173 protein-coding genes, 24 tRNA genes, 27 rRNA genes and 1 riboswitch (2 of these 225 cut by a window edge) are annotated in these 230,686 nt (G+C 54.0%); of the genes, 137 read left to right on the top strand and 87 right to left on the bottom strand.

Annotated elements, in window-relative coordinates:
• The 20 genes from rrf (ACSF8X_RS01745) to ACSF8X_RS01840 form a co-directional block, all read right to left on the bottom strand.
• Positions 1–12, bottom strand: a 5S ribosomal RNA gene (gene rrf, locus ACSF8X_RS01745) (it extends 104 nt beyond the left edge of the window).
• Between the two features lie 117 nt (positions 13–129).
• A 23S ribosomal RNA gene (locus ACSF8X_RS01750) occupies positions 130–3,020 on the bottom strand.
• Between the two features lie 258 nt (positions 3,021–3,278).
• Positions 3,279–3,354: transfer RNA gene (locus ACSF8X_RS01755), tRNA-Ala, on the bottom strand.
• Positions 3,355–3,382: 28 nt separating this feature from the next.
• Positions 3,383–3,458: transfer RNA gene (locus tag ACSF8X_RS01760), tRNA-Val, on the bottom strand.
• Between the two features lie 31 nt (positions 3,459–3,489).
• Positions 3,490–3,565: transfer RNA gene (locus tag ACSF8X_RS01765), tRNA-Lys, on the bottom strand.
• A 1-nt stretch (position 3,566) separates the two neighbouring features.
• Positions 3,567–3,642 (bottom strand) — tRNA-Glu (locus ACSF8X_RS01770).
• A 94-nt stretch (positions 3,643–3,736) separates the two neighbouring features.
• Positions 3,737–5,281 (bottom strand): 16S ribosomal RNA (locus ACSF8X_RS01775).
• Between the two features lie 363 nt (positions 5,282–5,644).
• Positions 5,645–5,760 (bottom strand): 5S ribosomal RNA (rrf, locus tag ACSF8X_RS01780).
• Positions 5,761–5,877: 117 nt separating this feature from the next.
• Positions 5,878–8,768, bottom strand: a 23S ribosomal RNA gene (locus tag ACSF8X_RS01785).
• A 258-nt stretch (positions 8,769–9,026) separates the two neighbouring features.
• A tRNA-Ala gene (locus tag ACSF8X_RS01790) sits at positions 9,027–9,102 on the bottom strand.
• A 43-nt stretch (positions 9,103–9,145) separates the two neighbouring features.
• Positions 9,146–9,222: transfer RNA gene (locus ACSF8X_RS01795), tRNA-Ile, on the bottom strand.
• 74 nt (positions 9,223–9,296) lie between these two features.
• Positions 9,297–10,841: ribosomal RNA gene (locus ACSF8X_RS01800) — 16S ribosomal RNA — on the bottom strand.
• A gap of 363 nt (positions 10,842–11,204) precedes the next feature.
• Positions 11,205–11,320, bottom strand: a 5S ribosomal RNA gene (gene rrf, locus ACSF8X_RS01805).
• 119 nt (positions 11,321–11,439) lie between these two features.
• A 23S ribosomal RNA gene (locus ACSF8X_RS01810) occupies positions 11,440–14,329 on the bottom strand.
• Positions 14,330–14,681: 352 nt separating this feature from the next.
• Positions 14,682–16,226 (bottom strand): 16S ribosomal RNA (locus ACSF8X_RS01815).
• 320 nt (positions 16,227–16,546) lie between these two features.
• Positions 16,547–17,071, bottom strand: a complete 525-nt coding sequence (hemG, locus tag ACSF8X_RS01820; RefSeq protein ID WP_047880791.1) for a menaquinone-dependent protoporphyrinogen IX dehydrogenase — start codon at positions 17,069–17,071, stop codon at positions 16,547–16,549.
• A gap of 23 nt (positions 17,072–17,094) precedes the next feature.
• Positions 17,095–18,552 (bottom strand): TrkH family potassium uptake protein, encoded by a 1,458-nt coding sequence (locus ACSF8X_RS01825; RefSeq protein WP_047880792.1) that lies wholly within the window; start codon positions 18,550–18,552, stop codon positions 17,095–17,097.
• Between the two features lie 41 nt (positions 18,553–18,593).
• Positions 18,594–19,229, bottom strand: a complete 636-nt coding sequence (locus ACSF8X_RS01830) for a YigZ family protein (protein ID WP_500850580.1) — start codon at positions 19,227–19,229, stop codon at positions 18,594–18,596.
• A gap of 146 nt (positions 19,230–19,375) precedes the next feature.
• Positions 19,376–19,873, bottom strand: coding sequence for a serine protease external chaperone (locus ACSF8X_RS01835; RefSeq protein ID WP_500850581.1), 498 nt, complete (start codon positions 19,871–19,873; stop codon positions 19,376–19,378).
• Positions 19,874–19,875: 2 nt separating this feature from the next.
• Positions 19,876–21,756, bottom strand: a complete 1,881-nt coding sequence (locus tag ACSF8X_RS01840) for a S8 family peptidase (RefSeq protein ID WP_500850582.1) — start codon at positions 21,754–21,756, stop codon at positions 19,876–19,878.
• Between the two features lie 341 nt (positions 21,757–22,097).
• Between ACSF8X_RS01840 and fadB the strand changes: the two genes are divergently transcribed.
• The 3 genes from fadB to acuI all read left to right on the top strand — a co-directional run bounded on the left by fadB (position 22,098) and on the right by acuI (position 26,601).
• Entirely contained in the window at positions 22,098–24,260 is a 2,163-nt protein-coding gene (gene fadB, locus ACSF8X_RS01845; protein ID WP_500850583.1) for a fatty acid oxidation complex subunit alpha FadB, read from the top strand.
• Between the two features lie 31 nt (positions 24,261–24,291).
• Complete coding sequence (gene fadA, locus ACSF8X_RS01850; protein WP_500850584.1) at positions 24,292–25,455, top strand: acetyl-CoA C-acyltransferase FadA; 1,164 nt, start codon at positions 24,292–24,294, stop codon at positions 25,453–25,455.
• Between the two features lie 165 nt (positions 25,456–25,620).
• Positions 25,621–26,601, top strand: a complete 981-nt coding sequence (gene acuI / locus ACSF8X_RS01855) for an acrylyl-CoA reductase (NADPH) (RefSeq protein ID WP_500850585.1) — start codon at positions 25,621–25,623, stop codon at positions 26,599–26,601.
• A gap of 82 nt (positions 26,602–26,683) precedes the next feature.
• On the opposite strand, the gene ACSF8X_RS01860 is transcribed toward acuI, so the two are convergent.
• Positions 26,684–27,628 (bottom strand): LysR family transcriptional regulator, encoded by a 945-nt coding sequence (locus ACSF8X_RS01860; RefSeq protein WP_047880797.1) that lies wholly within the window; start codon positions 27,626–27,628, stop codon positions 26,684–26,686.
• Between the two features lie 136 nt (positions 27,629–27,764).
• Positions 27,765–27,950, bottom strand: coding sequence for a hypothetical protein (locus ACSF8X_RS01865; protein WP_047880798.1), 186 nt, complete (start codon positions 27,948–27,950; stop codon positions 27,765–27,767).
• Between the two features lie 138 nt (positions 27,951–28,088).
• On the opposite strand from ACSF8X_RS01865, the gene tusA reads away from it, so the two are divergent.
• On the top strand, positions 28,089–28,337 hold the full coding sequence (tusA, locus tag ACSF8X_RS01870; RefSeq protein ID WP_047880806.1) for a sulfurtransferase TusA: 249 nt from the start codon (positions 28,089–28,091) through the stop codon (positions 28,335–28,337).
• A 51-nt stretch (positions 28,338–28,388) separates the two neighbouring features.
• Here tusA and ACSF8X_RS01875 read toward each other — a convergent pair whose 3' ends face one another.
• The 3 genes from ACSF8X_RS01875 to ACSF8X_RS01885 all read right to left on the bottom strand — a co-directional run bounded on the left by ACSF8X_RS01875 (position 28,389) and on the right by ACSF8X_RS01885 (position 30,324).
• Positions 28,389–28,640, bottom strand: a complete 252-nt coding sequence (locus ACSF8X_RS01875; protein WP_047880799.1) for a hypothetical protein — start codon at positions 28,638–28,640, stop codon at positions 28,389–28,391.
• Between the two features lie 147 nt (positions 28,641–28,787).
• Positions 28,788–29,345 carry a TMEM165/GDT1 family protein gene (locus ACSF8X_RS01880; RefSeq protein ID WP_047880800.1) on the bottom strand — a complete coding sequence of 186 codons (558 nt, stop codon included), beginning with the start codon at positions 29,343–29,345 and terminating at the stop codon, positions 28,788–28,790.
• A 289-nt stretch (positions 29,346–29,634) separates the two neighbouring features.
• Entirely contained in the window at positions 29,635–30,324 is a 690-nt protein-coding gene (locus ACSF8X_RS01885; protein WP_500850586.1) for a YiaD family glycine zipper/OmpA-like lipoprotein, read from the bottom strand.
• 288 nt (positions 30,325–30,612) lie between these two features.
• Here ACSF8X_RS01885 and glyQ point away from each other — a divergent pair, with 288 nt between their 5' ends.
• The 3 genes from glyQ to ACSF8X_RS01900 all read left to right on the top strand — a co-directional run bounded on the left by glyQ (position 30,613) and on the right by ACSF8X_RS01900 (position 35,135).
• Entirely contained in the window at positions 30,613–31,524 is a 912-nt protein-coding gene (gene glyQ / locus ACSF8X_RS01890; RefSeq protein ID WP_047880801.1) for a glycine--tRNA ligase subunit alpha, read from the top strand.
• Between the two features lie 9 nt (positions 31,525–31,533).
• A complete protein-coding gene (glyS, locus tag ACSF8X_RS01895; protein WP_500850587.1) occupies positions 31,534–33,603 on the top strand; it encodes a glycine--tRNA ligase subunit beta in 2,070 nt (689 codons plus the stop codon).
• A gap of 281 nt (positions 33,604–33,884) precedes the next feature.
• A complete protein-coding gene (locus ACSF8X_RS01900) occupies positions 33,885–35,135 on the top strand; it encodes a valine--pyruvate transaminase (protein WP_500850588.1) in 1,251 nt (416 codons plus the stop codon).
• Positions 35,136–35,253: 118 nt separating this feature from the next.
• Here ACSF8X_RS01900 and ACSF8X_RS01905 read toward each other — a convergent pair whose 3' ends face one another.
• From ACSF8X_RS01905 to dnaA, 5 genes are all read right to left on the bottom strand, one after another.
• On the bottom strand, positions 35,254–35,694 hold the full coding sequence (locus ACSF8X_RS01905) for an Hsp20 family protein (protein ID WP_047880851.1): 441 nt from the start codon (positions 35,692–35,694) through the stop codon (positions 35,254–35,256).
• A gap of 237 nt (positions 35,695–35,931) precedes the next feature.
• Entirely contained in the window at positions 35,932–38,346 is a 2,415-nt protein-coding gene (gene gyrB / locus ACSF8X_RS01910; protein WP_047880852.1) for a DNA topoisomerase (ATP-hydrolyzing) subunit B, read from the bottom strand.
• Positions 38,347–38,365: 19 nt separating this feature from the next.
• On the bottom strand, positions 38,366–39,445 hold the full coding sequence (gene recF / locus ACSF8X_RS01915; protein ID WP_047880853.1) for a DNA replication/repair protein RecF: 1,080 nt from the start codon (positions 39,443–39,445) through the stop codon (positions 38,366–38,368).
• Between the two features lie 3 nt (positions 39,446–39,448).
• The gene (dnaN, locus tag ACSF8X_RS01920; RefSeq protein ID WP_047880854.1) at positions 39,449–40,549 is read right to left on the bottom strand and encodes a DNA polymerase III subunit beta; all 1,101 of its coding nucleotides are present in this window, start codon (positions 40,547–40,549) and stop codon (positions 39,449–39,451) included.
• A gap of 1 nt (position 40,550) precedes the next feature.
• Complete coding sequence (gene dnaA, locus ACSF8X_RS01925) at positions 40,551–41,960, bottom strand: chromosomal replication initiator protein DnaA (RefSeq protein ID WP_047880855.1); 1,410 nt, start codon at positions 41,958–41,960, stop codon at positions 40,551–40,553.
• A gap of 315 nt (positions 41,961–42,275) precedes the next feature.
• On the opposite strand from dnaA, the gene ACSF8X_RS01930 reads away from it, so the two are divergent.
• The 23 genes from ACSF8X_RS01930 (at position 42,276) to glmU (ending at position 62,498) form a co-directional block, all read left to right on the top strand.
• On the top strand, positions 42,276–43,031 hold the full coding sequence (locus tag ACSF8X_RS01930; protein ID WP_500850589.1) for an amino acid ABC transporter substrate-binding protein: 756 nt from the start codon (positions 42,276–42,278) through the stop codon (positions 43,029–43,031).
• A 73-nt stretch (positions 43,032–43,104) separates the two neighbouring features.
• The gene (locus ACSF8X_RS01935; RefSeq protein ID WP_047880857.1) at positions 43,105–43,776 is read left to right on the top strand and encodes an amino acid ABC transporter permease; all 672 of its coding nucleotides are present in this window, start codon (positions 43,105–43,107) and stop codon (positions 43,774–43,776) included.
• Positions 43,773–44,543 (top strand): amino acid ABC transporter ATP-binding protein, encoded by a 771-nt coding sequence (locus tag ACSF8X_RS01940; protein ID WP_500850590.1) that lies wholly within the window; start codon positions 43,773–43,775, stop codon positions 44,541–44,543. Before ACSF8X_RS01935 ends, ACSF8X_RS01940 begins: the two co-directional genes overlap by 4 nt.
• 154 nt (positions 44,544–44,697) lie before the next feature.
• Positions 44,698–44,832, top strand: a complete 135-nt coding sequence (rpmH, locus tag ACSF8X_RS01945; RefSeq protein WP_081669218.1) for a 50S ribosomal protein L34 — start codon at positions 44,698–44,700, stop codon at positions 44,830–44,832.
• Between the two features lie 12 nt (positions 44,833–44,844).
• The gene (gene rnpA / locus ACSF8X_RS01950; protein WP_500850591.1) at positions 44,845–45,201 is read left to right on the top strand and encodes a ribonuclease P protein component; all 357 of its coding nucleotides are present in this window, start codon (positions 44,845–44,847) and stop codon (positions 45,199–45,201) included.
• Positions 45,168–45,425, top strand: a complete 258-nt coding sequence (gene yidD / locus ACSF8X_RS01955; protein ID WP_084722448.1) for a membrane protein insertion efficiency factor YidD — start codon at positions 45,168–45,170, stop codon at positions 45,423–45,425. Before rnpA ends, yidD begins: the two co-directional genes overlap by 34 nt.
• 2 nt (positions 45,426–45,427) lie before the next feature.
• Positions 45,428–47,044, top strand: a complete 1,617-nt coding sequence (yidC, locus tag ACSF8X_RS01960) for a membrane protein insertase YidC (RefSeq protein ID WP_500850592.1) — start codon at positions 45,428–45,430, stop codon at positions 47,042–47,044.
• A gap of 134 nt (positions 47,045–47,178) precedes the next feature.
• A complete protein-coding gene (mnmE, locus tag ACSF8X_RS01965; RefSeq protein ID WP_500850593.1) occupies positions 47,179–48,546 on the top strand; it encodes a tRNA uridine-5-carboxymethylaminomethyl(34) synthesis GTPase MnmE in 1,368 nt (455 codons plus the stop codon).
• 178 nt (positions 48,547–48,724) lie between these two features.
• Positions 48,725–49,171, top strand: coding sequence for an FMN-binding protein MioC (gene mioC, locus ACSF8X_RS01970; RefSeq protein ID WP_500850594.1), 447 nt, complete (start codon positions 48,725–48,727; stop codon positions 49,169–49,171).
• A gap of 430 nt (positions 49,172–49,601) precedes the next feature.
• The gene (gene mnmG / locus ACSF8X_RS01975) at positions 49,602–51,491 is read left to right on the top strand and encodes a tRNA uridine-5-carboxymethylaminomethyl(34) synthesis enzyme MnmG (protein WP_047880873.1); all 1,890 of its coding nucleotides are present in this window, start codon (positions 49,602–49,604) and stop codon (positions 51,489–51,491) included.
• Between the two features lie 8 nt (positions 51,492–51,499).
• Positions 51,500–52,120 (top strand): 16S rRNA (guanine(527)-N(7))-methyltransferase RsmG, encoded by a 621-nt coding sequence (gene rsmG, locus ACSF8X_RS01980; RefSeq protein ID WP_047880862.1) that lies wholly within the window; start codon positions 51,500–51,502, stop codon positions 52,118–52,120.
• Positions 52,121–52,136: 16 nt separating this feature from the next.
• Complete coding sequence (locus ACSF8X_RS01985; protein WP_047880863.1) at positions 52,137–52,931, top strand: ParA family protein; 795 nt, start codon at positions 52,137–52,139, stop codon at positions 52,929–52,931.
• A 15-nt stretch (positions 52,932–52,946) separates the two neighbouring features.
• Positions 52,947–53,834 (top strand): ParB/RepB/Spo0J family partition protein, encoded by an 888-nt coding sequence (locus ACSF8X_RS01990; protein ID WP_047880874.1) that lies wholly within the window; start codon positions 52,947–52,949, stop codon positions 53,832–53,834.
• A gap of 178 nt (positions 53,835–54,012) precedes the next feature.
• Positions 54,013–54,402, top strand: a complete 390-nt coding sequence (locus tag ACSF8X_RS01995; protein ID WP_047880864.1) for a F0F1 ATP synthase subunit I — start codon at positions 54,013–54,015, stop codon at positions 54,400–54,402.
• 8 nt (positions 54,403–54,410) lie between these two features.
• The gene (atpB, locus tag ACSF8X_RS02000; RefSeq protein ID WP_047880865.1) at positions 54,411–55,199 is read left to right on the top strand and encodes a F0F1 ATP synthase subunit A; all 789 of its coding nucleotides are present in this window, start codon (positions 54,411–54,413) and stop codon (positions 55,197–55,199) included.
• A gap of 66 nt (positions 55,200–55,265) precedes the next feature.
• Positions 55,266–55,523: a F0F1 ATP synthase subunit C gene (gene atpE / locus ACSF8X_RS02005; RefSeq protein ID WP_005302247.1), complete on the top strand. Its 258-nt coding sequence runs from the start codon at positions 55,266–55,268 to the stop codon at positions 55,521–55,523.
• Between the two features lie 49 nt (positions 55,524–55,572).
• Positions 55,573–56,043 carry a F0F1 ATP synthase subunit B gene (atpF, locus tag ACSF8X_RS02010; RefSeq protein WP_047880866.1) on the top strand — a complete coding sequence of 157 codons (471 nt, stop codon included), beginning with the start codon at positions 55,573–55,575 and terminating at the stop codon, positions 56,041–56,043.
• Positions 56,044–56,059: 16 nt separating this feature from the next.
• Positions 56,060–56,593 (top strand): F0F1 ATP synthase subunit delta, encoded by a 534-nt coding sequence (gene atpH / locus ACSF8X_RS02015; protein WP_047880867.1) that lies wholly within the window; start codon positions 56,060–56,062, stop codon positions 56,591–56,593.
• A gap of 16 nt (positions 56,594–56,609) precedes the next feature.
• Positions 56,610–58,151: a F0F1 ATP synthase subunit alpha gene (atpA, locus tag ACSF8X_RS02020; RefSeq protein ID WP_047880868.1), complete on the top strand. Its 1,542-nt coding sequence runs from the start codon at positions 56,610–56,612 to the stop codon at positions 58,149–58,151.
• A 44-nt stretch (positions 58,152–58,195) separates the two neighbouring features.
• Complete coding sequence (gene atpG, locus ACSF8X_RS02025; RefSeq protein ID WP_047880869.1) at positions 58,196–59,062, top strand: F0F1 ATP synthase subunit gamma; 867 nt, start codon at positions 58,196–58,198, stop codon at positions 59,060–59,062.
• 32 nt (positions 59,063–59,094) lie between these two features.
• Positions 59,095–60,501: a F0F1 ATP synthase subunit beta gene (gene atpD / locus ACSF8X_RS02030; protein WP_047880870.1), complete on the top strand. Its 1,407-nt coding sequence runs from the start codon at positions 59,095–59,097 to the stop codon at positions 60,499–60,501.
• Between the two features lie 17 nt (positions 60,502–60,518).
• The gene (locus ACSF8X_RS02035) at positions 60,519–60,941 is read left to right on the top strand and encodes a F0F1 ATP synthase subunit epsilon (protein ID WP_047880871.1); all 423 of its coding nucleotides are present in this window, start codon (positions 60,519–60,521) and stop codon (positions 60,939–60,941) included.
• 195 nt (positions 60,942–61,136) lie between these two features.
• Positions 61,137–62,498, top strand: coding sequence for a bifunctional UDP-N-acetylglucosamine diphosphorylase/glucosamine-1-phosphate N-acetyltransferase GlmU (gene glmU / locus ACSF8X_RS02040; RefSeq protein ID WP_500850595.1), 1,362 nt, complete (start codon positions 61,137–61,139; stop codon positions 62,496–62,498).
• A gap of 17 nt (positions 62,499–62,515) precedes the next feature.
• Here the strand turns inward: glmU and ACSF8X_RS02045 are convergent, their stop codons facing one another.
• The gene (locus ACSF8X_RS02045) at positions 62,516–62,641 is read right to left on the bottom strand and encodes a hypothetical protein (RefSeq protein WP_500850596.1); all 126 of its coding nucleotides are present in this window, start codon (positions 62,639–62,641) and stop codon (positions 62,516–62,518) included.
• Between the two features lie 90 nt (positions 62,642–62,731).
• Here ACSF8X_RS02045 and ACSF8X_RS02050 point away from each other — a divergent pair, with 90 nt between their 5' ends.
• The 4 genes from ACSF8X_RS02050 (at position 62,732) to ACSF8X_RS02065 (ending at position 66,633) form a co-directional block, all read left to right on the top strand.
• Positions 62,732–63,505: a DeoR/GlpR family DNA-binding transcription regulator gene (locus ACSF8X_RS02050; RefSeq protein ID WP_047880757.1), complete on the top strand. Its 774-nt coding sequence runs from the start codon at positions 62,732–62,734 to the stop codon at positions 63,503–63,505.
• A 9-nt stretch (positions 63,506–63,514) separates the two neighbouring features.
• Positions 63,515–65,350 (top strand): glutamine--fructose-6-phosphate transaminase (isomerizing), encoded by a 1,836-nt coding sequence (glmS, locus tag ACSF8X_RS02055; RefSeq protein WP_047880758.1) that lies wholly within the window; start codon positions 63,515–63,517, stop codon positions 65,348–65,350.
• 283 nt (positions 65,351–65,633) lie between these two features.
• Positions 65,634–66,011, top strand: a complete 378-nt coding sequence (locus ACSF8X_RS02060) for a helix-turn-helix transcriptional regulator (RefSeq protein ID WP_047880759.1) — start codon at positions 65,634–65,636, stop codon at positions 66,009–66,011.
• Positions 66,012–66,249: 238 nt separating this feature from the next.
• Positions 66,250–66,633: a helix-turn-helix domain-containing protein gene (locus tag ACSF8X_RS02065; protein ID WP_500850597.1), complete on the top strand. Its 384-nt coding sequence runs from the start codon at positions 66,250–66,252 to the stop codon at positions 66,631–66,633.
• A 101-nt stretch (positions 66,634–66,734) separates the two neighbouring features.
• Here ACSF8X_RS02065 and ilvA read toward each other — a convergent pair whose 3' ends face one another.
• The 5 genes from ilvA to ilvG all read right to left on the bottom strand — a co-directional run bounded on the left by ilvA (position 66,735) and on the right by ilvG (position 73,060).
• Entirely contained in the window at positions 66,735–68,288 is a 1,554-nt protein-coding gene (gene ilvA / locus ACSF8X_RS02070) for a threonine ammonia-lyase, biosynthetic (protein WP_500851125.1), read from the bottom strand.
• A gap of 6 nt (positions 68,289–68,294) precedes the next feature.
• A complete protein-coding gene (ilvD, locus tag ACSF8X_RS02075) occupies positions 68,295–70,136 on the bottom strand; it encodes a dihydroxy-acid dehydratase (RefSeq protein ID WP_500850598.1) in 1,842 nt (613 codons plus the stop codon).
• A 76-nt stretch (positions 70,137–70,212) separates the two neighbouring features.
• Entirely contained in the window at positions 70,213–71,145 is a 933-nt protein-coding gene (locus tag ACSF8X_RS02080) for a branched-chain amino acid transaminase (RefSeq protein WP_500850599.1), read from the bottom strand.
• Between the two features lie 20 nt (positions 71,146–71,165).
• A complete protein-coding gene (gene ilvM / locus ACSF8X_RS02085; protein ID WP_500850600.1) occupies positions 71,166–71,414 on the bottom strand; it encodes an acetolactate synthase 2 small subunit in 249 nt (82 codons plus the stop codon).
• Positions 71,414–73,060 (bottom strand): acetolactate synthase 2 catalytic subunit, encoded by a 1,647-nt coding sequence (gene ilvG / locus ACSF8X_RS02090; RefSeq protein ID WP_500850601.1) that lies wholly within the window; start codon positions 73,058–73,060, stop codon positions 71,414–71,416. Before ilvG ends, ilvM begins: the two co-directional genes overlap by 1 nt.
• A 412-nt stretch (positions 73,061–73,472) precedes the next feature.
• Between ilvG and ACSF8X_RS02095 the strand changes: the two genes are divergently transcribed.
• Positions 73,473–75,002 carry a YifB family Mg chelatase-like AAA ATPase gene (locus tag ACSF8X_RS02095; RefSeq protein WP_500850602.1) on the top strand — a complete coding sequence of 510 codons (1,530 nt, stop codon included), beginning with the start codon at positions 73,473–73,475 and terminating at the stop codon, positions 75,000–75,002.
• A gap of 72 nt (positions 75,003–75,074) precedes the next feature.
• Here the strand turns inward: ACSF8X_RS02095 and ACSF8X_RS02100 are convergent, their stop codons facing one another.
• The 5 genes from ACSF8X_RS02100 to ACSF8X_RS02120 form a co-directional block, all read right to left on the bottom strand.
• Complete coding sequence (locus ACSF8X_RS02100) at positions 75,075–75,677, bottom strand: thiol:disulfide interchange protein DsbA/DsbL (RefSeq protein WP_047880766.1); 603 nt, start codon at positions 75,675–75,677, stop codon at positions 75,075–75,077.
• A 70-nt stretch (positions 75,678–75,747) separates the two neighbouring features.
• Entirely contained in the window at positions 75,748–76,737 is a 990-nt protein-coding gene (locus ACSF8X_RS02105; protein ID WP_500850603.1) for a serine/threonine protein kinase, read from the bottom strand.
• Positions 76,738–76,835: 98 nt separating this feature from the next.
• The gene (gene ccoG / locus ACSF8X_RS02110) at positions 76,836–78,257 is read right to left on the bottom strand and encodes a cytochrome c oxidase accessory protein CcoG (RefSeq protein WP_500850604.1); all 1,422 of its coding nucleotides are present in this window, start codon (positions 78,255–78,257) and stop codon (positions 76,836–76,838) included.
• 270 nt (positions 78,258–78,527) lie between these two features.
• Entirely contained in the window at positions 78,528–78,794 is a 267-nt protein-coding gene (locus ACSF8X_RS02115) for a YihD family protein (RefSeq protein ID WP_047880769.1), read from the bottom strand.
• 123 nt (positions 78,795–78,917) lie between these two features.
• Positions 78,918–79,334: a hypothetical protein gene (locus ACSF8X_RS02120; RefSeq protein WP_157037940.1), complete on the bottom strand. Its 417-nt coding sequence runs from the start codon at positions 79,332–79,334 to the stop codon at positions 78,918–78,920.
• 87 nt (positions 79,335–79,421) lie between these two features.
• Between ACSF8X_RS02120 and ACSF8X_RS02125 the strand changes: the two genes are divergently transcribed.
• The 3 genes from ACSF8X_RS02125 to trhA all read left to right on the top strand — a co-directional run bounded on the left by ACSF8X_RS02125 (position 79,422) and on the right by trhA (position 81,799).
• Positions 79,422–80,099 carry a FadR/GntR family transcriptional regulator gene (locus ACSF8X_RS02125; protein WP_500850605.1) on the top strand — a complete coding sequence of 226 codons (678 nt, stop codon included), beginning with the start codon at positions 79,422–79,424 and terminating at the stop codon, positions 80,097–80,099.
• Between the two features lie 176 nt (positions 80,100–80,275).
• A complete protein-coding gene (locus ACSF8X_RS02130; protein WP_500850606.1) occupies positions 80,276–81,043 on the top strand; it encodes a sporulation protein in 768 nt (255 codons plus the stop codon).
• 96 nt (positions 81,044–81,139) lie between these two features.
• A complete protein-coding gene (gene trhA, locus ACSF8X_RS02135; RefSeq protein ID WP_500850607.1) occupies positions 81,140–81,799 on the top strand; it encodes a PAQR family membrane homeostasis protein TrhA in 660 nt (219 codons plus the stop codon).
• 50 nt (positions 81,800–81,849) lie between these two features.
• On the opposite strand, the gene ACSF8X_RS02140 is transcribed toward trhA, so the two are convergent.
• The 5 genes from ACSF8X_RS02140 to def all read right to left on the bottom strand — a co-directional run bounded on the left by ACSF8X_RS02140 (position 81,850) and on the right by def (position 87,730).
• Positions 81,850–83,295 carry a TrkH family potassium uptake protein gene (locus tag ACSF8X_RS02140; RefSeq protein ID WP_047880774.1) on the bottom strand — a complete coding sequence of 482 codons (1,446 nt, stop codon included), beginning with the start codon at positions 83,293–83,295 and terminating at the stop codon, positions 81,850–81,852.
• Positions 83,296–83,300: 5 nt separating this feature from the next.
• On the bottom strand, positions 83,301–84,677 hold the full coding sequence (gene trkA, locus ACSF8X_RS02145) for a Trk system potassium transporter TrkA (protein WP_047880775.1): 1,377 nt from the start codon (positions 84,675–84,677) through the stop codon (positions 83,301–83,303).
• A 184-nt stretch (positions 84,678–84,861) separates the two neighbouring features.
• Positions 84,862–86,193 carry a 16S rRNA (cytosine(967)-C(5))-methyltransferase RsmB gene (gene rsmB / locus ACSF8X_RS02150; RefSeq protein ID WP_276203192.1) on the bottom strand — a complete coding sequence of 444 codons (1,332 nt, stop codon included), beginning with the start codon at positions 86,191–86,193 and terminating at the stop codon, positions 84,862–84,864.
• A gap of 45 nt (positions 86,194–86,238) precedes the next feature.
• Entirely contained in the window at positions 86,239–87,183 is a 945-nt protein-coding gene (gene fmt / locus ACSF8X_RS02155) for a methionyl-tRNA formyltransferase (RefSeq protein WP_500850608.1), read from the bottom strand.
• A 28-nt stretch (positions 87,184–87,211) separates the two neighbouring features.
• Positions 87,212–87,730, bottom strand: a complete 519-nt coding sequence (gene def / locus ACSF8X_RS02160; protein ID WP_047880778.1) for a peptide deformylase — start codon at positions 87,728–87,730, stop codon at positions 87,212–87,214.
• A 305-nt stretch (positions 87,731–88,035) separates the two neighbouring features.
• Between def and ACSF8X_RS02165 the strand changes: the two genes are divergently transcribed.
• From ACSF8X_RS02165 to ACSF8X_RS02180, 4 genes are read left to right on the top strand one after another with little or no spacing between them, the layout of a single operon-like run.
• Positions 88,036–89,103 carry a LysM peptidoglycan-binding domain-containing protein gene (locus tag ACSF8X_RS02165; protein WP_053062589.1) on the top strand — a complete coding sequence of 356 codons (1,068 nt, stop codon included), beginning with the start codon at positions 88,036–88,038 and terminating at the stop codon, positions 89,101–89,103.
• Entirely contained in the window at positions 89,096–90,190 is a 1,095-nt protein-coding gene (dprA, locus tag ACSF8X_RS02170; RefSeq protein ID WP_500850609.1) for a DNA-processing protein DprA, read from the top strand. Before ACSF8X_RS02165 ends, dprA begins: the two co-directional genes overlap by 8 nt.
• 2 nt (positions 90,191–90,192) lie before the next feature.
• Positions 90,193–90,666, top strand: coding sequence for a DUF494 family protein (locus ACSF8X_RS02175; protein WP_047880780.1), 474 nt, complete (start codon positions 90,193–90,195; stop codon positions 90,664–90,666).
• A 31-nt stretch (positions 90,667–90,697) separates the two neighbouring features.
• On the top strand, positions 90,698–91,261 hold the full coding sequence (locus tag ACSF8X_RS02180; RefSeq protein WP_500850610.1) for a DNA topoisomerase family protein: 564 nt from the start codon (positions 90,698–90,700) through the stop codon (positions 91,259–91,261).
• Positions 91,262–91,324: 63 nt separating this feature from the next.
• On the opposite strand, the gene ACSF8X_RS02185 is transcribed toward ACSF8X_RS02180, so the two are convergent.
• Both ACSF8X_RS02185 and purE read right to left on the bottom strand, forming a co-directional pair.
• Entirely contained in the window at positions 91,325–92,437 is a 1,113-nt protein-coding gene (locus ACSF8X_RS02185; protein ID WP_500850611.1) for a 5-(carboxyamino)imidazole ribonucleotide synthase, read from the bottom strand.
• Positions 92,438–92,926 (bottom strand): 5-(carboxyamino)imidazole ribonucleotide mutase, encoded by a 489-nt coding sequence (gene purE / locus ACSF8X_RS02190; RefSeq protein WP_047880783.1) that lies wholly within the window; start codon positions 92,924–92,926, stop codon positions 92,438–92,440.
• Positions 92,927–93,125: 199 nt separating this feature from the next.
• Between purE and tsaC the strand changes: the two genes are divergently transcribed.
• From tsaC to ACSF8X_RS02210, 4 genes are all read left to right on the top strand, one after another.
• Positions 93,126–93,683, top strand: a complete 558-nt coding sequence (gene tsaC / locus ACSF8X_RS02195; protein ID WP_047880784.1) for an L-threonylcarbamoyladenylate synthase type 1 TsaC — start codon at positions 93,126–93,128, stop codon at positions 93,681–93,683.
• Between the two features lie 6 nt (positions 93,684–93,689).
• Complete coding sequence (gene hemF / locus ACSF8X_RS02200) at positions 93,690–94,595, top strand: oxygen-dependent coproporphyrinogen oxidase (protein ID WP_047880785.1); 906 nt, start codon at positions 93,690–93,692, stop codon at positions 94,593–94,595.
• Positions 94,596–94,661: 66 nt separating this feature from the next.
• Positions 94,662–95,483 carry a shikimate dehydrogenase gene (gene aroE, locus ACSF8X_RS02205; protein WP_500851126.1) on the top strand — a complete coding sequence of 274 codons (822 nt, stop codon included), beginning with the start codon at positions 94,662–94,664 and terminating at the stop codon, positions 95,481–95,483.
• Between the two features lie 9 nt (positions 95,484–95,492).
• The gene (locus tag ACSF8X_RS02210; RefSeq protein ID WP_047880786.1) at positions 95,493–95,756 is read left to right on the top strand and encodes a DUF1488 family protein; all 264 of its coding nucleotides are present in this window, start codon (positions 95,493–95,495) and stop codon (positions 95,754–95,756) included.
• On the opposite strand, the gene ACSF8X_RS02215 is transcribed toward ACSF8X_RS02210, so the two are convergent.
• Entirely contained in the window at positions 95,753–96,298 is a 546-nt protein-coding gene (locus tag ACSF8X_RS02215; protein WP_047880787.1) for a gamma carbonic anhydrase family protein, read from the bottom strand. The genes ACSF8X_RS02210 and ACSF8X_RS02215 overlap by 4 nt on opposite strands.
• 421 nt (positions 96,299–96,719) lie before the next feature.
• Here ACSF8X_RS02215 and ACSF8X_RS02220 point away from each other — a divergent pair.
• From ACSF8X_RS02220 to ACSF8X_RS02260, 9 genes are all read left to right on the top strand, one after another.
• A 16S ribosomal RNA gene (locus ACSF8X_RS02220) occupies positions 96,720–98,264 on the top strand.
• A gap of 316 nt (positions 98,265–98,580) precedes the next feature.
• Positions 98,581–101,470 (top strand): 23S ribosomal RNA (locus ACSF8X_RS02225).
• A gap of 118 nt (positions 101,471–101,588) precedes the next feature.
• A 5S ribosomal RNA gene (gene rrf / locus ACSF8X_RS02230) occupies positions 101,589–101,704 on the top strand.
• Between the two features lie 363 nt (positions 101,705–102,067).
• A 16S ribosomal RNA gene (locus ACSF8X_RS02235) occupies positions 102,068–103,612 on the top strand.
• 74 nt (positions 103,613–103,686) lie between these two features.
• Positions 103,687–103,763 (top strand) — tRNA-Ile (locus ACSF8X_RS02240).
• 43 nt (positions 103,764–103,806) lie between these two features.
• A tRNA-Ala gene (locus ACSF8X_RS02245) sits at positions 103,807–103,882 on the top strand.
• A 258-nt stretch (positions 103,883–104,140) separates the two neighbouring features.
• A 23S ribosomal RNA gene (locus ACSF8X_RS02250) occupies positions 104,141–107,030 on the top strand.
• Between the two features lie 117 nt (positions 107,031–107,147).
• A 5S ribosomal RNA gene (gene rrf / locus ACSF8X_RS02255) occupies positions 107,148–107,263 on the top strand.
• Positions 107,264–107,328: 65 nt separating this feature from the next.
• Positions 107,329–107,405: transfer RNA gene (locus ACSF8X_RS02260), tRNA-Asp, on the top strand.
• Positions 107,406–107,571: 166 nt separating this feature from the next.
• On the opposite strand, the gene ilvY is transcribed toward ACSF8X_RS02260, so the two are convergent.
• Positions 107,572–108,456, bottom strand: coding sequence for an HTH-type transcriptional activator IlvY (gene ilvY / locus ACSF8X_RS02265; protein WP_500850612.1), 885 nt, complete (start codon positions 108,454–108,456; stop codon positions 107,572–107,574).
• 130 nt (positions 108,457–108,586) lie between these two features.
• Here ilvY and ilvC point away from each other — a divergent pair, with 130 nt between their 5' ends.
• Positions 108,587–110,071, top strand: coding sequence for a ketol-acid reductoisomerase (ilvC, locus tag ACSF8X_RS02270; RefSeq protein ID WP_500850613.1), 1,485 nt, complete (start codon positions 108,587–108,589; stop codon positions 110,069–110,071).
• Positions 110,072–110,137: 66 nt separating this feature from the next.
• On the opposite strand, the gene ubiK is transcribed toward ilvC, so the two are convergent.
• From ubiK to ACSF8X_RS02290, 4 genes are all read right to left on the bottom strand, one after another.
• Entirely contained in the window at positions 110,138–110,401 is a 264-nt protein-coding gene (ubiK, locus tag ACSF8X_RS02275; protein ID WP_047877664.1) for a ubiquinone biosynthesis accessory factor UbiK, read from the bottom strand.
• Between the two features lie 129 nt (positions 110,402–110,530).
• Positions 110,531–113,650, bottom strand: a complete 3,120-nt coding sequence (locus ACSF8X_RS02280) for a multidrug efflux RND transporter permease subunit (protein WP_047877663.1) — start codon at positions 113,648–113,650, stop codon at positions 110,531–110,533.
• 13 nt (positions 113,651–113,663) lie between these two features.
• A complete protein-coding gene (locus tag ACSF8X_RS02285) occupies positions 113,664–114,770 on the bottom strand; it encodes an efflux RND transporter periplasmic adaptor subunit (protein ID WP_047877662.1) in 1,107 nt (368 codons plus the stop codon).
• Between the two features lie 31 nt (positions 114,771–114,801).
• A complete protein-coding gene (locus ACSF8X_RS02290; RefSeq protein ID WP_157037776.1) occupies positions 114,802–115,368 on the bottom strand; it encodes a TetR/AcrR family transcriptional regulator in 567 nt (188 codons plus the stop codon).
• Between the two features lie 185 nt (positions 115,369–115,553).
• Here ACSF8X_RS02290 and rep point away from each other — a divergent pair, with 185 nt between their 5' ends.
• Positions 115,554–117,569: a DNA helicase Rep gene (gene rep, locus ACSF8X_RS02295; RefSeq protein ID WP_047877660.1), complete on the top strand. Its 2,016-nt coding sequence runs from the start codon at positions 115,554–115,556 to the stop codon at positions 117,567–117,569.
• 60 nt (positions 117,570–117,629) lie between these two features.
• On the opposite strand, the gene ACSF8X_RS02300 is transcribed toward rep, so the two are convergent.
• Positions 117,630–118,040, bottom strand: a complete 411-nt coding sequence (locus ACSF8X_RS02300; RefSeq protein WP_047877659.1) for a c-type cytochrome — start codon at positions 118,038–118,040, stop codon at positions 117,630–117,632.
• Between the two features lie 289 nt (positions 118,041–118,329).
• Between ACSF8X_RS02300 and ACSF8X_RS02305 the strand changes: the two genes are divergently transcribed.
• From ACSF8X_RS02305 to hemB, 11 genes are all read left to right on the top strand, one after another.
• Positions 118,330–118,406, top strand: a tRNA-Arg gene (locus tag ACSF8X_RS02305).
• 42 nt (positions 118,407–118,448) lie between these two features.
• Positions 118,449–118,524: transfer RNA gene (locus tag ACSF8X_RS02310), tRNA-His, on the top strand.
• Between the two features lie 58 nt (positions 118,525–118,582).
• Positions 118,583–118,659 (top strand) — tRNA-Pro (locus ACSF8X_RS02315).
• A 9-nt stretch (positions 118,660–118,668) separates the two neighbouring features.
• Positions 118,669–118,744, top strand: a tRNA-His gene (locus ACSF8X_RS02320).
• Positions 118,745–118,776: 32 nt separating this feature from the next.
• Positions 118,777–118,853 (top strand) — tRNA-Pro (locus tag ACSF8X_RS02325).
• A 689-nt stretch (positions 118,854–119,542) separates the two neighbouring features.
• A complete protein-coding gene (locus tag ACSF8X_RS02330; protein WP_047877658.1) occupies positions 119,543–121,261 on the top strand; it encodes a dipeptide ABC transporter ATP-binding protein in 1,719 nt (572 codons plus the stop codon).
• A gap of 85 nt (positions 121,262–121,346) precedes the next feature.
• Complete coding sequence (locus tag ACSF8X_RS02335) at positions 121,347–122,900, top strand: ABC transporter substrate-binding protein (RefSeq protein ID WP_047877657.1); 1,554 nt, start codon at positions 121,347–121,349, stop codon at positions 122,898–122,900.
• A 63-nt stretch (positions 122,901–122,963) separates the two neighbouring features.
• Positions 122,964–123,941, top strand: a complete 978-nt coding sequence (locus ACSF8X_RS02340; protein ID WP_047877656.1) for an ABC transporter permease — start codon at positions 122,964–122,966, stop codon at positions 123,939–123,941.
• Positions 123,942–123,944: 3 nt separating this feature from the next.
• Positions 123,945–124,886, top strand: a complete 942-nt coding sequence (locus tag ACSF8X_RS02345) for an ABC transporter permease (RefSeq protein ID WP_500850614.1) — start codon at positions 123,945–123,947, stop codon at positions 124,884–124,886.
• Positions 124,887–124,958: 72 nt separating this feature from the next.
• Entirely contained in the window at positions 124,959–125,753 is a 795-nt protein-coding gene (gene tatD, locus ACSF8X_RS02350; protein ID WP_500850615.1) for a 3'-5' ssDNA/RNA exonuclease TatD, read from the top strand.
• Between the two features lie 47 nt (positions 125,754–125,800).
• Positions 125,801–126,853: a porphobilinogen synthase gene (gene hemB / locus ACSF8X_RS02355; RefSeq protein ID WP_047877653.1), complete on the top strand. Its 1,053-nt coding sequence runs from the start codon at positions 125,801–125,803 to the stop codon at positions 126,851–126,853.
• Between the two features lie 48 nt (positions 126,854–126,901).
• Here the strand turns inward: hemB and asnC are convergent, their stop codons facing one another.
• Complete coding sequence (gene asnC, locus ACSF8X_RS02360) at positions 126,902–127,363, bottom strand: transcriptional regulator AsnC (protein WP_047877652.1); 462 nt, start codon at positions 127,361–127,363, stop codon at positions 126,902–126,904.
• 305 nt (positions 127,364–127,668) lie between these two features.
• Between asnC and ACSF8X_RS02365 the strand changes: the two genes are divergently transcribed.
• The 3 genes from ACSF8X_RS02365 to ACSF8X_RS02375 all read left to right on the top strand — a co-directional run bounded on the left by ACSF8X_RS02365 (position 127,669) and on the right by ACSF8X_RS02375 (position 132,151).
• The gene (locus tag ACSF8X_RS02365; protein ID WP_500850616.1) at positions 127,669–130,809 is read left to right on the top strand and encodes an EAL domain-containing protein; all 3,141 of its coding nucleotides are present in this window, start codon (positions 127,669–127,671) and stop codon (positions 130,807–130,809) included.
• A 58-nt stretch (positions 130,810–130,867) separates the two neighbouring features.
• Entirely contained in the window at positions 130,868–131,638 is a 771-nt protein-coding gene (locus ACSF8X_RS02370) for a class I SAM-dependent methyltransferase (protein WP_500850617.1), read from the top strand.
• 123 nt (positions 131,639–131,761) lie between these two features.
• Positions 131,762–132,151: a hypothetical protein gene (locus ACSF8X_RS02375; RefSeq protein WP_500850618.1), complete on the top strand. Its 390-nt coding sequence runs from the start codon at positions 131,762–131,764 to the stop codon at positions 132,149–132,151.
• A 358-nt stretch (positions 132,152–132,509) separates the two neighbouring features.
• On the opposite strand, the gene ACSF8X_RS02380 is transcribed toward ACSF8X_RS02375, so the two are convergent.
• Genes ACSF8X_RS02380 through hemC form a run of 4 tightly spaced genes read right to left on the bottom strand, consistent with a single transcriptional unit; the run spans position 132,510 to position 136,591 of the window.
• The gene (locus tag ACSF8X_RS02380) at positions 132,510–133,697 is read right to left on the bottom strand and encodes a heme biosynthesis HemY N-terminal domain-containing protein (RefSeq protein WP_500850619.1); all 1,188 of its coding nucleotides are present in this window, start codon (positions 133,695–133,697) and stop codon (positions 132,510–132,512) included.
• The gene (gene hemX / locus ACSF8X_RS02385; RefSeq protein ID WP_500850620.1) at positions 133,694–134,899 is read right to left on the bottom strand and encodes a uroporphyrinogen-III C-methyltransferase; all 1,206 of its coding nucleotides are present in this window, start codon (positions 134,897–134,899) and stop codon (positions 133,694–133,696) included. The genes ACSF8X_RS02380 and hemX overlap by 4 nt, the downstream gene beginning before the upstream one ends.
• 4 nt (positions 134,900–134,903) lie before the next feature.
• Positions 134,904–135,659, bottom strand: coding sequence for a uroporphyrinogen-III synthase (locus ACSF8X_RS02390; RefSeq protein ID WP_047877647.1), 756 nt, complete (start codon positions 135,657–135,659; stop codon positions 134,904–134,906).
• Positions 135,659–136,591 (bottom strand): hydroxymethylbilane synthase, encoded by a 933-nt coding sequence (hemC, locus tag ACSF8X_RS02395; RefSeq protein ID WP_047877646.1) that lies wholly within the window; start codon positions 136,589–136,591, stop codon positions 135,659–135,661. The genes ACSF8X_RS02390 and hemC overlap by 1 nt, the downstream gene beginning before the upstream one ends.
• A 404-nt stretch (positions 136,592–136,995) precedes the next feature.
• On the opposite strand from hemC, the gene ACSF8X_RS02400 reads away from it, so the two are divergent.
• Positions 136,996–139,566 carry a class I adenylate cyclase gene (locus ACSF8X_RS02400; RefSeq protein ID WP_084722155.1) on the top strand — a complete coding sequence of 857 codons (2,571 nt, stop codon included), beginning with the start codon at positions 136,996–136,998 and terminating at the stop codon, positions 139,564–139,566.
• A gap of 76 nt (positions 139,567–139,642) precedes the next feature.
• On the opposite strand, the gene cyaY is transcribed toward ACSF8X_RS02400, so the two are convergent.
• The gene (cyaY, locus tag ACSF8X_RS02405) at positions 139,643–139,954 is read right to left on the bottom strand and encodes an iron donor protein CyaY (RefSeq protein WP_047877645.1); all 312 of its coding nucleotides are present in this window, start codon (positions 139,952–139,954) and stop codon (positions 139,643–139,645) included.
• 78 nt (positions 139,955–140,032) lie between these two features.
• Between cyaY and lptM the strand changes: the two genes are divergently transcribed.
• Genes lptM through yigB form a run of 6 tightly spaced genes read left to right on the top strand, consistent with a single transcriptional unit; the run spans position 140,033 to position 144,621 of the window.
• Positions 140,033–140,149 carry an LPS translocon maturation chaperone LptM gene (lptM, locus tag ACSF8X_RS02410; protein WP_084722154.1) on the top strand — a complete coding sequence of 39 codons (117 nt, stop codon included), beginning with the start codon at positions 140,033–140,035 and terminating at the stop codon, positions 140,147–140,149.
• A 25-nt stretch (positions 140,150–140,174) separates the two neighbouring features.
• Entirely contained in the window at positions 140,175–141,428 is a 1,254-nt protein-coding gene (lysA, locus tag ACSF8X_RS02415; protein ID WP_047877644.1) for a diaminopimelate decarboxylase, read from the top strand.
• 14 nt (positions 141,429–141,442) lie between these two features.
• Positions 141,443–142,273, top strand: a complete 831-nt coding sequence (gene dapF, locus ACSF8X_RS02420; protein ID WP_047877643.1) for a diaminopimelate epimerase — start codon at positions 141,443–141,445, stop codon at positions 142,271–142,273.
• On the top strand, positions 142,270–142,971 hold the full coding sequence (locus ACSF8X_RS02425; protein WP_500850621.1) for a DUF484 family protein: 702 nt from the start codon (positions 142,270–142,272) through the stop codon (positions 142,969–142,971). Before dapF ends, ACSF8X_RS02425 begins: the two co-directional genes overlap by 4 nt.
• Entirely contained in the window at positions 142,968–143,879 is a 912-nt protein-coding gene (gene xerC / locus ACSF8X_RS02430) for a tyrosine recombinase XerC (protein WP_500850622.1), read from the top strand. Before ACSF8X_RS02425 ends, xerC begins: the two co-directional genes overlap by 4 nt.
• A 19-nt stretch (positions 143,880–143,898) precedes the next feature.
• Positions 143,899–144,621, top strand: a complete 723-nt coding sequence (gene yigB / locus ACSF8X_RS02435; protein ID WP_500851127.1) for a 5-amino-6-(5-phospho-D-ribitylamino)uracil phosphatase YigB — start codon at positions 143,899–143,901, stop codon at positions 144,619–144,621.
• A 72-nt stretch (positions 144,622–144,693) separates the two neighbouring features.
• On the opposite strand, the gene ACSF8X_RS02440 is transcribed toward yigB, so the two are convergent.
• Genes ACSF8X_RS02440 through ACSF8X_RS02460 form a run of 5 tightly spaced genes read right to left on the bottom strand, consistent with a single transcriptional unit; the run spans position 144,694 to position 147,319 of the window.
• Entirely contained in the window at positions 144,694–145,149 is a 456-nt protein-coding gene (locus ACSF8X_RS02440) for a DoxX family protein (protein WP_500850623.1), read from the bottom strand.
• The gene (locus tag ACSF8X_RS02445) at positions 145,143–145,916 is read right to left on the bottom strand and encodes an HvfC/BufC family peptide modification chaperone (protein WP_500850624.1); all 774 of its coding nucleotides are present in this window, start codon (positions 145,914–145,916) and stop codon (positions 145,143–145,145) included. The genes ACSF8X_RS02440 and ACSF8X_RS02445 overlap by 7 nt, the downstream gene beginning before the upstream one ends.
• Positions 145,900–146,730 (bottom strand): MNIO family bufferin maturase, encoded by an 831-nt coding sequence (gene bufB, locus ACSF8X_RS02450; protein ID WP_500851128.1) that lies wholly within the window; start codon positions 146,728–146,730, stop codon positions 145,900–145,902. Before bufB ends, ACSF8X_RS02445 begins: the two co-directional genes overlap by 17 nt.
• Before the next feature lie 24 nt (positions 146,731–146,754).
• On the bottom strand, positions 146,755–147,015 hold the full coding sequence (locus tag ACSF8X_RS02455; RefSeq protein WP_047877636.1) for a BufA1 family periplasmic bufferin-type metallophore: 261 nt from the start codon (positions 147,013–147,015) through the stop codon (positions 146,755–146,757).
• 37 nt (positions 147,016–147,052) lie between these two features.
• Entirely contained in the window at positions 147,053–147,319 is a 267-nt protein-coding gene (locus tag ACSF8X_RS02460) for a BufA1 family periplasmic bufferin-type metallophore (protein WP_047877635.1), read from the bottom strand.
• A 360-nt stretch (positions 147,320–147,679) separates the two neighbouring features.
• Here ACSF8X_RS02460 and uvrD point away from each other — a divergent pair, with 360 nt between their 5' ends.
• Entirely contained in the window at positions 147,680–149,851 is a 2,172-nt protein-coding gene (gene uvrD, locus ACSF8X_RS02465; RefSeq protein WP_500850625.1) for a DNA helicase II, read from the top strand.
• An 88-nt stretch (positions 149,852–149,939) separates the two neighbouring features.
• Here uvrD and ggt read toward each other — a convergent pair whose 3' ends face one another.
• The 3 genes from ggt to rarD all read right to left on the bottom strand — a co-directional run bounded on the left by ggt (position 149,940) and on the right by rarD (position 153,414).
• The gene (ggt, locus tag ACSF8X_RS02470; protein WP_500850626.1) at positions 149,940–151,697 is read right to left on the bottom strand and encodes a gamma-glutamyltransferase; all 1,758 of its coding nucleotides are present in this window, start codon (positions 151,695–151,697) and stop codon (positions 149,940–149,942) included.
• A gap of 92 nt (positions 151,698–151,789) precedes the next feature.
• Positions 151,790–152,443: a LysE family translocator gene (locus ACSF8X_RS02475; protein ID WP_500850627.1), complete on the bottom strand. Its 654-nt coding sequence runs from the start codon at positions 152,441–152,443 to the stop codon at positions 151,790–151,792.
• 65 nt (positions 152,444–152,508) lie between these two features.
• A complete protein-coding gene (rarD, locus tag ACSF8X_RS02480; RefSeq protein ID WP_500850628.1) occupies positions 152,509–153,414 on the bottom strand; it encodes an EamA family transporter RarD in 906 nt (301 codons plus the stop codon).
• A 238-nt stretch (positions 153,415–153,652) separates the two neighbouring features.
• On the opposite strand from rarD, the gene recQ reads away from it, so the two are divergent.
• The 4 genes from recQ (at position 153,653) to ACSF8X_RS02500 (ending at position 157,480) form a co-directional block, all read left to right on the top strand.
• Positions 153,653–155,497 (top strand): ATP-dependent DNA helicase RecQ, encoded by a 1,845-nt coding sequence (gene recQ, locus ACSF8X_RS02485; RefSeq protein ID WP_500850629.1) that lies wholly within the window; start codon positions 153,653–153,655, stop codon positions 155,495–155,497.
• 256 nt (positions 155,498–155,753) lie between these two features.
• Positions 155,754–156,092 carry a DUF3630 family protein gene (locus ACSF8X_RS02490; protein WP_500850630.1) on the top strand — a complete coding sequence of 113 codons (339 nt, stop codon included), beginning with the start codon at positions 155,754–155,756 and terminating at the stop codon, positions 156,090–156,092.
• A 133-nt stretch (positions 156,093–156,225) separates the two neighbouring features.
• Positions 156,226–156,909 carry a 7-cyano-7-deazaguanine/7-aminomethyl-7-deazaguanine transporter gene (locus ACSF8X_RS02495; RefSeq protein WP_047877629.1) on the top strand — a complete coding sequence of 228 codons (684 nt, stop codon included), beginning with the start codon at positions 156,226–156,228 and terminating at the stop codon, positions 156,907–156,909.
• A gap of 121 nt (positions 156,910–157,030) precedes the next feature.
• The gene (locus ACSF8X_RS02500; RefSeq protein WP_500850631.1) at positions 157,031–157,480 is read left to right on the top strand and encodes a GNAT family N-acetyltransferase; all 450 of its coding nucleotides are present in this window, start codon (positions 157,031–157,033) and stop codon (positions 157,478–157,480) included.
• A gap of 254 nt (positions 157,481–157,734) precedes the next feature.
• Here ACSF8X_RS02500 and elbB read toward each other — a convergent pair whose 3' ends face one another.
• On the bottom strand, positions 157,735–158,385 hold the full coding sequence (elbB, locus tag ACSF8X_RS02505; protein ID WP_500850632.1) for an isoprenoid biosynthesis glyoxalase ElbB: 651 nt from the start codon (positions 158,383–158,385) through the stop codon (positions 157,735–157,737).
• Between the two features lie 321 nt (positions 158,386–158,706).
• Between elbB and polA the strand changes: the two genes are divergently transcribed.
• The 3 genes from polA to ACSF8X_RS02520 all read left to right on the top strand — a co-directional run bounded on the left by polA (position 158,707) and on the right by ACSF8X_RS02520 (position 162,424).
• On the top strand, positions 158,707–161,496 hold the full coding sequence (polA, locus tag ACSF8X_RS02510; protein ID WP_500851129.1) for a DNA polymerase I: 2,790 nt from the start codon (positions 158,707–158,709) through the stop codon (positions 161,494–161,496).
• Between the two features lie 191 nt (positions 161,497–161,687).
• Positions 161,688–161,735: a small protein SpfP gene (spfP, locus tag ACSF8X_RS02515; protein WP_438616993.1), complete on the top strand. Its 48-nt coding sequence runs from the start codon at positions 161,688–161,690 to the stop codon at positions 161,733–161,735.
• A gap of 386 nt (positions 161,736–162,121) precedes the next feature.
• Positions 162,122–162,424 carry a hypothetical protein gene (locus ACSF8X_RS02520; protein WP_157037775.1) on the top strand — a complete coding sequence of 101 codons (303 nt, stop codon included), beginning with the start codon at positions 162,122–162,124 and terminating at the stop codon, positions 162,422–162,424.
• A gap of 49 nt (positions 162,425–162,473) precedes the next feature.
• On the opposite strand, the gene yihA is transcribed toward ACSF8X_RS02520, so the two are convergent.
• On the bottom strand, positions 162,474–163,136 hold the full coding sequence (gene yihA / locus ACSF8X_RS02525; RefSeq protein WP_047877624.1) for a ribosome biogenesis GTP-binding protein YihA/YsxC: 663 nt from the start codon (positions 163,134–163,136) through the stop codon (positions 162,474–162,476).
• A gap of 157 nt (positions 163,137–163,293) precedes the next feature.
• Between yihA and ACSF8X_RS02530 the strand changes: the two genes are divergently transcribed.
• The 5 genes from ACSF8X_RS02530 (at position 163,294) to hemN (ending at position 167,882) form a co-directional block, all read left to right on the top strand.
• Entirely contained in the window at positions 163,294–163,911 is a 618-nt protein-coding gene (locus ACSF8X_RS02530; protein ID WP_500850633.1) for a c-type cytochrome, read from the top strand.
• A gap of 787 nt (positions 163,912–164,698) precedes the next feature.
• Positions 164,699–165,340: a class I SAM-dependent methyltransferase gene (locus tag ACSF8X_RS02535; RefSeq protein ID WP_500850634.1), complete on the top strand. Its 642-nt coding sequence runs from the start codon at positions 164,699–164,701 to the stop codon at positions 165,338–165,340.
• Positions 165,340–165,876, top strand: a complete 537-nt coding sequence (yihI, locus tag ACSF8X_RS02540) for a Der GTPase-activating protein YihI (protein WP_047877621.1) — start codon at positions 165,340–165,342, stop codon at positions 165,874–165,876. The genes ACSF8X_RS02535 and yihI overlap by 1 nt, the downstream gene beginning before the upstream one ends.
• Positions 165,877–165,888: 12 nt before the next feature.
• Positions 165,889–166,368: a DUF2489 domain-containing protein gene (locus ACSF8X_RS02545; RefSeq protein WP_500851130.1), complete on the top strand. Its 480-nt coding sequence runs from the start codon at positions 165,889–165,891 to the stop codon at positions 166,366–166,368.
• A 140-nt stretch (positions 166,369–166,508) separates the two neighbouring features.
• The gene (hemN, locus tag ACSF8X_RS02550) at positions 166,509–167,882 is read left to right on the top strand and encodes an oxygen-independent coproporphyrinogen III oxidase (protein WP_047877619.1); all 1,374 of its coding nucleotides are present in this window, start codon (positions 166,509–166,511) and stop codon (positions 167,880–167,882) included.
• Between the two features lie 67 nt (positions 167,883–167,949).
• On the opposite strand, the gene ACSF8X_RS02555 is transcribed toward hemN, so the two are convergent.
• The 6 genes from ACSF8X_RS02555 to glnA all read right to left on the bottom strand — a co-directional run bounded on the left by ACSF8X_RS02555 (position 167,950) and on the right by glnA (position 174,218).
• Positions 167,950–168,078 (bottom strand): hypothetical protein, encoded by a 129-nt coding sequence (locus ACSF8X_RS02555; RefSeq protein WP_276203177.1) that lies wholly within the window; start codon positions 168,076–168,078, stop codon positions 167,950–167,952.
• A gap of 219 nt (positions 168,079–168,297) precedes the next feature.
• The gene (gene add, locus ACSF8X_RS02560) at positions 168,298–169,299 is read right to left on the bottom strand and encodes an adenosine deaminase (RefSeq protein ID WP_500850635.1); all 1,002 of its coding nucleotides are present in this window, start codon (positions 169,297–169,299) and stop codon (positions 168,298–168,300) included.
• 167 nt (positions 169,300–169,466) lie between these two features.
• The gene (gene glnG / locus ACSF8X_RS02565; protein WP_500851131.1) at positions 169,467–170,882 is read right to left on the bottom strand and encodes a nitrogen regulation protein NR(I); all 1,416 of its coding nucleotides are present in this window, start codon (positions 170,880–170,882) and stop codon (positions 169,467–169,469) included.
• Positions 170,883–170,932: 50 nt separating this feature from the next.
• Positions 170,933–171,991 carry a nitrogen regulation protein NR(II) gene (glnL, locus tag ACSF8X_RS02570; RefSeq protein ID WP_500850636.1) on the bottom strand — a complete coding sequence of 353 codons (1,059 nt, stop codon included), beginning with the start codon at positions 171,989–171,991 and terminating at the stop codon, positions 170,933–170,935.
• Between the two features lie 110 nt (positions 171,992–172,101).
• Entirely contained in the window at positions 172,102–172,686 is a 585-nt protein-coding gene (locus ACSF8X_RS02575) for a DUF4124 domain-containing protein (RefSeq protein WP_500850637.1), read from the bottom strand.
• A gap of 122 nt (positions 172,687–172,808) precedes the next feature.
• On the bottom strand, positions 172,809–174,218 hold the full coding sequence (gene glnA, locus ACSF8X_RS02580) for a glutamate--ammonia ligase (protein ID WP_047877614.1): 1,410 nt from the start codon (positions 174,216–174,218) through the stop codon (positions 172,809–172,811).
• A 470-nt stretch (positions 174,219–174,688) separates the two neighbouring features.
• On the opposite strand from glnA, the gene typA reads away from it, so the two are divergent.
• Positions 174,689–176,521: a translational GTPase TypA gene (typA, locus tag ACSF8X_RS02585; protein WP_047877613.1), complete on the top strand. Its 1,833-nt coding sequence runs from the start codon at positions 174,689–174,691 to the stop codon at positions 176,519–176,521.
• A 115-nt stretch (positions 176,522–176,636) separates the two neighbouring features.
• Complete coding sequence (locus tag ACSF8X_RS02590) at positions 176,637–177,170, top strand: AAA family ATPase (RefSeq protein ID WP_500851132.1); 534 nt, start codon at positions 176,637–176,639, stop codon at positions 177,168–177,170.
• Here ACSF8X_RS02590 and ACSF8X_RS02595 read toward each other — a convergent pair.
• Positions 177,167–177,808: a DUF2959 domain-containing protein gene (locus ACSF8X_RS02595; RefSeq protein ID WP_047877612.1), complete on the bottom strand. Its 642-nt coding sequence runs from the start codon at positions 177,806–177,808 to the stop codon at positions 177,167–177,169. The two genes, ACSF8X_RS02590 and ACSF8X_RS02595, sit on opposite strands and share 4 nt — an antisense overlap.
• Before the next feature lie 75 nt (positions 177,809–177,883).
• Here ACSF8X_RS02595 and ACSF8X_RS02600 point away from each other — a divergent pair, with 75 nt between their 5' ends.
• From ACSF8X_RS02600 to ACSF8X_RS02610, 3 genes are read left to right on the top strand one after another with little or no spacing between them, the layout of a single operon-like run.
• Entirely contained in the window at positions 177,884–178,819 is a 936-nt protein-coding gene (locus ACSF8X_RS02600; protein ID WP_047877668.1) for a virulence factor BrkB family protein, read from the top strand.
• Positions 178,819–179,256 carry a D-aminoacyl-tRNA deacylase gene (gene dtd, locus ACSF8X_RS02605; RefSeq protein ID WP_047877611.1) on the top strand — a complete coding sequence of 146 codons (438 nt, stop codon included), beginning with the start codon at positions 178,819–178,821 and terminating at the stop codon, positions 179,254–179,256. The genes ACSF8X_RS02600 and dtd overlap by 1 nt, the downstream gene beginning before the upstream one ends.
• A 46-nt stretch (positions 179,257–179,302) precedes the next feature.
• Positions 179,303–180,223 carry a bifunctional GNAT family N-acetyltransferase/hotdog fold thioesterase gene (locus ACSF8X_RS02610; protein WP_047877610.1) on the top strand — a complete coding sequence of 307 codons (921 nt, stop codon included), beginning with the start codon at positions 179,303–179,305 and terminating at the stop codon, positions 180,221–180,223.
• Here ACSF8X_RS02610 and ACSF8X_RS02615 read toward each other — a convergent pair.
• From ACSF8X_RS02615 to hslR, 4 genes are all read right to left on the bottom strand, one after another.
• Positions 180,178–182,169: an AsmA family protein gene (locus tag ACSF8X_RS02615; protein ID WP_500850638.1), complete on the bottom strand. Its 1,992-nt coding sequence runs from the start codon at positions 182,167–182,169 to the stop codon at positions 180,178–180,180. The genes ACSF8X_RS02610 and ACSF8X_RS02615 overlap by 46 nt on opposite strands.
• Positions 182,170–182,306: 137 nt before the next feature.
• Entirely contained in the window at positions 182,307–183,938 is a 1,632-nt protein-coding gene (gene pckA / locus ACSF8X_RS02620) for a phosphoenolpyruvate carboxykinase (ATP) (protein WP_500850639.1), read from the bottom strand.
• Positions 183,939–184,269: 331 nt separating this feature from the next.
• Positions 184,270–185,148: an Hsp33 family molecular chaperone HslO gene (gene hslO, locus ACSF8X_RS02625; RefSeq protein ID WP_500850640.1), complete on the bottom strand. Its 879-nt coding sequence runs from the start codon at positions 185,146–185,148 to the stop codon at positions 184,270–184,272.
• A gap of 87 nt (positions 185,149–185,235) precedes the next feature.
• The gene (hslR, locus tag ACSF8X_RS02630; RefSeq protein ID WP_240478248.1) at positions 185,236–185,649 is read right to left on the bottom strand and encodes a ribosome-associated heat shock protein Hsp15; all 414 of its coding nucleotides are present in this window, start codon (positions 185,647–185,649) and stop codon (positions 185,236–185,238) included.
• Between the two features lie 293 nt (positions 185,650–185,942).
• Between hslR and gspC the strand changes: the two genes are divergently transcribed.
• The 14 genes from gspC to cysQ all read left to right on the top strand — a co-directional run bounded on the left by gspC (position 185,943) and on the right by cysQ (position 198,730).
• Complete coding sequence (gene gspC / locus ACSF8X_RS02635) at positions 185,943–186,836, top strand: type II secretion system protein GspC (RefSeq protein ID WP_047877605.1); 894 nt, start codon at positions 185,943–185,945, stop codon at positions 186,834–186,836.
• A gap of 38 nt (positions 186,837–186,874) precedes the next feature.
• Entirely contained in the window at positions 186,875–188,893 is a 2,019-nt protein-coding gene (gene gspD, locus ACSF8X_RS02640; RefSeq protein ID WP_047877604.1) for a type II secretion system secretin GspD, read from the top strand.
• Positions 188,893–190,395 carry a type II secretion system ATPase GspE gene (gene gspE / locus ACSF8X_RS02645; RefSeq protein WP_500850641.1) on the top strand — a complete coding sequence of 501 codons (1,503 nt, stop codon included), beginning with the start codon at positions 188,893–188,895 and terminating at the stop codon, positions 190,393–190,395. Before gspD ends, gspE begins: the two co-directional genes overlap by 1 nt.
• 3 nt (positions 190,396–190,398) lie before the next feature.
• Positions 190,399–191,619: a type II secretion system inner membrane protein GspF gene (gspF, locus tag ACSF8X_RS02650; protein WP_047877602.1), complete on the top strand. Its 1,221-nt coding sequence runs from the start codon at positions 190,399–190,401 to the stop codon at positions 191,617–191,619.
• A 19-nt stretch (positions 191,620–191,638) separates the two neighbouring features.
• Entirely contained in the window at positions 191,639–192,076 is a 438-nt protein-coding gene (gene gspG / locus ACSF8X_RS02655) for a type II secretion system major pseudopilin GspG (protein WP_047877601.1), read from the top strand.
• 6 nt (positions 192,077–192,082) lie between these two features.
• A complete protein-coding gene (gene gspH, locus ACSF8X_RS02660; RefSeq protein WP_500850642.1) occupies positions 192,083–192,676 on the top strand; it encodes a type II secretion system minor pseudopilin GspH in 594 nt (197 codons plus the stop codon).
• Positions 192,673–193,047: a type II secretion system minor pseudopilin GspI gene (gene gspI, locus ACSF8X_RS02665; protein ID WP_500850643.1), complete on the top strand. Its 375-nt coding sequence runs from the start codon at positions 192,673–192,675 to the stop codon at positions 193,045–193,047. Before gspH ends, gspI begins: the two co-directional genes overlap by 4 nt.
• Positions 193,048–193,051: 4 nt before the next feature.
• Complete coding sequence (gene gspJ / locus ACSF8X_RS02670) at positions 193,052–193,675, top strand: type II secretion system minor pseudopilin GspJ (RefSeq protein WP_240478247.1); 624 nt, start codon at positions 193,052–193,054, stop codon at positions 193,673–193,675.
• Positions 193,672–194,697, top strand: coding sequence for a type II secretion system minor pseudopilin GspK (gene gspK, locus ACSF8X_RS02675; protein ID WP_084722151.1), 1,026 nt, complete (start codon positions 193,672–193,674; stop codon positions 194,695–194,697). Before gspJ ends, gspK begins: the two co-directional genes overlap by 4 nt.
• Positions 194,666–195,946 carry a type II secretion system protein GspL gene (gspL, locus tag ACSF8X_RS02680; RefSeq protein ID WP_500850644.1) on the top strand — a complete coding sequence of 427 codons (1,281 nt, stop codon included), beginning with the start codon at positions 194,666–194,668 and terminating at the stop codon, positions 195,944–195,946. The genes gspK and gspL overlap by 32 nt, the downstream gene beginning before the upstream one ends.
• Entirely contained in the window at positions 195,943–196,419 is a 477-nt protein-coding gene (locus ACSF8X_RS02685) for a type II secretion system protein M (protein WP_500850645.1), read from the top strand. The genes gspL and ACSF8X_RS02685 overlap by 4 nt, the downstream gene beginning before the upstream one ends.
• A gap of 2 nt (positions 196,420–196,421) precedes the next feature.
• On the top strand, positions 196,422–197,201 hold the full coding sequence (locus tag ACSF8X_RS02690; protein WP_500850646.1) for a type II secretion system protein N: 780 nt from the start codon (positions 196,422–196,424) through the stop codon (positions 197,199–197,201).
• Between the two features lie 132 nt (positions 197,202–197,333).
• Positions 197,334–197,891, top strand: a complete 558-nt coding sequence (nudE, locus tag ACSF8X_RS02695) for an ADP compounds hydrolase NudE (protein ID WP_500850647.1) — start codon at positions 197,334–197,336, stop codon at positions 197,889–197,891.
• A 2-nt stretch (positions 197,892–197,893) separates the two neighbouring features.
• A complete protein-coding gene (gene cysQ / locus ACSF8X_RS02700; protein WP_500851133.1) occupies positions 197,894–198,730 on the top strand; it encodes a 3'(2'),5'-bisphosphate nucleotidase CysQ in 837 nt (278 codons plus the stop codon).
• A 57-nt stretch (positions 198,731–198,787) separates the two neighbouring features.
• On the opposite strand, the gene sthA is transcribed toward cysQ, so the two are convergent.
• Positions 198,788–200,176 (bottom strand): Si-specific NAD(P)(+) transhydrogenase, encoded by a 1,389-nt coding sequence (gene sthA, locus ACSF8X_RS02705; protein ID WP_500851134.1) that lies wholly within the window; start codon positions 200,174–200,176, stop codon positions 198,788–198,790.
• Positions 200,177–200,515: 339 nt separating this feature from the next.
• Between sthA and fabR the strand changes: the two genes are divergently transcribed.
• Positions 200,516–201,148: an HTH-type transcriptional repressor FabR gene (gene fabR / locus ACSF8X_RS02710; RefSeq protein WP_047877591.1), complete on the top strand. Its 633-nt coding sequence runs from the start codon at positions 200,516–200,518 to the stop codon at positions 201,146–201,148.
• Positions 201,149–201,171: 23 nt separating this feature from the next.
• On the top strand, positions 201,172–201,549 hold the full coding sequence (locus ACSF8X_RS02715; RefSeq protein WP_047877590.1) for a YijD family membrane protein: 378 nt from the start codon (positions 201,172–201,174) through the stop codon (positions 201,547–201,549).
• A 74-nt stretch (positions 201,550–201,623) separates the two neighbouring features.
• Here the strand turns inward: ACSF8X_RS02715 and trmA are convergent, their stop codons facing one another.
• Positions 201,624–202,730, bottom strand: coding sequence for a tRNA (uridine(54)-C5)-methyltransferase TrmA (gene trmA / locus ACSF8X_RS02720; protein WP_047877589.1), 1,107 nt, complete (start codon positions 202,728–202,730; stop codon positions 201,624–201,626).
• A gap of 146 nt (positions 202,731–202,876) precedes the next feature.
• A riboswitch (cobalamin riboswitch) is annotated at positions 202,877–203,103 on the top strand.
• Positions 203,104–203,142: 39 nt separating this feature from the next.
• On the opposite strand from trmA, the gene btuB reads away from it, so the two are divergent.
• From btuB to murI, 3 genes are read left to right on the top strand one after another with little or no spacing between them, the layout of a single operon-like run.
• Positions 203,143–204,963 carry a TonB-dependent vitamin B12 receptor gene (gene btuB / locus ACSF8X_RS02725; RefSeq protein ID WP_500850648.1) on the top strand — a complete coding sequence of 607 codons (1,821 nt, stop codon included), beginning with the start codon at positions 203,143–203,145 and terminating at the stop codon, positions 204,961–204,963.
• Between the two features lie 54 nt (positions 204,964–205,017).
• Positions 205,018–205,692 carry a Dph6-related ATP pyrophosphatase gene (locus ACSF8X_RS02730; protein WP_500850649.1) on the top strand — a complete coding sequence of 225 codons (675 nt, stop codon included), beginning with the start codon at positions 205,018–205,020 and terminating at the stop codon, positions 205,690–205,692.
• Positions 205,693–205,741: 49 nt separating this feature from the next.
• Positions 205,742–206,545, top strand: a complete 804-nt coding sequence (gene murI, locus ACSF8X_RS02735) for a glutamate racemase (protein WP_047877586.1) — start codon at positions 205,742–205,744, stop codon at positions 206,543–206,545.
• On the opposite strand, the gene ACSF8X_RS02740 is transcribed toward murI, so the two are convergent.
• The gene (locus ACSF8X_RS02740) at positions 206,502–206,975 is read right to left on the bottom strand and encodes an RNA recognition motif domain-containing protein (RefSeq protein ID WP_500850650.1); all 474 of its coding nucleotides are present in this window, start codon (positions 206,973–206,975) and stop codon (positions 206,502–206,504) included. The two genes, murI and ACSF8X_RS02740, sit on opposite strands and share 44 nt — an antisense overlap.
• A gap of 478 nt (positions 206,976–207,453) precedes the next feature.
• Between ACSF8X_RS02740 and ACSF8X_RS02745 the strand changes: the two genes are divergently transcribed.
• The 22 genes from ACSF8X_RS02745 to ACSF8X_RS02850 all read left to right on the top strand — a co-directional run bounded on the left by ACSF8X_RS02745 (position 207,454) and on the right by ACSF8X_RS02850 (position 229,535).
• A 16S ribosomal RNA gene (locus ACSF8X_RS02745) occupies positions 207,454–208,998 on the top strand.
• A 316-nt stretch (positions 208,999–209,314) separates the two neighbouring features.
• Positions 209,315–212,204 (top strand): 23S ribosomal RNA (locus ACSF8X_RS02750).
• A 118-nt stretch (positions 212,205–212,322) separates the two neighbouring features.
• Positions 212,323–212,438: ribosomal RNA gene (gene rrf / locus ACSF8X_RS02755) — 5S ribosomal RNA — on the top strand.
• Positions 212,439–212,814: 376 nt separating this feature from the next.
• A 16S ribosomal RNA gene (locus ACSF8X_RS02760) occupies positions 212,815–214,359 on the top strand.
• Positions 214,360–214,454: 95 nt separating this feature from the next.
• A tRNA-Glu gene (locus ACSF8X_RS02765) sits at positions 214,455–214,530 on the top strand.
• A 1-nt stretch (position 214,531) separates the two neighbouring features.
• Positions 214,532–214,607 (top strand) — tRNA-Lys (locus tag ACSF8X_RS02770).
• A gap of 31 nt (positions 214,608–214,638) precedes the next feature.
• Positions 214,639–214,714 (top strand) — tRNA-Val (locus tag ACSF8X_RS02775).
• A 309-nt stretch (positions 214,715–215,023) separates the two neighbouring features.
• A 23S ribosomal RNA gene (locus ACSF8X_RS02780) occupies positions 215,024–217,912 on the top strand.
• Positions 217,913–218,030: 118 nt separating this feature from the next.
• Positions 218,031–218,146, top strand: a 5S ribosomal RNA gene (rrf, locus tag ACSF8X_RS02785).
• 293 nt (positions 218,147–218,439) lie between these two features.
• A 16S ribosomal RNA gene (locus ACSF8X_RS02790) occupies positions 218,440–219,984 on the top strand.
• A gap of 94 nt (positions 219,985–220,078) precedes the next feature.
• Positions 220,079–220,154, top strand: a tRNA-Glu gene (locus ACSF8X_RS02795).
• A 1-nt stretch (position 220,155) separates the two neighbouring features.
• Positions 220,156–220,231 (top strand) — tRNA-Lys (locus ACSF8X_RS02800).
• A gap of 31 nt (positions 220,232–220,262) precedes the next feature.
• Positions 220,263–220,338, top strand: a tRNA-Val gene (locus ACSF8X_RS02805).
• Positions 220,339–220,647: 309 nt separating this feature from the next.
• A 23S ribosomal RNA gene (locus ACSF8X_RS02810) occupies positions 220,648–223,536 on the top strand.
• A gap of 118 nt (positions 223,537–223,654) precedes the next feature.
• Positions 223,655–223,770 (top strand): 5S ribosomal RNA (gene rrf / locus ACSF8X_RS02815).
• Between the two features lie 293 nt (positions 223,771–224,063).
• A 16S ribosomal RNA gene (locus ACSF8X_RS02820) occupies positions 224,064–225,608 on the top strand.
• Positions 225,609–225,702: 94 nt separating this feature from the next.
• Positions 225,703–225,778: transfer RNA gene (locus tag ACSF8X_RS02825), tRNA-Glu, on the top strand.
• Between the two features lies 1 nt (position 225,779).
• Positions 225,780–225,855 (top strand) — tRNA-Lys (locus ACSF8X_RS02830).
• A 31-nt stretch (positions 225,856–225,886) separates the two neighbouring features.
• A tRNA-Val gene (locus ACSF8X_RS02835) sits at positions 225,887–225,962 on the top strand.
• A 309-nt stretch (positions 225,963–226,271) separates the two neighbouring features.
• Positions 226,272–229,160, top strand: a 23S ribosomal RNA gene (locus tag ACSF8X_RS02840).
• 117 nt (positions 229,161–229,277) lie between these two features.
• Positions 229,278–229,393, top strand: a 5S ribosomal RNA gene (rrf, locus tag ACSF8X_RS02845).
• Between the two features lie 65 nt (positions 229,394–229,458).
• Positions 229,459–229,535, top strand: a tRNA-Asp gene (locus ACSF8X_RS02850).
• Positions 229,536–229,991: 456 nt separating this feature from the next.
• On the opposite strand, the gene ACSF8X_RS02855 is transcribed toward ACSF8X_RS02850, so the two are convergent.
• Both ACSF8X_RS02855 and pssA read right to left on the bottom strand, forming a co-directional pair.
• The gene (locus tag ACSF8X_RS02855; protein ID WP_500850651.1) at positions 229,992–230,621 is read right to left on the bottom strand and encodes an isochorismatase family protein; all 630 of its coding nucleotides are present in this window, start codon (positions 230,619–230,621) and stop codon (positions 229,992–229,994) included.
• Between the two features lie 10 nt (positions 230,622–230,631).
• Positions 230,632–230,686, bottom strand: partial view of a CDP-diacylglycerol--serine O-phosphatidyltransferase gene (gene pssA / locus ACSF8X_RS02860; protein WP_500850652.1) — the end only. It continues 1,295 nt past the right edge of the window; the window shows 55 of its 1,350 coding nt (coding positions 1,296–1,350); its start codon lies beyond the right edge, outside the window; it ends in the stop codon at positions 230,632–230,634.

The raw sequence follows: 230,686 nt of genomic DNA on the forward strand, positions 1-230,686 counted from the left end.
ATGGTCGCCAAGCAAATTCGTTTATCTGCCGCCTCTCGGCCGCAAATAGCAATCTGGGAAAGTTAACTAGTTATCTCAAGCACTGCATTCAAGTGCTCATGGAGTCCGATAAAACCCCTTGGGTGTTGTATGGTTAAGCCTCACGGGCAATTAGTACAGGTTAGCTCAACGCCTCACAGCGCTTACACACCCTGCCTATCTACGTCGTAGTCTCCAACAACCCTTCAGGATACTTGTAGTATCAGGGATGACTCATCTTGAGGCTCGCTTCCCGCTTAGATGCTTTCAGCGGTTATCGATTCCGAACTTAGCTACCGGGCAATGCGTCTGGCGACACAACCCGAACACCAGAGGTTCGTCCACTCCGGTCCTCTCGTACTAGGAGCAGCCCCTCTCAATCATCCAGCGCCCACGGCAGATAGGGACCGAACTGTCTCACGACGTTCTAAACCCAGCTCGCGTACCACTTTAAATGGCGAACAGCCATACCCTTGGGACCGACTTCAGCCCCAGGATGTGATGAGCCGACATCGAGGTGCCAAACACCGCCGTCGATATGAACTCTTGGGCGGTATCAGCCTGTTATCCCCGGAGTACCTTTTATCCGTTGAGCGATGGCCCTTCCATACAGAACCACCGGATCACTATGACCTGCTTTCGCACCTGCTCGAACCGTCATTCTCGCAGTCAAGCGGGCTTATGCCATTGCACTAACCTCACGATGTCCGACCGTGATTAGCCCACCTTCGTGCTCCTCCGTTACTCTTTGGGAGGAGACCGCCCCAGTCAAACTACCCACCAGGCACTGTCCGTACCCCCGATAAGGGGGCGACGTTAGAACATCAACACTACAAGGGTGGTATTTCAAGGACGGCTCCACAGATACTGGCGTACCTGCTTCGAAGCCTCCCACCTATCCTACACATGTAGGGTCAATGTTCAGTGCCAAGCTGTAGTAAAGGTTCACGGGGTCTTTCCGTCTAGCCGCGGGTACGCAGCATCTTCACTGCGATTTCAATTTCACTGAGTCTCGGGTGGAGACAGCGTGGCCATCATTACGCCATTCGTGCAGGTCGGAACTTACCCGACAAGGAATTTCGCTACCTTAGGACCGTTATAGTTACGGCCGCCGTTTACCGGGGCTTCGATCAAGAGCTTCGCTTGCGCTAACCCCATCAATTAACCTTCCGGCACCGGGCAGGCGTCACACCGTATACGTCATCTTTCGATTTTGCACAGTGCTGTGTTTTTAATAAACAGTTGCAGCCACCTGGTATCTGCGACTTCCGATAGCTCCATCCGCGAGGGACTTCACCGTCAGAAGCGTACCTTCTCCCGAAGTTACGGTACCATTTTGCCTAGTTCCTTCACCCGAGTTCTCTCAAGCGCCTTGGTATTCTCTACCCGACCACCTGTGTCGGTTTGGGGTACGATTCCTTGCTATCTGAAGCTTAGAGGCTTTTCCCGGAAGCATGGCATCAATGACTTCACCGCCGTAGCGGCTCGACGTCGTATCTCAGCCTTAAGATGGTCCGGATTTGCCTAAACCATCAGCCTACATACTTGAACCTGGACAACCGTCGCCAGGCCCACCTAGCCTTCTCCGTCCCCCCATCGCAATAGCAAGAAGTACGGGAATATTAACCCGTTTCCCATCGACTACGCCTTTCGGCCTCGCCTTAGGGGTCGACTCACCCTGCCCCGATTAACGTTGGACAGGAACCCTTGGTCTTCCGGCGAGGAGGTTTTTCACCCCCTTTGTCGTTACTCATGTCAGCATTCGCACTTCTGATACCTCCAGCGCCCCTTACAGGACACCTTCAGCGGCTTACAGAACGCTCCCCTACCCAATGTGAACAAGTCACATTGCCGCAGCTTCGGTGTATCGCTTAGCCCCGTTAAATCTTCCGCGCAGGCCGACTCGACCAGTGAGCTATTACGCTTTCTTTAAATGATGGCTGCTTCTAAGCCAACATCCTGGCTGTCTGAGCCTTCCCACATCGTTTCCCACTTAGCGATAACTTTGGGACCTTAGCTGGCGGTCTGGGTTGTTTCCCTCTCCACGACGGACGTTAGCACCCGCCGTGTGTCTCCCGGATAGTACTTACTGGTATTCGGAGTTTGCAAAGGGTTGGTAAGTCGGGATGACCCCCTAGCCTTAACAGTGCTCTACCCCCAGTAGTATTCGTCCGAGGCGCTACCTAAATAGCTTTCGGGGAGAACCAGCTATCTCCGAGTTTGATTGGCCTTTCACCCCTAGCCACAAGTCATCCGCTAATTTTTCAACATTAGTCGGTTCGGTCCTCCAGTAAGTGTTACCTCACCTTCAACCTGCCCATGGCTAGATCACTCGGTTTCGGGTCTAATCCTAGCAACTGAACGCCCAGTTAAGACTCGGTTTCCCTACGGCTCCCCTATACGGTTAACCTTGCTACTAAAATTAAGTCGCTGACCCATTATACAAAAGGTACGCAGTCACAGGACGAAGCCTGCTCCTACTGCTTGTACGTACACGGTTTCAGGTTCTATTTCACTCCCCTCACAGGGGTTCTTTTCGCCTTTCCCTCACGGTACTGGTTCACTATCGGTCAGTCAGGAGTATTTAGCCTTGGAGGATGGTCCCCCCATGTTCAGACAGGATAACACGTGTCCCGTCCTACTCGATTTCACTGTAAAGGCACCGTCGGCTACGGGGCTGTCACCCTGTATCGCCACGCTTTCCAGCGTGTTCGCCTAGTGCCAATTCAACTTAAGGGCTAATCCGGTTTCGCTCGCCGCTACTGCCGGAATCTCGGTTGATTTCTTTTCCTCGGGGTACTTAGATGTTTCAGTTCCCCCGGTTCGCCTCACAATGCTATGTATTCACATTGAGATAACTGCTTATGCAGCTGGGTTTCCCCATTCGGAAATCCAAGACTCGAGTGGCTCTTACTGCCTCGTCTTGGCTTATCGCAAGTTAGTACGTCCTTCATCGCCTCTGACTGCCCAGGCATCCACCGTGTACGCTTAGTCACTTAACCATACAACCCCAAGAGGTTTCGTATGTTCAAACAACCAAGGTTGTCTATCTGAGTTGTGATAGACGTTGTTTTGCCGGACTTCTTACACAAGACACTTGAATGTGTGTTGCTTGAGAACTCGTTCCTACTCGTTAGAGTAGAAACTATAAATCAATCATTCGATTGAATTTACTAGTCAGCTTTCCAGATTGTTAAAGAGCATGTGTTTCTATTGAAAGATCCACTTTCTAACCACACTCAGCGAGTGCATTTAGAAAGTGGTGGAGCTATGCGGGATCGAACCGCAGACCTCCTGCGTGCAAGGCAGGCGCTCTCCCAGCTGAGCTATAGCCCCATAATATGGGTTTCTTTCAGAGAAAGAATGGTGGGCGATACCGGGCTCGAACCAGTGACCCCCTGCTTGTAAGGCAGGTGCTCTCCCAACTGAGCTAATCGCCCACGATAGTTTTGATTCCTTCGCGAGAAAGAATGGTGGGTCGTGCAGGATTCGAACCTGCGACCAATTGATTAAAAGTCAACTGCTCTACCAACTGAGCTAACGACCCGTGGCGTCCCATAGGGGAGTCGAACCCCTGTTACCGCCGTGAAAGGGCGGTGTCCTAGGCCTCTAGACGAATGGGACTAAGTTTTCCGGGTTTGGGAACCCGAAACATGTTCTCTACTTTTTCGACCAGGCAATCTGTGTGGACACTGCGTCAAAAGCGCAGTCATATCGTTAAGGAGGTGATCCAGCCCCAGGTTCCCCTAGGGCTACCTTGTTACGACTTCACCCCAGTCATGAACCACACCGTGGTAAACGCCCTCCCGAAGGTTAAGCTATCTACTTCTGGTGCAGCCCACTCCCATGGTGTGACGGGCGGTGTGTACAAGGCCCGGGAACGTATTCACCGTGGCATTCTGATCCACGATTACTAGCGATTCCGACTTCATGGAGTCGAGTTGCAGACTCCAATCCGGACTACGACGTACTTTGTGGGATTCGCTCACCATCGCTGGTTGGCCGCCCTCTGTATACGCCATTGTAGCACGTGTGTAGCCCTACTCGTAAGGGCCATGATGACTTGACGTCGTCCCCACCTTCCTCCGGTTTATCACCGGCAGTCTCCCTGGAGTTCCCGCCATTACGCGCTGGCAAACAAGGATAGGGGTTGCGCTCGTTGCGGGACTTAACCCAACATTTCACAACACGAGCTGACGACAGCCATGCAGCACCTGTCTCAGAGTTCCCGAAGGCACCAAAGCATCTCTGCTAAGTTCTCTGGATGTCAAGAGTAGGTAAGGTTCTTCGCGTTGCATCGAATTAAACCACATGCTCCACCGCTTGTGCGGGCCCCCGTCAATTCATTTGAGTTTTAATCTTGCGACCGTACTCCCCAGGCGGTCTACTTAACGCGTTAGCTCCGAAAGCCACTCCTCAAGGGAACAGCCTCCAAGTAGACATCGTTTACGGCGTGGACTACCAGGGTATCTAATCCTGTTTGCTCCCCACGCTTTCGCATCTGAGCGTCAGTCTTTGTCCAGGGGGCCGCCTTCGCCACCGGTATTCCTTCAGATCTCTACGCATTTCACCGCTACACCTGAAATTCTACCCCCCTCTACAAGACTCTAGCCTGCCAGTTCCAAATGCTATTCCGAGGTTGAGCCCCGGGCTTTCACATCTGGCTTAACAAGCCGCCTGCATGCGCTTTACGCCCAGTAATTCCGATTAACGCTCGCACCCTCCGTATTACCGCGGCTGCTGGCACGGAGTTAGCCGGTGCTTCTTCTGTAGGTAACGTCAAACAATGCCGCTATTAACGACACTGCCTTCCTCCCTACTGAAAGTGCTTTACAACCCGAAGGCCTTCTTCACACACGCGGCATGGCTGCATCAGGGTTTCCCCCATTGTGCAATATTCCCCACTGCTGCCTCCCGTAGGAGTCTGGACCGTGTCTCAGTTCCAGTGTGGCTGATCATCCTCTCAGACCAGCTAGGGATCGTCGCCTAGGTGAGCCGTTACCCCACCTACTAGCTAATCCCACCTGGGCCAATCTTGGCGCGAGAGGCCCGAAGGTCCCCCTCTTTGGTCCGTAGACGTTATGCGGTATTAGCCATCGTTTCCAATGGTTATCCCCCACACCAAGGCATGTTCCCAGGCATTACTCACCCGTCCGCCGCTCGTCATCTCCAAAAGCAAGCTTTTGGAATGTTACCGCTCGACTTGCATGTGTTAGGCCTGCCGCCAGCGTTCAATCTGAGCCATGATCAAACTCTTCAATTAAAGTTTTTGTGTTTCCGAAGAAACGGCTCAGTGATTACTGATAAATTGACTGTGCCGGTATTACTACCGATTTGGTCACTCAGCTCACTGATTTAAATCTTTTGACTAAATCTTTTCACGAGTGCCCACACAGATTGCATGGTCAAATTGTTAAAGAACGTTGACTATCAATGCGTTAGCACATCGCGCTTCAGCAAGTCAGGTGGCGTATAATACGCTTTTCTGATATCCAGTCAAGACAAAACTTTCATCTTTTTTGCCAGTTGGCGAGAAAGTGAAAACCTTCTGTTGACTCCGCTCACATTGCAACCAGCCTGAGCGAAAGAAAAGCCCGTTGTAGCCAACGGGCTTCCTAAATTTTGAGCCTGGCGATGTCCTACTCTCACATGGGGAGGCCCCACACTACCATCGGCGCTGTTACGTTTCACTGCTGAGTTCGGCATGGGATCAGGTGGGTCCATAACGCTATGGTCGCCAAGCAAATTCGTTTATTTACCGCCTTGGCAGTAAATAGCAATCTGGGAAAGTCCAACTAGTTATCTCAAGCACTGTCATTCAAGTGCTCATGGAGTCCGATAAAACCCCTTGGGTGTTGTATGGTTAAGCCTCACGGGCAATTAGTACAGGTTAGCTCAACGCCTCACAGCGCTTACACACCCTGCCTATCTACGTCGTAGTCTCCAACAACCCTTCAGGATACTTAAAGTATCAGGGATGACTCATCTTGAGGCTCGCTTCCCGCTTAGATGCTTTCAGCGGTTATCGATTCCGAACTTAGCTACCGGGCAATGCGTCTGGCGACACAACCCGAACACCAGAGGTTCGTCCACTCCGGTCCTCTCGTACTAGGAGCAGCCCCTCTCAATCATCCAGCGCCCACGGCAGATAGGGACCGAACTGTCTCACGACGTTCTAAACCCAGCTCGCGTACCACTTTAAATGGCGAACAGCCATACCCTTGGGACCGACTTCAGCCCCAGGATGTGATGAGCCGACATCGAGGTGCCAAACACCGCCGTCGATATGAACTCTTGGGCGGTATCAGCCTGTTATCCCCGGAGTACCTTTTATCCGTTGAGCGATGGCCCTTCCATACAGAACCACCGGATCACTATGACCTGCTTTCGCACCTGCTCGAACCGTCATTCTCGCAGTCAAGCGGGCTTATGCCATTGCACTAACCTCACGATGTCCGACCGTGATTAGCCCACCTTCGTGCTCCTCCGTTACTCTTTGGGAGGAGACCGCCCCAGTCAAACTACCCACCAGGCACTGTCCGTACCCCCGATAAGGGGGCGACGTTAGAACATCAACACTACAAGGGTGGTATTTCAAGGACGGCTCCACAGATACTGGCGTACCTGCTTCGAAGCCTCCCACCTATCCTACACATGTAGGGTCAATGTTCAGTGCCAAGCTGTAGTAAAGGTTCACGGGGTCTTTCCGTCTAGCCGCGGGTACGCAGCATCTTCACTGCGATTTCAATTTCACTGAGTCTCGGGTGGAGACAGCGTGGCCATCATTACGCCATTCGTGCAGGTCGGAACTTACCCGACAAGGAATTTCGCTACCTTAGGACCGTTATAGTTACGGCCGCCGTTTACCGGGGCTTCGATCAAGAGCTTCGCTTGCGCTAACCCCATCAATTAACCTTCCGGCACCGGGCAGGCGTCACACCGTATACGTCATCTTTCGATTTTGCACAGTGCTGTGTTTTTAATAAACAGTTGCAGCCACCTGGTATCTGCGACTTCCGATAGCTCCATCCGCGAGGGACTTCACCGTCAGAAGCGTACCTTCTCCCGAAGTTACGGTACCATTTTGCCTAGTTCCTTCACCCGAGTTCTCTCAAGCGCCTTGGTATTCTCTACCCGACCACCTGTGTCGGTTTGGGGTACGATTCCTTGCTATCTGAAGCTTAGAGGCTTTTCCCGGAAGCATGGCATCAATGACTTCAGCACCGTAGTGCCTCGACGTCGTATCTCAGCCTTGAGATGGTCCGGATTTGCCTAAACCATCAGCCTACATACTTGAACCTGGACAACCGTCGCCAGGCCCACCTAGCCTTCTCCGTCCCCCCATCGCAATAGCAAGAAGTACGGGAATATTAACCCGTTTCCCATCGACTACGCCTTTCGGCCTCGCCTTAGGGGTCGACTCACCCTGCCCCGATTAACGTTGGACAGGAACCCTTGGTCTTCCGGCGAGGAGGTTTTTCACCCCCTTTGTCGTTACTCATGTCAGCATTCGCACTTCTGATACCTCCAGCGCCCCTTACAGGACACCTTCAGCGGCTTACAGAACGCTCCCCTACCCAATGTGAACAAGTCACATTGCCGCAGCTTCGGTGTATCGCTTAGCCCCGTTAAATCTTCCGCGCAGGCCGACTCGACCAGTGAGCTATTACGCTTTCTTTAAATGATGGCTGCTTCTAAGCCAACATCCTGGCTGTCTGAGCCTTCCCACATCGTTTCCCACTTAGCGATAACTTTGGGACCTTAGCTGGCGGTCTGGGTTGTTTCCCTCTCCACGACGGACGTTAGCACCCGCCGTGTGTCTCCCGGATAGTACTTACTGGTATTCGGAGTTTGCAAAGGGTTGGTAAGTCGGGATGACCCCCTAGCCTTAACAGTGCTCTACCCCCAGTAGTATTCGTCCGAGGCGCTACCTAAATAGCTTTCGGGGAGAACCAGCTATCTCCGAGTTTGATTGGCCTTTCACCCCTAGCCACAAGTCATCCGCTAATTTTTCAACATTAGTCGGTTCGGTCCTCCAGTAAGTGTTACCTCACCTTCAACCTGCCCATGGCTAGATCACTCGGTTTCGGGTCTAATCCTAGCAACTGAACGCCCAGTTAAGACTCGGTTTCCCTACGGCTCCCCTATACGGTTAACCTTGCTACTAAAATTAAGTCGCTGACCCATTATACAAAAGGTACGCAGTCACAGGACGAAGCCTGCTCCTACTGCTTGTACGTACACGGTTTCAGGTTCTATTTCACTCCCCTCACAGGGGTTCTTTTCGCCTTTCCCTCACGGTACTGGTTCACTATCGGTCAGTCAGGAGTATTTAGCCTTGGAGGATGGTCCCCCCATGTTCAGACAGGATAACACGTGTCCCGTCCTACTCGATTTCACTGTAAAGGCACCGTCGGCTACGGGGCTGTCACCCTGTATCGCCACGCTTTCCAGCGTGTTCGCCTAGTGCCAATTCAACTTAAGGGCTAATCCGGTTTCGCTCGCCGCTACTGCCGGAATCTCGGTTGATTTCTTTTCCTCGGGGTACTTAGATGTTTCAGTTCCCCCGGTTCGCCTCACAATGCTATGTATTCACATTGAGATAACTGCTTATGCAGCTGGGTTTCCCCATTCGGAAATCCAAGACTCGAGTGGCTCTTACTGCCTCGTCTTGGCTTATCGCAAGTTAGTACGTCCTTCATCGCCTCTGACTGCCCAGGCATCCACCGTGTACGCTTAGTCACTTAACCATACAACCCCAAGAGGTTTCGTATGTTCAAACAACCAAGGTTGTCTATCTGAGTTGTGATAGACGTTGTTTTGCCGGACTTCTTACACAAGACACTTGAATGTGTGTTGCTTGAGAACTTGTTCCTACTCGTTAGAGTAGAAACTATAAATCAATCATTCGATTGAATTTACTAGTCAGCTTTCCAGATTGTTAAAGAACATGTGTTTCTATTGAAAGATCCACTTTCTAACCACACTCAGCGAGTGCATTTAGAAAGTGGTGGAGCTATGCGGGATCGAACCGCAGACCTCCTGCGTGCAAGGCAGGCGCTCTCCCAGCTGAGCTATAACCCCAACGTTCGAAAGACTTCTCACTCACTTCCTCCGGGAGAGAAAGTGGTGGGTCTGAGTGGACTTGAACCACCGACCTCACCCTTATCAGGGGTGCGCTCTAACCACCTGAGCTACAGACCCAAGTCTTTCACGTTCTTCTACATTTTAACCAGGCAATCTGTGTGGACACTGCGTCAAAAGCGCAGTCATATCGTTAAGGAGGTGATCCAGCCCCAGGTTCCCCTAGGGCTACCTTGTTACGACTTCACCCCAGTCATGAACCACACCGTGGTAAACGCCCCCCCGAAGGTTAAGCTATCTACTTCTGGTGCAGCCCACTCCCATGGTGTGACGGGCGGTGTGTACAAGGCCCGGGAACGTATTCACCGTGGCATTCTGATCCACGATTACTAGCGATTCCGACTTCATGGAGTCGAGTTGCAGACTCCAATCCGGACTACGACGTACTTTGTGGGATTCGCTCACCATCGCTGGTTGGCCGCCCTCTGTATACGCCATTGTAGCACGTGTGTAGCCCTACTCGTAAGGGCCATGATGACTTGACGTCGTCCCCACCTTCCTCCGGTTTATCACCGGCAGTCTCCCTGGAGTTCCCACCATTACGTGCTGGCAAACAAGGATAGGGGTTGCGCTCGTTGCGGGACTTAACCCAACATTTCACAACACGAGCTGACGACAGCCATGCAGCACCTGTCTCAGAGTTCCCGAAGGCACCAAAGCATCTCTGCTAAGTTCTCTGGATGTCAAGAGTAGGTAAGGTTCTTCGCGTTGCATCGAATTAAACCACATGCTCCACCGCTTGTGCGGGCCCCCGTCAATTCATTTGAGTTTTAATCTTGCGACCGTACTCCCCAGGCGGTCTACTTAACGCGTTAGCTCCGAAAGCCACTCCTCAAGGGAACAGCCTCCAAGTAGACATCGTTTACGGCGTGGACTACCAGGGTATCTAATCCTGTTTGCTCCCCACGCTTTCGCATCTGAGCGTCAGTCTTTGTCCAGGGGGCCGCCTTCGCCACCGGTATTCCTTCAGATCTCTACGCATTTCACCGCTACACCTGAAATTCTACCCCCCTCTACAAGACTCTAGCCTGCCAGTTCCAAATGCTATTCCGAGGTTGAGCCCCGGGCTTTCACATCTGGCTTAACAAGCCGCCTGCATGCGCTTTACGCCCAGTAATTCCGATTAACGCTCGCACCCTCCGTATTACCGCGGCTGCTGGCACGGAGTTAGCCGGTGCTTCTTCTGTAGGTAACGTCAAACAATGCCGCTATTAACGACACTGCCTTCCTCCCTACTGAAAGTGCTTTACAACCCGAAGGCCTTCTTCACACACGCGGCATGGCTGCATCAGGGTTTCCCCCATTGTGCAATATTCCCCACTGCTGCCTCCCGTAGGAGTCTGGACCGTGTCTCAGTTCCAGTGTGGCTGATCATCCTCTCAGACCAGCTAGGGATCGTCGCCTAGGTGAGCCGTTACCCCACCTACTAGCTAATCCCACCTGGGCCAATCTTGGCGCGAGAGGCCCGAAGGTCCCCCTCTTTGGTCCGTAGACGTTATGCGGTATTAGCCATCGTTTCCAATGGTTATCCCCCACACCAAGGCATGTTCCCAGGCATTACTCACCCGTCCGCCGCTCGTCATCTCCAAAAGCAAGCTTTTGGAATGTTACCGCTCGACTTGCATGTGTTAGGCCTGCCGCCAGCGTTCAATCTGAGCCATGATCAAACTCTTCAATTAAAGTTTTTGTGTTTCCGAAGAAACGGCTCAGTGATTACTGATAAATTGACTGTGCCGGTATTGCTACCGATTTGGTCACTCAGCTCACTGATTTAAATCTTTTGACTAAATCTTTTCACGAGTGCCCACACAGATTGCATGGTCAAATTGTTAAAGAACGTTGACTATCAATGCGTTAGCACATCGCGCTTCAGCAAGTCAGGTGGCGTATAATACGCTTTTCTGATATCCAGTCAAGACAAAACTTTCATCTTTTTTGCCAGTTGGCGAGAAAGTGAAAACCTTCTGTTGACTCCGCTCACATTGCAACCAGCCTGAGCGAAAGAAAAGCCCGTTGTAGCCAACGGGCTTCCTAAATTTTGAGCCTGGCGATGTCCTACTCTCACATGGGGAGGCCCCACACTACCATCGGCGCTGTTACGTTTCACTGCTGAGTTCGGCATGGGATCAGGTGGGTCCATAACGCTATGGTCGCCAAGCAAATTCGTTTATCTGCCGCCTCTCGGCCGCAAATAGCAATCTGGGAAAGTCCAACTAGTTATCTCAAGCACTGTCATTCAAGTGCTCGTGGAGTCCGATAAAACCCCTTGGGTGTTGTATGGTTAAGCCTCACGGGCAATTAGTACAGGTTAGCTCAACGCCTCACAGCGCTTACACACCCTGCCTATCTACGTCGTAGTCTCCAACAACCCTTCAGGATACTTAAAGTATCAGGGATGACTCATCTTGAGGCTCGCTTCCCGCTTAGATGCTTTCAGCGGTTATCGATTCCGAACTTAGCTACCGGGCAATGCGTCTGGCGACACAACCCGAACACCAGAGGTTCGTCCACTCCGGTCCTCTCGTACTAGGAGCAGCCCCTCTCAATCATCCAGCGCCCACGGCAGATAGGGACCGAACTGTCTCACGACGTTCTAAACCCAGCTCGCGTACCACTTTAAATGGCGAACAGCCATACCCTTGGGACCGACTTCAGCCCCAGGATGTGATGAGCCGACATCGAGGTGCCAAACACCGCCGTCGATATGAACTCTTGGGCGGTATCAGCCTGTTATCCCCGGAGTACCTTTTATCCGTTGAGCGATGGCCCTTCCATACAGAACCACCGGATCACTATGACCTGCTTTCGCACCTGCTCGAACCGTCATTCTCGCAGTCAAGCGGGCTTATGCCATTGCACTAACCTCACGATGTCCGACCGTGATTAGCCCACCTTCGTGCTCCTCCGTTACTCTTTGGGAGGAGACCGCCCCAGTCAAACTACCCACCAGGCACTGTCCGTACCCCCGATAAGGGGGCGACGTTAGAACATCAACACTACAAGGGTGGTATTTCAAGGACGGCTCCACAGATACTGGCGTACCTGCTTCGAAGCCTCCCACCTATCCTACACATGTAGGGTCAATGTTCAGTGCCAAGCTGTAGTAAAGGTTCACGGGGTCTTTCCGTCTAGCCGCGGGTACGCAGCATCTTCACTGCGATTTCAATTTCACTGAGTCTCGGGTGGAGACAGCGTGGCCATCATTACGCCATTCGTGCAGGTCGGAACTTACCCGACAAGGAATTTCGCTACCTTAGGACCGTTATAGTTACGGCCGCCGTTTACCGGGGCTTCGATCAAGAGCTTCGCTTGCGCTAACCCCATCAATTAACCTTCCGGCACCGGGCAGGCGTCACACCGTATACGTCATCTTTCGATTTTGCACAGTGCTGTGTTTTTAATAAACAGTTGCAGCCACCTGGTATCTGCGACTTCCGATAGCTCCATCCGCGAGGGACTTCACCGTCAGAAGCGTACCTTCTCCCGAAGTTACGGTACCATTTTGCCTAGTTCCTTCACCCGAGTTCTCTCAAGCGCCTTGGTATTCTCTACCCGACCACCTGTGTCGGTTTGGGGTACGATTCCTTGCTATCTGAAGCTTAGAGGCTTTTCCCGGAAGCATGGCATCAATGACTTCAGCACCGTAGTGCCTCGACATCGTATCTCAGCCTTGAGATGGTCCGGATTTGCCTAAACCATCAGCCTACATACTTGAACCTGGACAACCGTCGCCAGGCCCACCTAGCCTTCTCCGTCCCCCCATCGCAATAGCAAGAAGTACGGGAATATTAACCCGTTTCCCATCGACTACGCCTTTCGGCCTCGCCTTAGGGGTCGACTCACCCTGCCCCGATTAACGTTGGACAGGAACCCTTGGTCTTCCGGCGAGGAGGTTTTTCACCCCCTTTGTCGTTACTCATGTCAGCATTCGCACTTCTGATACCTCCAGCGCCCCTTACAGGACACCTTCAGCGGCTTACAGAACGCTCCCCTACCCAATACAATAAATTGCATTGCCGCAGCTTCGGTGTATCGCTTAGCCCCGTTAAATCTTCCGCGCAGGCCGACTCGACCAGTGAGCTATTACGCTTTCTTTAAATGATGGCTGCTTCTAAGCCAACATCCTGGCTGTCTGAGCCTTCCCACATCGTTTCCCACTTAGCGATAACTTTGGGACCTTAGCTGGCGGTCTGGGTTGTTTCCCTCTCCACGACGGACGTTAGCACCCGCCGTGTGTCTCCCGGATAGTACTTACTGGTATTCGGAGTTTGCAAAGGGTTGGTAAGTCGGGATGACCCCCTAGCCTTAACAGTGCTCTACCCCCAGTAGTATTCGTCCGAGGCGCTACCTAAATAGCTTTCGGGGAGAACCAGCTATCTCCGAGTTTGATTGGCCTTTCACCCCTAGCCACAAGTCATCCGCTAATTTTTCAACATTAGTCGGTTCGGTCCTCCAGTAAGTGTTACCTCACCTTCAACCTGCCCATGGCTAGATCACTCGGTTTCGGGTCTAATCCTAGCAACTGAACGCCCAGTTAAGACTCGGTTTCCCTACGGCTCCCCTATACGGTTAACCTTGCTACTAAAATTAAGTCGCTGACCCATTATACAAAAGGTACGCAGTCACAGGACGAAGCCTGCTCCTACTGCTTGTACGTACACGGTTTCAGGTTCTATTTCACTCCCCTCACAGGGGTTCTTTTCGCCTTTCCCTCACGGTACTGGTTCACTATCGGTCAGTCAGGAGTATTTAGCCTTGGAGGATGGTCCCCCCATGTTCAGACAGGATAACACGTGTCCCGTCCTACTCGATTTCACTGTAAAGGCACCGTCGGCTACGGGGCTGTCACCCTGTATCGCCACGCTTTCCAGCGTGTTCGCCTAGTGCCAATTCAACTTAAGGGCTAATCCGGTTTCGCTCGCCGCTACTGCCGGAATCTCGGTTGATTTCTTTTCCTCGGGGTACTTAGATGTTTCAGTTCCCCCGGTTCGCCTCACAATGCTATGTATTCACATTGAGATAACTGCTTATGCAGCTGGGTTTCCCCATTCGGAAATCCAAGACTCGAGTGGCTCTTACTGCCTCGTCTTGGCTTATCGCAAGTTAGTACGTCCTTCATCGCCTCTGACTGCCCAGGCATCCACCGTGTACGCTTAGTCACTTAACCATACAACCCCAAGAGGTTTCGTATGTTCAAACAACCAAGGTTGTCTATCTGAGTTGTGATAGACGTTGTTTTGCCGGACTTCTCTTCTTTTATTCCACTTTTTTAAAAAGCGGAGACAAAAGCCAAGACACTTGAATGTGTGTTGCTTGAGAACTCGTTCCTACTCGTTAGAGTAGAAACTATAAATCAATCGTTCGATTGAATTTACTAGTCAGCTTTCCAGATTGTTAAAGAGCATAACGCAAAAGCGTTAATCAATAACGGGTGTTATTGATTAGCACTCTTGCCTGTTCCAAAACCATTTCACCAGGCAATCTGTGTGGACACTGCGTCAAAAGCGCAGTCATATCGTTAAGGAGGTGATCCAGCCCCAGGTTCCCCTAGGGCTACCTTGTTACGACTTCACCCCAGTCATGAACCACACCGTGGTAAACGCCCTCCCGAAGGTTAAGCTATCTACTTCTGGTGCAGCCCACTCCCATGGTGTGACGGGCGGTGTGTACAAGGCCCGGGAACGTATTCACCGTGGCATTCTGATCCACGATTACTAGCGATTCCGACTTCATGGAGTCGAGTTGCAGACTCCAATCCGGACTACGACGTACTTTGTGGGATTCGCTCACCATCGCTGGTTGGCCGCCCTCTGTATACGCCATTGTAGCACGTGTGTAGCCCTACTCGTAAGGGCCATGATGACTTGACGTCGTCCCCACCTTCCTCCGGTTTATCACCGGCAGTCTCCCTGGAGTTCCCGCCATTACGCGCTGGCAAACAAGGATAGGGGTTGCGCTCGTTGCGGGACTTAACCCAACATTTCACAACACGAGCTGACGACAGCCATGCAGCACCTGTCTCAGAGTTCCCGAAGGCACCAAAGCATCTCTGCTAAGTTCTCTGGATGTCAAGAGTAGGTAAGGTTCTTCGCGTTGCATCGAATTAAACCACATGCTCCACCGCTTGTGCGGGCCCCCGTCAATTCATTTGAGTTTTAATCTTGCGACCGTACTCCCCAGGCGGTCTACTTAACGCGTTAGCTCCGAAAGCCACTCCTCAAGGGAACAGCCTCCAAGTAGACATCGTTTACGGCGTGGACTACCAGGGTATCTAATCCTGTTTGCTCCCCACGCTTTCGCATCTGAGCGTCAGTCTTTGTCCAGGGGGCCGCCTTCGCCACCGGTATTCCTTCAGATCTCTACGCATTTCACCGCTACACCTGAAATTCTACCCCCCTCTACAAGACTCTAGCCTGCCAGTTCCAAATGCTATTCCGAGGTTGAGCCCCGGGCTTTCACATCTGGCTTAACAAGCCGCCTGCATGCGCTTTACGCCCAGTAATTCCGATTAACGCTCGCACCCTCCGTATTACCGCGGCTGCTGGCACGGAGTTAGCCGGTGCTTCTTCTGTAGGTAACGTCAAACAATGCCGCTATTAACGACACTGCCTTCCTCCCTACTGAAAGTGCTTTACAACCCGAAGGCCTTCTTCACACACGCGGCATGGCTGCATCAGGGTTTCCCCCATTGTGCAATATTCCCCACTGCTGCCTCCCGTAGGAGTCTGGACCGTGTCTCAGTTCCAGTGTGGCTGATCATCCTCTCAGACCAGCTAGGGATCGTCGCCTAGGTGAGCCGTTACCCCACCTACTAGCTAATCCCACCTGGGCCAATCTTGGCGCGAGAGGCCCGAAGGTCCCCCTCTTTGGTCCGTAGACGTTATGCGGTATTAGCCATCGTTTCCAATGGTTATCCCCCACACCAAGGCATGTTCCCAGGCATTACTCACCCGTCCGCCGCTCGTCATCTCCAAAAGCAAGCTTTTGGAATGTTACCGCTCGACTTGCATGTGTTAGGCCTGCCGCCAGCGTTCAATCTGAGCCATGATCAAACTCTTCAATTAAAGTTTTGGTGTTTCCGAAGAAACGGCTCAGTGATTACTGATAAATTGACTGTGCCGGTATTACTACCGATTTGGTCACTCAGTTCACTGATTTAAATCTTTTGACTAAATCTTTTCACGAGTGCCCACACAGATTGCATGGTCAAATTGTTAAAGAACAGTACCGACACCGTATTCACTGGCTGCCTTAGCTGCCGTTTTCCGTGTCAGTGGGGTCGCATTATAGAGCGTTCGATCACATTAGCAAGAGGCTATTGGAAAATATTTCCCACAAACCAACCGTTCGAGCAAAAAACGGCCAGAAGTATTAAAACAGCCGATTAATAGTGCTTAAACCGGGCTGCAAAGGCCTCTACTTTCTGCCAATCTGTATATTCGACTTCTTTGCTAGTATCTGTTTCCCCGCCAGTGATACGCATGATGAATTGAATCATGACACGATCAAACCATCCATACCGCGGATAGCGTAATGCCCCAGCAAATACTTCCTGCAACTTTGGACACCATGGAGACTTCTTCAAGAACGTTTTCATATACACGCTTGTCTCCGGCGTATTCTTACCTTCCTTACGTGCCGTAAGATTCACGCAGAAAAAACCCACCTTATTCTGGTCAAGCTCATCTCGGTATCTCTCGATAAACTGATAGAGCTTTTTATTTAGATGGCCGTAACGAATAGAAGCTCCGACCAATACCCGATCATAATCCGCAAAATCCACCGTAGGTAATGTGTTCAAATCAACCAATTCACACTGGTAGTCACCACCTAGCGTCGTTTCGATATGACGTAATATTTTGACAGTCTGGCCATCACTGCTTGAATGCAGCAACAAAACTTTTTCCATAACATCCTCCAGGAGATCTGTTGTTAATTACGCCAAAATGTCGGTGTAAAGAGTACCAACAATGTAAACACTTCAAGGCGGCCGAATAACATAGCGATGACCAGTACCCATTTGGCAGAGTCATTAATTTCACCAAAATGGACAGCCACCTGCCCCAGCCCCGGACCAAGATTATTCAAGGTCGCCGCCACTGCGGAAAACGCTGTCAGCTCATCCAATCCTGTAGCAATCAGTGCCAGCATACAGATAACAAATACCAAAGCGTACGCAGAGAAGAATCCCCAAACCGCATCGACCACACGCTGTGGCAGCGCTTTATTACCAATCTTAATCGTATAAATAGCACGTGGATGAACCAGACGCTTAAGTTCTCGTACCCCTTGAAGCATCAACAGCAGCATCCGGATAACCTTGATACCACCACCCGTCGAGCCAGCACATCCACCAACGAAAGATGAAAACAGCAGTAGTACCGGTAAGAAAAGCGGCCATTCAGAGAAGCTAGTCGTGGTAAAGCCCGCCGTGGTAGATATCGAAACCGTCTGGAACAGGGCCTGATCAAAAGCATCAAAATACGAATCATAGGAGTGATGCTTTAGCAACATCCCATAGCAAATCAACAATAAGATCAGCTGTGATGCCAAAAAGGCCCGAAACTCAGGATCACGCCAGTATGTCTTCAAATGAACCCCACCATTAGCAAAAGCAGCAAAGTGGAGCGAGAAATTACAGGCAGATATCAACAGGAACACAACGGTGATCATATTAATCGTCGGGCTGTTGAAATAGCCCATGCTAGCATCATGCGTCGAGAAGCCGCCTATCGCCACCGTCGAAAAACTGTGAGAGATCGCATCAAAAACTGACATCCCAGCCAACCAAAAAGCCAGGGCACAACTGACCGTCAGGGCCAAATAGATATACCACAGCACCTTCGCGGTTTCGGCAATACGCGGCGTCATCTTACTGTCCTTTACCGGCCCAGGGATTTCAGCCCGGTACAGCTGCATCCCACCGATACCCAATACCGGCAATATCGCCACAGCCAGCACGATGATCCCCATCCCGCCAAACCACTGCAACAGCTGCCGATAGAACAAGATCGCCTTGGGCAAATGGTCAAGGCCAACGATAACCGTCGCCCCGGTGGTTGTCAGTGCCGAAAATGATTCAAAAAAGGAGTCAGTCACAGACAAGTCAGGGGTCTTGGCGAGGATAAAGGGGACTGCTCCGGCACTGCCGATAACCGTCCAGAACAACACTACAATTAAAAAACCGTCGCGGGCTTTGAGCTCCCGGCGATAATGCCGATTAGGCAGCCATAGCAAGGCTCCGCCCGCAAACAGCAACATGAAAGTCACCACGAACGGGAAGCCCGCCCCGTCACGGTAGAATAACGCAACCAATGCCGGTGCCAGCATGGTTACACTGAATAGCGCGAGCAGCAGCCCGACAATCCTGATAATGGAACGAAATTGCATAGCCTTATCTGGCTCTCATCCTTTATATAGACAACACAGGGTTATGAAGACGAAGCTTCAACATTGACCACTGCCGAGATTTGACCACCGCTTCGATTAAACAGGGTTGCCCTGAAGGCATCCGCCTTCCGGCAATCAAGAGAAACCACCATCGCAACGCGATCGGCATAATCTGCATGTTGCTGCTGTCCACCAAACTCGGCCAGCAATGCTTCGACCAGTGAGACCTGATTATACTCACAGCTCAGCTTTAGATCCGTGGTCAAAATCTTTTCTTTGGTTTGCAGCACACCGAGGGCCTGCTGTACGCCACCACCATATGCTTTGACCAAACCGCCAGTTCCCAGTTTTATCCCACCTGAATATCGGGTAACGACTGCAGTGATCTCCCCCACGCCAGAACCAGAAAGCTGCGCAAGGATGGGTTTCCCAGCCGTACCTGACGGCTCACCATCATCACTAAACCCCCACTTCATCGAATCCTCCGGCCGCCCAGCAACGAATCCCCAACAATTATGCCGGGCATCATAATGCTTCTCTTTGATATGCTGAACAAAGGCCTTTGCTGCCTCAATCGACGGAGTATGTGCCAGATAAGTAATAAAGCGGCTTTTTTTGATCTCTTCTTCAAATACCGCCGGTTCTGCCGGGACTTGATAGGGGTCTGCTGCTGTCATATCGCTCTTATTCAGATTGCCAAAAAAACGTACAGCGCGACAGAATACCACAACCCTTATCCATCAACGTCAGACTTATAGAAAGATAAAGATAAGAAAAAAGGGGGGAACAACGCCCCCCTTATCAATCAACAATCACCCCGGTATCATTGTGGCCTGTTGAGGTTCCCCACCAACTCCAATTGTACTTGGCGAACCCGGTCGTCATGCTCAAGAGTCTCAATAACTGGCAACAAATCTTGTCCATCCAATGCTTTCAGCAAAACCATATCACCATGGCTAAAAACAAGCTCCAGCTGACTATCCTGTGCCAATTGCGCAGCATTTACCCCAACGTCCAGCCGTATGACTATCGCTCCACTCACTTTTGACGGTCCCAGACCAGAACCAGCCAACAGCAGTCTATCGCCAGCAAAGACCCCTTGCTCTGCAACAGGAGCCGGCAACATCCGCATAGTGCTTCTTTCGTCAGCAGGCAGCAACTTGGTATAACGCTCACCCGCAATGGCTATATCACCCACTGCAACCCACTGCTGCTGAACGGGCAAAGGAGAAAGATCGCTCACCGCAGCCTGGGCCGATACGACCATTGTGCCTGCAGCTAACAAACACCCCGCCAGTATTACATGCATCCTTATCTTCATAATTAATCCTCCCCATGTCCGAAGAAACGAATATCCCATGACTTCAAGATGCCATCCTGGGTGTTATTCGGTAATCCGACAGGAAAGACATTCTGCGGATCAAAATAAGCAAACCAACTTGCCGCCTCCTGGTTGGTATCCCGTACCACCAGCTTCCATTGGCCTTCAGACGATTCACCATAAAAATGGTGAGTCAGCAATAACTGCTGGCTAAAACCGGTAACAGCCGGTTCCAATGACTGGCTAACCAAACCAGTTCGCGGGGACAACAACACACTACGGGTACCCGACGGAGAAACCAACTCAATCGCAAGGTCATTGATTCTCTGATGGTCAATATTTACCTTAACCTGCACACTCTCGACCACAAAGTCATGATCAAGCTGAACAGCCGAGCTGGTACCAGAAATATCTGCATCAGGAATCGTCCTATCAGCTCTGGTTGTCATCCAATCCGTAATCGTAAGTGGCGGTAGCGGGTCGTTATAGTGCATTGCCATCATGACCGCCGAGTCGATATTCACTCGGCCAAAGCCATAGAAATTATGGAAATCATAACCTGCGGCATTGGTCTGCCAGCCCGGGATGGCATCATATGTGGCAAGATCGCCAGAAGACTGAGTAAATGCCAGCGGCACGCCCATGTTAGCAGGATCCGTTTTGGTTGCCGTTGAGGCCAATATATGACGAATATCACGCCAATTCAGGGCCGGATTAGCCGACATGATCAGCGCTATAGCGCCTGAGGTATTGGGGGCCGACGATGAGGTACCATTCATCGTACCGCGAAAATCACAATTCGGATCGAGGGCCGTACCACCATGCAGCGTATTTCCGGTATGAGTGGCTGTATTCATGCCAGCCTCACACCCCGTAAGATCTGTTGTCACCATCGCCGGCGAGTCGACGCCGTATTCACCACCCGGTGCAGATACAAACACATTGGCCCCAACACTACTGTACGATGCACGCTTACCGTGGGCATCCAATGACGACACGGTCAAATTCCAATAACTGGCGTTCGTCGGTGTCAGGTTGCTATCTTGCATCGGCAAGCCATTATTCGCAGGCCCCTCTCGGTTAGCGTCGAAAAAATCCCCCGGCAACACATAGGCCGCCCCGAATGCCGTCCCTAACCATGCGCGGAAGTACTCATAGTTGTTTCCCGCCGACTTCACAAACACGCTACCCCGCCCCTGATGGGACTCTCGGGTCACCTGCTCATAGACCTGCTCTTCAAGTGCTAATTTTGCATCATTGGCCAAATCATAGGCCAACGGGTAAATAACCCCATAACCATAGCTTTGGTTGAACACCCGTACGTCCCGGGTCCGCTCCGTTGTCCCGTGCGCCATCAACCAACCTTCAACCGACTGGCTCTTGAGCCAATTATAACCTTTGAGCCCGGCCCGCGGTGCGACTCCTCGGCCACCGATACCGTTCCAGCCTACCGCCGCCGCTAAGCCCGCTACTGAGGTCCCATGAGTATCTGTCGGATTATCCGGTGTTGGGTCATCATCGCCGTTGACCAAGTCCCGGGAGCCCGGCCGGATATTGCCCGCCAAATCCGGATGAGCGATTTCCAGCCCATCATCAATGATGGCCACATTGACACCAACACCATGGATTCCCAAAAGATGGGTCAGCCACAAATTCATGTCCTGACCCGGCGTCCCCGCGGATTTCGAAAAAGCCGTCTGGCCGGTATTGCGCATATGCCACTGGTGAACAAACAGAGGGTCACCTGGCGGGAGATCCGGCACCCAGCTAAGGTCAATACCGGGCACATGGACAGGCTCGGGTTTCATCATCACCGCCTGGCCCACCGCAGGAACCAAGGCTGCTGCCAAAGCCGCCGAAACGAGTGTCAGCTTTATATTCATATCTCTCGATCCTTCGAATGGATAAGCCACAGCCCCATACCGTGGCTCCCCCCATTAACGATCGCTGATAATGAAATTACCAGTGCCCCCCCCGATCCCTTCGAGCCACATCCCAAAACAGCCAATACATTGAAATACAGAACAAAAAACCTTTATCAGCTCGCAAATTTATGCATTCCACCTTGCATTTTTAATACCAACCACACACAAAAAAGTTAAACAAATGTTTAAAATAGGTATTGTATTCGTTTCATCTCGGGTTCAGACTATAATTTAACCTGCTAACAGGTCAAACCAGTTAAATCAGATCCGGCAAAGACCGGAATTCATGGAGAGAGAACATGATTTACCAAGGTGAAACCCTAACCGTCCGCTATCTGGATGACGGCATCGCGGAGCTGTGCCTCAATGCTACCGGCGCCGTTAACAAATTCGATACCAAGACCCTGGAAAGTTTCAACGAAGCAATCAACGCCCTGTACCATGAAAGCGAATTACAAGGCCTGATCCTGACATCCGCCAAGGACGCCTTCATTGTCGGAGCCGACATCACCGAGTTCCTCGGCCTGTTCGCCCAGCCCGCCGAAGAACTCTCCCGCTGGCTAACCTACGCCAACGATATCTTCAACAAGCTCGAGGATCTCCCGGTCCCAACCCTAACGGCAATCAACGGCCATGCCCTCGGGGGCGGCTGCGAATGCGTTCTGGCCACAGACTTCCGACTGGCCGATACCACAGCCCGTATCGGCTTACCCGAAACCAAACTGGGGATCATGCCGGGCTTTGGCGGCACAGTTCGCCTACCACGTTTGATCGGGGCAGACTCCGCAATGGAAATCATCACAGCGGGCAAGGATAAAAAAGCCGTCGATGCCCTCAAGCTGGGCTTGGTTGATGCCGTAGTAGCTCCGGATCAACTACGCACTGCCGCCATAGCCATGATCAACGATGCCATTACCGGCAGGCTCGACTGGCAATCTCGCAGAGCCCAGAAAAAAGCCCCGCTGGGACTAAACAGAACCGAGGCCACGATGAGCTTCACCACCGCCAAGGCAATGGTTAGCAAAGTGGCAGGCCCCCACTACCCAGCCCCTATCACAGCGGTCCAGACCATAGCCGAAGCAGCGCACTGTGGACGTGACGAAGCCTTGGCCATCGAGAACAGCCACTTTGTCAGCCTCGCAAAAACCGATGTCGCCAAGGCCCTAGTTGGGCTTTTCCTCAATGACCAATACATCAAGGGGCTGGCCAAGAAAGCCGGTAAGAGCGGACAACCTACCGAGCGAGCAATGGTACTGGGCGCCGGGATCATGGGGGGAGGGATTGCCTACCAGTCAGCCCTCAAAGGGACGCCGGTACTGATGAAGGATATCGCCCAGGCATCACTTGATCTCGGGATGGGCGAAGCTGCCAAGCTCCTCAACAAACAGCTCGAGCGCGGTCGCATAGACGGGCTGAAAATGGCCAACATCCTTAGCGGGATCACCCCCAGCCTTCATTATACCGGGGCAGAGCAGGCCGACATCGTGGTCGAGGCAGTTGTCGAGAACCCGAAAGTCAAAGCTACCGTCCTACGCGAAGTCGAGCAGCAAGTCAGCAACAGCACCATATTGGCCTCCAACACCTCCACCATTCCAATCAACCTGCTCGCCGCCGGACTCGAGCGCCCAGAGAACTTCTGCGGCATGCATTTTTTCAACCCCGTTCACCGGATGCCATTGGTAGAGATCATCCGGGGCAAACAGACCTCCGACGACACCATCAACCGCGTCGTCGCCTACGCCGCCAAGATGGGCAAATCACCGATTGTGGTCAATGACTGCCCGGGATTCTTCGTCAACCGGGTTCTGTTCCCCTACTTTGCCGGCTTCAGCATGTTATTGCGCGACGGCGCCAACTTTACCGATATCGACAAAGTCATGGAAAAACAATTTGGCTGGCCCATGGGCCCGGCCTACCTGCTCGATGTTGTCGGTATCGATACCGCCCACCATGCCCAGGCCGTTATGGCCGAAGGGTTCCCATCGCGGATGGCCAAGGATTACCGCGACGCTGTCGACGTGATGTTCGAGAGCCAGCGCTACGGCCAGAAGAACGGCAACGGTTTTTACACCTACAGCATTGACCGCAAAGGCAAACCGAAAAAAGCGGCCGATCCGAGCGTGGGCGAACTGCTGGCCCCGGTGGCCAACCAGTCCGGTCAATACGATGCCGAAACCATCATTGCCCGAATGATGGTCCCCATGATCAACGAGGTGGTCCGCTGCCTAGAGGAAGGGATCATCGCCAGCCCGGCAGAAGCCGACATGGCTCTAGTGTATGGCCTTGGCTTCCCTCCGTTCCGCGGCGGGGTCTTCCGCTACCTAGACACTCTAGGACTAGCCAACTACGTCGCGATGGCCGACAGCTATGCCCATCTCGGGGAAATCTACCAGATCCCTGCGGGATTAAGGGAAAAGGCCGCCCAAGGCGAGAGCTACTACCCAGCCGCCTCATGTGCGTGAACCTGTGGTTTCAAGGATAAGGAAATAAGAAATGAATAACGTAGTCATTGTTGATTGTATCCGGACCCCGATGGGCCGCTCGAAAGGCGGCGCCTACCGCCATGTCCGCGCAGAGGATCTCTCCGCCCACCTGATGAAGGGGCTAATGGCCAGAAACCCGCAGCTCGATCCCAACAATATCGAAGATATCTACTGGGGCTGTGTCCAGCAAACCCTTGAGCAAGGCTTCAATATCGGCCGTAATGCAGCCCTGCTTGCCGGGCTGCCGCATACCATCGGGGCCACCACGGTCAACCGGCTTTGCGGATCATCGATGCAGGCGCTGCACGATGCCGCCCGCGCAATTATGGTCGGGGATGCAGAAACCTGCCTCGTGGGCGGTGTCGAACATATGGGCCACGTCCCAATGAACCACGGGGTCGACTTCCACCCTGGGCTGTCGAAATCCGTCGCCAAAGCCGCAGGCATGATGGGACTTACCGCCGAGATGCTGGGCAGGATGCACGGGATCAGCCGTGAACTACAAGATGCCTTTGCCGCCCGCTCGCATCAACGCGCCCATGCCGCCACCGTCGAAGGCCGTTTCAGCCACGAAATCCTACCAACAGAAGGACATGACAGCGAAGGTCGCCTGATCCAATTAATCCACGACGAGGTGATCCGCCCGGATACCACTACCGAATCACTGTCGGCGCTAAGGCCGGTGTTCGATCCGGCCAACGGCACCGTCACAGCCGGCTCGTCATCGGCGCTGTCCGACGGCGCTTCGGCCATGCTGGTCATGAGCGAGAGCCGTGCCAAGGAACTGGGGCTGACCATACGTGCCCGTATCAAGTCGATGGCTATTGCCGGCTGTGATCCCTCTATCATGGGCTATGGCCCTGTCCCAGCCAGCCAAAAAGCCCTCAAGCGGGCCGGGCTGACAATGGGCGATATTGGTTTAATCGAACTCAACGAGGCCTTTGCCGCCCAGTCGTTGCCTTGTGCCAAGGATCTCGGCCTACTTGATCACCTCGACGAGAAGGTCAACCTCAACGGCGGGGCAATTGCCCTCGGCCACCCGCTGGGTTGCTCGGGAGCTCGGATCGCCACCACGCTGATCAATTTGATGGAGCAACAAGATACCGAATTCGGCCTGGCCACCATGTGTATCGGCCTTGGCCAAGGTATCGCCACCGTCTTCGAACGCCCCTGATCAACGCTAGACCGACCAGCCCGCTTCGGCGGGCTTCTTTATTCATAGTCTCTTATGCGTCATACACATAGATAAAATGACAAAGATTCATTTTATTCATACTTGTTTCAGGTCTACACTCTAAACCACGCTAATTCAGACGCTTGTTTATTTCGGAGCATCATTATGTTTAAGGCACTGGTACTGAACCAAGAAGAGAAAAAAACTATCGCGACTATCGAGCAGCTTGATGAAAGCCAGCTGCCAGAAGGCGATGTCCTAATCGATGTCGACTACTCTTCCCTGAACTACAAAGATGGCCTGGCGATTACCGGCAAGGGCAAAATTGCCCGCCACTTCCCAATGGTGCCAGGTATCGACCTGACCGGTACCGTGCTGGAATCAGCTGATGAACGCTACCAAGCTGGTGACAAAGTTATCCTGACTGGCTGGGGCGTGGGTGAAGGCCATTGGGGCGGGATGTCCGAACGTGCCCGACTAAAAGCAGACTGGCTGGTTCCGCTACCACAAGGCATTGATGGTAAGCAGTCGATGATGATCGGTACGGCGGGTATCACGGCAATGCTATGTGTGCAGGCTCTGGTTGATGCTGGCGTCAAACCAGAAGCAGGGGAAATTCTAGTAACAGGCGCAAGCGGCGGTGTTGGCTCGGTTGCTGTCACCCTGCTTTCCCAACTTGGCTACACTGTTGCTGCCGTAACCGGCCGTGCCAGTGAAAATGGCGAACTGCTAAAAGCCCTTGGCGCAAGCCGCATCGTCGAGCGCAGTGAGCTGGAAGAACCGGCTCGCCCACTGGAAAAGCAGCTCTGGGCAGGTGCTGTTGATACCGTTGGCAGCAAGGTGCTGGCCAAAGTGCTGGCACAGATCGACTACGACGGCGCAGTAGCCGCGTGCGGCCTAGCTGGCGGTTTCGACCTGCCAACTACCGTCATGCCTTTCATCCTGCGCAATGTAAAATTGCTGGGCATCGATTCAGTGATGTGCCCATACGAGAAGCGCCAGAAAGCCTGGCAGCGACTGGCTGAGCTACTACCAGCCTCATACTTCGAGCAAGCCTGCCGCGAGGTAAACCTGGAGCAGGTTATTGAGTGTGCCGATGCGATTACCAATGGCCAGATCACTGGCCGTGTTGTGATTAAACTATAACTAAACACAACACCTGACTACCTTTTTGGCCTGCCCTGTGCAGGCCTTTTTTATCGCGGCGGCCCCTCAAAAATACTCCCTATCACTCTCCCAACCCCATATCGCGGATACGCTGGTTGATCAGCTTGCCGCACTCTTCCTTGATCAATTGACGCAACCAGATCTGCGGCGCCGAATGCTCACAACGCGGGTGCCAGATCAGCGAATACTCGAACGGCTTAAACTCGAACGGCAAGGGCTTGATCACCAAGTCATGCCTGTCGGCCACCAGATAAGCCAAATCCGCCGGCACCGTAATAATCAACGGCATCGACTCGACAATAGCCAGCGCCGCTTCCAAATGGTAGGCCCGCAGTGCCATCCACCGCGATGGATACCCCCTCAAAGCATCGTCAATCAGCGCCTTCACCCCATCGCTGATGGCAATCATCGCATGGGGATAGGTCAGGTAATCATCCAATGTCAGATCGGCATTGGCCAGCGGATGTTTACGCGACAGCAGGCAAAATACACTAACCGGCCCCAGATAATCACTGCACAGTGGCTCAACTGGGCCAGTCGGTCGACACAGTGCCATATCGCACCCGCCAGCGGTCAGTTGATTGGGCATATTATCATGCTGGAGCGGCGAGAACTCGAGCGAGATACGCGGTGCCTCGCTGTAGATCCGCGGCAAGGCAAACGGCAAGATAGTCTGCATCGCATAATCGGTGGTTGCGATGACAAACCGCTGATCGCAATCCTCGGGACGGAAGTTTACCGGCGTCAACAGTGTACGCATAGCCTCCAGCGGGGCATCGAGTTGCTCGCTAAGCTCCAGTGCTCGCTGGGTCGGCAACAGGTGCTGCCCCTGACGGGTAAACAACGGATCGCCAACAAGACTACGCAGGCGACCCAGCACCCGGCTCATCGCCGACTGGCTGAGGTTCAGCCTCACCGCCGCTCTGCTGACACTGCCTTCCTCGAGCAGCACCTTAAGGGCTACCAACAAATTCAAATCACGGCGGTACACATCTTCCAGCTCCATAGGGCTCCTATCTGATATCGGCTTGCTTACACCACTACTTCTCTTACCCAGCCAATTATGTCGCGCCCAATAAAAAAAAGCCCGCCTAACAGCGGGAGAAGCCCAAGAAAACTGGGAGGATATAGATGGGTAACTGCTAGCTGTCGCTTTCTTCTTCAAGTTCTGGTGAGTTAGTTAGCTCAAACCAGAGACCAAAAGCGGCAGAGATGAGCCCGCCAAGGGCAAACAAACTCGTATCATTAGGGGCGCGCAGCATCAGCGAACAAAACGTAATGAAGCACAGCACACTGTATATGGTGAGGCGATCCGTCTGAGTCAGCATAGGTCCTCCTGATCCTTAGAAGACAAACGTTAACAAGATGTTAACCAAGTTACACCTTTTATTGGGATTTGCCAACCCTTATTGATTAATTCTTGCCCATCAGTATCATCGATACCCTCACAGCAAGATGTAATGATTATGACTGCAGAATTCGACAATCCAACCCACTGTCTAGAAGCACAAGGGCTACGCTGCCCAGAACCGGTAATGATGGTAAGGAAAACAGTCAGGAAGATGGCGGAGGGTGAAACCCTGCTGATCACCGCAGATGACCCATCGACAACCCGGGATATCCCGAGCTTTTGCCGCTTTATGGACCATACACTGGTGGCGGCCGATACCGACACCCTGCCATACCGCTACCTGATCAAAAAGGGAAGCAATTAAAAAAGCCGCTCATTGTGAGCGGCTTTTTTATAAATATTGACCCTTACGACATCAGTCTTGGCTGTCCCTCAACTGGCGGCGGGCAAGATCCAGCTCATGGCGAAGTTCACGGATCTCTTTCTTCAATGGCTGGATATAGCGCAAACGTACCAAGGCATCCACCGACAAGTAAGTCGTTACAATCGCCCCGACCACCATTGGTAACCACATATCCGTTAGTACCATACCCAAAATATTGAGTGCCAAAGCAAAATTGAACAACCAAAATTGGCTGCGTGGTGATATTGCAAGAAAACGATCCATACCCCCTCCTCAACCTCCGCTTGCCGGAACTGTTTCCAACATAGCACGGTCATCCCCCCCACGCTGCCGTGATTGTCACACTTTATATTGCTGTCATTTCAATATCATTGGCCGATGTTCCACGTGAAACAATCACAGCCTCGATACCTACATTCCAATGGCTGCCGCAACTGCCAGACCAACGAACAATGCCGCCGTAATTTTACGGATCAGCGCAAGCGGCATCCGCTCGGCAGACAATTTTCCAATCAGCACGACCGGGACATTCGCCAACAACATCCCGATTGTCGTCCCCAACACGACCCACATCAAGCCATCATGGTACTTCGCCCCCAACATAGTGGTCGCAACCTGGGTCTTGTCTCCAATCTCAGCCACAAAGAAAGCAATAAAACTGGCAATAAAAGGCCCGCGGTTGGAGATAGATTCATCGTCATCAAGCTTATCAGGGATCAGGATCCAGCCGGCCATCGCGACAAACGACACCACCAATACCCATTTGAGGATATCGGGGGTTAAGTAGTCGGCAACAACCACACCAAGCCAAGCAGCCAGTGCATGATTGGCAATTGTCGCCAAGAAAATAGCAGCGATGATAGGTACAGGTTTGCGATAACGGCTGGCAAGCAGCAGGGATAACAACTGGGTCTTGTCGCCAATTTCGGCCAAAGCGACAGAGGTAATGGATATAGCTAAAATACTCACGACATGCTCTTCGGGGCAGGGATATTATTTTAGCCACAAGTAAACGCGCACGCCCCACCCCGGTTCATGCTGGTTTACCTATGGTCTTGCCAAACCAGCCCGGCACGGGTTGGTCACGAATGCCATGAAGATTTTGCTTCAATTATGTTGACACCCGTCTTGCCAGAGCAAGAGGCTACTCCCCAAAGGAACGCCGATTGTACGGATCTAGCCCTGTGGATTCAAGATCAAAAAAAGGAGCCCTGAGGCTCCTTTTCATAAGCTGGGATATAGCCCGCAACACATAGGATTAAGACAATGGCGAAAGCACAATTTCAACCCGTCGGTTTTGCGAACGCCCCTGCTCAGAGCTATTCGTCGCGATAGGATGGGCTTCGCCCATGCCTTTAGTTACAAGACGGTTGCTCTTGACCCCATCACGCATCAACTGATTGCTCACCTCGCTCGCACGAACCTGAGACAAGCGCAGGTTGTATGATGCAGAGCCGGTGCTATCGGTAAAGCCGTATACGTTCAACATAGTCTTGTTGTACTCTTTTGCCACTAGGGCAACATTGTACAAAGCACGCTTAGCCTGAACGCTGAGATCCGTTTGGTCTACCCCGAAGGTGATCGAATTGGGCATATTCAGAATGATGTTGTCGCCATCGCGAGTTACGCTGATCCCCGTCGACTGGAGTTGCTTGCGCAATTCAGCTTCCTGCACATCCATGTAATAGCCGATACCACCGCCCAGTGCCGCACCCGATGCTGCGCCAATCAACGCACCCTTGCCGCGATCACTCTTGCTCGACGATGCCACGCCGATTGCCGCGCCAGCCAATGCGCCAATCAGCGCACCGCCCGTCGCCTTGGCCGTCTGCTCTTCACCCGTATACGGGTTTGTCGTTGAGCACCCGCTCGCCGCCATTGCAGTCAAAGATGCAAACACAATGTTTCTCACCCATTTGCCAGAATGGCCCAAACACATCAATTCCATATCCGTTTCCCATCAATGGCGGCAACTGCCGCCTCACAGACTAATTAACTGTACAGTGTACGATTTATGCTTATCGAATAAGTGTAGCGATTTACCACTTCTGAATATCAGAACAATGTAAAAAATGTATACATGCCGATATCCGTTACGCGGCAATCCCAACTAATTTAAACAAATTCAGCATGGATGGGCAAAAAATAGTCACTGACTCTACTAGGGCAAGGGCTGGCGAGGTATACTGGATTGTTACTTTTTATCTCTTAATCCATTTAACACGCGAAGCTGACAATGCAGAAATTCGATATTAAAACCTTTCAGGGCATGATCCTCGCGCTGCAGGATTACTGGGGCCAACAAGGTTGTACCATTGTGCAACCTCTCGACATGGAAGTGGGCGCAGGTACCTCTCACCCAATGACATGTCTTCGTGCTCTGGGTCCAGAACCTATTGCAGCGGCGTATGTACAGCCATCTCGCCGTCCTACCGACGGCCGCTACGGCGAAAACCCAAACCGCCTTCAGCACTACTACCAGTTCCAGGTGATCATCAAGCCATCACCTGACAATATCCAGGAACTTTACCTGGGTTCGCTGGAAGCACTGGGTATCGATACTCAAATTCACGACATCCGCTTTGTTGAAGACAACTGGGAAAACCCGACACTGGGTGCCTGGGGTCTAGGCTGGGAAGTGTGGCTAAACGGTATGGAAGTAACCCAGTTTACTTACTTCCAGCAGGTAGGCGGCCTTGAGTGCAAGCCTGTCACCGGCGAAATCACTTACGGTATCGAGCGTCTGGCGATGTACATCCAGGGCGTTGATTCTGTCTATGACCTAGTATGGACCGACGGCCCGCTAGGCAAAGTGACCTACGGCGACATCTTCCACCAGAACGAGGTGGAACAATCGACCTACAACTTCGAGCATGCTGACGTAGACTTCCTGTTCACGTTCTTCGATCAGTGCGAGAAAGAGTGCCAGTCACTGCTAGCGCTTGAGACCCCACTGCCGCTACCTGCCTACGAGCGTATCCTCAAGGCCGGTCATGCCTTCAACCTGCTAGATGCCCGCAAGGCAATCTCGGTTACCGAGCGCCAGCGTTACATCCTGCGTATCCGCAACCTAACCAAACAGGTTGCTGAAGCCTACTATGCTTCACGCGAAGCACTGGGCTTCCCGATGTGCAAAACTAACAAATAAGGGATCGGCATGAGCGACAAGAATTTCCTAATCGAACTAGGTACCGAAGAGCTACCACCAAAAGCCCTTCGTACTCTGGCAGAAGCATTTGCCGAGAACTTTGAAGCCGAGCTTAACGGTGCCGATCTTGCCTTCCAGAGCATCAAGTGGTTTGCCGCACCTCGCCGCCTAGCACTGAAAGTCACTGCACTGGCTGCCGGCCAACCAGACAAAGTCGTTGAGAAGCGTGGCCCGGCGGTTGCTTCAGCATTCGATGCTGACGGCAACCCAACCAAGGCTGCCGAAGGCTGGGCACGTGGCAACGGTATCACCGTCGATCAAGCCGAGCGCATGGTGACCGACAAGGGCGAATGGCTACTGTACAAGCAGGAAGTCAAAGGCCAACCGGTCCAAACACTGCTCCCTGAACTCGCAGCAGCGGCTCTTGCAAAGTTGCCTATCCCTAAGCCAATGCGCTGGGGCGACAAAGACACCCAGTTCATCCGTCCGGTGAAAACCCTGACTATGCTGTTGGGTGACGAGCTGATCGCGGGCACTATCCTGGGCGTAGAATCTGGCCGAACCGTTCGCGGTCACCGCTTCATGGGCGAAGCTGAATTCACTATCGACCATGCAGACCAATACCCTGCTCTACTTGAAGAGCGCGGCATGGTAATGGCTGATTACGACGCACGTAAAGCTATCATCCTAGCTGACGCACAGAAAGCAGCCGAAATCGTTGGCGGTAATGCCGATCTTGAAGACGACCTGCTAGAAGAAGTGACATCACTGGTTGAGTGGCCGGTTGTCCTAACCGCGTCGTTCGAGGAAGAGTTCCTGAAGGTACCTTCAGAAGCCCTTGTTTACACCATGAAGGGTGACCAGAAGTACTTCCCAATCTACGACGATAACGGCAAGCTACTGCCTAAGTTCATCTTCGTATCGAACATCATCTCGAAGGACCCAAGCCAGATCATCGCCGGTAACGAGAAGGTTGTCCGCCCTCGTCTGGCTGATGCCGAGTTCTTCTTCAACACAGACCGCAAGCGCCCTCTGGTTGAGCGCCTGACTGAACTTGACAGTGTCCTGTTCCAGAAGCAACTGGGTACCCTGCGCGACAAGACAGACCGCATCACCGCGCTGTCTGGCTACATCGCCCAGCAGATCGGTGCCAACGTTGAGCACGCAGAGCGTGCCGGCCTACTGTCCAAGTGTGACCTGATGACGTCGATGGTATTCGAATTTACCGATACCCAAGGCGTAATGGGCATGCACTACGCTCGCCATGACGGTGAAGCAGAGGAAGTGGCACTGGCACTGAACGAGCAGTACATGCCTCGTTTTGCCGGTGACGAGCTACCAAGCACCGATGTTTCTGCCGCTGTTGCTATGGCAGACAAGTTAGATACCTTGGTGGGTATCTTCGGTATTGGCCAGGCACCAAAAGGCAGCGACCCGTTCGCCCTTCGCCGTGCAGCCCTAGGTGTTCTACGTATCATCGTTGAGAAAGGCTACGATCTTGACCTTGTTGACCTGATCGCCAAGGCACACGAACTACTGGCCGACAAGCTAAGCAATGCCGATGTTCAGGAAGATGTACTGGAATTCATGCTAGGCCGCTTCCGCGCTTGGTACCAGGACGAAGGTCACAGTGTTGACGCGATCCAAGCCGTATTGGCTCGCCACCCAACCAAACCTGCAGACTTCGACAAACGCGTTAAAGCGGTTAGCCACTTCCGCGCCCTTGATGCAGCCGAGTCTCTGGCCGCAGCGAACAAGCGCGTTGGCAACATCCTTGCCAAATTTGACGGCGAGCTAGCTGACACCATCAACCACGAGTTGTTGGTTGAAGACGCAGAGCAGGCACTGGCAAAAGATATCGATGCGATGCTGGCAACGCTAGCTCCAGTATTTGCCAACGGTGACTACCAGCAGGCATTGTCTGAGCTGGCCACCCTGCGTGAAGCTGTCGATGCCTTCTTCGATAACGTAATGGTTATGGCCGATGACGAACAACTAAAAGTGAACCGTCTGACGATGCTAAACCTACTGCGTAACGAGTTCCTGAAGGTGGCCGATATTTCTCTTCTGCAGAAATAATCGCCCAAAAACAATTATCCAACCCCGGCCCTGCCGGGGTTTTTTCTATGCGGCCGTTTCACGTGAAACATCCCCCCTTGGCAATCAGCATATAACCTCCCTCTCGCTTCCCACCAGCCACACTACACTAAAAGATATCCCTTTCATCCGGTGAGATTAGCCAGAGCAATACACAGCAAGGGCTTTCGCTCAGATCGAGGTTGAGGTATGTTGAGCCAAACACAACATAAACAACAACCACATCGCATACAAATCAGACAGCACACCGAGGTCAACAGTACATGGAGTTTTCTACCTTTGGCGACAAATTTGCCCGTTATTCCGGGATCACCCAGCTAATGGATGATCTCAATGACGGGCTCCGCAATCCCGATGCCATTATGCTAGGAGGCGGGAACCCCGCCCAGATCCCCGCCATGGTCGCCTATTTCAACCAGCTTTGCGCCCAAATGGCAGCCTCCGGCGAACTGACTGCTGCCTTGACCAATTATGACGGACCACAAGGGAAAAACACCTTTATCAATGCTCTGACCGATTTGCTCAATGCCCGATACGGCTGGGGAATTTCAGCCCGCAATATCGCGCTGACCAACGGTAGCCAAAGCGCCTTCTTCAACCTATTCAATCTACTGGCCGGTGAATTCCCTGACGGAAAGAAAAAGAAAATCCTGCTGCCGCTATCACCGGAATATATAGGTTATGGTGATTCCGGGCTATGCGAAGACATGTTTGTCTCGTACAAGCCCGCCATTACCCTGCTCGACAACCAGATGTTCAAATACCATGTCGATTTCACACAACTGCTCATCGACGAAAATATCGGAGCCATTTGCGCTTCGCGACCGACCAACCCAACCGGCAATGTCCTGACCAACGCCGAGATGGCCCACCTCGACCAGCTCGCACATCAGCATGGGATCCCGCTCATCATCGACAATGCCTATGGTATGCCCTTCCCAGACATCATTTTCGAAGACGTCAAAATCAACTGGAACCCCAATACCGTGCTTTGCCTTAGCCTGTCCAAACTCGGTCTGCCCGGCGCGCGCTGCGGGATAGTCGTCGCCAATGAGGCTATCACCACGGCAATCGCTAACATGAACGGGGTTCTGAGCCTCGCCCCCGGCAGCATCGGCCCGGCGCTGGCACACAAGATGATTAAACAAGGTGATCTTATCCCGCTGAGTGAAGACGTCATCAAGCCGTTCTACAAGGACAAGGCAGCGCGAGCTGTCGAGATGCTCCGCCAAGCCATCCCCGACCCACGGTTTCGGATCCACAAACCCGAAGGTGCTATTTTCCTGTGGCTCTGGTTTGACGGGCTTCCTATCACAACCTTGGATCTATACCAACGTCTCAAGGCCCGCGGGGTCCTCATTGTCCCGGGCGAATACTTCTTCATTGGCCTGGAAGGCGAATGGCCGCACCGCCATGAGTGCCTGAGGATGAACTACGTTCAAGATGATAAGGCAATGCAAAAAGGGATTGATATCATTGCCGAGGAGATCCGCAAGGCCTACCAACATGGCTAACCCTGCCACGGAGGTTTGTTTCACGTGAAACAAACCTCCGATACCCCCCAAAACAGCAATAAAAAAAGCCAGCAGATGCTGGCTTTCACTACTCTATCGGCAGGGTCTAAAACTCGCCTTACTCGCTTTCTAGCAAACGAGTACCATTAATCGCAATCTTGCGCGGCTGCTCCGCTTCTGGGATTTCTCGCTCAAGATCGATATGAAGCAAACCGTGTTCCATCTCAGCACCAATCACCTTGACGTAATCAGCCAACTGGAACTTGCGCTCGAAGTCACGCTCGGCAATGCCCTGGTACAGGTATTGGCGTGATGCATCGTCTTTAGCTTCGCGGGTACCACGGACTATCAGTTTGTTCTGCTGCTGGGTGATATCCAGCTGCTCTTCGCCGAACCCGGCAACGGCCATCGTGATGCGGTAGTGGTTCTCATCCTGCTGCTCAATATTGTACGGAGGGTAACCGGCATTATTGTTAGCGGCTGACTTCTCCATTTGGTTGAACAAACGGTCAAAGCCAATAGCAGAACGGTATAGAGGAGTGAAATCTAGGTTACGCATAACATTATCCTTCTTTGAAGCAATATATATAACGATGTGATAGGTGAAGCGGCTTTCCCCTTTGGGACAAGACCAACGCCGGCCCGCATTGCGGCACCTTGCTCTTCATTACTAGATATAGGGATGCAGGAAACAAATTCCAAGCCCCTGGACAAAAAAATTTTCACCCTACCCCTCAATAAAAAAAACGCCGCACTGTGTGCGGCGTTTTATCTGCAAACTTGATGCAACTCAGACTTATACGTCCAAGTTTGCGTTCAGGGCATTTTCTTCGATGAAATGACGGCGAGGCTCAACCTGATCACCCATCAAAGTCGTGAACAGCTCATCGGCCGCTACTGCATCGTTGATGGTAACCTGCATCATACGGCGAGATTCAGGATCCATCGTGGTCTCCCATAGCTGCTCAGGGTTCATCTCACCCAGACCTTTGTATCGCTGTAGCGACAGGCCACGGCGCGATTCCTTGATCAGCCAATCCAGTGCTTCCTTAAAGCTCACCACCGGCTGCTTGCGCTCGCCACGCTGAACATAAGCCGATTCGTCGAGCAGCTCATTCAGTGCTTCAGACAAATCAGCCAGCTTGGCGTATTCCTTCGAGTTAAGCAGATCCACGCTCAGCGGATACTCGTGATCAACACCGTGAGTACGGACGGTCACTTTAGGTACCCAGACGCTATTTTCTTCATCCTTGACTAAGCTGAAGCTGTACTGGCTCTCGCCGGACTGCTTGCGATTCAGGGCTTCAACCAAGGTGCCAGCCCATGCCTCAACACCAGACTCATCAGCCAACATATCGGCTGTCAGGCGCGGCTGGTAGACAAATTCGTTCAGTAGCAATGACGGGTAACGGCGGCTCATACGAGACACCAGCTTCATTGCACCGTTGTATTGTTTTACCAATGCTTCCAGAGCCGAGCCCGAAATTGCCGGAGCGCCTTCAGCCGTAAACAACGCCGCGTTATCCAGTGCTAGAGTCACCTGATACTGGCCCATCTCCTCGTCATCCTGGATGTACTGCTCCTGCTTGCCTTTCTTCACCTTGTACAGCGGTGGCTGGGCAATGTAAATGTGGCCGCGTTCAATCAGCTCAGGCATTTGGCGGTAGAAGAAGGTCAACAGCAACGTACGGATGTGCGAACCGTCGACGTCGGCATCGGTCATGATGATAATGCTGTGGTAACGCAGCTTATCCGGGTTGTATTCATCTCGGCCGATACCACAGCCCATCGCGGTGATCAGGGTGGCAACTTCCTGCGATGACAGCATCTTGTCGAAACGTGCTTTCTCGACGTTAAGGATCTTACCTTTCAGCGGAAGAATCGCTTGGTTCTTACGGTTACGGCCCTGCTTGGCAGAACCGCCCGCAGAGTCACCCTCCACAATGTAGAGTTCAGACAATGCTGGATCTTTTTCCTGACAGTCTGCCAGTTTGCCCGGCAGGCCAGCCAGATCCAAGGCACCTTTACGGCGGGTCATCTCACGGGCCTTACGTGCAGCTTCACGGGCGCGGGAGGCATCGATAATCTTGGTACATACCGTTTTTGCGTCGCCTGGGTTCTCAAGCAAGAAGTCACTCAGTTTCTCACCCATCGCCGATTCGACAGCAGGCTTCACTTCGCTAGATACCAGCTTGTCTTTGGTCTGGCTGGAGAACTTAGGATCAGGCACCTTGACCGATACAACAGCAGTTAGGCCTTCACGCGCATCATCGCCGGATGTCGCCGTCTTGGCCTTCTTCGAGTACCCTTCCTTCTCCATGAAGTTGTTCAGGGTACGGGTCAGCGCACCACGGAAACCCGCAAGGTGGGTACCGCCATCGCGCTGCGGGATATTGTTGGTAAAGCAGTAGATATTTTCCTGGAAGCCATCGTTCCACTGCATCGCAACTTCAACACTGATACCGTCTTCGCGGGTAGACTCGAAATGGAAGACCTTGCCGTGGATCGGCGTTTTGTTGCGGTTCAGGTGGGCAACGAACGCCTGGATACCACCTTCGTACATGAAGTGGTCTTGCTTGTCTGCCTCGCGCTCGTCAATCAACTTGATAGACACACCCGAGTTCAGGAAAGAGAGTTCGCGCAGGCGCTTGGCCAGGATCTCGTAATGGAATTCAATATTGCTGAACGTTTCGGCACTCGGCCAGAAACGGATACGGGTACCGGTACGGTCGGTATCGCCGATCACGGCCAACGGAGCCTGAGGCTCACCGTGGCGGTAAACCTGCTGGTGAATATGGCCACCACGATGGATAGTCAGCTCAACTTTCTCAGACAGGGCGTTCACAACAGAAACACCCACACCGTGCAGGCCACCTGATACCTTGTAAGAGTTATCGTCGAACTTACCGCCTGCGTGCAGAACGGTCATGATCACTTCTGCTGCCGATACTCCCTCTTCAGGGTGGAGCTCTGTCGGAATACCACGACCATCATCGCTAACCGACACCGAACCATCTTCATGGATGGTGACGACGATATCTTCACAGTGGCCAGCAAGAGCTTCATCGATAGAGTTATCGACCACCTCAAAGACCATGTGGTGCAGACCAGTGCCGTCATCAGTGTCACCAATGTACATCCCTGGGCGCTTACGTACCGCATCAAGGCCTTTTAGTACCTTGATACTTGATGAATCGTAGTTGTTGGACATTGAGTTACTCTCGCTTAATTTATCCTGCGGTTATTTTACCGTTTTCCACATGAAACATCTTGCCATTTTCATCATGCATATCGGCTATTTGGTCATAGCTGATCGCACTAATGAAGACCTGGGCGTCGGTTTCCTTTAACCGTTGCGCTAGCAGCGCACGCCGCTGGCTATCCAGTTCGGAAGCAAAATCATCAATTAAATATATACACGGCTTGCCCGTGGTTTCCGTCAGATGCAGCCCCTGCGCCAAGCGCAGTGCACACATCATCAATTTCAACTGGCCACGGGACAGCACGTCCTCGACCGGCGTACCGGCAACTTTTATCCGCAAGTCAGCCTTATGCGGCCCGCTTGCGGTATAGCCAAGCTGCACATCACGCTCGAAATTGCGCCGCAACAGCTCGGCATATGGGGTTTCTTTCTCCCAACCACGGTAGTAACCGAGTTGGATGTCGAATTCTGGTAGGAAACTCTGGCAAATCTCCTCGGTTTTGCGCTTAACGGCATCGAGGTAGTCTTGGCGCCAGATATTGATATCTTCCGCCAGCACGGCAAGCTCCTGATCCCAATAACTGAGCTCACGGTAGCCACGCGCCGTTTTGAGCAAGGCATTGCGCTGCTTGGTCAATCGCTTGATGCGAGACCAAGCATGGTAGAACTGGGGTTCCACGTGAAACACCCCCCAGTCGATAAAGGCTCGGCGGAATTTAGGGCCGCCCATCAACAGTTCGAACCCTTCAGGGGTGATCAGCTGCAATGGCAAGATCTTGGCAAGCTGTGCAAGCTTCTGGTTGCCTTCCCCGCCAATTTTCAGCTCGGTCGAACCATCGCGCTTCTTGTTGATCCCAACCGGCAGCTCCATCGCCGATCCGGACTGCAGCCGGCCATGGATAAACAGCTCAGATTGGTCATGGCGGATCACCCGCCCGGTCAGGTGGCTGCGAAAAGAGCGGCCATGGCCGAGATAATAGACGGCTTCCAGCACACTGGTCTTGCCGCTGCCGTTGGCACCCACCAAAAAGTTGAAGCTTGACGACAAGGATAAGTCGCAAGCTTCAATATTGCGGAAGTCTTTTACAATAAGACGGGTCAGAGCCATGCTTTATAGCCTGATCGGCATCACCACATACATGGCATTGTCACTGGCTAGATCTTCTAACAGTGCACTGGCATTGGCATCGGTCAGTGACCAGCGTACCTGTTCACACTTCAGGGTATTGAGGACATCTAGCACATAGCTGACATTAAACCCGATTTCCAACGGCTCGCCGTCATAATTCACATCCAAAAACTCCTCGGCCTCTTCCTGCTCTGGGTTATTGGCGGTGATCCGCATCTGGCCTTGCGACAAATTCAAGCGCACACCGCGGAACTTCTCGTTAGACAAAATGGCGGCACGGGTAAAGGCCTTGCGCAGCTCATCACAGTTGGCTTCGACAATCTTGGTGCTGCTTTTCGGCATCACCCGGCGATAATCAGGGAAACGGCCGTCAACCAGCTTGGAGGTGAAGATGAAATTGTTTACCTGGGCACGGATATTCGAGTGGCCGATCTGGATCCGAACATCGGCATCCGGCGTATCCAGCAGGCGCATCAGCTCCATGACCCCTTTGCGTGGGACAATGATCTGCTTGTCAGGCATCGCATCGGCAAGTTCGATACTGCATACCGCCATTCGGTGGCCGTCAGTGGCAACCGAGCGCAACGTGGTACCGCTGGTTTCAAACAGCATGCCGTTAAGGTAATAGCGCACATCCTGATGGGCCATCGAGAACTGGGTGCTCTCGATAAGCTGGCGCATCTGCCCTTGCGGCAACACCAGCTCCACGTCGCTCTGCCAGTCTTCGATATTCGGGAAATCGGCCGCCGGCAGTACAGACAGGGTGTATCGGCTTCGGCCGGAGCGGATAATAACCCGGTCGCCTTCCAGCGATACAATGATATTGGCACTGTCCGGCAAGCCACGGCAAATATCGAAGAACTTGCGTGAAGGAACGGTCACGGCTCCGGCTTCAAAGTCGCCTTCCAGCGCCAGATTGGCAACCATTTCCACTTCCAAATCCGTCCCCGTCATCGACAGGCAGCCATCGGCAACCTGGAGCAGGATATTGCCGAGGATCGGCAATGACGGACGGCCGCCCAATGCACCAGAGACCTGCTGCAGCGGCTTTAACAAGTGATCGCGGGATACTGTAAATTTCATATTAAGATGACAATGTTCTAATTAGGTTTGAATAATCTTCTTTGATGTCATGGCTTTCTTCACGCAACTGCTCGATCTTGCGGCAGGCGTGGAGCACAGTGGTATGATCGCGGCCACCGAAAGCATCACCGATTTCCGGCAAGCTATGGTTGGTCAGCTCCTTGGCCAAAGCCATTGCCATCTGACGCGGACGAGCCACCGAACGCGAACGGCGCTTGGACAGCATATCAGCCATCTTAATCTTATAATACTCAGCCACGGTCTTCTGGATATTATCGATCGTGACCAATTTTTCCTGCAAAGCCAGCAAGTCACGCAGTGCCTCGCGGACAAAATCAATGGTAATGGCACGCCCGGTAAAATTGGCGTTGGCAATCACCCGGTTCAGAGCCCCTTCCAGCTCCCGAACGTTTGAGCGCAGGCGCTTGGCAATGAAAAAAGCAACCTCGTCAGCCAGACGGATATTGTGATCCTCAGCCTTCTTCATCAGGATAGCAACCCGGGTCTCAAGCTCAGGCGGCTCGATAGCCACTGTCAGGCCCCAGCCAAAACGGGACTTGAGGCGATCCTCCACCCCGTTGATTTCGCGCGGGTAGCGGTCCGATGTCAGGATAATTTGCTGGTTGCCCTCAAGCAGCGCGTTGAAGGTGTGGAAAAACTCCTCCTGCGAGCGCTCCTTGTTGGCGAAAAACTGGATGTCATCGATCAGCAGGGCATCGACACTACGGTAGTAACGCTTGAACTCCTCGATGGCATTGTTCTGCAGCGCCTTGACCATATCCTGGACAAAACGCTCGGAATGCATGTACACCACTTTGGCATTGGGCTTGCGATCGGCAATCGCATTCCCTACAGCATGGAGCAAGTGGGTTTTACCCAAGCCGGTACCGCCATACAGGAACAGCGGGTTGTATGCGGCCCCCGGGTTGTCCGCCACCTGGCGGCAGGCAGCCAGACCCAGTTGGTTCGATTTACCCTCAACGAAGTTGTTGAAGTTGTGCTTTGGGTTAACGTTAGAACGGTAGCCACCACCCTGACTTTCGGGCTGAACCGGCGAAGGAGCAGGCTCCCAGACTCGCGACGGAATATCATCCTCGACCGGAGGCGGTGCCACCCGGGTCGGCGGCGGGGTGAGCACGGTAGGCTGCGGCGGCGGGGCTGCAACAGGACGGCTGCCGACCTCAAAACGCAGGATCGGCATATCGTTACCGCAATACTCATTAAGCAAGCGATTGATATTATTCAGGTATCTGTCGCGTACCCAATCAAGCACAAATCGATTAGGGGCGAACAAGGTCAGCGTATTATCGTTCAGCTCGGCCTGAAGCGGACGAACCCACATGCTGAATTCTGTTGCAGGGAGTTCTTCCTGAAGGCGTTGAAGGCACTGCAACCAAAGCGAAGATGACAAGCTCGACTCCACACAGAATAACTAGAAAACACAAAAGGGATGCAATTTTATACCCCCCAGCCGAGGATCGCCAGCAAAGAGATCGCAGATCCAGTGAATAAGATCCGAGTTATTCACATAGATCACACAGCAAAATGGAAGATCAGCACAATTTTACCCCCGCTTACCCACAATTTCATAAACATGATCCGGTTTTCAGCCAAACTCGCAGTTATTTCAAATAACCGATAGTTATTTAAAAAACGCCGTATGTTCCAGCTAGGATAGCCAGACGAAATACAGCAGAACATAACAGCAACCTGAGGAGTTAACAGGATGAAACGCTGGATCACTACCGCTTTTGCCGCCATTGCCCTGACAATAACCACCACACACACAGCAATCGCCGCCACAGACGTCAAAGTCGGCATGTCCGGCCGCTATTTCCCCTTCACCTTTGTCAAGCAGGACCAGCTCCAGGGTTTTGAGGTTGATCTGTGGAACGAAATCGCCAAGCGCAACGACTACAACGTCGAGTTCGTCACCGCCAATTTCTCAGGCCTGTTCGGCCTGCTCGAAACCGGCCGCATCGATACGATTTCCAACCAGATCACCATCACCCCGGAGCGCGAGGCCAAATACCTGTTCTCAGCCCCCTATGTCATTGACGGTGCCCAACTCGTCATTCGCCGTGGCAACGACAGCATCAAGGAAACCGCCGATCTGAGCGGGAAAACCGTCGGGGTCAACCTCGGGTCGAATTACGAACAGCTTCTGCGCCAACTCGACAACGCCGACCAAATCACCATCAAGACTTACGATACCGGAATCGAGCATGATGTTGCCCTCGGCCGAACCGATGCCTTTGTGATGGATCGCCTCTCGTCGCTAGCGCTGATCAAAAAAGCCAATCTACCGCTGCAACTGGCAGGAAAGCCCTTTGAGCGCATCGAAAATGCCTGGCCATTCCGTGACACCGAAAAAGGGCGCATCCTGCAAGGCGAGGTCAACCAAACACTCGAGGCCATGCGCAAGGACGGTACCCTGACCGAGATATCCCGCAAATGGTTCGACGCCGACATCACCCGCTAAGCCAGCTATCCTTCTAGCAACCGGGCCCGATACTGGGCCCGTTGTTTTTCTGCCTATCGATACGAGTTCTGCCATGGCATTTGACTTCAACTACATGCTTTCGCTGCTGCCGATCCTGCTGCGCTACCTGGGTACCACTATGAGCATGGCCCTGTGGGGCCTGCTGTTTGCCCTGATATTGTCGCTACTGCTCGCCCTGCTCCGGACCTACAAGATCCCGCTGCTTGACCAGCTGAGCCAGCTTTACATCAGCTTTTTCCGTGGCACTCCGCTGCTGGTCCAGCTGTTTTTGCTCTACTACGGCCTGCCGCAACTGTTCCCGGTATTCATCGGGATGGACGCCTTCACGGCGGCGGTGATCGGCCTGACGCTGCACTTTGCCGCCTACATGGCCGAAAGCATCCGCGCCGCCATCAGCGGGGTCGACCGCAGCCAGCGCGAGGCAAGCTTGTCCATCGGGATGACCGAGCTGCAGGCGATGCGCCGGATCATTCTGCCGCAGGCCACCCGCATCGCCCTGCCTTCGCTGATGAACTATTTTATCGACATGATCAAATCGACCTCGCTGGCCTTCACACTCGGGGTCGCCGAAATCATGGCCAAGGCCCAGATGGAAGCATCGTCGAGCTTCAAGTTCTTCGAGGCCTTTCTCGCCGTCGCCCTTATCTACTGGGCCATTGTACTGGTGCTCACCCGCGTGCAGCACTGGGCAGAACACAAACTCAACCGGGCATACACACGATGATTTCGATTACCAACCTGACCAAGCGCTTCGGCGACAGCACGATTTTTTCCGGCCTCGACCTGACCATCAACCACGGCGAGATCGTCGTGGTGATCGGCCCGTCCGGCACCGGCAAGTCTACCCTACTCCGCTGCATCAACGTCCTTGAGCACGCCGACAGCGGCCAGATCACCATTGGCGATACCCATTTTGATACCACGCAGCCCCGCCAGGCCGATATCCTGGCCCTGCGCCGGAAAACCGGTTTTGTATTCCAGAACTACGCCCTTTTTGCCCATCTCACCGCGCAGCAGAACATTGCCGAGGGGCTGATCACGGTCAAGGGCTGGAAAAAAGAAGCCGCCTACCTGCGAGCCCAGCAAATCCTTGACGATATCGGCTTGGGGGACAAAGGCGGCCATTACCCGGCAGCCCTTTCCGGCGGCCAGCAGCAACGGGTCGGGATCGGCCGGGCGATGGCACTCGACGCAGAGCTGCTGCTGTTTGACGAGCCAACCTCGGCGCTCGACCCGGAGTGGGTCGGCGAAGTCCTGACCCTGATGCAAAAATTGGCCACCCGCCACCAAACCATGCTGGTTGTTACCCACGAGATGCAGTTCGCCCGAGAAGTCGCCGACCGGGTGATCTTCATGGCCGACGGCGAGTTCGTCGAACAGGGCACGCCGGATCAGATCTTCACCCAACCGCACGATCCTCGGTTAAAAAAGTTCCTAAATAAGGTCGGGATCCAACAAGGATCCTTGCACTCCTCGTCACAAAACGTATAATGCAGCGCCCGTGATGGTCGACGGGTGAAATGATTGACTAATTTCGAGTCAATGATTACAATTCCGCCTCTTTGTTTAGAGGCTACGTCTGTTCGCAGACGGAAACTCTGACCATACTTAAAAACTGATCAGTTAAATTTTTAAGGTAAAAAGCATGAAACGCACTTTTCAACCTTCAGTTCTGAAGCGCAAGCGTACTCACGGTTTCCGTGCTCGCATGGCGACTAAGAATGGCCGCGCTGTAATCAATGCACGTCGCGCTAAAGGCCGTAAGCGTCTTTCTAAGTAATCTTTGATTATTTTGAGTAAGTACGCTTTCTCTCGGGAGTTACGTCTGCTAACTCCCGAACACTATAAAAAAGTCTTCCAGCAAGCTCACCGTGCTGGCTCTCCTCATTTAACTATTCTTGCCCGTCCCAACAATCTTGACCATCCGCGTCTAGGCTTAGCTGTACCCAAAAAACAGATCAAAACTGCCGTGGGCCGCAACCGCTTCAAACGTATCGCACGTGAGAGCTTCCGCCTAAAGCAAAATGACCTGCCAGCAAACGATTTTGTTGTTATCGCCAAGAAAAGTGCCAGTGAATTGAGCAACGAAGAACTTTTCAAGTTGCTAGATAAATTATGGCATCGCCTGTCTCGCCCTTCGCGTGGCTAGTCGTAAGACTAGTCCGCTTTTACCAACTGGCAATCAGTCCGCTCATCGGGCCCCGTTGTCGCTTTACCCCAACCTGTTCCCAATACGCCATTGAAGCTGTCAAAGCGCATGGAGCAATAAAAGGTGGTTGGTTCGCAGCGAAACGTCTATTAAGATGTCATCCTTTAACCGACGGTGGTTACGACCCCGTTCCGCCAACCAAGCATAACGACAGAGATAATTAACGATGGATTCCCAACGCAATATTCTGTTAATTGCCCTACTGTTTGTCTCGTTCCTGCTTTTCCAACAATGGAACATGGACAGCAATCCTCAGCCTCAGGGCCAGGGTGTAGCGCAACAAGCAAACATCAGTGGTGATGTCCCTTCACACTCCGGTGATGGCCAGCCAATTACTGACCAAAGCTCATCCAATAACCTGATCACCATCAACACCGATGTACTCGCGCTGACTGTCGATACGCTAGGTGGCGATATCATCGAAGCCAAATTGCTGGCTTACGACAACGAGCTGGACTCAACCGACCCGTTCGTCCTTCTGAAAAATATTCCTAACCACGTCTATACTGCCCAGTCAGGCCTGATCGGCGCCAACGGCATCGACTCAACAGCAGGACGCGCCCAGCTAAAAGCAAGCGCTGACAGCTTTACCCTGGCAGAAGGCCAGAAGGAACTACGTGTTCCGCTGACCTACCAGAAAGACGGGATCAGCTACACCAAGACCTTCGTCCTTGAGCGCGGCAGCTACGCGGTCAATGTTGACTACACCGTCGACAACCAGAGCGACAAGCCAGCCTCTGTCCAGATGTATGCCCAGCTTAAGCAGAACCTGATGGACGACGGCAGCAGCCTGACGATGCCGACGTACCGTGGCGGTGCTTACTCTGCCGACGACGTCAAGTACAAGAAGTACAGCTTCGAAGACATGCAGGACAAGAACCTGTCGCTGGAAATCAAAGAGCACGGCTGGGCTGCGATGATGCAGCACTACTTCGTCTCTGCATGGATCCCACGCGGCGAAGGTACAAGCCAGCTTTATACCCTGACCAACAACGGCCTGGGCTTTATCGGCGTACGCCTTCCTGTGACCACGATTGCTCCCGGCCAGCAGGACACCCTGAAAACAACACTGTGGGTAGGTCCTAAGCTGCAAGAGCAGATGGAAGCAACGGCACAGAACCTGAACCTGACTGTCGACTACGGCTGGCTATGGTTCATCGCAAGCCCGCTGCACAGCCTGCTTTCGTTCATCGAAGGCCTGGTTGGCAACTGGGGTGTCGCGATCATCATCCTGACCTTCATTGTCCGTGGTGCGATGTACCCGCTGACCAAGGCGCAGTACACCTCAATGGCCAAGATGCGTATGCTTCAGCCTAAACTGCAGGCAATGCGCGAGCGTCTAGGCGACGACCGCCAGCGTATGAGCCAGGAAATGATGGAGCTGTACAAGAAAGAGAAGGTCAACCCGTTGGGTGGCTGTCTTCCAATCTTGCTGCAGATGCCTATCTTCATCGCCCTGTACTGGGCACTGATGGAATCTGTCGAACTGCGCCATGCACCGTTCTTCGGCTGGATCCATGACCTGTCGGCCCAGGACCCGTACTATGTACTGCCGATCCTGATGGGTGCGACCATGTTCATGATCCAGAAGATGAGCCCAAGCACAGTCACCGATCCGATGCAGCAGAAGATCATGACCTTCATGCCGGTTATGTTTACCTTCTTCTTCCTGTTCTTCCCTTCAGGTCTGGTTCTTTACTGGTTGGTATCGAACATCGTAACCCTGATCCAGCAGACGCTGATTTACCGCGCGCTGGAGAAGAAAGGCCTGCATACCAAGTAACACCGTGCAGCACTGAAAAAGGCGACCTCAGGGTCGCCTTTTTTGTAAGCACGATTTCTTACTGCGACCATCGCTGGGCAATCCGCCCGACTCTGTTTACAATTACAGCGTATTTATCAAGCAAAGCTAAAATTATGATCGAACATACAGATACCATCGTTGCCCAAGCCACCCCACCCGGACGCGGTGGTGTGGGTATTATCCGAGTTTCCGGGCCAAAGGCGGCCGACGTCGCCCTGACCGTGGCCGGCCGCGAGCTCAAACCCCGCTACGCCGAATACCTGCCGTTCAAAGACGAGCACGGCAACGCCCTCGACCAAGGTATCGCCCTGTTCTTCAAAGGACCGAACTCCTTCACCGGCGAAGACGTCCTCGAGCTTCAGGGCCACGGTGGCCCAGTGCTGATGGATATGCTGATCCGCCGCATCCTGCAAATCGACGGCATCCGTACCGCCCGCCCAGGCGAGTTCTCCGAGCGCGCCTTCATGAACGACAAGCTGGATTTGGCGCAGGCCGAAGCGATTGCCGATCTGATTGATGCAAGTTCCGAAGAAGCCGCCAAGAGCGCCTTCAAATCGCTTCAGGGCGCGTTCTCGACCCGGGTCAACGAACTGGTCGAGTCACTGATCCACCTCCGTATCTACGTCGAGGCCGCCATTGATTTTCCCGAGGAAGAAATCGACTTTCTGTCTGACGGCAAGGTCAGCAACGATCTGAACGGCATTATCGAGCGCCTTGATGCAGTACGACGCGAGGCCAATCAGGGCGCGATTATGCGAGAAGGGATGAAGGTAGTTATCGCCGGCCGCCCTAATGCCGGCAAATCCAGCCTGCTCAATGCCCTGTCGGGCAAGGACAGTGCCATCGTTACCGACATCGCCGGCACCACCCGCGACGTCCTGCGCGAGCATATCCACATTGACGGCATGCCACTGCACATCATCGATACTGCTGGCCTGCGCGAGGCCTCGGATGAGGTCGAAAGAATTGGTATTGAACGCGCCTGGGACGAAATCCAGCAGGCCGATCGCGTCCTGTTTATGGTCGACGGCACCACCACTGACGCCACCGATCCAGCCGATATCTGGCCGGAATTCATCGAACGCTTGCCACAGGGACTTGGTATCACCGTCATCCGCAACAAGGTCGAGCTGACCGGGGAAAGCGCCGGGATCTGCCACGTCAACAACCCAACCCTTATCCGCCTCTCCGCCCGTACCGGCGACGGTGTCGACAGCCTGCGTGAGCACCTCAAGGAGTGCATGGGCTTTGCAGGGACGACCGAGGGTGGCTTCATGGCCCGCCGCCGCCACCTGGATGCCCTGGAGCGCGCTGCCAGCCACCTCGAGACCGGCAAAGAGCAGCTTGAAGGCTTCATGGCCGGGGAAATCCTCGCCGAGGAGCTCCGCCTCGCCCAGCAACACCTAAGCGAAATCACCGGGGAATTCACCTCGGACGATCTGCTTGGCCGGATCTTTACCTCTTTCTGCATCGGAAAGTAGTAACGATCACCTTCGCGATCTAAATGCCAGCCTGTTCCGATCCTAGGGACAGGCTGTGTATAACCCCTCCCATGAAAGATCCTCAATCCGCGGATCCCCCCTTTCCTCCTGCGTTCAAGCCAGTAAAATAGCTGTGTACAGAACCACTGTGCACAAATGGCAAACAAGAGAGGACACAATGAGCCATATCACCCTAATCACCGGCAGTACCCTCGGCGGTGCCGAATACGTTGCTGACCACCTCAGCGATCTGCTAGAACAAGCCGGCCATAACACCGATATCGCCAACCAACCCGATCTGGCACAGCTGGCGACAGATACTATCTGGCTGGTGGTATGCTCAACCCATGGTGCCGGTGACTATCCGGACAACTTCCAACCTTTCGCCGCCCAACTGGCCTCCCAACAGCCCGATTTGTCGGCTCTGAAGTATGGCATTATCGGCCTTGGCGACAGCAGCTACGATACTTTCTGCGCCGCTGCGAAAAATATCGACAAGCAACTCGCCCAACTGGGGGCAATCCGCCAGGGAGAGCGACTAGAAATCGATGTTTCGCAAGATCCGGTACCGGAAGATCCGGCAGAAAAATGGTTGGAAGACTGGGAAAAGCAGCTGGATCGATAGTAAAACCGGCGATATTTTTTCCAAAAAACGATCGATTTTAATATTTTTTCTGTGGATAACTATGGTTCTAAACAGTGATCAACCCATAGTTATCCATTTAATAACTTTATCCCCAAGGTGGGGCTGTTGATAAGTTGCCATTTTGATCCCAGCTAATCCTCATAGAGATCCATGCTCCCCCACAGGAAATGATCCTCTATAAAACCATGATCATTAAGATCATTTAACGCTTATCCACACGATCGCCGGATCTAAATAATAGATCCAGTAGAAGATCTTTAAAAAGATCTTATATATATTTAATTCTCTCTTCCCTCCCAAGATCAAATGATCTTCATGAAAGATTCTCTCTTTTCCTGAAACAGGATAGAATGATCAACCTTTGCTCAAAGATAACTCACTGGCATTTTTGAATACCCGAGGTGGTTCCATGTTTTACCAGGATAATTTTGATGTCATCGTTGTAGGTGGCGGCCATGCAGGTACTGAAGCCGCACTTGCTGCTGCCCGAATGGGACAGAAAACCCTACTACTGACACACAATATCGATACGCTAGGCCAAATGTCATGTAACCCGGCGATCGGCGGGATCGGGAAAGGACACCTGGTTAAAGAAGTTGATGCCCTGGGTGGTCTGATGGCACGTGCCATTGACAAGGGCGGGATCCAGTTCCGGACCCTGAACTCATCCAAGGGCCCGGCAGTACGTGCCACTCGCGCCCAGGCCGACCGTGCGCTATACAAGGCTGCTGTCCGCCACGAGCTGGAAAACCAGCCAAACTTGATGTTGTTCCAACAGGCTGTTGACGATCTGATTGTCGAAAACGATCGTGCAGTCGGTGTCGTGACCGAAATGGGGCTGAAATTCCGCGCCAAAGCGGTCGTTTTGACCGTCGGTACATTCCTTGGCGGTAAGATCCATATTGGTTTGGAAAACTACAGCGGCGGCCGTGCTGGTGATCAACCATCGATCGCCCTGGCAGCGCGCTTGCGCGAACTGCCTTTCCGCGTTGATCGTCTCAAGACGGGGACACCACCGCGCATCGATGCGCGCAGTGTGGATTTCAGCCAACTGCAGGCCCAGCATGGTGATAACCCGACCCCGGTGTTCTCATTCATGGGTAAGCAGTCGGATCATCCGCGTCAAATTCCATGCTTTATCACCCACACCAACGAGCGCACCCACGACGTGATCCGCAATAACCTGGATCGCAGCCCGATGTATTCCGGTGTGATCGAAGGGATCGGCCCGCGCTACTGTCCGTCGATCGAAGACAAGGTGATGCGCTTCTCCGACAAGGACAGCCACCAGATCTTCATCGAGCCGGAAGGCCTGACAACGCATGAGCTGTACCCTAACGGGATCTCTACCAGCCTGCCGTTTGACGTTCAGATGCAAATTGTTCGCTCAATGAAGGGCTTCGAGAATGCCAATATCGTCCGTCCGGGCTACGCCATCGAATACGATTTCTTCGATCCGCGTGATTTGAAGCAAACATTCGAAACCAAATTTATTGCAGGCTTGTTCTTTGCCGGCCAGATCAACGGCACGACAGGTTACGAGGAAGCTGCCGCACAAGGCTTGCTTGCCGGTATGAACGCTGCCTTGTTGTCGCAGGACAAAGAAGGCTGGAGCCCGCGCCGCGATCAGGCCTACATGGGCGTGCTGATTGACGATTTGTCGACAATGGGCACCAAAGAGCCGTACCGCATGTTCACTTCGCGTGCTGAATATCGCTTGCTGCTACGTGAAGACAATGCCGATCTGCGCCTGACTGAAATCGGCCGTGAATTCGGGTTGGTTGACGACGAGCGCTGGGCGCGCTTCAACCAGAAAATCGAGAACATCGAACTTGAGCGTCAGCGCCTGAAAGGGATCTGGATCACCCCGACCTCCGAGCAGGTGGACGAGGTCAACGCCATTATCAAGTCGCCGATCGTTCGCGAGGCCAGCGGCGAAGATTTGCTGCGTCGCCCTGAAGTGACTTATGCGCAGCTGACCGCTCTGGAGAAGTTCGGCCCGGCCCACGAGGACGAGCAGGCGAGCGAGCAGGTGGAAATTCAGGTTAAGTACCAAGGTTACATCGATCGCCAGAAAGACGAAGTCGAAAAATCACTGCGCCACGAGAATACCAAGCTGCCGCTGGATCTCGATTACAGCGTGGTGAAAGGTCTGTCCAACGAGGTTATCGCCAAGCTCAACGACGCCAAGCCTGAAACTATCGGGATGGCATCGCGTATCTCGGGGATCACCCCGGCGGCGGTATCGCTGCTACTGGTATACCTCAAAAAACAAGGCATGCTGAAGAAAGGCGAATAGGAGTTACTGTGAAACAACGTTTGCTGCAGCTGATAGCAAAAACGGATCTGGTGGTCTCTGACCACCAGGTAGACCAGCTGGTTGGTTACGTCGCCATGCTGGACAAATGGAACAAGGCCTACAACCTGACCTCTGTCCGCGATCCTAACGAAATGCTGGTTAAGCACATCATGGACAGTATCGTAGTAAGCACTCACCTTGACGGTGAGCGCTTTATCGATGTCGGTACCGGCCCTGGCCTGCCGGGGATCCCGCTGGCTATCATGAACCCGGACAAGGCGTTTACCCTGCTTGACAGCTTGGGTAAGCGGATCCGCTTCATCCGTCAGGTAACGCATGAGCTGGGGATTGAGAACGTGACCGCGGTGCAGAGCCGAGTTGAGGAGTTTCAGCCGGAAACAGGCTTCGACATGGTGCTGAGCCGTGCCTTCGCCTCGCTGACGGACATGGTGTCTTGGTGCCGCCATCTGCCTACCCAGCAGGGCTGTTTCATGGCCCTGAAAGGACAGTTCCACCAACACGAGGTTGATGAGCTACCTGAATGGTGTTCTGTGACAGAGGTCAAATCTTTGCAAGTTCCTGAGTTAGAAGGCGAGCGCCATCTAGTAATCTTGGCAGCAAAGGATTAATGGACGAGGGATTTTCGTGGGAAGAGTCATAGCGGTTGCCAACCAGAAAGGTGGCGTGGGTAAAACCACAACATGCGTTAACTTAGCGGCGTCACTGGCTGCGACACAGCGTAAGGTGCTGGTGATTGATCTCGATCCCCAGGGCAATGCCACCATGGCAAGCGGTGTCGACAAATATCAGGTTGATGCCACTGCCTACGATCTTCTCGTCGAGGAAACCCCGTTCAACGAGGTGGTGATCACCGAAACCACGGGCGGCTATCACCTGATTGCCGCCAATGGTGATGTGACTGCGGCGGAAATCAAATTGATGGAAGTCTTTGCCCGCGAAGTCCGCCTGCGCACCGCGCTGGCGGCAGTTCGTGATAACTATGATTTCATCTTTATTGATTGTCCTCCGGCCTTAAATCTCCTTACAATCAATGCTATGACTGCAGCTGACTCGGTCTTGGTGCCGATGCAGTGCGAATATTTCGCCCTTGAAGGCCTAACGGCGCTGATGGATACCATCAGCAAGCTGACTGCTGTTGTAAACAGCGATCTGAAGATCGAAGGCTTGCTGCGGACGATGTACGATCCGCGCAACCGACTGGCCAGCGAAGTATCGCAGCAGCTCAAGAAGCATTTTGGTGACAAGGTTTATCGAACCGTGATCCCGCGTAATGTCCGTTTGGCCGAAGCGCCAAGCCACGGCCGCCCGGCAATGTACTACGACAAGTACTCGAGCGGTGCCAAGGCGTATCTGGCATTGGCCGGGGAAATTATCCGCCGGGACGAGCTTGCCTATCAAGGCAGCGCTGCGGATGCTTAAGGGTCAACCATGAATATGAACAAACGAGGCCTTGGAAAGGGCCTTGATGCATTACTGGCTACCAGCTCGGTGGCCCAGGCCCGGCAGCAACAGGCTGTACAGGCCCAGTCGCTGACTGCTGAAGGTTCGTTACAAGAACTGGCGGTCGGCTTGCTGGTACCTGGCCGTTACCAACCGCGCAAGGATATGTCCGATGAGGCATTGGCCGAATTGGCCGATTCAATTCGTGTCCAAGGTGTGATCCAGCCTATCGTGGTGCGCAAGACGGCTGGCCAGCAATACGAAATCATCGCCGGCGAGCGACGTTGGCGGGCATCACGTCAAGCTGGGCTTCAGAAAGTCCCTTGTATTATTCGTGATGTGAGCGACAAGGCCACCGTGGCGATTGCTCTGATTGAGAATATCCAGCGTGAGGATCTCAATGCTATCGAAGAAGCCGAGGCGCTAGAACGGCTGATTGGTGAGTTTTCACTGACTCACCAGCAAGTGGCCGAAGCCGTCGGTAAATCCCGGGCAGCGGTATCGAATTTGCTGCGTCTTAACCAGCTTGAAGTACCTGTTAAGCGCTTGGTTGAGCAGCGTAAAATTGAGATGGGCCATGCCCGCGCCCTGCTCGCTCTTCCTGCTGAAAAGCAGTGGGATGCCGCCCAGGAAATTGTCACCAAGATGTTAACTGTTCGTGACGCCGAGCGACTGGTCAAGAAGCTGTTGGCCCCTGTTGAAGAGGTGCCTGCCAAGCCGGTTGATACCCGTCTTGCGGTGGCAGAAACGCAACTGAGTGAGCGGTTTGGTGCGCAAGTGGCTATCAGCCAACAAAAAAATGGTAAAGGCAAGATCGTTATCAGTTATGATGAAGCTGACAAATTGACGCAACTCCTTGAAAAACTTGGTTACGAAGTGTGATTTTTGCTGTGTTTAAAATGTTGCAAATATTACGCGCGTGTGATCAGGTTATTGTGTTGTAAAATCTAACACTTTTTTTTGCTGCTATTCGATTGCTTTCAATCTGATGAACCGTATAATTTTCGCTGTTTTCCCTGCACACTGAATGTGCCGAGGAACGGACTCGAGGAACGAATACATGGTATCGGCGCTAGTTAAACCGGGACGCCAATTGGCGAAACGGATGTTTTTGTTACAATCTGGCGTCGTGTTGACAACGGCAATTCTGTCAGTTTTTGCTGTCAGTGTTGACTGGGGAATCTCAGCACTTATCGGTGGCGGTATCTTTATTGTTGCCCAAGCTGTCTTTGCTTGCTGTGCCTTCCTGTTCAGCGGTGCCCGCAAGGCCCGTCTGATCATGGCGTCATTCTATGGCGGTGAGGTACTGAAAATTCTCATCACAGTCATCCTATTTTCCGTTGTTTACCTGTATACCGAGGTGGAACTTGTTCCCCTCAAACTGGCCTATTTGCTGGCTCTTGGTATTAATATCTTTGGGCCGGTTTTATTCATTAACAACAACAAATAGGATGAGTTATGGCTGCGCCAGGTGAAGCGCTAACGCCGTCGGGCTACATTACTCACCACTTGACCAATCTGGCAGTGGGTGATGGAAGCTTTTGGACGGTTCATATTGATAGCCTGTTTTTCTCAGCCCTGACGGGACTACTCTTTCTTTGGGTATTCCGTAAGGCTGCGAAATCAGCGACATCAGGAGTCCCTGGAAAACTACAGTGTTTTGTGGAGATCTTGGTTGAGTTCGTTGACACTAACGTCAAGGATACCTTCCATGGCCGCAACCCGCTGATAGCTCCTCTGGCTCTGACCATTTTCTGCTGGATTATGCTGATGAACATCATGGACTTAGTGCCAATTGATTTTCTTCCGTATCCTGCAGAGCATTGGCTGGGTATTCCTTACCTCAAGGTGGTACCAACGGCTGATGTCAACATCACCATGGCAATGGCACTGGGTGTTTTCGCATTGATGATCTACTACAGCATCAAGGTGAAAGGACTGGGTGGCTTTGTTAAAGAACTGGCTCTTCACCCGTTCAATCATCCGATCATGATCCCGTTCAACCTGCTTCTTGAAGTGGTATCGCTACTGGCGAAACCTATTTCACTGGGTATGCGTTTGTTCGGTAACATGTTTGCAGGTGAGGTGGTGTTTATCCTTATTGCGGCGCTAATGCCGTGGTGGGCTCAATGGCTAGGGTCGTTACCGTGGGCAATTTTCCACATCCTGGTCATTACAATTCAAGCATTCGTGTTTATGATGTTGACTATTGTGTACCTGTCTCAGGCGCATGAAGACAATCATTAACGATTATTTGTAAATTATTCAATTTTTACTGGCACTTTAGCCGACAACAATAAACTGGAGATAGTGATGGAAACTTTACTTAGCTTTTCTGCAATTGCCGTGGGCATCATTGTAGGTCTTGCTGCACTGGGTACAGCGATCGGCTTCGCACTTCTAGGTGGTAAGTTCCTTGAAGGCGCTGCGCGTCAGCCTGAAATGGCACCAATGCTACAAGTTAAGATGTTCATCATTGCGGGTCTGCTTGATGCGGTTCCAATGATCGGTATCGTAATCGCTCTGCTATTCACATTCGCAAACCCATTCGTTGGCCAGCTAGCTGGTTAATTCAAACTAACGAACGGATCCATAGCAACCCTTTTTAAGGAGATGCGTTGTGAATATGAATGCAACTCTGCTGGGGCAGGCTATTGCTTTCTTCATGTTCGTCGTGTTCTGCATGAAATATGTATGGCCACCGATCATGGAAGCAATTGAAGAACGTCAGAAGAAAATTGCTGACGGTTTGGCAGCGGCTGATCGCGCTGCCAAAGACCTGAACCTGGCGCAGTCGAATGCAGCTGACCAACTGAAAGATGCAAAACGTACTGCAACAGAGATCGTAGAGCAAGCGAACAAGCGCAAAGCTCAGATCATCGACGAAGCGAAGGCGGAAGCCCAAGTTGAGCGTGAGAAAATTCTGGCCCAAGGTCTTGCTGAGATCGAAGCCGAACGCAACCGCGCACGCGATGAACTAAGAAAACAAGTTGCAACTCTGGCCGTGATTGGTGCTGAGAAAATCATTGAGCGTTCTATCGATAAAGATGCGCACGCTGATCTTCTTAACAAAGTCACTGCAGAACTGTGATTAAAGGGGCACGCACATGTCGGATATGACTACTATCGCACGCCCCTACGCTAAAGCAGCTTTTGATCTTGCGGTTGAAAAAGGCGAGCTGGGCCCTTGGGCCGAAATGCTCTCCTTTGCTGCCGAAGTCACCCGTGACGAGACTATTCAGGACATCCTGGATAGCGGTTACGCGGCGGACAAGCTGACAGAGATTTTTCTGACAGTATGCGGTGAGCAACTCAACGAATTCGGCCAGAACCTGATTAAGGTGATGGCCGAGAATGGCCGCCTGAAAGCCCTTCCTGCTGTTTGTGATGAGTTCATGGTCCTGAAAAGCGATCATGACAAGACCATCCAGGCGACAGTGACTTCCGCGATTGCGCTGGATGACACTCAGCTTGAGACAATTAGCACGAAGCTGGAAGCGCGCCTTGAGCGTAAGGTTAAGCTGAACTGCAGTGTAGACGAGACCCTGATTGCTGGGGTTGTGATTAGAGCTGGAGACTTGGTTATCGATAATTCAGTACGCGGCAAACTAGACCGCCTGAGCGATACCTTGCAGTCTTGATTTGGGGAATTGGAGCATGCAACTTAATTCCACGGAAATTAGCGCACTGATCAAGCAGCGTATTGAAAATTTCAATGTTGCGAGTGAAGCGCGTAACGAAGGTACTATCGTTTCTGTAAGCGACGGTATCATTCGTATCCATGGCCTTGCTGATGTAATGCAAGGTGAGATGATTGAACTACCGGGTGGCCGTTACGCCCTGGCACTAAACCTTGAGCGTGACTCGGTTGGTGCGGTTGTAATGGGCCCGTATGCCGACCTTCAGGAAGGCATGAAAGTAACAGGTACCGGCCGTATCCTTGAGGTACCGGTGGGCAAAGCCCTACTTGGCCGTGTGGTTAACACCCTGGGTGAGCCTATCGATGGCAAAGGTCCAATCGAGACTGAGACATACTCTCCAGTTGAAGTGATTGCACCGGGTGTTATCGACCGTAAATCGGTTGACCAGCCTGTTCAGACCGGCTACAAAGCCGTCGACTCGATGATTCCAATCGGCCGTGGCCAGCGTGAGCTGATCATCGGTGACCGTCAGACGGGTAAGACCGCGATGGCGATCGATGCCATCATCAACCAGAAAAACTCTGGTATCTACTCTGTTTATGTCGCTATCGGCCAGAAAGCCTCTACTATCGCTAACGTAGTACGCAAGCTGGAAGAGCACGGCGCGCTGGAAAACACCATCGTGGTTGTTGCCTCTGCGTCTGAAGCGGCTGCCCTGCAGTACCTAGCACCATACGCTGGCTGTGCGATGGGTGAGTACTTCCGTGACCGCGGTGACGATGCCCTGATTGTATACGATGACCTGTCTAAGCAGGCTGTTGCTTACCGTCAGATCTCGCTACTGCTACGCCGTCCGCCAGGCCGTGAAGCCTTCCCTGGTGATGTTTTCTACCTCCACTCTCGCCTTCTAGAGCGTGCAGCACGTGTTAACGAGCACTATGTAGAGAAGTTCACCAACGGTGAAGTGAAAGGCCGTACCGGCTCTTTGACTGCCCTACCTATCATCGAAACGCAAGCGGGTGACGTATCGGCATTCGTACCGACTAACGTTATTTCGATTACCGATGGTCAGATCTTCCTTCAGACCGAACTGTTCAACGCTGGTATCCGTCCTGCTGTTGACCCAGGTATTTCGGTATCGCGTGTTGGTGGTGCGGCTCAGACCAAGATCATCAAGAAGCTGTCTGGTGGTATCCGTACCGCTCTGGCTCAGTACCGCGAACTGGCTGCATTTGCTCAGTTCTCGTCTGACCTAGATGACGCGACGAAGAAGCAGCTTGACCACGGTCAGAAAGTAACCGAGCTGATGAAGCAGAAGCAGTACTCGCCAATGTCTGTATTCGAGCAGGCAGTGGTGATCTTCGCTGCGGAGAAAGGCTTCCTGAACGATGTTGAGCTGGCTAAGCTGGCCGACTTCGAGGCTTCGCTACTTTCTTATGCCAAAGGTCAATTTGCTGAGCTAGTGTCTCAGATTGATGAAACGGGTGCGTGGAACGACGAAATCGAAGCTCAGTTCACCAAACTGATGAACGATTTCAAAGCGACCCAGACTTGGTAATTGGTTGGTGGTCGCTTGCGATCACCTACTAACGGAGAGTAACGATGGCCGGCGCAAAAGAGATTCGTAACAAGATCGGTAGTGTTAAGAACACTCAGAAGATCACTAAGGCGATGGAAATGGTGGCAGCGTCCAAAATGCGTAAAACGCAGGACGCTATGGAGTCATCACGTCCATACGCAGAAACTATGCGCAAAGTGATCGGTCATATCGCCCTTGGTAGCCTTGAGTATAAGCATCCTTATCTTGAGGAGCGTGAAGCCAAGCGCGTTGGTTACATCATTGTTTCGACTGACCGTGGTCTGTGTGGTGGCCTGAACATTAACTTGTTCAAGCAAGCCATTACAGATATCCAGACATGGTCACAGCAAGGTGCGGAAGTAGAAATGGCGCTGATTGGCTCCAAGGCGACCGCATTCTTTAACAGCTATGGCGGTAATGTTGCCGCTCAGGTGTCTGGCCTGGGTGACAAGCCATCAGTGCACGAGCTGATCGGTACCGTTGGCGTAATGCTGAAGAAATATGATGAAGGCCAGTTGGATCGCCTGTACCTGGTGTACAACAAGTTTGTTAACACCATGGTCCAGGAGCCAGTGATCGATCAATTGCTGCCTTTGCCGAAGTCGGAAGACGAAGACATGCAGCGCAACCATTCTTGGGATTACATTTATGAGCCCGAGCCAAAAGTTCTGCTAGATACCCTGCTGGTCCGCTATGTGGAGTCACAGGTCTACCAGGGCGTGGTCGAGAACCTTGCCAGTGAGCAGGCAGCTCGAATGGTCGCGATGAAAGCAGCCACAGACAATGCAGGTAACCTGATCAACGATTTGCAGCTTGTGTACAACAAGGCCCGTCAGGCCGCGATTACACAAGAGCTGTCTGAAATCGTTTCTGGTGCAGCTGCTGTTTAAGGCAAAGAATAAACAAGTTTAGAGGATTAACGATGGCTACAGGTAAGATCGTACAGATCATCGGTGCGGTAGTCGACGTAGAGTTTCCACAGGACTCGGTACCGCAGGTATACGATGCCCTTCACGTTGATGCAAAGGAAAACGGCACCCTTGTGCTGGAAGTTCAGCAGCAGTTAGGTGGCGGTGTTGTTCGTGGTATCGCAATGGGTAGTTCTGACGGCCTGCGTCGTGGTCTGTCTGTTGTAAATACAGGCCGCCCAATTGAGGTGCCAGTTGGTACAGCAACCCTAGGACGTATCATGAACGTTCTGGGTCACCCAATTGATGAATGTGGTGAGATTGGCGAGCAAGAGCGCTACGCGATCCACCGTGAAGCACCAAGCTACGAAGAACAGTCGAATACAACCGACATGCTGGAAACCGGCGTTAAGGTTATCGACCTGATTTGTCCATTCGCCAAGGGTGGTAAAATCGGCCTGTTCGGTGGTGCGGGTGTAGGTAAGACCGTTAACATGATGGAGCTTATCAACAACATCGCAATCCAGCACTCAGGTCTGTCAGTATTTGCCGGTGTTGGTGAGCGTACCCGTGAGGGTAACGACTTCTACTTCGAGATGCAGGAAGCGGGCGTTGTAAACGTTGAGAATCCAGAGCTTTCGAAAGTAGCAATGGTTTACGGCCAGATGAACGAGCCACCAGGTAACCGTCTACGTGTTGCACTGACTGGCCTGACTATGGCTGAGAAGTTCCGTGATGAAGGCCGTGATGTACTGCTGTTCATCGATAACATCTACCGTTATACCTTGGCCGGTACAGAAGTATCAGCCCTGCTTGGCCGTATGCCATCTGCAGTAGGTTACCAGCCGACACTGGCTGAAGAGATGGGTGTTCTTCAGGAGCGTATCACATCAACTAAGACGGGCTCTATCACGTCTGTGCAGGCCGTTTACGTACCTGCCGATGACTTGACTGACCCATCTCCGGCGACCACGTTCGCCCACCTTGATGCGACCGTTGTACTGTCTCGTCAGATCGCATCTCTGGGTCTGTACCCAGCGATCGACCCATTGGATTCTACATCACGTATGCTGGACCCATTGGTTGTTGGCCAGGAGCACTACGACATCGCGCGTGGCGTGCAGTCTATCCTTCAGCGCTACAAAGAGCTGAAAGATATCATCGCTATTCTGGGTATGGACGAGCTGTCAGAAGACGACAAGCTGGCTGTATCCCGTGCGCGTAAGATCGAACGTTTCCTAACTCAGCCTTACCACGTGGCAGAAGTATTTACCGGTCAGCCTGGTATCTACGTATCTTTGAAAGATACGCTGCGTAGTTTCAAGGGTCTTCTAGCTGGCGAATACGACGATATCCCAGAGCAGGCATTCATGTACTGCGGTGCGATTGAAGACGTATTGGAAAAAGCTAAGACGCTATAAGCTAATTAGGAGGCGACATGGCAGCGATAACCTTCCATCTGGACGTCGTCAGCGCCGAGAAGCGTCTTTTCTCTGGCCGTGCTGAAAACATTCAGGTGACCGGTAGCGAAGGTGAACTGGGTATCCACGCAGGTCACACCCCGCTGCTGACCGCTATCACGCCGGGGATGATCCGCATCGTGAAGCAGCATGGCGGCGAGGAGGTGATTTACCTTTCTGGCGGCATGCTGGAAGTGCAGCCGGGTACTGTGACGGTACTGGCTGATACGGCTATCCGTGGTGAAGATCTGGATGCAGCGAAAGCGGCAGAAGCGAAACGCCAGGCTGAGGAGCGAATCCACAACCAGCATGGCGACATCGACTTTGCCCAGGCGGCCAGTGATCTGGCTAAGGCGATTGCTCAGCTTCGTGTTATCGAGCTGACAAAGAAAGCCCGCTAACCAGGCAGCAGGACAAAAAGCGACCCATCGGGTCGCTTTTTTTATGCCTGAAGATAGCCAGCCCAGTTATGGCCTGATGTCAGGGGTTAGTTATTACTTGCCGAAAATTAATGCTTTTGCTTAACCCCCGGCGATTGAGCCGATAGAATGCAAAAAGATAAATTTGATACTGCGCATCAAGAGGGATTGATTATCATGAGTTTCAGCGCTGTGATTCTGGCTGCGGGTAAGGGTACCCGTATGTACTCGAACATGCCGAAGGTTCTGCATACCTTGGCAGGCAAGCCGATGGCCAAGCATGTTATTGATACCTGTGCTGGCCTCGGTGCAAGCAACCTCCACCTAGTTTATGGCCATGGCGGCGAGCAGATGAAGGCTGCTCTGGCCGATGAGCCGGTCAACTGGATCCTGCAGGCCGAGCAGCTGGGCACTGGTCATGCCGTTAACCAGGCCGCCCCTGAAATCGCCGATAACGAAAAGGTGCTGATCCTGTACGGTGATGTGCCGCTGATCAGCAGCGAGACGCTGGAAAACCTGCTTGATGCCCAGCCTGCGGGCGGCATTGCCTTGTTGACCGTTGTGCTTGATGACCCGACGGGCTACGGCCGTATTGTGCGCCGCAATGGCCCGGTAGTGGCAATCGTCGAGCAGAAAGACGCGAGCGAAGAGCAGAAGCTGATCAAAGAGTGCAATACCGGGATGATGGTGGTTGACGGCGGCGATCTCAAACGCTGGCTGGCGGCGCTGAAGAATGATAATGCCCAGGGCGAGTACTATCTGACTGACATTATCGAGATTGCCCACAATGAAGGCCGCGCGGTAGAGGCTGTGCACCCAGTTCGCGCGATTGAAGTGGAAGGGGTCAACAATCGGATCCAGCTGGCCAAGCTGGAGCGTGCCTATCAGTCAATGCAGGCCGAGCGTCTGCTGGAGCAGGGCGTGATGCTACGTGATCCGTCTCGCTTTGACCTGCGTGGTGAGCTGCAGTGCGGCACGGACGTCGAAATCGATGTTAACGTCATCATTGAAGGCTGCGTATCGCTCGGCAATAACGTGGTGATCGGTGCTGGCTGTATCCTGCGTGACTGCGAAATTGACGACAATAGCATTGTCCGCCCTTACAGTGTGATTGAAGGCGCGACCGTTGGCGAAGATTGCACCGTGGGGCCGTTCACCCGCCTGCGCCCTGGTGCTGAGCTGGCCGGTGATTCCCATGTCGGCAACTTCGTCGAAATGAAGCAGGCCCGTCTGGGCAAGGGCTCAAAGGCCAACCACCTGACCTACCTCGGCGATGCCGAGATCGGCGATCGGGTCAATATCGGTGCCGGTACGATTACCTGCAACTATGACGGTGCTAATAAGTTCAAGACTGAGATCGGGGACGATGTATTCGTCGGCTCGGACTCCCAGCTAATTGCCCCAGTGAAGGTGGCCAATGGGGCGACAATCGGCGCCGGTGCGACGATTAACCGCAATGTCGGCGAGGGCGAGCTGGTGATCACCCGTGCCCCTGTGCGCACCATTAAGGGCTGGAAACGTCCGGTAAAACAGAAGTAATAGGCGTGATACGCTAATCACAAAGGCAAGGGCTCCCTTGCCTTTGTTGTTTCTGGGGTAGCCTGCCCCTGCCCCTGCCCCTGCCCCTGCCCCTGCCCCTGCCCCTGCCCCTGCCCCTGCCCCTGCCCCTGCTTGTTTCGCATGAAAAATTAATTGAACAGTGTTGATCAAAAAAGTTTTGTTTTGCTACTATTTCTTTCAGTTCGAAACTTAAAAGTATCAGTTCGTAAACGATGACCAAGCGAAATACCCAACAGCGACGCCATATGATTGTCACCAAGGTTAATCTCGACGGTGAGGTAAGCGTCGACTCTCTTGCCAAACATTTCTCAACTTCTGAAGTTACTATTCGCAAGGACTTGGCTGTGCTGGAAAAAAGTGGCCAATTACTGCGCCGTTACGGTGGGGCCGTTGCCATTCCTAGCGAGATGGTCAGTGAACAGGAAGAAAATGTTTCGGTTCGTAAGTTATCTATCGCCAAAGCTGCCGCAGCCCGTATCCGTGACCACAACCGGATCATCATTGATAGCGGTAGCACGACGGCCTGCATGATTGGCCTTCTGGGGGACAAGCATGGCCTTGTCGTCATGACCAACTCGCTTAATGTCGCCAATGCCCTCAATGAACTCGAAAGCGAGCCGACCTTGCTGATGACGGGCGGTACTTGGGATCCCCATTCCGAGGCTTTTCAGGGGCAAGTTGCAGAAACCGTATTGCGATCGTATGACTTCGATCAGCTTTTTATCGGTGCCGATGGTATCGATACCGCTCGGGGGACTACAACTTTTAATGAGCTGGTGGGATTGAGCCGGGTAATGGCCGAGGTATCGCGCGAAGTGGTGGTGATGGTGGAATCGAGCAAGATTGGGCGCAAGATCCCCAATCTCGAACTGCCTTGGGAGGTGGTTAGCACGCTGATCACCGATGACGGCTTGGCTGAGGATGCCAAGGCGCAGATTGAACAGCATGGGGTGCAGGTGATCTGCGCCTCCGCCGAAGACATTTAGGAGAAGATTATGTGTGGGATTGTGGGTGCCGTTGCGCAGCGTGATGTGGCTGAAATTCTGATTGAGGGTCTGCGTCGTCTCGAATACCGCGGGTATGATTCTGCCGGTTTGGCAGTGGTCGATACGGCGGGTAACTTACAGCGTATCCGTCGCTTGGGTAAGGTGCAGGAACTGGCCGATGCCGCTGCCAGCGCAGAGCCTGCCGGTGGGACGGGCATCGCCCATACTCGCTGGGCAACCCATGGTGAACCGTCAGAGGTCAATGCCCACCCGCATATGTCCGGTGCTGATATTGCATTGGTGCATAACGGGATCATCGAAAACCATGAGGCATTGCGTGAGCTGTTGATCGGCCGTGGCTATGAGTTCCATTCGCAAACCGACACTGAGGTGATTGCGCATTTGGTGGAGTGGGAGCTGCGCAGCGCCTCTTCGCTGCTCGAGGCGGTTCAGAAGACCGTTGCCCAGCTGGAAGGCGCTTACGGCACCGTCGTGATGGATCGCCGCCAGCCCGAGCGGGTGATTGCTGCCCGCTCCGGCAGTCCGCTAGTGATTGGCCTTGGGGTTGGCGAGAACTTCCTTGCCTCGGATCAGTTGGCACTGCTCAACGTCACCCGCCGCTTTATGTTCCTGGAAGAAGGCGATGTGGCCGAGATCACCCGCCGCGAGGTGAACATTTTTGATGTTGCCGGCCAGCCGGTAAGCCGTGAGATCCACGAGTCGAATCTGCAGCATGATGCGGCCGACAAGGGCCAGTACCGCCATTACATGCAAAAGGAGATTTACGAGCAGCCAAGCGCCTTGATTAATACCATGGAAGGACGCTTGTCAGGTCATTCGGTGGTGGTGGAGAGTATCGGCAGCGGGGCCAAAGAGATCCTGCAGCAGGTCGAGCATATCCAGATTGTGGCCTGCGGGACATCGTACAATGCAGGTATGGTCGCGCGTTACTGGTTCGAGGCGATGACCGGGGTGAGCTGCGATGTTGAGATCGCCTCCGAGTTCCGCTACCGCAAGTTCGTCACCCGTCCGAATAGTTTGTTGATTACCCTATCCCAGTCCGGCGAGACGGCGGATACCCTGGCAGCCCTGCGCCTTGCCAAGGAAAAGGGCTATATGGCAGCAATGACGATTTGCAACGTGGCGGGCTCGTCGCTGGTACGAGAGTCGGACTTGGCCTTCATGACCCGTGCCGGGACAGAGATCGGCGTGGCCTCGACCAAGGCATTTACCACCCAGTTGGTGACTTTGCTGATGTTCGTCACGGCGTTGGGCAAGGAGAAGGGCCTGATCGACGGTGAACGCGAAACCGAGATTGTTAATACGTTGCATGCCCTGCCGACCCAAATCGAGAAGGCGTTGGCGTTCGACAAGCCTATCGAGCAGCTGGCCGAGGATTTCGCCGACAAGCACCATGCCCTGTTCCTCGGTCGCGGCGAGTTCTACCCGATCGCGGTAGAGGCTTCGCTTAAGCTCAAGGAGATATCCTATATCCATGCCGAGGCGTATGCCGCCGGTGAGCTCAAGCATGGCCCGTTGGCGCTGATTGATGCCGATATGCCTGTGATCGTGGTGGCCCCGACTAACGACCTGTTGGAAAAGCTCAAGTCTAACATCGAGGAGGTTCGTGCCCGAGGCGGTTTGCTGTATGTGTTTGCCGATAGCGAAGCCGGATTCGAGGCCAGCGAGGGGATGAAGATCATCACTATGCCTCAGGTCGATGAGCTGATTGCTCCTATTTTCTATACCATCCCGATGCAGCTGCTGTCTTACCATGTCGCACTTATCAAAGGGACGGATGTTGACCAGCCCCGCAACTTGGCCAAGGCCGTCACCGTGGAGTGATATGGCGTATCAATAGTAAGAAAAGGCACCGTAAGGTGCCTTTTTAGTCTCTGTCCCAAGGAGCGCTGTCTACTCTCTAGACTGTCATGACGTTTTTTTTGCGAAATTGAAAAGACAGGCAGGCTTGTCACTTATTGCAAACCAAATTACAACCAGTTGAGATGTCTACGCACTTAACTTTCTGTTTTTGTTTGTTTTGTGTTGGTGGTGAGAAGTTGGCTTATGTTGTGCAACCAAGTAATCAAAGCTAGGCAAAGCCATTTACTGTTGTTGGAGGTGTGACATGACAGATCCGAAAATCCAAATTGCAGCACGTATCAAAGAGGCAAGGGAATGGAAGGGGCTGACCCAGGTTCATATGGCTCAGCAGCTAAAAGTTGCGCGCCAGACATACCTTGATCTTGAAACGGGTAAGACAGAGCCTAAAGTGCGGATGCTTTCTGAGATCTCCGAAATTACCGAGCGGCCGCTGACATGGTTTGTCTACGGTGATGAGGGGATTGAAATATTGGAGAGCGAATACAAGGAGGAGATAGACCGCCTATTGCAGTACTTCAGCCGTCTGCCCCACTCTGCCCGCAATGTGATATTGCAACAAAGCATCAATTTGGCGGGGTTTATGGCCGAATACACCCGGGCTCTCACCCAGCGTGACAAGTAACATTTGCTGCATGTGTGTACACTCATGCAAAGAAATGTGTGCATAAATAGAAAATAGGTGTCTGGTTTTGCATTCAAGGAATGCCTAGCTTCACGTTTTGCCTTTATCTGGTTCGTCCAATCCTTGGTTGCTGATGGATAATCCCTCGTTTTCTGAGGATTTTTTGTCGATGATCGGGCCTTGTTGCCGTCAGATCTCAGCAATAATTGCAATCAGTGTGGGTTACAAGGGGGGCTGGATGGAAATCGCAAAGCCGCAGATCGCTCAACGAATAAAGGAAGCGCGCGAGTGGAAAGGTATTTCCCAGGTCGCGATGGCCAAGTATTTGGACATGGCGCGGCAGACATATTTGGATCTTGAATCTGGGAAGACAGAGCCCCGGATCTCGACCTTGCTCAAATTGGCCGAATTGACAGATCGTTCGCTTGGCTGGTTTGTGACGGATTACCCTCAACAGGGTAATGATGAGGCGATTGCCGATGATATCTGGCAGTTGACTTCCCTGTACAACCAGTTGCCGGAACCACTTCGTTCTCAGCTGTTGGCCAGCAATATTAGCCAGTTGAAGGCTTGTGTCGGCTTTTTGTCTCAGCCTAAACTGAGCGGCGCGGAAGAAAAGTGAGAAAACGGCTGCTAGGTTATTGCCCTGCGTGAAAATTGGTGTGATCGCCGATAGGTTTTGAAAAACCGCCCGGCCTGCTTGTTGCAGGCCGGGCGGTTTTTTTATTGGGCGAGGAAAAAGCGGTAGGCGGGATTACCGGTTTCGTCTTTCCAGTGGTAGCCCAATTTTCTCAGGTGGCTGGTGAACGATAGCAAATCCGCATCGTCGAGCTCGAAGCCGCACAGTACCCGCCCGTAGTCGGCCCCGTGATTGCGATAATTGAACAGGCTGATGTTCCAGTGGGTGCCCAGGGTATTGAGGAACTTGAGCAGTGCCCCTGGATATTCCGGGAACTCAAAGCTGTAGAGCCGCTCTGTCAGTGGCTTTGAGGGGCGACCGCCAATCATATAGCGGACATGGACCTTGGCCATTTCGTCATCGGAGAGGTCGACCACCGGATAGCCGCCCTTGCGCAGATCGCCGACTATCCCCTCCAGCTCCTCCTGGCCTTGCAGCAGGCGGATCCCGACAAAGACATTGGCCAGACTGTCGTCGTTGTAGCGGTAGTTGAATTCTGTGACGGCCCTGCCCCCGAGCAGGTGGCAGAAGTCGAGAAAAGCCCCCGGCCTTTCGGGAATGGTGACGGCCAGCAATCCTTCGCGTTTCTCCCCCAGCTCGCAGCGCTCGGAGACGTAGCGCAGGCCGTGGAAGTTGAGGTTGGCGCCTGACAAGATCGCGGCAAGCTGCTTGTCTTGTAGCTGTTGGATCTCGGCATATTTCTTGAGTCCGGCCAGCGACAGCGCGCCAGATGGCTCGGCGATGGCGCGGGTGTCCTCGAAGATATCCTTGACCGCCGAGCAGATTTCGTCGCTCGAGACGGTGATGCTGTCGTCGAGGTATTGTTGGCAGAGGCGGAAGGTCTCCTCGCCGATCCGCTTGACCGCGACCCCATCGGCAAACATCCCGACTTGGTCGAGAGTGACCGGTTGGCCGGCGTCGAGGGCAGCCCTCAGACAGGCCGAATCTTCCGCCTCAACCCCGATCACCTTGATTTGCGGCATCAGCTGCTTGATCAGTACGGCGATCCCGGCTGCCAGCCCGCCGCCCCCGACTGGGACGAAGATATAGTCGAGGTGACTGTTCTGCTGGACCAGCTCAACCCCGATGGTTCCCTGCCCGGCAATCACCGACGGGTGGTCGAAGGGCGGGATGAAAGTGAAACCGTGCTGGGAGGCCAGTTGTTCGGCATGGGCTTTGGCCTCGTCGAAATTGCTGCCGTGGAGTACCACCTTGCCGCCAAAGCCGCGTACCGCATCGACTTTGATATCCGGTGTGGTGCGCGGCATGACGATCGTCGCCTTGACTCCGAGCTGCTTGCCGGACAGCGCCAGGCCTTGGGCATGGTTGCCTGCCGAGGCGGCAATAACCCCTGCTTGACGTTGGGCTTCGTTGAGCTGGGACATCATGTTGTAGGCCCCGCGCAGTTTGAACGAGTGGACCGGCTGGCGGTCTTCGCGCTTGAGCTGGATATGGTTGCCGCTCCGTGCCGAGAGACGGCCCATGGCTTGCAGCGGGGTGACTTGTGCGACCTCGTAGACCGGGGCCCGTAGAATATCGCGCAGGTAGTCGGCACCGCTGGGTGCAGGAACCGGTGCTGTCTGGGTTGCTTGGTTCATCATCCGTTACCCTTCCAGTTTCGATTTGTCGCGGACCGCGCCCTTGTCGGCGCTGGTGGCGAGGTTGGCATAGGCGCGCAGGGCAAAAGAGACGGTGCGCTGGCGGTCGCGTGGCTTCCAGCCGTGTTGCTCGGCCTGTTGGCGGCGGCGTGCCAGGGTTTCGGCATCTACCTCCAGCTCGATGCTGCGGTTGGGAATATCGATGGCGATGGTATCGCCGTCCTCAATCAGGCCGATAGTACCGCCGTTTGCTGCTTCCGGTGAGACGTGGCCGATTGACAGGCCGCTGGTGCCGCCGGAGAAACGGCCGTCGGTGATCAGGGCGCATTCCTTGCCCAGTCCCATCGACTTGAGATAGGTGGTCGGATAGAGCATCTCCTGCATCCCCGGTCCGCCCTTCGGCCCTTCGTAGCGGATCACCACCACGTCGCCCGCTTTCACCTTGCCGCCGAGAATGCCTTCGACCGCCGTTTCCTGGCTCTCGAAGACAATCGCCGGGCCGGTGAATGTCAGGCAGCTCTCATCGACCCCGGCTGTCTTGACGATACAGCCGTCTAGGGCCATGTTGCCGGATAGTACCGCCAGTCCGCCGTCTTGGCTGAAGGCGTGCTCTTTGCGGCGGATGCAGCCGTGCTCGCGGTCATCGTCGAGGCTCTCCCAGCGGCACTCCTGCGAAAAGGCCTGCGTGGTGCGGATCCCGGCTGGCCCGGCGCGGAAGAAGCGTTTCACCTCCTCCGACTGGGTGAGGACGATGTCATAGTGCGCGAGGGTATCGGCCAGCGTCTCGCCGAGTACGTTGCAGCAGTCGCTGTGGAGCAGGCCTGCCCGGTCAAGCTCGCCGAGGATGCCGATCACCCCGCCAGCCCGGTGCACGTCCTCCATGTGGTATTGTTGGGTCGACGGGGCCACCTTGCACAGGTGCGGTACCCTGCGCGACATCCGGTCGATGTCGGTCATGGTGAAGTCGACCTCACCTTCTTGGGCCGCGGCGAGCAGGTGCAGGACGGTATTGGTCGAGCCGCCCATCGCGATATCCAGCGCCATGGCGTTTTCGAAAGCCTGCTTGGTGGCAATGCTGCGGGGCAGCGCGCTGGCATCGTCCTGCTCGTAATAGCGCTTGGTCAGCTCGACAATGCGGCGGCCCGCCTTGAGGAAGAGCTGCTCGCGATCGGCATGGGTGGCGAGCAGAGAGCCGTTGCCCGGCTGGCTCAGCCCCAGTGCCTCGGTCAGGCAGTTCATCGAGTTGGCGGTGAACATCCCCGAGCACGAGCCGCAGGTCGGGCAGGCTGATCGTTCGATCTGCTCGCTCTGGGCATCGGAAACGGTGGGATCCGCGCCTTGGATCATGGCGTCGACCAGATCGAGCTTGAGGATCTGATCCGATAGTTTGGTCTTGCCGGCCTCCATCGGCCCGCCGGACACGAAAATCACCGGGATGTTGAGGCGCATCGAGGCCATCAGCATTCCCGGGGTGATTTTGTCGCAATTGGAAATGCAGACCATGGCATCGGCACAGTGGGCGTTGACCATGTATTCCACCGAGTCGGCGATGAGCTCGCGCGACGGCAGTGAGTAGAGCATCCCGCCGTGGCCCATCGCGATGCCGTCGTCGACGGCAATGGTATTGAATTCCTTGGCGATACCGCCTGCTGCTTCGATTTCTCGGGCCACCAGCTGGCCGAGATCCTTGAGGTGGACATGGCCGGGTACGAACTGGGTAAAGGAATTGACCACCGCGATGATCGGCTTGCCGAAATCTTCATCTTTGACGCCGGTGGCACGCCACAGGGCGCGGGCTCCGGCCATATTGCGGCCATGGGTGGTGGTGGCAGAACGGTACTTGGGCATAACGAAAATCCTTTTGCTACATTGCTCGTCCGGCCCCTCGAGCCATATGAAGGGCCGGTATAGTGATTAGATCGGGTTATTGTTCCGGGTAGACGTAGTCTAGCCAGCCCCACTTGTCCTCGGTGGTGCCGTTGAACAGGCCGAAATAGGCCGACTGGATCGCTTCGGTGACGGGCCCGCGTTTGCCCTCGCCGATGGTGATGCGGTCGACGCTGCGGACCGGGACGATTTCGGCGGCGGTACCGGTCATGAAGATCTCGTCGGCAAGGTAGAGCGCCTCGCGGGCGATATTTTCCTCGCGTACCTCATAGCCTAGTTCGGCGGCCAGAGTCATGACGCTATCGCGGGTGATCCCCGGCAGGATGGCGCTGGTGGTTGGCGGGGTAGACAGGATATTCCCCCTGACCACGAACAGATTCTCCCCGGCCCCCTCCGAGAGGTAGCCGTCGACGCTTAGGGCGATCCCTTCGGCGTAGCCGTGGCGCCTCGCCTCGCCGCCGACCAGCAGCGATGAGAGGTAGTTGCCGCCGGCCTTTGCCGCGGTCGGGATCGTATTCGGCGCGGCCCGGTGCCAGCTGGAAATCATGGCATCCACCCCGCTCTCTAGCGCCTCCTCGCCAAGGTATGAGCCCCAAGGGAAAGCGGCAACAATGACTTCCATTTCGGTGCCCTCGGGCGGGCAGACCCCGAGCCCGACATTGCCGACAAACGCCAGTGGCCGGATATAGGCCGAGCGCAGCTTGTTGGCACGCAGCGTCTCGCGGCAGGTTTCCATCAGCTCGTCGCTATTGTAGGGGATTGGGAAGCGGTAGATCTTGGCCGAGTTCAGAAGCCGATCCATGTGCTCCTTGTGGCGGAATACCGCCGGGCCCTTGGGGGTGTCGTAGCACCGGATGCCCTCGAACACCGAGGTGCCGTAGTGCATGGCATGGGTCAGGACGTGGACCTTGGCATCACCCCAAGGCATCATTTCACCGTTAAACCAAATGTACTCCGCTGTATTGGCCATGTTTGTTCCTTCCTTAAAAACTAGTCTCGGTTTGCTACCAGGGTGGTGTCGACGGTACGGATATCCCATAGTTTCTCAATCTGGTTGATCAGCGTGGTGATCGGGCGGTCGCTGTCAACGAGGATCTCGATGCTGGCGATCTTGCTTTCGTGGTTCTGGGTGGCATTGACCTGTTTGATCACAAAGCCCCGGTGCCGGATCACGCGCAGGATCCGTTCTAGTAATACTGGCTTATCATCCGCTTTGATGTCGAGCAAATATCTGTCCATTAAGAGTTCTCCAGCATATCTTGGTTGGCGGCGCCCGGCGGTACCAGCGGCCACACATTTTCTTCTTCTGAGATCTGTACCTCGAGCAGGTAAGGGGTGGGGCTGGCCAGCATCTCACGCAGGGCCGGTTCGACTTCCGCCTTGCTGGTGATGGTTCTGCCAGGGATCCCGAAGGCGCTGGCGAGCGTCACGAAATCCGGGTTGTCGTCGAGGATGGTCTCGCTGTGGCGGCCGTCGAAGAACAGTGACTGCCACTGGCGCACCATCCCCAGCCGCTGGTTGTTGAGCAGAACCATTTTTACCGGGATCTGGCGCCGCTTGAGGGTCCCGAGTTCCTGGATGTTCATCATGAATGAGCCATCGCCGGTGATCAGGATGGCCTCGTCGTCAGGGCGGGCAACCTTGGCTCCCATCGCGGCGGGCAGGCCGAATCCCATGGTCCCAAGGCCCGCTGAGGTCAGGTAGTTTTGCGGGGCCCGTGGCTGGATATGCTGTGCCGACCACATCTGGTGTTGGCCGACATCGGTGGCGATCACTGTGCTGTCAGGCATCATGTCCGACAGCTGCTTGAGCAGCAGCGGGGCGTAGATCTGATCGCCGGGGTGGTCGTAACGCCACTTGCCCTGTTGGCGCAGGTCGTCGCAGTGTGCGAGCCAGGGTGAGATATCCCGGCCCAGCTCGAGTTGTGGCAGCAGGGCGTTGATATCACCGCGTAATGGGGCATGGGCGTGGCGTAGTTTGTTGAACTCGGCCGCGTCGATGTCGATGTGGATCACCTTGGCATGGGGAGCGAAAGTTTCCAATTTGCCGGTTACCCGATCGTCGAACCGGGCTCCCACAGCGATCAGCAAATCGCATTCCTGCACTGCAAGGTTGGCAGCCTTGGTGCCGTGCATCCCCAGCATCCCGAGATAGTGGGGATTATGGCGGTCGATAGTGCCGAGCCCCTTGAGGGTGCTGACTGACGGCATCGGATTGAGGCCCAGGAAGTGGCGAACGGTATCGGTGGCCTTGGCCAGTTGTACCCCGCCTCCGACGTACATGACCGGGCGCAGGCTGGAGGCCATCAATTGCTGGGCTGCGGCAATCTGCTCCGCGGACGGCTTGGGTACTGGCGGCGGGGTGATCGGGGGCAAGATGCCTTCTGGTGCGGTGGCGATCTGAACGTCCTTGGCGATGTCGACGATGACCGGCCCGGGCCTGCCCGCCTTGGCGACCTCGAAGGCCTCGGCCAGTGTTGGTGCCAGATCTTCGATGTCGGTAACCAGGTAGCTGTGCTTGGTACAGGCCAGCGACATGCCGATAACATCCATTTCCTGGAAGGCATCGGTCCCGATGTAGTGGCTGGCGACCTGACCGGTGATTGCCACCAGCGGGACGGAGTCGAGGAAGGCGTCGGCGAGGCCGGTGACCAGGTTGGTTGCACCCGGTCCGGAGGTTGCCATGCAGACGGCGACCTCCTGGGTGGCTCTGGCCATGCCGATGGCTGCCATGGCTGCCCCTTGTTCGTGGCGGCAGAGGATGTGCTCTACCCCGCCGTCATAGAGGGCATCGTAAATGGGCATGATTGCCCCGCCTGGATACCCGAATACGGTTGTGATCCCCTGCTGCTGCAGCGCCCTTACGACTAATTCTGCTCCCGTCATCGCTGCTCTCCCTTTGATTCCTTGCTTGCGACGTGCTCATGGTTGTTTGTTATGTCGGCAATATGCGTATTTTCGTCCAAAAAAAAGCCCCCTTGCCGGTTGGCTTGGGGGCTGGTCGCGTATGCCGTATTGTTGCTAATTTACGCCTGAACGCCCCCCTCGCGGTGTAATAAGCACCACGATGACGCTGATAATGAGTTGCAGGGCATTGGCGGAAAATAGCATCGACTGTCTGTCCGGTTTTTTATGTTGCGACGTTGTGTTGCCCTAGTGTTAACACAGACATTCCTCACATGACAAGCAAAAAATGCAAATTATTTTTCACTTTGTTTGCATAAATAGGCTAATAGTGAAACTTATTTTATTTTTTTCATTAACTTAGATGTCTGCTTTATCAACAGGATGGGTAAATATGAACCTTGCCATTATTCACAGCCGTGCCTGCGTCGGGGTCGAGGCGCCGACGGTGACCGTGGAGGTGCATATCAGCAATGGGATGCCCGCATTGGCACTTGTCGGCTTGCCGGAGACCAGCGTCAAGGAAGCCAAGGATCGCGTCCGCAGCGCGATCGTCAATGCCGGGTTTGAGTTCCCGTCACGAAGGATCACCGTCAACCTTGCCCCTGCCGACTTGCCCAAGGAAGGCGGTCGGTTCGACTTGCCGATCGCCCTTGGAATTTTGGCTGCCTCGGGACAGGTTCCGGCTAACAAGCTACAGGAAATCGAGTTCTTGGGTGAGCTTGCCCTGTCTGGTGAGTTGCGCCCGGTCAAGGGGGCATTGCCTGCGGCCTTGGCCGCCAAGAAAGCCGGACGCTGCCTGATTGTGCCCGATAGCAACGGCGATCAGGTGGCTTTGGTCGGCAAGGAGTTACATAAATCGGCTCCCTCGCTGGTAGCTGTTTGCGGCTACCTGTGCGGACAGGAGGCCTTGGCCTTGGCACAGACCGAGCCTACCCCAAGGCCGTGTGATAATCGGCCGGAGCGCGATATGCAGGATATCATTGGTCAGCAACAGGGCAAGCGGGCACTGGAAATCGCTGCGGCGGGTGGTCATAACCTTTTGTTTCTTGGTCCGCCAGGAACAGGCAAGACCATGCTGGCATCGCGGTTGTGTGATTTGTTGCCCGAAATGGCCGTTGAGGAGGCTTTGGAAACCGCGGCGGTGGCGTCGCTTACCCAGCAGAGCATCCATGCCGGCAACTGGCGGCAGCGGCCGTTTCGTACCCCACACCATTCGAGTTCGATGGCGGCCTTGGTTGGGGGCGGCTCGATCCCGCGCCCGGGGGAGATTTCCCTTGCTCACAACGGGATCTTGTTCCTTGACGAAATGCCGGAGTTCGAACGCAAGGTGCTCGATTCCCTGCGTGAACCGTTGGAGTCCGGGGAGATTGTGATATCGCGGGCGGCCAGCAAGGCTACCTTCCCTGCCCGGTTCCAGTTAATCGGGGCGCTCAACCCGAGCCCGACGGGTTACTATGAGGGCAGCCAGGCCAGAACCAACCCGCAGGTGATCCTGCGTTATCTCGGCCGCCTCTCCGGGCCGTTGCTTGACCGGTTCGATATGTCGATAGAGATCCCCGCCCTGCCCCGGGGAACCTTGGCCGAAGGCGGTGATCGGGGGGAGCCGAGCAAGGAGATCAGGGAGCGGGTACGCGAGGCCCGCGGGGTGATGGAGCAGCGCGCGGGCAAGGTCAACGCCCTGCTATCGACCCGAGAGCTGGATCGCCACTGCGCCTTGGTGCGCGAGGATGCCGAGTTTTTGGAGAACGCCCTCCACCAGCTGGGGCTGTCGGTGCGGGCCTATCACCGGATCATCAAGGTAGCGCGAACCATTGCCGATCTGGCTGGCTGCGAGCGCATTGAGCGGGGGCATCTGGCCGAGGCGCTCGGCTACCGGGCGATGGACCGCCTGCTGCGCCAGCTCACGCTCGAAGCGGTGTAGTGCGTTTCTGTAGCGGTAAATAAAACAAAAAAGGCCCATAAGGGCCTTTTCGTTATCGCAGACTGCGTTCGGTTACTTGGTCAGCAGGTAGTTGACCAGCTCGAAGTACTCGTCGACAGATTTGACCTTGCCGGCTTCGACGAGGTACTTGTTGTTGACGATGATTGCCGGTACCCCGGTCAGGCCGCTGTCCTGGAATGACTTGTTGAAGCGGTTGACCATGGAGTTGACGGCGAAGCTGTTGAAGGCATTGTCGAAATCTTCTGCCTTCACGCCCTCGTCGATGAAGATCTGGCGGATTTCAGCGTCGTTGCGCGGTGGCTTGTTCATTGTGTGGATACGGTTGAACAGCACCGGGGTCATTTTGTCCTCGATACCCAGTACCACGGCGGTGGCATAGGCCTTGCTCATGGATTTGCCCATTGGGCCACCCATGAAGGAAACGTGGTTTTTCTGCAGCTTGGCGTTGTCAGGCAGGTTTTTCTTGAGCTGTGCGATCACCGGCTGGAAGCCGTTGCAGTGAGGGCAGAAGTAGGAGAAGTACTCGGTGACGAGCGGGGTGCTGGATTTTTGCATATCCAGAACCTTGTAGTAGTCGCCCTCGGTGAACTTGGCCGCGTGGGCGGATAGTGACAATAGCGCAATACCTGCGAACGCGAGGATTTTCTTAAGCATTTTTCGATTTACTCCCTAGTAAAGGTTTGAAATAACTCGAGGCTATTTCTCCGTTTTATTATGCCCATTATTACCATTGCGGCATCAGTTGCAATGGGGGCTCGTTGAGTGCAGCAAGCTGTTCCTTGAAGGCAAGGACCTGTCCTTCCCAGTATTTGGCATCGGCGAACCACGGGAAGGCCAGCGGGAAAGCCGGGTCATCCCAGCGTTTGGCCAGCCAAGCCATGTAGTGCACCATTCTAAGACCGCGCAATGGCTCGATCAGTTTCAATTGCTGTTGGTCAAAATCGGCAAATTCACTGTAGGCCTCGAGCAGGGTGTCTAGCTGGACGATTTGCTCGTGGCGCTCACCGCTTAGGAGCATCCATAAATCTTGGATTGCCGGACCATTACGTGCATCGTCGAGATCGACAAATAGCGGCCCGTCGCGCCACAGGATATTGCCCGGATGGCAGTCGCCGTGGAGGCGGATGGGTTGCCACTGGGTATGCCAATGGCCTTCAATCTCGCGGATCAGGGTATCAAGATCGGCAAAGAAAGCCGTCTTGAGGTGATCGGGGATAAAGTCTGCGCTTTCGAGCAGCTTGCGAGGCTGGTGAAGGTATTCCTCGACGCCGATGGTCGGGCGCGAGGTGAATACTTGTTTCTGTCCAGCGCGGTGGACCCGGCCGAGGAAACGCCCGACCCCCTCGAGTTGGTCGAGGTTGTCGACTTCGAACTGGCGGCCGCCGAGGCTCGGGAACAGGGCAAAGCGGTAGCCTTGATAGTGGTGAAGCGTCTCGCCACCGAGCATGATGGGTGCAGCAACCGGAACCTCCTGCTCGGCCAGTTCAAGGGTGAACTGATGCTCCTCAGCGATCTGGGCATCGCTCCAGCGCTGCGGGCGGTAGAATTTGGTGACGTAGCGGGCACCGTCTTCGGCCATGAACTGGTATACCCGGTTCTCATAGCTGTTGAGTGCGAGTAGGCCTGACTCGGCTCGGATCCCGACGCTGTCGAGGGCATCGAGTAGCAGATCGGGGCTGAGGTCGGCGAAACTGAATGGGTCTGTCTGTGACATGGGATCTTCCGGAACGGGGTAATGGGGCAATTATATACCCAAGCTACCGGATTGCAGAGCGCGGGCATGGGCAATCCGGTAGTCGGGTTGTATTAGTGTTAGAGCTTGCTGATGAAGCGGCTTTCGGTGGTAATGCTGGCACCATCCCGAATGCGGGTCAGGGTGAAGCGGATATCGGCAACTGGGGCGTTGAGCAGGTAGGGATCAACCCCGAGGCTGACTGGCAGTGCCAGTATTTCGCCCGGGGCTAAGTTGGCCTTGTCCGGTCCGTACCACTCTATTTCCTCTAGTCCTTCGACTGATAGTCGGTAGTGTTCCGGATGCTGGGTCTTGTTGAGGATCTTTAGGGTATAGGTATTTTCGATAAGCCCTTCACTGTTGACCTTGAACAGTTGGTTGCGATCGCGCAGTACGTCAAGCCCCATCGGCTGGATTGCGGCCAGCAGGTAGAAGAACAGACCGATCATGATCCCCATCACGGCCCCGTACCCGATTAATTTTGGACGTATGATCTGGGTGTGCTTTCCGCCGAGCCTGTGTTCGGTGGTGTAGCTGATCAGGTGTTGGGGGTAGCTCATTTTGGCCATGGTTTCATCACAGGCGTCAACGCAGGCTCCGCAGTTGATGCATTCATATTGCAGGCCGTCACGGATATCGATACCGGTTGGGCAGACTTGGACGCAGAGGTTGCAGTCGATGCAGTCGCCGAGCCCGAGTGAGGCCGGGTCTTGCTTGCGTGAACGGGGGCCCCTGACCTCGCCGCGGCTGCCGTCATAGCCGACGATATAGGTGTCCTTGTCGAACATTGCGGACTGGAAGCGGGCGTAAGGGCACATGTGGATACAGACGATTGACCGCATCCAGCCGGCATTGGCATAGGTGCAGGCGGCAAAGAACAGCACCCAGAAGGAAGCCCAGAAACTGGCCTGGAGGGTGAGAAGTTCGAGAGCCAGAGCCTTGATGGGGACGAAATAGCCGACGAAGGTCAGTCCGGTGGCGAGGGCAACGGCTATCCAGGCCAAATGCTTGAGTGCCTTGCGGCCTAGCAGTTTGCCGGTGAGCGGCAGGCTGTCTTGCTTGCGGCGTTTGTTGGCCGGCCCCTCCAGTTTTTCCTCGAACCAGATATAGATAAACGTCCAGACTGTTTGCGGGCAAAAGTAGCCGCACCAGATCCGGCCGAGGAAGGTGGTGATGAAGAACAGGGCGAAGGCGGCAATCATGAAAAGGATCGCGAGCAAGGTGAGATCCTGCGGCCAGAGGGTGGTACCGAAGAAGTGGAACTGTTGGCTGCCGATATCGAGCAGGATGGCCTGGCGTTCACCGTAGGGGATCCACGGTATGCCGGTGAACAACAGCATCAGCAGCCAGCCCATTTTGCGCCGCAGGCGTTGGTATGCCCCCTTGGCGGCGCGGACGTAAATCCGGTTGCTGGGATTGAAGCGATCGGTTTTCCCCTTTTGGGTTTTGGGCTTGCCGGTGGCTGGTGTGACGTCCTTGATATGGATTTTTTCTTGGCTCATGACATGACTTCCTTGGGGTGAGCCTACCTCGGGAGGGCATAGCTCTGCCGGTACTTGGCCGGTGTATGTAATCAAAAGGTTTTGTTTTGGTAAACAAATGTAGCGGGGGAATTATATCCTAGAGACAGCAAAGATGGCGCAAGCAAGGTCATAATTTGGGCAATTGTTGCCTTTGGGGATTTTACGGTAATGTCGCGGGGATGGTGTGTGACTCTGTGGGCGAGCTAGGCGGGAAAGGAATACCCAGCCAAGGCGGCTGGGCTGGTATTGTTACTTGATGATGCCGCGGGCACGCAGGATCGCCGTCTTGAAATCGTCTTCGCAGTCTTTGGCCAGACCCGGGATCATGTCGTCTTTGCCGCTGTTGCGCATTTTCAGGTGGTAAATCAGGACATCGTCGGTCAGCTCTTCGAGCTTGCCGTCATACTTTGCCTCGGCGGCAAGCTTGAGCAGGAACTCAACCAGGTTGAGATCGGTGTCTTTGCGCCACTCAGGGTGCAGCAGCTCTATCAGTTCGTCGACGCGGTGCGTTTTCATTGTTAACTCCACAAGTTTAAAGGCTGGGTGAATCGCAGGATTCTATAATCGTTGTTTTTGTGTGGGTAACGGTATAACAAATAGGGCGGAAAGAAAAGGCAGCCATTGGCTGCCTTTTCTGGATCAAGCGGCGTTGTCGCGCTCGTTGCGTGTTGCCGGTTGTTCGGCAAGCGGTGCGTCAAGGGGCAAAACATCAGCCGATGTTTCGGTGCGGGGTTTAAACCGCATCGCATGAGATGTAGTGCGAAGGCGTGACGGACTGCGGGTGTTGCGATGGGCAAATGAGGCTGTGCGCATGGGATACCTACTGTCAGGCTCTTCCATGGCCAAAAAATGGTGGTGGTTCGCAGTTGTTTTGTTGGCTGGACCGATCCTCTGCGAAGCGACCGAGAATATTTTCGCCGCGGAGGATAACAATAACCTAATGTTAAGTCGAGGGATAAAGCGACATATTGATTGGTTTTTGTCCTTGCTCGGGCAGATATCTTGGCGGGCACGGTCCGGTGTATTGGCATCTGTGAAGATAAGCCGTTTATCCATTGCTGCTTTGTGGTCTAATGCTGACGATGGCTAGCAGCGCCTGAGGTATATGCCGGGCCAATAATAATGACAGCCTGTGGAGGGGTAATGGAACACGAACAGCAGCGCCAGGTAACCAGCCGTAACCTGTCGTACAAATTGGCGGCGGCCATTGGCCAGAATATTTTGCAGGGGATCCCGGCTCCGGGGGAAATCCTGCCCGGTGAGGTTGAGCTCGGTGAAATGTACGGTGTTAGCCGGACCGCTGTCCGTGAAGCGATTAAGATGCTCGCCGCTAAGGGAATGGTGTTGCCAAGGCCCCGTATTGGTACCCGTGTCCTGCCCAAGCGCAACTGGAACTACCTGGATCAGGACTTGCTCGCTTGGCTTGATTTTGAACAGCATGAAGACTTGGTCGCGGAGTTTCAGCGGGTGCGGATCTCCCTTGAGCCTGAGGCATCAGCCCTGACCGCGATCAATGCCAGCGAGGCCGAGCGTGCGGAGTTGTGCCAGCTGATGGAGGAAATGCACGCATTGGGTGATAAGTTCGATCAGGATCGATGGATTGAGGTAGACACCCGCTACCATCAGTTGATTTATTTTGCTTCGGGTAATCATTTTATTAGCCCATTTGGCAATCTGTTTAAGACGGTGTTTGAGAATTACTTTAGGGTGATTACTCGAGACAAGGTGCTTAAGCTCGGCCAGCATCAGCGGGTTGTCGATGCCATCATGGCCCGTGATCCTGAGGCGGCCCGTCAGGCAGCCATTGAACTTCTGAAGTAACGGCTATCTGACACTATGCAATGCAAAAACGGAGCCGCGGGCTCCGTTTTTTGTGATGGGTGGAGCTTTGGCCGATTCCCCCTTGCAGCTCCTTGTGCTTCCTGCAATATTAACCAGTATTCATATTGCTAGGCAGGTACGGCTAATGCCTGCTGGAAATGCCAGGGAGGTGCTACATGTCTTTGTTCAGAAAAAGCCTTGCCAGTCTGGGAATTGGATCGGCCCGAGTCGATACCGTCATCAAGCATGATGTCCTGATCCCCGGGGATGTGCTGGCTGTTGACCTGCAAGTGCATGGCGGTAAAACCTCCCAGCAAGTAGACGAGATCCACCTGACGCTCTGCTGTAGCTATTACGAGCAGGTGGCAGGCACGGATGAGTCCTCTACGGAATGGGTCCCCCGGATCTGCGAGCTGGCTAATTGGGCTCTGCCCTACTCTTTTACGATCGATCCTCATGATATTCGCCACTTTGAGGTCGAGTTGCCCTTGCCTGCAAATACCCCGATCACGATCGGTGAGGCTAAGGTTTGGCTTGATACTCACTTGGAGACGCCAGCGGTTATGGACCCCAATGATCGCGATAGCTTGACGGTACGTCCCGAACCCTTGATGGACGGGGTTTTTACTGCGTTGGAACTGGCCGGGCTCAGGATCAGGAAGGTCATCTGTGAGGCATTGCCAGACTTTCCTCTGCCCTTTGTCCAGACTTTTGAGTTCGTGCCTGTCTCCGGTCCTTACCACGGCCGTTGGCGCAAGCTTGATGTTGTGGCATACCGTGGCGACGGTGAGTTGAAGCTAGAGTTTGGCGTAGACTGCCGCCTACTGGACATGGCCGGTATGATGGGCTCTGTCCCGCAGCGCTGGGAGTTGGTATTGGCCGATCAACTCCATCCTCAGCAGGCCGGTGAACAGGTATTGGCGTTCCTTGACAGCCACCGCTGAGGTTGCCGGTCTTTTGGTTATTTTCAGCTTACACTTGTAAGCTAAGTGTGCCATACTGCCTATCTATTGAGCATAAACTCTATTTAGGATGAAGGTATGGCAAAGAGGTTAACAGCAGGCTCTGATTACTCCGTTGCTGAGGAAATCGCCAACAGTATTAGCCACGGGATGGGCTTGATATTTGGTATCGTGGGGTTGGTATTGCTACTGATCCAGGCTGTGGAGGCCAATGCCGATGCCCTGAGTATCACCAGCCTGAGTATTTATGGCGGGAGCATGATATTGCTCTACCTTGCCTCTACCCTCTACCATGCTATCCCGTTCGAGAAGGCCAAGCGGGCCCTCAAGACGTTTGACCACTGCGCAATCTACCTGCTGATTGCTGGGACCTACACCCCTTTCTTGCTGATTGCGCTTCGAACACCACTGGCCATAACCTTGATGGCGGTGATCTGGGTCATCGCTCTGATCGGAATCGTGCTCAAGATAGTCTTTGTTTACCGTTTCAAGAAACTATCGTTGGCGGTGTATCTGGCGATGGGATGGCTGTCGTTGATTGCGGTTTACCCGTTGGCGATGTCGCTGGCAACGGGGGGAATTGTCTTGTTGGCGGTGGGTGGGCTGATCTATTCACTGGGGGTGCTGTTTTACGTTAACAAGCAGATCCCATACAACCATGCCATTTGGCATCTGTTTGTGCTGGGGGGCACGGCCTGCCACTTTTTGGCGATATACCTATACGTTACGCCGGTATGATTGATATGAACCTAAAAAAAGAGAGCCTTCGGCTCTCTTTTTTATTGTTGTCAGTCGCGCCAGAAGGCGGGGAAAAAGACCACCAGAACGGTGAGGATTTCCAGGCGCCCCATCAGCATCCCGAAGCTCAGGGTCCACTTGGCCAGATCCGGCAAGGTCGAGAAGTTGCCGGTCGGGCCGATGATGGTGCCCATCCCGGGGCCGACATTGGCTACTGCCGTTACCGCACCGGTGATGCTGGTCACCGCATCTAGTCCAAGAATACCCAGAATCGCTGCCACGATGACAATGGTCAGGACGAAGGTCAGGGCGAAGGCCACCACGGAGCGGACGATGCCATCGGTGACCGGCCGGCCGTTGTAGCGCTGGATGAAGACCCCCGACGGGTGGATCAGCTGCATCATCTGCTTGCGCAGCAGGGCAAAGGCGATCTGGAAGCGGAAGATTTTTATCCCGCCTGCCGTCGAGCCCGAGCAGCCGCCGACCAGCATGATGAAGGCAAAGACGATCGCAGGGAACGGTCCCCAAGCGGTAAAGTCGTCAAGGCCGAAGCCAGTTGTCGTGACGACCGAGATGATATTGAACAGTGAGACCCGGAATGCATCGGCAAAGCTGTAGTCCAGAGTCCAAGTCAAGCACAGTGCCACGGCCAGCCCCGAGAGCAAGACCAGCAGAGTGAATCCTCTCACCTGGGCATCATGGATCAATGCCCCCATTTCACGCTTGCGTAGCACCTGAACGAACAGCAGGAACGGCAGGCCACCGGCGAACATGAAGATAATGCCAACCCAGTGGGCGGCATTGGAGAAGTGGTTCATCGAGCCGTCTGAGGTCGAATAGCCACCGGTCGACAGGGTGGTAAACGCGTGGTTGATGGCCTCGAAGGTGTTCATCCCCGACAGCAGGTAACCGAGAAAGCACAGACCGGTCAGGCTCAGGTAGACGTTGACGATGTTCTTGGCGACGCTCTTGGTCCGCGGTGAGCTTTTCTCCGACCAGTCTGACGACTCGGTCTGGAACAGGCGCATCCCGCCGACGTTGAGCATCGGCAGGATGGCAACCCCCATCACGATGAATCCGATCCCCCCGAGCCATTGTAGGGTCGAGCGCCACAGCAGGATACTCGGTGCCATGTCATCGAGCCCGCTGAGGACGGTTGAGCCCGTGGTGGTGATCCCAGACATGGTTTCGAAATAGGCATCGGTAAAGCTGATGTGGTTGATGAACACGAACGGCAGGGCTGCGAAGGCGCTGGCGATGGTCCAGACCAATGTGGTGATCAGGAACATGTCCCGGACCCCGAGTTTGAACTCGTCGGTCCGGCCGACGGTCAGGCAGACGAAGGCCACCGCATGGGTGATCATCACTGCCTGGGCGAACTCGATGAAGCCATCGGTACCGGTTAGAAAGGCCACCAAGGTCGGGACGTACATGAACAGGGCGATCTTAGACAAGACCAACCCGATCACAAAGAGTATTGGGCGATAGTTAACCATAGGATCTACAAGAAGAATGGGCTTGGTTGGAACAGGCGTTCAACGTCCGGGATGTACTTCTTGTCGACCAGGAACATGACCACGTGGTCGTTCTGCTCGATGATGGTACGGTCATGGGCGATCAGGACCTCGTCGCCGCGGACGACGGCACCAATGGTTGTGCCTGGTGGGAGCTTGATGTCACCGACGGCACGGCCGACCACCTTGGAGGTGCTGGCATCACCGTGGGCAATGGCCTCGATCGCCTCGGCGGCCCCGCGGCGCAGCGAGGAGACGTTGACGATATCGGCTTTGCGGACGTGGGTCAGCAGGGCCGAGATGGTGGCTTGTTGCGGCGAAATCGCGATATCGATAGTACCGCCTTGGACGAGGTCGACGTAGGCACCGCGTTGGATCAGTACCATGACCTTCTTGGCCCCCATCCGCTTGGCCAGCATCGCCGACATGATGTTGGCCTCGTCGTCGTTGGTGACCGCGATGAAGACGTCAATCTGCTCGATGTGCTCCTCGCTCAGCAGCTCCTGATCCGAGGCGTCGCCACAGAATACGATGGTGTTCTCGAGCATCTCCGAGAGGTTTTCGGCCCGCTCCGGGTTACGCTCGATCAGTTTCACGCTGTAGCTCTGCTCCAGCCTGCGTGCAAGACCGGCACCGATGTTGCCGCCGCCGACGATCATCAGGCGCTTGTAAGGCTTCTCGAGGCGCTGCAGCTCGCTCATGACCGAGCGGATATGGTTGCTGGCTGCGACGAAGAAGACCTCGTCGTCGGCCTCGATGATGGTCGTCCCGCGTGGTCGGATCGGCCTGCCCTGACGGAAAATAGCCGCGACCCGGGTATCGATATGGGGCATATGCTCGCGCAGGGCCGAGAGCGCATTGCCGACCAGCGGCCCGCCGTAGTAGGCCTTGACGGCCACCAGTCCGACTTTGTCCTCGGCGAAGCCGACAACCTGCAGCGCACCTGGGTACTCGATCAGGCGCTCGATGTAGCCGGTCACCAGTTCTTCCGGGGCGATCAAGTGGTCGACCGGTACCGCATCGGATTGGAACAGCTGCTCTTTTTCCTTGAGGTATTCCGGCGAGCGGATACGGGCCACGCGGTTTGGGGTATTGAACAGGGTAAACGCAATCTGGCAGGCGATCATGTTGGTTTCGTCGGAGTTGGTGACGGCTACCAGCATGTCGGCGTCCTGGGCCCCGGCTTCGCGCAGGGTGCGTGGATGGCTGGCGAATCCCTGGACAACGCGGAGATCGTACTTGTCCTGGAGCTCGCGCAGACGCTCGGGATCCTTATCGACGATAGTGATATCGTTGTTCTCGCCGACCAGGTTTTCGGCCAATGTCCCGCCGACCTGTCCGGCACCGAGAATGATAATTTTCATAGCATATGCCTGATTAATAGAATCGCTGTAGATTACTATGCTTCGCGAAAGTGGTCATGTATAAAACGCCACTCATATTTAGAATAACGCTGTTTCCGGCTTGAATCCGGTTGCGGCGATAAATGTTGTATTGGATATGAAAAAGCGGAACTTGGCGTCCAAGTTCCGCTTTGCTTATTGTCAATTAGGCCGCTTTTTCGATAACGGCATAGTAGAAGCCGTCCATGTCCAGCTCGCCCGGCAGGATCTGTCGTCCTGGCTGTTCGCGGTCGCTGCCGATCAGGGTGGCTTCCGGTGTACGGTCAAGGAATGCCTTGACCTGATCGCGGTTTTCCTGAGGGGTAATGGAGCATGTTGCGTAAACCAGGGTGCCGCCCGGCTTCAGCTGCTGCCACATGGCGTCGACAATCTCAGACTGGAGCACGGCCAGCGCAGTGATGTCATCGGCGCGGCGCAGCCATTTGATATCTGGGTGGCGGCGGATCACGCCGGTTGCCGAACAAGGGGCATCAAGCAAGATGCGGTCGAACTGCTCGCCCTGCCACCATTGGTCAGGGTAGCGGGCATCGGCGCACAGTACCTCGGCCTTGAGATTGAGGCGCTGAAGGTTGTCGTGGACACGCTTGAGGCGCTGCTCGTCGCAGTCGATTGCCACGACGCGGGTGTCCGGTTGGCGCTCCATGATATGGGCGGTCTTGCCGCCTGGCGCGGCGCAGCAGTCGAGGATCAGCTCGCCGGCCTGCGGCTGCAGATACTCGACGGAAAGCTGGGCGGCGGCATCCTGGACGGAGACCCAACCGTCGGCAAAGCCCGGCAGCTTGCTGACATCACACGGCGAGTGGAGCTTGAGGGCATCCGGTGCCTGCGGGTGGATATCGGTTTCGATCCCGGCTTCAGTCAGCAGGGCTCGGTATTCATCGCGGCTATGGTGGCGGCGGTTGACCCGAAGCCACATCGGCGCCTTGGTGTTGTTGGCGGCGGTAATGGCATCAAGTTGTTCTGGGTAGCTTTCGCGCAGCAGCTTGAGCAGCCAGCCCGGGTGGCCGTACAGGCCAGCATCGTGGCTGGTTGCCTGCTGGTCCAGCGCATCCTGCTGGCGTTGGTAATTGCGCAAGATGGCATTGATCAGGCCGCGTAGTTGGGGCTTCTTCAGGTTCTTGGTTGCGTTGACCGTCTCGGCTACGGCGGCATGGGCCGGAATACGCATATAGCCTAGCTGGTACAGGCCGACGAGGATCAGGTGGTGGAAGACGCGTTGCTTGCCCTTGAGCGGTTTGTCCATCAACTGCTGGGTGATGGATTCGAGGCGGGGCAGCCAACGCAGCACGCCATAGCAGATTTCCTGCAGCAGGGCCTGATCGCGCTCTTTGATATCTTGGTGGGCGGCTGGAAGGGCCGTCGATAGGGATTGACCCTGATCGACAACCTGATAGATGACTTTGGCCGCTGCGGCTCTTACGTTCATGCTGTTGTCCTGATAGTGCTGCCCGGCCCTGTGGCGGGGGGCATTCCGGATGGGTAAAAGAGTAGGGCCAGTGCAAGCACTGGCCCTGAAGGTCGCTTACAGTGTGCTGCCCGGCTCGAACCACTCTCGGCGGGAATTGAGCAAATCCTGTGCCGCCATGGCTTTTTTGCCCGGAGGCTGGAGCTCGACAAGGCGCAGGGCACCGTTGCCCGTGGCGACGAGGATCCCTTGCTTGTCGGCGGCAAGGATAGTCCCCGGCACCTTGCCGTGTTCGGTTGTTTCCACCTCGGCACGCCAAACCTTGATATTCTGCTCGGCGACGGTGAAGTAGCTCATTGGCCACGGGTTGAAAGCTCGGATGCAGCGCTCGATGGCAACGGCGTCCATCTGCCAGTCAATCAGGGCCTCTTCCTTGCTGAGCTTCTTGGCGTAATTGGCCTGCTCGTCGTCCTGCTTCACGGCGACGGCTGTACCGTTAGCAATATCCGCGAGGCAGTCGACCAGAGCAACCGGACCCAACTCGGCCAGTTTTTCGTACATGGTGGCACTGGTATCGGTCGGCTCGATAGGCAAGGTGGCAATTTTTAGCATGTCGCCGGTATCAAGGCCGATATCCATTTGCATGATGGTCACGCCGGTCTCGGCGTCGCCAGCCCAGATTGAACGCTGGATTGGGGCCGCACCGCGCCAGCGCGGGAGGATTGAACCGTGGACGTTGATACAGCCCAGCTTAGGCGTATCCAATACCGCCTGAGGCAATAGCAGGCCGTAGGCCACGACAACCATCAGGTCGGCGTTCAGATCGGCCAGATCTTGCTTGGCTTCGTCTGACTTGAAGTTCTCCGGCTGATAAACGGGAATATCGTGTTCAAGAGCCAGCTGCTTGACTGGGCTCGCGGTCAGTTTCTTGCCACGGCCAGCCGGACGGTCAGGCTGGGTGTAAACGGCAATGATCTCATGCTCCGAAGACAACAACGCCGCCAGGTGACGGGCGGCGAAATCCGGAGTACCTGCAAAAACAATTTTCAAAGGTTTGCTCAAGGTAGCGTCCTTAAATAGGTTGGCTGTATTAGTTGTTGGCGTGCTTTTCGTTGAAGCGCTTGATCTTGGTGAGTTTGTCTTGGATGCGCTTGCGCTTGAGAGGCGACAGGTAATCGACAAACAGCTTGCCGGCCAGGTGGTCAAGCTCATGCTGGACGCAGATAGCCAGCAGATCATCGGCCTCGAAGGTGAAGGCTTCGCCGTCACGGTTGAGGGCGGTGACTTTCACCTCTGCCGCGCGTGGAACCAGTGCGCGGGCGCCAGGGACAGAAAGGCAGCCTTCTTCAATACCGTCTTCACCGTGTTTTTCGATGATTTCCGGGTTGATGAGAACCATTGGCTGATTGCGCTCTTCGGAGATATCGATCACCACGATGCGTTGGTGGATATCGACCTGTGTGGCAGCAAGGCCAATCCCTTCTTCGTCGTACATGGTTTCTAGCATGTCATCGACAATCTTTTGGATTTCGGGAGTCACGGCCTCGACTGGTTTCGCAACCGTGCGCAGGCGATCATCCGGGAATGTTAATACTTGCAATACAGACATAGGTTCTCGTTAAAAAAACAGTATTGATGAACAGGATATGGGTTTTGTTCTAATTCTAGTCATTTTAACCGGCGAATAACAGACCTAGCGACTGGGGATTGCTCTCCGGGTGGCAAGGTGCCGGAGGCTCGGAAGATACGAGCAAGCGTGTTGCAACAAGGACGGGGAAGAGTGAGGCGTGCCGAAAAGTCGGTGTCCGGTGATGAGAAACGCTAGACACTCGGTGGCCCCGATGACAGCCTGATAAATGGGTGCATGTTGGGCACCGATTTTAGTTACTAGGTCGTCATAATAGGGACATAATCATGTGGTTGCGAATCGTCTTGCTGGTGTTGCTCAGCATGGGGGGATGGGCTTGGGCTAAGGCGCCCCAGCTTAATGTTATTGATGGGGCTCCGTCTGTTTATACCGTCAAGAAAGGCGATACCTTGTGGGATATTTCTGGGCATTTCCTTGAGAACCCGTGGTTGTGGCCCGAGCTGTGGAAAGTGAACGACTATATTAAAAACCCGCATTTGATTTACCCGGGTGACAAAATCTATCTGGTATGGGTTGATGGGAAGCCCCAGCTTCAGCTTAAGCGCACTATGAAGCTCTCTCCGACCGTCAAGGTTGTGCGTGCACCGGTGACCACGCTGCGATCGTCATTGCTGCTACCCTACCTGAACCAAGACAAGCTAGTGACACCTGCCGCGTTAGACCGCCTGCCTCGGGTGCTAGGAAGCAGTGAGGCCAAGGGGTATATGTCGGCCGGGGATACATTGTGGGTCGATCAGGCGCTGACCGCCGGCGAGACATGGTGGGTTTACCGCCCCGATGTGACATTCGAGCGCGAGGTCGCGGAAGGCGAAATGCCGAAAGTATTGGCGATGAAAGAAGTCGCCCGTGCCAAGGTTGTGAGCAATAACGGCGAGAAGAGCCGCTTGGAGCTGGAGATGTTCTTGCGAGAGGTGAAGCAGAACGATGTGTTGCTGCCAGCTCCGTTGCCAGCCGAGCGTTTGGCGATGAGCTTTTCCCCATCGCGCCCTGAGCCGACGCTGAGCGCGAAGGTACTTGGCTTGCTGGGTGGCGGCATGAAGTACATGGCGACTAACGATGTGGTGGTGATGGATATCGGTCATTTGGACAGTGCTGCGGCCGGTAACGTGTTCACTGTTTATCCCGAGGATGTTGAGGTGATTGAGCGAGGTGGCGAGTACACCTACGAAATCCCTAGCTATATTCGTGATGATGAGAAGGTATCGCTTGAAGCGATGCCGATTGGCGAAGTGATGGTGATCCGTGCCTATGAACATTTCAGCCTTGCTGTAGTAACCAAGGCCACTGCGCCGCTACCTGCAGGTGCAAAGGCTCTGCCGCCAGTGTATGAGTGATCTGCGTTACTGGCTGACGTTATCTGCGGTGCCGTCGTTTGGCGGCTTCCGCATCGGCAAGCTGCTCGGCAGGTATACCCCTGCCGAGCTTTGTCATATGGGGAGCGAGGAGCTGGCGGGAATAGGGTTCAAGCCTGCCCAGATCCGAGCGCTGCTGCATCCGCAGCAGGCGCGGATAGATCGTTGCCTGCAATGGTCGGAAATGCCTGACCAGACGATTCTTTCGCTGGCCGATCCCCGTTACCCTACCCTTCTGAAAGAAATCGCCTCCCCGCCCCCCTTGCTTTTTGTCCGCGGTGATTCCGCTTGTCTGAGTTTTCCCCAGATTGCGATGGTCGGCAGCCGTTCCGCCAGCTTGGATGGCAGGGAAAGTGCTTATGAGTTTGCCGCAGCCCTGGTGGCGGCTGATTATGTTGTGACTAGCGGCCTGGCTCTGGGGATTGACGGGCAGGCCCACCAAGGGGCCTTGCGTAACGGTGGTACCACGGTGGCCGTGCTCGGATCCGGGCTGGACAAGGTCTACCCCGCCAAACATCGCGAATTGGCTGCCTTGATCGCCGAGCAAGGTGCTCTGGTATCGGAGTTCTGGCCCGACGAGGCTCCGCGTCCACAGAACTTCCCACGCCGCAACCGGGTGATCAGTGGCCTGTCGGTTGGCGTATTGGTTGTAGAGGCGGCACCTAAGAGTGGGTCCTTGATTACGGCAAGGTATGCTTTGGAGCAAGGACGGGAGGTCTTTGCTATACCAGGCCCGATCCAAAGACCCGGTAGCCGTGGCTGCCATGCCCTTATAAAAAGCGGTGCCAAACTGGTGGAATCACCGGTCGATATCTTTGACGAGGTCGGCGCACTGACCGAGTGTGCAAAAAACAATCAGTTAGATAGGCGACTCCCACAACCTGAAAATGAAAAATTGCCATTTCAAGCGCTGTTGGCTACCGTAGGCAGTGAGGCAACACCTGTCGATGTCGTTGCCGAGCGCAGTGGGCAACCAGTTCACGAAGTCATGATGCAGTTGCTGGATTTGGAACTGCAGGGGCTGGTCACTGCTGTACCCGGTGGCTATATCAGATCGAGGAGGGGCTAGTTATGATGGATATCCTTATGTACCTGTTTGAAACCTATATTCACAGTGATGCTGAATTGATGGTGGATCAGGATGAATTGTCCGAAGAATTGCTCCGTGCCGGCTTCCATCAGGAAGATATTTACAAAGCTTTGGAGTGGCTGGAGAAACTGGCTGCTTTGCAGGAAACGGAAGAGACCCCGTACATGAATAGTTGTGCGGTGACCTCTATGCGGGTGTATACCGCACAGGAAATGGTGCGTCTTGATACGGCCAGTCGTGGTTTTTTGACTTACCTTGAGCAGATCCATGTTTTGGGCGCAGATACGCGTGAAATGGTTATTGATCGGGTGATGGAGCTGGATACGACCGATTTCACTCTTGATGATCTGAAATGGATTATTCTGATGGTGCTGTTTAATGCACCGGGCAACGAGAGCGCCTACAGCCAGATGGAAGAGCTGCTGTACGGAATGGAAGACGGCTATATTCACTAAGCTGAGTGGATGTAAGAGGTAATCGCCTGTAATGTCAGGAAAAATTGACTCAGAATTATTCACCGCACATGCCCATGCACTTGACGGCTCCTGTCCGCAGTGTGGTGAGACATTGGTGATCCGTAACAGTAAGCGCGGTCCATTCCTTGGCTGTTCGGGCTACCCTGCGTGTGACTATATCAAGCCGATGGGCCAGAACGATGGTCATATCGTGAAATATCTGCAAACCCCCTGCCCTGATTGCGGTGAGGAGTTGGTATTGCGTCAGGGGCGTTATGGGATGTTTATCGGCTGTAGCGGCTATCCTGAATGCCACCATATAGAATCCCCTGAAAAAAAAGCACCGTCGACTGACGTTGCCTGCCCCGAATGCGGGCGTGGGCATTTGTTGGAGCGTAAATCGCGCTACGGAAAGGTATTTTATGCCTGTGATCAGTATCCCGCATGCCGTTTTGCGGTCAATGCCAAACCTGTGGTCGGTCGTTGTCAGCAGTGTGGGTTCTCCTTGCTGATCGAAAAGAAACTGGCCAGTGGCATTAAGTTGCAGTGTGCGGATCGTCGTTGCCATGCTTACCAGGAGCCGCAACAGAACTAGCGGACAGCAATGTGTCGGATGAAGAAAAGCCTGCCTGAGCAGGCTTTTTTTATGGCTGGAATATCAGCGCAAGGCGGGGAAGCTGGCAGGATCGAGGTAGTTTGCGATTGAGGCCAATGCGTCTTTGAGCTCCGCCTGCGAGTTGGCACATACGTTGATATGCCCCATTTTTCTCCCGGTTCGTTTTTCTTTGCCGTACCAGTGGATATGGCAATGCGGCTCTGCCAACAGGGCTTCGGGAAGGGTATCCTCCCCGAGGATATTGATCATCGCGGTGTGGCGTAGCAGGGCGGTCGAGCCCAGTGGCAGCCCCGATACGGCGCGCAGGTGGTTTTCGAATTGGCAGGTTTCCGCGCCTTGCTGGGTCCAGTGGCCGGAATTATGGACCCGAGGGGCGATTTCGTTGACTAGCAAGGTTCCGCCGACATCGAAAAACTCAATGGCCAGTACTCCGACGTAATTGAGCGATTCGGCCAGGGCCCGGAACATGCCTTCTGCCTGTTGTTGCAGCTCCGGGTTATCGGTGAGGGCCGTGGAGAGGCTGAGCACGCCATTAGTGTGAATGTTCTCGGCCAGAGGATAGACGGCAATTGTGTCGTCTTTGGCCCGTACCCCAACCAGCGAGACTTCGCGGTCGAACGGGACGAAGGCTTCGGCAACGATCGCTTGGTTGCTGGTTTGATCTAGGCATTGGGTTATTTCGTCCCAGATAGCTTCGAGATCGTCTCCTGGGCGAAGGCGCCATTGGCCTTTTCCGTCATAGCCGCCCAGTGAGCTTTTTAAGACCAGAGGCAGCCCGACGGTACTGATGGCCTGATCCAGATCGGCCCGTGTCGCGATGATTTGGTACCTCGCATTGGCGACCCCCGCATTGTCGAGCAGGCTTTTCTCCAGACGGCGATCACCGCCGGCCTTGATGGCTTGTGCTGATGGGAGGAGCTTGCCGCTATTGGCACAGGTGTCGAGGATGTCATGGGGAATATGCTCGAATTCTGCCGTGATGACGTCGGCGTAGGTAATGGCGGTGTTGAGCCCCTTGAGCATCACCTGTTGGGTGAGAGGATGGACGACGTTGCCGGTGGTAACGTCGTAGGCAAAGACTTCAATGTTCAGCGGCGCACCGGCCAAGGACATCATTCGGGCGAGCTGTCCTGCTCCCAATACCAATACACGCATTTATGCTTCCTCTGCCGGGTCTGGCTGGCTCAGTACGGTGTCTGTTTGTGTCCGGCGGAATGTATCGATGGCCGCCATTATCTGGCTGTCTTGAGTACCGATGATCTGTGCGGCGAGCAGTCCGGCGTTGGCAGCTCCTGCCTCCCCGATAGCCAGAGTGCCGACGGCCACGCCCTTGGGCATCTGGACAATGGAAAGTAGGGAGTCCATGCCTTTTAGCGCCCGGGATTGGACAGGTACGCCCAGGACCGGCAGGCTGGTGAACGCTGCGGTCATGCCCGGTAGGTGGGCCGCTCCGCCTGCCCCGGCGATAATAACCGTGATGCCGCGACTATGGGCTGTTTCTGCATATTCCGCCAGCAGGTGGGGAGTTCGGTGGGCCGAAACGACCCGGGTTTCATAAGCAATACCGAAATGATCCAGCATGTCTGCGGCGTGCTTCATGGTAGGCCAGTCCGATTTTGAGCCCATAATGATTCCAACTTTCATCCGATCTCCTTTGCAGTTGCTAACAGCGGGTACCTCGACAGGTTTGCTGCATTATACGGAGAATTTATCGCAAGGAAAACGTTTGCGTCGGTGGATTTGCAACAATTGATAACGGGCATGGCGTTGTGGCTAAGGAGTGGTAATATACGTAAACAGAACGTTAAAACAGGCATGGGCCTAGTAAATAAAAGAGGCGTGAGTGGAGAACCTTGAGAATGTAGTGGCAGCGCTGCGTCAGGAGCAGGTGATTGCCTACCCGACCGAGGCTGTCTTTGGTGTGGGCTGTGATCCGGATAGCGAGCAGGCTGTTATGGCGTTGCTGGCACTCAAGCAGCGGCCTGTAGAGAAAGGCTTGATTCTGATTGCTGCGAATTTTGAGCAACTTAAGCCTTATGTTGATGATAGTCAGCTGAGCGACGAGCAAAAGCAGCGGATCGTTGATTCTTGGCCGGGACCGGTGACGTGGGTGATGCCGAAGAAGCCGGGTGTGCCGCATTTCTTGACCGGTCAGTTCGATACCATCGCCGTTCGGGTTACCGATCATCCTCAGGTTCAGACGCTGTGCGAGGCATTCGGCAAACCGCTGACTTCAACTAGCGCTAACCTGACTGGCGAGCCGCCGTGCCGAACGGTTGCTGAAGTCGAGTTGCAGCTGGGTGGAAGGCTGGCTGCGATTTTTGACGGGGAGACGGGCGGTCGCGACAATCCGTCGGAGATCCGTGATGCCGTTACCGGAAAGGTTTTCCGACAAGGATAAAGGCTTATGCATAGTGTTGATAAAGAGGCGGTAAAGGCGTTTTTACTCAATCTGCAGGACAACATCTGTTGCTCGCTTGAGCAGCAGGATGGCGGGGGCAGTTTTGTTGAGGACGCGTGGCAACGTGAACAGGGCGGCGGTGGCCGGAGCCGGGTCTTGCGAGACGGTAAAGTGTTCGAGCAGGCGGGGGTGAATTTTTCGCATGTCTTCGGCGACCAAATGCCGGCATCGGCGACGGCACACCGGCCTGAATTGGCTGGGCGGCGTTTCGAGGCTATGGGCGTATCGTTGGTGGTTCACCCTCGCAACCCTTATGTTCCAACCTCCCATGCCAATGTCCGCTTTTTTATTGCCGAAAAAGAGGGTGAGGCTCCGGTATGGTGGTTCGGTGGTGGCTTCGACCTGACGCCATTCTATCCTTTTGATGAGGATTGCCAGCATTGGCATGATACAGCCAAAGCACTGTGCCAGCCATTTGGCGATCATGTCTATGCCGAGCATAAGGCCTGGTGTGACCGCTACTTTTACTTGCCGCACCGTGATGAAACACGGGGCGTGGGCGGATTGTTCTTTGATGATCTCAATCGGTGGGGGTTTGCCCGGAGTTTCGAGTATATCCAAGCCATTGGCCAGGGATATCTGGATGGTTATCTTCCGATAGTCGCCAAGCGCCATACAACGGCGTATGGGGAGCGGGAGCGCCAGTTCCAGCTCTATCGTCGCGGCCGTTATGTGGAATTCAACTTGGTCTATGACCGTGGCACCTTGTTCGGCTTGCAAAGCGGGGGCCGTACAGAGTCTATTTTGATGTCGATGCCCCCGTTGGCTCGGTGGGAGTATGCTTTTAGCCCTGAGCCGGGCTCGGCGGAAGCCAAGTTATATGAGTCGTACCTTGTACCGCGAGACTGGTAACGGGCATGGCTGGCAAGGTTATGCTGTTGTTACCCACAGATAGGATCATCAATGGGATATAACAATATGGACAGATACGTGGTGTTTGGTAACCCGATAGGCCAGAGCAAGTCGCCTTTCATACATACATTGTTTGCTCGCCAGACGGGCCAGCAGATGGTTTATGAGGCGCAACTGGTTTCGTTGGATGGTTTTGCCTCGGCAGCTACGGCATTTTTTGGGGCTGGAGGCCGAGGTTGTAATATTACCGTGCCGTTCAAGGAACAGGCGTTTGCCTTCGCTGATAGGCTGACGGAGCGTGCGCGGCTTGCCGGGGCGGTAAATACCCTGAAGAAACTCGATGACGGAGTGATCTTGGGGGATAACACCGATGGTGCCGGTTTGGTTCAGGATCTGATCCAGCATAATGTACCGTTGGCGGGTAAGAGAGTGCTGCTGGTCGGTGCCGGTGGGGCAGCGCGTGGCGTGATTTTACCTCTGTTGGAGCAGAAGGTGAGCGAGTTGGTGATAGCCAACAGGACCCAGGATAAGGCCCTGCTGTTGGCGGGAAGTTTTGCGCAGCATGGCGCAGTATCGTCAATGTCTTTTTCCGAGCTAGGCGGTGAGGTTTTCGATGTCATTATTAATTCGACCTCCGCAAGTTTGAGTGGCGAGTTGCCAGGACTCCCTGCCGAGGTGATCCATTCTCAAGTCGCTTGCTATGATATGGTTTATGGATCAGAGCCGACGGTTTTCACTCGGTGGTGCAAGACTCATGGGGCGAGGGTTGCATTGGATGGTCTTGGTATGTTGGTGGGACAGGCTGCCGAGAGCTTTATGCTCTGGCGTGGGATCCGTCCGGGGGCGGGGCAGGTTCAGCGAGAACTTCGCCGGGTTTTACAACAATAGAGAGTGGCGATGAACCAAGATATTTTGTTTGCGGATATTCAATTTTGGAATAGCGAACGACAGGCTGTGGGTTTTCCCGCACAGCAAGGCGGGGCGCTAATCCATTGCTGGGTTACACGTGCTTGGCTTGAAGGGCAAGCCGGGCGATGTTTGGATGAGGAATCGGAAATCCTTTCTGTTTTTTCATCGCTCCGGTTTGATCTCGAAGACTTGGCTGAAGCCGCTATTGAAGATGAGTCTTTTGATGCTCAGGGAGAGATCGTGCTTGGTTAGTCCGTTGCCGGCATGATGTAGTCGTTTTTAAGTTGGACATAGTTGCTGGCTGATGCCAACAAAAAGGCGCGTTCATTATCTGTTAATGGGCGCGCTTTTTTAATGGGGCTGCCCATATAGAGAAATCCGCTTTCAAGCCGTTTGCCAGGTGGAACTAAACTCCCTGCACCTATCATCACCTCGTCCTCGATGATGGCTCCGTCAAGAATAATGCTACCCATGCCAATCAGTACACGTTGGCCGATAGTACAACCGTGTAGCATGGCTTTATGCCCAACCGTTACATCATCGCCAATAATAAGGGGGAATCCATTGGGGTGGAGCTTTGATGGACGGCTTACATGTAAGATGCTGCCATCTTGTATGTTGCTCCTGAGGCCTATATGGATATGGTTCACATCGCCGCGAGCGACGACGAGGGGCCAGATACTACTGTCTTCGGCCAATCTGACATCACCGATAATGATAGAAGAGGGGTCAACAAAGGTTGAGGGTGACAGTGTTGGATATATGCCTTTATAAGGACGATGGCTATTTTTCATAGAGAAGACCTAATTATATAAAATCATCTAATCAATAATTAGCTGATAAAATAGTCGATAACATCGAAAAACAGATGCTTTGTTTGAATTTTGTCCACTTGGGGCTAAAAAACAAATTTATTTCTATTATCCCCTTGCTAATGTGATCGAACGCTCTATAATGCGACCCCACTGACACGGAAAACGGTAGCTAAGGCAGCCAGTGAATACGGTGTCGGTATTGTTCTTTAACAATTTGACCATGCAATCTGTGTGGGCACTCGTGAAAAGATTTAGTCAAAAGATTTAAATCAGTGAACTGAGTGACCATTGATACTTTTAGTATCCACAGTCAATTCTTTTTGGTTCTGCTTTTTTATAAAAAAGTGGAAACAAGAAAATCAGTAATCACTGAGCCGTTTCTTCGGAAACACAAAAACTTTAATTGAAGAGTTTGATCATGGCTCAGATTGAACGCTGGCGGCAGGCCTAACACATGCAAGTCGAGCGGTAACATTCCAAAAGCTTGCTTTTGGAGATGACGAGCGGCGGACGGGTGAGTAATGCCTGGGAACATGCCTTGGTGTGGGGGATAACCATTGGAAACGATGGCTAATACCGCATAACGTCTACGGACCAAAGAGGGGGACCTTCGGGCCTCTCGCGCCAAGATTGGCCCAGGTGGGATTAGCTAGTAGGTGGGGTAACGGCTCACCTAGGCGACGATCCCTAGCTGGTCTGAGAGGATGATCAGCCACACTGGAACTGAGACACGGTCCAGACTCCTACGGGAGGCAGCAGTGGGGAATATTGCACAATGGGGGAAACCCTGATGCAGCCATGCCGCGTGTGTGAAGAAGGCCTTCGGGTTGTAAAGCACTTTCAGTAGGGAGGAAGGCAGTGTCGTTAATAGCGGCATTGTTTGACGTTACCTACAGAAGAAGCACCGGCTAACTCCGTGCCAGCAGCCGCGGTAATACGGAGGGTGCGAGCGTTAATCGGAATTACTGGGCGTAAAGCGCATGCAGGCGGCTTGTTAAGCCAGATGTGAAAGCCCGGGGCTCAACCTCGGAATAGCATTTGGAACTGGCAGGCTAGAGTCTTGTAGAGGGGGGTAGAATTTCAGGTGTAGCGGTGAAATGCGTAGAGATCTGAAGGAATACCGGTGGCGAAGGCGGCCCCCTGGACAAAGACTGACGCTCAGATGCGAAAGCGTGGGGAGCAAACAGGATTAGATACCCTGGTAGTCCACGCCGTAAACGATGTCTACTTGGAGGCTGTTCCCTTGAGGAGTGGCTTTCGGAGCTAACGCGTTAAGTAGACCGCCTGGGGAGTACGGTCGCAAGATTAAAACTCAAATGAATTGACGGGGGCCCGCACAAGCGGTGGAGCATGTGGTTTAATTCGATGCAACGCGAAGAACCTTACCTACTCTTGACATCCAGAGAACTTAGCAGAGATGCTTTGGTGCCTTCGGGAACTCTGAGACAGGTGCTGCATGGCTGTCGTCAGCTCGTGTTGTGAAATGTTGGGTTAAGTCCCGCAACGAGCGCAACCCCTATCCTTGTTTGCCAGCGCGTAATGGCGGGAACTCCAGGGAGACTGCCGGTGATAAACCGGAGGAAGGTGGGGACGACGTCAAGTCATCATGGCCCTTACGAGTAGGGCTACACACGTGCTACAATGGCGTATACAGAGGGCGGCCAACCAGCGATGGTGAGCGAATCCCACAAAGTACGTCGTAGTCCGGATTGGAGTCTGCAACTCGACTCCATGAAGTCGGAATCGCTAGTAATCGTGGATCAGAATGCCACGGTGAATACGTTCCCGGGCCTTGTACACACCGCCCGTCACACCATGGGAGTGGGCTGCACCAGAAGTAGATAGCTTAACCTTCGGGGGGGCGTTTACCACGGTGTGGTTCATGACTGGGGTGAAGTCGTAACAAGGTAGCCCTAGGGGAACCTGGGGCTGGATCACCTCCTTAACGATATGACTGCGCTTTTGACGCAGTGTCCACACAGATTGCTTGGTGAAATGGTTTTGGAACAGGCAAGAGTGCTAATCAATAACACCCGTTATTGATTAACGCTTTTGCGTTATGCTCTTTAACAATCTGGAAAGCTGACTAGTAAATTCAATCGAACGATTGATTTATAGTTTCTACTCTAACGAGTAGGAACGAGTTCTCAAGCAACACACATTCAAGTGTCTTGTGTAAGAAGTCCGGCAAAACAACGTCTATCACAACTCAGATAGACAACCTTGGTTGTTTGAACATACGAAACCTCTTGGGGTTGTATGGTTAAGTGACTAAGCGTACACGGTGGATGCCTGGGCAGTCAGAGGCGATGAAGGACGTACTAACTTGCGATAAGCCAAGACGAGGCAGTAAGAGCCACTCGAGTCTTGGATTTCCGAATGGGGAAACCCAGCTGCATAAGCAGTTATCTCAATGTGAATACATAGCATTGTGAGGCGAACCGGGGGAACTGAAACATCTAAGTACCCCGAGGAAAAGAAATCAACCGAGATTCCGGCAGTAGCGGCGAGCGAAACCGGATTAGCCCTTAAGTTGAATTGGCACTAGGCGAACACGCTGGAAAGCGTGGCGATACAGGGTGACAGCCCCGTAGCCGACGGTGCCTTTACAGTGAAATCGAGTAGGACGGGACACGTGTTATCCTGTCTGAACATGGGGGGACCATCCTCCAAGGCTAAATACTCCTGACTGACCGATAGTGAACCAGTACCGTGAGGGAAAGGCGAAAAGAACCCCTGTGAGGGGAGTGAAATAGAACCTGAAACCGTGTACGTACAAGCAGTAGGAGCAGGCTTCGTCCTGTGACTGCGTACCTTTTGTATAATGGGTCAGCGACTTAATTTTAGTAGCAAGGTTAACCGTATAGGGGAGCCGTAGGGAAACCGAGTCTTAACTGGGCGTTCAGTTGCTAGGATTAGACCCGAAACCGAGTGATCTAGCCATGGGCAGGTTGAAGGTGAGGTAACACTTACTGGAGGACCGAACCGACTAATGTTGAAAAATTAGCGGATGACTTGTGGCTAGGGGTGAAAGGCCAATCAAACTCGGAGATAGCTGGTTCTCCCCGAAAGCTATTTAGGTAGCGCCTCGGACGAATACTACTGGGGGTAGAGCACTGTTAAGGCTAGGGGGTCATCCCGACTTACCAACCCTTTGCAAACTCCGAATACCAGTAAGTACTATCCGGGAGACACACGGCGGGTGCTAACGTCCGTCGTGGAGAGGGAAACAACCCAGACCGCCAGCTAAGGTCCCAAAGTTATCGCTAAGTGGGAAACGATGTGGGAAGGCTCAGACAGCCAGGATGTTGGCTTAGAAGCAGCCATCATTTAAAGAAAGCGTAATAGCTCACTGGTCGAGTCGGCCTGCGCGGAAGATTTAACGGGGCTAAGCGATACACCGAAGCTGCGGCAATGCAATTTATTGTATTGGGTAGGGGAGCGTTCTGTAAGCCGCTGAAGGTGTCCTGTAAGGGGCGCTGGAGGTATCAGAAGTGCGAATGCTGACATGAGTAACGACAAAGGGGGTGAAAAACCTCCTCGCCGGAAGACCAAGGGTTCCTGTCCAACGTTAATCGGGGCAGGGTGAGTCGACCCCTAAGGCGAGGCCGAAAGGCGTAGTCGATGGGAAACGGGTTAATATTCCCGTACTTCTTGCTATTGCGATGGGGGGACGGAGAAGGCTAGGTGGGCCTGGCGACGGTTGTCCAGGTTCAAGTATGTAGGCTGATGGTTTAGGCAAATCCGGACCATCTCAAGGCTGAGATACGATGTCGAGGCACTACGGTGCTGAAGTCATTGATGCCATGCTTCCGGGAAAAGCCTCTAAGCTTCAGATAGCAAGGAATCGTACCCCAAACCGACACAGGTGGTCGGGTAGAGAATACCAAGGCGCTTGAGAGAACTCGGGTGAAGGAACTAGGCAAAATGGTACCGTAACTTCGGGAGAAGGTACGCTTCTGACGGTGAAGTCCCTCGCGGATGGAGCTATCGGAAGTCGCAGATACCAGGTGGCTGCAACTGTTTATTAAAAACACAGCACTGTGCAAAATCGAAAGATGACGTATACGGTGTGACGCCTGCCCGGTGCCGGAAGGTTAATTGATGGGGTTAGCGCAAGCGAAGCTCTTGATCGAAGCCCCGGTAAACGGCGGCCGTAACTATAACGGTCCTAAGGTAGCGAAATTCCTTGTCGGGTAAGTTCCGACCTGCACGAATGGCGTAATGATGGCCACGCTGTCTCCACCCGAGACTCAGTGAAATTGAAATCGCAGTGAAGATGCTGCGTACCCGCGGCTAGACGGAAAGACCCCGTGAACCTTTACTACAGCTTGGCACTGAACATTGACCCTACATGTGTAGGATAGGTGGGAGGCTTCGAAGCAGGTACGCCAGTATCTGTGGAGCCGTCCTTGAAATACCACCCTTGTAGTGTTGATGTTCTAACGTCGCCCCCTTATCGGGGGTACGGACAGTGCCTGGTGGGTAGTTTGACTGGGGCGGTCTCCTCCCAAAGAGTAACGGAGGAGCACGAAGGTGGGCTAATCACGGTCGGACATCGTGAGGTTAGTGCAATGGCATAAGCCCGCTTGACTGCGAGAATGACGGTTCGAGCAGGTGCGAAAGCAGGTCATAGTGATCCGGTGGTTCTGTATGGAAGGGCCATCGCTCAACGGATAAAAGGTACTCCGGGGATAACAGGCTGATACCGCCCAAGAGTTCATATCGACGGCGGTGTTTGGCACCTCGATGTCGGCTCATCACATCCTGGGGCTGAAGTCGGTCCCAAGGGTATGGCTGTTCGCCATTTAAAGTGGTACGCGAGCTGGGTTTAGAACGTCGTGAGACAGTTCGGTCCCTATCTGCCGTGGGCGCTGGATGATTGAGAGGGGCTGCTCCTAGTACGAGAGGACCGGAGTGGACGAACCTCTGGTGTTCGGGTTGTGTCGCCAGACGCATTGCCCGGTAGCTAAGTTCGGAATCGATAACCGCTGAAAGCATCTAAGCGGGAAGCGAGCCTCAAGATGAGTCATCCCTGATACTTTAAGTATCCTGAAGGGTTGTTGGAGACTACGACGTAGATAGGCAGGGTGTGTAAGCGCTGTGAGGCGTTGAGCTAACCTGTACTAATTGCCCGTGAGGCTTAACCATACAACACCCAAGGGGTTTTATCGGACTCCATGAGCACTTGAATGCAGTGCTTGAGATAACTAGTTGGACTTTCCCAGATTGCTATTTGCGGCCGAGAGGCGGCAGATAAACGAATTTGCTTGGCGACCATAGCGTTATGGACCCACCTGATCCCATGCCGAACTCAGCAGTGAAACGTAACAGCGCCGATGGTAGTGTGGGGCCTCCCCATGTGAGAGTAGGACATCGCCAGGCTCAAAATTTAGGAAGCCCGTTGGCTACAACGGGCTTTTCTTTCGCTCCGGCTGGTTGCAATGTGAGCGGAGTCAACAGAAGGTTTTCACTTTCTCGCCAAGTGGCAAAAAAGATGAAAGTTTTGTCTTGACTGGATATCAGAAAAGCGTATTATACGCCACCTGACTTGCTGAAGCGCGACGCGCTAACGCATTGATAGTCAACGTTCTTTAACAATTTGACCATGCAATCTGTGTGGGCACTCGTGAAAAGATTTAGTCAAAAGATTTAAATCAGTGAACTGAGTGACCAAATCGGTAGCAATACCGGCACAGTCAATTTATCAGTAATCACTGAGCCGTTTCTTCGGAAACACCAAAACTTTAATTGAAGAGTTTGATCATGGCTCAGATTGAACGCTGGCGGCAGGCCTAACACATGCAAGTCGAGCGGTAACATTCCAAAAGCTTGCTTTTGGAGATGACGAGCGGCGGACGGGTGAGTAATGCCTGGGAACATGCCTTGGTGTGGGGGATAACCATTGGAAACGATGGCTAATACCGCATAACGTCTACGGACCAAAGAGGGGGACCTTCGGGCCTCTCGCGCCAAGATTGGCCCAGGTGGGATTAGCTAGTAGGTGGGGTAACGGCTCACCTAGGCGACGATCCCTAGCTGGTCTGAGAGGATGATCAGCCACACTGGAACTGAGACACGGTCCAGACTCCTACGGGAGGCAGCAGTGGGGAATATTGCACAATGGGGGAAACCCTGATGCAGCCATGCCGCGTGTGTGAAGAAGGCCTTCGGGTTGTAAAGCACTTTCAGTAGGGAGGAAGGCAGTGTCGTTAATAGCGGCATTGTTTGACGTTACCTACAGAAGAAGCACCGGCTAACTCCGTGCCAGCAGCCGCGGTAATACGGAGGGTGCGAGCGTTAATCGGAATTACTGGGCGTAAAGCGCATGCAGGCGGCTTGTTAAGCCAGATGTGAAAGCCCGGGGCTCAACCTCGGAATAGCATTTGGAACTGGCAGGCTAGAGTCTTGTAGAGGGGGGTAGAATTTCAGGTGTAGCGGTGAAATGCGTAGAGATCTGAAGGAATACCGGTGGCGAAGGCGGCCCCCTGGACAAAGACTGACGCTCAGATGCGAAAGCGTGGGGAGCAAACAGGATTAGATACCCTGGTAGTCCACGCCGTAAACGATGTCTACTTGGAGGCTGTTCCCTTGAGGAGTGGCTTTCGGAGCTAACGCGTTAAGTAGACCGCCTGGGGAGTACGGTCGCAAGATTAAAACTCAAATGAATTGACGGGGGCCCGCACAAGCGGTGGAGCATGTGGTTTAATTCGATGCAACGCGAAGAACCTTACCTACTCTTGACATCCAGAGAACTTAGCAGAGATGCTTTGGTGCCTTCGGGAACTCTGAGACAGGTGCTGCATGGCTGTCGTCAGCTCGTGTTGTGAAATGTTGGGTTAAGTCCCGCAACGAGCGCAACCCCTATCCTTGTTTGCCAGCGCGTAATGGCGGGAACTCCAGGGAGACTGCCGGTGATAAACCGGAGGAAGGTGGGGACGACGTCAAGTCATCATGGCCCTTACGAGTAGGGCTACACACGTGCTACAATGGCGTATACAGAGGGCGGCCAACCAGCGATGGTGAGCGAATCCCACAAAGTACGTCGTAGTCCGGATTGGAGTCTGCAACTCGACTCCATGAAGTCGGAATCGCTAGTAATCGTGGATCAGAATGCCACGGTGAATACGTTCCCGGGCCTTGTACACACCGCCCGTCACACCATGGGAGTGGGCTGCACCAGAAGTAGATAGCTTAACCTTCGGGAGGGCGTTTACCACGGTGTGGTTCATGACTGGGGTGAAGTCGTAACAAGGTAGCCCTAGGGGAACCTGGGGCTGGATCACCTCCTTAACGATATGACTGCGCTTTTGACGCAGTGTCCACACAGATTGCCTGGTTAAAATGTAGAAGAACGTGAAAGACTTGGGTCTGTAGCTCAGGTGGTTAGAGCGCACCCCTGATAAGGGTGAGGTCGGTGGTTCAAGTCCACTCAGACCCACCACTTTCTCTCCCGGAGAAAGTGAGTGAGAAGTCTTTCGAACGTTGGGGCTATAGCTCAGCTGGGAGAGCGCCTGCCTTGCACGCAGGAGGTCTGCGGTTCGATCCCGCATAGCTCCACCACTTTCTAAATGCACTCGCTGAGTGTGGTTAGAAAGTGGATCTTTCAATAGAAACACATGTTCTTTAACAATCTGGAAAGCTGACTAGTAAATTCAATCGAACGATTGATTTATAGTTTCTACTCTAACGAGTAGGAACGAGTTCTCAAGCAACACACATTCAAGTGTCTTGTGTAAGAAGTCCGGCAAAACAACGTCTATCACAACTCAGATAGACAACCTTGGTTGTTTGAACATACGAAACCTCTTGGGGTTGTATGGTTAAGTGACTAAGCGTACACGGTGGATGCCTGGGCAGTCAGAGGCGATGAAGGACGTACTAACTTGCGATAAGCCAAGACGAGGCAGTAAGAGCCACTCGAGTCTTGGATTTCCGAATGGGGAAACCCAGCTGCATAAGCAGTTATCTCAATGTGAATACATAGCATTGTGAGGCGAACCGGGGGAACTGAAACATCTAAGTACCCCGAGGAAAAGAAATCAACCGAGATTCCGGCAGTAGCGGCGAGCGAAACCGGATTAGCCCTTAAGTTGAATTGGCACTAGGCGAACACGCTGGAAAGCGTGGCGATACAGGGTGACAGCCCCGTAGCCGACGGTGCCTTTACAGTGAAATCGAGTAGGACGGGACACGTGTTATCCTGTCTGAACATGGGGGGACCATCCTCCAAGGCTAAATACTCCTGACTGACCGATAGTGAACCAGTACCGTGAGGGAAAGGCGAAAAGAACCCCTGTGAGGGGAGTGAAATAGAACCTGAAACCGTGTACGTACAAGCAGTAGGAGCAGGCTTGTCCTGTGACTGCGTACCTTTTGTATAATGGGTCAGCGACTTAATTTTAGTAGCAAGGTTAACCGTATAGGGGAGCCGTAGGGAAACCGAGTCTTAACTGGGCGTTCAGTTGCTAGGATTAGACCCGAAACCGAGTGATCTAGCCATGGGCAGGTTGAAGGTGAGGTAACACTTACTGGAGGACCGAACCGACTAATGTTGAAAAATTAGCGGATGACTTGTGGCTAGGGGTGAAAGGCCAATCAAACTCGGAGATAGCTGGTTCTCCCCGAAAGCTATTTAGGTAGCGCCTCGGACGAATACTACTGGGGGTAGAGCACTGTTAAGGCTAGGGGGTCATCCCGACTTACCAACCCTTTGCAAACTCCGAATACCAGTAAGTACTATCCGGGAGACACACGGCGGGTGCTAACGTCCGTCGTGGAGAGGGAAACAACCCAGACCGCCAGCTAAGGTCCCAAAGTTATCGCTAAGTGGGAAACGATGTGGGAAGGCTCAGACAGCCAGGATGTTGGCTTAGAAGCAGCCATCATTTAAAGAAAGCGTAATAGCTCACTGGTCGAGTCGGCCTGCGCGGAAGATTTAACGGGGCTAAGCGATACACCGAAGCTGCGGCAATGTGACTTGTTCACATTGGGTAGGGGAGCGTTCTGTAAGCCGCTGAAGGTGTCCTGTAAGGGGCGCTGGAGGTATCAGAAGTGCGAATGCTGACATGAGTAACGACAAAGGGGGTGAAAAACCTCCTCGCCGGAAGACCAAGGGTTCCTGTCCAACGTTAATCGGGGCAGGGTGAGTCGACCCCTAAGGCGAGGCCGAAAGGCGTAGTCGATGGGAAACGGGTTAATATTCCCGTACTTCTTGCTATTGCGATGGGGGGACGGAGAAGGCTAGGTGGGCCTGGCGACGGTTGTCCAGGTTCAAGTATGTAGGCTGATGGTTTAGGCAAATCCGGACCATCTCAAGGCTGAGATACGACGTCGAGGCACTACGGTGCTGAAGTCATTGATGCCATGCTTCCGGGAAAAGCCTCTAAGCTTCAGATAGCAAGGAATCGTACCCCAAACCGACACAGGTGGTCGGGTAGAGAATACCAAGGCGCTTGAGAGAACTCGGGTGAAGGAACTAGGCAAAATGGTACCGTAACTTCGGGAGAAGGTACGCTTCTGACGGTGAAGTCCCTCGCGGATGGAGCTATCGGAAGTCGCAGATACCAGGTGGCTGCAACTGTTTATTAAAAACACAGCACTGTGCAAAATCGAAAGATGACGTATACGGTGTGACGCCTGCCCGGTGCCGGAAGGTTAATTGATGGGGTTAGCGCAAGCGAAGCTCTTGATCGAAGCCCCGGTAAACGGCGGCCGTAACTATAACGGTCCTAAGGTAGCGAAATTCCTTGTCGGGTAAGTTCCGACCTGCACGAATGGCGTAATGATGGCCACGCTGTCTCCACCCGAGACTCAGTGAAATTGAAATCGCAGTGAAGATGCTGCGTACCCGCGGCTAGACGGAAAGACCCCGTGAACCTTTACTACAGCTTGGCACTGAACATTGACCCTACATGTGTAGGATAGGTGGGAGGCTTCGAAGCAGGTACGCCAGTATCTGTGGAGCCGTCCTTGAAATACCACCCTTGTAGTGTTGATGTTCTAACGTCGCCCCCTTATCGGGGGTACGGACAGTGCCTGGTGGGTAGTTTGACTGGGGCGGTCTCCTCCCAAAGAGTAACGGAGGAGCACGAAGGTGGGCTAATCACGGTCGGACATCGTGAGGTTAGTGCAATGGCATAAGCCCGCTTGACTGCGAGAATGACGGTTCGAGCAGGTGCGAAAGCAGGTCATAGTGATCCGGTGGTTCTGTATGGAAGGGCCATCGCTCAACGGATAAAAGGTACTCCGGGGATAACAGGCTGATACCGCCCAAGAGTTCATATCGACGGCGGTGTTTGGCACCTCGATGTCGGCTCATCACATCCTGGGGCTGAAGTCGGTCCCAAGGGTATGGCTGTTCGCCATTTAAAGTGGTACGCGAGCTGGGTTTAGAACGTCGTGAGACAGTTCGGTCCCTATCTGCCGTGGGCGCTGGATGATTGAGAGGGGCTGCTCCTAGTACGAGAGGACCGGAGTGGACGAACCTCTGGTGTTCGGGTTGTGTCGCCAGACGCATTGCCCGGTAGCTAAGTTCGGAATCGATAACCGCTGAAAGCATCTAAGCGGGAAGCGAGCCTCAAGATGAGTCATCCCTGATACTTTAAGTATCCTGAAGGGTTGTTGGAGACTACGACGTAGATAGGCAGGGTGTGTAAGCGCTGTGAGGCGTTGAGCTAACCTGTACTAATTGCCCGTGAGGCTTAACCATACAACACCCAAGGGGTTTTATCGGACTCCATGAGCACTTGAATGACAGTGCTTGAGATAACTAGTTGGACTTTCCCAGATTGCTATTTACTGCCAAGGCGGTAAATAAACGAATTTGCTTGGCGACCATAGCGTTATGGACCCACCTGATCCCATGCCGAACTCAGCAGTGAAACGTAACAGCGCCGATGGTAGTGTGGGGCCTCCCCATGTGAGAGTAGGACATCGCCAGGCTTCAAACATTAGATACTTGTTCTGAACGATAGGTATCGGATAAAGAGAAATCTTTATCTCCGTGTGGAGCGGTAGTTCAGTTGGTTAGAATACCGGCCTGTCACGCCGGGGGTCGCGGGTTCGAGTCCCGTCCGCTCCGCCACTTATACTAAGCCTCAGTCGAAAGACTGGGGCTTTTTTACATCTATAGACTATGTTCGCCTTACAGGCGAATGAGTCCCGCTTGTGTGCAAGCCCAGACTAGGCGTCCCCACCGCTCCGCCACTTCTTCGAAAGCCCTGCTAGAAATAGCGGGGCTTTTTTGTCTTTTAGACGGTTCGTTTGGGGAGTAACCCGAGCAGGGCTTGTACCAAGGGATCGTTGTGCTTGCTTTGCTTCCAGCATAAGCCAAGTTCGAGCGGCATGATGGCGCTATGCTCCAGTTTCTGGATTTTGCCTCCGAGCGGGCTATTTTCAATCACGATATCAGGAGCAATACCTACCCCGCAGCCGAGGGCGACCATGCTGACGATTGCTTCATGGCCTGCTACCTGGGCATAAATATGAGGTTTGATTTTATGCTGCTTCAGCCACTGATCGGCTTTTTCTCTGGCCGCTCCCGATTCAGGAAGAATAAAAGGCAGTGCGTTCCATACCGGAATCTCTCCCATGTATTTTCTGAGCGCTGGAGGGGGGATGAGCGGTGCAATGACGGAGAGAGGAATATCGTCGAGCTTGAGGAAGTTGAGTTTGCTGGATAACTGTGCGGGCTTGGCGGCAATGGCAATATCGGCGATATCCTGCTGGACCTGACTGGTGGCAAGCGCCGGATCTCCGGTGATAAGTTCGATGTCTACCTGCGGGTGGTGTAGCCTGAATTGGCTGATGATGTTTGATAGATAGCTATAACTGGCTGTTACTGAGCAAAAGAGCCGGAGTCGCCCCTTAAGCTGTTGGTTGTGATCGTCAAGCTCAGCCTTGGTGTCATGCCACCGGCTGATAATCAATACGGCAGTGGGCAATAGGGTTTTCCCGGCTGCAGTGAGCTCGACGCTGCGATTGTCTCGGATAAACAGGGTTTTGCCAACATCTTCTTCCAACCGCTGTATAACACGGCTCAGGGCCGATGGGCTGATATGCATCGAATGGGCGGTGTGACTGAAGTTGCGCGACTCGCAAAGGTGGATAAAGAGTTCCAGCGTTCTGATATTCATCTTCCATGTTGCATCTTTTGCAATGAGTTGTTGTGAATATAGCACTTTGCGCAACAAGGTGTGTGATCTAGTATCGGGATATACGACAAAACATGTCGACCCAAGGATAAGATTTCACGGAGTGCAGAGTATGGCCAACTATTTCAATACCCTTAATTTACGTCAGCAGCTTGATCAGCTAGGCCGTTGCCGCTTTATGGACCGCGCGGAATTTTCGACAGGATCTGATTATCTGAAAGGCAAAAAAGTCGTCATTGTTGGCTGTGGGGCGCAAGGGCTTAATCAGGGGCTCAATATGCGAGATTCTGGTCTGGATGTCTCCTATGCGCTTCGTCAGGCAGCGATTGACGAGCAACGCCAGTCTTACCTGAACGCTAAAGACAATGGGTTTGAGGTTGGTAGTTACGAGTCCTTGATCCCGCTGGCTGATCTGGTCGTTAACCTTACCCCGGATAAGCAGCATAGCAATGTGGTTGAAACAGTGATGCCTTTGATGAAGCAGGGGGCGGCTCTGGGCTACTCGCATGGTTTCAATATCGTAGAAGAAGGGATGCAGGTTCGCCCGGATATTACCGTGGTGATGGTGGCACCCAAGTGTCCGGGTACCGAAGTGCGTGAAGAGTACAAGCGTGGTTTCGGTGTCCCAACCCTGATTGCTGTACACCCGGAAAATGATCCACAGGGCGAGGGGCTGGAAATTGCCAAGGCGTGGGCTGCGGGCACCGGAGGCCATCGCGCTGGGGTGTTGGAGTCTTCTTTTGTCGCCGAAGTGAAATCGGATCTAATGGGCGAGCAGACGATCCTATGCGGGATGCTTCAGGCCGGTTCGATCGTATGCTACGAGCGGATGGTCGCCGAGGGTGTAGACCCTGCCTATGCGGGTAAGCTTTTGCAGTATGGGTGGGAGACGGTGACCGAAGCACTGAAGTTCGGTGGTATTACTCACATGATGGATCGGCTGTCCAATCCCGCGAAGATTAAGGCTTTTGAGCTGTCGGAAGAGCTGAAGTCACTGCTGCGTCCGCTTTACAACAAGCACATGGACGACATTATTACCGGCGAATTCTCTCGGACCATGATGGCCGATTGGGCCGAAGGCGATGCCGATCTGCTGGGCTGGCGTGGCGAGACTGCGGAAACTGCATTCGAAAACTACCCGGAATCGGATATCACGATTTCTGAGCAGGAGTACTTTGACCACGGCATTTTGATGGTTGCGATGGTGCGTGCTGGCGTCGAGCTGGCCTTTGAGGCCATGACGGCATCGGGGATTATCGAAGAGTCCGCCTACTACGAATCACTGCATGAGCTGCCGCTGATTGCCAATACCATTGCACGTAAGCGTTTGTATGAGATGAACGTGGTGATTTCCGATACGGCGGAATATGGCAACTATCTGTTTGCCAATGTAGCTACACCGCTTCTACGTGAGCAGTTTATGCCGAAGGTATCCGCTGATGTTATCGGTAAGGGTCTAGCGGAAACGGGCAACTATGTCGATAACCAGCAGCTTATCGAGGTGAACGAGAAGATCCGTAATCACCCTGTAGAGCAGATAGGCAAGACGCTGCGAGGTTACATGAAAGACATGAAGCAGATTGCCGTAGGCGGCTAAGGCTTGCTGGTATCAGGTAAAAAGAAGCCCAGACAGACGTCTGGGCTTTTTGGTATCTGGTGATGATTAGTCGTCTTGGCGATCCGTATTCAGGCGTTGCTCTAACTCATCAAGTTTTTGCTCAAGGGCTGTCAGCTTCTGGCGAGTGCGAAGCAGGACCTGGGTCTGCACATCGAATTCTTCGCGGCTGACAACATCCAATTTGCCAAGTTGTGCTTGGATAACCTGACGAACCTTTTGTTCAACATCATTGCCAAGATCTTTCACAGGTTGTGGCATTGAGTCATGGATTTGCTTAGCCACTTGTTCCAGTTTCTTTGGATCAAACATTGCTGAATAAACTCCGTAACGGCGTAGTATGTGTTGTCGTTATTTTATTCAAATATAACGGCTTTGTCGTCGGTGATTGTACAAAAGAAAAGAGGCCGTCATAAACGGCCTCTTTGTTTGTTGCAGTGGTTAGCCTTCTCGGGCCTCTTTCAGGGCATTGCGTGCCTCATCGACCCGCTTGAGCTTTTCCAGATCTTTGTCCTCGACAAATACCGGCAGCGGTTTATGGATACTGGCCAGATAAGAGTAAATCACCGGAAGAACGAACAGGGTGAAGACGGTACCGATAGCCAGACCGGCAACGATAACAATACCGATACTAAAGCGCTGGGCTGCACCAGCCCCGGTTGCGTATAGCAGCGGGATCAGGCCTGCAATCATGGCCGCAGTAGTCATCAGGATCGGACGAAGACGGATCTTCGCGGCTTCCATTACGGCAGCCATGCGGTCTTTTCGGTGATTGAGCTGCTCTTCCTTGGCAACCTCACAGATCAGAATACCGTGCTTGGTGATAAGGCCAATCAAGGTGATCAGACCTACCTGCGAGTAGATATTCATTGATGCTGCGCCCCAGGCGAGGGCAATCAGCGCACCACAGATAGCCAATGGAACGGAGACCATGATCACCAGCGGGTCACGCAGTGATTCGAACTGGATTGCCAGTACCAGGAAGATGATCGCCAGTGCCAGAGCAAAGGTTGTATACAGTGCATTACCCTCGGTGACGAACTGGCGTGATGCCCCCATGAAGTCGTACTGGTAGCCTGCCGGCAGAGTGCTGGCCGCTTCAGTTTCGAACCAACTGATAGCATCACCCATCGCGACGCCAGGTGAAGGAACCGCACCGACGGTTGCTGAGTTCAGCTGGTTGAAGTGCGGTAGCGAGCGTGGCTCTGACACGACTTCGATGGTCACCAAACTACCCAATGGGATCGATTTGCCGTCTGCTGCGCGGACGTAGTAACCCTTTAGCGACTCAGGGTTGAGGCGGTATTTGCGCTCAACCTGTGGGATCACCTCGTAAGAGCGGCCGTTGAGGTCGATACGGTTGACGTAACCGTCGGCCATCATGGTGCTCAGGGTGATACCGATGTCCTGCATGGTCACGCCGTAGGCACCTGCCTTGTCTTTGTCGATCTTGATCTTCATCGTGGCCGAATCGTAGTTCAGGTCGAGATCCGAGTAGACAAATAGCGGGCTGGTCTTGGTCTTGGCCAGAATATCGCTACTGATCTGGAATAGGCTCTCGAAACTGTTCGGCGTGGTAATGACGAACTGGATCGGCAGGCCGGAACCGGCACCCGGAAGCTCTGGCATCTGGAATGCCGTCACTGACATTTCAGGTACGTCCTTCACCAGATCGGTGACTCGCTTAACGACGTCTGCCTGACTGGCTTCACGCTCGCTCCACGGAACCATTGATGCGATACCAAAGGCTTGGTTGGAGCTCGGCACACCGGAGAACACCTGAGCAAACGCCACCTCTGGCTGCTTAACCAGAATTTTGTTCACCTCTTCCATCGTATTTTCGATGTAGTCGAGGTTGGCGTTGGACGGTGCCGTACCCATCATCACCAACACGCCCTTGTCTTCTGCTGGGGCAAGTTCGCTAGGGATGAACTTGAACAGCATCGGCAAGGTGGCAAACACGATCACCGCAAATACCAGTACGACCGGACGCATCTTCATGATTCCGCCGAGCATCTTCTCGTAACGGTTAGTCATGCGGTCAAGGAAGTGGTGTACGGTTGTCTCGAATTTGCTTGGCTGCTCGTTGGCTTTGAGCATTTTCGAACACATCATTGGCGATAGGGTCAGGGCGATAATACCCGACACGAAGACCGAACCGGCCAGAGTCAGGGCAAACTCCTTGAACAGCGAGCCGGTGATCCCCCCCATCATCGCAATCGGGGCGTATACCGCACCGAGGGTCAGGGTCATGGCGATAACCGGAACGGCGATCTCGCGGGTACCGATAATCGCGGCCCGGAACGGCGATTCGCCTTCTTTGATGTGACGGTCGACGTTTTCCAGCACCACGATGGCGTCATCGACCACTAGGCCGATAGCCAGCACCATCGCCAGCAGGGTCATCAGGTTCCATGAGAAGCCGAATGACTGCATCACCATGGCGACGCCGATCAGCGATAGCGGGATGGTGACGATCGGGATGATAACCGCTCGCAGTGAGCCCAGGAACAGGGTGATCACGACCAATACGATAATCGCGGCTTCGGCAATAGTCTTGATTACTTCGTGGATAGACTCGTTGATGGCAATCGTCGAGTCATACATCACGTTCATCTTGATGTTGCTTGGCATGTTGCGCTCAAGTTGAGGCAACAGCTTGTACACATCGGCCGCGATGTTGATCGGGTTGGCACTCGGCGCGGCGTTGATTGCCGCTACGACCGCTTCCTGACCGTTAGCCGTTGCGCGGTAGACGTCGTGGCTCTTCGCAAGGGTAACCTTGGCGATGTCGCCCAGACGGATCACCTGACCGTCTTTGGTGGAAACCACCAGTTTTTCCAGCTCGTCGGTATTGCTGACCTGAGTGTCGGCCGTGCCGTTGTAGAGCACGAAGTCACCCGTAGCCTGACCTGTTGCCGACTGGTAGTTGTTGGCGTTCAAAACACCCATTACATCCGTCGCAGTCAGGTTGTAGGCGGCCATTTTTGCTGGGTCTAGCCATACGCGCAGGGCGTATTTCATACCACCGTAAAGGTCGACCTTGGAAACACCGTTGACCGTAAAGAGCTGCGGGTTGATCACGCGTTCTAGGTAGTCGGTGATCTGGCTCGAGCTCAGCTCGTCACTGGTGAAGCCGATGTACATAACCGCCGTTGTCGAACCCGTCGACATGGTTACCGTCGGATCCTCAGACTCTTTAGGCAGCTGGGAACGCACCGAGTTGGTCTTGGCCAGAATATCTGCCAGCGCCGCATTCGGGTCGGTATTGAGCTTCATGGTGACCGTGATGGTCGATGAGCCGAGTACCGATGACGAGGTCATGTAGTCGATATTGTCAGCCTGGGCAATGGCCTGTTCCAGAGGCTGGGTGATAAAGCCCTGGATCAGGTCGGCACTGGCCCCGTAGTAGCTTGTGGTTACGGTAACCACGGTATTCGTCATGTCAGGGTATTCCCGGACCTGCATCTTGAAGATGGCTTGCAGGCCTAGGAGGGCGATCAGGAAGCTGATCGATACCGCTAACACAGGACGTTTAATAAAAACATCTGTAAAGCGCATTGTGTCCTCCGGATCACAGCATTGGGGTTTCTGCCGGAACTTTCAGCGCACTGCTTTCGACAACACGCACTTTGGCATGGTTACTCAGGCGAACCTGACCTGAGGTCACGACGGTGTCGCCCGCCTTGACACCTTCAAGGATGTGAGCCGTGCTGCCCTTGCGCTCGCCGACTTTGACCACTGACTGCTTGACGCGCAGATCGCCTTTTTCGTCCTTGCTGACCAGGTAGACGTTGTCGCCATACAGGGTGTAGGTGATCGCTGTCTGAGGCAGGATGATCTGATCCTTGAGGGTAGGCAGGATGATGTGGGCACGGGCAAACATACCGCTACGCAGCACGCCGTCGCTGTTCGGGATATCGGCCTGAACCTGAACTAGACCGCTCTGGAAGTTTACCGCAGGCTCGATAGCGCTGATCTTGCCGCTAAATGGGATTTGCGGGTAGGCATCCACGAAAATTTCGACTTCCTGACCGAGGTGGATTTCTGAAATGTCGGTTTGCGGAATGGTAAAGCGCAGGCGCATCAATGAGGTATCTTCAAGGCGGACGATGTCAGTACCCGGCTGGATATACTCACCAAGGTAAACATTACGCAGGCCGACTGCACCATCGAACGGGGCCTTGATGGTGCGGCGGTCGATAGTGGCCTTCAGGCTCTCGATATCGGCAGATAGCGAGAAGTAGGATGCTTCGGCATCATCGTAGGCTTCTTTGGAGATAGAGCCTTTCTTGAATAGGCCGCGGTAACGTTCGTACTTGGCTTTGGCAGCAGGTAGACGCGCCTGTGAGCTTTTCAGGTTGGCGATTTCGACATCAGAGTCCAGAGTCACCAGCGGCTGGTCTGCCTTGACAGTGGTACCTGATTCGAAGTCGATGCGCTTGATCACGCCCGCAACTTCCGTGGTGATTGTCACACCTTGGTTCGGCTCGATAAAGCCGATCGCTTCGATAGCCGGTACCCAGTTTTCAGGCTGGACCGCCGTGGTCGTGACAGGGAATTCCGGTTCAGGCATATTGGCCATGTACTCGGCGATTTTTTTCTGTTTGAAGAGATTGAAACCAATCACGCTGCCAAAAAGCAGTACAGCGATCAATAGCATCACTATCCATTTTTTCATTGTCGGGAGTGCTCCGATTTATTGACTAATGTTAATGCTGAAGAATGGCATCCCAACTGGCCTGGATGGCAGATTCCAAATCTGCATCGCTAACCTTGTAGACACCGTTGATATGTTTACGTGCCAGGCAGGCGCTGGTCTCGAGGCTCAGTACGCTCAGAATCTCGTTATCCAGTTCCTTGAACAGGCCGCAGGCTTTGCCTTCTTCGAAAAGCTGGTCGACCTGGGCAAACATCTTTTTTTCTAGTAATCGTTGTTCGTGGCATTTTCTGCGTGGCAGGTTCTCGAACTGACCGCGGTTGATGAGCGGGGCATCATCCTCCGTTGCCATATTCCAGATATTGAGCCACATGGTGCGGAACCGCTGTTGCAATGGCATGTCATCAGAGATGTTTTGGCTGATTTTGTGCGCCACGTAGGACAGGATGTGATCGTGCAGCTGGTGCAGGAGATCGTCCTTGTCCTCGAAGTAGCGGTAAATCGTACCCGTTGCCACGCCTGCTTCTTTGGCGACCATTTGCATTGAAATGCCGTGAAACCCGTATTCCGCCAGCAATTTTTCAGTTGCTTGGAGGATGCGTTTTTTCTTGTCACTCATAACAGGCAATTTTGTAAATAAAGATGGTGAATGAATGTTCATTCACCATTTTAGGTTGCCCATTTTGTTGTGCAAGCGTTTTTTCCATCGTCGGGATATCAAGGCGGATTGCTGGGCCTCGTGGACATCGGCCATGAACCCGTTACAATGCGCCTGCATCCCGATGATCACGATAGGATACCCCTATGAAACTGAACCCAAGGCAAAACGAAGCGGTAAAATATGTTGCTGGGCCGTGTTTGGTTCTGGCCGGTGCCGGATCCGGCAAAACCCGCGTTATTACTAACAAAATCGCTTATCTGGTTCAGCATTGTGACTACAAGGCACGCAATATCGCCGCCCTGACCTTTACCAACAAGGCCGCGCGGGAGATGAAAGAGCGTGTCGGACAGACCTTGGGACGCCAAGAGGCCAAGGGATTGATGGTATCGACCTTCCACACCCTGGGGCTGAATATTATCCGCCGTGAGTACAAGGCGCTGGGGCTCAAGGCGAGCTTCTCCCTGTTTGATGACCAAGACCAGATGTCGCTGCTCAAGGAGCTGACCGAGAAACAGATTGACGGTGACAAGGATCTGCTCAAGCTATTGCAATCGACGATCTCCAACTGGAAGAACGACATGCTCTCGCCAGCCGATGCCAAGGCACGGGCCAAGGGCGAGCGCGACCAGTTGTTTGCCTATTGCTACGAGATGTACCAGCGCCAGATGAAGGCTTACAACGCATTGGATTTCGATGATTTGATCCTGATGCCTGTGCTTTTGCTGCGTGATAACGAAGAGGTACGGACGCGCTGGCAGAACCGGATCCGCTACTTGCTGGTGGACGAATATCAAGATACCAATACCAGTCAGTATATTTTCGTTAAGTTGCTGGTTGGTGAACGCTCTCGCTTCACCGTAGTGGGTGATGATGACCAGTCGATTTATTCTTGGCGTGGCGCGCAGCCGGAAAACTTGGCTTTGCTGAGCAAGGACTTCCCAAGCCTCAGGGTGATCAAACTGGAGCAGAATTACCGCTCGACCAGCCGTATTCTGCGCAGTGCCAATATCCTGATTGCCAATAACCCGCACGTGTTTGAGAAAGCCCTGTTCTCGGAAATCCCCGACGGTGAAATGCTGAAGGTGATTACAGCGAAAAACGAGGACCATGAGGCAGAGAAGGTGGTCGGGGAGATGATTGCCCATCGCTTCATGAATAATACCCAGTATAAGGATTATGCCATCCTGTACCGTGGCAACCACCAGTCACGGCTGTTTGAGCGGGCCCTGACCCAAAACCGGATCCCGTACAAGATTTCCGGTGGTACCTCGTTTTTCTCTCGGGCGGAAATCAAGGACATCATGGCGTACCTGCGGGTGCTGACCAACCCAGATGACGACAATGCCTTCTTGCGTATCGTCAACACCCCGCGCCGGGAAATTGGCCCGGTAACGCTGGAAAAGCTAGGAACCTATGCCAATATGCGTGGCAAGAGCCTGTTTGCGGCCAGCTTCGAGCTCGGGCTGGAGCAGCACCTGAGTGGACGCGGGCTAGAGTCGCTGCAGCGTTTCACCCGCTGGATTGTCGAGTTGGCGGATAATGCCGAGCGTGGCGATACCGTGGCGGCAGTGCGCCAGTTGATCCGTGACATCAACTACGAGGACTGGCTCTATGAAACATCCGCAAGCCCGAAGGCGGCGGAAATGCGGATGAAGAACGTTTCGGATCTCTATAGCTGGATCACCGCCGATCTGGAGGGGGATAACTATGACCAGGAGGTCAAGACCCTGAAGGAAGTCGTTCAGCGACTGACCCTGCGTGACATGATGGAGCGCGGCGAGGATGAAAACGATGCCGATCAGGTCCAGCTGATGACATTGCATGCATCAAAGGGCTTGGAGTTCCCGTATGTCTATCTAATTGGTAGTGAGGAGGGGATTTTGCCCCACCAGACCAGTATCGATGAAGATAATGTCGAAGAGGAGCGCCGCTTGGCTTATGTGGGGATCACCCGAGCCCAAAAAGAGCTGACCTTTACCTTGTGTAAGGAGCGTCGTCAGTTTGGTGAGCTGATCAAACCTGAGCCGAGCCGTTTCCTTTATGAATTGCCGCAAGATGATCTGATGTGGGAGTCGGACAGAAAGCCGATGAGCCAACAAGAGCGGATGGACAAGGGACAGGCCCACATCGCCAATCTGCGTTCTCTGTTTAAGAAATAACAAGCATTCAAAAAGGGTTGATACTGAGTATCAACCCTTTTTCTATTCTAGGGGGATGGCCTACAGGCCTTCTATCATGTGGTTGATGGCCGCTACGATTTCATCATCGCTGCAATCCATACAGGCTCCCTTGGCCGGCATGGCATTAAAGCCGTTGATAGCGTGGTCTGCCAATACATCGGCGCCTTTGGCGATGCGTGGGCTCCAGTCGCCGGCATCGCCGATTTTAGGGGCTCCCAATACCCCCGCGCCGTGGCAGGAGGCACAGAAGTTGCTATAGACCGTGTCACCGCTCCGTGGTCCGGCTACTGCTACTGGGATCGCAGGGGCATCGCCTTCGAGATAGACTGATCCCACAGGCTTGATGCGTTCTGCAATTGCTTCGTCTGACATGTCAGCGGCAACGGCGCTACTTGCCAGCGTCGTTGCCGCAATGGCCGTTATCATGAGTGGTCGAAGAGAAAATTCCATTGAGCTCACCTTACACTTCCAGATCATTATGTGTTTTTGCCACAGTCTTCTCATGCTTATTGTTAGTCGAACTGTTGAGACAAGGGCGTGTTTATTTACAAAATGTTTAAATTGTAAAATCCTAGTGATTGTATCTGCTTTTTTAGCCGTGATAAACTCATGGGCTGCTTTTGTATGATACGAATCAATCGTTATTTGCCTACATTTAAAGCGAACGATAAAAAAAACAAAAAAAACACTTTACGAGAGGGGGTGTGATCCGTAATATTCACCTCCGCCGATAGGGTATGCGCCCGTAGCTCAGCTGGATAGAGCGTTGGCCTCCGGAGCCAAAGGTCGAAGGTTCGAATCCTTTCGGGCGCGCCATTCCGGATAATGGAAGAAAGCGGCAAAGATAAAGATACAATGGTGGCTATAGCTCAGTTGGTAGAGTCCCGGATTGTGATTCCGGTTGTCGCGGGTTCGAATCCCGTTAGCCACCCCATATTCAATGAGTATTGATGAATATCAGTGCTCGGGGTGTAAGACCTCAGAAATTTTGTCGGTGAATAGCGCAGTTTGGTAGCGCATCTGGTTTGGGACCAGAGGGTCGGGGGTTCGAATCCCTCTTCACCGACCACTAACAATGGTGGCTATAGCTCAGTTGGTAGAGTCCCGGATTGTGATTCCGGTTGTCGCGGGTTCGAATCCCGTTAGCCACCCCATTATTTAAGTCTTCAGGACACTGAAGCACTGTCGGTGAATAGCGCAGTTTGGTAGCGCATCTGGTTTGGGACCAGAGGGTCGGGGGTTCGAATCCCTCTTCACCGACCACCATTTAAAGCCTCGTCAGAAATGACGGGGCTTTTTTGCATCTGTCACTTGGAAAAACAAATGCAAAAAAGCCGGCCTTCCTATCTTATACCCATCTTTAATTAATCCTTGTTGTTCCCAGCTAAAGCGGACTGTTCGTCTGTCCAGCGTATTTGTTTGCCCTGTTCTACTTTGTTTAGTCGCGGAATATTATCGAAAGGTGAGAAAGAACCGTATGATTTTTGTGCTGACTAGAAGTGTGATCTTCTGCAAATTGTGTAATTTGTCAGAGTAGTCATCCGGTTATTGTTAGTTGGTATGTGTTTTTAATGTGGTATTCATAGATATATTGGTATTTGTTTCTGTAGTGTTAACCGTAGCTGGCTTTGCTATTAACTATTTATTCTTTCAGTATGTCGTATTAAGTTATTACTTATAACCTTAGAGTTAGATTTATGTACTGATATTCATTGCTTTACCTGCCATTTCCAATTGAAATCATTGTCTAATAGCATGATGTTAAAATGTTGTTAAGTGATAATTTATTCTTTATTTATTCACCAATATAGTTTTTTCACTGAGTATTGTTGATTTTCTGTGAAATGTTTGACAGATTGTGTGTTGAACATATATTCAGCAAATTATGCTGAATTGGAAGGGATTCGTTTTTCAGACAGGGCAGAACGCTGCCGAGCAGTTGGGGTCTGGTAATGGCTTTATTGGAAGTAAAAAACCTGCGTATTGAGTATCCGTCACGGCACGGGACTCATGCTGCAGTCAAATCACTCTCTTTTTCTATTGAGCGGGGCGAGATTGTCGGAGTGGTCGGCGAGTCTGGGGCTGGCAAGTCTACCGTCGGCAATGCAGTGATTGATTTGCTGAGCCCTCCGGGAAAGGTGGCAAGCGGCGAGGTCTACCTCGACGGTCAATTGATCTCTGGGTTGTCCCCTGAGCAAATGCGCTCGGTGAGAGGGGCGAAAATTGGGTTTATTTTTCAGGACCCAATGACGTCGCTCAACCCGCTGTTCACGGTCGAGCAACAGCTGACCGAAACCATTCTTTGTAATCTCAACGTCAGTCATGATGAGGCTTTGAAGCGGGCGCTTAGCCTAATGGCGCAGGTCGGGATCCCGCAGCCGGAATTGCGTATCAAGCAGTACCCGCACCAGTTTTCCGGCGGGATGCGCCAACGTGTGGTGATTGCCATTGCGCTGGCGGGCGAGCCGGATCTGATCATCGCCGATGAGCCGACGACAGCACTGGATGTTTCTATTCAGGACCAAATCCTGACGCTGATCCGCGAGCTGTGCGTCAAGAAGAATGTTGGCTGTATGCTGGTGACCCACGATATGGGGGTGGTAGCCAACGTAACGGATCGGGTCGCAGTGATGTACCGTGGCGATCTGGTCGAGCTGGGAACGACAGAGCAAGTGCTCGGCCATCCTAACCACCCTTACACCCAGAGCCTGATCTCTGCGGTGCCGCGTTCGGATATCAAGCTCAAGCGCTTCCCGTTGGTGAGCTATATCGAAGAGGCCGAAACCTCAGCCCCGCTGGATGTGAAGACCCATTGGCTGGGCCAGAGCGAGGATCAGCGTAGCTACAGCGGCGCTTTGCTCCAGGTTGAAAACGTCAATTTGCGCTTTGTCACCAAGGATTCTTTTTTCGAAAGTCGCCGGGAATACGTCCAGGCATCAAACAACGTCAGCTTTGAGATCAAGGAAGGTGAAACCTTCGGCTTGGTTGGGGAGTCCGGCTCGGGAAAATCGACCATTGCCCGGGTGATCGCCGGCCTCTACCCGCCTAATTCTGGCCGGGTGGTTTTCGAGGGAATTGATCTCACGGCTATCAAGAGCGAGGCCAAGCGTCGGCCGCTGCGCCGCCAGATGCAGATGGTATTTCAGAATCCGTATACCTCGATGAACCCGCGGATGAAAGTGGCCGATATTATCGCCGAGCCTATCCGCTTCCATCGCCTGACCGGCAGCGAAAGCGAGACACGCCAGATAGTCCGTGATCTGCTCAACCACGTTGGCTTGGGCAGTGCCGCCGGGCTGAAGTACCCCCATGAGTTCTCAGGGGGACAGCGCCAGCGGATCTCGATCGCGCGCGCGCTGGCTACCCGCCCGCGACTGCTGATATGTGATGAGCCTACCTCGGCCCTTGACGTGTCGGTCCAGGCGCAAATCCTCAACCTGCTCAAGGATCTCCAGGACGAACTCAACCTGACGATGCTGTTTATCAGCCATGACCTCCCGGTGATCCGCCAGATGTGTGATCGCATCGGGGTGATGCAGCACGGTACCCTGCTCGAAGTGGCCCACACCGAACAGTTGTTCACGGCCCCGCAGCACGAATATAGCCGCAAGCTGATTTCGCTGATGCCCGAGTTCAAGGGTATGAGCCAGCAGGGGCTGAAGCAGGCATGAACACGCCCCGGCCAATGCGGCCGTACTGAATAATAAGCAAACACAACACAAAAGGGAGTTTCCTCCCGCATAAAGGAGCTATGCAATGAAAACCCTCAAGACCAAGCTAGCCATCGCCCTGATGGCTGCCGGCCTCGGCTTTGGCGTTTCTGCTGCCGAAATCAAGGTGGCCTATGACGCCGATCCCGTCTCGCTCGATCCCCATGAGCAGCTGTCCGGCGGTACGCTTCAGCTGTCTCACATGGTGATGGATCCGTTGGTTCGTTATACCCAGAAGCTGGAGTTCGAGCCGCGTCTGGCGGAAAGCTGGGAGCGCGTAGACGACACCACTTACCGTTTCAAGCTGCGTCAGGGGGTGAAGTTCCACTCGGGCAACGCGATGACGGCCGATGACGTGGTATGGACATTTGCCCGCTTGAAATCATCGCCTGACTTCAAGGCGATCTTCGAACCTTACTCGGCGATGAACAAGGTCGACGATTACACGGTCGAGCTGGTTTCCAAGTACCCTTACCCGTTGGTGCTGCAGACCGCAACCTACATTTTCCCGATGGACAGCAAGTTCTATACCGGCAAGACCGCGGACGGCAAAGACAAGGCCGAACTGGTCAAGCATGGTAACTCTTTTGCCTCGACCCATATTTCGGGAACTGGCCCGTTCATCGTTACCGAGCGCGAGCAGGGCGTCAAGGTGGAGTTCGAGCGCTTCGCTGACTACTGGGACAAGGGCTCGAAAGGCAACGTGGACAAGCTGACACTGGTGCCGATCAAGGAAAATGCCACCCGGGTGGCGGCCTTGCTTTCCGGTGGCGTGGATATGATCCACCCGGTTGCCCCTAACGACCATGAGCGTGTCAAGGGGGCCAAGGGGATCGAGCTGGTGACGTTGCCGGGGACGCGCGTGATCACCTTCCAGATGAACCAGAATTCCAACCCGGCCCTGAAGGATGCGCGTGTACGTCAGGCTATCGTCCACGCCATCAACAACGAGGGTATCGTCAAGAAAATCATGAAGGGTTTCGCCACGGCGGCAGGCCAGCAGGGGCCGGCGGGCTATGCGGGATATGACGAGGCCTTGGTACCGCGCTATGACGTGAAGAAGGCCAAGCAGCTGATGAAGGAGGCGGGCTATGCCGATGGCTTCAAGCTGACCATGATGGCCCCGAACAACCGTTACGTGAATGATGCCAAGGTGGCCCAGGCTACGGCGGCGATGCTGTCGAAGATCGGGATCAAGGTTGACCTCAAGACGCTGCCCAAGGCCCAGTACTGGCCGGAGTTCGATGTCTGCGCTGCGGATATGATGATGATTGGCTGGCACTCAGATACGGAAGACTCGGCTAACCTGACCGAATTCCTGACCATGACCCGCAATGCGGAAACCGGCAAGGGCCAGTACAACTGTGGCTACTACTCCAACTCGGAAGTCGACAAGCTGGTGGAGCTGTCGAACAAGGAGACGGATCCGGCCAAGCGTGCCCAGATGCTCAAGGATGTCGAGGGGCTCCTGTATAAGGATGCTGCGTTCGTGCCGATGCACTGGCAGAGCGAGGCATGGGGGGCCAAGAGCAACGTCCATGCGGCTGAGATCGTGAACCCGATGGTGATGCCTTATTTCGGTGATCTGGTCGTCGATTAAAGGTGAGTGTGGCGTGCCGGCCGGGAAGGCCGGCACGGAACAAGGATAGAAAAGGGGCAGGGAATGTTTACGTTTCTGGTCAAGCGCCTGTTTCAGGCACTGATAGTGATGTTTGTGATCAGTCTGGTGGCGTTTGCCATTCAGGACAATCTGGGTGATCCGCTGCGTGAGCTGGTGGGTCAGTCGGTATCAGAAGCTGAACGTCAAGAATTACGGGACGAGATGGGGCTTAACGATCCGTTCGTCACCAAGTACAGCCGGTTTGTCGGCAATGCACTGCAGGGGGATCTGGGGACCTCCTATTTCTTCAAGCGCCCGGCGGCTGAGGTGATCCTCGACAAGCTGGTGGCGACCCTCGAGCTGGTTTTCGGGGCCTCGCTGATCATCGTGCTGGTCTCCATCCCGCTCGGGGTCTATTCGGCCATCCATCCCAATAGCGTTTTCACCAAGGCGGTGATGGCGCTGAGCAGTATCGGGATCTCCATCCCGGTGTTTCTGACCGCGATCATGCTGATGTATGTCTTCTCGATTGAGCTGGGCTGGCTGCCGTCATACGGGCGGGGCGAGACGGCCAATGTGCTGGGCTGGGAGTCGGGCTATTTTACCTTGGATGGCCTGCGCCATCTGGTACTGCCATGTATCGCGCTGGCCTCGATCATGCTGCCGTTGTTCATCCGTCTGGTTCGCGCCGAGATGCTGGAGGTACTGAGCTCCGAATACATCAAGTTTGCCAAGGCCAAGGGGCTGCCGCTCAAGAAAATCTACTACCGCCATGCCCTGAAAAACACCATGCTGCCGGTATTGACGGTGGGCGGGGTTCAGATTGGCACCATGGTGGCGTATACCATTTTGACCGAGACCGTCTTCCAGTGGCCGGGGACCGGCTTTCTGTTCCTCGAGGCCATCAATCGGGTTGATACCCCGCTGATCACCGCTTATGTGATTTTTGTGGGGCTGGTGTTCGTGGTGACCAACACCATCGTTGATTTGCTATACGGTCTGGTCAACCCGACCGTTAACCTGACCGGCAAGGGAGAGTAAGCCATGAAGAGCAATGCAATGACTGCCCCGAGCCGCTGGGCACAGTTTTTGGAATCGGATTTCCTCTATTATTTCCGCCGCGACAAGGTGGCGATGGCGAGTTTCGCTCTGTTGCTGGTGTTTGCGATGTCGGCGCTGTTGGCCCCGTGGCTTGCACCGACCAATCCTTATGATTTGTCGTCGATCGATATCATGGACTCCGAGCTGCCACCGTCATGGATGGAAGACGGCGATAGCCGCTTCCTGCTCGGCACCGACGATCAGGGCCGCGATATTTTCTCGACCATCCTCTACGGCTCGCGGCTGTCGCTGACAATCGGCTTGTTGGCCGTGGGCCTGCAGCTGACGCTGGGGGTGATCATCGGTCTTTGCGCAGGTTACTTCGGCGGTCGTGTCGATAGCTTCCTGATGCGTGTGGCCGATGTCCAGTTGTCGTTCTCGACCATGATGGTGGCGATTATCGTCTCGGCAATCTTCCGTACCGCCCTTGGCTCCGAGCTGTTTGCCCAGTACGCGGTGGTGATGTTGGTGGTGATTATCGGGGTGGCCGAATGGCCGCAGTATGCCCGTACCGTGCGTGCCTCGGTGCTGGCCGAGAAGAAGAAGGAGTATGTCGAGGCTGCGAGGGTGATGGGCTTCCGCTCCCTGCGGATCATGTTCCGCCACATTCTGCCGAACTGCCTGTCGCCTATCTTGGTGATCTCGACCGTTCAGGTGGCCAATGCCATCATGTCGGAGGCCGCCCTGTCGTTTCTCGGCCTGGGCTTGCCGGTCGACCAGCCGTCGCTCGGCTCGCTGATCAGCATTGGTTTCAACTACATCTTCTCGGGCTCCTGGTGGATCACCGCGTTCCCCGGGTTGGTACTGGTTGCCCTCGTGCTGGTGATCAACCTGCTCGGTGACTGGCTGCGCGACGTGTTCAACCCGAAAATCTACAAAGGCTAGGTGGTCGGCGCTAGCCAAATAGCCCCGATTTCATTACCTTGTGGTGGAAAATTCTGACTAAGAGGCACAGCAATGATTGATATCGGGGTTAACTTGACCAACAGCCGGTTTGACAAGGATCGCGATGACGTTGTCGCCCGGGCTCGCGAGGTTGGCGTCGGCGGTATAGTGATCACCGGTACCAGCATCGAAGAGAGCCGGGAGGCCCTCGAGTTGGCCCGCCGCTGGCCGGGCTATTGTTTCAGTACCGCTGGCGTGCACCCCCATGACGCCAAAACGGTTGATGATCTGTCCCTGCCTGCTTTGCGTGCGCTGGCCGCGGCCCCGGAAGTGGTGGCAATCGGTGAGTGCGGTCTGGATTTCAATCGCGATTTCTCGCCCCGCCCGCAGCAAGAAGCGGTCTTTGAGGCCCTGCTCGCACTGGCTGCCGAGCTGAAAATGCCGGTTTTCATGCACTGCCGTGATGCCCACGAGCGTTTCCTTGCCATTCTCAAGCCTTGGCGTGACAAACTGCCGGCGGCTGTCCTGCACTGTTTCACCGGTAGCGAGGCCGAGCTGCGCGATTGCCTTGACCTCGATTTGCATATCGGGATCACGGGGTGGGTGTGTGACGAACGGCGCGGTACAGAGTTGCGTGATATTGTCCGTCATATTCCAGACAATCGCTTGATGATCGAGACAGATAGCCCCTATTTGTTGCCTCGCGATTACCGTCCTAAGCCCAAGTCGAGCCGTAATGAGCCGATGTACCTACCCCATATTGCGACTGTGATTGCCCACTGTCGTGGCCAGTCAGCAGAGGTCGTGATGGGCAATGCGACCTCAACGAGTCAGGCATTTTTTAAAATCGCACACCCCGTAGCCTGACGGGAGTGGTATGATCGGGGCAGAATCAATCCAATAAGGAGAAGGCAGTGTCTGTATCTATCCAGGGCGCGTTCCCGGCACGCCGTATGCGTCGCATGCGTAAGCATGACTTTAGCCGTCGCTTGATGGCGGAAAACCAGATTTCCGTGAACGATCTGATCTACCCGATGTTTGTTCTTATGGGTAAGAACCGTCGCGAGACCGTCGATTCGATGCCCGGGATTGAGCGTCTGTCGATTGACTTGTTGCTGCAGGAAGCCGAGTACCTCGCTAAGCTGGGTGTGCCGGCTATCGCGTTGTTCCCTGTAGTGTCGCAGGACGTCAAGACGCTTTGCGCGGCAGAGGCCTACAACCCGGAAGGCTTGGTGCAGCGTGCCGTGCGCCTGCTCAAGGAGCATGTGCCGCAGATGGGTGTGATCACCGACGTGGCATTGGACCCGTTCACCGTGCACGGTCAGGACGGTATCATCGACGAAGAAGGTTACGTGATCAACGATGTGACCACAGAGGTGCTGATCAAGCAGGCGTTGTCTCACGCTGAAGCCGGTGCTGACGTTGTGGCACCGTCGGACATGATGGACGGCCGTATCGGCGCGATCCGTGAGGCGCTGGAAGAAGCGGGTTATATCCATACCCAGATCATGGCCTATTCGGCCAAGTATGCGTCTAACTATTATGGCCCGTTCCGCGATGCGGTTGGCTCTGCGGGTAACCTCAAGGGCGGGGACAAGAAAACGTACCAGATGGATCCGGCCAACAGCGACGAAGCGCTGCACGAAGTGGCGATGGACGTCAACGAAGGGGCGGATATGGTGATGGTCAAGCCAGGCATGCCTTACCTTGACGTGGTCCGCCGCGTGAAGACCGAATTGCAGGTGCCGACCTTTGCCTATCAGGTCTCTGGCGAGTATGCGATGCACATGGCGGCCATTCAAAATGGTTGGCTCAAGGAGCGCGAGACTATCATGGAATCGCTGCTTTGCTTCAAGCGTGCCGGTGCCGACGGCGTCCTGACTTACTTTGCCAAGCGAGTGGCAGAGTGGCTTGCCGAAGATGCTGCTGCGCGTCAGGCATCCGTTGAGCGTAGCGATAACGCCTAACGCTGGCTGTGCTTGATGTTAAACGGGAGCTTCGGCTCCCGTTTTGCTTTATGGTTTGACGTTGCGGTTGATAGGGTTTTGCAGCGAGATCAGGGTTTCGGTCGACTGGACCTCGTCGATGGCCTGGAGTTTGTCGATCAGGACGTACTGCAGCTCTTCGATGGATTTGCACATCAGCTTGACGAAGATGTTGTAGGCCCCGGTGGTGTAGTAGGCCTCGACGACCTCTTCGAGCTCGTTGAGCTTGGTCAGGGCCGAATGGTAGTCGCGTGCCGCATTGAGGTTGATGCCGATAAAGCAGCAGACGTCATAGCCGAGCAATTTGGGATTGATCACCACTTCTGTGCCGGTGATGATATTGGCTGCCCGCATTTTTTCCACCCGGACATGGACAGTGGCTGGGCTGACATTGAAGCGCTTGGCCATTTCGGCATAAGGGGTGCGGGCGTCATTCATTAGGGTGTTGAGGATCTCGCGGTCGAGATCGTCGATACGCAGCGTAGTTGTCATGTGTGGCTGTCCTTGGTTTATTCCATAGTGTTCATCATCTTACCCCCGGCACTTCAGGGCGTGGCGGTGAGATTCAGCGGATTTCTTACCATGGTGCGGGGGCAGATATGGTCGTCACGACGATATGTGTATCCAATGAACCTGATGTGCTATACCCATCCGGAATCATACATCTTGAGATCACTTGGGTATATACTGTCGTCTCGTAACTCCTTCAATTATATCGAACAATATCGGTGCCGTAGGGCTAGGCCCCGCGGGGGGCCGGTATCTACCCGTCGTTTTGGTTTAGGACTATCAGGAAGATGCGTTTTATTGCTTTGTTGTTTTGTTGTTGGTTGATGCCTGCGGCTGCCAGTCCCAACGACACGCTGGTGATCCACTCCTACCATCAGGGGATGCGGTGGACCAAGGCGATCCAGTCCGGCCTCGAATCGGCGACGAAGCCGTACGGGATCCCGCTGCATGTCAATTACCTCGACAGTAAACGCTACCAGTCCCCCGACTATCTTGCCGAGCTGCTGGATCTCTACCGTACCAAGTTGGCGCGTGAGCACTACCGCTATATTGTCGTGGTTGACGACAACGCCCTGTGGCTGCTCAACCAGCTTGGCGATGAGGTCGGCGAGACACCGGTGGTGCTGCTCGGGATCAACGACTATTCGCCTGACCGGCACAAGAACCTCAAGAATGTGGTCGGGGTGTTGGAGCAAACCGATCCATCCGACAATATCTCGCTGGCTCTGTCGGTTATGCCGGATCTCGAACGGGTGTATGTGATTGCCGACAATACCGTGACGGGACGGGCGCTGTGGAAGAGCATGCGCGAGTTCATGTCGATCAACTTTCTTGACTTGGCGGTTAGCCGGGTCGGGACGCAGTCGTTCGAGCGGGTGTTCGAGCAGATGGCAAAGCTTCCCCCTAAGTCGGCCATTATCTACCTTAGCTACTACCTTGACGGTAGCGGGCAGTACATGTCTAGCGATGACTTCCTAAACCGCCTGACCCAGACGGCGGCGGCCCCGGTCTATGCGTCCTACCGCTATTTGCTTGAAAACGGCGTGGCAGGCGGGGTGATGACCAGCGGCTTTGACAAAGGGCAGTTGGCCGGGCAGCAACTGGTCAAGCTGGTCAATGGCGAGATCACCGAATTCCCAGCCTTTGTTCATAATCATGGACAGGCCATTTTCAACTACCCGGTAATGAAGCGCTGGCATCTCAAGGCATCCAACATCGACATGCTGGTGGTCAACGAACCGCAATCTTGGCTCCATCGCTACCAGCGTGAGATCAAGGTGCTGGCTATTACCCTGGCCGTGATGGGAGGGGTGATTATGTTGTTGATGATGATTATTCGTCGTTTGCGTAAGGGCGAACAGCGCCTGCGCCAAAGTCGAGCACTGTTTGCCGGGGTATTTGACCAGAGTTTCCAGTACATCGGTATCCTTGATAGCGAGGGGCTGCTGGTATCGGCCAACTTGACGATGCAGGATTTGGTTGGTCGCTCCGTCCTGAAATATGATCAGCCGCTGTGGCAGTGGTATTGCTGGCCGGTACCGGCATCGGAGTCGCTCAAGGACGCGTTTGCGACGGCGGGTATTGATCAGCCTGTCCGGCTGGAGCTGGAGATCCAGAGTCAGGATGACGGGACTCGCGTCTTAGATATTGTGGTGAAGCGGTTGCCCGCCGATGAGGCCGGTGAGCCCCAACTGTTGTTCGAGGCCCGCGACGTGACAACCCGGCGCCAGATGGAAGAGACCCTACGCGAGCGGGAGATCAGCTACCGCCTGCTCTATGAGCAGCAACCCGTGATGTTGCTGACGGTGGATCGCCTCTCCAGAATCCAGTCGGTCAATCAGTTTGCTGCGGATTTGCTGGGGTATAGCAAGCGTGAGTTGCTTGGCCATAAGGTGACGCGTTTCTATGACGGTGATACGCCAATGCCGCAGCAGTATATTACCTCGACACGGGAGGGGGCCGGTCCTCGGGTATGGCGTCGTCAGCTGCGTTATTGTTGTGCGGATGGCCGTCGGGTCTGGATCCGTGAAACCATTCGCCAATCACAGGGGCGTCAGCATCTGCTGGTTGTAGGCGAAGATATTACCTCGACCCGTGAGCTCGAGGAGCAGCTGGCCTATCAGGCACGCCATGATTACCTGACGGATCTCTACAACCGAAATCATTTTGAACATGCGCTGGAGACAGCGTTGCAGGAGTCCCGCGATCAGCAGGCCCTGCATGCCATGTTCTATATTGACCTGGACCAGTTCAAGGTGATCAACGATACCGCCGGCCATGAGGCGGGTGACGAGGCGCTCAAGCAAGTCGCTCAGCTCCTGAAGGATCTGACCCCAGAGGAGGCCGTGCTGGCCCGTCTTGGCGGTGATGAGTTCGCGGTGATTCTTCACCACAGCAACCTCAACGATGCGATTTCGTTTGGTCGCCGGATCCTCAAAACCCTCGAGGTTGCTGAGTTTTACTGGCAGAGCACCCGTTTTAGTTTGGGGGCATCGATAGGCCTGCGGATGATTGACGGGACGGCAGGTTCATCCCAGCAAGTCCATGCCCAGGCCGATACCGCCTGCTATGCCGCCAAGGACGAAGGGCGGAACAGGCTTCACCTCTACCGGCCGGATGACGAGGAGCTTCGCCGTCGCCAGCGGGAAATGGAGTGGGTTAGCTTGATTCGCCGAGCCTTGGCTGAGCACAGGGTGGTTATGTATGCCCAGCAGATCGTTCCTATTAACCCGGAGGCTGGCCGCGGCCATCATTACGAGATCCTGATGAGGATCTATGATGATAGTGGAGAGTTAGTCTCTCCCGGTGTGTTTATGCCGGCGGCCGAACGCTATAACCTTGCCCACCGGATCGATCGTTATGTGGTGAGCGAAGTGTTTGACTGGCTGGTGGCCAACCCCGATGCGGTCGAGGCCTTGGATATGTGCGCCATTAACCTTTCGGGGCAGTCGATGGGGGATCGGGATTTTGTCCACTTCTTGATGGACAAGATACGTTCTTCCGGGTTGCCGACCCACAAGCTTTGCCTCGAAATTACCGAGACGGCAGCCATTGGTAATATGAGCGAGGCAATCCGCCTTTGTACTCGGCTAAAGGCGCTGGGGTGCGTGATTTCGTTGGATGACTTTGGCTCGGGACTGTCGTCATTCGGTTATCTCAAGCGCCTGCCGGTGGATATCATCAAGATTGACGGCATGTTTGTCCGGGATATCAATGACGATGAAATGGATCTGGCCATGGTCAAGGCCATCAACGAACTGGCCAAGACCATGGGCAAGCAGACCGTTGCCGAGTTTGTCGAGACCCCGCAGATCCTAGCTCGCCTCGAGGCCCTTGGGGTGGATTACGCCCAGGGCTACCTGTTCGGCCAGCCGCAGCCGTTGGCCGAATTGGTTGCTCAATTGAGCAACCGGGCGGAGGTGGTATAATCCTCGCCAATTGGCCTTGGCGGATATGCCGGGGCCTCCCTTATTACCGGAGAACCCCGTGCAGATAGCTTTACTTTGTCACCAGCCTGAACGTCAGCCAGAACTCGACTTACTCGCCGAGCGCTGGGGGTTGCACCATGATCCCGATAGTCTGTTTGCGTTGGTGCTGACAGACGAGCGTCTTGAGCTGCACAAGCGCGATGAGCCAAAGTTGGGTGCGGTGTATGTTGACCTGGCTGGCGGGGCTGTGGCCCATCGCCGTAAATTCGGTGGCGGCCGCGGTCAGTCGATCGCCAAGGCGGTTGGCCTCAAGGGCGGTGTCAGTCCTCGAGTGGTGGACGGTACTGCTGGCTTGGGCCGAGATGCCTTTGTTTTGGCCTCGCTGGGATGCCGGGTTCAAATGGTTGAGCGTCATCCTGTGGTGGCGGCGTTGCTCGATGACGGCTTGGCTCGTGCCAAGGCCGATTCGGAAATCGGTGGTTGGGTCAGCGAGCGCCTGAGCCTGATCCATGCATCGAGTCATGATGCCCTGTCGCAACTGGCAGCCGACCCGGACTTCGAGGCCCCTGATGTGGTTTATCTTGATCCGATGTACCCGCACAAGAAGAAGTCGGCGCTGGTGAAGAAGGAGATGCGGGTATTCCAGAGTCTCGTGGGGGCTGACGATGATGCAGACAGCCTGCTGGCTCCAGCGTTGGCACTGGCGACCAAGCGGGTGGTGGTTAAGCGTCCCGACTATGCCGAGCCATTGGCAGAGCAAGCCCCGGCGATGGCTATCGAGACCAAGAAAAACCGTTTTGATGTCTACGTTAAGGCGGCGATGAAGTAGCCGCCGGCCCCGGTTCGGATTAACGCGCACAATGAGGCTGCTTGGGGTTATATTGTTGGTACATAAGAATGATCCGGCGTTGTGGAGTCAGCCCTGTGACGACCGGAACCAACAGGAGGAAGCATGGCTAAGTCACTATGCAAATACCGAAGTGCGGAAATTGCCGAGAGGTTTCCGCAGATATGCCAGATCATAGGGACCCCTAAGTATGTCTGTACGAGCTGCGCCCGCGCAGCCAGTGATAAGGGGCACTTGTGCAAGCCTCTGGCAATCAAGAAGACGGATAAGCGTACCGACGAGGTGACGTTGCCGGTGCTGGGCGAGGATGTGCCTCAGCGTGAACCTGCCGCCTTGGAAAAGGATAAGGTATCGGCCAAAAAGCAGGCCAAGCAGATGAAGAGTCTCAAGAAGCTTGCCAAAAAGAAGGCCAAGCGGCTAAAGCAGGCCATGAAGGCGGCCCGGCGTTATGACAAGGTGCTGGATAAGGTCAGGGAATCACTGCAGTCATCGTAATGTAGTCTCTGTGTAGAGAGCGATAAAAAAACCTCCGAGCCGGAGGTTTTTTTATGTTTATTTACGACTCTTTGATCAGTACTGCAGTCATCAGGCAGGTGATCACCGAAACAATAATCCCTGAAACGATTAACCAAGGAAGCATATCCATAGTTAGTTATCCATTTGTTGTTGAGCAAGATGAATGGCTATTGAATCGTTTTTACATAGTGCTAGCAATGGGGTGATAACACGCTGAAACTGCTGTTAACAGTTGGAAACAATTGTAGGATTTCAGAAATATAAATTATTGTTTTCTGACATAAAAAAGCACCCGTAAGGGTGCTTTTTGTTATCGGGGTATTATTGTGATTTCGGTTCAGCTTCTGACCGGTAGTGCGAGCGTCAATGCCTGGCGCGAAGCCTCGGCTGCACCTTTTGGATCCTTGAGTTGGTCAAGGACCTCGACTAGGTAGCTGTAGTCACTGACGTCTGGGCGCAGGGCGATGGCTTTTTCGAAATGTGCCTTGGCTTCGTCGAACTTGCCTTCGCGCATCAGTAGCTGGCCCAGGGCGCTGTGGGTGCTCGGGTTGCTGCTGTCATAACGCAGTAGATCCTGCAGCTTGACGATAGCTGGATGGCTATCAGCCAGTTTCAGCTGTGGTACGAGCGCAATGAGCGACTCGTCGTTGCTCTTCTTGATGGCGTCGCGCAGTACGGTATAAGCCTCGCTGTCGGCATTGTGCTCGCTCATCAGCTTGACGAAGCAGGCAACAAGCGCTGGCTGTTGCTTGGTCTTGCGGCCAAGGCTGTTCCAGTGACCCATTAGCCCTTCGCTGCCGTGCTGCTTGGCAAGGTGCTGCATGATGCCGCACTCGGCCTTGATGGCCAGCTCGGCGCTCTCTTCGGCGGTGACGACACCGGCCTTTTCAAGCTGAGGCAAGATAGCCAGCAGCGGTTTCCAGTCTTCCAGCTTGAGGTAGCTGTCCTTGAGCAGGCCCAGTAGAACCGGGTTGCGGCTGTGGTCTTGCTTGATCCCCTGGAGGGTGGCGATAGCCTGCTCGTACTGCTGCTGTTGGTATTGGAGTTTTGCTCGGGTCAAGGCAACCGCTAGGCTTTGGCCGTCGGTGTCTGCGGCCAGCTTGAGGTACTCGTCCCGCTGGCTTGCATTGCCCATCCCCTGTGCGGCTTCCGCGGCGGCAAGGTAGTTCAGTACCGGGCTGTCGCTGTGCTTGGCTGATTTCACAACCAGCTTCTCAGCTTGTTTCCAGTCGCCTTCAATAACACGCAGTAGGCCGAGTGAGGTCTGAGCACGTGCCTTGCGGGCCTTGCGGCCAGAGAACCAGCCACGGGTCGTGCTGCTTAGGGATAGCAGCCACTTGATCAGGGTTTCGAGCAGGAAGAACACGCCGAACAACACGATGATGAGCAAAATAAGTGTGGTTAGGCTCATTTCCAAGGTTTGGTTGGCTGCCGAAATGAGGACATAGCCTTGGTTGCCGGCCAGCATCGGGCCAGCCACGATGCCGGCAATCAGTGCGGCAACCAGCAGTAGAAGTCGGATCATGCCGCCGTCTCCTCTGTGTTAAGTGGCTTGACCTGCTGGCGCAGGCGCTCGCTGATGGCGTCGGTGATCAAAGGCTGGGAATCCAGCTTGCTTGGGTAGCTCGCTTCGATTGGCTCCTTGGTCAGCTTGTCGAGGGTGGCGATGAAGCTCTGTACCGCAGGATCCTCAAGGTTGTAGAACTGCTCTGCCCACTCTTTGGCCATGGTCAGTGATTGGGTATATAGGCCGCCTTGCTCACGGTAGACCGCCTTGATGGCCGTTTCCAGCTTCGACTTAATATTTTCCTGCAGGTAGAAGTCTTGCTGCGGAGTCAGAAGCGGGGTGACATTGCCGTCACGCTTGCGGTAGGTGACAAAGTGCTCGCCAAAGTTCTTTAGCGATGTCATCAGGTTGGCTTTCCAGTCATGGATTGAGCCAGAGATTTCCTTTTGCTCGACCACTTCAGCTTCAGGCAGGAAGGCGTTGGCAAGCGGTAGCTTGGCAACTTGTTGCTGAAGGCTGGTCAGGCGCATAACCAACCCGTCACGGTCGATTCTTGCCACGGCCTTGAGGGCGGTGATATCACTGTGCATGGCCTGGCGGATAGGTGTCAGGCTCGGATCGTTGAGCTCGGCGATGCGGTGGTCTGCGGATTCAAGCAGCACCGTGGCGCTGGCAGTGTCATGCTCAAGCCACAGTTTGCGCCCAGCCATTTTGACTAGGTAGTCCGCTTCGGCCAGCAGCCAGTCGTTTGGACGGCGGCCTTCCATTTCAGACAGGGCCATTTGAAGACCGGTAATGGATTTGTTTTGCTGTTCAATCGAGACTTCGGTGCGCTGGAGATCGCTGTTGACTTGTTCGAGTGTTTTTTGCTGGGCGGCCTGAAGGGCGGTATTGAGGCCTGCGATTTCCTTTTGCAGTGCAGCCATCTTGGCATTTTGGGCTAGGGTCTGCTGGTGGCCATGGTAGTAGAGGCCAGCACCAAGGGCGATAACAAGGGCAATGGCGATAGCGCCAGTTTTGCTGCCACCGGATTTTTCCGTTGGTTTGGAAGGGGTGTGCTCGGCGGCGTTTTGGGTGTTTTGTTCTGGCTTTTTCGGTGTGGATTCAGAGGCGGGCGCTTGCGGCTTGGCACTTGCGCTTCCTTGCTTGCCAGAGGTCGTGGTTGCTGCGGATTGTTGCTTATCTGCAGGCGTCTCATTATTGGTTTTTTTATCAGTCATCCGATTATCCCATCGTGCCTTTATTGCTTAGGGTAGTGAAGAGCGGGCCGTTGGCTGCGCTGTTCACATTGGAAATTAAATGGAAACCAAGCATGGCTGCCTGGTTTGCGATTCGCTGGCTTGGTACGAATAGCTTGCATTGGAAAAACCAAGCCGTTGCGCTGTCGGGTATCAGCTGGGCTAATCGATCCAACTGCTCGCCGCTGGTCACGACGATGGAATCGACACCTGCTTGCTGCCATTGTTGGCAGAGCTGCTCACCATCAAGTGGCAGCCAGCAACGCTGGTATGCCTCGCAGTAGCTGACGTCGGCGCCCGCGCTGGCCAATTGCTCTCGGATCAATTCCCGTCCGCCGTTGCCGCGGAGGATAAGCACCCGGCATTGGTTGACGTTGCTGAGAACGGGCAGGGCCAGCAGCCCTTCGCTGTCGCTGCGCTCGAGCGGGGTATGGACCGGTAGGCCTGTATGGCATTTCATCGCCTCGGCGGTTTTCTGTCCGACTGCTATATAATGCACGTTTTTTGGCCAGCTGGCACCTATCGACATTAAGTAATTGTGCGCTAGGTTGGCTGCGTTAACACTGACGACAATCAGGAAATCGCCATTTTTAAGTGTTTCAAGCTGTTGCGGGAGGTTTGTGAGCCCATTTCCGGGGGCGATTTCGAGCAGGGGCTGGGCAATGGCCGGGTAGCCGGCAGCATTGAGCTGCCGGGTGAGTTGGTCGCCATCCGGTGAGGGCCGGGTGATCAGTATGGTCATCAGGCGTTGCCGTAAAGGGTGTCCAGAATCGTCTTGGCACCATCGGCCAGCAGTTGGTCGGCGAGGGCGGTTCCCAGCTGCTCGGCATCGGCTGCCGGGCCGGAGATTTCGCCGCGGACAATCTTGCTGCCGTCAGGCTCGCCGACAAGGGCGCGAAGCCAGATTTGGTCGCCGTCTAGCAGGGCGTAGCTGCCGATAGGTACTTGGCAGCCGCCTTGCAGGCGGTTGTTCATGGCTCGCTCGCAAAGTACGCGAGTTGCGGTTTCTGGATGGTTGAGGGCGTCAAGCAGGCCGCGAACGCGGGTATCGTCAAGGCGGCATTCGATACCGACTGCTCCTTGGCCGACCGCTGGCAGGCTGACTTCCGGTGCGATGGCACAGCGGATCCGATCTTCCATTTTCAGGCGCATCAGGCCGGCGCAGGCAAGGATAATGGCGTCGTATTCGCCGTTGTCCAGTTTGGCCAGGCGGGTGTTCACGTTGCCGCGTAGGTCTTTGACAACGAGATCAGGGCGCTGGGCACGGAGCTGGCACTGGCGGCGCAGGCTGGAGGTGCCGACAACGGCGCCGGCTGGCAGGGCGTCGATATTGTCGTAGTGGTTGGAGACGAAGGCATCGCGGGGATCTTCGCGCTCGCAGATGGTGACCAGGCCGAGGCCTTCCGGGAACTCGACCGGTACGTCTTTCATGGAGTGCACGGCGATATCGGCGCGGCCTTCAAGCATCGCGACTTCCAGTTCTTTGACAAACAGCCCCTTGCCGCCGACCTTGGCCAGTGGGGTATCCAAGATGATATCGCCTTTGGTGACCATAGGTACCAGTTCGACAACGATGCCGGGATGGGCCTGTTCAAGGGCGTCTTTTACGAATTCGGCTTGCCACATGGCCAACGGGCTTTTGCGGGTGGCGATACGGATCGGGGAATCTGTCATAGAGGAAAATCCACAGTTTGATAGGTCTCTGTAATGGCTTTAATCCTACCATTCATTGGCCTAGATGGTAATTTATGTGTCGCTGGGAATGTGATGTCTCCGCCGTGTCTTGCTATTGCGCGTTATTAATGTGATATTTCTCACATATCGTTTACACTATCTATGCAGGCGACACGGCAGGTCTGAACTTGACCTCCAGTGCGCAGGTTTGATGGAACAGGCTATGGAAAGTCGGCTGGCAAGATTTCAGTCCATTAACAACTTGTCATGAAACGTCACTATCTTTACGGTTAATACAAAAACTGTTAGATTGATCACGTTTTTGCTCCCGGGTAGCGTCTCGTCTACCGCTTTAGTGACAAGATTTGGGCCGCTCTCAAGCTGGCAGCTCTTGGAAGAGTATTTTGCAGAACTATATCGAAACGCTAAACAGCAGGTTGGCACAGCTTAATACCCTTAGGCTGGAGCGCGCGCGTATCGCGATGACCCCGACATCCCGACAGGTATTCAATATCCTGCCGGCACTGCTTCACTATAACCACCCTGCCGTGCCTGGCTATTTGGATCAGGCTGCGCCCGTGGGTATTGCGGCGTTTTCACCTTCCCCCGAACAGCAGCAGTTCGTCGATGACTGCGCGCTGACAGCGTCCGTTGCGTCTATCCCGTCTCCGTCTGGTCACCCGATGCCGATTCTTGGCCTGTATGCGATGGGCAGTACCTCGTCGCTTGGTCAGAGTCAGACCAGCGATCTCGACATCTGGGTCTGTATCGGTACCGATATGTCTGCCGACGATCGCAAGATTCTCGACGCCAAGTGTTCGCTGGTGTCCGAATGGGCGATGGCGCAAGGGGTAGAAGCCAACTTTTTCCTGATTGACGAAAATCGCTTCCGCGACAACTTTTCCGAAGAAATGACCGGTGATAACTGTGGTTCGAGCCAGCATTTGCTGTTGCTTGACGAGTTTTACCGTTCGGCGGTGTGTCTGGCCGGCCTGCCGCTATTGTGGTTTATGGTACCGCCGGAAATGGAAGAGTGTTACGACGACTATATCCAATACCTGGTAAAGGGTGGGTATATCCGTCGTGATGAGTGGATTGATTTCGGTGGCCTGTCACGGATCCCTGCCGAGGAGTATTTCGGCTCCAGCCTATGGCAGCTCTACAAGAGCATCGACTCGCCGTACAAATCCGTGCTGAAGGCCATTTTGCTCGAGGCCTACTCGTGGGAGTATCCGCATACCCAGCTGCTGAGTGTAGACGGCAAGCGGCGTTTTTTTGCCATCGATCGCACAGAGTTCTGTATGGATGCCTATTTCCTGATGCTGGAAAAGGTGACCCGCTATCTGGAGCGGATCAATGACCATCGTCGTTTGGATTTGGTCCGCCGCTGCTTCTATCTCAAGACGCACGAGAAGCTGACCCGCAAGCCGATGTCCGGCTCGGTGCCTTGGCGGCGTAAGGTGCTCGAGGATTTGGTAACACAGTGGCAGTGGTCGCGTGAAGTTCTGGTGGAGCTCGATAACCGCCGTAACTGGAAAGTCGAGTTGGTCAAGTTTGCCCACAACGAGCTGCTTGACGCCTTGATGCTTAGCTACCGGAACCTGATCCGCTTTGCGCGCCGCAACAATATCACTTCGGCTATCAGCCCCGAGGACATCAGTATTCTCGCCCGCAAACTGTATGCGGCCTTCGAGGTGCTGCCGGGCAAGGTGACGTTGCTTAACCCGCAGCTGTCGCCGGATTTGCACGAGCAGGATTTGACCCTTATTCAAGTACCCGCTGGACGAACCAATGCGGCTGGCTGGTATCTCTACAAGCAGTCGCTGGATCCGTTTGCCATTCTTGGCCGTCCGGCACTGGAGCACAACCGCTATCTCAGCAAGCTGGTGGCATGGGCCTATTTCAATGGTCTGCTGACCGAGTCGACCCACCTTCATACCGTTGTGCGTGATTCGGCGATGGATATCGATAAGCTCTACCAGCTGGTGAGCGATATCCGCAACACGTTCCCGATCCGCCGCCCGCAGCCGAGTTTGCAGGCGTTGTCGAGCCCGTGCGAGATCCGCCAGCTCGGTCTGTTTATCAACCTTGAGAACGATCCGACGACCCAGCTCAAGAACCGTGCGATCCGCTTCGACTTCAAGAACACCGATGTGTTCAGCTACGGTCCCGAGCAGGCTTGTCTGGTGGGCAGTGTCGATTTGGTTTACCGCAACTCGTGGAACGAGGTGCGGACCCTGAACTTCTCGGGCCAGAACGCCATGCTCGATGCACTCAAGACCATCCTCGGCAAGATGCACCAAGACGCGCTGCCGCCGGAGTCGGTTGACGTGTTCTGTTACAGCAAGCATATGCGCGGCCTTATCCGCAACCTGGTTTACCAGTTGGTGGCGGAATGTATCGAGATGCGCCTCAAGCCGGTGGAGCAGGAGAAGCGTCGACGTTTCAAGGCCATCCGGATCGGCGAGCAGACCCACGGCCTGTTCTTCGAGCGCCGCGGCGTATCGGTTCAGAAGCTGGAGAACTCGGTTGATTTCTACAGCTGTATTTCGTCCAACAAGCTGCTGGGCTCCGCGACATTGGTGATGGGCAAAACTGACGAGCCGCATCCGCCTGAAATCGTCGACTCCTATGCCAGCGAGGGGCTGATCCAGTTTTTCTTCGAGGACTGCGAGGAAGGCTTCAACATCTATATTCTCGATGAGGCCAACCGGATCGAGGTCTACCGCCAGTGCAGCGGCGACAAGGACGAGATGGTCCACGGGGTGAACCGTTTCTATACCTCGGCCCATGACAGGTTCAGCTACAGCGTCAACTTCATCAACTTCAACCTGCCGCAGTTCTACGATATTGCCCGCGGCGAGGATGGCGAGTTGCGGGTGCTGCCGTTCAAGAGCGGGCAGCAGCCATCACGCCGGCCTGCGGCCAACAATATCGAGGCCTCAGTCGTGACGGCCAATATGATGACACGCTGATCGCCGTCATTACGCAGAGATTAAAAAGCGAGGTATCACACCTCGCTTTTTTTATATCATGTGTCCCGGGCTGGGATTACCAGTCAACGCTCTCGCCGGCATGGGCGCTGCATTCGCGCTTGACCAGGCTGATCAGCTCCTCGTCGCTGCGGGTGCAGCGCCACTGGCCGTCCTGATATTTGAAATGGTAGCCGCCTGACTTGGACGCCAGCCAAATTTCATGCAGGGGTTCTTGACGGTTGATCACGATTTGGCTGCGGTTTTCAAACTCAAGGGTCAGCACGTTGCCCATCGTCTCGTATTCAATGTCAGCACCTGATTCATCGATGCCTTCCTCGATGCTCATTAGCACGTCATCGGCTAACTTGTGAAATTCTGTATCATTCATCCCAGTCTGTCCTATTGCTTTTCCTAGTATGGGTGCGATTATAGGGGGCTAACACATGATTATCACTGGCTTTAAAAAATGCGTAAAGGTTTATTGGCAATTTTGGTTCTGGGTGTTCTCGCCCTGGCAGGCTGTGGTCAGAGCGGCCCGTTGTATATGCCTGACGATACCGAGCAGCAACAGCCTCAGCAATAACGACTAATACAGGGAAGAGACGACATTGGATTATTTCAATTACCAGCAAGACGGCCAGCTGTGGGCCGAAGATGTGGCATTGGCGGATTTGGCTGAGCGTTTCGGCACGCCGCTCTATGTATATTCTCGCGCAACCCTCGAGCGTCATTGGCATGCCTTTGACCGGGCGGTGGATGACCATCCCCATTTGATTTGCTATGCGGTCAAGGCGAACTCTAACCTCGGGGTGCTCAACGTGCTGGCACGCTTGGGCTCGGGGTTCGATATCGTTTCCGGCGGTGAGTTGGAGCGGGTGATTGCAGCGGGCGGTGACCCGGCCAAAGTCGTCTTTTCTGGCGTGGGCAAAACGGCTGCCGAAATGCAGCGTGCCCTCTCGCTGGGGATCAAATGTTTCAATGTCGAGTCTGAGCCGGAGCTTGAGCGTCTCAATCAGGTTGCTGGCGAGATGGGCAAGGTGGCACCGATATCACTCCGGATCAACCCGGATGTCGACGCTAAGACCCACCCGTATATCTCGACCGGCCTGCGCGATAACAAGTTCGGGATCGCGTTTGACCGCGCCCCGGATGTCTACCGTCTGGCCCAGCAGCTGCCGAATATCAAGGTGACCGGGATTGACTGCCATATCGGCTCGCAGCTGACCGAGCTCTCCCCGTTTATTGATGCGACAGACCGCCTGCTGGCACTGATCGACCTCCTCAAGGCGGAAGGGATTGCCATCGAGCACCTCGATGTCGGTGGTGGGCTGGGCGTGACTTACAGCGCCGAGCAGCCACCTGCGCCATCGGAGTATGCCGAGGCCTTGATGGCACGGTTGGTGGATTACCCTGAGCTTGAATTGGTTTTCGAGCCAGGCAGGGCGATTGCCGCCAATGCCGGGGTGATGCTGACGCGGGTCGAGTACCTCAAGCATACCGACCACAAGAACTTCGCCATTGTCGATGCGGCAATGAATGATCTGATCCGTCCGACCCTTTACCAGGCCTGGCAGGAGATCATCCCGCTGCGCCCGCGTGACGGCGAGGCTAAAACCTATGATTTCGTCGGCCCGATTTGCGAGACCGGTGACTTTATCGGTAAGGATCGTCATTTATGCCTAGCGGCGGGGGATTTGCTGGCAGTACGTTCGGCGGGTGCCTATGGTTTCGTCATGGCATCTAACTATAATACTCGGGTAAGGGCAGCAGAAATCATGGTTGATGGTCAGCAGATCCACGTCGTTCGCGAACGTGAGGAGCTGGCCGAGCTATGGCGTTCTGAGCACCTGTTGCCAGAATAACGATAAGGATCATCATGCAGTTTCACTTTTCTAAGATGCATGGTTTAGGCAACGATTTTATGGTTGTCGACTGCGTTACCCAGAACGTGTTCTTCTCGCCGGATGCGATTCGGCGCTTGGCCGACCGCCACCGCGGTGTCGGCTTTGACCAGTTGCTGGTTGTTGAGCCGCCCTATGATCCCGAGACGGATTTCCATTACCGGATTTTCAACGCCGACGGCAGTGAAGTGGAGCAATGCGGCAATGGCGCCCGTTGTTTTGCCCGCTTCGTTTGGATGAAGGGGCTGACCAACAAATACCATGTATCTGTCAGCACCAAGGCCGGCAAGATGGTACTCAAGCTTGGCGACGACAATCTTGTGACCGTCAACATGGGCGAGCCGACCTTTGATCCTGCAAAAATACCGATGCGGGCCAAGCAGAGCGAGAAAACCTATATTCTTCGAGCGGGTGAGCAGACTTTATTCTGCGGTGCCGTGAGTATGGGCAACCCCCACTGCGTCACTGTGGTCGACAATGTCGATACCGCTGATGTCGAGACCCTCGGGCCATTGCTTGAGTCTCATGAGCGCTTTCCTGAGCGGGTCAATGCGGGCTTCATGCAGGTGATTAGCCGCAATGAGGTGAAATTGCGGGTCTACGAACGTGGGGCTGGGGAAACTCAAGCCTGCGGGAGTGGGGCCTGCGCCGCTGTTGCTGTGGGCCGCCTTCAGGGGCTGCTTGATGAAGAGGTGACGGTTTCGCTGCCGGGCGGTGATTTGCATATTCGCTGGAAGGGCGAAGGGCACCCATTGCACATGATGGGCCCTGCCGAACATGTCTTTGATGGACAAATTACACTATGACCGATATTTATCAGCTGGACGCTCGCCCCGAAGAGGACGGCGTCTCGTTGACTGAACAGGAAGTGGCGGGTTTTCTTGCCGCTAACCCTGATTTTTTCATTCGCAACCCGGACTTGCTGGGTCGCCTTCAGGTTCACCACCACGAACGCGGGGTGGTGTCTCTGGTGGATATCCAGCTTGAGCGGTTGCGCAGCCAGATCGTCGAGCAGGAAGAGCAGATGGCCGCCATGGTCAAGGCTGCCTTGAAGAACAGCGATCTCTTTGAGCGTTTTTCTCGGACCCAGCTGGAGCTGCTGCAGACCCATAATATTTACCAGGCCCTGATGGTGCTTGAATCGCTGGCAGATAGCATGGGGCTGGCCGTCAGCCTGCGCCTGTTCGACAGTTTCGACGAGAGCCTGTATTTGGCCCGTCGTAGTTTCGACAGTTTCCGATGCTCGCGCTTGTCGTCGCGCCCGGTTTACCTTGGCCGCCTGCGCAAGCAGGAGAGCGAGATGCTGTTTGACGAGCCGCCGCATTTGGGATCGTTCGTGGTCCTGCCGCTGGGCAACGAGCGGTCGATAGGGGTGCTGAGCTTCGCCAGTGCCGACGGCGGGCATTTTCAACCCGAGATGGACACCCTGTTTGTTGAGCAGTTGGCGATGGTTCTGACCCGCCTTATCCATCATTGGGAATACAGCCGCGAGGTGATCGGGTGAGCCTGCCGCAAGGATTGGAACAGCCGCTGCTGCGCTTTTTCGAATACCTGCGCAGCGAGCGTGAGCTGAGCCTGCATACCCAGCAGAACTACAAGCGCCAGCTGACCACCATGGCAGAGCAGCTGGCGGCGCTTGACGTTGACGACTGGCGTAAGGTCGATGCCGGTTGGGTTCGCCAGTTGGCAAGTAAGGGGATGCGAGATGGCCTCAAGGCCAGCAGCCTGGCGATGCGCCTGTCGTCCCTGCGCAGTTTCCTTGACTACTTGGTGGGACAGGGCGATCTCAAGGCCAACCCGGCCAAGGGGGTCTCGGCACCCCGCAAGGCGCGGCCATTGCCGAAAAACCTCGATGTCGACGAGATGGACCAGCTGCTCAGCGTAGACGGCGAGGATCCCCTGTCAGTCCGTGATCGGGCGATGATGGAATTGATGTATGGGGCAGGCCTGCGTCTGTCCGAGCTGGTCGGCTTGAATGTTAAGGATATCAGTCTTCGCAAGGGGGACTTGCGGGTGATTGGTAAGGGTGACAAGGAGCGGGTCGTTCCGTTTGCGGGCTTGGCCCGGGAATGGGTCGGCCATTGGCTGCGGTTGCGCGGCCAGCTCGCCAAGCCTGACGAGCCGGGACTGTTCGTTTCCAAGCTCGGGGTGCGGATTTCCAACCGCAACGTCCAGAAGCGGATGGCCGAGTGGGGCCAGAAGCAGGCGGTGTCGAGTCACATTAACCCGCACAAGCTGCGCCACAGCTTTGCGACTCATATGCTGGAATCATCAGGGGATTTGCGTGCGGTGCAGGAGTTACTGGGCCACGCCAACCTGACGACAACCCAGATTTATACCCACCTCGACTTCCAGCACCTTGCCAAGGTGTATGACGAGGCCCATCCGCGGGCCAAGCGCGGCAAGCGCTAGCAGCAAAGGAACCGTGTCCATGCAGTTTTACCGCCGTATTGCCCCGCCGCGGGCGATAACCTTTGATCTCGACGATACCCTCTACGACAACCGGCCGGTGATCCGCCATGCCGAGCAGGCGATGTTCGACTGGCTGGATACCTGCCATCCGGTGGCCCGGACGTTGGGCCGGGATCACTGGCAGTCGCTCAAGATGACGTTGGCCGAGGCGGATCCCATGTTGCGGCATGACGTGACGGCCTGGCGTTTCGAGCTGCTCAAGATCGGACTGATGCAGCTGGGCTACCCGCAGGCGTTGGCGGAAAGAGCCGCCGCCGAGGGGGTTGAAACAGTGCTGACGGTGCGCAATCAGGTTGAGGTGCCGGATGAAACTCACCGGGTACTGGCTTTGTTGCAACAGCAACTGCCGCTGGTTGCCATTACCAACGGCAATGTCGATGCCGCGAAAATCGGGTTGGATGGGTATTTCTCCGCCGTCTTGCAGGCCGGGCGTGACGGCCTTGCCAAGCCGGAGCCCGACCTGTTCGGGCAGGCGGTGGGGCTACTTGGTCTGGCTCCTGGCGAGATCCTCCATGTCGGCGACCACCTAGTGAGCGATGTTGCCGGGGCCAAACGCTATGGCATGATGGCGTGTTGGTTCAATGACCAGCAGCGCTCTTTGGTTGAGCAGTCGCGTGGCCAGATGGTGCCGGATGTTGAGATCAGCGAATTGTCGCAGCTGTTGTCATTGCTGCCGTCCTGATTGTTGACGGGGTATGGTTAATATAAAAAGGACAGCCGTTTGGCTGTCCTTTTTTATTGCCCGTAGGAGCGACTAGTCGAGCAGGCTCTGCTTGGGGGGCTGGCTGAATAAGCGGTCGAGGGAGAGCATCCCTGCTCCCCAGAATATGTTCATCAGCATCATCATTCCCCATAGCTGGTGGTCGAAAAAGCCTTTTTCCCAGAGAAGCGGGTAGGACACCACCGCGATGATGTTGAAGACGAACAGGATCAGTGCCATGGGGCGGGTGAACAGGCCGAGGGCCAGAAAGGCCGGGATGATCAACTCGGTCGCCGTACCGAGGTAGGCCGCCATTTGCCACGGGATGACAGGGACCTGGTATTCGTATTCGAACAGGTACAGGGTACTGTCCCAGGTGGTGTACTTGACCATCCCCGACTTGAAGAAGACCCATGCCACCCATAGCCGGGTGAACAGGAGCAGAAACGGGATCAGAGGGTCGCTCAGCCGTTGGGCTGTGGCATCAAGGTTCTTGAAGAAATTCAGCATGCGCAGTCTCCCTGTGGCAGGCCATGGATAGCGGTGAAGCAGTGGTGTTGGAGTAACTCCCCCAAAATGGCCAGCATGGCAGGGGAGGCTGTCCCGAGGGGTTGGCCGGATTGGCATCGCCGGATCAAATCGGTACCGTCCGAGGTGGTGGCGATGACGCGGATCCCGTCGTGGCTTTGGCAGACGACGGCCGACTCGGGGGCGGAGAGATCGATTGGCTCTACCTCGTTGTGGGTGATCATCTGCCACAGGCTGGCAGCCGGGCTGGCGGCATCGATGAGCTGGGCTGAGGGTTCCACCTCCAGCCGGAGCTGGCCGAGGTTGTCCTCGGTGACAAGGGCCAGCTGTTCGAAAGGAAACGCGTGGGGAGGCGGGGCATATTGGCCGGCTCGGTCCACGGCCCATTCGAGACGGGCAAGATCGGGCAGGTAGGGGACGGCGGCAAGCAGCTCCGGCTGCTGGGCGATGGTCGCATCAAGCCCTGCCCCGTAATGGCTGACATCCCCTTCGGTGGGCGGGGTGCGCAGTACATGCTGGCGGGCAAGTTGTCCGAAGCACTCCTCGCCAACGACGGCAAGACAGCAGGGGTAGGTGGCCGCCAGTATTTCGGACAGGCTGATCACGAAGTTGTTGCGGTAGATCTGCAAAAGTTGCTCGGCCGGGAAGCGGCCTTGATGTATGTGGGCGGCAGCAGTGCTTGGCCGGTAGCGGAGGGCTTCGGCAAACGCCTGCTGGATAGCCTTCAGAGCCTCAGGCGGGTGAGTCATGGCGTTCCTCCTGCTGCAGTATGTCGCGGGCCTTGGCGGCTTCGCCCAGCAGTACGGGTAAGGCCGGGATATCCAAATCCCACTCGATGAGGGTGGGGACCGGACCATGCTGGCGGATCCATTGGCGGTAGAGCTGCCAGACCGGATCGCTGACCGGGCGGCTGTGGGTATCGATCCATATCTCGCCATCGTCGACTTGCCTGGCGGTGAATCCGGCGAGGTGGATCTCCCCGACGGCGCTCGGTTCGAGAGCGGCGAGGTATTGCTGGCAGTCAAAGCCATGGTTGAAGGCACTGACGTAGATATTGTTGAGATCCAGCAGCAGGCCGCAGCCGGTACGTTGCTGGACATGGTTCAGGAACTCCCATTCCGGGATGGTGGAATGGCTGAACTGGAGGTAGCTGGACGGGTTTTCGACCAATAGGCGGCGGCCGAGGAAGTCCTGCACCTGTTCGACCTTGCGGCAGAAGTGCGAGAGTGCCTCTTCGGTATAGGGCAGCGGCAGCAGGTCGTTGAAGTACTCCCCGTCCACCGAGCTCCAGCTGAGGTGGTCGGAGACGGCGATGGGGGCGAGCTCGTCGATGAGCCCCTTTAGCTGGCAGAGGTGGGCGCTATCGAGGGGATCGGCCGAGCCCAGCGACAGGCCAATACCGTGGCAGCTGACGGGGTAGTGTTCGGCGATTTCCCGTATCTGCTGGCGGGCAGCCGAGACCGGGTTGAAATAGTTCTCGCTGTGGATTTCCCACCAACCGATATCAGGCCGCTCGGCGAGGACTTGGTCGATGTGGGGGGACCGAAGCCCCACCCCGACCATCGCCTGTGGTGACAGGCGGCTCAATTACTTGGCCTCCTTGCTGCTGCCTGCGAGGCGGTCGCACAATCCCTTGGGTACCATCACGAAGGCATCTTTCTGGCCATCGGTCTTCGAGGTGCCGGCGCAGGAGCTGGTCTTGGTCGCGCAGTCGTTCTTGCCCGCCTTGACTACGCCGTAGCATTTTTCCTTGTCCGCCGCATGGGCGACGGAAGGGGCTAGGGCTACCCCGGCCAAGGCCAACAGGCCAGATACGGCTGTCGTGACAGCGATATTCGACTTCTTCATATCTCTTCCTTTCTCGTGGCTGATAGCGTTGGGGGGCTTAGGATGACTTGGTAGAGCCGCCGACAAGGCGCTCGCACAGGCCTTTAGGTACCATTACGAAGGCGTCCTTCTGGTTGTCGGTTTTCGAGGTGCCGGCACAGGAGCTGGTCTTGGTCGCACAGTCGTTCTTGCCGGCCTTGACCACGCCGTAGCATTTCTCTTTGCCCTCAGCCGCGACGGCTGTGGTTGTGGTCATGGCCGTCCCGGCAAGGGCAAGTAGGCCGGTTACGGCTGAAGCAAGTGCGATATTGGTGGTTTTCTTCATGGTCATTCCTCTTTGTTTCGCTGACTGTATTGGGAGCATATCTGCTTCCTTGGGTGGCACCTCATGGTGCTCTGCTACATAAGAAAGGGGGATCGACGGAAATCTTTCAGCCCTTCTTTGTTTTTTTAACGATGTATTAACAATCGCCTTTCCAATCATAGAACAAAACAGAAATAGGCAAGCGCTTGATTAGGTGAAATATTAGCCATGATAGGCTGAGCGGTTTAGCAACAGCTGCAATGGGTTCGGCAGGCAGGGGCCGGTAATTGGCGGGATGGTGCCGATGGCTGTGTGTCCTCGCATCCCGGTGGGCTTTGTGGTTATAATCTCTACCATTGTATAAATAACCAGTAGAGAGCGATGGACGTATCACTTCTGTTAGATGGTCTTAATGACAAGCAGCGCGAGGCAGTAGCGGCCCCGTTGGGTAATTATTTGGTGCTGGCGGGTGCGGGAAGTGGTAAGACCCGGGTTCTGGTCCATCGCATCGCCTGGTTGATGGCTATTGAGCAGGCCTCGCCGTACTCGATTATGTCGGTGACCTTCACCAACAAGGCGGCGGCGGAAATGCGCGGCCGGATCAACGAGCTGATGCAGGGCTCGCTGTCGGGGATGTGGAACGGCACCTTCCACGGTCTGTGCCACCGGATGCTGCGGGCCCACTACCTTGACGCCAAGCTGCCGGAGGATTTCAATATTTTGGATTCTGACGACCAGATGCGCTTGCTCCGCCGCCTGATCAAGGCCCAGAACCTTGACGAGAAACAGTGGCCGGCACGCCAGGCTGCCTGGTATATCAACGGCAAGAAAGACGAGGGGCTGCGCCCGCAGCACATCGAGACTTTCAGCGATCCGGTTGAGCAGACTTGGCTGCGCCTCTACACGGCTTATCAAGATGCCTGTGATCGGGCTGGCTTGGTGGATTTTGCCGAGCTGCTGCTGCGATCCTATGAGCTGCTCAAGCATAGCAAGCATATCCGTGAGCACTACCAGGCCCGTTTCAAGCATATTCTGGTCGATGAGTTCCAGGATACCAACAACATCCAGTATGCCTGGTTGCGCTTGATGGCGGGGCCGCAGTGCAATGTCATGATTGTAGGTGACGACGATCAGTCGATTTACGGCTGGCGCGGCGCCAAGGTCGAGAACATCCAGCGCTTTTTGAATGATTTCAAGGATGCCAAGTCGATATTCCTCGAGCAGAACTACCGCTCGACCGGCAATATCCTTAAGGCTGCCAACGGCCTTATCGCCAACAACAATGAGCGGATGGGCAAGAATCTTTGGACCGAGGGGAGCGAGGGCGAGCTGATTTCGATCTACTCGGCGTTCAATGAGCTCGACGAGGCCCGTTTCGTGGTCGGCAAAATCAAGGAGTGGCAGGATCAGGGCGGAGCCCTGAACGAGACCGCGATGCTGTACCGCAGCAACGCCCAGTCGCGGGTGTTGGAAGAGGCGTTGATCCAGGCGGGAATGCCTTATCGGATCTACGGCGGTATGCGCTTCTTCGAGCGTCAGGAAATCAAAGATACGCTGGCCTACATGCGCCTGATTGCCAACCGCCACGATGATGCCTCGTTCGAGCGGGTGGTCAATACCCCGGCCCGGGGACTGGGCGACCGCACCCTTGATACTATCCGGATGGCGGCTCGCGATCGTGGGGCCACTATGTGGCAGGCCTGTGTGGCTTTGCTGGAGGAGCAGGCGCTAGCCGGTCGGGCGGCCAACTCGTTGCGCCGTTTTATCGAGCTGGTCAATGCCCTTGAGGATGATACCCGCGATATGCTGCTCTACCAGCAGACCGACGAGGTGATCCGCAACTCGGGGCTGCGGGCGATGTACGAGCAGGAGAAAGGCGAGAAGGCCCAGGCCCGGATCGAAAACCTTGAGGAGCTGGTGACGGCAACCCGCCAGTTCGAGGTACCGGAAGAGGCGGTCGAGATGAGCCCGTTGTCGGCTTTCTTGTCCCATGCGGCGCTGGAAGCCGGCGAGGGGCAGGCCGATGATTTCGAGGACGCGGTGCAGTTGATGACGATGCACAGTGCCAAGGGCCTCGAGTTCCCGGTGGTGTTCATGGTGGGCGTCGAGGAGGGGATGTTCCCTAGCTCGCGTACGACCGAGGAGGTCGGCCGCCTCGAGGAGGAGCGCCGGTTGTGCTACGTGGGCATGACCCGTGCGATGCAGAAGCTGTACATCAGCCATGCCGAGATGCGCCGCCTGTACGGCAAGGATAACTTCCACAAGCCGTCACGGTTTATCCGCGAGATCCCGCAGGAGCATATCGAGGAGGTCCGGATGAAAGCCAAGGTGTCGCGACCTGCCAGCAGCGGGCGCTTCAGTCAGTCGGTGGTCAGCGAGAACTTCAACCAGACCGGCTACACCCTCGGCCAGCGCGTGATGCACCCTAAATTTGGCGAAGGTACGATTATCAACTTTGAGGGCAGCGGTGCCCAGAGTCGGGTCCAGGTTGCCTTCAACGGCGAGGGGATCAAATGGCTGGTGACCCAATACGCCAAGTTGCAGCCGATGTAAGCGCTGCGCGCTGAGCACCCTATTGCAAAAGAGACGATGCCCGCCGGTCAGTTCGACCGGCGGGCCTTTTTTTGCCCATCGGTTGAGGTTAGTGGCCGATCACGGTGCCTTCACGGCGCGGATCCGCCGCTCCGGAGAGTTGTTTGCCATCAATGGCAATGGCCTGCACGCCTGAATTGAGCGGCTTGAGCTGGACTTTGAATCCGAGCTTCTCGAGCTTGGGCTTCCAGTGGTCGGCATCGGTGTCGGCCTCGATTTCTATTGGGCCGAAGCGGTTGTTCATGTTGGGCAGGTCGATGGCCTGTTGCAGATCCAGTCCCCAGTCGAGGTGGCCGATCAGGGTCTTGGCAACGTAGCCGATGATCTGGCTTCCGCCGGGGGAGCCGATGGCCAGATAGGGGCTCCCGTTTGCCATCACGATGGTCGGGGCCATCGAGGAGCGGGGGCGCTTGCCCGGCTCGACCCGGTTGGCAATGGGGTGGCCGTTATTATGGCTGCGGAACGAGAAGTCGGTGAGCTCGTTGTTGAGCAGGAAGCCGCGCACCATGAGCCGGGAGCCGAAGCCGTTCTCGATGGTGGTGGTCATTGAGACCACGTTGCGATTGGCATCGACAATCGAGAAGTGGCTGGTGGAGGGGAGCTCCAGGGACTGGTCGGCCCCATAGTGCAGGGCATGCTGCCAAGGTGGGTTGCCCGGCAGTGCCTCGGGTAGTGCGGTATCTCTGTCGAGCAGTGCAGCACGTTGGCGCAGGTAATCCTCGTCGAGCAGTCCGGTTGTGGGTACCGGGACGTAATCGCTGTCAGCGATGTAGCGGCCGCGATCGGCAAAGGCAAGCCGAGAGGCATCGCTGATCAGGCGCCAGCTTTCGGGATTGTCGGGGCCGAGCTGGCCCAGCGGGTAGTGGCTGAGGGTGCCGAGGATCTGGCCGAGGGTCAGGGCCCCGGAGCTGGGCGGGCCCATCCCGCAGATTTGGTACTGGCGGTAAGGAGCGCAGACGGGCGGGCGCTCTTTGATTTGGTAGGTGGCGAGATCCATCAAGCTGAGAACCCCGGGGTTACCGGGGGCATTTCGCACGGTATTGACGATGTCACGGGCTATCTCGCCGCTGTAGAAAGGGCGTGGCCCGTCTTCTGCCAGGAGCTTGAGCGTTGCGGCATAGGCGGGGTTCTTCAGGGTGTCCCCGGCTTGCAGCGGCTGGCCATCGCGGTTAAAGAAATAGTTTCGGGTGGCATCGAAACGTCGCAGGTGTTCTTGATCCTTGGCAATAAGAGCGGCGAGCCGGGGGCTGACGGTAAAACCTCTGTTGGCCAGTGCTTGGGCAGGCCTGAACAGCTCGCGCCACGGTAGTTTGCCGAGCCGCTGGTGGGTATGCCACAGCAGCTTGATCGTTCCCGGGGTACCGACAGAGCGGCCGCCGACCACGGCGTCGAAAAATTGCAGCGGCTGGCCTTTGCTGTCCTGAAATAGGACCGGGGTGACGGCGAGCGGGGCGCTTTCCCGCCCGTCGAAGGTTCTCAGTGCCTGTTGGTCGTTGTCCCAGTAGACGAGGAAGGCGCCGCCGCCGAGGCCAGACGACTGGGGTTCGGTCAGCCCCAAGACCAGTTGGATGGCGACCATGGCATCAATGGAGTTGCCGCCCTGGCGGAGCATGGCGGCCCCTGCCTCGCTGGCATGGGGGTTGGCGGTGGCTACCATCCACTCTTTACCCTGGGCGAGATGTTGGGCGGATCGGCCGGTCGCTGCCTCGGGGGCATTTTGGTCGGCTGCCTGTTGTGCGGCCGCGGCCGGAAAGACGGCAAGGCAAGCCGCGAGTAACAGCGGCTTGCGGGGAATGTTCCTTGGCATGGTGGGCTCCTTCCTTGGTGGGCTGCAGCAAGCCTATGGGTGGATCACGCCTCTGTCTAATCGGCGGTTGGATTTTGTGCTGCCGGTCAAGCTCAGCGGATGACGGCCTGATAGAGGATGGTCCCGCCGATGGTCACGAACAGCAGCCCGCACAGGCCGTCTATGGCCGGTGACCAGCGCAGCAGGCGCTGTTGCATGCGCTGGCCGGTCAGCAGCCATGCCAGCAGGGCGAACCATAGGAAGGCGGTGAGCCAGAGTAGGGCGATGGCGACGATCTTGCCGCTAAGCGGAATACCTGCCGGTACGAGGGTGGAGAGCAGGCTGAGGAAGAACACCAGCGCTTTGGGGTTGAGGATGTTGGTGGTGAAGCCTTTGAGCATCGCTTGGCGACGGTTGGCAATCAGCCGTGCCGGCATCGGATTGACCTGCGCCAGATCCCGGGGCTTGGTCAGTAGGGCGAAGACGCTCTTGAGGGCACCGGTACCCAGCCACAGCAGGTAGCTGCCGCCAGCCACTTGAAGCAGGGTGAACAGGGCGGGATGTTGCTGGATAAGCAAGCTGGCCCCGGTCAGGCTGAGAATGGAATGGATCAGGATCCCCAGCGATAGGCCGAAGGCAATGGCAATACCCGTCTGGCGGCCGTAGCGTCCCGCATTTTGGACCACGAGGGCAAAGTCGGGTCCGGGGCTCATCAGGGCCACAATGTGGACGGCCAGCAGGGTGATAAGGGGAGCGATGTCGTTCATGTTCTCTTTTGTTCCTGTGGGAGGGTTGGGTGCAGCCGGCGTTATGGCCGGCGGCGGTGTCTGTGTCAGGTCGAGTGGGTGATCTTGGTACGGCGGCTCCTGAGGCCATCGATGCTGAACAGTACCAGTGCGGCCCAGATGAAGCCGAAGGTATATACCTTATCAGCGGTGAGGCTTTCGCCGTAGAGGGCAATAGCCAGTATGAACATCAGGCTCGGCCCGATGTACTGGAAGAACCCCAGGGTCGAGAGTTTGAGCTTGGTGGCCGCCCCGGTGAAGCACAGGAGCGGCAGGGTGGTCACGATACCGGCGGCGACCAGCAGCAGGTTGGTCGATAGCGGGTTGTGGCCCCAGTCTGCGGTCGGGCTGTCGGCTATCCACAGGACGTAGATGGTCGCCATCGGCAACAGGAGGCAGGTTTCCATGAACAAGCCGGTCTGGGCGTCGAGGTTGATTTTCTTGCGCAGCAGGCCGTAGAAACCGAAGCTGCTGGCCAGTGCGAGGGCGATCCACGGCAGCGAGCCGAATTGGATCAGCTGGACGGCGACGCCTGCCACGGCCAGCAACACTGCCACCCACTGGAGCGGGCGTAGCCGCTCGCCGAGGAAAAGCATCCCGAGCAGGACGTTGAGCAGTGGGTTGATGTAATAGCCGAGGCTGGCATTGAGCATGAAGTTGTTATTGACGGCCCAGATGAAGATCAACCAGTTGCCGCCGATGAGGGTGGCTGTGGCCGCTAGGAGCAGCAGGGTGCGTGGCCGCGAGAGGACGTGGCGGACTTTGCCCCAGCCCCGGCTGGCTTGCAGCAGGATGGCGAGGAAGAGTACCGACCAGATCACCCGGTGGCTGAGAATTTCGGGGGCGCTGACATGTTGCAGAGCCTTGAAGTAGATCGGGGCGATGCCCCACATGGTATAGGCGGCGAGGGCGAGGATCACGCCGCGCTGGGTTTCTTGGTTTTGTTCGTCCATGAGTGCCTGATCATTCCGAGGTAAAGGTTTGCGACAGATAATTATGCGTCGCCTATGCAGGGCCAGTATAAATCGCATACAAAACCAATACTATGGACTTTTGCTCGGCGGTGCTGGGAGGTGGCCGTCCCCGAGGGGGGAGCGGGCGGCATTCCCAACGGCTTGGACATTGGTATAGAATAGCCAGCCTTTAACAGTCTCTGCGTTCGGCGGGGATGCGACACAGGAACCGCGAGATATGTCAGCCAGCCTTGCCTGCCAACCTGTCCCCCAGGCGACCAGCCAGACCATCCTTGAAGACGTTTTCGGCTACGAGGCGTTCCGTATCGGCCAGCAGGCGGTGATTGAAACAGCCGTGGCTGGCGGGGATTGCTTGGTGATCATGCCGACGGGCAGCGGCAAGTCGTTGTGCTACCAGATCCCGGCGCTGCTCCGCGAGGGCACGGCGTTGGTGGTCTCGCCTCTGATCTCCCTGATGAAGGATCAGGTTGACCAGCTCGAGGCCAACGGGGTCGCGGCGGCCTGCCTCAATTCGACGATGCCCCGGGAGGAGCAGGAAGAGACCTTTCTGGCGATGGCCGAGGGGCGATTGAAGCTGGTCTACGTGTCGCCGGAGCGGATGATGAGCCGCGATTTCATCGACCGGGTCGCGGCATTGCCGATCAGCCTGCTCGCCGTCGATGAGGCCCACTGTATTTCGCAATGGGGGCATGACTTCCGTCCTGAGTATGCAGCCTTAGGCTCGGTTCGCCAGCAGTTGTCCGGGGTGCCGGTGATGGCCCTGACGGCGACCGCCGACGACACTACTCGCCAAGATATCCTGACCCGCCTTGCTCTGTCCGAGCCCCATGTCTATCTCGGCAGTTTCGATCGCCCGAATATCCGTTATACCCTGCAGGAAAAGTACAAGCCGATGGCGCAGCTTGCTCGTTGTGTGGCGGATATGCGCGGCCAGTGCGGCATTATCTACTGCAACAGCCGTAAGCGGGTCGAGCAGGTGGCCGAGAAGCTGGCCTCCGGCGGAACCCGGGTGGCGGCTTACCATGCCGGGATGGCGAGTGACGAGCGGGCGTGGGTGCAGGAGGCGTTCCAGCGTGATGATGTCCAGATTGTGGTGGCCACGGTCGCGTTCGGGATGGGCATCAACAAACCCAATGTACGGTTTGTGGTTCATTATGATATCCCTCGTAATATCGAATCCTACTATCAGGAAACCGGGCGAGCCGGGCGTGACGGCCTGCCTGCCGAGGCGGTTATGTTCTACGACCCGTCGGATCTGGCCTGGTTGCGCCGCTGTCTCGACGAGAAGGAGGAAGGGGAGCAGAAACGAGTAGAGAGCCACAAGCTCAACGCGATGGGGGCGTTTGCGGAAGCCCAGACCTGCCGCCGCCAAGTCCTGCTCAACTACTTTGGCGAGGCACGCGAGACCCCCTGCGGCAACTGTGATATTTGCCTTGACCCGCCCAAGCGTTTCGATGCGCTCGAAGTGGCGCAGAAGGCATTGTCATGTGTCTACCGCGTTAATCAGGGCTTCGGTATCAACCATGTGGTTGAAGTGCTGCGCGGGATGCAGAACCAGCGGATCCGCGAATATGGCCATGACCAGCTCTCGACCTATGGGATCGGTCGTGAGCACAGCCATGAGTTCTGGGTCAGCATTTTGCGTCAGCTTATCCACCGTGGTTTTTTGGTCCAGAATATGTTGCGCAGTTCGACGCTCCAGTTGACCGAAAAGGCACGGGCGGTGCTGCGCGGCGAGATCGGGCTGGAATTGGCCGTGCCGCGCTTGGACACGGCAGCCAGAAGTAGCAAGAGCGACAAGTTTGCCAGCCGCCAGTACGACAAGAAGCTGTTTGCCAAGCTGCGCAAGTTGCGCAAGGCGATTGCCGATGAGGAAAACCTGCCGCCGTATGTGGTCTTCAACGATGTCAGTTTGATGGAGATGGCTGAGCGGCTGCCGACGTCTGCGGGCGAGATGCTGGCTGTCAACGGGGTTGGTCAGCGGAAATTGGAAAAGTACGGGGCGGCCTTCATGGTGCTGATCGAGGAGCACCTGACGATGGGCGAAGCGGTCGGTTACTAGCGCGGGGCTGATAAAAAAATACCGGGCAATCCGCGCCCGGCACAAATGCGTTGCCCCCGGCGGGCCAAATGGCCGGCATGGGTTTATCCGCTACAAAACAGCTTGCGTATTTGGTGAGAATGTTAAATTCACCGGCTGTAATACTCACCAGATCGGTTTGCAGTACAGCCACTCTATAAAATCATGGGTGACTCGTTTTGGCTAGCCCATTGTTATTGCTTGATACGCATAGAAACAATTGGTTACAGGAAAGTTGATGGAAAAGCTATTCGCAAAGGACATGGAAGGCAAAGACAAGATACGGTTTGAGTGCCGTCGCTTGGATTTGGCTGTCCCTGTGCTGGAGCTGGACGTGCCCGGCTGGGACTTTGACACCTTCGCTGCTGTAGTCGCCCCGCTGTTGGAGCGCTGGGAGCTGAAGGTGCTCGAGCAAGAGGCCAATGCCGATCTGCATGTATGGCTGGTAGACTTCGAGGGCTGCAAGATGCTGCTCAAGGCGGAGCATTACAGTGGCCAGATCTGGCTGGAAGGCCTCGATGCAGAATCGACGCCGGTGATGGCTTTTTTGGCCCAGCAACTGCCGATAATCGTGTAATCGGTTACTTTGCGTTCTCCTCTGGTCAATGCCTTGGGTTGCTGTATAATCGCCGCCTTCGGTTGCCGCCGATGCCGATGAGGCTTGGTGGTGTTTTGGGTTCCCTCTCCCCCAATGACAAAAAGGTCTCTACATGACGACTCATTTTTCATCTGCGCAGCAGCGCAAAGCCCTTTCATTTCTGGTGGCCTTCCACCTATTGATCATCGCTTCCAGTAACTACCTGGTGCAACTGCCCTTTACGGTCTTTGGCTTCCATACGACCTGGGGTGCCTTCACTTTCCCGTTTATTTTCCTTGCTACGGATCTGACCGTGCGGATTTTCGGAGCGTCTATGGCGCGGCGGATCATCCTGCGGGTCATGGTACCGGCACTGGCGATTTCTTACGCCTTGTCAGTCCTTTTCTATCAGGGGGAATATCAGGGCTTGTCGCATCTGGGTGACTTCAACCTGTTTGTTGCGCGGATCTCGATTGCCAGCTTCATGGCTTATTTGTTGGGCCAGATTATGGATGTGTCGGTGTTCAACCGCCTGCGTCAGACTAAGCAGTGGTGGGTGGCTCCGACTTGCTCGACGCTGTTTGGTAATGCGCTCGATACGTTGGCATTTTTCTCGATCGCGTTCTATAACAGCCCGGATCCGTTCATGGCGGCCAACTGGGTGGAAATTGCCTTCGTGGATTATGGATTCAAACTTCTGATTAGCCTGGGTTTGTTTGTACCGATGTACGGTGTGCTGCTCAACTACCTGATCAAGCGGTTGACAACACTTGCGCCGAAAGAAGGGGCGATAGCCGGCAGTACAGCCGAGGTATAGCGTCTATCGCTTTGACGGCGGGGCATTTGGCCCGATAATGGGGAATCAATCCGGACCGAGGGGCCAGCAGTTGCTGGCCTTTTGCTTATTCGGGGATGGCGAATATCAGGAGGAACGCACAATGATGATCCGCGAAGCGACGATAGACGAGGCGGTAGCCGTGCTGGCCAAGATCAGCGAGTTTGCCAAACCGGCAGACCAGGCGGCAGTGGCCCTGCGGCTGGATGGTCGCAGGGCTCTGGTGCTGGTGGCCGAGCAGGAAGGCGAACTTGTCGGGGTCAAGATCGGCTATGCCCTGTCGGAGCAGGTTTTCTACAGCTGGCTCGGTGGGGTCGCGCCAAGAGGTCGTGGCCGGGGGGTTGCACAGGCCTTGCTGGAGGCCCAGGAGGAGTGGGCAAGAGAACAGGGTTATAGTGCCATTCGGGTCAAGTCGAGAAACCGCTTCCCTGCAATGCTGAGGTTGCTGCTAAGGAATGGTTATCTGATTGAAGATATGGATAAAAAAGAAGGGGTGTTGGACTACCGCCTGCATTTTTCCAAGCAGCTAGTGAGTGGTGAAATCATTAACTGAGAAGAATTCTCAATAAAATGCTTGCATCTCAAATGAGAATGGTTATTATTAACTTGCACTCAGCGAGGCGAGACAGCCAAAGGCTCGCTTCGTTTGAAGGCACGACATTGCTCACATTGCTTCCAGTGTACTTCAGCTAGGGTTTGTTTTTGGTGTAGGGCTAAAAATAACAACCAATTCTGCTGAGCGGCAGCTACCTCCGGCTTGATGCCGAAAGTAGCGCCGCTTTTTCTTTTTTGGGCCATAGTCATGGTTCAGGCAATTTTCACCAGTTCGGCAACCAGTTTGTCGATGCCGGTTGCGGCTTCGCTGAGGCTGCCTGCCAGCATGTAGGCCGGGGTGGTGAGGATCCGGCGTTTTTGATCCAGCACGAAATCGTGGACCGGGCACTCGATATGTTCACCGCCCATCTGGTTGAATGCATGTGCGGTCTCAGGATCCGTGCCGATCGTTCCTTGGGCGCCGGGACCGTAGATCTTCGGGATCAGGGCGGGGGCTATGCACAGGTAGGCGGCTGGTTTTTCGGCTTCGGCAAATTGCTGGCACACCCGCTTTACTTCCGGGTGAATGGTGCAGTCAGCTGCCGCAAAGGCAAAGTCCGACAGGTTTTTGGCGACGCCGAATCCCCCCGGCAGCAGCAGGGCATCGAAATCGAGAGGATTGAGATCGCAGATGTCTTGGATATTGCCGCGTGAGATCCGCGCTGCCTCGATCAGGACATTGCGCGTTTCCGGCATTTCCTCGCCCGTAATATGGTTGATCACATGGTGTTGATCCATGTTTGGTGCAAAACAGTGCCAGCTCGCCCCGTGTTGCTCGATAGCGTACAAGCTGAGCACGGCTTCGTGGATCTCGGCACCGTCAAATACACCAGCCCCGCTCAAAATGACCGCAATTTTCTTCATAATGGCTTCCTTTATGGTCAGGTTTGGCTAATCTTACACCGATTTTTTGCCAGTAAAGAGAATTCTGTTAACGTTTTCCACAATTAATGATCATTTTAGGATCAAAGATCCATCGATTTGCCTTTGCTTAAGTTGTTGATTTGAGTGTGTTTATTTTTAAAATCAAAAAGTTATCAAGATTTTGATCAAAGAAAACATTTCAAATACTAACAAACTTATCCACAGGGTGGGGCGATGTCTTGGAAAACAGCGGTTAACAGTTGCTGGGAGTCATGGCATTCTAAGGCTCTGACTCTTACCTCCCTGAATAAGATTATTATTATGGCAAGTATTCCTGAAAATCCGTTGATCCTGATCGATGGCTCTTCTTATCTATATCGCGCTTTTCATGCTTACCCAGGTACGATGAGTAACGGTGAAATCCCGACCAACGCAGTTTATGGGGTTGTGAACATGTTGCGCAGTATGATGCGCCAGTTTGCTTCTGATCGTATTGCTGTGGTTTTCGATGCTAAGGGTAAAACCTTCCGTGACGATATGTACCCGGAATACAAAGCGAATCGCCCGCCAATGCCGGACGATCTCCGTTGCCAAATAGAGCCATTGCATAACGTGATCCGGGCGATGGGCCTACCGCTTATTTGCGTACCGGGTGTAGAGGCGGATGACGTTATCGGTACGCTGGCTTATCAGGCGTCGCAAAAGGGTATGCCTGTATTGATCAGTACGGGCGATAAAGATATGGCGCAGCTGGTGGATGACAACATTACGCTGATTAACACCATGACCAATGTGGTGATGGGGCGCGAAGGGGTCATTGAGAAATTTGGTATCCCACCTGAGCTGATTATCGACTACCTGGCGTTGATGGGCGATAAGGTCGATAACATCCCGGGCGTGCCGGGTGTGGGTGACAAAACGGCCACGGCGCTGCTACAAGGTATTGGTGGCCTAACCAAGCTGTACGAAAACCTTGATGACATTGCCGCGCTTGGCTTCCGTGGTTCGAAAACCATGGCGAAGAAGCTTGTCGACAACAAAGATAATGCCATGCTGTCTTACGAACTCGCGACCATCAAGCTGGATGTTGAGCTGGAAGAGACGCCGGAATCTCTGCTGAAAGCAGAGCCAAGCAAAGACGAGCTGATCAAGCTATATGGCCAGCTGACGTTCAAGGCTTGGTTGAACGAGCTGCTTGATGGCGGTACTGGTGTCGTGGAGGCTGATGAATCAGCCGGTGCAGCGCGCGCCACATCGGCGGTGCAATCGAACATGGACACATCGGCTGTCAACATCGACCGCAGCCAGTATGAGACCATTCTTGATGAAGCCTCTTTCAATACTTGGTTGGATAAGCTCAAAGCCGCCGATCTGTTTGCGTTTGATACCGAGACCGACAGCCTGGACTACATGGTGGCGAATTTAGTCGGCCTGTCGTTCGCGACCGAGGAAGGCGTTGCTGCCTATGTGCCGGTTGCCCACGATTATCTGGATGCCCCGCAGCAGCTGGACCGCAGCTGGGTTCTCGAGCAGCTCAAACCGATCCTTGAAGATGAGGCTCAGGCGAAAGTTGGCCAGAACCTCAAGTACGATGCATCGGTCCTTGCGCGTTATGGGATTGAAATGAAGGGGATCAAGCATGACACCATGTTGGCGTCCTATGTCTACAACAGCGTAGGCGGCAAGCATGACATGGACAGCTTGGCACTGCGTTTCCTTCAGCATAGCTGTATCTCGTTCGAGCAGATCGCCGGCAAAGGCAAGAACCAGCTGACATTCAACCAGATCGATCTCGAGCAAGCCTCGCCTTACGCCGCGGAAGATGCGGATGTGACGCTGCGCCTGCACAACCGCCTGTTTGCCAACATCGAGCATGACGAAAAGCTCAAGGCGGTATACGAAGAGATCGAGATGCCGTTGGTGCCTGTACTGTCTCGCATTGAGCGTACTGGTGTGCTGATTGATGAAATGAAGCTGAGCGCACAGTCGGTAGAAATTGCTGCCCGCCTTGAAGAGTTGGAGAAGAAAGCGTACGAGATTGCGGAGCAAGAGTTCAACATGAACTCACCCAAGCAGCTGCAGGCTATTTTGTTTGAGAAAATGGGGCTGCCTGTTATCAAGAAGACGCCGTCGGGTACACCTTCGACCAACGAAGAGGTGCTGCAAGAGTTGGCGCTGGATTACCCGCTACCCAAGCTGATTTTGGAATACCGCGGCTTGGCGAAGTTGAAATCGACGTACACCGATAAGCTACCGAAGATGATCAACCCAGCTACGGGCCGCGTGCATACGTCTTACCACCAAGCGGTGACAGCGACTGGCCGTTTGTCGTCAACGGATCCTAACTTGCAGAATATTCCGGTGCGCAACGAAGAAGGCCGCCGTATCCGTCAGGCATTTGTCGCGCCGGACGGCTACAAGATCCTGGCTGTCGACTACTCGCAGATTGAACTGCGTATTATGGCCCACCTATCTGGTGACCCGGCGCTGCTTGATGCGTTCCGAGAAGGTAAAGACATCCACGCGGCAACGGCTGCGGAAATCATGGGCATTGCGATTGATCAGGTATCAAGTGAGCAGCGCCGCCGTGCGAAGGCGGTGAACTTCGGCCTGATTTACGGTATGAGCGCATTTGGCTTGGCGAAGCAGCTTGGTATCCCGCGCGGTGAGGCGCAGGACTACATGAATGTCTACTTTGAACGCTACCCGGGTGTGATGCAGTATATGGAGGACACTCGTACTGCAGCGTCAGAGCAGGGGTTCGTCGAGACTATCTTCGGTCGTCGCCTGCACTTGCCTGAAATCCAATCGCGCAATGGTATGCGTCGCAAAGCCGCCGAACGTGCTGCGATCAATGCCCCGATGCAAGGGACAGCTGCGGACATTATCAAGAAAGCGATGCTGCTTGTTGACCAGTGGATTGGCCAGCAGCCGGAAGGCCGCGTGCGTTTGTTAATGCAGGTACACGATGAACTTGTATTTGAAGTACAGGAAGCGGATGTAGACAACGTATCTGCCGAGATCAGACGCCTGATGGAAGCGGCTGCCGAATTAGCCGTTCCGTTGATTGCTGATGCTGGTATTGGTGATAACTGGGATCAGGCACACTGATAAATCAATGTATTAAGTTACAGGTAAGTAAAATGGCCAGCGAAAGCTGGCTATTTTTTTATGAAAAATAAAGCATCAATAAGTTACGGAACTTAGAAATAAGTTACGACTTAATGAAAAAAAACTACGAAAAGTACTTTTCAACACTGAGCAATTGATATACAGTTATCTGCGTAGGGTACAGAGGTAAGATGTTCTATCTTTCAGACCTTTTGTTTCACGTTATTGGATTTGGCTGATTCAGCCGCCCTGACCATTTGGTCAGGGCGTTTTTTATTTGGGCCCTGCAAACGTTCCCCCCTGATATATCCCTTCCCCTGTTAGTGATCTTTTTTCCCCTCCATGGCCTCATTTTGTTTGTATTGGGTCGATAATGACACCATTTCCATGGTTTTTTGTCGAAAAAACAAACGATTTTTAGCTGCTGATAATGACGGCCTGAAATTAGAGTATTTACTTTAATTTAAATAGGGGGGCAGGTATAATAATGCTGCTTCTTGTTCATATTTGTTTTTGGGTGGGGACTTTGCGTCGCCGGCCAACAAATCCATGAAATAGCCACCCACTTATTTTGGGTGGCTTTTTTTTATCTCGCTATTCAGCAAAATGTAATTTTATTCCAGATATGACAACAACATCTCTAAATTTAGAGATGTTATTTTTCTTTATAAAACAACTTGGTGGCATTTTTGTGGTGAAGTGTTTAAAAGTAGATGTTATCGCATTGAAATGTAGGTGTGCTAAGCATCCAAGCTGCTGCAAAAAAGCACAAAAACTGGATAAAAAACTTGCGTTGCCCCGAGAAATACTTGATGCTTGCCGGACAAAAATAAAAAAAACTCCTATTTCTCTCCCATTACCCCGCCTGGATGGCGGGGTATTTTTATGCCGCCGTACTGGTGGGGTAATCTCGCGCAGGCGAAGATAAAAAAAGCTCCCAGAGGGAGCTTTTTTTTATCTAGAAAGAGTGGAGTGGATTATTCTTCGTCACCCATCTCATCTTCGTCCTCGGCGAGCAATGCCATCTGGCGCTCAAGCTCCGGGGCAAACCAGCTATCAAGCTTGCGGCGAACTTGGTCGACGCCGATGCCCTTGAGTGAAGAGAACGCCTCAACCTGAATATCACCCCCGAAGGCTTTCACACTTTCGCGGACTTTCAATAGCTGCTGCTTGCGGGCTCCGCTCTTGAGTTTGTCGGCTTTGGTTAGCAAAACCAGTACCGGAAGGCGGCTTTCAATGGCCCACATAATCATCTGCTGGTCGAGATCTTTAAGTGGGTGGCGGATATCCATCAGTACCACAAGGCCTTGCAAGCATTCGCGTTTTTGCAGGTACTCACCAAGAGCCGCCTGCCATTTCAATTTCATTTCCAGCGGAACCTGAGCGTAGCCGTAACCCGGTAGATCGATCAGGTTACAACCCGGAACAACTTCAAACATGTTGATCAATTGTGTTCGGCCAGGCGTTTTAGAGGTACGAGCTAGGCTTTTCTGGTCGGTGATGCGGTTCAGGGCACTTGACTTACCTGCATTGGAGCGACCAGCAAATGCAATCTCAACGCCTGCATCCGTCGGTAGCTGTCGGATCGAAGGTGCACTTGTGATGAATTTGGTGTTTCTATAGTTGAGAGGTTGATTCACTGTTAACTCCGTCAAGTCTTGATGTGGTAGACTGATTACTTTTTTGTGAAATTGTGTAAAATAAACAAACAGCGTGCTGGGCAAGTGGGCGATTGTATACCATGTTGCCGAGCATTACTTGTGGTACTGGAAGCTCTATAATTATAAACGGAATGTCATGAAGAAATTAGCACTCATATTGACTCTGCTGGCCAGTTGCTCAGCCTGGGCCCAGGGAGACGCCGAAGCCGGTAAAGTGAAAGCCGCGACTTGTGCTGCCTGTCACGGGGCAGATGGTAACGGAATTATGGCGCAATACCCGAAAATAGCGGGTCAGCACGCAGGTTATCTGGAGAAGCAGCTCAAGGACTTTAAACTTGCTATGACCACAGGTGGCAAGCAAGGCCGTAATGATCCCGTGATGGGCGGCATGGTTATGCCATTGACCGAGCAGGATATGGCTGATTTGGCCGCTTACTATGCCTCATTGCCGATCTCCGATAACACAACTCCTGAGTCTTCGGTAGATGTTGCGCTGGCGTTGTACCGGTTCGGCGATGCAGAGCGTGGGATAACCGCGTGTACGGCCTGTCATGGTCCACGTGGTAATGGAACCAGCCTGTCAGGCTTCCCCAAGATATCGGGCCAGAATGCCGAGTACGTCAAACTCCAGTTAGAGAAGTTCCGCAGCAGCGATCGCGGCAACGACATGAATGCCATGATGCGTGCGGTGGCTACCGAACTCAGTGATGATGAGATCACAGCCCTGTCCCAGTACGTCGGCGGCTTGCACTAATAAGGCAGTGCTACTGCGTCATGAGATTTAAATGAGGCGGCCATTGGCTGCCTTTTTGTTTTTCAGGGATAGTGTTTTGAAAGTCGGCAACATCTTGCTTTGGTGTCATCTTCGATAGCTGACTGGGTTGTAAGAGATTGGCTATATATAGAGGGGCATTGTTGATATTGTTGCGAGGGGGATGGCTGATAGTTCCCTTATCCAACAGTAGGTTATGGTGTTTGAAATAAACTTACCGAAAGTTGGTGGTTTGCGATGCATTGTTTCGTCAGGGCGATCCGGTAAAGTAGTCGATGTCGCCGAAGGAAGGGGCGGCAGGGACAGGATTGCGCCAGTGACGGCAGGGCAGGCAGCCCAAAGGAGCACAGGATGTTCGGCCAGGCTGGCCGTAAGCGAGCACGATGCTCAGGATTGCCAGGAGGCTCTGAGGGATCGGGCATACAGGCGGGGCAGGACCGCCTGACAGACAGGAAACAGGGATTACCAAAATTCATCAGGATGATGAAGAACAACGAGTTGGCACGGAAGGCGATAACAATGACAGGATTTGTCTGACCGGGATGTTATAGCTGGTTAAGGACCGACCAAATCCGGATAACGCCGATGATGGCGAACCATCAAGCGACAGGCTGTGCCTGTCGCTTTTTTCTTTTTCTCGTCTTCGTATCTCGCTGGGACAGCCCTAGAGATGTAGTGCACACTTCTCCAGCAAATCTGCTATGATACCCGGCTTGATCATATTCCACGGTGCTGCCGTCACCCGGTCTGCAATAGAATTGGAGCCGAAATGCAAACTTGCCCGCTTTGCCATAGCCAGGGGGCTGGCCTATTTCATCAAGACAAGCGTCGCCAGTATTTTCGCTGTGGCCACTGTGCCTTGGTTTTTGCCGATCCGGCAGCCAGGCTGTCGCCAGAAGACGAAAAAGCGCACTATGATTTGCATGAGAACAACCCGGAAGATGCCGGATACCGGCGTTTTCTGAGCCGGTTGGCCGACCCGCTGCAGGAGCGGCTGGGAAGGAGCAAGCTAAATGGCCTAGATTTTGGCAGCGGGCCCGGCCCGACCCTGTCGCTGATGTTTGTCGAGCAAGGCCACGACATGGCAATTTACGACCCGTATTTTGCCCCGGAGCCTGCCGTGCTGGCAACGCAGTACGACTTCGTGACCTGCACCGAGGCCATTGAGCACTTTTACACGCCAGCCAAGGAATGGGGGCTGCTGCTTGGTATGGTGAAACCCGGCGGTTGGCTGGGATTGATGACCAAGCTGGCAACTGATGCCGATGCCTTCTCGCGATGGCATTATAAGAATGACCCGACCCACGTGAGCTTTTTTAGCCGCGACACATTCAAGTTTCTAGCCGAGCGAGATGGTTTGGAGGTTGAGTTTGTGGGTAATGATGTAATTTTGCTGAGGAAAACCCAGTAATGACACGTAAGAAAAGAAGCCGTAAGCCGGGATCAGAAGGTCCAGCGGTTTACACAGACAAGACCCGTAACCAGATTGACCGCGATGGCTTGCAGCGCAAGAAAGACCGCAAGCGCAAAGGACTGAAGTCGGGCAGCCGCCATTCGGCAAGCGAAATTGAGCAGGTACGTTCAGGTGGTCAGAAGAAAGACCCGCGCATTGGCAGCAAGAAGCCAATCCCGCTAATTGTCGAGCCTAAGAAGCCGCTGACCAAGCAGGAGCGCCGCCTCAACGCCGAGCAGGAACTGGCGATGCTGGAAAATGACGCGCAGTTGATGGTGCTGCTGGACCGTATCGATGCGGGTGAGAAGCTGGGTGCCGGTCTGCAGAAGCAGGTTGACCAGAAGCTTGACCGTATCGAGCAGCTGATGAAGCAGCTTGGCTTGCTTGATGAGGCGCCAGCTGTTGCCGAGCCTAAATCGACAGCCCCGCGCAGCGATGAAGACTTGCTTGATCAGTTCGAAAACATGGCTTTTGACGATTTCGACAAGGAGTAAGCCTTGCAGGATATGACGCTATGGCTAGGACTGGCCGCCTTGATAGTGGTGCCATTGGCTGCCTATGCCGTGTATTTGCTGGTTAAGTTATACCAACAGCACCGACGCCATGTCGCTTTTATGGCGCAGGTCCAGCAGCGCCAGGCTGAGGGGATCCGCCAGCGAAATGCCAATATTATGGAAAGCGTATACACCATCGCAGAGGCGGCTTTGCAAGGACAATGCGATTTGTCCGAGGCGGCCATTCGCCTGTGCAAACTGATGGAGGTGCTGCAGGGTGAGAGCCAGATAGATGCTGCGAGCTGTTATCCGGCTCTGCATGAATTGTACCTGGTGGTACAAGACATGCCCCGAGGCGAAGCCCGCTCAACGCTGGCCAAGCAGGAGCGGATGAAATTGGATCTGATCAGGATGAAGGCCGAAGCCCGTCTCAACGAGACAATTAAGGCCGATCTGGCGCGTATCCTGGAAACCAAGCCTCAGGTAGCTTGAATTAAGTTGCCTACTATTAGAAGCCCTCTTGTCTGGTAAGCCTAGCAAGGGGGCTTTCTTTTGTTTCTCTTATCTACATCTTTACCAAGTTATGGCACACTTGGTGGATCACAATTCCCCCTGTCAAGTGGAAGTAAGTCATGTCAAATGAGCAGATAATTTGGGATCAGGCCATCATCGAAAAATATAATTATTCTGGCCCGCGTTATACTTCATACCCTACCGCCCTTGAATTTCATGAGGCTTTTACGCCTGCCGAATTTGATATGGCTTGTGCGCAGTATCCGGATCGCAAACTGTCGCTCTATGTCCACATCCCGTTCTGCCACAAGCTTTGCTATTACTGCGGTTGCAATAAAATCATCACCCGCCATCAGCACAAGGCTGATCAGTACCTTGATGTGCTGGAGCAGGAAATCCGCCAGCGAGCCGAGAAGCTGGGTGGCCGCGAGGTGAGTCAGCTGCACTGGGGCGGCGGTACGCCGACGTTTCTGACCAAGCCGCAGGTCAGCCGCCTGATGGATGTGTTGCGCAGCCATTTTGCGTTTACTGCCGATGCCGAGATCAGCATCGAAGTCGATCCGCGTGAAATTGAACTGGATATGTTGGATCACCTGCGCAGCGAGGGTTTCAACCGCCTGAGTATCGGGGTTCAGGACTTCAACAAGGAAGTCCAGCGTCTGGTTAATCGCGAGCAGGATGAGGCGTTTATCTTTGCGATGGTGGAGCGCGCGCGCGAGCTCGGCTTCCGCTCGACCAACCTTGATTTGATCTATGGCCTGCCAAAGCAGACTCAGGCTGGTTTTGCCGAGACTCTGGCTGAGGTGCTGACTATGCGCCCGGGCCGGCTATCGGTGTTCAACTATGCCCACATGCCAACGTTGTTTGCCGCCCAGCGCAAGCTGAAAGACGAAGACTTGCCTCAGGCCAAGGAGAAGCTGGCTATTTTGCAAGACACCATCGCGACTCTGACTGGCGCGGGTTACCAGTTTATCGGGATGGATCACTTCGCCCTGCCTGATGACGAATTGGCCGTGGCCCAGCGCAATGGCATATTGCACCGCAACTTCCAGGGCTACACCACTCAGGGTGATTGTGACCTGCTGGGCTTTGGCGTATCGGCCATTTCAATGATCGGCAACTGCTATGCCCAGAACCAGAAAGAGCTGAAGAAATATTATGCCGCGGTGGAAGCAGACCAGCATGCGTTGTGGAAAGGGGTAGGCCTTGATGATGATGACATGCTGCGCCGTGAGGTGATCAAAGAGCTAATCTGTAATTTCCGTCTCGACAAAGGTGAGATAGAGCAGCGCTTCGGGGTCGACTTCGATGCCTATTTTGCCGAAGACCTGACGTTGCTTAAGACCTTTATTGATGATCAGTTAGTGACCGTTGGCGACACCCACATTGAGGTTGAGCTCAAGGGACGCTTGCTGATCCGCAATATTTGTATGTGCTTCGACAAGTACCTGCGCGATCGAGCGCGCCAGCAGCAGTTCTCGCGCGTGATCTAAGCACTCTGTCTCGGCGAGATAGACAAAAGCCCCGTATCGCAAGGTACGGGGCTTTTGTTTTTTCGGCTTAGCCGTTGAACATATTCACCGCGGCAATCAGCGCCAGGATGCCGGCAGCGAAATGGCCCGGGCCGTTGGCGGCGAGCTCGCTGACAGCAGGCATTGCCACGCTGAAAGAAAATAGACTTTCCAGCATGGTGGGGTACCCACAGTTGTGTTTGGTTGGTGTTCGGGCGGGTTGCCGATGGCAATTCCGCGTGATCTGCAGGCAAGCCTGAGAACCGGGGGGTATTTTACGTAAAAGTCCCGATGAGGGAATGGGGTTAGCTCAAAAAGTGAGCATTTTGTGTGAAATTATTAATAATGAGACAACGAGAAAAAGAAAACAGGCTCCGTGATGGAGCCTGTTTGACGATTAGCGCTTGGCTGCTTTTTCTTTCAATGCCAGCTTGTCCGCATCGGACAGGAAGGCGAGCTCAAGGCCGTTGATCTGTGCCTGGCGGATTTGCGCCTGGGACAGGCCGACTTGCGGCGCGGCGATATTGTATTCGTGTGGTAGCTCGATGCCTTCTACCGCTGGGTCATCGGTGTTGAGGCAGGCGAGGATGCCGTGGTCGAGGAATTGCTTGATCGGGTGGGCCGCGAAAGATTCTACGGTGCTGGTCTGGATATTCGAGGTCAAGCATGACTCGATGCCGATCTTGTGCTCGGCCAGGTAGTCCATCAGTTTCGGATCGTGAATGGCTTTGACGCCGTGGCCGATACGCACGGCACCCAGATCGCGGATGGCCTGCCACATGCTCTCTGGGCCCGCCGCCTCACCGGCATGGACGGTGACTCTCAGGCCCGCATCGCGTACCTGTTTGAAGTGGGAGACGAACTGATCGCCCGGCTGTCCCAGCTCGTCGCCGGCGAGGTCGATGGCAACCAGATGGTCTTTTTGGCTCATCAGGGCATCAAGCTCTTGCTGGCACGCGCTGGTGCCGAAGGTGCGGCTCATGATCCCGATCAGGTTGGCTTGGATACCGAAGTCACGGCAGCCAGCCCGAACACCATCGACAACGGCTTCCACTACGCCGGCCACAGGCAAGTTGTGTTTCATCGCCATGTAGTAGGGTGAGAAACGGAGCTCGGCATAGTCGATTTGGGCATTGAGGGCATCTTCGACGTTTTCGTAGGCGACGCGTCGGCAGGCTTCCAGATCACCAAGGACCGCGACGCCCCAGTCCAGCTTGGAGAGGAAGGCTACCAAGCTAGGCTCTGCTTCTACGATTTGGACATGAGGACGGAGCGACTCCAGATCATGGCCTGGTAGTGCCATGCCGAATTGCTGGCCAAGTTCAAGGATGGTCTGGATGCGAATGTTGCCATCAAGGTGACGGTGGAGATCAGTTAAAGGAAGCTGCTTGGTAATCATAATTATCGGTATCCCATGTAAAACTGGTGCATCAGTATACGCAAGTCATGTGTGACAATCATTATAGATAAGCGGGCTTATTGTCGATGCGGGAAGAAACTCTGTTGATGCTTACCAATTCTGTTGATCCTTGGGGCCGCCCCTTGCAGGGCAAGGGGCGGGGAAGGTCAGTTGGCGCTGATGTTGAGCTCTTTTAGCTTGCGGGTCAGGGTATTGCGGCCCCAGCCGAGCAGGCGGGCGGCTTCTTGCTTATGGCCGTGGGTGAAATCGAGGGCCGCCTTGAGAAGCACTTTCTCGAACTCGGGCAGGGCTTCGCTGAGCAGGTTTTGGTTTCCCTGCTTGAGGTTGTCGCGAGCCCATTTCTCGAGTGCGTCGTGCCAGTGGCCCTCGCCCTGCTTGTTTCTGTCGGTATCCGACGGGGACAGCAATTCCGCTGGTAGGTCGGCGGGTAGGATTTCCTTGCCGCTGGCCATCACCGTCAGCCAGCGGCAGGTGTTTTCCAGCTGGCGGACATTGCCCGGCCAGTCGAGTTGGCTTAGGACTTCTTCGCTGTCTGGGTGGAGGCTTTTCATTTCAACCCCTAGTTCGTCAGCTGCCCGTTGAAGGAAGTGGCGGGTGAGCTGGGGGATGTCCTGCCGGCGGTCTTTGAGGGCCGGTAGGTGGACCCGGATGACATTGAGGCGGTGGAACAAATCTTCGCGGAAGTCCCCGTTTGCCACAAGCCGTTCTAGGTTCTGGTGGGTGGCGGCGATGATCCGCACATCGACTTGAACCGGGGCGTGGCCGCCAACCCGGTAAAACTGGCCGTCGGCCAACACTCGGAGCAAGCGGGTTTGGATATCGAGCGGCATATCGCCGATCTCGTCGAGGAACAGGGTCCCGCCGTTGGCTTGCTCGAAGCGCCCCTGACGAACATTGTTGGCCCCCGTGAACGCGCCCTTTTCATGGCCGAACAGCTCGGATTCGATTAGATCCTTGGGGATGGCGGCCATGTTGAGGGCGATAAATTCCTTGTGGCTGCGCGGGCTGTGGCGGTGGAGGGCGTGGGCGACCAGTTCCTTGCCTGTCCCCGACTCGCCGTTGATCAGGACCGAAATCGATGATCGCGACAGCCGACCGATGGCGCGGAAGACCTCTTGCATGGCCGGGGCCTCACCGATGATTTCCGGCGCATTGGGGGCCAGCTCTTCAGGCTGTTGCTGCCTCTTCTGCTCTTGGCTGTGGGTCACAGCACGCTCGACCAGACTGACGGCCTCGTCGATATCGAATGGCTTTGGCAGGTACTCGAAAGCACCTTCCTGATAGGCGTTGACGGCGGCGTCGAGATCGGAATGGGCAGTCATGATGATGACGGGCAGAGTCGGATAGCCGGTCTGGAGGTTGCGCAGCAGAGCCAGGCCATCGGTGCCCGGCATCCGGATATCTGAGACCAAGACGTCGGGCACGCTACGTTCCAGCGCCTCCAGTACGCTGTCGGCGTTGGCAAAGGTATCGCATTTCAAACCGGCTGCGGTCAGGGTTTTTTCCAGTACCCAGCGGATAGAGCTGTCATCATCAACAACCCAGATAAGTCCTTTGCTCATAGGGAATCCTCTTGCTAGCTGGCCGCTTGGCAGCGGCACTGAACGTATTGTTATTTTATCGGTAGATACAAGGTGAATTGGGTGTGTCCCGGCCAGCTGATCACTTCGATTTTACCTTGGTGTTGATCGATCAGGTTCTGGGCGATAGACAACCCGAGTCCGGTTCCGCCCTCGCGCCCTGTCACCATGGGGTAGAACAGGGTGTCTTGGATATCACTCGGGATCCCGGGGCCATCGTCGATAATGTCAATTTTCGCCGCCACCCTGAAGCGCCGACCGTGGATCATGGTCTGGTGTGCCGTACGGGTCTTGAGGGTGATGTTGCCGCCGCCGTGTGCTTCAAGGGCCTGTGCCGCGTTGCTGACGATATTGAGGATGGCCTGTTCGAGCTGGTCCGGATCCATCGTGAAGTCAGGCAGGCTGGGATCATAGTCGCGGTGGAGTTGGATGTGCGGGCCGCTATCGAGATTGACGAGCTGGCGGACCTTTTCCATCACTAGATGAATATTGCTTTCGCAGCGGCTGCCGGGGCGCTGCGGGCCAAGTAGGCGGTCGACCAGATTACGCAGCCGATCGGCTTGTTCGATGATCATCTGGGTATATTCGTGGTAGCTCGGGTCGGGCAGGGTTTTTTCCAGCAATTGGGCTGCCCCGCGCAGTCCGCCAAGCGGGTTTTTTATCTCGTGGGCAAGGCCGCGAACCAGTTCCTTGGCAGCTTGCTGTTGGGCATGTTGGCTCAATTCCTGACTGATCCGGCGTTGCTGGTCGATGGGCTTGAGCTCGAGCAGGATCAGCAATTCGCGCTGGTATGACAGGGGACTGGCACTGAGTTCCAGAATATGGTGGCGGCCGTCGATCACCAGTGTGACGTCGCTATCGGCCAACCCCTGTCCGCTTTGCAGTGTTTGCTGGATCAGCCCGAGGTCTATCGAGCTGTGCTGGAGAAGGTCGGGAAAGCGGGTATCGTTGAGCCGACGCTTGCTAAATGAGAGCAGTTGCTCCGCTGCCGGGTTAACGTAGCGGATCGCCAACCCTTCGTCGAGCAAGACCACGGCCGTAACCAGATTGTCCAAAATCAGCGGTGAGAATGCATCGGTCACAATTACCATCCTTGTCTTGGCAGTTCATCATGGTGCAGTGAACTGGAAGTGCACCAACTTGGTGCAATCAAGTGTAGCCTGTCTGCCTGGTATCGTGAACGAAAAAGTGCCGCGCTTTGCTATTTCGGGCTCGGTGCGGGTCGTACGTGTTGGTTGACGCGGGCACGGTGCAGGTAAACAGTGATTTTCTCTGATGATGCAATAACCTTGCCGTACTTGAGCAAATCGACCTGAAGGGTGTGGCTGCCTCGGTCGATATTGGTGAGTTGCCAGCGTAACTGGGTTTGGGGCCGGCCGAAGATCTGGTCATCGATGCGTAGTTGGACGGAGTGGCCCTTATTGAGCTTGAGGGGGCTGCTGGCTACCACGGTAATATTGCCGCTGTTGTCGCGCAGGGTCGCCTCGTGGCTGGGGCTAACGAGGGTGACTTCTGGCTTGACGGCCTCTTGCTCATCGCTGGTTGCGGTGGGCTGCTGCGTGGCAATGGGTTGGTCTCCCTGAGCGGCCGGCTCCGTGGTAGGCGGCGGTGTTTGGATCTTGGGCGCCTTGATGATCAGGGGTTGGGCATCGGGTTGTGGTTGGTCTGTGAAGTGGACGACGCCGTTTTCGTCTTCCCACGAATAGAGGGTCGATTCAGCCAAAACTGGTGCGGATAGTGAGCCGAAGAGGGTGACGAGGGCCAAGGATGTGACGGGTCGTTTCATAATCGTTGGGTAAGTAATGTGCCATGGTTTTATTGTTGTCACGATGGCTAGCGGTCGCAATAAAAAGAAGGCCGGCATGTGAGGCCGGCCTAGAAGTTCGGTGAGAACGCTTTTGCAGTTACTTACACTGAGTAGTACAGCTCGAACTCCAATGGGTGCGTAGTCATGTTGATTCGCTCAACATCCTGAGATTTCAGGGCGATATAAGAATCGATGAAATCGTCAGAGAAAACGCCGCCCGTGGTCAGGAATTCGCGGTCATCATCCAGAGCCTGTAGGGCGCCTTGCAGTGACTCTGCCACTTTTGGAATTTCTGCCGCTTCTTCTGCCGGTAGGTCGTACAGATCTTTATCCATCGCCTCGCCTGGGTGGATCTTGTTCTGGATGCCGTCAAGGCCCGCCATCAGCATGGCTGCAAATGCCAAGTAAGGGTTGGCAGCAGGATCCGGGAAGCGCACTTCGATACGGCGTGCTTTCGGGCTTGGTACTACCGGGATACGGATAGAGGCAGAGCGGTTGCGGGCTGAGTAGGCCAGCATAACCGGTGCTTCAAAGCCCGGTACCAGACGCTTGTACGAGTTGGTTGACGGGTTGGCAAAGGCGTTGATGGCACGTGCGTGCTTGATGATACCGCCGATGTAGTACAGTGCCATTTCTGACAGGCCGCCGTACTTGTCGCCTGCAAACAGGTTTACGCCGTCTTTTGCCAGAGACTGGTGGACGTGCATGCCTGAGCCGTTGTCACCAACCAGTGGTTTTGGCATGAAGGTTGCCGTTTTGCCGAAGGCGTGTGCTACGTTGTGCACCACGTATTTGTAGATTTGGATTTCGTCGGCTTTGCTGGTCAGGGTGTTGAAGCGCGTTGCGATCTCGTTCTGGCCCGCGGTTGCCACTTCGTGGTGGTGGGCTTCGACCACAAGGCCCATCTCTTCCATAATCAGACACATCGCAGAGCGGATGTCTTGTGAGGAATCAACTGGCGCGACAGGGAAGTAACCGCCTTTCACGCCCGGGCGGTGGCCCTTGTTGCCGCCTTCGAAATCAGAACCGGTATTCCAGGCTGCTTCTACGTCGTCGATTTTGAAGAAAGAGCCTGACATGTCTGTTGCGAACTTCACGTCGTCGAATAGGAAGAACTCTGGCTCTGGGCCTACCAGCACGGTATCGGCAATGCCGGTCGCACGCATGAAATCTTCGGCACGCTTGGCGATAGAGCGAGGATCGCGGTCGTAGCCTTGCATAGTGGCTGGTTCAAGGATGTCACAGCGGATATTGAGCGTGGCATCTTCGGTGAATGGGTCTAGCACCGCGCTTGCCGCATCAGGCATCATCACCATGTCTGATTCGTTGATGCCCTTCCAGCCAGCAACAGAAGAGCCGTCAAACATCTTGCCCTCTTCGAAGAAATCAGCATCGATCTGGTGGGAAGGGATAGAAATGTGCTGCTCTTTACCTTTGGTATCGGTAAAGCGTAGGTCGACAAACTTAACTTCGTTTTCCTGAATCAGCGCAAGTACGTTTTCTACTGACATCTTGAGTAACCTCCGGTGTTAATTGGGCAACTGGCCGCAAATTAGGTGTCGAGCTGCTGTCGCTCGTATTGCTAATGGTCTTTGCGAGAAGTGTGCCAACTTTTTAAAGCCCCAAAACAGCGCATTCTTGCTGCAAAGAGGCACTAAAACTCCATTTTCGTGCACTAACTTGGTGAGATGTTGCACCAATATGGTGCGTTGATGGGGTTTTCACATGTTTTGTGTGCGTATCTAACATAGCCCAGAGTGGCATATTGTCAATGGATAACCGGTCGCAGGGCGGCCCAGAGCGCGCCAATATGGCCGTTTGGGTCTCAGCTTAGGGCTTGTATTCTCGGGTATAGATAAAAATGCGGTGATATAAATCACATAATAGGTGGGTTTTGGCGTAAAATCTGTTAGATTATGAGCCGTTTTTTTAACCACGTAGCGTCATCCGGTCGCTGCATGTTCTGAGTGAATGTGAATCCATGTCAAATCCACAGATCGATAAACTAAGAAATATCGCAATTATTGCGCACGTTGACCACGGTAAGACCACCCTGGTTGACAAGCTGCTTCAGCAGTCTGGCACGTTAGAGTCTCGCGGTGAAGTTGAAGAACGCGTAATGGATTCCAACGATATCGAAAAAGAGCGTGGTATTACCATTCTTGCTAAGAACACAGCAATTAACTGGAATGATTACCGCATCAACATCGTTGACACCCCAGGACACGCCGACTTCGGTGGCGAAGTTGAACGTATCATGTCAATGGTTGACTCTGTTCTTCTGATCGTTGACGCCGTTGACGGCCCGATGCCTCAGACGCGTTTCGTAACACAGAAAGCGTTCGCACACGGCCTGAAGCCAATCGTAGTAATCAACAAGATCGACCGTCCAGGTGCACGCCCTGAGTGGGTAATGGATCAGGTATTCGACCTATTCGACAACCTAGGTGCAACTGACGAACAGCTGGACTTCCAAGTGGTTTACGCATCAGCACTAAACGGCTGGGCAACTCTGGAAGAAGGCGAAACTGGCGAGAACATGGAACCATTGTTCCAGGCTATCGTTGACAACGTAGCTGCACCAGACGTTGACGTTGACGGTGCCCTGCAGATGCAGATCTCTCAGCTAGACTACAGCTCATACGTAGGCGTTATCGGTGTTGGCCGTGTAACTCGCGGTTCTGTTGTTCCTAACCAGCAGGTTTGTGTTGTTGGTGCTGACGGCAAGAAGCGTAACGGCAAAGTAGGTACTGTTCTTGGCTACCTAGGCCTTGAGCGTCACGACGTTGAGAAAGCAACTGCGGGTGACATCATCGCGATCACTGGTCTTGGCGAGCTTAAGATCTCTGACACTATCTGTGACGTTAACACTCCAGAAGCCCTGCCTGCACTGACTGTTGACGAACCAACAGTAACCATGACATTCCAGGTGAACACTTCTCCGTTCGCGGGTAAAGAAGGTAAGTTCGTTACTTCTCGTAACATCCTTGAGCGTCTGCAGAAAGAACTGGTACACAACGTTGCACTGCGCGTTGAAGAAACTGAAGACCCAGACAAATTCCGCGTATCAGGCCGTGGTGAGCTTCACCTGTCTATCCTGATCGAAAACATGCGTCGTGAAGGCTTCGAGCTAGCGGTATCTCGTCCAGAAGTTATCATCAAGCGTGATGAGAATGGCGATCTGATGGAACCGTTTGAAACGGTAACTATCGACGTGATGGAAGAGCATCAGGGCGGTATCATGGAAAACATCGGCCTGCGTAAGGGTGAGATGACTGACATGGCACCAGATGGCAAGGGCCGTGTTCGCATGGACTTCATGATGCCTTCTCGTGGCCTGATCGGCTTCCAGACTGAGTTCATGACCCTGACTTCAGGTTCTGGCCTTCTGTACCATACGTTTGACCACTACGGTCCTCACAAGGGCGGTAACATCGGTCAGCGTAACAACGGTGTGTTGATCTCTAACGCAACGGGTAAAGCTCTGACTTACGCTCTGTTCAACCTGCAGGAGCGTGGCCGTCTGTTCACCGAGCACGCAGACGAAGTTTACGAAGGTCAGATCATCGGTATTCACAACCGTTCTAACGACCTGACTGTTAACTGTCTGAAAGGCAAGCAGCTGACTAACGTTCGTGCATCTGGTACTGACGAAGCACAGGTTCTTTCTCCAGCAATCAAGTACACGCTAGAGCAAGCACTTGAGTTCATCGATGACGACGAGCTAGTAGAAGTAACACCAGAAAGCATCCGTATCCGTAAGAAGCTTCTTACTGAGAACGATCGTAAGCGTGCAAGCCGTACAGCAAAGTAATTGCTGACTGATTGCCGTTAATTCAATCCCCCCATCGGTCTGACCATGGGGGGATTGTTGTATCTGGCGTTGGGAAAAGTGTGCTGGCATAACATGAAAGATGGGGGAAGGGATGATGCAACCTATGATTATTACTGGCGGGCCGGGGGCGGGGAAGACCACCTTGCTGGCGGCACTGGCCGAACGGGGCTACCGGACGTTTCCCGAGGCGTCGCGAACCCTGATCCGCGAACAGGCGCAACGGCCTGACGGCATTCTGCCTTGGACGGATCTGCCGCGCTTTGCGGCGTTGTGTCTGGAGCTGATGGGGGAGCAGCGTGCCGAGGCGGTGCGCGGCACGGTACCGGCATTTGTCGACCGGGCGATCGGTGATATCTGTGCCTACCTGGTGATTGGCGGCGTGCCGGTCAGCGAGGAGTACCAGAATGCCGCGAAGGGGTACTATCCGGAGGTGTACTGTTGTGCGCCGCATACCGATATTTACGTGCAGGACGACGAGCGGCCGCACAGCTTCGAGGAGGCACAGGCGATCCACCGGCAGCTGGTTAGCACGTATCAGGCGTTGGGCTATTCGGTGGTGGAAGTCCCTTGGGGGGCGGTAGAAGAGCGAGCCCGCTGGGTGCTGGCTCGCTTGGCTGGGAAGGGCTAGCCGCGTTTTAGGTGGCTGATAAAGCGCTCTGACTCGGCGATGGCCGCTTCCATATCGGTGATGGCGCGCTGGATATCGCGCTGCAGGCTGTTGAAATCACCCTGGAGCGAGCCGATGGCTGCCGCATTGAGGTTGTGCTTGAGATACAGGGTATTGTCCCGTAGGGTATTCAGTACCGGCGTCATTTTTTGTTCGGCACGGTGCATGGCAGCTAGCATCCGTTTGTAGGAGGCCTCGGTGCTCTTGAGCTTGCGTTCGCTGTCGCGGCGCAATGAGGCACTGCTGTAGAGCGAGAGCTCGTCCTGCCATTCGTCGAACAGAGCGTTGGCAACATCTTCAATGGCGGCAATGCGGCTGCTGACTTTTTCGGCAGCTTCGCTGCTGGCTTCGTACTGATCGTTGATATTGTTGTAGACTGCTTCTAGCTCGCCGCCATCGAAATGGTTGAGGGCTTTTAGGGCATCGAGCGCGCTGGTGAACTGGGTCTGGGCATCTTGCTGGGCTTCGTTGGCCTCCTCTACCCGGTCAACCATGATATCGCGTTTGTGGATCCCGACTTGTTCCATTGCCGAATAGTAGGCACTTTGGCAACCGGTCAGGGTTGTGATGCTCAATAGCAGAGCGAGAAGGTAGGGCATAGATAACTCCCGTCGTTGGTATACACTCATTTCAAGAACAAACTAATGTCAAAACAAGCAAATAATGACATGACTATGGCTGACAATCCAATAACAGGCAAGCCAACTTGGCGCCAAAAAGCAGAAACCGTATGGGCGTACGCCCGTTACCTCCAGCAGCGGATCGGCCATGACCGGCTGACGGTCACCGCTGGGTCGATGGCCTATGTTACCCTGCTGTCGCTCGTACCGCTGATCACCGTCGTTCTGTCGGCGCTGTCGACGTTTCCGGTGTTTGCCGGGCTTGGCGAGTTGCTGCAGAAGTTCGTGATCGAAAACTTTGTCCCGGCGGCCGGTGAGGTGGTCGAAACTTATCTCAATGAGTTTGTGGCCAATGCCGGCAAGATGACGGCGGTGGGGATCGGGGCGTTGTTTGTGGTGGCCCTGATGCTGATTTCCTCGATCGATAAATCGCTCAATTATATTTGGCGGGTCAGCGAGAAGCGCCGGCCGATCATTTCCTTTTCCATATACTGGATGGTGCTGACACTGGGCCCGGTACTGGTGGGCTCGAGTATCGCGGTGAGCTCCTATTTGGGATCGCTCAATTTGCTCGACAGCGAGGCCGTCAACGGTTTGTTCCAGCGAACCCTGCGCTACTTGCCGGTAATTATGTCGAGCAGTGCCTTCCTTGGGTTGTACCTGTTGGTACCCAATACCAAAGTGCGGTTCAACCATGCCATGCTCGGCGCCGTGACGGCGAGTATCCTGTTCGAGCTAAGCAAAAAGGGCTTTGCCCTGTATATCGCCAATTTCCCTTCCTACCAGGTGATCTACGGGGCGTTGGCTGTCGTACCGATTTTATTTGTCTGGGTTTACCTGTGCTGGTGCATTGTCTTGTTCGGGGCGGAAATTACCGCCAGTCTAGGCGAGTTCCGGCACTGGCATCCTAAGGTGCTGGCCGATGTGCCGCGCCTCGGCGAGGCGAACCCCGGCCATGACCAACAACAAGACGAAGGTAAGAGTAGTTAATGATTGCGCTAATTCAGCGAGTAAGTGAAGCCAGTGTGACTGTCGACGGGCAGGTGACCGGGGCGATTGGAAAGGGCCTGCTGGTGCTGCTTGGGGTCGAAAAAGGCGATGACGAGGCCAAGGCTCAGCGTCTGCGCGATAAGGTACTGGGCTACCGGGTGTTCGAGGATGATGCGGGTAAGATGAACCTCAATGTTCAACAGGCAGGGGGCAGCGTGCTGGTGGTGTCGCAGTTCACCCTTGCGGCCGATACCAAGAGCGGTATGCGCCCTAGCTTCTCGGCCGGGGCCCATCCAGCCGACGCAGAGCGCCTGTATGACTATTTTGTCGGTTGTTGCCGCGACAAGGATATCAAGACCGAGACCGGCATTTTTGCGGCCGACATGAAAGTGGCGCTGCTGAATGACGGCCCCGTGACCTTCTGGTTACAGGTATAATGGTATAGACCCCGATACGCAATGGAGCAAGACGGAGAAGGATTTCATGTTTCGACTGATCACCCCGAAAACGGACGAAGAGTTGTCCCGCTACTATGATTTTCGCTGGCGGATGCTGCGTGAGCCTTGGCATATGCCGGTGGGATCGGAGCGTGACGCCTACGATGATCTTAGCTGCCATCGGATGATCATGGATGACCGCGATGAAACCATCGCTATCGGGCGGCTTTATATGACGCCTGATAATGATGGCCAGATCCGCTATATGGCGGTACATCCTGCTCGGCGGCATCAAGGTATGGGAGCTATTGTCTTAATGGCGCTGGAGGCGCTGGCTCGTCAGGAAGGGGCCAAGCGGTTGGTGTGCAATGCCCGCGAGGACGCGATCCCATTTTACCTGCGCAATGGCTTTGCCAGTCAGGGGGAGCTGAGCGAGGAAAGCGGGCCGGTTCGCCATCAGCAGATGCTCAAGCACCTTGCCCCGCTCAATGACGTGGTGCGCCATCCGGAATGGTGCCAGGAGTTGCAGGCACTTTGGCAGTCGCAAATCCCGATCAGCGACCGGATGGGGGTGAAGATCAGCCAATATACGGGCTATCGCTTCGAGGTGAGTGCGTTGATCAACGCCAACCTCAATCCGAGTGAGAGCATGTTCGCCGGCAGTATCTTCACCATGGCAACACTTGCCGGCTGGGGGTTTGTCTGGATGCTGCTCAAAGAACGCAAGCTCAAGGCTGAGATCGTGCTGGCAGATAGCCAAATCCGCTACAAGCACCCCGTCACCGAGCGGCCACGAGCCGAGGTGACCGTTGAAGGTCTACTGGGCGATGTCAACCGCCTGGCCAAACAGCGCAAGGGGCGGGTAGTGGTCACCGTTCAGGTCTATAGCGGCGATGAGGTTGCCGCTGTCTTTACCGGTACCTACATGCTGTTCCCCCGGCAGGATGACAGCGCCACCGTATCCTGAGCAGCTTGCCAGCGGCGGCTCAGCTGTTGGCAGTCAAAGGTAGCATTAAGCTCGATGTGTTGGGCGGCCGGAGTGGCCATATCCCATTTCCCTTCTGCAATTGCCTTGAGAGGCCCTGCCTCAAGTTGCCAGGGGTGTAAAACCAACTGCCCTCGCTTGCTGCTGATGTGCAGTGGCGATAGGGTGGCTGGGGCCACCGCTGGGTGCTCGGCGGGTTGGCTGTCCGCCGGTGTTGCCTCTGCCGGTTTCTTTGCGAAATGTTGCCATAGCTGCTGGGCTGTCTGGGTCAGTTTTATATTGCGGAAACTGGCGTTGACGCTTCCGCCCATGCTGTGGGAGAGCGTGGTGTAGTCCAGTCCAAGCCCCGAGGCATTGGCCGTCATATCGACCTCCCCTTCCATCGGGAAGGGAAGGGCGAACCATTGAGGCAAGATGGCGGCAGGAAGGCTGTCTCCCTCAAGCTCGACCTGCCACGGGCGTGCCTCCCTGCTGAGGTCGATTTCCCCTTTCCCTTCTAGCAGCCCCTTTTCGAACGGCATTATTGCCTGGGTCAGCTGCCATTTCCCGTTGTGGCTTTGCATTTCCAGATAGGGCTCGTTGAGTGGGATCTGGTTGAATACAGCGAATCCGGTACTCAGGGTGAGTGAGCCCTGCCATAGCCATGGGCGGTGGCCTCGGATGAGCTGAAGATCGTGGCCGTTGGCGTTGAGCCCCTTGACCTGCCATGGTGAGGTGTCGTCTGCAGCCGTGAGTTCCCAGTGGCCGATGTCCAGTTCGGCGACGCGCACCTCCTTGAGGGGGGCGATGGCGGTTTGCAGGGTGTTTTGCCAGCCGGCTGGCAGGAAGGCACGCAGGCCGTTGGCCGAGAGCTGGTCGATGATCAGGCTCTCGGGAGTGGCTGTCCCGTTGGCCCGGACGAAGCCGTCTAGCAGTGACAGCGATCCGGCTTCGAGGGAGATTTGCCCCGGTGAGAAGCGGAGTTCGGCAAGGGGAGCGGTAAAGGGCAGTTGCTGCCACTGGCCACTCTCGGCCCCGAACGACAGGGTTGCCAGAGGCTGCTCGAACAGCGGTCGTGGCCATTGCCAGCCTGTGACTGAGAGGTTCGCATGGTTGATGGTGATGTTGTCCAGCTCAAGGCTGCTGTCGAGGATATCGAGCCGGTTAATGGTCGTCTCGAGGCCATCGGCACTGTACTGTTCCAGTTGCTGGCTGAGGGTGTCGATATCGGAACGAGATTGTAGCTGGAGGCCGCTGACGACGAGCTCCTCGATTGTGACGAGATCAGCTTGCCTTGCTACTTTGCCGCTGATGTCGGCGTGTTGCCACTGGAGAGACCCGCCGTTGATCTGCCAGTGGTCAGGAGAGGTGAGATTGCCGTCGAGCAGGAAATTGCGAAACACTTGCCGTTGCCAGAGCAGCTCGCTGGCGGCAAGGCGGAATCGGCCAGAGAACATCTGCCAGAGAGGCGTATCAGGTTGCCACTGCCAGTTGTCGAGCTCCAGCTCGGCATTGGCGACAGTGAGGTCGTCCGAATGCCATTGGCCATTGCGGATGGCAAGCCGCGCGCTGACGATGGGCGGTGTTGGGCCGGTTTGGTCGATTTGGCAGCGTGGATTGAGCTGGGGGTTATCAAGGAGCAGGGAGTCGAAAGCCCATTGTTTTTGGTGGAGGCTGGCAAGGGGATTGAACCATAGGGACAACACGTCGGCATGGGCAACTTGGCAGCCTTGGTTGTCGGTGAGGCTGGGCGCAATAAGCTCGACATGCCAAGGATCGCTGAGCTGGTAGTTAACGTGTACAGCCTGCCAGTGGTTGTCGGTGAATGGGCGGGATAGATGAGCCAGCATTGGGGCTGCCCATTGGGTATGGAGCAGGGTGATTACAAGGGTGGCTGCCAGTAGCAATAAAATGACAACGGTAGCAAGGAGCTTGCCGAATAGCCGCATGGGGAGTCCCTTTTTCAATTATCCATATGGGTATTATTAGTACGCAAAAGGCCACAGGGTGCAAGCTGGAAAGGCGATAAAAAACGCCCCTCATCAGGAGGGGCGTGGGTTATGGTTCTCTTTTAATCGGCGCAGGCTTAGTCTAGCTGTGGGCCTGCGGCAACCAGTGATGCACCTTCGTCGGTATCGGTGTACTTGTCGAAGTTCTTGACGAAGCGCTCTGCCAGATCTTTGGCCTTGCTTTCCCACTGGAGCGGATCGGTGTAGGTGTCACGTGGGTCCAGGATCTCTGGGTCAACGCCTGGTAGCGATGTAGGGACTTCCAAGTTGAAAATTGGAATATGTTTGGTGTCAGCCTTCTCGATAGAGCCGTCTAGGATCGCATCGATAATACCGCGGGTATCCTGAATGGAGATACGCTTGCCAGAACCGTTCCAGCCGGTGTTGACCAGGTACGCTTCAGCGCCTACTGCTTCCATGCGCTTGACCAGCACTTCTGCATACTTGGTTGGGTGCAGAGTTAGGAACGCATTGCCGAAACATGCCGAGAACGTTGGGGTTGGCTCGGTGATGCCACGCTCAGTACCAGCCAGCTTGGCAGTGAAGCCTGACAGGAAGTGGTACTTGGTTTGCTCTGGAGTCAGCTTGGATACCGGAGGAAGAACCCCGAAGGCATCGGCAGACAGGAAGATAACCTTGTTGGCATGACCACCCTTTGACACCGGCTTGACGATGTTCTCGATGTGGTAGATAGGGTAAGAAACACGGGTGTTTTCGGTCTTCGAGCCATCATCGAAGTCGATTGAACCATCGCTGCGTACGGTGACGTTTTCTAGCAGGGCGTCACGGCGGATAGCGTTGTAGATGTCAGGCTCGGCTTCTTTGGACAGCTTGATGGTTTTCGCGTAGCAGCCGCCTTCGAAGTTGAATACGCCGTTGTCATCCCAGCCGTGCTCGTCATCACCGATTAGGGCACGCTTAGGATCGGTAGACAGGGTAGTCTTACCGGTACCGGATAGGCCGAAGAATACCGCAACGTCGCCTTCCTTGCCCATGTTGGCAGAACAGTGCATGGACGCGATGCCCTGTAGAGGAAGGAAGTAGTTCATCATTGCGAACATACCCTTCTTCATTTCGCCGCCGTACCAAGTACCGCCGATCAATTGCATCTTCTCGGTTAGGTTGAACACGGTGAAGTTCTCCGAGTTCATCTTGTGCTCTTGCCATTTGTCGTTGGTGCACTTGGCGCCGTTCATCACCACGAAATCAGGCTCGAATGTTTCCAGCTCTTCTTCGGTTGGGCGGATGAACATGTTTTTGACGAAGTGTGCCTGCCATGCAACTTCCGTGATCACGCGGATGCATAGGCGAGTATCAGGGTTGGCGCCGCAGTAGCCGTCGACGACAAACAGGCGCTTGTTAGATAGCTGCTGGGTAACGAGTGCTTTCAGATCGTTCCAAATTGCTTGGTCAATGCTCTTATTGTCGTTTTGGCCTTGGCTAGCCCACCACATGGTGTCTTTTGTGGTGTCATCCATGACGATGAATTTATCTTTCGGCGAGCGGCCGGTGAAAATACCGGTATCAACGGAAACCGCGCCAAGTTCTGTAACAATGCCTTTTTCGTAACCTTCAAGGCCTGGCTTGGTTTCTTCTTCGAACAACATTTCGTAACTAGGGTTACGAATTACTTCCGTAACATTACTGATACCGTATTTTGATAGATCCATATTTTTTGCAACCTTTTTGTCGACGTTCATAACTGTCATAGGTGCTCCTTGGGTAAGATGTTGTTTAACTGTTGACCATGCTAGCAACCCGCAAGGGGTAAATCAGGGAGGTTTATCAAAAAATAACCATTTAAAAGTTAGGTTTAAGTAAAAGTCGTAACTTTATTGTTGGTTGTAATTTTACCTTCTTGTGAATCGTTTGCGCCAGTTCTAAGAATTAATATTTATTTTGAAAAAAGCAGCAGTTAGCACGTTATTTGTTTACATTTTATGCGATAGGGCGCGGGGGAAGGGTGTGCTTGAAGGGAAAAAAAAGCCGGTGTAAAACCGGCTTTTGTAATTTTTTTTCAGTCTTAATTATAAAGAATAATTAATGGATCTGGTTGCTGTTGTCGTTGGTCGCATTCTCGAACAGGGCGGCAACGTCAACGCTGTCAAAATCATAGCTGCTACCACAGTAGTCGCAGTGAAGCGAAATTTTGCCTTCTTCGGTCAGGATGTGCTCGATTTCGGTGCGTTCGATCGAGGCGATGGCAGAAGCACTGCGTTCACGCGAACAACCACACTGGAAGACAACTTCTTGTGGGTCGAACAGTTTCACTGTTTCCTGATGGTACAGGCGGTATAGTACGTCTTCGGCTTCCAGGCTGAATAGCTCGTCGTTTTTGACCGTTTCTGTTAGCTGCTCAAGGTGTTCGAAGTCGCCCTCTTCACCTTGGCCATCAGGCATGATCTGTAGCAGCATACCGGCTGCTTTGGCGGCACCCTCGAATTCGCCAGTGCGAAGCCAGATGCGGGTTTTCAGCTGCTCGGAGTTTGCGAAGTAGCCTTCTAGGCAGGTTGCCAGGCTCTCGCCTTCCAGGCCAACAACGCCTTGGTAGCGCTCGCCTTTGGTTGGGGTGATGGTGATCACCATGTGGCCGTTGCCCAACAACTCTTTGATATTGGTGGTTGCAGGAACATCGCCTTCCCAGCGAGCTACGCCGCGTAGCTTCTGATCGTGGTCACCGTTGATAACCGCCAGCTTGACCGGACCATCGCCTTGAAGCTGGACAGTGATAGAACCTTCGAATTTGAGGGTGGCTGTTAGCAGGCTGGTTGCGACCAGCAGTTCGCCCAGCAGGGTTTGAACTGGTGCTGGGTATTCTTTGCTGGAAATAATTTGCTGGTAAGTGTCGCCCAGCTGAACCAGCTCGCCACGTACGGATACACCGTCGAAGATGTAACGGTATAGACTGTCTTTTGCCATTAGTTTGTGTTCTCCAGCAGAAGGTTGTTGCACTATGTTGTGCGGGTCAGCCCTGTGGTTACAACAGCATGTCCGGGCTGATCCTGACTATTCATTGCTATTGCTTTTAAATTTAATTATATCGCGTCGTTGTTTTTTGTCGGGACGTTTATCCGGGCTTGGACTGTCAAACGCATTGAGCTTGCGCATCTGTGCGTGTTGCTCGCGCTTGGCAATGCTCTCAGCGGTTTCCCGGTACAGGGTTTGAGCCTCTGGCGCACCTCGGCGCGTTCCGGAAATCTGTTCGATGACAATGGTTTTTTCTTCATTGCCCTGACGGACTCGGAGCTCGGCACCGACTTCGACAATTTTGCTGGGTTTGGAGCGTTGGCCGTTGTATTGCACCTTGCCGCCATCCACCATATTGCGGGCGATGGAGCGGGTTTTGTAAAAGCGTGCTGCCCACAGCCATTTGTCTAGACGGACTTGTGTATTGTCAGAATTTGAGGCTGCTTTGCCCACTTTTCTGCTCCTTACCCCAAAGGGGGCTAAAATTACCATATTGCTAACACGGCGTCAGCAATCGCTAAGTGATATAAAATGGAGATAGCAGGGCAGGATTTCAACACGAAAGTGGGAATTATTTAGTCAAATAACTTAGCTTACTGATAGTTGTTATAATTTTTCCGTGATCTCTTTTGGCAATATGTAATATTTAGGTAATTTTCCGGTGCTGATTAACTTGACTCGCGTTATTCTTTTCGTTCTTTGTCTGGCAATCAGGCTGGTTCACTCCGCAGGATGATGGATTTTTCATGGTAACAGCAAATTGGTTGGGGACGCTGCAATCGAAACAGTGGTTTTCCATTTCATTTCTTACCCGAGGGCTCACCTGGATACTGGTCGTGATGTTGGCCTGGATTTTGGGCCGTTTGGTGTGGTCTTTTGTGACACCGGCGGGTCAACCGCCACGCTGGCAGCCATCACCTGTCTCTATTGTTGCGAGCAATCCCCAAAATAATGGAATCGCTAATGTTTTGGCGATGAACTTATTTGGTCGCTATCAACCTAATGTACCAGTTGTGCAACCTAAACAGCCGGTTAAGCAGGATGCGCCGAAAACGCGCCTTAACCTGACGTTGGCTGGGGTGGTGGCGAGCAACAATCCGCAACTGGCTTTGGCGGTAATCACCCATCGCGGTAAGCAAAATACCTACGGTCTCAACGAGGCCATTGATGGTACCCGTGCGACACTGCAGGCGGTGTTTGCCGACCGAGTGATTATTCGCAACGGGGGCCGAGATGAAACCCTGATGCTTGACGGGGTGGATTTTAGCCAGCGGCAGCAGGCTGCTGTGCCGGCCCAACAGGCCAAACCGGCTGCGAAGGTGAATACCGGTTCGGAGCTGGGGCGGATCAAGCAGGAGATCCTGGATAAGCCTCAGAGTCTATTTAGCTATATCCGTTTGTCTCAGGTCAAGCGGGATGGTGAGTTGGTGGGTTATCGAGTTAACCCGGGCAAGGAACGCGCCCTTTTTGATGCGGTGGGCTTGAAGTCTAACGACTTGGCGGTCAGCCTCAATGGCCATGATCTAACCGATGCCACAGTGATGGCAAAACTGTGGACTGAGTTGGCTGGAGCCGCAGATTTTACATTGACCGTCGAGCGTGAAGGTCAGCTTCACGATATCTACATTGAGCTGCAGTAGCTGCTCAGGCGAACATGCGATAGCGCAGGAGTTTTTTTGTGAAAAAATGGATGGGTAAGCGTGCCCTGTTGTTAGCTGGTAGCTTGCTGTGTGGCTCGGCATGGGCGAGCGAGTTCAGTGCCAGTTTCAAAGGCACTGACATACAGGAATTCATCAACATTGTAGGTCGCAACCTGCAAAAGACGATCATTGTCGATCCGGCCGTTCGCGGTCAGGTCAATGTTCGCAGTTACGATTTGCTCAATGATGAGCAGTACTACCAGTTCTTCCTCAATGTGCTTGAAGTCTATGGCTTTGCCGTGGTTGAGATGGACAACGGGGTGCTCAAGGTAGTTCGTGACAAAGATGCCAAGATTTCCGCCATCCCTGTGGTGGGTGATGACAACAACGTCAAGGGCGATGAAGTTGTCACCCGTGTGATTGCGGTTCGTAACGTATCGGTGCGGGAACTGTCCCCGCTGCTGCGCCAGCTGAATGACAATGCCGGTGCGGGTAACGTGGTCCATTACGATCCTGCCAACATCATTATGATTACTGGCCGGGCGGCGACGGTGAACCGCCTTGCCGAAATTATCGAGCGCGTCGACCGTGCCGGTGACAAGGAAATTGACGTGGTCGAGCTGCGCAATGCCTCTGCGGCCGAGATGGTGCGAATTGTCGATGCTCTCAACAAGACCGCCGATGCCAAGTCGACGCCGCAGTTCCTCCAGCCAAAGCTGGTGGCTGACGACCGTACCAACTCGGTCTTGCTTTCTGGTGATCCGCAGGTGAGAAACCGCCTCAAGCGTTTGATCCATCAGTTGGATAAGGAAATGGCCTCATCGGGCAACAACCGTGTTGTTTACCTGAAGTACGCCAATGCCGAGGAAATGGTCGATGTCCTAAAAGGGGTCTCTGACAACCTGCAGGCCGAGAAAAAAGGCAACGCTAAGACGACAGCCGGCAGCAACTCAGAAGTGATGATTTCTGCCCATACCGATACCAACGCCCTGATCCTGACGGCGCCGCCGGATATTATGCGTGCGCTAGAGAACATTATTGCCCAGCTTGATATTCGCCGCGCTCAGGTACTGATCGAAGCGATGATTGTCGAGTTGTCGGAAGGTGACGGCGTGAACTTCGGTGTCCAGTGGGGCACGCTTGATGGCGGCGTGGTGCAGTTCGGTAACTCCGGCGTGCCTATTTCACAATATGCCGTTGGTTTGGAAGAGGCCAAGGAGACAACCCGCAGCGAGACCTATATCGACGCCAACGGTATTGAGCAGGTGCGGACAATTACAGAAGATGGTGATTTCGGCACGCTGGCCAAAGTGCTGGGCGGGGTGAATGGCGCCGCGCTGGGTATCGTGATGGGTGACTGGACCATGCTGGTTAATGCCGTGGCCTCAGACCGTAACTCGAACATCCTGTCATCGCCAAGCATCACCGTGATGGACAACGGCGAAGCCTCGTTCATTGTGGGTGAGGAAGTACCGGTAGTGACCGGTTCGACGTCGAGCTCGAACAATGACAACCCGTTCCAGACGGTTGAGCGTAAGGAAGTGGGTATCAAGCTAAACGTGACCCCGCAGATCAACGAAGGTGACTCGGTCCAGCTCAAGATCGAGCAGGAAGTCTCCAACGTGCTGGGGGCAAACGGCGCTGTCGATGTGCGTTTCTCCAAGCGTCAGTTGACGACGTCGGTACTGGTTCAGGATGGGCAGATGATTGCGCTTGGTGGCCTGATTCAGGATCAGACCAACGAGAGCGAGCAGAAAATCCCATTGTTGGGTGATATTCCGGTGCTGGGCCACTTGTTCAAGTCGACCAATACCACCAAGGGTAAGACCAACCTGATGGTGTTCATCAAGCCGACGATTATTCGCGACGGGGTGACGGCTGACGGTATTACCCAGCGCAAGTACAACTACATCCGTGCTGAGCAGCTTTACAAGGCCGATCAGGGGCTTCGCCTGATGCCGAATACCAAGGTGCCGGTGCTGCCGAAGTACGGCGAAGATATTTCCCTACCTGCTGAGGTCCGCGCCTTTGTTGCCCAGTTGGAGGAAGCACAGTGATGGATGAAGCCATTCAGCCTGCGCAGTGGCAGCCGCTGGCGCGACTGCCTTTCTCGTTTGCCCGGCGCCACAAGGTGGTGCTGGAGGCGGGCGAGCAGGGGATCACCTTGTATTACGGTGGCGCACTGTCGGCTGCGGTGATGGCGGAGATCCGCCGGGTTGTTGGCCGTAGTTTTGTCCCTCATGCACTCGATGCCCAGGCTTTCGAGCTGAAGTTGACCGAAGCATACCAGCGGGATTCGTCGGAAGCGCGTCAGCTGATGGAAGACTTGGGATCGGACAGCGATGATTTCTTCTCGCTGGCCGAGGAGCTGCCGGAGACCGAGGACTTGCTTGAGTCCGAGGACGACGCCCCGATCATCAAGCTGATTAACGCCATGCTGGCCGAGGCGATCAAGGAGGCTGCCTCGGACATCCATATCGAAACCTTCGAGAAAGAGCTGTCGATCCGTTTCCGGGTCGATGGCGTTTTGCGTGAAGTCCTGAAACCGAGCCGCAAGCTGGCGCCGCTGTTGGTGTCGCGGATCAAGGTAATGGCCCGTTTGGACATTGCCGAGAAGCGGGTACCGCAAGATGGCCGTATCTCATTGCGTATCGGTGGCCGCGCTGTTGACGTGCGTGTGTCGACCATGCCTTCGTCGCATGGCGAGCGTGTGGTATTGCGTTTGCTTGATAAGAATGCGACCCGCCTTGACTTGCACAGCTTGGGGATGACGGCTGAGAACCATGCTAGCTTCCGCAAGATCATCGAACGTCCGCACGGCATTATCTTGGTGACCGGCCCGACCGGTTCGGGTAAGTCGACGACTCTGTATGCCGGGTTGCAGGAGCTCAACGGCAAGGAACGTAATATCCTGACCGTTGAAGACCCGATTGAATTTGATATCGACGGCATCGGCCAGACTCAGGTTAACCCTAAGGTGGATATGACCTTTGCCCGGGGCTTGCGTGCGATTTTGCGTCAGGACCCGGATGTGGTGATGGTCGGTGAGATCCGAGACCACGAGACGGCCTCGATCGCGGTGCAGGCCTCGCTGACCGGTCACATGGTGATGTCGACCCTGCACACCAATACCGCCGTTGGTGCGATCACCCGTCTGCGTGACATGGGGATTGAGCCGTTCCTGGTGTCCTCGTCTTTGCTTGGGGTGCTGGCCCAGCGTCTGGTCCGTACCCTTTGCCCTGTATGTCGGGTGCCTTATGAGGCCGACAGGGAGCAGAAGAAGCTGTTTGGTCTGGAAGCCGATGAGGCATTGACCCTTTACCATCCGAGCGGTTGTGAGCACTGTAATGGCAAGGGCTACCGAGGACGTACCGGTATTCACGAGCTGCTTCTGGTCGACAACGAGGTGCAGGAGCTGATCCATGCCGAGGCTGGCGAGATGGCGATCGAGAAGTCAATCCGCGCACATACTCCGGGGATTCGTGATGATGGCCTGGCCAAGGCAAAGGCCGGTATCACCACGCTAGAGGAAGTGATGCGGGTGACCAGGGAGGGCTAATCGATGGCTGCGTTTGAATATAAGGCGCTCGATGCCAAGGGGCGCCAGAAGAAAGGGGTCTTGGAGGGTGATACCGCCCGTCAGGTCCGTCAGCAGCTGCGCGAGCAGGGGCTGGTGCCGCTTGAGGTGACCCAGAGCCATGAACGGGAAAAGAAAAAGGCCAGCGGCGGTTTTCATCTACGCCGGGGTATCAGCACCAATGAGCTGTCGCTGATCACCCGTCAGCTGGCGACGCTGGTGCAGGCATCCATGCCGCTGGAGGAGTGCCTCAAGGCGGTTGCCGAGCAAAGCGAGAAGCCGCGTCTGAAGAACATGCTGCTGGCGGTGCGCTCACGGGTTGTCGAGGGCTATACCCTGTCTGACTCGATGGCCGAGTTCCCGCATATCTTTGATCAGCTGTTTCGGGCGATGGTGGCAGCAGGTGAGAAGTCGGGGCATTTGGACACAGTGCTCAATCGTCTTGCCGATTACACCGAGAACCGCCAGCAAATGCGCAGTAAACTGCAGCAGGCGATGATTTATCCGACCATGCTGACTTTGGTCGCGGTATCGGTTGTGGCTTTCTTGCTGGCTACCGTTGTTCCTAAAATCGTCGACCAGTTTGTCCAAATGGGTCAGGAGCTGCCGGGGATCACCGAGGTACTGTTGGCGGCGAGCCGGTTTGTGCAGGACTGGGGGCTCGTGACCGTGTTGCTGCTGGCGGGGGCTTTTACCTTGTTCAAAGCGGCCCTGCGCAAGCCTGAAAATCAGATGCGCTGGGATCGCTGGGTGCTGAGTTTGCCGGTGATCGGCAAGGTCGCGCGGGGGCTGAGTACCTCGCGTTTTGCCCGGACCTTGGCCATTTGTACCTCAAGCGCGATTCCGCTGCTCGAAGGGATGAAGGTCGCCTCGGACGTGATGACCAACACTTGGGTCAACAAGCAGATCCGCGAGGCGTCCGACAAAGTGCGCGAGGGCTCAAGCCTTCGACTGTCGCTAGAGCAGACCAAGCTGTTCCCGCCGATGATGCTGCATATGATTGCCAGCGGCGAGCGCAGTGGCGAGCTAGAGCAGATGCTAACCCGTGCTGCCGATAACCAGGACCGGGATTTCGAGTCTTTGGTGAATATGGCGCTGGGGGTGTTTGAACCATTACTTATTGTCGCGATGGCTGGCATCGTGATGTTTATCGTTATTGCTACCCTTATGCCGATTATTGCACTTAACAATATGGTCGGTATGTAATTCTTTTGGAGGTTTTTTCATGCAACGCAAACAACGCGGCTTTACTTTGTTGGAAGTCATGGTCGTTATCGTCATCCTTGGCGTATTGGCCAGTATGGTTGTCCCTAACCTGTTGGGCAACAAAGAGAAGGCTGACCAGCAGAAAGTAGTGACGGATATCAGCGCCCTTGAGCAGTCACTGGATATGTTCAAGTTGGACAACAGTGTCTACCCGTCTACCGATCAGGGATTGGAGGCGCTGGTAACTAAGCCGTCGTCTAGCCCGGAGCCGCGCAACTACCGTGACGGTGGCTATATCAAGCGTCTGCCAAAGGATCCTTGGGGCAATGAGTACCAGTACGTGATGCCGGGCGAGAACGGTGCTGTTGACGTATTCAGCCTGGGTGCTGACGGTCAGGAAGGCGGCGAAGGCGTCAATACTGATATCGGTAACTGGAACATGTTGGACTACAAGTAACCGGTTATGAGCAAGAAGCGTGCTGCGGGGTTTACCCTTATCGAAATTATGCTGGTACTGGTGCTGTTGGCAACCAGTTCCGTGGCGGTAATGATGACCTTGCCCGAGAGCAAGGAGGACAAGGCGAAAGACGAGGCAGCGCGTTTTTATCATTTGATTCAGCTGTTGGGCGAGGATGCCTTGCTCAACGGCTATGACTACGGGATCCGTGTTGAACCCAACCGTTATCAGTTTCTTGAGCTAACAGGTAAGGAATGGAAGCCGGTGAGCGGCTCGCGTTACTTTACCGAGGTGAAGATGGACGAGGGGATTCGCCTCGACGTTGAGATCGGGAGCTATTCGTGGCAGGACAAGGACCGGCTGTTCAAGCCGGGCTCGCTGTTCAACGAAGACCTGTTTGCTGAACAAACTGACAAAGACAAAATCAAGCCGCCTCAGGTTTTCGTGATGGCCAGCGGTGAGCTTACCCCGTTCACCCTCACCTTCGAGGCTGATGGCGAGGAGCACTACTGGCGGGTTCAGGCTGACGAGGTCGGGCTGCTGCACCTTCTGCCTCCGGGCGAGACCATCGAGAGCCTCAGCGAGAGGGAGAGCCAGTGAAACAACACAATCGGGGGCGAGATCGGGGGATGACCCTGTTGGAAGTCCTGGTGGCATTGGCCATATTCGCCACGGCGGCACTGGGGGTGATGAAGGCGGTGAGCCAGCATCTTAATACCCTCGGCTACCTTGAGGAAAAGACCTTTGCCGCAATGGTGGCCGACAACGAGTTGGCAAAGCTGCGTTTGAGCGGCGAGATCCCCAGTTCGCTCAAGCGGGGTAAGTCAGAGCTTGCCGGGCGTGAGTGGTACTGGGCGGTAAAGAGCAGCAAGACGCTTGATGGCTACCTGCGTGCGCTTGATATCACAGTCTATACCGATGAGGCGCGAAAGCATTCCGCAGCGACCTTGAGAACCTATGTTAAGAATTAATTCCATGCGCCGTCCCCGCGGCTTTACCTTGCTTGAAGTGCTGGTGGCTATATCGGTGTTCGCGATGCTGAGCCTCTCAGCCTATCAGGTGTTGAACGGGGTTCAGCGAAGCGATGCCCAATCGCGGGAGCACAATGCGCGGTTGCAGGAGATCCAACGTGCGTTGGTAACGATGGACAATGATTTCCGCCAGGTGGTTGCCCGTAAAGTGCGCGATCAGGGGGAGACCGCCAAGGATGAAATTTTTCGGGTTGGTGAGTACCTGCTTGATTCCTCCAGCGAGGGGATCATGTTTACCCGTACGGGGTGGCACAATCCCCAGCAGTTGTTTCCGCGTGGTGAAGTACTGAAAGTCGGCTACCGGGTAGTGGACGATACGCTGGAGCGAGTCTGGTTTCGTTACCCCGATACCGTGGTTGGCAGTGAGCCTTTGGTGCGTCCAGTGCTCAGCGGCGTTGAGAAACTGGAGTTTCGGCTGTACAGCAACAAGAAGTGGCAGGAAGGCTGGGACAAGAAAGCCGCCTTGCCGGAAGGGGTCAGCGTCCGTTTGACGCTCAAGGATTTCGGCGAAATAGAGCGGGTTTACCTGCTGCCGGAGTCAGCGCTTGAGGCGAGCAGTTCGGAATGATGAAGATAAGTACTTACAGAGCCCAGAAAGGGGTCGCCCTGATTGTCGTCTTGTTGCTGATGGCGCTGATGACCATGATCGCGGTGCAGATGAGCGAGCGGCTGCATTTTAATTTCTATCGGGTCGAGAGCCAGATCCGTTATCAGCAGGCGTATTGGTATGCGCAGGGCATGGAGGAGCTTGCCGAGGTGGCCATCGAGCAGGGGATCGCCGATAGCAATACGGTGAACCTCAGTCAGGCTTGGGCAACCAAGGGGCAGCGCTACCCGCTCGATGGCGGTGAGGCCATTGGTGATATTACCGATAGGCAGGCATGTTTTAACCTCAATGCCTTGTCGGGGGTGGCGCCGCTGACAAACAGCGGGGCAAAACCCTATTTGGTGAAGGCCCTGCAGGCACTCGTCGAAGAGGCGGGAATAGAAAGCTATGAGGCCGAAGTGGTGGCTGACTCCGTGTGGGAATACGTCGACCCCGCAGAAGCCGTCCATGCGCCCTATGGTGCGGGGGACAGTACCTACGAAGGGTTTCGTCCGCCATACCTGCCGCCGCGTGGTTTGATGGCGGATGTCAGCGAGCTGCGTGCAGTCAACGGTGTATCGGCCCAGATTTATGACAAGGTTCTGCCGCTGGTATGCGCCATTCCCGTTGCGGAGCTGAAGGTGAACGTCAATACCCTCGGTGAACGGCAGGCTGCTTTGCTGGCGGCATTGTTCTCGCCGTCGCTGTCGCTGTCTGACGCCCAGAAGTTGATCGCCGACCGGCCGTATGATGGCTGGGATAGTGTGAATGATTTTCTTGCCGAGCCGCAGTTGGCCGGGATGGATGCGGATACCAAGAAAACGGTTACGCCGTTTCTGGACGTGAGCAGCAACTTTTTTCAATTGGATACCGAAATTTTGGTGGATCGCGCCAGAATGAGGTTGGTGGCACTGCTCAAGCGTGACAGTAAAGACAAGGTGACGGTAGTACGTCGCCGCTATGGAGGAATCAGTGAGCGAATTTCTGACGATAAGGCTGAGTAGCCGTGCCGATGCGCCGGTGCAATGGCTTGTCTGGTCGCCACAGCAGCATGAAGTGATTGCCTCGGGGCAGTTGCCGGATCTGTCGCAGTTGGCCGATATTGCCGACTACGCTATGACCCGTCCGGTTTACGCGCTGGTACCGGGGTGTGATGTATTGTTGGCAGAGGTAGCTGTACCGGCCGGGAGCAGTCGGCAGTTAGCCAATGTGCTGCCGTTTTTGCTCGAAGAAGAACTTGCCCAGGATGTGGATATGCTCCATGTCCATTTGCTTAGTAAGGGGCAGGATACGGCACAGGTTGCAGTGGTTGAGCACAACAAGGTTGCAGGCTGGCTGAAAGCGCTGGCCGATGCCAATATCGAGATCAAGGCACTGGTGCCAGATTGCCTGTGCCTGCCGCTTTTTGATAATGGCCTGAGCGCCGCCGAATTGGAAGGTCACTGGTTGATCCGCCAATCGGAGATGGTGGGCACCACCGCCGAACAGGAATGGCTGGCGGCTTGGCTTGAGGCGCTGCAATCGACCCAGCCTCTTGCCATCGACAATGACGCTGATGCCGACGAGGATGAAGACAGCGACAAAGAGCGTGAAGAGGGCGTGTCGGGTGAGCTGGTGGTGCATTGTTACACCGCCGCTCCGGAAGGTATGCCTGGCCGCTGGGTGGCAGAAAGTCCAGAGTTGGTCATGCAGTTGCTCGCTCAGGGGGTAGAGGGCCACAAGGCTAACTTGCTGTCGGGCCGCTACAAACGGCAGCCGGCATGGCGCAAGTACCTCAAGCCATGGCGTAAGGTGGCTGTGGCTGCCTCGGTTTTGTTGGCCGTGGTGGTTGGCGAGCATGCAATGTCCGTGAGTTCGATGGAAGCGCAGGCGCAGGCTTACCGGGCTGAGAGCGAGCGGATTTTCCGCCAGGTCTTGCCGCAGTTTAAGCGTATCCCGTCCCAGAGCTACCTCAAACGACAGATGAACAGCGAGGCTTCGCGGTTGGGTGGGGCTGGCGAGGGGCAGGCAGATCTGTTGTCCTGGCTGTCTCAGATCCAGCCTGCGCTAGGCAAGGTGCCGCAGATTTCTGTGCTGAACCTGAAGTATGACGAGAATCGAGGTGAGATGCGGTTCCAGGCCATAGGCGGTGACTTCCAGCATTTCAACCAGCTTAGTGCCTTGCTTGAAAAAGAGTTTAAGGTTGAACTGGGGCAGTTGAGCCGGGAAGGCAGTTCGGTAACAGGGGCGGTAGTCCTGAGGAGAAAATCATGAAGTCATGGTGGCTCAAGCTGAGCTCGCGCGAGCAGCGCCTTGTACTTGGTGGCGGTACGGCTTTGTTGATTGCGGTGCTGTACTGGGGGGTATGGCAGCCATTGTCGACCTCGGCGAGCAATGCGCAGAATCGGATGAATGCCGAGCGGCAGCTGTTAAGCTGGGTGAGCAGTAAGGCAAGTGAAATTGTGGCATTGCGCGGCAGTAGCGGCGCAGCCGGTACGGTCAGCAACAAGGGGCTCAACCAGGTTATCAACGAGACTACCGGTCAGTTCAAGATTGAGCTGATCCGGATGCAGCCGCGTAGTGAAGCCGTGCAAGTGTGGATCAAGCCGGTATCGTTTAACACCTTGGTCAATTGGTTGGCATTTTTGCGCGACAAGTATGGTATTGACGCTCAGTTTCTGGATGTGTCGAAAACCGATCAGAGCGGGGTCGTAGAGGTTAATCGTTTGCAGTTAGGACGAGGGTAACAGTGAAGTATAAAGTATTGCTCGGCACCTCGTTTGGTGTGGCCTTGTTGGGCAGCCTTGCCGCACATATGCCCGCGAGCTGGGCATGGCAGCAGGTGCCGGATATCCGTGGATTGGATGTGACCGGGGTTGATGGCACGCTATGGCGTGGCAGTGCCAGTCAGCTGACTTGGCAGGGTAAGAATTTCGGCCGCTTGCAATGGCAGGTGAAGCTGGGGAGCTTGTTCACGGGCAAGCTTGCGCTGGATGTTCGTTTCGGTCAGGGCAGTAGCATGGGCATGACCGGGCGAGGCGTTGTTGGTTATGGTTTCTCTGGTCCGTTTGCTCAAAATCTGCTGGTTTCAGCTCCGGCGCAAGAAGCGATGAAGTTCGCGCCGCCGGGGATCCCTGTGAAACTAGCCGGTAACTTGGAGTTGACCCTGCGTGATTACCGCTATGCGGCCCCGTACTGCGAGTCACTGGACGGGTCGTTGGTATGGAGCGGGGCAAACATCAGTTCTCCGCTGGGCGGTTTGGCTCCGGGCCCGGTGATTGCGGGATTGGGGTGCGAGAATGGGAAGCTGAATGCCAAGGTTACCCAGTCTTCGGATGATGTTTCGAGCGATTTCGATCTCGCGCTGGCACCGGACAAGGGCTATACCTTCAAGGGGTGGTTTAAGCCCCAGGCCAACTTCCCCCCCCAGCTTGGCAAGCAGCTTGGCTGGGTAACCCAGAGTTTTAGTTGGGTGAACGGGCCCGATCCCAAGGGGCAGTACAAGGTGGCAGGCAGTGGCCGGCTTTAGTTAAGGGACTATACCTGACTGATTTAGTCGGGTTAACGTTTTGCCGATAAAGTACTTTATTTCCCGCCCTGATTGCCATTAAATAGGACACTGGCTGCCCGTTGCAGCCAGTGGATACAGACAGGATATGGCATGGCATCAGACAAACACAAACCAGATATTCTGGCGGCCGAAGTGGTTGCCGAGTCTCGGTTATTCAAAATCGAATCGCTGGATCTGCGTTTTTCCAATGGCGTTGAACGTACCTATGAGCGGATGAAACCGTCAGGCCGTCACGCGGTGCTGGTGGTGCCTGTCACCGCACAGGGTGATTTGCTTTTGGTTCGCGAGTATGCCGCAGGCACCGATCGCTATGAGCTTGGTTTCCCAAAAGGGTTGATTGATCCTGGTGAAAGCGCCAGCGAGGCAGCTAACCGCGAATTGAAAGAAGAGATCGGATTTGGTGCTCGTGAGCTACGCCCCCTCAAAGAAGTTGTTTTGGCCCCGTCGTATTTTTCTAGCAAGATGACGTTGTTTCTCGCCCGGGATCTGTATCCGGAGTCACTGGCCGGTGATGAGCCCGAGCCTTTGGAAATAGTCCGCTGGCCATTGAGCCAGGCTGAGGAGCTGGTGACGCATTTGGATTTTGCCGAAGCGCGAAGTATCACGGCGTTGTTCTTGGCGTTACGGGTGTTGCACAGCGAGGAATAATGATGGATTTGTCAAATCTGTTACCCCAGGTTATCGATATTGCTCGGGAGGCTGGCCAGATCATTGTTGATATTTATCAGCGTGGCCAGTTCGAGAAACATGTGAAAACCGACAATACACCAGTGACCAGTGCTGATTTGGCGGCACATGAGCTGGTTGTCGCAAGGCTGTCGGCACTGACTCCGGATATCCCTGTTTTGTCTGAGGAGGCGGCGGATATTCCCCTTTCAGAACGCGGGCAATGGCAGCGTTATTGGTTGGTGGATCCCCTAGACGGTACCCAGGAGTTCATTGCTGGCAGTGGCGATTTCGCAACGATTATTGCGCTGGTGGATAATCACCGCCCGATCATGGGGGTGGTTTACGCTCCGGTCTCTGACGTGACCTATTACGCGTATCGTGGGCAGGGGGCATGGAAGGTCACGGCCGAAGGTGAGTGCGTTTCGATTTCGACCCACAAGCATGAATTGCCAGCCCAGAGCATCGCCGTGGCGATTAGTCGCAGGCAGGATATATCGGCCATTACCAGCCGTCTTGATCCTGCCTTGAATTACGACTTGGTGCCTTTGGGATCGGCGGCCCTTAAATCGTGCCTGGTTGCGGAAGGGGCGGTGGACTGCTACCTCCGGCTTGGGCCGACAGGGGAGTGGGATACGGCAGCAACCCAGTGCATTGTTGAGGAGGCGGGCGGCCGAATCCTCAATACCCATTTGACGCCGTTGTCCTATAACGAGCGAAAGACCTTGGAAAACCCCAATTTCATAACGTTGGGTGATGAGAGCTTGCCTTGGGGAACAATCTTGACCCCGGATGATCGATTGATGATTGTCGATAATTAACGTTGAAACGGAGCCGAGAGGCTCCGTTTTTGTGTTGATGGGTTTCAGCTTGAATGGCTAGAAGAGACGGTTGAGGCCGTTGAGTGCGGCAACCCTGAAGGCTTCTGCCATCGTCGGGTAGTTGAATGTGGTATTGACGAAGTAGTCGATCGTGTTTCCTTCCCCTTTTTGCTCCATGATAGCCTGCCCGATATGGATGATTTCTGCCGCCCGCTCACCAAAGCAGTGGATGCCGAGGATCTCCTTGGTATCGCGATGGAACAGAATTTTGAGGCTGCCGACATCAGTACCAGCAATTTGGGCGCGTGCTAAATGTTTGAATTGAGAACGGCCTATTTCATAGGGGATTTTATCCCGGGTCAGTTCTTGTTCGGTTTTGCCGACCGAGCTGATCTCAGGGATGGTATAGATGCCAGTCGGGATATGGTCGATCAACTGCCCTTTGGCCGAACCGTAGGCAATGGCCTGAGCGACAAAGCGGCCTTGGTCGTAGGCCGCGCTGGCGAGGCTGGGGTAGCCGATGACATCGCCGACGGCATAGATATGCTCGACGTCCGTGCGGTAGTTCTGGTTCACTGACAACTGGCCGCGCGAATCCGGTGTCAGGCCGACGTTGTCCAGATGGAGGAGGTCGGTGTTGCCGGTGCGGCCATTGGCATACAGCAAGCAATCGGCACGCATCTTCTTGCCCGAGCAAAGGTGCAGAATTACCCCATCATCGGTTCCTTCGATTTTCTCATAGGTCTCCCCATTGCGGATCATGACGCCGCTGTTCCAGAAATGGTAGGAGAGAGAGTCTGAGATTTCATTATCGAGGAATTCAAGTAAGCGATCCCGTGTGTTGATGAGATCGACTTTGACCCCGAGCCCCCTGAATATCGAGGCGTACTCGCTGCCGATCACCCCTGCGCCATAGATGATGATATGGCGGGGATCGTGTTTTAGCCGGAGGATAGAGTCGCTGTCGTAGATTCGTGGGTGGGTGAAGTCGACGCTATCGGGGCGATATGGTCGCGATCCGGTGGCAATGACGAATTTGTCGGCGCTGTAATGCTCCAAGGTTCCGTCCGTTTTTTTGACCGCGATGCGATGGCTGTCGGTAAAGCTGGCTTCGCCGAACAAAATGGTGCATTGGTTGCGATCATAAAATCCTTGCCGCATCCGAGTTTGCTTATTAACAACGTCTTGGGCATGCCCGAGGATTTGGCTGAAGGTGCTGTGTAAGGTGGTGTTGTTTTTGCAATACAGCGGGTTCTGATTGTATTCGATGATCCGGCTGACAGCATGGCGCAGGGCTTTTGAGGGAATGGTCCCCCAGTGGGTGCATCCGCCCCCGACACTGCTTTCGCGTTCGATAATCGCTACGTTGAGCCCGGCCTTTGCCAGTCCCATTGCGGCACCTTCGCCCCCAGGGCCGCTGCCTATTACGATGGCGTCAAAGTGCATGGAGGGGATCGCTGTTGTTTTGGTCACGCCATATCCTTATCATTATCGCAACATTGTTGTTTGTTTATTTTAACTTTATCTAAAAGCAGGTAGAATCAACGAGCGTCGATAGATTGGAGGCGATCACATTGTGATTGGCACGAAAAGCCAAAATTTGGACTTGGGCTCGGGTTTTTGCCGATCTGTTTCCTATAGAGAGTGTGAGCCAGTAGAAAAACTGGTTATTCCCACTTTGATTAAGCATTGGTCTGGAATTAGTATGTTTTGATGGCTGTGAAAAAGCGCGTATAGTGGCTACACACTTGAGGCTAGGCAAAACTAAAGAGAAACAACAGATCCATGGGTATCAGGGCTCAGCAGAAAGAAAAAACTCGCCGCTCATTGATTGATGCTGCATTTAACCAATTAAGTGCTGAACGCAGCTTTTCAAACCTTAGTTTGCGGGAAGTGGCCCGAGAAGCAGGCATTGCGCCGACCTCGTTTTATCGTCACTTCAAGGATATGGATGAACTGGGCTTGACCATGGTCGACGAAGGAGGCTTGATCCTGCGTCAATTGATGCGCCAAGCTCGTCAGCGTATTGCCAAAGAGGGCAGTGTCATCCGCACCTCGGTAGAGACCTTCATGGAATTTATCGAGAGCAGCCCTAACGTATTCCGGCTACTGTTGCGTGAGCGCTCGGGAACCTCCCCAGCCTTCCGTGCGGCAGTCGCTCGGGAGATCCAGCATTTCGTCGCGGAGCTGACCGAATACTTGGTAGCCAAAACGGGAGTTACCCATGATGAGGCTTATACTCAGGCAGAAGCGTCGGTGACATTGGTATTCAGTTCAGGGGCCGAGGCGTTGGATCTCGATAATCATGCTCGTGGAGAGCATGCAGAAAGATTGATCATGCAATTGCGAATGATTGCAAAGGGTGCCTATTGGTATCGTAAAGAGCGTGAGCGTCGAGAGCTCAGGCAGAAACTCTAACTTTTTGATGTTGGTGAAAGGATATGAACAAGGAACAAATCAAAGCTGAACGCAAAACATTGGTGTTGTCGCTACTGGCCGGTTTGTGTGGTAACGCGACATTGGCGGTACTCACCTCGGGAGCCGTACCGTTTTCAATTTTTCCGGTGATTGCTTTCGCTCTGGCTGTGTATTGTCTGTACCAGGAGTACCTGAGTAAGCCTATGGCCGAAGGTACGCCGGCGATTGCATTTGCTTGCTTCTTGGTGGGGGCATTTGGTTATTCGGCCTTCTTGCGTGCACAAATGCCGGACATGGGTTCTAACTTCTTGCCACTGATGATCACATTGGGTCTGTTGTTTTGGGTTGCCCACAAAACGGGCATTATGGCTCCGAAATCAGACAGCGAGGCAAATGCATAACTTTAGTTATGTCGATTGGAAAAAAGGCGCCGGAGAGGCGCCTTTTTTGTATGTGCTTTCTTTGTTATTCGCTGTTATTTACGTTCTAGTAGGACACCAGCTTCCATATGGTGGGTGTACGGGAACTGATCAAATAGCGCAAAACGGGTAATGCGGTGGGTTTCGCTCAGAATATCCAAGTTGGATTTCAGAGTTTCAGGATTGCATGAAATATACATGATCCGGTCATAGCCCTGAACCATACGACAAGTACCGTCATCCATGCCTGAGCGTGGTGGATCAACAAAGATCGTATTGCAGTTGTAGCTTTGGAGATCGACCCCTTGGTCTTTGAGGCGGCGGAACTCGCGGCGGCCTTCCATTGCATCGGTGAAGTCTTCGGCAGACATACGGATAATTTGGACATTATCGATGTTGTTTACCGCAATGTTGTACTGGGCTGAGTCAACGGACGGCTTGGCAAGCTCGGTAGCCAGAACGCGCTCGAAGTTTTTGGCCAGTGCCAGTGAGAAGTTGCCGTTGCCACAGTAAAGTTCCAGCAAATCACCTTGGCTGTCTTGGGTGCAGTCTACGGCCCATTCCAGCATTTTCTGTGCGACTTCACCATTTGGCTGGGTAAAGCTGTTCTCTACCTGCTTATAGGTTAGGGTACGATCATTGACCTGTAGTTTTTCAATGACGAATTCTTGGTCCAGAACAATTTTCTGCTTACGGGCACGGCCAATGAAATTCAGCTTGAAGCCTTCATCGTTGAGGCGTTGTTTCAGTGCTTTTGCTTCTGCAACCCACTCTTCGTCAAGCTGGCGGTGGTAGAGCATGGAAACAAGGATCTCGCCACTTAGGGTAGACAGGAAATCAACCTGAAACAGTTTGTGTCGCAGTGCTTTGATCGGCTTAAGCGCATCGACAAGCAGCGGCATCAGATCATTGATCAGGCGGCTGGCTGCAGGAAATTGATCGACGCGGTATTTTTCGCGGGTTTCCTGGTTGAACATGATGTAGTAAAGGTCGTCGCCTTCGTGCCAGATGCGAAACTCTGCACGCATGCGGTAATGCTCGGCAGGAGAGGCGAACACCTCAAGTTCAGGGGTTTCAAAATCTGCAAAGATATTTTGAATACGCGCTGCTTTTTCATCGAGCTGTGCTTGGTACTCAGCTGGATTAATTGCGGTGGTTGCCATATTGATGCCTCAAAACTGCTCAAAATAAGAGCGCAGATTTTATTGCATTGTTGACCGATGTCCAGTGCTGTACCAGAGAAAATCGTGAAAGCTCCGCTATTTTGCAGCCAATCCAATAACAAGCTAGACATTAACGAGTAGGATATTTAGCATTCATTTGCGCTGGTTAGCCTAGTTTCTAGGTAGGGAACACGGTGAGAATCCGTGACTGACGCGCAGCGGTGAAAGAGAACGAAAGCACATGGACGTAAGTTCCGAACACTGCTTCAATGGAAAGGTGCAATGCCTTTTTGCCGAAGTGGGAAGTTGTTGCCTAGGTGGTTGTCCAACCATGCTCTTAAGTCCGAAGACCGACCAGTGTGCCGAGTAATACGTTACTCAGTTTTCAACGCGACTTAAGGTAATCCATACAATGAAAAAAACGCTTCTAGCAGTGGCGTTGGCACCTTTGTGCCTGCCGTCTTTTGTTGTTGCCGCTGAAACCTCGACTGATGAGGTTATGGTGGTAACCGCCAACCGTTTTGAACAAAGCTCTCAGTCGATTACTTCACAAGTAGAAGTGATCACTCGTGATGATATTGAGCGTATCCAAGCAAAATCTCTACCTGATGTTTTTCGCCGTTTAACTGGGGTACAGGTATCTCAAAACGGTGGTCGAGGGCAGACTGCGTCAATTTTTGTACGTGGTGCAAACGCTGATCAAGTATTAGTGCTGATCGATGGTATACGCTTTGCTCGCGCGGCAAAAGGTTCGGTTGATTTCAACCAAGTACCTATAACCTTTGTTGATCGTATTGAATATGTAAGAGGTGCACGAGCCTCTGTTTATGGTTCAGAAGCGATTGGTGGGGTTATTAACATCATCACTCTTGCAAACTCAACAACGAACGATTCGACAAAAGTTTCTGCTGGGTTAGGGAGCTTTGATTACAAAGAGTTGTCGGTATCTTCAGGATTTGCAGTTGGGGATAGTGGACATATCAATTTGGCCGCAGGTTATGATGGAGATGAGGGTTATAACGTTCACCCTATTCCTGGTTTAAATGATCAGGATAGGCATGGCTTCGAGTCTCAAAATGGCTTGTTGGGGTATGTGCATGATTTCAACCAGCAATGGCGAGCCTTTTTTAATGTAAGAGCGTTTAAAAATATCTCACAGTATGATGGCTCCTATGGAATCACCTATGCTTACAAAGAGGCTGAGGTTAGAAATATAGCGATAGCTTCAGGTGCAGAATATAGCTTTGAAAAGTTATCTTCTCAGTTTCAGATTAACTGGCAGCATCAAGATGATTGGAATTATACTCAATCAGAAGGAAAAAATTCTTCCGGAGCTACTGCTGATGATTTGGAGCAACTAAATTTTCAGTGGAATAGTCAGTATCAATTGAATGATGTTGTAACGTTCGCTGGCGGTATTGATTGGCGCGAAGAATCATATCGGGTAAAAGCAGGTGATAGCGATTATTCGCGAAATAATGTTGGTTATTACGGCCTGATGGCAGCGGATAACAGTAAGTTGTTTGGTGAGTTAAGCTTGCGTTTGGATGACAACGAACAGTTCGGCAGCGAGACTACTTACAATTTGGGTATGGGGTACCGGTTTAGTGACGTATTTGCAGTAAAATCTTCTTATGGTACATCTTTCAAAGCGCCAAACCTTTATCAACTTTATAGCAGCTCTTACGGTAATCCGAACTTAGTTCCAGAATCATCAGACTCCTTGGAGTTGACATTAAGCGGTGTCGTTGCCGACGTTCGTTGGTCGATCACAGGTTATGATACGAAGATTGAAGATCTCATCGACTATAACTCTCAGACAAGAAAATATTACAATATTTTAGGTGATAGCAATCTTCAAGGTATTGAATTTGTAACCGAATTTGAGACTGCGTTTATTTCGCATCAATTTAGCGCTGATTTTAAAGATCCTGAAGATAAGGATGGTGAGCAGCTTGTACGCCGTGCGAAAGAGATTTTCAAATACAATGCATTTGCAAGTTTTGATTACGTCGATGTGTCTCTGGGATATCAGTATGTGGGTAAGCGCCCTGATTTTAGTGGGGAGCTTGATCCTTATAATGTGTTTGATGTTGCGGCTAACTATTTTGCAAATGAACATTTAACCTTGAGTGTGCGTGTTGATAATCTTCTAGATGAAGAGTACGAAACAGCCGCCGGTTACCCATCACCAGAGCGTACATATTATATGAATGCTACATACGAATTTTAATGCAAGATAAGCCACCCTAGGGTGGCTTTTTTGAATGTAGCTTGAGAGAAAGCGATGCCACCAATTAAAACGATTGTGAGTTGGTCTTCAGGTAAAGATTCAACATTAACCCTTATGCGACTGCAGGCTAACCCTCGATATGAGGTTATCGGGCTGTACACGTCTTATGTGGCAGATGAAGTACCTTTTCAAGGTACTCCGATTGAGGTTGTGCGAGAGCAGGCAAGATTTGCTGGGCTGCCGTTGGTGGAAATAGTCTTGCCTGAGGTATTTCCTCCTAATGAGATCTATCAGACTTTGATTGTCGAGGGCTTGCAACAAAGTGGTCTTGAAATCGATGCTGTCGCTTTTGGCGATATGTTCTGTAATGGTATTGCGGATTACCGCCGTAGTTATATAGAGCCGGCAGGGTGGCAGTGCGTGTTCCCACTATTGGGAGAACCAAGTAAAGCGCTGGCTCAAGAGATTGTCGCTTCTGGGATCCGTACTCTTGTCACCACTGTTGATACGTCCCAGCTGGATGGGCGCTATTGTGGTCGTTGGTACGATGAGGCATTCATCGAGGAGCTGCCTGTTAAGGTCGATCCTTGCGGAGAAGATGGTGAGTTCCATACATTGGTTGTGGAGGCTCCTTGTTTTTCAGAACGGTTGTCTCTGGCTGTGGGGGAAATCGAGCGTCAGGCGCGTTTTCACTACCAGCGTTATCGTCTACAGAAGGATTTGGCCTAAGTTTTTACCATTGCGGCATTTCGCAGTATGATTTGCCATCTTCGAATAAGTGAATGGGCAAACAGTGAAACGGGTAGTAATTTTTGATTCGGGTGTTGGTGGATTGTCGGTATATCAGGAAATCCGCGCTCAAATGCCAGGTCTTCAATATATTTATACGTTTGACAATGCCGCATTTCCCTATGGTGAATTGCCGGAGTCTGAGCTGATTGAACGGACACTTCATATCGTGTCGGAATTGGTAGCGGGTTACCAAGCTGATTTGGTAGTGGTTGCCTGCAATACGGCCAGTACTGTTGTATTGCCGGCTCTGCGATCCGTGTTGGCTATTCCAGTTGTTGGCGTCGTACCGGCGATAAAACCCGCAGCGCAACTGAGTCAGCAGAAAGTACTGGGACTACTTGCCACGCCAGCAACGGTTAGACGCCAGTACACGGATACCTTGATTGCAGATTTCGCCAGTGATTGTGAGGTACTTCGATTGGGTTCGACACGCTTGGTTGAAATGGCAGAGCAAAAGTTGCGAAGAGAGCCTATTGATATGGATGAGCTACGTAGGATTTTGCAGCCATGGCAGGGACGGGTAGATACGATAATATTGGGATGTACGCATTTCCCTTTAATCAAGACAGAGATCACGCAGGCTTTCGAACAATCAGTACAGATTGTTGACTCGGGTAAAGCCATTGCGAATAGAGTGAGAACCTTATTGGGGGCGTCTGAAAATGTCGGCTCTGGAAATAACCATGCTTATTTCAGTGCTGCCGACATACCGGCAACACTGAAACAGAGTTTGCGTACGTTGGGTTTTACACAGAGCCGTTCTCTGAATTTTCCTCGTCGCCGCTCTTAGGTTCGTTGGCTTCACGGACTTTCAGTGTGCGTTGTCCGTATTCTTTATTGTTTAGTTGCTCAATGGCCATTTCGGCATCATTGCTGTTCATCACAACAAAACCAAATCCTCGTCGTTTGCCGGTTCGCTTGTCTTTCATCAAGCGAACAGCAAAGACCTCACCATATTGTGCAAACAGTTGTTTGACTTCGCTTTCATTAGCACGGTAAGGAAGGTTGCCAACGTACAAAGTACGACTGGCTGTTTTTCCTGACTCTTCTTGGTCAGTATCGCCCAATGGGACCCCAGGGATAAGAGGGAGTATAAGAGCGGTGCAAAATGCCCCGAGTGCGAAAGCAATGCCAGGTGAGAAAGGGAGGAAGCTAAAGATGATGCCTCCAACAATGGCAATAACTAGCACCGGAAATAAGGTTTGTTTGGATAATTTCATAATCAACTACATCATCATAGGATAGAGAAGGCGTTACTGGTCATTTTAACAACAGAGTCACATTGATATTACTTTCATCGACTTGGAAATGCCAGAAAGTGAATGTGACGGTGCTCTAATGTTGAATTTGAAACCGTTTTTCTCACATTAGCTGAAATAACCAGCAGGCGGAATTTTTTTTGGAAAAAAGCCTTGTCAGTGTGCGCGAAGTCTCTATAATGCCGCCTCACTGACACGGAATACGGCAGCTAAGGCAGCCAGTGAATACGGTGTCGGTATTGTTCTTTAACAATTTGACCATGCAATCTGTGTGGGCACTCGTGAAAAGATTTAGTCAAAAGATTTAAATCAGTGAACTGAGTGACCATTGATACTTTTAGTATCCACAGTCAATTCTTTTTGGTTCTGCTTTTTTATAAAAAGTGGAAACAAGAAAATCAGTAATCACTGAGTCGTTTCTTCGGAAACACAAAAACTTTAATTGAAGAGTTTGATCATGGCTCAGATTGAACGCTGGCGGCAGGCCTAACACATGCAAGTCGAGCGGTAACATTCCAAAAGCTTGCTTTTGGAGATGACGAGCGGCGGACGGGTGAGTAATGCCTGGGAACATGCCTTGGTGTGGGGGATAACCATTGGAAACGATGGCTAATACCGCATAACGTCTACGGACCAAAGAGGGGGACCTTCGGGCCTCTCGCGCCAAGATTGGCCCAGGTGGGATTAGCTAGTAGGTGGGGTAACGGCTCACCTAGGCGACGATCCCTAGCTGGTCTGAGAGGATGATCAGCCACACTGGAACTGAGACACGGTCCAGACTCCTACGGGAGGCAGCAGTGGGGAATATTGCACAATGGGGGAAACCCTGATGCAGCCATGCCGCGTGTGTGAAGAAGGCCTTCGGGTTGTAAAGCACTTTCAGTAGGGAGGAAGGCAGTGTCGTTAATAGCGGCATTGTTTGACGTTACCTACAGAAGAAGCACCGGCTAACTCCGTGCCAGCAGCCGCGGTAATACGGAGGGTGCGAGCGTTAATCGGAATTACTGGGCGTAAAGCGCATGCAGGCGGCTTGTTAAGCCAGATGTGAAAGCCCGGGGCTCAACCTCGGAATAGCATTTGGAACTGGCAGGCTAGAGTCTTGTAGAGGGGGGTAGAATTTCAGGTGTAGCGGTGAAATGCGTAGAGATCTGAAGGAATACCGGTGGCGAAGGCGGCCCCCTGGACAAAGACTGACGCTCAGATGCGAAAGCGTGGGGAGCAAACAGGATTAGATACCCTGGTAGTCCACGCCGTAAACGATGTCTACTTGGAGGCTGTTCCCTTGAGGAGTGGCTTTCGGAGCTAACGCGTTAAGTAGACCGCCTGGGGAGTACGGTCGCAAGATTAAAACTCAAATGAATTGACGGGGGCCCGCACAAGCGGTGGAGCATGTGGTTTAATTCGATGCAACGCGAAGAACCTTACCTACTCTTGACATCCAGAGAACTTTCCAGAGATGGATTGGTGCCTTCGGGAACTCTGAGACAGGTGCTGCATGGCTGTCGTCAGCTCGTGTTGTGAAATGTTGGGTTAAGTCCCGCAACGAGCGCAACCCCTATCCTTGTTTGCCAGCGCGTAATGGCGGGAACTCCAGGGAGACTGCCGGTGATAAACCGGAGGAAGGTGGGGACGACGTCAAGTCATCATGGCCCTTACGAGTAGGGCTACACACGTGCTACAATGGCGTATACAGAGGGCGGCCAACCAGCGATGGTGAGCGAATCCCACAAAGTACGTCGTAGTCCGGATTGGAGTCTGCAACTCGACTCCATGAAGTCGGAATCGCTAGTAATCGTGGATCAGAATGCCACGGTGAATACGTTCCCGGGCCTTGTACACACCGCCCGTCACACCATGGGAGTGGGCTGCACCAGAAGTAGATAGCTTAACCTTCGGGGGGGCGTTTACCACGGTGTGGTTCATGACTGGGGTGAAGTCGTAACAAGGTAGCCCTAGGGGAACCTGGGGCTGGATCACCTCCTTAACGATATGACTGCGCTTTTGACGCAGTGTCCACACAGATTGCTTGGTGAAATGGTTTTGGAACAGGCAAGAGTGCTAATCAATAACACCCGTTATTGATTAACGCTTTTGCGTTATGCTCTTTAACAATCTGGAAAGCTGACTAGTAAATTCAATCGAACGATTGATTTATAGTTTCTACTCTAACGAGTAGGAACGAGTTCTCAAGCAACACACATTCAAGTGTCTTGTGTAAGAAGTCCGGCAAAACAACGTCTATCACAACTCAGATAGACAACCTTGGTTGTTTGAACATACGAAACCTCTTGGGGTTGTATGGTTAAGTGACTAAGCGTACACGGTGGATGCCTGGGCAGTCAGAGGCGATGAAGGACGTACTAACTTGCGATAAGCCAAGACGAGGCAGTAAGAGCCACTCGAGTCTTGGATTTCCGAATGGGGAAACCCAGCTGCATAAGCAGTTATCTCAATGTGAATACATAGCATTGTGAGGCGAACCGGGGGAACTGAAACATCTAAGTACCCCGAGGAAAAGAAATCAACCGAGATTCCGGCAGTAGCGGCGAGCGAAACCGGATTAGCCCTTAAGTTGAATTGGCACTAGGCGAACACGCTGGAAAGCGTGGCGATACAGGGTGACAGCCCCGTAGCCGACGGTGCCTTTACAGTGAAATCGAGTAGGACGGGACACGTGTTATCCTGTCTGAACATGGGGGGACCATCCTCCAAGGCTAAATACTCCTGACTGACCGATAGTGAACCAGTACCGTGAGGGAAAGGCGAAAAGAACCCCTGTGAGGGGAGTGAAATAGAACCTGAAACCGTGTACGTACAAGCAGTAGGAGCAGGCTTGTCCTGTGACTGCGTACCTTTTGTATAATGGGTCAGCGACTTAATTTTAGTAGCAAGGTTAACCGTATAGGGGAGCCGTAGGGAAACCGAGTCTTAACTGGGCGTTCAGTTGCTAGGATTAGACCCGAAACCGAGTGATCTAGCCATGGGCAGGTTGAAGGTGAGGTAACACTTACTGGAGGACCGAACCGACTAATGTTGAAAAATTAGCGGATGACTTGTGGCTAGGGGTGAAAGGCCAATCAAACTCGGAGATAGCTGGTTCTCCCCGAAAGCTATTTAGGTAGCGCCTCGGACGAATACTACTGGGGGTAGAGCACTGTTAAGGCTAGGGGGTCATCCCGACTTACCAACCCTTTGCAAACTCCGAATACCAGTAAGTACTATCCGGGAGACACACGGCGGGTGCTAACGTCCGTCGTGGAGAGGGAAACAACCCAGACCGCCAGCTAAGGTCCCAAAGTTATCGCTAAGTGGGAAACGATGTGGGAAGGCTCAGACAGCCAGGATGTTGGCTTAGAAGCAGCCATCATTTAAAGAAAGCGTAATAGCTCACTGGTCGAGTCGGCCTGCGCGGAAGATTTAACGGGGCTAAGCGATACACCGAAGCTGCGGCAATGTGACTTGTTCACATTGGGTAGGGGAGCGTTCTGTAAGCCGCTGAAGGTGTCCTGTAAGGGGCGCTGGAGGTATCAGAAGTGCGAATGCTGACATGAGTAACGACAAAGGGGGTGAAAAACCTCCTCGCCGGAAGACCAAGGGTTCCTGTCCAACGTTAATCGGGGCAGGGTGAGTCGACCCCTAAGGCGAGGCCGAAAGGCGTAGTCGATGGGAAACGGGTTAATATTCCCGTACTTCTTGCTATTGCGATGGGGGGACGGAGAAGGCTAGGTGGGCCTGGCGACGGTTGTCCAGGTTCAAGTATGTAGGCTGATGGTTTAGGCAAATCCGGACCATCTCAAGGCTGAGATACGACGTCGAGGCACTACGGTGCTGAAGTCATTGATGCCATGCTTCCGGGAAAAGCCTCTAAGCTTCAGATAGCAAGGAATCGTACCCCAAACCGACACAGGTGGTCGGGTAGAGAATACCAAGGCGCTTGAGAGAACTCGGGTGAAGGAACTAGGCAAAATGGTACCGTAACTTCGGGAGAAGGTACGCTTCTGACGGTGAAGTCCCTCGCGGATGGAGCTATCGGAAGTCGCAGATACCAGGTGGCTGCAACTGTTTATTAAAAACACAGCACTGTGCAAAATCGAAAGATGACGTATACGGTGTGACGCCTGCCCGGTGCCGGAAGGTTAATTGATGGGGTTAGCGCAAGCGAAGCTCTTGATCGAAGCCCCGGTAAACGGCGGCCGTAACTATAACGGTCCTAAGGTAGCGAAATTCCTTGTCGGGTAAGTTCCGACCTGCACGAATGGCGTAATGATGGCCACGCTGTCTCCACCCGAGACTCAGTGAAATTGAAATCGCAGTGAAGATGCTGCGTACCCGCGGCTAGACGGAAAGACCCCGTGAACCTTTACTACAGCTTGGCACTGAACATTGACCCTACATGTGTAGGATAGGTGGGAGGCTTCGAAGCAGGTACGCCAGTATCTGTGGAGCCGTCCTTGAAATACCACCCTTGTAGTGTTGATGTTCTAACGTCGCCCCCTTATCGGGGGTACGGACAGTGCCTGGTGGGTAGTTTGACTGGGGCGGTCTCCTCCCAAAGAGTAACGGAGGAGCACGAAGGTGGGCTAATCACGGTCGGACATCGTGAGGTTAGTGCAATGGCATAAGCCCGCTTGACTGCGAGAATGACGGTTCGAGCAGGTGCGAAAGCAGGTCATAGTGATCCGGTGGTTCTGTATGGAAGGGCCATCGCTCAACGGATAAAAGGTACTCCGGGGATAACAGGCTGATACCGCCCAAGAGTTCATATCGACGGCGGTGTTTGGCACCTCGATGTCGGCTCATCACATCCTGGGGCTGAAGTCGGTCCCAAGGGTATGGCTGTTCGCCATTTAAAGTGGTACGCGAGCTGGGTTTAGAACGTCGTGAGACAGTTCGGTCCCTATCTGCCGTGGGCGCTGGATGATTGAGAGGGGCTGCTCCTAGTACGAGAGGACCGGAGTGGACGAACCTCTGGTGTTCGGGTTGTGTCGCCAGACGCATTGCCCGGTAGCTAAGTTCGGAATCGATAACCGCTGAAAGCATCTAAGCGGGAAGCGAGCCTCAAGATGAGTCATCCCTGATACTTTAAGTATCCTGAAGGGTTGTTGGAGACTACGACGTAGATAGGCAGGGTGTGTAAGCGCTGTGAGGCGTTGAGCTAACCTGTACTAATTGCCCGTGAGGCTTAACCATACAACACCCAAGGGGTTTTATCGGACTCCATGAGCACTTGAATGACAGTGCTTGAGATAACTAGTTAACTTTCCCAGATTGCTATTTGCGGCCGAGAGGCGGCAGATAAACGAATTTGCTTGGCGACCATAGCGTTATGGACCCACCTGATCCCATGCCGAACTCAGCAGTGAAACGTAACAGCGCCGATGGTAGTGTGGGGCCTCCCCATGTGAGAGTAGGACATCGCCAGGCTCAAAATTTAGGAAGCCCGTTGGCTACAACGGGCTTTTCTTTCGCTCCGGCTGGTTGCAATGTGAGCGGAGTCAACAGAAGGTTTTCACTTTCTCGCCAAGTGGCAAAAAAGATGAAAGTTTTGTCTTGACTGGATATCAGAAAAGCGTATTATACGCCACCTGACTTGCTGAAGCGCAACGCGCTAACGCATTGATAGTCAACGTTCTTTAACAATTTGACCATGCAATCTGTGTGGGCACTCGTGAAAAGATTTAGTCAAAAGATTTAGTCAAAAGATTTAAATCAGTGAACTGAGTGACCAAATCGGTAGCAATACCGGCACAGTCAATTTATCAGTAATCACTGAGCCGTTTCTTCGGAAACACCAAAACTTTAATTGAAGAGTTTGATCATGGCTCAGATTGAACGCTGGCGGCAGGCCTAACACATGCAAGTCGAGCGGTAACATTCCAAAAGCTTGCTTTTGGAGATGACGAGCGGCGGACGGGTGAGTAATGCCTGGGAACATGCCTTGGTGTGGGGGATAACCATTGGAAACGATGGCTAATACCGCATAACGTCTACGGACCAAAGAGGGGGACCTTCGGGCCTCTCGCGCCAAGATTGGCCCAGGTGGGATTAGCTAGTAGGTGGGGTAACGGCTCACCTAGGCGACGATCCCTAGCTGGTCTGAGAGGATGATCAGCCACACTGGAACTGAGACACGGTCCAGACTCCTACGGGAGGCAGCAGTGGGGAATATTGCACAATGGGGGAAACCCTGATGCAGCCATGCCGCGTGTGTGAAGAAGGCCTTCGGGTTGTAAAGCACTTTCAGTAGGGAGGAAGGCAGTGTCGTTAATAGCGGCATTGTTTGACGTTACCTACAGAAGAAGCACCGGCTAACTCCGTGCCAGCAGCCGCGGTAATACGGAGGGTGCGAGCGTTAATCGGAATTACTGGGCGTAAAGCGCATGCAGGCGGCTTGTTAAGCCAGATGTGAAAGCCCGGGGCTCAACCTCGGAATAGCATTTGGAACTGGCAGGCTAGAGTCTTGTAGAGGGGGGTAGAATTTCAGGTGTAGCGGTGAAATGCGTAGAGATCTGAAGGAATACCGGTGGCGAAGGCGGCCCCCTGGACAAAGACTGACGCTCAGATGCGAAAGCGTGGGGAGCAAACAGGATTAGATACCCTGGTAGTCCACGCCGTAAACGATGTCTACTTGGAGGCTGTTCCCTTGAGGAGTGGCTTTCGGAGCTAACGCGTTAAGTAGACCGCCTGGGGAGTACGGTCGCAAGATTAAAACTCAAATGAATTGACGGGGGCCCGCACAAGCGGTGGAGCATGTGGTTTAATTCGATGCAACGCGAAGAACCTTACCTACTCTTGACATCCAGAGAACTTTCCAGAGATGGATTGGTGCCTTCGGGAACTCTGAGACAGGTGCTGCATGGCTGTCGTCAGCTCGTGTTGTGAAATGTTGGGTTAAGTCCCGCAACGAGCGCAACCCCTATCCTTGTTTGCCAGCACGTAATGGTGGGAACTCCAGGGAGACTGCCGGTGATAAACCGGAGGAAGGTGGGGACGACGTCAAGTCATCATGGCCCTTACGAGTAGGGCTACACACGTGCTACAATGGCGTATACAGAGGGCGGCCAACCAGCGATGGTGAGCGAATCCCACAAAGTACGTCGTAGTCCGGATTGGAGTCTGCAACTCGACTCCATGAAGTCGGAATCGCTAGTAATCGTGGATCAGAATGCCACGGTGAATACGTTCCCGGGCCTTGTACACACCGCCCGTCACACCATGGGAGTGGGCTGCACCAGAAGTAGATAGCTTAACCTTCGGGAGGGCGTTTACCACGGTGTGGTTCATGACTGGGGTGAAGTCGTAACAAGGTAGCCCTAGGGGAACCTGGGGCTGGATCACCTCCTTAACGATATGACTGCGCTTTTGACGCAGTGTCCACACAGATTGCCTGGTCGAAAAAGTAGAGAACATGTTTCGGGTGCCCAAGCCCGGAAAAACTTAGTCCCATTCGTCTAGAGGCCTAGGACACCGCCCTTTCACGGCGGTAACAGGGGTTCGACTCCCCTATGGGACGCCACGGGTCGTTAGCTCAGTTGGTAGAGCAGTTGACTTTTAATCAATTGGTCGCAGGTTCGAATCCTGCACGACCCACCATTCTTTCTCGCGAAGGAATCAAAACTATCGTGGGCGATTAGCTCAGTTGGGAGAGCACCTGCCTTACAAGCAGGGGGTCACTGGTTCGAGCCCGGTATCGCCCACCACTCTCTAAGTATTTTCTGCACGGATACGCAGATTCAATGAAGGTTGACTTTGTTGGGTCCGCATTTTTGCCGCCGAAAATCATTAGAAAGTGGTTCGAAAGAATTGCATGCTCTTTAACAATCTGGAAAGCTGACTAGTAAATTCAATCGAATGATTGATTTATAGTTTCTACTCTAACGAGTAGGAACGAGTTCTCAAGCAACACACATTCAAGTGTCTTGTGTAAGAAGTCCGGCAAAACAACGTCTATCACAACTCAGATAGACAACCTTGGTTGTTTGAACATACGAAACCTCTTGGGGTTGTATGGTTAAGTGACTAAGCGTACACGGTGGATGCCTGGGCAGTCAGAGGCGATGAAGGACGTACTAACTTGCGATAAGCCAAGACGAGGCAGTAAGAGCCACTCGAGTCTTGGATTTCCGAATGGGGAAACCCAGCTGCATAAGCAGTTATCTCAATGTGAATACATAGCATTGTGAGGCGAACCGGGGGAACTGAAACATCTAAGTACCCCGAGGAAAAGAAATCAACCGAGATTCCGGCAGTAGCGGCGAGCGAAACCGGATTAGCCCTTAAGTTGAATTGGCACTAGGCGAACACGCTGGAAAGCGTGGCGATACAGGGTGACAGCCCCGTAGCCGACGGTGCCTTTACAGTGAAATCGAGTAGGACGGGACACGTGTTATCCTGTCTGAACATGGGGGGACCATCCTCCAAGGCTAAATACTCCTGACTGACCGATAGTGAACCAGTACCGTGAGGGAAAGGCGAAAAGAACCCCTGTGAGGGGAGTGAAATAGAACCTGAAACCGTGTACGTACAAGCAGTAGGAGCAGGCTTGTCCTGTGACTGCGTACCTTTTGTATAATGGGTCAGCGACTTAATTTTAGTAGCAAGGTTAACCGTATAGGGGAGCCGTAGGGAAACCGAGTCTTAACTGGGCGTTCAGTTGCTAGGATTAGACCCGAAACCGAGTGATCTAGCCATGGGCAGGTTGAAGGTGAGGTAACACTTACTGGAGGACCGAACCGACTAATGTTGAAAAATTAGCGGATGACTTGTGGCTAGGGGTGAAAGGCCAATCAAACTCGGAGATAGCTGGTTCTCCCCGAAAGCTATTTAGGTAGCGCCTCGGACGAATACTACTGGGGGTAGAGCACTGTTAAGGCTAGGGGGTCATCCCGACTTACCAACCCTTTGCAAACTCCGAATACCAGTAAGTACTATCCGGGAGACACACGGCGGGTGCTAACGTCCGTCGTGGAGAGGGAAACAACCCAGACCGCCAGCTAAGGTCCCAAAGTTATCGCTAAGTGGGAAACGATGTGGGAAGGCTCAGACAGCCAGGATGTTGGCTTAGAAGCAGCCATCATTTAAAGAAAGCGTAATAGCTCACTGGTCGAGTCGGCCTGCGCGGAAGATTTAACGGGGCTAAGCGATACACCGAAGCTGCGGCAATGCAATTTATTGTATTGGGTAGGGGAGCGTTCTGTAAGCCGCTGAAGGTGTCCTGTAAGGGGCGCTGGAGGTATCAGAAGTGCGAATGCTGACATGAGTAACGACAAAGGGGGTGAAAAACCTCCTCGCCGGAAGACCAAGGGTTCCTGTCCAACGTTAATCGGGGCAGGGTGAGTCGACCCCTAAGGCGAGGCCGAAAGGCGTAGTCGATGGGAAACGGGTTAATATTCCCGTACTTCTTGCTATTGCGATGGGGGGACGGAGAAGGCTAGGTGGGCCTGGCGACGGTTGTCCAGGTTCAAGTATGTAGGCTGATGGTTTAGGCAAATCCGGACCATCTCAAGGCTGAGATACGATGTCGAGGCACTACGGTGCTGAAGTCATTGATGCCATGCTTCCGGGAAAAGCCTCTAAGCTTCAGATAGCAAGGAATCGTACCCCAAACCGACACAGGTGGTCGGGTAGAGAATACCAAGGCGCTTGAGAGAACTCGGGTGAAGGAACTAGGCAAAATGGTACCGTAACTTCGGGAGAAGGTACGCTTCTGACGGTGAAGTCCCTCGCGGATGGAGCTATCGGAAGTCGCAGATACCAGGTGGCTGCAACTGTTTATTAAAAACACAGCACTGTGCAAAATCGAAAGATGACGTATACGGTGTGACGCCTGCCCGGTGCCGGAAGGTTAATTGATGGGGTTAGCGCAAGCGAAGCTCTTGATCGAAGCCCCGGTAAACGGCGGCCGTAACTATAACGGTCCTAAGGTAGCGAAATTCCTTGTCGGGTAAGTTCCGACCTGCACGAATGGCGTAATGATGGCCACGCTGTCTCCACCCGAGACTCAGTGAAATTGAAATCGCAGTGAAGATGCTGCGTACCCGCGGCTAGACGGAAAGACCCCGTGAACCTTTACTACAGCTTGGCACTGAACATTGACCCTACATGTGTAGGATAGGTGGGAGGCTTCGAAGCAGGTACGCCAGTATCTGTGGAGCCGTCCTTGAAATACCACCCTTGTAGTGTTGATGTTCTAACGTCGCCCCCTTATCGGGGGTACGGACAGTGCCTGGTGGGTAGTTTGACTGGGGCGGTCTCCTCCCAAAGAGTAACGGAGGAGCACGAAGGTGGGCTAATCACGGTCGGACATCGTGAGGTTAGTGCAATGGCATAAGCCCGCTTGACTGCGAGAATGACGGTTCGAGCAGGTGCGAAAGCAGGTCATAGTGATCCGGTGGTTCTGTATGGAAGGGCCATCGCTCAACGGATAAAAGGTACTCCGGGGATAACAGGCTGATACCGCCCAAGAGTTCATATCGACGGCGGTGTTTGGCACCTCGATGTCGGCTCATCACATCCTGGGGCTGAAGTCGGTCCCAAGGGTATGGCTGTTCGCCATTTAAAGTGGTACGCGAGCTGGGTTTAGAACGTCGTGAGACAGTTCGGTCCCTATCTGCCGTGGGCGCTGGATGATTGAGAGGGGCTGCTCCTAGTACGAGAGGACCGGAGTGGACGAACCTCTGGTGTTCGGGTTGTGTCGCCAGACGCATTGCCCGGTAGCTAAGTTCGGAATCGATAACCGCTGAAAGCATCTAAGCGGGAAGCGAGCCTCAAGATGAGTCATCCCTGATACTTTAAGTATCCTGAAGGGTTGTTGGAGACTACGACGTAGATAGGCAGGGTGTGTAAGCGCTGTGAGGCGTTGAGCTAACCTGTACTAATTGCCCGTGAGGCTTAACCATACAACACCCAAGGGGTTTTATCGGACTCCATGAGCACTTGAATGACAGTGCTTGAGATAACTAGTTAACTTTCCCAGATTGCTATTTGCGGCCGAGAGGCGGCAGATAAACGAATTTGCTTGGCGACCATAGCGTTATGGACCCACCTGATCCCATGCCGAACTCAGCAGTGAAACGTAACAGCGCCGATGGTAGTGTGGGGCCTCCCCATGTGAGAGTAGGACATCGCCAGGCTCCAATTTGCACTTGCTTGAGAGTCAAGCAAGTCACCATAGAATTTTGAGGTGACTCAGAGTTTTATGTTGACTTTCAAAGTGTGTGGCGTATTATACGCACCTCGCTTGAGCGCCTCGGCGCGGAAAGCCAATGTTCTTTAACAATTTGACCATGCAATCTGTGTGGGCACTCGTGAAAAGATTTAGTCAAAAGATTTAAATCAGTGAACTGAGTGACCAAATCGGTAGCAATACCGGCACAGTCAATTTATCAGTAATCACTGAGCCGTTTCTTCGGAAACACCAAAACTTTAATTGAAGAGTTTGATCATGGCTCAGATTGAACGCTGGCGGCAGGCCTAACACATGCAAGTCGAGCGGTAACATTCCAAAAGCTTGCTTTTGGAGATGACGAGCGGCGGACGGGTGAGTAATGCCTGGGAACATGCCTTGGTGTGGGGGATAACCATTGGAAACGATGGCTAATACCGCATAACGTCTACGGACCAAAGAGGGGGACCTTCGGGCCTCTCGCGCCAAGATTGGCCCAGGTGGGATTAGCTAGTAGGTGGGGTAACGGCTCACCTAGGCGACGATCCCTAGCTGGTCTGAGAGGATGATCAGCCACACTGGAACTGAGACACGGTCCAGACTCCTACGGGAGGCAGCAGTGGGGAATATTGCACAATGGGGGAAACCCTGATGCAGCCATGCCGCGTGTGTGAAGAAGGCCTTCGGGTTGTAAAGCACTTTCAGTAGGGAGGAAGGCAGTGTCGTTAATAGCGGCATTGTTTGACGTTACCTACAGAAGAAGCACCGGCTAACTCCGTGCCAGCAGCCGCGGTAATACGGAGGGTGCGAGCGTTAATCGGAATTACTGGGCGTAAAGCGCATGCAGGCGGCTTGTTAAGCCAGATGTGAAAGCCCGGGGCTCAACCTCGGAATAGCATTTGGAACTGGCAGGCTAGAGTCTTGTAGAGGGGGGTAGAATTTCAGGTGTAGCGGTGAAATGCGTAGAGATCTGAAGGAATACCGGTGGCGAAGGCGGCCCCCTGGACAAAGACTGACGCTCAGATGCGAAAGCGTGGGGAGCAAACAGGATTAGATACCCTGGTAGTCCACGCCGTAAACGATGTCTACTTGGAGGCTGTTCCCTTGAGGAGTGGCTTTCGGAGCTAACGCGTTAAGTAGACCGCCTGGGGAGTACGGTCGCAAGATTAAAACTCAAATGAATTGACGGGGGCCCGCACAAGCGGTGGAGCATGTGGTTTAATTCGATGCAACGCGAAGAACCTTACCTACTCTTGACATCCAGAGAACTTTCCAGAGATGGATTGGTGCCTTCGGGAACTCTGAGACAGGTGCTGCATGGCTGTCGTCAGCTCGTGTTGTGAAATGTTGGGTTAAGTCCCGCAACGAGCGCAACCCCTATCCTTGTTTGCCAGCGCGTAATGGCGGGAACTCCAGGGAGACTGCCGGTGATAAACCGGAGGAAGGTGGGGACGACGTCAAGTCATCATGGCCCTTACGAGTAGGGCTACACACGTGCTACAATGGCGTATACAGAGGGCGGCCAACCAGCGATGGTGAGCGAATCCCACAAAGTACGTCGTAGTCCGGATTGGAGTCTGCAACTCGACTCCATGAAGTCGGAATCGCTAGTAATCGTGGATCAGAATGCCACGGTGAATACGTTCCCGGGCCTTGTACACACCGCCCGTCACACCATGGGAGTGGGCTGCACCAGAAGTAGATAGCTTAACCTTCGGGAGGGCGTTTACCACGGTGTGGTTCATGACTGGGGTGAAGTCGTAACAAGGTAGCCCTAGGGGAACCTGGGGCTGGATCACCTCCTTAACGATATGACTGCGCTTTTGACGCAGTGTCCACACAGATTGCCTGGTCGAAAAAGTAGAGAACATGTTTCGGATGCCCAAGCCCGGAAAACTTAGTCCCATTCGTCTAGAGGCCTAGGACACCGCCCTTTCACGGCGGTAACAGGGGTTCGACTCCCCTATGGGACGCCACGGGTCGTTAGCTCAGTTGGTAGAGCAGTTGACTTTTAATCAATTGGTCGCAGGTTCGAATCCTGCACGACCCACCATTCTTTCTCGCGAAGGAATCAAAACTATCGTGGGCGATTAGCTCAGTTGGGAGAGCACCTGCCTTACAAGCAGGGGGTCACTGGTTCGAGCCCGGTATCGCCCACCACTCTCTAAGTATTTTCTGCACGGATACGCAGATTCAATGAAGGTTGACTTTGTTGGGTCCGCATTTTTGCCGCCGAAAATCATTAGAAAGTGGTTCGAAAGAATTGCATGCTCTTTAACAATCTGGAAAGCTGACTAGTAAATTCAATCGAATGATTGATTTATAGTTTCTACTCTAACGAGTAGGAACGAGTTCTCAAGCAACACACATTCAAGTGTCTTGTGTAAGAAGTCCGGCAAAACAACGTCTATCACAACTCAGATAGACAACCTTGGTTGTTTGAACATACGAAACCTCTTGGGGTTGTATGGTTAAGTGACTAAGCGTACACGGTGGATGCCTGGGCAGTCAGAGGCGATGAAGGACGTACTAACTTGCGATAAGCCAAGACGAGGCAGTAAGAGCCACTCGAGTCTTGGATTTCCGAATGGGGAAACCCAGCTGCATAAGCAGTTATCTCAATGTGAATACATAGCATTGTGAGGCGAACCGGGGGAACTGAAACATCTAAGTACCCCGAGGAAAAGAAATCAACCGAGATTCCGGCAGTAGCGGCGAGCGAAACCGGATTAGCCCTTAAGTTGAATTGGCACTAGGCGAACACGCTGGAAAGCGTGGCGATACAGGGTGACAGCCCCGTAGCCGACGGTGCCTTTACAGTGAAATCGAGTAGGACGGGACACGTGTTATCCTGTCTGAACATGGGGGGACCATCCTCCAAGGCTAAATACTCCTGACTGACCGATAGTGAACCAGTACCGTGAGGGAAAGGCGAAAAGAACCCCTGTGAGGGGAGTGAAATAGAACCTGAAACCGTGTACGTACAAGCAGTAGGAGCAGGCTTGTCCTGTGACTGCGTACCTTTTGTATAATGGGTCAGCGACTTAATTTTAGTAGCAAGGTTAACCGTATAGGGGAGCCGTAGGGAAACCGAGTCTTAACTGGGCGTTCAGTTGCTAGGATTAGACCCGAAACCGAGTGATCTAGCCATGGGCAGGTTGAAGGTGAGGTAACACTTACTGGAGGACCGAACCGACTAATGTTGAAAAATTAGCGGATGACTTGTGGCTAGGGGTGAAAGGCCAATCAAACTCGGAGATAGCTGGTTCTCCCCGAAAGCTATTTAGGTAGCGCCTCGGACGAATACTACTGGGGGTAGAGCACTGTTAAGGCTAGGGGGTCATCCCGACTTACCAACCCTTTGCAAACTCCGAATACCAGTAAGTACTATCCGGGAGACACACGGCGGGTGCTAACGTCCGTCGTGGAGAGGGAAACAACCCAGACCGCCAGCTAAGGTCCCAAAGTTATCGCTAAGTGGGAAACGATGTGGGAAGGCTCAGACAGCCAGGATGTTGGCTTAGAAGCAGCCATCATTTAAAGAAAGCGTAATAGCTCACTGGTCGAGTCGGCCTGCGCGGAAGATTTAACGGGGCTAAGCGATACACCGAAGCTGCGGCAATGCAATTTATTGTATTGGGTAGGGGAGCGTTCTGTAAGCCGCTGAAGGTGTCCTGTAAGGGGCGCTGGAGGTATCAGAAGTGCGAATGCTGACATGAGTAACGACAAAGGGGGTGAAAAACCTCCTCGCCGGAAGACCAAGGGTTCCTGTCCAACGTTAATCGGGGCAGGGTGAGTCGACCCCTAAGGCGAGGCCGAAAGGCGTAGTCGATGGGAAACGGGTTAATATTCCCGTACTTCTTGCTATTGCGATGGGGGGACGGAGAAGGCTAGGTGGGCCTGGCGACGGTTGTCCAGGTTCAAGTATGTAGGCTGATGGTTTAGGCAAATCCGGACCATCTCAAGGCTGAGATACGACGTCGAGGCACTACGGTGCTGAAGTCATTGATGCCATGCTTCCGGGAAAAGCCTCTAAGCTTCAGATAGCAAGGAATCGTACCCCAAACCGACACAGGTGGTCGGGTAGAGAATACCAAGGCGCTTGAGAGAACTCGGGTGAAGGAACTAGGCAAAATGGTACCGTAACTTCGGGAGAAGGTACGCTTCTGACGGTGAAGTCCCTCGCGGATGGAGCTATCGGAAGTCGCAGATACCAGGTGGCTGCAACTGTTTATTAAAAACACAGCACTGTGCAAAATCGAAAGATGACGTATACGGTGTGACGCCTGCCCGGTGCCGGAAGGTTAATTGATGGGGTTAGCGCAAGCGAAGCTCTTGATCGAAGCCCCGGTAAACGGCGGCCGTAACTATAACGGTCCTAAGGTAGCGAAATTCCTTGTCGGGTAAGTTCCGACCTGCACGAATGGCGTAATGATGGCCACGCTGTCTCCACCCGAGACTCAGTGAAATTGAAATCGCAGTGAAGATGCTGCGTACCCGCGGCTAGACGGAAAGACCCCGTGAACCTTTACTACAGCTTGGCACTGAACATTGACCCTACATGTGTAGGATAGGTGGGAGGCTTCGAAGCAGGTACGCCAGTATCTGTGGAGCCGTCCTTGAAATACCACCCTTGTAGTGTTGATGTTCTAACGTCGCCCCCTTATCGGGGGTACGGACAGTGCCTGGTGGGTAGTTTGACTGGGGCGGTCTCCTCCCAAAGAGTAACGGAGGAGCACGAAGGTGGGCTAATCACGGTCGGACATCGTGAGGTTAGTGCAATGGCATAAGCCCGCTTGACTGCGAGAATGACGGTTCGAGCAGGTGCGAAAGCAGGTCATAGTGATCCGGTGGTTCTGTATGGAAGGGCCATCGCTCAACGGATAAAAGGTACTCCGGGGATAACAGGCTGATACCGCCCAAGAGTTCATATCGACGGCGGTGTTTGGCACCTCGATGTCGGCTCATCACATCCTGGGGCTGAAGTCGGTCCCAAGGGTATGGCTGTTCGCCATTTAAAGTGGTACGCGAGCTGGGTTTAGAACGTCGTGAGACAGTTCGGTCCCTATCTGCCGTGGGCGCTGGATGATTGAGAGGGGCTGCTCCTAGTACGAGAGGACCGGAGTGGACGAACCTCTGGTGTTCGGGTTGTGTCGCCAGACGCATTGCCCGGTAGCTAAGTTCGGAATCGATAACCGCTGAAAGCATCTAAGCGGGAAGCGAGCCTCAAGATGAGTCATCCCTGATACTTTAAGTATCCTGAAGGGTTGTTGGAGACTACGACGTAGATAGGCAGGGTGTGTAAGCGCTGTGAGGCGTTGAGCTAACCTGTACTAATTGCCCGTGAGGCTTAACCATACAACACCCAAGGGGTTTTATCGGACTCCATGAGCACTTGAATGACAGTGCTTGAGATAACTAGTTAACTTTCCCAGATTGCTATTTGCGGCCGAGAGGCGGCAGATAAACGAATTTGCTTGGCGACCATAGCGTTATGGACCCACCTGATCCCATGCCGAACTCAGCAGTGAAACGTAACAGCGCCGATGGTAGTGTGGGGCCTCCCCATGTGAGAGTAGGACATCGCCAGGCTCCAATTTGCACTTGCTTGAGAGTCAAGCAAGTCACCATAGAATTTTGAGGTGACTCAGAGTTTTATGTTGACTTTCAAAGTGTGTGGCGTATTATACGCACCTCGCTTGAGCGCCTCGGCGCGGAAAGCCAATGTTCTTTAACAATTTGACCATGCAATCTGTGTGGGCACTCGTGAAAAGATTTAGTCAAAAGATTTAAATCAGTGAACTGAGTGACCAAATCGGTAGCAATACCGGCACAGTCAATTTATCAGTAATCACTGAGCCGTTTCTTCGGAAACACCAAAACTTTAATTGAAGAGTTTGATCATGGCTCAGATTGAACGCTGGCGGCAGGCCTAACACATGCAAGTCGAGCGGTAACATTCCAAAAGCTTGCTTTTGGAGATGACGAGCGGCGGACGGGTGAGTAATGCCTGGGAACATGCCTTGGTGTGGGGGATAACCATTGGAAACGATGGCTAATACCGCATAACGTCTACGGACCAAAGAGGGGGACCTTCGGGCCTCTCGCGCCAAGATTGGCCCAGGTGGGATTAGCTAGTAGGTGGGGTAACGGCTCACCTAGGCGACGATCCCTAGCTGGTCTGAGAGGATGATCAGCCACACTGGAACTGAGACACGGTCCAGACTCCTACGGGAGGCAGCAGTGGGGAATATTGCACAATGGGGGAAACCCTGATGCAGCCATGCCGCGTGTGTGAAGAAGGCCTTCGGGTTGTAAAGCACTTTCAGTAGGGAGGAAGGCAGTGTCGTTAATAGCGGCATTGTTTGACGTTACCTACAGAAGAAGCACCGGCTAACTCCGTGCCAGCAGCCGCGGTAATACGGAGGGTGCGAGCGTTAATCGGAATTACTGGGCGTAAAGCGCATGCAGGCGGCTTGTTAAGCCAGATGTGAAAGCCCGGGGCTCAACCTCGGAATAGCATTTGGAACTGGCAGGCTAGAGTCTTGTAGAGGGGGGTAGAATTTCAGGTGTAGCGGTGAAATGCGTAGAGATCTGAAGGAATACCGGTGGCGAAGGCGGCCCCCTGGACAAAGACTGACGCTCAGATGCGAAAGCGTGGGGAGCAAACAGGATTAGATACCCTGGTAGTCCACGCCGTAAACGATGTCTACTTGGAGGCTGTTCCCTTGAGGAGTGGCTTTCGGAGCTAACGCGTTAAGTAGACCGCCTGGGGAGTACGGTCGCAAGATTAAAACTCAAATGAATTGACGGGGGCCCGCACAAGCGGTGGAGCATGTGGTTTAATTCGATGCAACGCGAAGAACCTTACCTACTCTTGACATCCAGAGAACTTTCCAGAGATGGATTGGTGCCTTCGGGAACTCTGAGACAGGTGCTGCATGGCTGTCGTCAGCTCGTGTTGTGAAATGTTGGGTTAAGTCCCGCAACGAGCGCAACCCCTATCCTTGTTTGCCAGCGCGTAATGGCGGGAACTCCAGGGAGACTGCCGGTGATAAACCGGAGGAAGGTGGGGACGACGTCAAGTCATCATGGCCCTTACGAGTAGGGCTACACACGTGCTACAATGGCGTATACAGAGGGCGGCCAACCAGCGATGGTGAGCGAATCCCACAAAGTACGTCGTAGTCCGGATTGGAGTCTGCAACTCGACTCCATGAAGTCGGAATCGCTAGTAATCGTGGATCAGAATGCCACGGTGAATACGTTCCCGGGCCTTGTACACACCGCCCGTCACACCATGGGAGTGGGCTGCACCAGAAGTAGATAGCTTAACCTTCGGGAGGGCGTTTACCACGGTGTGGTTCATGACTGGGGTGAAGTCGTAACAAGGTAGCCCTAGGGGAACCTGGGGCTGGATCACCTCCTTAACGATATGACTGCGCTTTTGACGCAGTGTCCACACAGATTGCCTGGTCGAAAAAGTAGAGAACATGTTTCGGATGCCCAAGCCCGGAAAACTTAGTCCCATTCGTCTAGAGGCCTAGGACACCGCCCTTTCACGGCGGTAACAGGGGTTCGACTCCCCTATGGGACGCCACGGGTCGTTAGCTCAGTTGGTAGAGCAGTTGACTTTTAATCAATTGGTCGCAGGTTCGAATCCTGCACGACCCACCATTCTTTCTCGCGAAGGAATCAAAACTATCGTGGGCGATTAGCTCAGTTGGGAGAGCACCTGCCTTACAAGCAGGGGGTCACTGGTTCGAGCCCGGTATCGCCCACCACTCTCTAAGTATTTTCTGCACGGATACGCAGATTCAATGAAGGTTGACTTTGTTGGGTCCGCATTTTTGCCGCCGAAAATCATTAGAAAGTGGTTCGAAAGAATTGCATGCTCTTTAACAATCTGGAAAGCTGACTAGTAAATTCAATCGAATGATTGATTTATAGTTTCTACTCTAACGAGTAGGAACGAGTTCTCAAGCAACACACATTCAAGTGTCTTGTGTAAGAAGTCCGGCAAAACAACGTCTATCACAACTCAGATAGACAACCTTGGTTGTTTGAACATACGAAACCTCTTGGGGTTGTATGGTTAAGTGACTAAGCGTACACGGTGGATGCCTGGGCAGTCAGAGGCGATGAAGGACGTACTAACTTGCGATAAGCCAAGACGAGGCAGTAAGAGCCACTCGAGTCTTGGATTTCCGAATGGGGAAACCCAGCTGCATAAGCAGTTATCTCAATGTGAATACATAGCATTGTGAGGCGAACCGGGGGAACTGAAACATCTAAGTACCCCGAGGAAAAGAAATCAACCGAGATTCCGGCAGTAGCGGCGAGCGAAACCGGATTAGCCCTTAAGTTGAATTGGCACTAGGCGAACACGCTGGAAAGCGTGGCGATACAGGGTGACAGCCCCGTAGCCGACGGTGCCTTTACAGTGAAATCGAGTAGGACGGGACACGTGTTATCCTGTCTGAACATGGGGGGACCATCCTCCAAGGCTAAATACTCCTGACTGACCGATAGTGAACCAGTACCGTGAGGGAAAGGCGAAAAGAACCCCTGTGAGGGGAGTGAAATAGAACCTGAAACCGTGTACGTACAAGCAGTAGGAGCAGGCTTGTCCTGTGACTGCGTACCTTTTGTATAATGGGTCAGCGACTTAATTTTAGTAGCAAGGTTAACCGTATAGGGGAGCCGTAGGGAAACCGAGTCTTAACTGGGCGTTCAGTTGCTAGGATTAGACCCGAAACCGAGTGATCTAGCCATGGGCAGGTTGAAGGTGAGGTAACACTTACTGGAGGACCGAACCGACTAATGTTGAAAAATTAGCGGATGACTTGTGGCTAGGGGTGAAAGGCCAATCAAACTCGGAGATAGCTGGTTCTCCCCGAAAGCTATTTAGGTAGCGCCTCGGACGAATACTACTGGGGGTAGAGCACTGTTAAGGCTAGGGGGTCATCCCGACTTACCAACCCTTTGCAAACTCCGAATACCAGTAAGTACTATCCGGGAGACACACGGCGGGTGCTAACGTCCGTCGTGGAGAGGGAAACAACCCAGACCGCCAGCTAAGGTCCCAAAGTTATCGCTAAGTGGGAAACGATGTGGGAAGGCTCAGACAGCCAGGATGTTGGCTTAGAAGCAGCCATCATTTAAAGAAAGCGTAATAGCTCACTGGTCGAGTCGGCCTGCGCGGAAGATTTAACGGGGCTAAGCGATACACCGAAGCTGCGGCAATGCAATTTATTGTATTGGGTAGGGGAGCGTTCTGTAAGCCGCTGAAGGTGTCCTGTAAGGGGCGCTGGAGGTATCAGAAGTGCGAATGCTGACATGAGTAACGACAAAGGGGGTGAAAAACCTCCTCGCCGGAAGACCAAGGGTTCCTGTCCAACGTTAATCGGGGCAGGGTGAGTCGACCCCTAAGGCGAGGCCGAAAGGCGTAGTCGATGGGAAACGGGTTAATATTCCCGTACTTCTTGCTATTGCGATGGGGGGACGGAGAAGGCTAGGTGGGCCTGGCGACGGTTGTCCAGGTTCAAGTATGTAGGCTGATGGTTTAGGCAAATCCGGACCATCTTAAGGCTGAGATACGACGTCGAGCCGCTACGGCGGTGAAGTCATTGATGCCATGCTTCCGGGAAAAGCCTCTAAGCTTCAGATAGCAAGGAATCGTACCCCAAACCGACACAGGTGGTCGGGTAGAGAATACCAAGGCGCTTGAGAGAACTCGGGTGAAGGAACTAGGCAAAATGGTACCGTAACTTCGGGAGAAGGTACGCTTCTGACGGTGAAGTCCCTCGCGGATGGAGCTATCGGAAGTCGCAGATACCAGGTGGCTGCAACTGTTTATTAAAAACACAGCACTGTGCAAAATCGAAAGATGACGTATACGGTGTGACGCCTGCCCGGTGCCGGAAGGTTAATTGATGGGGTTAGCGCAAGCGAAGCTCTTGATCGAAGCCCCGGTAAACGGCGGCCGTAACTATAACGGTCCTAAGGTAGCGAAATTCCTTGTCGGGTAAGTTCCGACCTGCACGAATGGCGTAATGATGGCCACGCTGTCTCCACCCGAGACTCAGTGAAATTGAAATCGCAGTGAAGATGCTGCGTACCCGCGGCTAGACGGAAAGACCCCGTGAACCTTTACTACAGCTTGGCACTGAACATTGACCCTACATGTGTAGGATAGGTGGGAGGCTTCGAAGCAGGTACGCCAGTATCTGTGGAGCCGTCCTTGAAATACCACCCTTGTAGTGTTGATGTTCTAACGTCGCCCCCTTATCGGGGGTACGGACAGTGCCTGGTGGGTAGTTTGACTGGGGCGGTCTCCTCCCAAAGAGTAACGGAGGAGCACGAAGGTGGGCTAATCACGGTCGGACATCGTGAGGTTAGTGCAATGGCATAAGCCCGCTTGACTGCGAGAATGACGGTTCGAGCAGGTGCGAAAGCAGGTCATAGTGATCCGGTGGTTCTGTATGGAAGGGCCATCGCTCAACGGATAAAAGGTACTCCGGGGATAACAGGCTGATACCGCCCAAGAGTTCATATCGACGGCGGTGTTTGGCACCTCGATGTCGGCTCATCACATCCTGGGGCTGAAGTCGGTCCCAAGGGTATGGCTGTTCGCCATTTAAAGTGGTACGCGAGCTGGGTTTAGAACGTCGTGAGACAGTTCGGTCCCTATCTGCCGTGGGCGCTGGATGATTGAGAGGGGCTGCTCCTAGTACGAGAGGACCGGAGTGGACGAACCTCTGGTGTTCGGGTTGTGTCGCCAGACGCATTGCCCGGTAGCTAAGTTCGGAATCGATAACCGCTGAAAGCATCTAAGCGGGAAGCGAGCCTCAAGATGAGTCATCCCTGATACTTTAAGTATCCTGAAGGGTTGTTGGAGACTACGACGTAGATAGGCAGGGTGTGTAAGCGCTGTGAGGCGTTGAGCTAACCTGTACTAATTGCCCGTGAGGCTTAACCATACAACACCCAAGGGGTTTTATCGGACTCCATGAGCACTTGAATGCAGTGCTTGAGATAACTAGTTAACTTTCCCAGATTGCTATTTGCGGCCGAGAGGCGGCAGATAAACGAATTTGCTTGGCGACCATAGCGTTATGGACCCACCTGATCCCATGCCGAACTCAGCAGTGAAACGTAACAGCGCCGATGGTAGTGTGGGGCCTCCCCATGTGAGAGTAGGACATCGCCAGGCTTCAAACATTAGATACTTGTTCTGAACGACAGGTATCGGATAGAGAGAAATCTCTGTCACCGTGTGGAGCGGTAGTTCAGTTGGTTAGAATACCGGCCTGTCACGCCGGGGGTCGCGGGTTCGAGTCCCGTCCGCTCCGCCACTTATTAAGAAACCCTGTCGGTAACGACAGGGTTTTTTGCTATATACTGCTCCTAAAGAGCCCTTCGGTCTCTAGGTCGCGGCTGGATGGCCAGCCCCGACTGGCTGTGCGCGTTGAGCCCTAGTCGTGCGCGACCCCGGCCACTCCGCCACTTCTTCGAAAGCCCCGCTAGAAATAGCGGGGCTTTTTTGTATTTGAATAATTTTGAATGTCCGTCCTTCGGCTGGATAGCCAAGACTAGGTATCCCCTTCAAAGACTAGTATTTTAAAGATCGGATATGGATGATAGTTATTCTTGGCGGGATGTCATTATTCTTATCTGACGCTCAGTGTCTTGGTAAAGACTTTATTGCAGTTTAAAGCAAGCGTGGTATGAGGCTTTAGCGGAAGAAGAGTGATTTAGTGGTGGGATTTTGGGATGTAAAGATAACCCAGCAATACTGGATTATCTTTTATTTATAAGTGCGTCTGGATAGTGTCTAAATCAGAGCAGATTATAATACCTATCTTAGACATTGCATCACAGGCTTCCTCGACAGTCTCTGACGCTATTCCCCTGCATGCGCTGAGGTTAACGATGACTTTGAATTTCTGCGTTTCTTGAAGCTGCATAGCAGTAGTTTTGACGCAATAATCTGTTGCTAAGCCCCCAATGATTATCGTCTCAACGTTTTGAGCAGATAGCCACTCAATAAGCCCCGTACTGAGTTTCTCTTGAAGATCATGATAGCAGGCACCATAAGGATGAAGATCCGGTTCGATCCCTTTCCAGATCACATGATCATACTCAGTGACCTTAGGAAGTCCTGGAATGGTTTCAAATCCTGCCGTACCTGGGACTGCATGGGCTACCCACGTCCGGTCAGCATTGGGGTATGTAAGAGGCTCTAGCATGTGATCATGGCTATCGACAACCCAGATGGCATTTGCAGGATGCGCATCTTTGGTTAGGATCCGAAGATCTGCCAATTTAGCTTGCGCATTCAATGCTGCCCCTAAGGTATCACCATCATGGACCGGCAGTTCGTCAGGGCATAGTGGCGTAAATGTCTTTTGAGGATCAACATCAATTGAGGCTATAGCCATACTCAACTCCTTAGAGTATTTGGTTCAATATATGATCAGCTTTTATCCTGCGGATGCGTTTAATT

The sequence above is a fragment of the Photobacterium panuliri genome, assembly GCF_059920555.1.

Bases quoted from the DNA above. Each gene is read 5' to 3' on its own strand.
- hemG (WP_047880791.1), bottom strand. From the start codon at position 17,071: ATGGAAAAAGTTTTGTTGCTGCATTCAAGCAGTGATGGCCAGACTGTC.
- ACSF8X_RS01825 (WP_047880792.1), bottom strand. From the start codon at position 18,552: ATGCAATTTCGTTCCATTATCAGGATTGTCGGGCTGCTGCTCGCGCTA.
- ACSF8X_RS01830 (WP_500850580.1), bottom strand. From the start codon at position 19,229: ATGACAGCAGCAGACCCCTATCAAGTCCCGGCAGAACCGGCGGTATTT.
- ACSF8X_RS01835 (WP_500850581.1), bottom strand. From the start codon at position 19,873: ATGAAGATAAGGATGCATGTAATACTGGCGGGGTGTTTGTTAGCTGCA.
- ACSF8X_RS01840 (WP_500850582.1), bottom strand. From the start codon at position 21,756: ATGAATATAAAGCTGACACTCGTTTCGGCGGCTTTGGCAGCAGCCTTG.
- fadB (WP_500850583.1), top strand. From the start codon at position 22,098: ATGATTTACCAAGGTGAAACCCTAACCGTCCGCTATCTGGATGACGGC.
- fadA (WP_500850584.1), top strand. From the start codon at position 24,292: ATGAATAACGTAGTCATTGTTGATTGTATCCGGACCCCGATGGGCCGC.
- acuI (WP_500850585.1), top strand. From the start codon at position 25,621: ATGTTTAAGGCACTGGTACTGAACCAAGAAGAGAAAAAAACTATCGCG.
- ACSF8X_RS01860 (WP_047880797.1), bottom strand. From the start codon at position 27,628: ATGGAGCTGGAAGATGTGTACCGCCGTGATTTGAATTTGTTGGTAGCC.
- ACSF8X_RS01865 (WP_047880798.1), bottom strand. From the start codon at position 27,950: ATGCTGACTCAGACGGATCGCCTCACCATATACAGTGTGCTGTGCTTC.
- tusA (WP_047880806.1), top strand. From the start codon at position 28,089: ATGACTGCAGAATTCGACAATCCAACCCACTGTCTAGAAGCACAAGGG.
- ACSF8X_RS01875 (WP_047880799.1), bottom strand. From the start codon at position 28,640: ATGGATCGTTTTCTTGCAATATCACCACGCAGCCAATTTTGGTTGTTC.
- ACSF8X_RS01885 (WP_500850586.1), bottom strand. From the start codon at position 30,324: ATGGAATTGATGTGTTTGGGCCATTCTGGCAAATGGGTGAGAAACATT.
- glyQ (WP_047880801.1), top strand. From the start codon at position 30,613: ATGCAGAAATTCGATATTAAAACCTTTCAGGGCATGATCCTCGCGCTG.
- glyS (WP_500850587.1), top strand. From the start codon at position 31,534: ATGAGCGACAAGAATTTCCTAATCGAACTAGGTACCGAAGAGCTACCA.
- ACSF8X_RS01900 (WP_500850588.1), top strand. From the start codon at position 33,885: ATGGAGTTTTCTACCTTTGGCGACAAATTTGCCCGTTATTCCGGGATC.
- ACSF8X_RS01905 (WP_047880851.1), bottom strand. From the start codon at position 35,694: ATGCGTAACCTAGATTTCACTCCTCTATACCGTTCTGCTATTGGCTTT.
- gyrB (WP_047880852.1), bottom strand. From the start codon at position 38,346: ATGTCCAACAACTACGATTCATCAAGTATCAAGGTACTAAAAGGCCTT.
- recF (WP_047880853.1), bottom strand. From the start codon at position 39,445: ATGGCTCTGACCCGTCTTATTGTAAAAGACTTCCGCAATATTGAAGCT.
- dnaN (WP_047880854.1), bottom strand. From the start codon at position 40,549: ATGAAATTTACAGTATCCCGCGATCACTTGTTAAAGCCGCTGCAGCAG.
- ACSF8X_RS01930 (WP_500850589.1), top strand. From the start codon at position 42,276: ATGAAACGCTGGATCACTACCGCTTTTGCCGCCATTGCCCTGACAATA.
- ACSF8X_RS01935 (WP_047880857.1), top strand. From the start codon at position 43,105: ATGGCATTTGACTTCAACTACATGCTTTCGCTGCTGCCGATCCTGCTG.
- ACSF8X_RS01940 (WP_500850590.1), top strand. From the start codon at position 43,773: ATGATTTCGATTACCAACCTGACCAAGCGCTTCGGCGACAGCACGATT.
- rpmH (WP_081669218.1), top strand. From the start codon at position 44,698: ATGAAACGCACTTTTCAACCTTCAGTTCTGAAGCGCAAGCGTACTCAC.
- yidD (WP_084722448.1), top strand. From the start codon at position 45,168: ATGGCATCGCCTGTCTCGCCCTTCGCGTGGCTAGTCGTAAGACTAGTC.
- yidC (WP_500850592.1), top strand. From the start codon at position 45,428: ATGGATTCCCAACGCAATATTCTGTTAATTGCCCTACTGTTTGTCTCG.
- mnmE (WP_500850593.1), top strand. From the start codon at position 47,179: ATGATCGAACATACAGATACCATCGTTGCCCAAGCCACCCCACCCGGA.
- mioC (WP_500850594.1), top strand. From the start codon at position 48,725: ATGAGCCATATCACCCTAATCACCGGCAGTACCCTCGGCGGTGCCGAA.
- mnmG (WP_047880873.1), top strand. From the start codon at position 49,602: ATGTTTTACCAGGATAATTTTGATGTCATCGTTGTAGGTGGCGGCCAT.
- ACSF8X_RS01990 (WP_047880874.1), top strand. From the start codon at position 52,947: ATGAACAAACGAGGCCTTGGAAAGGGCCTTGATGCATTACTGGCTACC.
- ACSF8X_RS01995 (WP_047880864.1), top strand. From the start codon at position 54,013: ATGGTATCGGCGCTAGTTAAACCGGGACGCCAATTGGCGAAACGGATG.
- atpB (WP_047880865.1), top strand. From the start codon at position 54,411: ATGGCTGCGCCAGGTGAAGCGCTAACGCCGTCGGGCTACATTACTCAC.
- atpE (WP_005302247.1), top strand. From the start codon at position 55,266: ATGGAAACTTTACTTAGCTTTTCTGCAATTGCCGTGGGCATCATTGTA.
- atpH (WP_047880867.1), top strand. From the start codon at position 56,060: ATGTCGGATATGACTACTATCGCACGCCCCTACGCTAAAGCAGCTTTT.
- atpA (WP_047880868.1), top strand. From the start codon at position 56,610: ATGCAACTTAATTCCACGGAAATTAGCGCACTGATCAAGCAGCGTATT.
- atpG (WP_047880869.1), top strand. From the start codon at position 58,196: ATGGCCGGCGCAAAAGAGATTCGTAACAAGATCGGTAGTGTTAAGAAC.
- atpD (WP_047880870.1), top strand. From the start codon at position 59,095: ATGGCTACAGGTAAGATCGTACAGATCATCGGTGCGGTAGTCGACGTA.
- ACSF8X_RS02035 (WP_047880871.1), top strand. From the start codon at position 60,519: ATGGCAGCGATAACCTTCCATCTGGACGTCGTCAGCGCCGAGAAGCGT.
- glmU (WP_500850595.1), top strand. From the start codon at position 61,137: ATGAGTTTCAGCGCTGTGATTCTGGCTGCGGGTAAGGGTACCCGTATG.
- ACSF8X_RS02045 (WP_500850596.1), bottom strand. From the start codon at position 62,641: ATGCGAAACAAGCAGGGGCAGGGGCAGGGGCAGGGGCAGGGGCAGGGG.
- ACSF8X_RS02050 (WP_047880757.1), top strand. From the start codon at position 62,732: ATGACCAAGCGAAATACCCAACAGCGACGCCATATGATTGTCACCAAG.
- glmS (WP_047880758.1), top strand. From the start codon at position 63,515: ATGTGTGGGATTGTGGGTGCCGTTGCGCAGCGTGATGTGGCTGAAATT.
- ACSF8X_RS02060 (WP_047880759.1), top strand. From the start codon at position 65,634: ATGACAGATCCGAAAATCCAAATTGCAGCACGTATCAAAGAGGCAAGG.
- ACSF8X_RS02065 (WP_500850597.1), top strand. From the start codon at position 66,250: ATGGAAATCGCAAAGCCGCAGATCGCTCAACGAATAAAGGAAGCGCGC.
- ilvA (WP_500851125.1), bottom strand. From the start codon at position 68,288: ATGAACCAAGCAACCCAGACAGCACCGGTTCCTGCACCCAGCGGTGCC.
- ilvD (WP_500850598.1), bottom strand. From the start codon at position 70,136: ATGCCCAAGTACCGTTCTGCCACCACCACCCATGGCCGCAATATGGCC.
- ACSF8X_RS02080 (WP_500850599.1), bottom strand. From the start codon at position 71,145: ATGGCCAATACAGCGGAGTACATTTGGTTTAACGGTGAAATGATGCCT.
- ilvM (WP_500850600.1), bottom strand. From the start codon at position 71,414: ATGGACAGATATTTGCTCGACATCAAAGCGGATGATAAGCCAGTATTA.
- ilvG (WP_500850601.1), bottom strand. From the start codon at position 73,060: ATGACGGGAGCAGAATTAGTCGTAAGGGCGCTGCAGCAGCAGGGGATC.
- ACSF8X_RS02095 (WP_500850602.1), top strand. From the start codon at position 73,473: ATGAACCTTGCCATTATTCACAGCCGTGCCTGCGTCGGGGTCGAGGCG.
- ACSF8X_RS02100 (WP_047880766.1), bottom strand. From the start codon at position 75,677: ATGCTTAAGAAAATCCTCGCGTTCGCAGGTATTGCGCTATTGTCACTA.
- ACSF8X_RS02105 (WP_500850603.1), bottom strand. From the start codon at position 76,737: ATGTCACAGACAGACCCATTCAGTTTCGCCGACCTCAGCCCCGATCTG.
- ccoG (WP_500850604.1), bottom strand. From the start codon at position 78,257: ATGAGCCAAGAAAAAATCCATATCAAGGACGTCACACCAGCCACCGGC.
- ACSF8X_RS02115 (WP_047880769.1), bottom strand. From the start codon at position 78,794: ATGAAAACGCACCGCGTCGACGAACTGATAGAGCTGCTGCACCCTGAG.
- ACSF8X_RS02120 (WP_157037940.1), bottom strand. From the start codon at position 79,334: ATGGATAAACGGCTTATCTTCACAGATGCCAATACACCGGACCGTGCC.
- ACSF8X_RS02125 (WP_500850605.1), top strand. From the start codon at position 79,422: ATGGAACACGAACAGCAGCGCCAGGTAACCAGCCGTAACCTGTCGTAC.
- ACSF8X_RS02130 (WP_500850606.1), top strand. From the start codon at position 80,276: ATGTCTTTGTTCAGAAAAAGCCTTGCCAGTCTGGGAATTGGATCGGCC.
- trhA (WP_500850607.1), top strand. From the start codon at position 81,140: ATGGCAAAGAGGTTAACAGCAGGCTCTGATTACTCCGTTGCTGAGGAA.
- ACSF8X_RS02140 (WP_047880774.1), bottom strand. From the start codon at position 83,295: ATGGTTAACTATCGCCCAATACTCTTTGTGATCGGGTTGGTCTTGTCT.
- trkA (WP_047880775.1), bottom strand. From the start codon at position 84,677: ATGAAAATTATCATTCTCGGTGCCGGACAGGTCGGCGGGACATTGGCC.
- def (WP_047880778.1), bottom strand. From the start codon at position 87,730: ATGTCTGTATTGCAAGTATTAACATTCCCGGATGATCGCCTGCGCACG.
- ACSF8X_RS02165 (WP_053062589.1), top strand. From the start codon at position 88,036: ATGTGGTTGCGAATCGTCTTGCTGGTGTTGCTCAGCATGGGGGGATGG.
- dprA (WP_500850609.1), top strand. From the start codon at position 89,096: ATGAGTGATCTGCGTTACTGGCTGACGTTATCTGCGGTGCCGTCGTTT.
- ACSF8X_RS02175 (WP_047880780.1), top strand. From the start codon at position 90,193: ATGATGGATATCCTTATGTACCTGTTTGAAACCTATATTCACAGTGAT.
- ACSF8X_RS02180 (WP_500850610.1), top strand. From the start codon at position 90,698: ATGTCAGGAAAAATTGACTCAGAATTATTCACCGCACATGCCCATGCA.
- ACSF8X_RS02185 (WP_500850611.1), bottom strand. From the start codon at position 92,437: ATGCGTGTATTGGTATTGGGAGCAGGACAGCTCGCCCGAATGATGTCC.
- purE (WP_047880783.1), bottom strand. From the start codon at position 92,926: ATGAAAGTTGGAATCATTATGGGCTCAAAATCGGACTGGCCTACCATG.
- hemF (WP_047880785.1), top strand. From the start codon at position 93,690: ATGCATAGTGTTGATAAAGAGGCGGTAAAGGCGTTTTTACTCAATCTG.
- aroE (WP_500851126.1), top strand. From the start codon at position 94,662: ATGGACAGATACGTGGTGTTTGGTAACCCGATAGGCCAGAGCAAGTCG.
- ACSF8X_RS02210 (WP_047880786.1), top strand. From the start codon at position 95,493: ATGAACCAAGATATTTTGTTTGCGGATATTCAATTTTGGAATAGCGAA.
- ACSF8X_RS02215 (WP_047880787.1), bottom strand. From the start codon at position 96,298: ATGAAAAATAGCCATCGTCCTTATAAAGGCATATATCCAACACTGTCA.
- ilvY (WP_500850612.1), bottom strand. From the start codon at position 108,456: ATGAATATCAGAACGCTGGAACTCTTTATCCACCTTTGCGAGTCGCGC.
- ilvC (WP_500850613.1), top strand. From the start codon at position 108,587: ATGGCCAACTATTTCAATACCCTTAATTTACGTCAGCAGCTTGATCAG.
- ubiK (WP_047877664.1), bottom strand. From the start codon at position 110,401: ATGTTTGATCCAAAGAAACTGGAACAAGTGGCTAAGCAAATCCATGAC.
- ACSF8X_RS02280 (WP_047877663.1), bottom strand. From the start codon at position 113,650: ATGCGCTTTACAGATGTTTTTATTAAACGTCCTGTGTTAGCGGTATCG.
- ACSF8X_RS02285 (WP_047877662.1), bottom strand. From the start codon at position 114,770: ATGAAAAAATGGATAGTGATGCTATTGATCGCTGTACTGCTTTTTGGC.
- ACSF8X_RS02290 (WP_157037776.1), bottom strand. From the start codon at position 115,368: ATGAGTGACAAGAAAAAACGCATCCTCCAAGCAACTGAAAAATTGCTG.
- rep (WP_047877660.1), top strand. From the start codon at position 115,554: ATGAAACTGAACCCAAGGCAAAACGAAGCGGTAAAATATGTTGCTGGG.
- ACSF8X_RS02300 (WP_047877659.1), bottom strand. From the start codon at position 118,040: ATGGAATTTTCTCTTCGACCACTCATGATAACGGCCATTGCGGCAACG.
- ACSF8X_RS02330 (WP_047877658.1), top strand. From the start codon at position 119,543: ATGGCTTTATTGGAAGTAAAAAACCTGCGTATTGAGTATCCGTCACGG.
- ACSF8X_RS02335 (WP_047877657.1), top strand. From the start codon at position 121,347: ATGAAAACCCTCAAGACCAAGCTAGCCATCGCCCTGATGGCTGCCGGC.
- ACSF8X_RS02340 (WP_047877656.1), top strand. From the start codon at position 122,964: ATGTTTACGTTTCTGGTCAAGCGCCTGTTTCAGGCACTGATAGTGATG.
- ACSF8X_RS02345 (WP_500850614.1), top strand. From the start codon at position 123,945: ATGAAGAGCAATGCAATGACTGCCCCGAGCCGCTGGGCACAGTTTTTG.
- tatD (WP_500850615.1), top strand. From the start codon at position 124,959: ATGATTGATATCGGGGTTAACTTGACCAACAGCCGGTTTGACAAGGAT.
- asnC (WP_047877652.1), bottom strand. From the start codon at position 127,363: ATGACAACTACGCTGCGTATCGACGATCTCGACCGCGAGATCCTCAAC.
- ACSF8X_RS02365 (WP_500850616.1), top strand. From the start codon at position 127,669: ATGCGTTTTATTGCTTTGTTGTTTTGTTGTTGGTTGATGCCTGCGGCT.
- ACSF8X_RS02375 (WP_500850618.1), top strand. From the start codon at position 131,762: ATGGCTAAGTCACTATGCAAATACCGAAGTGCGGAAATTGCCGAGAGG.
- ACSF8X_RS02380 (WP_500850619.1), bottom strand. From the start codon at position 133,697: ATGATCCGACTTCTACTGCTGGTTGCCGCACTGATTGCCGGCATCGTG.
- hemX (WP_500850620.1), bottom strand. From the start codon at position 134,899: ATGACTGATAAAAAAACCAATAATGAGACGCCTGCAGATAAGCAACAA.
- ACSF8X_RS02390 (WP_047877647.1), bottom strand. From the start codon at position 135,659: ATGACCATACTGATCACCCGGCCCTCACCGGATGGCGACCAACTCACC.
- hemC (WP_047877646.1), bottom strand. From the start codon at position 136,591: ATGACAGATTCCCCGATCCGTATCGCCACCCGCAAAAGCCCGTTGGCC.
- cyaY (WP_047877645.1), bottom strand. From the start codon at position 139,954: ATGAATGATACAGAATTTCACAAGTTAGCCGATGACGTGCTAATGAGC.
- lptM (WP_084722154.1), top strand. From the start codon at position 140,033: ATGCGTAAAGGTTTATTGGCAATTTTGGTTCTGGGTGTTCTCGCCCTG.
- dapF (WP_047877643.1), top strand. From the start codon at position 141,443: ATGCAGTTTCACTTTTCTAAGATGCATGGTTTAGGCAACGATTTTATG.
- ACSF8X_RS02425 (WP_500850621.1), top strand. From the start codon at position 142,270: ATGACCGATATTTATCAGCTGGACGCTCGCCCCGAAGAGGACGGCGTC.
- yigB (WP_500851127.1), top strand. From the start codon at position 143,899: ATGCAGTTTTACCGCCGTATTGCCCCGCCGCGGGCGATAACCTTTGAT.
- ACSF8X_RS02440 (WP_500850623.1), bottom strand. From the start codon at position 145,149: ATGCTGAATTTCTTCAAGAACCTTGATGCCACAGCCCAACGGCTGAGC.
- ACSF8X_RS02445 (WP_500850624.1), bottom strand. From the start codon at position 145,916: ATGACTCACCCGCCTGAGGCTCTGAAGGCTATCCAGCAGGCGTTTGCC.
- bufB (WP_500851128.1), bottom strand. From the start codon at position 146,730: ATGGTCGGGGTGGGGCTTCGGTCCCCCCACATCGACCAAGTCCTCGCC.
- ACSF8X_RS02455 (WP_047877636.1), bottom strand. From the start codon at position 147,015: ATGAAGAAGTCGAATATCGCTGTCACGACAGCCGTATCTGGCCTGTTG.
- ACSF8X_RS02460 (WP_047877635.1), bottom strand. From the start codon at position 147,319: ATGAAGAAAACCACCAATATCGCACTTGCTTCAGCCGTAACCGGCCTA.
- uvrD (WP_500850625.1), top strand. From the start codon at position 147,680: ATGGACGTATCACTTCTGTTAGATGGTCTTAATGACAAGCAGCGCGAG.
- ggt (WP_500850626.1), bottom strand. From the start codon at position 151,697: ATGCCAAGGAACATTCCCCGCAAGCCGCTGTTACTCGCGGCTTGCCTT.
- ACSF8X_RS02475 (WP_500850627.1), bottom strand. From the start codon at position 152,443: ATGAACGACATCGCTCCCCTTATCACCCTGCTGGCCGTCCACATTGTG.
- rarD (WP_500850628.1), bottom strand. From the start codon at position 153,414: ATGGACGAACAAAACCAAGAAACCCAGCGCGGCGTGATCCTCGCCCTC.
- recQ (WP_500850629.1), top strand. From the start codon at position 153,653: ATGTCAGCCAGCCTTGCCTGCCAACCTGTCCCCCAGGCGACCAGCCAG.
- ACSF8X_RS02490 (WP_500850630.1), top strand. From the start codon at position 155,754: ATGGAAAAGCTATTCGCAAAGGACATGGAAGGCAAAGACAAGATACGG.
- ACSF8X_RS02495 (WP_047877629.1), top strand. From the start codon at position 156,226: ATGACGACTCATTTTTCATCTGCGCAGCAGCGCAAAGCCCTTTCATTT.
- ACSF8X_RS02500 (WP_500850631.1), top strand. From the start codon at position 157,031: ATGATGATCCGCGAAGCGACGATAGACGAGGCGGTAGCCGTGCTGGCC.
- elbB (WP_500850632.1), bottom strand. From the start codon at position 158,385: ATGAAGAAAATTGCGGTCATTTTGAGCGGGGCTGGTGTATTTGACGGT.
- polA (WP_500851129.1), top strand. From the start codon at position 158,707: ATGGCAAGTATTCCTGAAAATCCGTTGATCCTGATCGATGGCTCTTCT.
- ACSF8X_RS02520 (WP_157037775.1), top strand. From the start codon at position 162,122: ATGACAACAACATCTCTAAATTTAGAGATGTTATTTTTCTTTATAAAA.
- ACSF8X_RS02530 (WP_500850633.1), top strand. From the start codon at position 163,294: ATGAAGAAATTAGCACTCATATTGACTCTGCTGGCCAGTTGCTCAGCC.
- ACSF8X_RS02535 (WP_500850634.1), top strand. From the start codon at position 164,699: ATGCAAACTTGCCCGCTTTGCCATAGCCAGGGGGCTGGCCTATTTCAT.
- yihI (WP_047877621.1), top strand. From the start codon at position 165,340: ATGACACGTAAGAAAAGAAGCCGTAAGCCGGGATCAGAAGGTCCAGCG.
- ACSF8X_RS02545 (WP_500851130.1), top strand. From the start codon at position 165,889: ATGACGCTATGGCTAGGACTGGCCGCCTTGATAGTGGTGCCATTGGCT.
- hemN (WP_047877619.1), top strand. From the start codon at position 166,509: ATGTCAAATGAGCAGATAATTTGGGATCAGGCCATCATCGAAAAATAT.
- ACSF8X_RS02555 (WP_276203177.1), bottom strand. From the start codon at position 168,078: ATGCTGGAAAGTCTATTTTCTTTCAGCGTGGCAATGCCTGCTGTCAGC.
- add (WP_500850635.1), bottom strand. From the start codon at position 169,299: ATGATTACCAAGCAGCTTCCTTTAACTGATCTCCACCGTCACCTTGAT.
- glnG (WP_500851131.1), bottom strand. From the start codon at position 170,882: ATGAGCAAAGGACTTATCTGGGTTGTTGATGATGACAGCTCTATCCGC.
- glnL (WP_500850636.1), bottom strand. From the start codon at position 171,991: ATGGTAATTGTGACCGATGCATTCTCACCGCTGATTTTGGACAATCTG.
- ACSF8X_RS02575 (WP_500850637.1), bottom strand. From the start codon at position 172,686: ATGAAACGACCCGTCACATCCTTGGCCCTCGTCACCCTCTTCGGCTCA.
- glnA (WP_047877614.1), bottom strand. From the start codon at position 174,218: ATGTCAGTAGAAAACGTACTTGCGCTGATTCAGGAAAACGAAGTTAAG.
- typA (WP_047877613.1), top strand. From the start codon at position 174,689: ATGTCAAATCCACAGATCGATAAACTAAGAAATATCGCAATTATTGCG.
- ACSF8X_RS02590 (WP_500851132.1), top strand. From the start codon at position 176,637: ATGCAACCTATGATTATTACTGGCGGGCCGGGGGCGGGGAAGACCACC.
- ACSF8X_RS02595 (WP_047877612.1), bottom strand. From the start codon at position 177,808: ATGCCCTACCTTCTCGCTCTGCTATTGAGCATCACAACCCTGACCGGT.
- ACSF8X_RS02600 (WP_047877668.1), top strand. From the start codon at position 177,884: ATGGCTGACAATCCAATAACAGGCAAGCCAACTTGGCGCCAAAAAGCA.
- dtd (WP_047877611.1), top strand. From the start codon at position 178,819: ATGATTGCGCTAATTCAGCGAGTAAGTGAAGCCAGTGTGACTGTCGAC.
- ACSF8X_RS02610 (WP_047877610.1), top strand. From the start codon at position 179,303: ATGTTTCGACTGATCACCCCGAAAACGGACGAAGAGTTGTCCCGCTAC.
- ACSF8X_RS02615 (WP_500850638.1), bottom strand. From the start codon at position 182,169: ATGCGGCTATTCGGCAAGCTCCTTGCTACCGTTGTCATTTTATTGCTA.
- pckA (WP_500850639.1), bottom strand. From the start codon at position 183,938: ATGACAGTTATGAACGTCGACAAAAAGGTTGCAAAAAATATGGATCTA.
- hslO (WP_500850640.1), bottom strand. From the start codon at position 185,148: ATGGCAAAAGACAGTCTATACCGTTACATCTTCGACGGTGTATCCGTA.
- gspC (WP_047877605.1), top strand. From the start codon at position 185,943: ATGGTAACAGCAAATTGGTTGGGGACGCTGCAATCGAAACAGTGGTTT.
- gspE (WP_500850641.1), top strand. From the start codon at position 188,893: ATGGATGAAGCCATTCAGCCTGCGCAGTGGCAGCCGCTGGCGCGACTG.
- gspF (WP_047877602.1), top strand. From the start codon at position 190,399: ATGGCTGCGTTTGAATATAAGGCGCTCGATGCCAAGGGGCGCCAGAAG.
- gspG (WP_047877601.1), top strand. From the start codon at position 191,639: ATGCAACGCAAACAACGCGGCTTTACTTTGTTGGAAGTCATGGTCGTT.
- gspH (WP_500850642.1), top strand. From the start codon at position 192,083: ATGAGCAAGAAGCGTGCTGCGGGGTTTACCCTTATCGAAATTATGCTG.
- gspJ (WP_240478247.1), top strand. From the start codon at position 193,052: ATGCGCCGTCCCCGCGGCTTTACCTTGCTTGAAGTGCTGGTGGCTATA.
- gspK (WP_084722151.1), top strand. From the start codon at position 193,672: ATGATGAAGATAAGTACTTACAGAGCCCAGAAAGGGGTCGCCCTGATT.
- ACSF8X_RS02685 (WP_500850645.1), top strand. From the start codon at position 195,943: ATGAAGTCATGGTGGCTCAAGCTGAGCTCGCGCGAGCAGCGCCTTGTA.
- nudE (WP_500850647.1), top strand. From the start codon at position 197,334: ATGGCATCAGACAAACACAAACCAGATATTCTGGCGGCCGAAGTGGTT.
- cysQ (WP_500851133.1), top strand. From the start codon at position 197,894: ATGGATTTGTCAAATCTGTTACCCCAGGTTATCGATATTGCTCGGGAG.
- sthA (WP_500851134.1), bottom strand. From the start codon at position 200,176: ATGCACTTTGACGCCATCGTAATAGGCAGCGGCCCTGGGGGCGAAGGT.
- fabR (WP_047877591.1), top strand. From the start codon at position 200,516: ATGGGTATCAGGGCTCAGCAGAAAGAAAAAACTCGCCGCTCATTGATT.
- ACSF8X_RS02715 (WP_047877590.1), top strand. From the start codon at position 201,172: ATGAACAAGGAACAAATCAAAGCTGAACGCAAAACATTGGTGTTGTCG.
- trmA (WP_047877589.1), bottom strand. From the start codon at position 202,730: ATGGCAACCACCGCAATTAATCCAGCTGAGTACCAAGCACAGCTCGAT.
- btuB (WP_500850648.1), top strand. From the start codon at position 203,143: ATGAAAAAAACGCTTCTAGCAGTGGCGTTGGCACCTTTGTGCCTGCCG.
- ACSF8X_RS02730 (WP_500850649.1), top strand. From the start codon at position 205,018: ATGCCACCAATTAAAACGATTGTGAGTTGGTCTTCAGGTAAAGATTCA.
- ACSF8X_RS02740 (WP_500850650.1), bottom strand. From the start codon at position 206,975: ATGAAATTATCCAAACAAACCTTATTTCCGGTGCTAGTTATTGCCATT.
- ACSF8X_RS02855 (WP_500850651.1), bottom strand. From the start codon at position 230,621: ATGGCTATAGCCTCAATTGATGTTGATCCTCAAAAGACATTTACGCCA.